Genomic DNA, 225,925 nt, shown 5'->3' on the forward strand with positions numbered 1-225,925 from the left:
ATGGCGGCCGCGCCGTCGGAGATGGAGCTGGAGTTGGCGGCGGTGATCGCGCCGTCCTTGACGAAGGCGGGCTTCAGCGTCGGGATCTTGGCCGGATCGGCCTTGCCGGGCTGCTCGTCCTCGCTGACCGTCACCGGGCCCTTGCGGGTGGCGACCTCGACGGGGACGATCTCGGCCTTGAAGGCGCCGGAGGCGATGGCGTTCTTGGCGCGGGTCAGGCTCTCGATGGCGTATTCGTCCATCGCCTGGCGGGTGAACTGATACTGGGCCGCTGCGTCCTCGGCGAAGACGCCCATGGCCTTGCCGGGGGAATAGGCGTCCTCCAGCCCGTCCATCATCATGCTGTCGACGATGACGTCGTGGCCGATGCGGGCGCCGCCGCGGTGCTTGTTCATCAGGTAGGGGGCGCCCGTCATCGACTCCATGCCGCCCGCGACGATGACATCGGCCGTCCCCGCGAGCAGGGCGTCGTGCGCCATCATGGCCGATTGCAGGCCCGAGCCGCACATCTTGTTCACCGTCGTCGCCTCGACGTGTTTGCCGAGCCCGGCGCCGATGGCGGCCTGACGCGCAGGGGCCTGGCCCAGACCGGCGGGCAGGACGCAGCCCATGAAGATCTGCTCGACCTTCTCAGGCGCGACGCCTGCACGCTCGACAGCGGCCTTGACCGCGACGGCGCCCAGATCAGTGGCCTTCACCGGCGACAGCGCGCCCTGGAAGCCGCCCATCGGCGTGCGGGCGAAGGAGCAGATGACGACGGGGTCAGAAGCGGCGGTCATGGCGGACGTTTCCGTAAGTTGAATCGTTTCGAGGGGGATTAGGGGAGGCGAAGGCCTGCTGGCAAGCGGCGCCTCACAGCAGCTTGTGGCGCTTCACAATAGCTTGCGGCGCTGGCGGGCCAGGGCCAGCGGGCGGCCGTCGGCGCCCCAGGCGATCGCTTCATCTACCGACCACCCCAGGCCGTGATCGAGCAGGCGGTATTCGAAGAAGGCCCAGCCGTCGGGCGCGCTGTCCGGCGTCGGATCGGCCAGGAAGTCGCAGCGCAGATCGACCGTCGTCATCATCGGCGGCGCCTTGAAGGCCGTCCAGGCGGGTGGATAGAGGGCGTCCAGCAGGTAGCACATCCGAAGTTCGTCCAGCGGCGCGCCGTCCTTCACCCGCATCCAGACCCGCTCGACGACAGGCCTGCCCTCATTGCCGCCCAGGATGTTGGGGCCGTCGTCGAAGCGATAGTCGACGTGCTGAGAGAAGCGCGGCGCCATCGGGCCGCTGATGCCCGGCGCGTCCTTCAGGCTGTCCAGCGAGGGCGGCGACGCCAGAAGCGGCGTCAGCGGCGTGGGCGTCGCGCCGTCCGCGCCGTAGGTGGCGCTGGCGTGGTGGGTCAGCTTCGAACCTTGGCCGCCCTCGACCACGGCATAGGCGACGTTGCGGCCGCCCCTCAGCATCCGGGGCCGAAACTGCAACGACTGGCCGTAGCGGGCGGCGGCCAGATACTGGACCGTCAGACTGCGCAGCGGCGCCTCGATCCCCAGGCTCTGACGCATGGCCCCGGCGCACAGGGCCGCCAGCAGGCCGCCGAAGGGGAAGCCCGCTTCGGGCGGGGCGCTGATCGGGCCGTTGGAGAATTCGCCGGAAAGATGGGCCGCCAGAACGCCGTCATCTTCAGGCGTCAGGCGAAAGGCGGCGTGGATCAGGTCGGGTTCGGTCATGGCTCTCATCGAAAAGCGGAGGCGGAACCTGCGACGGCGCCGCCTCCGAGTCGAGGGAAGGATATGGCCGGGGGCGGCCATGTCCGTTGCCAATAGAAACTGACTGACTGCGTCGCGATTGGCAACCCTTGTCAAAAGCCTGACGGAGCGTCACTTTCAGTTGTATGGGACGCACCGCCGACTATTCGCGCCAGAGCTGCTCGGTCGCCGCCACCCTCGAGGTGATCGGCGACCCGTGGACCATGCTGGTCATCCGCGACGCCTTCAACGGCGTCCGCCGCTTCGAGCAGTGGCAGGAGCGGCTGGGCGTGGCGCGGAACGTTCTAGCCGCGCGGCTGAAGTCGCTGGTGCATCACGGCGTGCTGGAGCCGCGCCCCTATTCCGAACGCCCGCCGCGCAACGAATATGTGCTGACCGCCAAGGGCAAGGATCTGTACGGGGTCCTCGTCACCCTGCACGCCTGGGGCGAGAAGCACGTCTATGGCGACGAGGCGTCGGGAATCGTCCTGCGCCACAAGACCTGCGGCCATGACCTGAAGCCGCGTATCGCCTGCGGCTGCTGCAATGAGATGGTTCGACCGCGCGAGGTGGAGGTGGTCTTCACCGAGAACCGACCGACCGTCGGCGAGGTCATGCCGACCAAGGACGAAGCGGCCTGAGAGGCCACGCCGGCGGAGGCTGGCGGAATGGCCGATCAGCCTGTCTTGTGCTGCGAGACGTCGTCCGAGCCGCCCATGCCCATGCCCATCCCCATGCCCATCCCCATGCCCATGCCGCCCCCTCCGCCGCCGGAGCCGCCGCCCTTGGCGTCGTCGCGGCCGCTCTTGCTTCCTGACGGGCGGGCCGGACCTTGCGGCGGAATGTCGAGGCTGCGCGGGACGGGGGTGAGGTCCAGAGCGTTGCGGATGAAGTCTCGCAGGGAGACGACCAGGGCGTGGGTGCGCACAGGCCGCCCGGCGACGAGGTCGCGCGCGGCCTGCTCGGCCAGGCGCACCTGGTCTTCCGTCCCCAGCAGGATGATGTCGGACAGGGCCGATTCAACCGCATCGCGGATGCGGCGGGCGCGGTCCGAGCGTTCGTGAGCGGCGGCGTCGTCGTCGCCAGCGCCGCCGCGCCGGATGTCGCGCATGTGGCGGGGATCGACGCTCAGATCGCCGGTGAACGATCCGCCCAGCACCTTATAGGCGGCGATCAGGGTGCGCAGGCGCTCGTTGATCTGGCGGTTCATCCGTTCGCGCCGCTGCTGGATGGCGAACATCATCATCAGCCGTATGCCCATCCCGATCAGGGTGACCAGGGCCAGGCCCAGCAAGGTGGCGAACAGGCTCTGCCATGAGCTGAAGTCGATGCCGCGCAAGGGCGTTCTCCCGTTGGAAATCCATCATGTCCGCTCAGGCGGGGCGGGAGCAAGAGCGTCTCTGTCCGACCGATGCTGCCGCTTTCTGACAGCAAGTCTGTTAAGCTTGCGGGGTGTCGCGCTCCGAACGTCTTCTTGATCTTCTCAACACCCTGCGGCGCCATCGTCGGCCGGTCAGCGGCCGCGCGCTGGCGGAGGAGACGGGCGTTTCCCTGCGCACCCTCTATCGCGATATCGCCAGCCTGCAGGCGCAGGGCGCGACGATCGAGGGCGAGCCGGGCGTGGGCTATGTGCTGAAGCCCGGCTATATGCTGCCGCCGCTGATGTTCACACCGGAAGAGATCGAGGCCCTGGCCCTGGGCTCGCGCTGGGTGGCCGAGCGGGCGGATGCGCGATTGCGGGATGCGGCGTTGAGCGCCCAGGCGCGGATCGCGGCGGTGCTGCCGCCGGATCTGCGCGACGAGATGGAGGCCTCTGCCCTGTTCATTGGACCGGGCGCGGCGATCCCCGCCGATGCGGTCGATCCGGCCCATTTGCGCAAGGCGATCCGCATCGAGCGAAAGCTGAGGCTGAACTATCGCGACGAGGCGGGCGCGGCGTCGGAACGGGTCGTCTGGCCCTTCGCCCTGGCCTTCTTCGACCGGGTGCGGCTGCTGATCGGCTGGTGCGAGCTGCGCGGCGACTTCCGCAGCTTCCGCACCGACCGCATCGTCGAGGCCGAGGTGCTGGAGGCCCGCTATCCCACGCGAAAGGCCGTGCTGCTGAAACGCTGGCATGAGGCGTGCGAGCGGCAGGGGCCGCCGCGATGATGCTGACAGAAACTGGCGGCAGGCCCGACTAGGTTCTCCTTCTGTTCAGACAGGTGGAGGGACCATGACCATGAGCGACGACATTGTGCTGAACGTGGCCGATCCGGACGCCAGCGCGCGTTTCTACGCCGGGCTGCTGGGTCGACGACCGGTCGAGGCGGGGCCGGACCATGCCGTTTTCCTGCTGGCGCCGGGGCGGAGACTCAGCCTGTGGCGCGGTCGAGGCGGAACCCAGGCGGACCTGCGCATGGAGGCTCCCGGCGTGGTGGATGAACTGCACATCGACTGGTGGGACCGGGGCGCGCGCATCATCCTGCCGCCGACAGACATGGACGGCGGCCACGGCTTCGTGGCGCGCGACCCGGACGGCAACTGCCTGCGGGTCTATGCGGTCCGTCAGAACCGTCACCCTCGGGCTTGTTCCGAGGGCCCATGGCGGACGTGTGCGTGACCTGAGCGGCTCCGCGCGGCTTGCAAATTTAAGGAGGTTAGACCGCCACGGCCTCGGTCGACTGGATGAAACCGCCGCCCAGGACCCGTTCGTCGTCGGCCGGATCGTAGAGGACGCAGGCCTGGCCGGGGGCGACGCCTTCCTCGCCCTGATCGAAGACGACCTGAATGGCGTCTTCCATGAACGCCAGATGGGCCGGGGAGGGCTGGCGTGTCGAGCGGACGCGGGCCAGCACCGGGGCGCCGTCGCGGGCGGCTTCCTCGATGGTGGCCTGATCGCCCAGCCAGTTGGTTTCCTCCAGCGTCAGGCGCGCGGTCAGCAGGGCTTCGCGCGGGCCGACGATGACGCGGCGGTTGTCTGGGTCCAGCTTGGTTACGAACAGAGGCTCGCCCACAGCGACGTTCAGCCCCCGGCGCTGGCCGATGGTGTAGTCGGTGATGCCCGAATGGCGGCCCAGAACCCGGCCGTCCATGTGGACGATGTCGCCGGCCTCACGTCCCTGTGGCCGCAGCCGGTCGATCAGGGTGCGATAGTCGCCGGTCGGCACGAAGCAGATATCCTGGCTGTCCGGCTTGGACGCGATGCGCAGGCCCAGCGACGCGGCGACGCCTCGCACCTGGGGCTTTTCCAGATCGGCTAAAGGAAAGCGCAGATAGTCCAACTGATCCTGCGTCGTGGCGAACAGGAAGTAGGATTGGTCGCGCGAGTGATCGACCGCCTTCCTCATCTGCGAGCGGTTGCCGTGGGTGGCGCGGCGAACGTAGTGGCCAGTGGCCATGGCCTCGGCGCCCAGATCGCGGGCGACGTCCAGCAGATCGCGGAACTTCACCGTCTGATTGCAGCGGATGCAGGGGACCGGCGTCTGGCCCTTCAGGTACGAGTCCGCGAACTGGTCGATCACCGCGTCCCTGAAGCGGTTTTCGTAGTCGAGGACGTAGTGCGGAATGCCGATCAGGTCGGCGGCCAGACGGGCGTCGTGAATGTCCTGACCGGCGCAGCAGGCGCCTTTCTTCTTCAGCGCCTCGCCGTGGTCGTAGAGCTGAAGGGTCACGCCCACGACGTCATAGCCCGCCTTGTGCAGCAGGGCGGCCACGACGGTGGAATCCACTCCGCCGGACATGGCGGCGACCACGCGCGCGCCCTGCGGCAGGCCGACGGCCTGTCGCACGCTCTCGATCGCGGCGTCCATGTCGGCTTGCGACATGGGGGCGATATCGGGAACGGGGCAGAGGATGTCGTCGGTCAGGGCGTCCATGGTCATCGCCGCCATTTAGGCCTTAAGGCGCGCGATTTCGAGGCCTGGCTTCAGAGAGATGGCGACTTGTCGTTCCATCCGCCTCGACCTTCACCAGAAAACGGAACCAGCGCGGGGTTGAATCTTGCGGATGGAACATCTGGGCGTGGCCGAAGGCGATGGCTTTTTCCGCCTGGCCGCACGGGGGCGGCGGGCCGTTCACGATCTCGCATTGCGTGGCGAGAGCGTCTGTCTCTCCGAGACATTCCAGCCAGACAACGGCTTCCTGCGGGATACATTGGGCGGCCGGACGAGCGGCTGCGCATCCGCCGAGAAGCAGCGCGCTCGCGAGGATTGGACCTGAGACCTTCACCGCGCTGAACTCCAGACATGAAAAAGACCGCCCCCATTCAGGAGCGGCCCATGATCATGCGTCAAGCCGGGCAGGCTTAGTCGCGATAGCTCTGGATGCGCGTGGTGCGCAGGCCCTGCATGCCCCATTTGTCGATGGCCTTCTGCCAGGCCATGAATTCCTCGGCCGTCAGACGGTACTTCTCGAGGGCGTCCTCAAGGCTGATCAGCCCACCGCGCACGGCGGCCACGACCTCGGCCTTGCGCCGGATGACCCAGCGGTTCGTATCCGACGGCGGAAGGTCGCGCAGGGTCAGGGGCGTGCCCGTCGGCCCGACCACGTACTGTTCGCCGTTACTGTTAAGGCGTCGCTCTTGCAGCATGGGCTTTAAGCCTCTCTCACCACCACCATAGACGCGCAGGCTAGGCCCCCGCCCGCTAAGGGGCGTTTAAGCGTCGTGGTGAAGGAATGGCTAAGACGCATCCGGCCGATCCGACGCGTTCTGCGCCGGCTAAAGGAAGGATTCATCGAGTCTAACGAGACCTTGCTCATGGATTCCTGTTAGCCGATCAGCGCTTGATGTTGATCAGCTCCGCCAGCATTTCGTCGGCGGTGGTGATGATCTTAGACGAGGCCGAATAGGCGCGCTGGGTGGTGATCAGGCCGGTGAACTCGGTCGACAGGTCGACGGTCGAGGCCTCCAGCTGCTGGGCGCCCAGGAGGCCTGCGCCGCCCGTGCCGGGGGCCTTCAGGTTGAAGGTGCCGGAGTTCTGGCTGACCCGGAAGGCGTTGCCCGCGACTTCGGTCAGGCTGTCGGCGCTGGGGAAGGTGGCCAGGGCGACCTGGGCGATCTTGCGCATGACGCCGTTGTCGAAGATGGCGGTGACGAAGCCCGCCTCGTCGATCTTCACCTCGGTCAGGTTTCCGAAGGCGGTGCCGTTCGTATAGGTGGCCTGGACGATGGAGGTGCTGTCGTACTGGGTCAGTCCGCCCGTCGAGGCGCCCAGGTCGATGCTGATGGTCTGGGCGGCGACGCCAAGATCTGTGGCCCAGAGAACGTCCGGCGTCGGCGCGCCGGGGGTCGGCGGCGTCGGCGGCGTCGTCAGCGACGCTCCCATGGTGATGGTGGCGTTGGTCGGATCCGGGAACAGGGCGTTCGGACCGGTAAAAGACGTATCAAGCCGGCCGTCCTGGGTGAATTTGACGATACCGCTCTTGATCGGCGCATTCGGCGTCATGAGGGTGCCGTCTGCGTTGATCACCGAACCGTCGGGCGCATAGATTTCCGCGAACCATTCATTGGGGTTGGGTCCCTTCAGGAAGGCGACGGTGAGGTTCTGCTGGCCGCCCTTGGAGTCCGACACCGGAATGGAGATTTCAAAATTGGGCTTCACCCCGACCGCCGGCACGGCGTCCGCCTTATAGGCGGCCATTGTTTCGCCAGCGCCGTAGCGCGCCAGTTCGGCCGCATCGGGCTCGGTGCTGGACTTCAGGTTGGCGTTCAGGCTGACGCGGGTCGTGGGTTCGGCGGCGCCGCCGACCGAGCCGACGTTGATGGTGCGCAGGCGGCTCATGTCAGACGGGTCGGCGTTGACCGTGCCGTCGCTGGCGACCGGCCAGCCCTGCAGATACAGGCCCGAGGTGTTCTGCAGATAGCCCAGGTCGTCGATCTTGAACGCCCCGGCGCGGGTGAACAGGCGCGCGTCCGACAGGGTCAGGTTTTCGGACTTTTCAGTCACGACGAAGAAGCCCTGGCCCGCGATGGCCAGGTCGGTGCCCGAGGTGGTGCGCTGAAGTTGTCCCGCCTGGCTGATGAAGTGACGGGCAGTCGCCTGCACCCCTCCGGCCGAATAGCCGACGCCCTGTGTCTGGGCGTTGACGACGGTGGAGAACTCCGTCGCCGCACGCTTGTAGCCGACCGTGTTCACATTAGCGATGTTCTGCGAGATCGTCGAAAGGGCCGCGGCGTTCGCGGTCAGGCCGGACACGCCGGCCAGCATGGCGCCGTTGATGCTCATGGCTGGGGTTCCTTACGAGAGAAGATTGAAGGGGTTGAGTTTCGAGGCCAGGGCGCTGAGCGCGCCTGCGTCCTCGTCCGGATCGGGTTTGGCGGCGGCCTTTTGTTCTTCCAGCGCGATCAGGCTGGACACCGGCATGATCGACTTGCCGATGACGACGAAGGGGGTGTTGTCGTACATCTCGACCCCGGTGACGCGGCCGCGGATCAGCACCTGGCTGTCGACATCCTTGCCGGCGCCGTCCTTGGCGACGACCTTCAGCGTATAGACGCCGCCGTCGTCCACCTGACCGCCGCCGGTGGTCTTTCCGTCCCACTTGAAGTCATGCAGGCCGTTGGTCTTGTCCGGCGCCGGGCCGCTCCAGACCGCCTTGCCCGAGGCGTCCAGCACCTGAAGCGTGGCGTCGGTCGCATCGGCCGCCAGTTCATAGCTCCAGCTGGCTTCGCCGTCCTCGAAGCGGGTGGCGGACCAGACGGCGGTGGCGTCCTTGCCGATATAGGGCGCGGCGCCGGTCAAGCCGTCGCCCTGCTGAGCCTTCAGCAGACCGGTCAGCAGGTCGTTGGTCAGCAGCTGCTGCTCGACGCCCGCCATCTGCGTCAGCTGGGCGGTGAATTCGTTGGAATCGACCGGCGACAGCGGGTCCTGGTTCCTTAGCTGGGTGGTCAGCAGCGACAGGAAGGTCTGGAAGTTGGAGGCCAGCATCTGGCCTCCGGCGTTCACCCGGCCTGCGGCGTTGTTGGTGGAGACGGCGTCAACCATCGTCAGACCTTCAGATCGACGCGGTCAGGCGTCAGGGAAAGGGACGTCCAGGCGCTGGGCGGCGGAACGAGGGAATCGGCCTCTGCGGCCAGGCGGGCGGCGCCGGTGAAGGCGCGGCGGTCGGGCTGGCGCTCAAACGCGCCGCCGCCGAAGCCGGACGAGGGGTCGCGCTCGGCGAACTCCAGGTCGTCGCTCGACAGGTGCAGCCCCGCCTCCATCAGCTGGCGACGCAGTTCATCGGCGCGGGCGCGCAGGTCGGCGGCGGCGGCCGGGGTGTCGAAGGCCAGACGGGCCGTGACCTGACCGTCGGACTCGATCTCAAGGCTGACATCGACCCGGCCCAGACCCTCGGGCGTCAGCGCCATGTCGAAGCGGGTCGAGCGGCCGTCCAGCTTCTTGATGATCTGGGCGGCGATCTGGGCGGTGGTCTCGACCGTGGCGCGCGACAGATGGGACAGGCCCAGATCGCGTGGCGCGGCAGACTCCTGCGGCGCGGCCGTTTGGGCGGCGGCGGGCGGCTGGACCGGCGCGTCCGCGTCGGCGGCGGGTGGGGCGGGGGCGGGCGCCGGCGGCGTGGGGAGCGTTGCGGCTGTAGTAGGGCGAGCGACGGCTCCAGCTGCGACGGTCGCCGGAGCATCGCTTGTCTTGAGACGGTCGGCCGCCGACAGATCGGAGCCGCCTTCCGTCTGCGCCGCAGCCTGAACGACTTCACGCGCAGAGGCCAGGCGCTCGCCCGCGCCGGAGCGGAAGCCGGTCACGCCCGGCATGGCGGGGGAAGGACCCGAAGGCGAGGGCAGGGGGGAGCGGTCGGGCGTCGAACCTTCAGCCTGCGTCTCGCCCTCGGCGGGCGCGGCTTCGATCGGGGCGTCAGATCCTGCGGGGAGGGGGGCGGCCGCCTTGAGGGCGACGAGCGGCGCGGCGGCGGGGCTGAGCGCGAGCCCGTTCGCAGCGGGCGCTACCGGGTTAGCGGGCGCGGCGAATGCGGACGAAGCCGCAGGTGCGGCGGCCGCGATAGCTTCTGCGCCCTTCGTCTCGGCTTCGGTGGACGACTTCGCCATCTTCTCAGAAGCGGGTTCTTCGGCCCCGGCGTCCGTGTTCAGCGGGGTGTCGTCGCCTTCAATCGTCAACGCCGGTGCGCCGGCCGCAAGCTGTTGAGGCTCGGGCGTCGGGGCGAACCAGACCGGAATCATGGCGACGGCCGCGCCCATGTCGTCGGGCTCAGTCTGCGCGGCGGGCGTCCGGACGGACGGCGGAGCGGCGGCTGGGGCTTCGGGCGTCTCTTCCTTGAGCATCAGGTCCGCGAACATGGCGCTGTCCGTCGCCGCCTCGATCGAGGCGTCCGGGCCCGCGCCGTCGGGGGCGGCGGGCGTCAGGACAGACAGGATGTTGATGGCGGACATGCGGCGGGCAGGCGCTTTCGGTCGTGTAAGGCGGCGCCTGCTGCGCCTGGGACATTCGGCAGAGGCTCCGCAAGCCTCGGGCCAAGTGCAGGTTGTCGAGGTAACCTACTGAATTAACGCCATATTTATAACGCGCGGCGCGCCGTTTTCGTTTTCCCGCGCCGGGCGCTTCTTGCCGCGCCTGTCGCTTTTTGCCGGGCGAAGAGGCCGCCGCACGACTTGGCCCGCGCCTTGCCTCCCTCACCTGGGAACGCACAGGGGCCGAATGCCGATGTCGAGGAAAATCAAAGAGATGGTCAGAAGACCTGCTCGTTTCGCCGGGCAAGATCTGCACGCTCGCCTGCAAGGCTTGCCGGGCGGGCGGTCGCCGGCGTCAGGAGGCGTCTGATGTCCCTTAACTCGATCATGAACATCGCCACCTCGGGCATGAATGCGGCCCAGACGCAGCTGCGGGTGGTTTCTGACAATGTCTCCAACGTCAATACGCCCGGTTATGTCCGCAAGATCGCTGACCAGCAGTCCTGGGCCAGTCAGGGCGTGGGCGCAGGCGTCGAGATCGCCCGCATCCGCCTGGCGACCGACCGTTTCCTGCAGGCGGCCAGCCTGAACGCCAGCGCCGACGCCGGGCGCCAGACGGTGCGCTATGAACTGTATGACCGCATCCAGTCGATGTTCGGCGACCCCGGCGCCAACAGCGGTTTCTTCTCGCAGATCGACAGCGTCTTCGCCGCCTTCGCCGCCTCGGCCGAGAATTCGACCTCCGGTCCCGCGCGTCAGGACGCCATCTGGAAGACTCAAGGGCTGTTCGACGAAGCGGCCCGCATCAACAGTCAGATCCAGTCGGTGCGCGAAGACGCCGACGCCCGCATCAAGAGCGCGGTCGAGACGGCCAACAGCCTGCTGGAGCAGATCGAAAAGCTGAACGTCGAGATCGCCAAGGCTACGGTGGTCAATGCGGACTCATCCGGCGCCCAGACGGCGCAGGCCGCCCTGATCGACCAGTTGTCCGGCCTGATGGACGTTCGCATCACCGGGCGCGCGGTCGGCGGGGTCGAAATCCGCACCGGCGCCGGCATCCTGCTGGCGGGGCAGGGCGCGGCCAAGCTGGACTATGTGCGCGCGGGCGCTGTCGCGGCCGAGACGGTGTTCAACGAGATCACGGTCATAGAGCCGCCTGCCGGAAAGGCCCGCTCCCTGGCCGAAGGGCTGGGTTCGGGCGAGATCAAGGGCCTGCTGGAATTGCGCGACGGCGAGGCGCCGGCCACCGCCGAGCGTCTGGCTGAACTGATGTCGCGGCTGGCCGACGAACTGAACCGGGCGCACAACGCCTCCTCGGCCGCGCCGCCGCCGAACAGCCTGACCGGGCGCAATGTGGGCCAGTCGCTGGAGACCGCGCTGGCGGGCTTTACCGGCCGAACCTCCATCGTCATCACCAATGATCAGGGCGTCGCTCTGCACAAGGTGGACCTGGATCTGGCGACGATGAACCCGGCGACCTTCCTGGCCGATCTGAACGCCCAGCTGGGAACCAACGGCAGCGCCAGCTTCGTCGACGGGCGGCTGAAGATTGAGGGCGCGCCGGGAACGGGGGTCGTGGTGGTCGACGATCCCGCCGCGCCGACGAACAAGGGCGGGCGGGGCTTTTCGCACTTCTTTGGCCTGAACGACCTGATCTCCAGCGACCAGCCGGCGATGTACGAAACCGGCATGACGGGCGCGTCGCAGCATGGCTTCCCGGCGGGCGAGACTATCACCTTCCGCTTCAGCGATGCGGCGGGCGCCAAGCTGCGCGATGTCCAGGTGGCGGTCCCTGCGGGCGGCGACATGACCAGCCTGCTGGCCGCGCTGAACGATCCGATGACGGGCGCCGGGCGGATGGGGACCTTCAGCCTCAATGCGGCGGGCGAGATGGCGTTCACCCCGCGCCCTGGCTCCGGCGCCCAGCTTTCGGTGTTTCAGGACCGCACGACCCAGGTTCCGTCAGGCGTGTCGATGAGCGCCCTGTTCGGCCTGGGCGGGGCGCGCGCCTCGCGTGCGGACGCCTTTTCTGTCCGGGCGGACATTGTGCGCGACCCGGCGCTGATGGCCTTCGCTCAAGCGGACGCGACGGGCGGTCTGGGCACGGCCGTCGTCGGGCGGAATGACGCGCGCGGCGCCCGGCTTCTGGCCGCTGCGGGCGAGAATGCGACGACTTTCTCTGCGGCGGGCGGATCGGCGGGCGGCTCCATGTCGCTGTCGCGCTATGCGTCCGAACTGTCGGGCGAAATCGGCAGCCGCGCCGCAATGGCCAAGAACAACGCCATCAGCGCCACGGCCCTGGCCAAGGAGGCGACGGCGCGGCGGACCTCGGTCGAAGGCGTCAATCTGGACGAGGAACTGGTGCTGATGACCACCTATCAGCAAGCCTTTAACGCTTCGGCGCGCATGGTTCAGGCCGCCAAGGACATGTACGATATCCTGCTGGGGATGGTGCGATGACCCGCGTCTCGACCTATGGAAACTACCAATCGGCCCTGCTGGACCTGATGTCGGCCCAGTCGCGCGCCGAGACGGCCCAGAAGAAGGTCAACACTCAGAAGAACGCCACCGATCTGGTGGGCTTCGGGCGGGGATCGGAAACGGTCAGCGCGCTGAAGTCCAGCCAGACCCGCATCCAGACCTTCATCGACACCAACAAGGCCGTCGCCGCCCGGCTGGAGACGCAGGACCTGGCGATGGACCGGGTGGCCGACGCTGCGACCGCCGCGCGCCAGGCCCTCGCCGACGCCATCGCCGCGGGACGTATGGACGCGCTGATGGGCTCGCTGGAAAGCCTGTTCATGGAGGCTCAGGACGGGCTGAACATGAAGCATCAGGGCAAGTATCTGTTCAGCGGCGGGGCTGTTGACCGCGCGCCCGTGGACCTGCCTGACATCCCCGGCCAGCCTGGCGCGACCATGATAGCCAAGCTGGCCGCCTTGCCTGATGAGAATGCGGCCTTCCGCAACGATCAACTGAAGCAATCGTCCTGGCTGGACGAGAACGTGTCGATGGACACCGGCTTCCTGGCCGACGCTATGGGGGCGGAGTTGTTCGCCATCTTCCGCGACATTCAACTGGCCCATGAGGCGGCGCCGCTGGAAGGGCAGATGACCGACGCGCAGAAGGCCTTCCTGACCACTCAGATGGGGCGCTTCGAGGCGGCGGCCAAAGGCGTCGTTGAACTTCAGGCCGCCAACGGCGGAATGCAGAACCGGGTGGATCGCCTGCTGGAGTCGCAGGAGGCGCGCAAGATCTCGGTCGACACGATCCTGGCCGGCAAGACCGACGCCAACATGGCTGAGGCGGTTGTGGAACTGGAGATGGCCCAGATCGCCCTGCAGGCTTCGGCCCAGGTGATCAGCCAATTGCGGCAGGTCTCGCTGCTGGACTATCTGCGCTAGAGCGAAATCGGTTCACATGCGATCGCATGTGAACCCAGATATTCGCTCGAGTGATTGATCTGGACCATTGATCTGAGTTCGGATTGATTCAATCCGAACCGATAATGGTCTAGGCCTTTGCTTTTCGACGCCTCTGAACAAAAATCCTCCCACGACGTTCACAAAGCTGCGCCGTGACGGGAGGGCTTGGCTTGCGCTCAGCAAGGCCGGAAGAGATCAAGAGTTGTCATCAGTCGTTGACGTCCGGCGAAAAGCATAGCTTTAAGCCGCGTAGGCGCGCGGACGGGCCTGTGTCAGTGTCGAGCTCATGAATCGGGCGGATTTCCAGATTGACGATCATCAGGACGGACAGGCGCGCCTGCGGTTGGCCGGCGACTGGTCGACGGTGTCTGTCGGGCGTCTGGGCGACCGGCTGAAGTCCGAACTGGACGGGCGATCGGTTACGGCGCTGGATCTGGACGATCTGGGCCGTTTCGATACGGCGGGCGCTTTGGCGGTGGCCCAGGCGATGAGCAGCCCCATTCCCGAATCCGCCTGGTCTGCCCGGCCCGAGGCGGGGCGGCTGTACCGTATGGTGGCCAAGCTGGACTGTATGACGACGGAGCCGCCGCGCCGATCCGCGCCGATGACGCGCGGCTTCGCCAAGGTCGGTCGCGGGGTCTATGATTTCGGCGCTGAAGCCATGCTGTCGCTGGCCTTTCTGGGTCGCTTGATGGCCGCCGTCATCACGACGCTGAAGCACCCCGGCAGCATCCGCTGGGCCGCCTGGTTCAGTCAGGCGGAGCGCACGGGCCTGGACGCCATTCCCATCGTGGTGGTGACCAACTTCTTCATCGGCGCTGTGGTGGCCTTCATCGGCGTGGACCTGCTGACCCAGTTCGGCGCCGGGGTCTTCTCGGTGCAGTTGATCGGCGTCGCCGTCTTCCGCGAGTTCGCTGTGGTGATCACGGCGGTGCTGCTGGCGGGCCGCTCGGCCTCGTCCTTCGCCGCCGAAATCGGCTCCATGCGCATGACGCAGGAGGTGGACGCCATGCGGGTCATGGGGGTCGATCCCTTTCAGGCCCTGGTCATTCCGCGTCTGGCGGCCCTGCTGGTGATGCTGCCCCTGCTCACCTTCCTGGCGATGGTGGGCGGGCTGTTGGGTGGGGTGCTGGTGTCTTGGAGCCAGCTGAACCTCGGCCCGGCCTTCTTTTTCCAGCGGCTGGTCGAGGACGGCTATATGCCGACCCACATGATGGTGGGTCTGATCAAGGCGCCGGTCTTCGCCCTCGTCGTCGCGGCCATCGGTTGCCGACAGGGCATGTCGGTGGCGGGCGATGTCGAAAGCCTGGGGCGCCGGGTCACGGCGGCCGTGGTGCAGGCCATCTTCGCCATCATCCTGCTGGACGCCGTCTTCGCCCTGATCTTCATCGAGCTGAAAATATGACGGGCGAGACGCGCAAACCGGACGACCGCGAGGCCGTCATTCAGGTGCGGGGCCTGCTCAGCCAGTTCGGCGAGCGGGTTATCCACCAGGACCTGGATCTGGACGTGATGCGCGGCGAAGTGCTGGGCGTCGTCGGTGGGTCCGGCACGGGCAAGACGGTGCTGTTGAATTCCATCATCGGCCTGAAAGAGCCTGAGGGCGGGGAAGTGCGTCTGTTCGGCGAGGACCGCAGCGCCATGACCAAGGAAGAGGCCGCCGCCGTCGAGCGCCGCACCGGCGTGCTGTTCCAGCAGGGGGCGCTGTTCTCCTCCCTGTCGGTGCTCGACAATGTGGCATCGCCGCTGGTCGAACATACCCATTTGCCGAAGAACACGATCCGTGAACTGGCCGAGATGAAGGTCGCCATGGTGGGGCTCAAGCCCGAGGCGCTCTATCTGAAACCGGCGGAACTGTCGGGCGGGATGCGCAAGCGCGTCGGCCTGGCGCGGGCGCTGGCGCTGGACCCCGAGCTGGTCTTTCTGGACGAGCCGACAGCGGGGCTGGACCCCATCGGGGCGGCGGCGTTCGACGACCTGATCCGTCAGCTGTCAGACGATCTGGGGCTGACCGTCTTCATGATCACCCACGATCTCGATAGCCTGTACGCCATCTGCGACCAGGTGGCGGTGCTGGCTGATAAACATGTGGTGGCCAAGGCGCCGGTCGCCGAGCTGGAACGCTCTGACCACCCTTGGATCAAGGAATATTTCCTGGGGCCGCGCGGACGCGCCGCCCACAAGACCGCGGCCTGAGGAGGGCGCGAAACGATGGAAAGAGACGCTCATTACGCCGCCGTCGGCATCGCCACCGTCGCCCTTCTGGTGGCGCTGGCCGTGTTCACGATCTGGCTGGCGCGGTTGCAGTTCAACAAGGACTACGATGTCTATGACATCATCTTCTACGGTCCCGTGCGCGGCCTGTCGGAAGGCGGCGAGGTCCACTTCAACGGCATCCGCGTCGGTGAAGTGACGAACCTGAACCTGGACCCCAAAAAGGGCGATCAGGTCATCGCCCGGGTGCGTCTGAACGGCACGACCCCGGTGCGCGTCACCTCGCGCGCCCAGTTGGAGCCGCAGGGCATCACGGGCCTGAACTATATCCAGATCACGGCGGGCGAGGCGTCCAGCCCGCTTCTGAAGGACCAGTATCCCGACAATGTCGTCCCAGTGATCCAGAGCCAGCCCAGTCCGCTGGCTGAATTGCTCAGCGGCTCGGGAACGGTGCTGGCGCAGACGGTCGACGCCCTGAACCGCATCAATCGGGTCATGTCGGACGACAATATCCGCAGCTTCTCGTCCAGCGTGAAAAACGTCGAGGCCCTGACCGCCGAGCTGGAAGCCCGCAAGGGCATGTTCCAGCAGCTGGAAGAGACGATCGCCAAGGCCAATGCCGCAGTCGGCGAATACCAGGCCCTGGGCGTCAGTGCGCGCCAGATGGTCGATACCGACGGCAGGCAGGCTATCGCCAACATCAACAAGGCGACGCAGGAAGCTCAGGCCGCCATCGCCTCGATCAATCGTTCGGCGTCCGGTCTCGAAGGGCCTCTGGGCGATTTCGGTACACAGACAGTGCCGCAGTTGAACGACACCATTCGCCAGCTGGATCAGGCGACGCGCTCGCTGCAGTCGCTGATCGACAATGTGCGCGACAGTCCGCGCGACTTCTTCGCCAAGGCGCCGTCCAAGGAAATCGAGGTGCAGCCATGATCCGCAACCGATGGATGACCGTTGCCGCCAGCGCTGCGCTTGCGGGCGCTTTGTCCGGCTGTGCTGTTCTGGCGACGCCGGATCCCGTCCAACTGTATCGCTTTGGCGGCGCATCCGCCTACGCCGGGACCGGAGCGACCTCGGCCTGTCCTGACGTTCATGTCGCCATGCGCCGCGTCGACTTCCCCGAGGCCGCGCGCGGCGACCGCATGTTGGCCGTAACCGGGACCGAAGCCGCCTACATCAAGGGCGCGCGCTGGGTGTCTCCGGCCGAGACCCTGTTCGAAGAAGCTCTGCGCAACGCCTTTGCCGACGGCGGCGCCTGCACGGTCCTGAGCAGCGGTCCGATGGCCCGCAACGGCCTGTTGCTCAGCGTCGACGTGCGCCGCTTTGAGGCGGCCTACGCCGCGCCGGGCGCCGTGCCGGATGCGAACATCGTCGTGCTGTTGCGTCTGGTTCGGCCGGGGGACCGTTCCATCTTGGCCGAGGATCGCATCTCGGTCAGCGAGAGCGCGGGCGCCAACCGCCAGTCGGCCATCGTCGCCGCCTTCGACCGCGCCACGGCCGAGGCCAGCCGCCAGATCGTCCTGTGGACCGACCAGCAGGGCTTCCAGGCGACGCGGGATTAAATCTCTTCTCCCCTTCAGGGAGAATGAAGACATGGAAAACCCCGGCGACCGCGAGGTCGCCGGGGTTTTCTGTTTTCAGAAGCGGAAGAGGGCGGTTCAGCCCACGCCCGGCGCCACCGTGTAGTCGGCCTCGGTCTTGGCCGCGACCTCGTCCAGCGTGACGCCGTCGGCCAGTTCGATCAGTTCCAGACCCGAACCGTCCGGCTTGACGTCGAACACCGCCAGATCGGTGATGATGCGGCTGACTACGCCCGCGCCGGTCAGGGGCAGGGTGCATTCCTTCAGCACCTTGGACTGACCGTGCTTGTTGGCGTGATCCATGACCACGACCACGCGCTTGACGCCCGCGACCAGGTCCATGGCGCCGCCCATGCCCTTCACCAGCTTGCCGGGGATCATCCAGTTGGCGATGTCGCCGTTCTGGGCCACTTCCATCGCGCCCAGGATCGACAGGTTGATGTGGCCGCCGCGGATCATGGCGAAGCTGTCCGAGGAGCTGAAATAGCTGCTCTCGGGGATTTCAGTGATCGTCTGCTTGCCCGCATTGATCAGGTCGGGGTCTTCCTCGCCCTCATAGGGGAAGGGGCCCATGCCCAGCATGCCGTTCTCGCTCTGCAGCGTGACGGTCATGCCCTGCGGGATATAATTGGCGACCAGCGTCGGGATGCCGATGCCCAGGTTCACATAGAAGCCGTCCTGAAGCTCTTTCGCGGCGCGTTCAGCCAGTTGTTCGCGAGTACGTGCCATTGGATTAAGCCTCCCGTTTGCGCGTAGTGCGCTGTTCGATGCGCTTTTCGGACACGGTCTGGATCAGGCGGTCGACATACACGCCCGGCGTATGGATGTGGTCGGGGTCGATCGAGCCGACGGGGACGATCTCTTCCACCTCGACGACCGTCACCTTGCCGGCGGTCGCCATCATCGGATTGAAGTTGCGGGCCGTCTTGCGGAAGACGAGGTTGCCGCGCTCATCGGCCTTCCACGCCTTGATGATGGACAGGTCGGCGACCAGCCCCGTCTCCATGACGTATTTGCGGCCGTCGAACTCGCGCACTTCCTTGCCTTCGGCGACCAGGGTGCCGACGCCGGTGGCGGTGAAGAAGGCGGGGATGCCCGCGCCGCCCGCGCGGATGCGCTCGGCCAGGGTGCCCTGCGGGTTGAACTCCAGTTGCAGCTCGCCGGCCAGATACTGGCGCTCGAACTCCTTGTTCTCGCCGACGTAGGACGAGATCATCTTCGCGATCTGCTTCGTCTCCAGCAACTGGCCCAGACCGAAGCCGTCCACGCCCGCATTGTTGGAGATGACGGTCAGGCCCTTGACCCCCGTATCGCGCAGACCCGCGATCAGGTTCTCGGGAATGCCGCACAGGCCGAAGCCGCCCGACATGACGGTCATGCCGTCGAATGTCAGCCCCTCCAGCGCGGACTTCACGTCAGCGTAAATCTTGCCCATCGGACTCCCTTTTTCACCGTCTGATGAATATCGCGGTCTTCTCCGTCCTTAAAGCGGGCGAGAGAAGGGGGCAAGCGCCATGCGTCGAAAGGCTCGGCGGTTGACCGCGCGACCCGGGGGCGACACACCTAGGCTCACAGAAGACTTAAATCTCAGTGGGGAAACTCCATGCGCAATCGACTGATGCGGGCCGCATTGCCCGCCCTGGTTCTGGCTGCGGCCGTTCCGGCCCTGACGCTGCCGGTCGCAGCGGTCGCCCAGGAGGCGGCGCCGACCTATCAGCAGCCGCCCGCGCCGATCGCACAAATCCTCGACGCCAAGCCCAACCCCGGCGTCAGCGTCAGCCCGGATCGCAAGACCCTGTTGCTGACCGATCGCTCCAACCTGCCCAGCATCGCCGAACTGTCCGAACCGATGCTTCGCTTGGCCGGATACCGCATCAATCCGAAGAACAATGGGCCGGCCAACAGCCGCGTGTCCTGGCTGACCGGGCTCAGCTTCCAGTCGATCGATGGCGGCGCGGCGCGGCCGGTCACGGGCCTGCCCGCCAATGCGCGCCTGACGAACACCAGCTGGGCGCCGGACGGCAGGACGGTCGCCTTCCTGGTCAACGTCCCGAACGGGCTGGAGCTGTGGGTCGCCGATGTCGCCCAGGCCAGGGCGCGCAAGCTGAACGGGCCGATGGTCAACGCCGCCTCGGGTTCGGGCTTCTCCTGGCTGCCGGATTCCTCTGGCCTGCTGGTCCTGGCGGTTCCGGCCGGGCGGGGCGTAGCCCCGAACGTGGATCATCCGCCCGAGGGCCCGATCATCACCGAGACGGGCGGCCGCGCCGCTCCCGTGCGCACCTATCAGGACCTGCTGTCCAATGCGGGCGACGAGGCCCTGTTCGGCTATTACTTCACCAGCCAGCCGACGGCGGTGTCGCTGAACGGCCGCGCCCGCACCGTTGGGCAGCCGGGCGTCATTCTGGGCCTGTCGACCTCGCCGGACGGCCGCTACATCCTGCAGACGCGGGTGAAGAAGCCTTATTCCTATGTCGTGCCGGCCAGCCTGTTTCCGTCCGACGTCATTGTCACCGACCTGAACGGCCGCGAGGCGCACCGCGTCGCCGACCTGCCGCTGCGGGATAATGTGCCGACGCCGTTCGACGCCGTGGCGCCGGGGCCGCGCTCGGTGCAGTGGCGCGCGGACGCCGACGCCACCCTGGTCTGGACCGAGGCTCAGGACGGGGGCGATCCGCGCAACGCCGCCGAGGTGCGTGACCGCGTCTTCATGCTGCGCGCGCCGTTCAACGACCGGCCGCAGGTGCTGCTTGACCTCAAGGAACGCTACGCCGGCACCACCTGGGGCCGCGACGACGTGGCCATCGTCAACAGCCGCTGGTTCAACACTCGGCATGAGACCCGCACCCTGGTCGATCCATCCAATCCCGGCGCGGGCCGCGTCCTGGTCGATCGCAACTATCAGGACCGCTACAATGATCCGGGCTCGGTAATGACCGAGCCGAACGCGCGCGGCCGCTCGGTCATGCGCTTCAACGCCGACGGCTCCAAGGTCTTCGTGGAGGGCGGCGGGGCGACGCGCGAGGGGCAATATCCCTTCCTCGACCTGATGGATCTCAAGACCGGCGCGTCCGAACGTCTGTGGCGCTCGGCCCAGGGCGAATACGAAACCGTCGTCGGCGTGCTGGACGAGAACGGCCGCAAGCTGGTCACCTATCGCGAAAGCCGCACTGACCCGGCCAACCTGCGCGTGCGGGATCTGGACGGCGGCGTCACCCAACTGACGCACTTTCCGGACCCGGCGCCGCAACTGGCGGGGGTCAGCCGCGAACTGATCACCTATACCCGCGACGACGGGGTGGAGCTGTCGGGCACCCTCTATCTGCCCGCCGGTTACGACAAGGACCGCGACGGCCCGCTGCCGCTGTTGATGTGGGCCTATCCGGCCGAGTTCACCGACGCCGCCGTGGCCGGTCAGGTCGTCGACACCGATAACCGCTTCGTGCGGCCGGGCGGCTCCAGCCACCTGTTCCTGCTGACGCAGGGCTACGCCATCCTGGACAATCCGACGATGCCGATCATCGGCCGCGACGGGGCCGAGCCGAACGACACCTACATCGAGCAACTGTCCGCCAGCGCCAAGGCGGCGGTCGACGCCGTGGTCGCTCTTGGCGTGGCGGATCGCGACCGGATCGCCGTCGGCGGCCACTCCTACGGCGCGTTCATGACGGCCAACCTGCTGGCGCACACCGACCTGTTCAAGACCGGCATCGCCCGCTCGGGCGCCTATAACCGGACGCTGACGCCGTTCGGCTTCCAGGCGGAACAGCGGTCCTATTGGGAGGCGACCGACACCTACAACGCCATGTCGCCCTTCACCTACGCCAACAAGATCAACGAGCCGATCCTGCTGATCCACGGCGAGGAGGACGACAATTCGGGCACCTTCCCGGTGCAGACCGAACGCTTCTATGCGGCGTTGAAGGGCAATGGCGCCACGGCGCGCTATGTCGTTCTGCCGCTGGAGGCGCACGGCTACCGCGCGCGGGAGTCCGTCGGTCATACCCTGTATGAGATGGGCGCCTGGCTGGATCGCTGGATGAAGCCGGCGGCGATGACCGGACAGGAGTGATCAGCGATCCCACTCCGGCGTCTCTCCATAGAGGCCGGTCAGGAAGTCGATGAAGGCGCGGACGCGGGTTTCGGTCCGCGCCCGCCCGGCCGTCAGGGCGAAGACGGCTACGTCCGACGATCCCGTATACTGCGGCAGCACCACCTTCAGCCGCCCGTCGCGCAGTTCGTCGCCGATGTCCCACGTCGAGCGCAGGGCGACGCCGACGCCCGCCAGAGCCAGTTCGCGCGCCACTTCGCTTGAGTTGGTCCGCACCCGGCTGCGGGCGCGGAAGACGACGGGGCCTTCCGGACCCTCCAGCCGCCAGGTCGATTGATTTTCGGCGGCCAGTTGGGCGTGACGGCGCAGGTCTTCCAAGCTCTCCGGCACGCCGTGCTCGGCCAGATAGGCGGGCGAGGCGCACAGCACGCGCCGGTTCGGCGCCAGTCGGTGCATCAGCGGGTTTTCCGCCTCATAGCCGCCGATCCGCACCGCCACGTCCACGTCCTCAGCCATCAGGTCGACGAAGGCGTCGGTCAGGTTCAGCTCCAGCGTCAGGCGCGGCTGCGCCTCCAGAAACGGCTGCAGCAGCGGCGCCAGCCGTCGCCGCCCGAACGAGGTCGGCGCCGAGACGCGCAGCAGGCCGCGCGCCTGCGTCGTGCGGCGCGACACCACGGCCTCCAGATCCTCGACCCCTTCCAGCAGCTGCGCCGCGCGGTCATAGACCAGCCGTCCCGCCTCGGTCGGAGCCAGACGGCGCGAGGTGCGCTCGATCAGCCGGACGCCCAGCCGGTCTTCCAGCCGAGCCAGCCTGCGCGAGGCCACGGCGGGCGAAAGGTCCAGCCGCCGCGCAGCGGCGGACAGGCTGCCTTCCTCCAGCGCACGGACGAAGATTTCATACTCGGCCAGCATGGCGGGCTCTCATCATTGCAGATTTCGCAAAGATAAGCAGCTTTCTTCGCCGTGGATAGCGGCGGCCGTTAGGGCGTAGTCTTCAGGCTGAAGGAGACTGCCATGTTCGACGCCCCCAAGACCCCCGCCGACGCCTATGTCCGCCACGGCAGCCTGAAGGTCGCCGCCGAACTGGACGCCTTCGTGCGCGATCAGGCGACGCCGGATACGGGCGTGAGCGCCGCAGCCTTCTGGGCCGGGGTCGAGGGGCTGCTGGCCCGCTTCAGCCGCCGCAACCGTGAGCTGCTGGAGCGCCGCGACCAGCTTCAGCACAGGCTGGACGACTGGCACCGCGCCTATCCGGGCCAGCCGGATCAGGCGGCCTATCAGGCCTATTTGCGCGAGATCGGATATATCGAGCCTGAGCGCGACGGCGTGCAGGCCGAGACGGCGAACGTCGATCCCGAGATCGCCTCCATGGCCGGGCCGCAGCTGGTCGTGCCGCTGACCAACGCCCGCTATCTGCTGAACGCGGCCAATGCGCGCTGGGGCAGCCTGTACGATGCGCTTTATGGCACCGATGCGCTGGGCGAGGCGCCGAAGGCGGGCGGCTATGACGTCGAGCGCGGCGCCAAGGTCATCGCCCGCGCCCGCGCCTTTCTGGATCAGGCGGCGCCGCTGGCGACCGGATCGCACGCTCAGGCGACGGCCTATCGGGTCGAGCACGGGCGGCTGATCGTGACGCTGGACGGCGGGCTGGAGACGGGGCTGGCGGGTGCCGGTATGTTCGCGGGCCATTCCGGCGCTGCGGATGCGCCGTCGGGCGTTCTGTTGCGCCACAACGGCCTGCATCTGGAGATCGTCATCGACCGCGCGCATCGCATCGGCCGGGACGACCGGGCGGGCGTCGCCGACGTGCTGGTCGAGGCGGCCCTGTCGGCCATCGCTGACGCCGAGGACAGCGTCGCCGCCGTCGACGCGGCGGACAAGCGGCTTGTCTACGCCAACTGGCTGGGCCTGATGCGCGGCGACCTTCAGGCCGACTTTGAGAAGGACGGCCGCACGGTCGAGCGGCGCCTGAACCCGGACCGCCTCTATACGGCGCAGGACGGGTCGACGCTGGCGCTGAGGGGGCGCAGCCTGATGCTGGTGCGCAACGTCGGCCTGCACCTGACGACCGACGCCGTGTTGGACGCCCACGGGCGCGAGACGCCCGAGCATCTGCTGGACATCGCCATGACCGGCCTGATCGGCCTGCACGACCTGCGTCGCCCGGCAGAGGCGCGCAACAGCCCGGTGGGCTCGGTCTATGTGGTGCGGCCCAAGATGCACGGCTCGGACGAGGTGGCCTTCACCGACGAACTGTTCGGCGCGGTCGAGGCCATGCTGGGCCTGCCCGTGCTGACGCTGAAGATGGGCATCATGGACGAGGAGCGTCGCACCAGCGTCAACCTGATGAACTGCATCGCGGCGGCTAAGGGACGGGTGGTCTTCATCAACACCGGCTTCCTAGATCGCACGGGCGACGAGATTCACACGGTGATGGAAGGCGGCCCCGTCGTCCGCAAGGAGGCGGTGCGCGAGACCGGCTGGATCAAGGCCTATGAGGACCGCAACGTCGACATCGGCCTGAAGGCGGGCCTGTCGGGCCGGGCGCAGATCGGCAAGGGGATGTGGGCTGCGCCCGACCGCATGGGCGACATGTTGGCGGCCAAGGCGGGCCATCCGCGCGCGGGAGCCTCGACGGCGTGGGTTCCGTCGCCGACGGCGGCGACCCTTCACGCCCTGCACTATCACGAGGTCGACGTCTGGTCGCGTCAGGCCGAGATCGCGACGCGCGCACCGACCGGACTGACGCCGCTGCTGACGCCACCGTTCGCGACCGGAACGCCGGGCGGTGATGAAATCCGGCAGGAGCTGGACAACAACGCCCAGGGCATCCTCGGCTACGTCGTGCGTTGGGTGGATCAGGGCGTCGGCTGCTCCAAGGTGCCGGACATCCACGACGTGGGCCTGATGGAGGACCGGGCGACTCTGCGCATCTCCAGCCAGCATCTGGCCAACTGGCTGCGCCACGGCGTCGCGACTGAGGACGAGGTCATGGAGGCGCTGAAGCGCATGGCCGTGGTGGTGGATCGCCAGAATGCGGGCGACCCGGCCTATCGCCCGCTTGCGCCCGCCTATGACGGCCCGGCGTGGCAGGCGGCCTGCGATCTGGTGTTCAGGGGCAGGGAGCAGCCGAACGGCTATACCGAGCACCTGCTGACTCACTGGCGCCGCAAGGCTAAGGCGCAGGGCTGACCACACGCCACCGCGCGCTCAAGCAGCGAGGCGCCGCGTGCCGAGCGATAGTGCAAACAAAAGAAGGGGCGCGACCGACCAGTCGCGCCCCTTGATCTTAAGCCTGAGAGCAAGCTCTACGCCTTGCCGCCTGCGCGGCCCTTGGCCAGTTCGCGGTTCAGCCACAGGGCCAGCAGGGTGCAGATCGCGCCCGACAGCAGATAGGCGCCGCCCGCCACCAGGCCGAACCTGCCTGACAGCGCCAGGGCCGCGAGCGGGGCGAAGCCTGCGCCGAACAGCCACGCCAGGTCCGAGGTCAGGGCCGAGGCGGTGTAGCGGTTCTTCAGGCTGAAGCTGGAGGCGATGGCGCCCGAGGCCTGGCCGAACGACAGGCCCAGCAGGATGAAGCCCAGGATCATATAGGTCAGTTCGCCCGCCGGGCCGCCGTCCAGAAGCTGGGGCGCGAAGCCCGAGAAGGCGGCGATGCCCGCCGCAGTGACGGCCAGCAGGGCGCGGCGGCCATAGCGATCGGCCAGCCAGCCCGAGGCCAGGATGGCGAACAGGCCGAAGACGGCGCCGATCAACTCGATCATCAGGAAGCGGCTGGGCGCCTCGTCAGTGTAGAGGAAGACCCACGATAGGGGGAACACCGTCACCATGTGGAACATGGCGAAGCTGGCCAGGGGGGCGAAGGCGCCGATGATGATGTCGCCGCCTTCTTCGCGCACGGCCTTGGTCACAGGCGCGGGGTGCAGCTCCAGAGTCTCGAAGGCCGCCTGGAAGGTCGGCGTCACCACGATGCGCAGGCGCGCGAACAGGGCCACCACGTTGATGGCGAAGGCCACGAAGAAGGGGTAGCGCCAGCCCCAGTCCATGAAGTCGGCGGCCGACAGCTTGCTCAGGAAATAGGCGAAGAGGGCGCTGGCCACGATCAGGCCGATCGGCGCCCCCAACTGCGGGACCATCGCATACCAGCCTCGGCGCTTTTCAGGCGCGCTGACGGACAGGAGGGAGGCCATGCCGTCCCAGGCGCCGCCCAGGGCCACGCCCTGACCGATCCGCAGGGCGATCAGCATGGCGGCCGACCAGTGACCGACCTGCGCATGGCTCGGCAGGAAGCCCAGGCAGACGGTCGACAGGCCCAGCAGGAACAGGGCGATGGTCAGCTTGGTCCCGCGCCCGAAGCGTCGGTCGATGGCGATGAACAGGGCCGTGCCGAACGGCCGGGCGATGAAGGCCACGGCGAAGACGGCGAAGGACAGCAACGTGCCGCCCAGTGGTCCTGCATAGGGAAACACCAGCTGCGGAAACACCACGACCGAGGCGATGGCGTAGACGAAGAAGTCGAAAAACTCCGACGTCCGGCCGATGATGACGCCGATGGCGATTTCGCCCGCGTCGATTTTGCCGTCTCGTGCGTTGATCCGGCTGGCGTCCCGTTCAAGGGGCTCTGAAGAAGGCGCGCCGCTGGCTGCGTTCATGACCATGAGGCTCCCTGCACCGGGGCGCATACACGCCCGCGATCATAGAATGGCTAAAGCGTCCCTTTGCTCCCCTCGGATCGCAGAGGGGATAGGGCAGATTGTCCAATGTCGCACGCTGGGGGTGGGGTTTACGGGGGCTGGACGATGACCGAGCCCTTGTCTCAAACCTCGACTGGAGCCGCCGTGCGCCGACTGCGCCCCCTGTTGCTGTTGCCCCTTCTGGCCTTGCTGCCCGCCTGTCAGGCCGTGGTGCTGGCGCCCGCCGGCGACATCGCCGCCCAGCAGCGCGACCTGCTGGTCATGTCCGTGCTGCTGATGCTGATCGTCATCATCCCGGTGATGATTCTGACCGTCTTCTTCGCCTGGAAATATCGGGAGTCGAACAAGGAAGCCCGTTACGAGCCGGACTGGGACCACTCGACTCATCTGGAGCTGGTGATCTGGGCGGCGCCGCTGCTGATCATCATCTGCCTGGGCGCCATAACCTGGGCCGGGACGCACCTGCTGGACCCCTATCGGCCGCTGGACCGTGTCGCGGCCGGGCAGGCCGTCGCCGAGGATCACCGTCCGCTTCAGGTCGAAGTGGTGGCGATGGACTGGAAGTGGCTGTTCATCTACCCCGAATACGGCATCGCCACGGTGAACGAGCTGGCCGCCCCGGTTGATCGGCCGATCCGTTTCCACATCACCTCGACCGGGGTGATGAACTCCTTCTACATCCCGGCGCTGGCCGGTCAGATCTACGCCATGCCGGGCATGGAGACGAAGCTGCACGCCGTCATCAACCGTCCGGGCGAATACGTCGGCTTCTCGGCCAACTATTCCGGCGACGGCTTCTCCAACATGCGTTTCGCCTTCCACGGGCTGGATGAAGCGGGCTTCGACCAGTGGGTCGCGGGCGTGCGCGCCGCCGGTCAGGGTCTGGACCGCGACACCTATCTGGAGCTGGAGAAACCCAGCGAGAAGGTCCCCGTCATCCACTACGCCTCGGTCGACGACCGCCTGTTCGACGCCGTGGTCAACATGTGCGTCGAGCCGGGCAAGATGTGCATGGGCGAGATGATGGACATCGACCGCAAGGGCGGTCTGGGCCTGACGGCGGTCAAGAACACCCTGCCGCTGGTCTATGACAAATACGCCCGTCGCGGCGACGCCGTCTTCGGCGCGGGCGAGTCCTATGTGCTGACGATCTGCACCCCGCTGGAGGCCGAGGCCGCCGCCGTCGAGGCCGCCCGTCGCCGTCAGGCCTTCGGCGAGGACGTCGCCCGCGACACGCCGCTGAACCGCGTCATGGGTCAGGGGCTGGAGCGCCCCGGCCGATCCGAACCGGGCCAGCGTTTCGCCTCCCTCTTCTCCGCGGCTGCTGCGTCGCAATCCTGAGCGCCTGAACGATCATGACCGTTGAACATTCCACATCGCCGCTTCTGGGCCGGTTGAACTGGGAGTCGCTTCCGTTCCACGAGCCCATCCTGGTCGCCACCTTCGCCGTCGTCGTCATCGGCGGCCTGGGGGTGCTGGCCCTGATCACCCGCTACAAACTGTGGGGTTATCTCTGGAAGGAGTGGTTCACGACGGTGGACCACAAGAAGATCGGGATCATGTACATGATCCTGGGCCTGATCATGTTCCTGCGGGGCTTCGCCGATGCGGTCATGATGCGTCTGCAGCAGGCCATGGCTTTCGGCGGATCCGAGGGCTACCTGAACGCCCACCACTATGATCAGATCTTCACCGCCCACGGCGTGATCATGATCTTCTTCGTGGCCATGCCCCTGATCACCGGCCTGATGAACTATCTGGTGCCGTTGCAGATCGGGGCGCGGGACGTCTCCTTCCCCTTCCTGAACAACTTCAGCTTCTGGATGACGACGATGGGGGCCGTTCTGGTGATGGCTTCGCTGTTCATCGGCGAGTTCGCGCGCACGGGCTGGCTGGCCTATCCGCCGCTGTCGGGCATCGGCTACAGTCCGGGCGTCGGGGTCGACTACTATATCTGGGCGCTGCAGATCGCGGGGGTAGGCACCACCCTGTCCGGCATCAACCTGATCGCGACCATCGTGAAGATGCGCGCGCCGGGCATGGGCCTGATGAAGATGCCGGTCTTCACCTGGACCTCGCTGTGCGCCAACATCCTGATCGTGGCGTCCTTCCCGATCCTGACAGCCACCCTGGTCCTGCTGTCGGCGGATCGCTACATCGGCACCAACTTCTTCACGAACGACTTCGGCGGCAATCCGATGATGTACGTGAACCTGATCTGGATCTGGGGCCACCCCGAGGTCTACATCCTGATCCTGCCGCTGTTCGGCGTGTTTTCCGAAGTCACCTCGACCTTCTCGGGCAAGAAGCTCTTCGGCTACACCTCCATGGTCTATGCGACGGTGGTGATCACCATCCTGTCCTACCTGGTGTGGCTGCACCACTTCTTCACCATGGGCTCCGGCGCGTCCGTGAACTCCTTCTTCGGGATCACGACGATGATCATCTCGATCCCGACAGGGGCCAAGCTGTTCAACTGGCTGTTCACCATGTATCGCGGCCGCATCCGGTTCGAACTGCCGATGATGTGGACGGTCGCCTTCATGCTGACCTTCGTGATCGGCGGGATGACGGGCGTCATGCTGGCGGTGCCGCCGGCGGACTTCGTGCTGCACAACTCCCTGTTCCTGATCGCCCACTTCCACAACGTCATCATCGGCGGGGTGCTGTTCGGCCTGTTCGCCGCCATCAACTTCTGGTGGCCCAAGGCCTTCGGCTTCCGGCTGGAGAAGAAGTGGGGCCTGGTCAGCTTCTGGTGCTGGGTGGTCGGCTTCTGGATGGCCTTCATGCCGCTGTACGTCCTGGGCTTCATGGGCGTGACGCGGCGGATGCGGGTCTTCGACGACCCGGCCTATCAGATCTGGTTCGTCATCGCGGGCGTGGGCGTGGCCGTCATCGCCGTCGGCATCCTGGCCATGCTGATCCAGTTCGCCGTCAGCATCATCCATCGCGACAAGCTGCGCGACGAGACCGGCGACCCCTGGCAGGGCCGCACGCTGGAGTGGGCCACGTCGTCTCCGCCGCCGGACTACAACTTCGCCAAGACGCCGATCATCCATGACAGCGACGCCTGGTGGGACATGAAGACGCGCGGCTATGAGCGGCCGAGCGAAGGTTTCAAGCCGATCCACATGCCCGCCAATACCGGGGCCGGCTTCATCCTGTCGGCGCTGTCGCTGATCGTCGGCTTCGCCCTGATCTGGTACATCTGGTGGCTGGCGGCGGCGGGCTTCGCCGCCCTGATCGCCTACGCCATCTTCCACACCTTCAACTACAGGCGCGACTACTACATCCCGGCCGAGACGGTTCAGGCGACCGAGGACGCGCGCACCCAGGCCCTGACGGCCGCAGCAGCGACGCAGGGGTGATCCGATGAGCCACGCACCAACCCTCAACCCCGACTACGTCGACGAGACCGGGCGGCCGATCTTCCACCCGGTAGAGGAGCCGCACCACCCGGAGGGCCACAGCACCATGCTGGGCTTCTGGATGTATCTGATGAGCGACTGCCTCATCTTCGCGATCCTGTTTGCGGTCTACGCGGTGCTGGGCGGCAACTATGCCGCCGGTCCGGCGCCCAAGGACCTGTTCGACCTGCCGCTGGTGGCGGTGAACACCTCCATGCTGCTGTTCTCGTCGATCACCTACGGCTTCGCCATGCTGGCGATGTACCGCAACAAGGTGGCGCAGACGCAGGCGTGGCTGGCGATCACCGGCCTGTTCGGCCTCTGCTTCCTGGGCATTGAGCTCTATGAGTTCGCCCACATGATCCACCTAGGCGCCACGCCCCAGCGCAGCGGCTTCCTGTCGGCCTTCTTCATCCTGGTGGGCACGCACGGCCTGCACGTCACCTTCGGCTGCATCTGGCTGGTCACCCTGATGATCCAGGTGGGGCAGAAGGGCCTGATCCAGGCCAACAAGCGCCGCCTCATGTGCCTGAGCCTGTTCTGGCACTTCCTGGACGTCATCTGGATCGGCGTCTTCACCTTCGTCTATCTGTTCGGGATGCTGCGATGAGCGCCGAAGCCCACAACGAGCACGCCGTCGATCATCACGGCGACGACCACGATCACGGCACCTACAGGAGCTATCTGATCGGCTTCGGCCTGTCGGTCGTGCTGACGGCGATTCCCTTCTGGCTGGTCATGGCCGGGGTGCTGGCGCCGCAGCTGACAGGGTTGATCATCACTGCCTTCGCCGTGGTGCAGATCGTGGTGCACATGATCTTCTTCCTGCACATGAACCATAAGTCCGAGGGCGGGTGGAACATGCTGGCGCTGATCTTCACCCTGGTGATCGTGGTCATCGCCGTCGCCGGTTCGGTCTGGGTCATGTATCACCTGAACACCAACATGATGCCGGTCCACGACATGCAGGTGATGGGCTGAGCCCTTTTGCACGCGGAGACGCTGCTTGACGTCATCGTCGGCCCCTGAACCCGCCGCCCGTCCGGCGACACGCCGTCGATGGATCGCGGGACTGGCGGTCTTCGCCGTACTGTTCGCAGGCTTTTCCGCGCTGGGGGTCTGGCAGGTCCAGCGCCTGGCGTGGAAGCAGGAGCTGATCCGCCAGGTCGACAGCCGCATCCATGCCGATCCTGTCCCGGCGCCGGGGCCTGCAAGCTTCGACGCCGTGACGCGCGAGGCGGACCAGTATCGCCGCGTCAAGGCCAGCGGCCGGTTCCTGCATGACCGCGAGGCGCGGGTGAAGGCGGTGACGGACCTGGGGCCGGGCTTCTGGGTCGTCACGCCGCTGGCGGATGCGCGGGGCTTCACCGTCCTGATCAACCGGGGCTTCGTCCCCGCCGAGCGAACGGCCCCTGAAACCCGCACCGAAGGTCAGGTCGACGGCCCGGTCTCCGTCACCGGCCTGTTGCGGATCAGTGAACCGAAGGGCGGCTTCCTACGCGACAATGATCCAGTCGGCGACCGCTGGTTCTCGCGCGATGTGGCGGCGATCGCGCAGGCCAAGCGGCTGGACGGCCCGGTTGCGCCCTATTTCATAGATGCTGACTCGACGCCCAATCCCGGCGGCTGGCCGCGCGGCGGTCTGACGGTGGTGCGCTTCGCCAACAGTCATCTGGTCTATGCTCTGACCTGGTTCGGTCTGGCGCTGATGTCGGCGGGCGGCGCCGTTCTGTGGCTGCGCGACGAGCGGCGCCGCAGGGCAGGGGGGCGATAGTGCAGACGCAGACTCTGGGCCGCTTCGCTCAAACCGTTCTAGGCATGGACGCCAACGCCGAGACCCCGGTGTCGCCGGGCGCGGCCGGCCGGCGCAACATGTTGCTGCTGATCCAGTTGAGGTGGCTGGCGGTCATCGGTCAGGTGGCGACCATCGTCATCGTCCACTGGGGTCTGAAGATCAGCGTCCCGCTGGGGCCTCTGCTGCTGGCGCCGACGGCGCTGGCGGTGATGAATCTGGTCAGCGCGCCGGTCACCCTGCGGCGCAAGGTCGTCACCGACCCAGAGATTCTGCTGGCCCTGTGCGTCGACGTGGCGGCGCTGAGCTGGCTGCTCTACTTCAGCGGCGGGGCGACCAATCCGTTCGCGGCCCTTTACCTGATGCAGGTGGTGCTGGCGGCGGTGCTGCTGCGGCCGGTCTACGCCTGGGGCTTCGTGCTGGCGACGGGGGCCTGCCTGGCCTTCCTGGCCGTGTGGCGACAGCCGCTGGACCTGCCGGATGGCGCCGATGCGCGGCTGGGCCTGATCCAGCAGGGCGCCCTGATCAACTTCATCCTGATCGCCGTGCTGCTGGTGGCCTTCGTCACCCGCACCAGCCAGAACGTGCGCGCCCGCGACGCCTATCTGGCCGAGGCCCGGCAGCAGGCGGCGGAACAGGACCACATCGTGCGCATGGGGCTGCTGGCCTCGGGCGCAGCGCATGAACTCGGCACGCCGCTGGCCTCCCTGTCCGTAATCCTCAGCGACTGGCGGCGCATGCCCGCCCTGACCGGCGACGAGGACCTGCGCCACGACATCGAACAGATGCAGGCCGAGGTCGACCGCTGCAAATCCATCGTCACCAACATTCTGATGTCGGCGGGCGAGGCGCGCGGCGAGGCGCCGACCGTCACCGCCCTCAGCGGCTTCCTCGGCGAGATCATCTATGACTGGTCCGCCAGCCGACCCGGCGACGCCATGCAGGTCGCCCTCAGCGGCCCGACGCCGCGCGATCCGTCCATCATCGCCGACCCGGCTCTGAAACAGGTATTCAGCGCCCTGCTGGACAATGCGCAGGAGGCGGGCGCGCGAAACCTGGAGATGCGGGCGGTCGCTGACGCCGACGGCCTGTTCATCGCCTTCGAGGACGACGGCCCTGGTTTCGCGCCCGTCATTCTGGAAAAGCTGGGCCAGCCCTATCAGTCCACCAAGGCGCGGGCAGGGGCGGGGCTGGGCCTGTTCCTGCTGGTCAATGTGGTGCGAAAACTGGGCGGCACGGTCGTCGCCGCCAACCGTCCGGGCGCGGCGGGCGGCGGGGCCGTGGTGCGACTGGCCTTGCCCATCGACGCCCTGGCGCCGAAGTAAGCAGTCTGGAAAGAGGGCATGAGATGACGGACGAAACCCGCCGGCTTCTGATCGTCGAGGACGACGAGTCCTTCTCCCGCACCCTGCGGCGCTCGTTCGAGCGGCGCGGCTATCAGGTGGTGGCCGCCCACAGTCATGACCAGATGGTCGAGCTGTTGAAGACGCATCATCCCGACTACGCCGTGGTGGACCTGAAGCTGGGCACGGCCTCGGGCCTGACGTGCGTACAGACGCTGCACGCCTTCGACCCCGATCTGGTGATCGTCGTCCTGACTGGCTTCGCCAGCATCGCCACGGCGGTCGAGGCCATCAAACTGGGCGCCCGTCACTACCTCGCCAAGCCTGCTGGCACGGATGACATCGAGGCCGCTTTCGGTCGCGCAGCGGGCGACCCTGACGCCCCTCTGACCGCCCGCCCGACCTCGATCAAGACGCTGGAGTGGGAGCGTATTCACGAGGTTCTGGCCGAGACCGACTTCAACATCTCCGAGGCCGCACGACGTCTCGGGATGCACCGCCGCACCCTGGCGCGGAAGCTGGAGAAGCGTCAGGTCAGCTAATCAGCGGCTCCGCTCATCCCTCCGTCTTCAACGCCCCAGCACATCTTGCGTATCCTGCCCCAGCTTCGGCGGCGGGGCGTCGTATCGCACCGGCGTCTTCGACAGGCGGATGGGCGAGGCGACCGTGCGGATCGGATCGGCCAGATCGGGCCGGGTCTGTTCGACCGTCAGGCCGCGATGGATCGCCTGAGGCTCGGCGAACACCTGATCGATGGTGTTGACGGGGCCGCAGGGCACGCCCGCCGCCTCCAGCGCCTGCATCAGCTCCTGCATGGTGAAGCCCGCCGTCTTCGCCGCGATCAGCGGCCCCAGCGCCTCGCGCTCAGCGACCCGCAGGGCGTTGGTGGCGAAGCGGTCCTCGACCTCCAGCCCCAGGGCGCCGCACAGGGCGCGGAACTGGCCGTCGTTGCCCACGGCGATGATCACCATCCCGTCGGAACAGGCGAAGGGCTGATAGGGGGCCAGATTGGGATGGGCGTTGCCCATCCGCGTCGGCGCCTTGCCGGACACGAACCAGTTGGTCGCCTGATTGGCCAGCATGGCCGCCTGAACGTCGAACAGGGCGATATCGACGTGCTGGCCCTCGCCGGTCGCGCGCGCATGCCACAGGGCCGCAAGGATGGCGTTGGAGGCGTAAAGGCCGGTGAACAGATCGACGACCGCCACCCCGACCTTCATCGGCTCGGCGCCCGGCGCGCCGTCGGGCTGGCCGGTGATGGACATCAGCCCGCCCATGGCCTGGATCATGTAGTCATAGCCCGCCCGGTGCGCGTCCGGCCCGTCCTGGCCGAAGCCGGTGATCGAGCAGTAGACCAGCCTCGGATTGACCGCCGCCAGCGAGGCGTAGTCGAGGCCGTACTTCTTCAGCCCGCCGGTCTTGAAGTTCTCGACCACCACGTCGCAGGTCGCGGCCAGACGGCGCACGGCCTCGGCGCCTTCCGGGCTGGCGATGTCCAGCTCGACCGACTTCTTGCCCCGGTTGGCGCACAGGAAATAGGCGGCGTCGCCGGGCGCGCCGTCGGCCGTGGTGGTGAAGGGCGGGCCCCAGTGGCGGGTGTCGTCGCCGGCGCCGGGCCGTTCGATCTTGATGACCTCGGCCCCCAGATCAGCCAGGGTCTGCGTCGCCCAAGGCCCCGCCAGCACCCGCGACAGGTCCAGAACCCGCACGCCGTGAAGGGGGCCGCAGGCAGAAGGGGCGGGGGCGGGAATCGAGACGGCGTCGGACATGCGCGACTTCTAGCAGAAACCGGCGGCGGTCGGATGGCCTGCCGCCTGGGCGGCTGTCTTCTGTAATGAAGGAATAAAGAGACGATGGTGGGTGATCACAGGTTCGAACTGTGGACCCGCTGATTAAGAGTCAGCTGCTCTACCAACTGAGCTAATCACCCGTACCGTCGTCTGCGCCCTTGGTGTGGCGCCGGTCCTTCGCTGCGGTGTGAACAACCTCGGCGAAGGGCGCTCCTATTACTCGCAGCGATCATGCGGTGCAAGCGCCAAATGCGTCTTTTATCATGATTGCAACGCGCGCTAAGGTCGCGCCTTGAATCAGCCGCCGAAAGATGCGGCGAGGGGGAGTAAAGATTATGGCGTTCTGGAACCGTCGGCGCTCGATCGACGCGATGTTGGCTCCGAGCTCGGGGCCGGGGCTCAAAAAGACCCTGAGTTGGCCGCACCTTATGGCGTTGGGCGTCGGGGCCATCGTCGGCACCGGCATCCTGACCCTGATCGGGGTCGGGGCGGGCTTGGCGGGTCCGGCGGTGCTGATCAGCTTCGCCCTGGCCGGTCTGGTGTGCGCTTGCGCCGCCCTGGCCTATGCCGAGCTGTCGACGATCATGCCCGCCTCGGGCAGCGCCTATACCTACTCCTACGCCGCCCTGGGCGAGATCTTCGCCTGGGTCGTGGGCTGGAGCCTGATCCTTGAATACTCCCTCGTGGTGTCGGCCGTGGCTGTCGGCTGGTCGGGCTATGCGGCGCCCTTCCTGGCCGGGCTGGGAATCGACCTTCCGTTCGCCCTGACCGTCGGGCCGCACGTCGAAGGCGGGCTGATCAACCTGCCGGCGGTGTTCATCATCGGCATCGTCACCGGCCTGCTGTTGATGGGCACGCGCGAGAGCGCGACGCTGAACGCGGTGCTGGTGGTCATCAAGATCGCCGCCCTGGTGGCTTTCGTGGCGATCGCCCTGCCGAAGTTCGATGCGGCGAACTTCACCCCCTTCATGCCGCACGGCTTCGGGGCGCCCTTCGTTCAGACGGGTGTCATGGCGGCCGCCGCCATCATCTTCTTCGCCTTCTACGGCTTCGACGCCATCGCTACGGCGGCCGAAGAGACCAAGAAGCCCGAGCGCGATCTGGCCATCGGCATCGTCGGTTCGATGGTGGTCTGCACCATCCTGTACATCGCCGTCGCCGCGGCTGCGATCGGCGCCGCGCCGGTGTCCAGCTTCGCCGACAGCCCCGAACCGCTGGCCCATATCATGCGCGGTCTGGGTCAGGGCGTCGCTGCACAATGGATCGCCGCCGCTGCCGTCGTCGCCTTGCCGACCGTCCTGCTGGCCTTCCTGTTCGGCCAGAGCCGCATCTTCCTGGGCATGGCCCGCGACGGCCTGCTGCCCAATCGCCTTGCCAAGATCTCCAATCGCGGCGTGCCGACCGTGGTGACGATCTTCACCGCTATCGTCGTCGCCTTCCTGGCGGGCATCATGCGTCTGGACGAACTGGCGTCGCTGGCCAACGCCGGCACCCTGATGGCCTTCATGGCCGTGGGGATCAGCCTGATCGTGCTGCGCGTGCGTGAGCCGAACCGCGAGCGCAAGTTCAAGGCGCCGCTGTGGCAGCTGGTCGGCGGGGTGGCTATCGTCGGCTGCATCGTCTTCTTCTTCAGCCTGAAGAGTTCGACGCAGCTGTATTTCCTGCTGTGGAACCTGTTCGGTCTGGCCGTCTATCTGGTCTGGTCGTCGCGTAACTCGCGCCTGGCCAAGGGCGAAGAGGCCCCAGACGAGACGGGCAGGGGTTAATGGCCAGGCGCGACCTGTCGGGGGCGGTGGATTTCACCGTCCTCGAAGCCATGACTGGCGGCATGGATGAGGTGACGGAAGAAGTGCTGGGCCTGTTCGCCGAACAGGCCCGCATGTGGTCGGCCCTTCTGGATGCGTCCAGCGAAGGCTGGCGCGACGCCGTTCACACCATCCGCGGCGCCGGGGCAGGCATTGGGGCCAAGGCCCTGGCCCAGGTCTGTGAAGAGGTGGAGTTCGGCGAGCAATCCGCCGCGCCTGCCGGTTTGGAGCGGGTGAAGACGGCGCTGGACGCGGCCCTGGCCGACGTCGCCGCCTATCGCCATGAACTGGCGCTCAGGAGTTTGAAGGGCTGAAGCGAGGCTAGGCCCGCGTCTGGTCCCAGGTTCCGAACTCGTGGGCGATGCAGCGGTCGATGAGCAGGCGCCAGACCGGCTCGGCGATGTCGGGCGACAGGCCGGCGGGTTCGGCCGCCTTCAGCACCTTGGCCACCACGTCGTCGATGCGGGCCTGATCGAAGACGGCGTCGCGGTTCGGCTTGATGCGGGCGGCGGCGTCCATATAGCGCTGACGCTCGGCCAGCAGGGTCACCAGAGCGCGGTCTAGCGCATCCACCCCCTGACGCACATCGACCATGGTGACGCAGTCTTCAGGGGCCTTGCGCTCGTCAATGGCGACGGTGCGGGGAGAGGTCATCAGGTCAGCCGACAAAGGCGCGCTCCAGAACATAGTCGCCGGGTTCGGCGTTCGAGCCTTCTTTCAGGCCGTAGGATTCCAGCAGTTCGCCGGTCTCCTTGATCATGGCCATCGAGCCGCACAGCATGACGCGGTCGCTGTTGGGCGAAAAGCCGATGGGCAGTTGCAGGTCGGCGAACAGATCGCCCGACTTGATGCGGTCGGTGATACGGCCCGGCGTCTCGAACCGTTCGCGCGTCACCGTCGGATAATAGGTCAGCTGGGCCTTGGCCTCGTCGCCGATCAGCGGGTCGTCGTGGATCTCGTGGCTGAAGAAGTCGCGATAGGCCAGGTCGGCGACATTGCGCACCGTGTGGCAGACGATGACCTGCTTGAAGCGCGAATAGGTTTCCGGATCGCGCGCAACCGACAGCCAGGGCGCCAGGCCCGTGCCGGTGCCGATCAGCCACAGACGCTCGCCGCCGGTCAGGGCGTCCAGCACCAGGGTGCCGGTCGGCTTCTTGCCCATCAGAACGCTGTCGCCCGCGACGATCTTCTGCAGGCGCGAGGTCAGGGGGCCGTCCTGGACCTTGATGGAGAAGAACTCCAGCTCCTCGGCCCAGAAGGGCGACGCGATCGAATAGGCGCGCAGGATGGGCTTGCCGCCGTCCTCGCCGGGCAGGCCGATCATCACGAACTCGCCTGAGCGGAAGCGGAAATCCTCGGGCCGTTTCACGCCGAAGCTGAACAGCTGGTCGTTCCAGTGGCGGACCCACAGGACTTCCAACTCATGGAACGGACTGGCCTTGACGGGCGGCGCGGCGAGGGAGGCGTCAGACATGGCGACTACCTAGGCGGTCGCGGGCGATTGCGAAAGAGTGCTGCGGCGATCCTTCTCCCCTTGAGGGAGAAGGTGGCAGGCGGAGCCTGACGGATGAGGGGGGCGAGGAAGCAGGCGAGCGACTTCCGGGCAGGCCTCGCGCCGACACCCCTCATCCGGCCCTGGCGGGCCACCTTCTCCCACAAGGGGAGAGGGGGTGATGTTACGGGTTTGTTTCTCTTCAGATTTGTCCACGCTCAAGGCCTGCTCAGGGCCTATCCAGCCTATGGAGAGTCAAGGACTTAGACCCTGAGGCGACACAGACCCTGCACAGGGAGCCGCCCCGATGGCCTTTTTGATCGACCCCCAGGAGCTGAAGCCTGGGCTCATCCTCTTCCGCCGCGCGGACGTTCAGCACCGCAACTGGTATTGCCGCATCAAGGTGCCGGGCTCCGACCGGTATAAGACGGTCTCGCTCCGCACTGCCGATGTAACGACGGCCAAGGAGGCCGCCTTCGACGTCGACGCGGATCTGCGCTTTCGCGTGAAGCATGATGTCCCGGTGTTCAACCGGACCTTCGCCCAGATCGCGAAGATGTACGCCGACCATCAGCAGGCCCGCTCAGAGGCCGGTGAGATCACTCGCCATCGCTGGGAGGTGGTGGAGTCTATCATTCGCGCCCAGATCAATCGCTACGTAGGCGCCAAGCAGATCGCTCACGTCTCGCATGATGACTTCCTGGGCTATCCCCTCTGGCGCCGCCAGAATGGGCTGGGTCGCGGCGGACGGCCTGTGTCGGACGCTACCATCCGGTATGAGATGTCCATCTTCCGTTCCGTCATCGCCTTCGCGGTCGGCAAACGGTTCGTGCCTGAGAGCCACGTCTACAAGGGCAAGCTGCCGCTGGCGAAGGTGCGCCGCGAGGAGTTCACGCCTGAGGAGTATCGCAAGCTCCACACCTTCGCGCGCGGCTGGATCAAACGCGCGAGAACCAAGAAGTTCGAGTGGCATCGCCAACTCGCCTACAACTTCATTTTGATCATGTGCAACACGGGCATGCGCCCGGCCGAGGCCAAGAACCTCCGCTGGAGGGATGTGGCGATCCGCACGGACAGCGACGAACGGCGCATGGTCATTCTTCACGTGCGCGGGAAGGACAAATCCCGGCAGTTGGTCGCGGCCGGGAACGTTGCTGACTACCTGGAGCGAGTTCGCTCCCTGACAACCAATGAGACGGCGCCCGAGGGCGCCGTCTTCGTCAATGGCAAGGGTGATCCCGCAGCCACCCTCTATGCCGACCAGATCGAAGCGCTTCTTAGAGAAGCAGGCCTGCTTCTCAGCGCCTCAGGTTCGACGCGCTCCACCTACTGCTTCCGCCACACCTACGCGACGTTCCGACTGACCGAGGGCGTGGATGTCTATTTCCTGTCCAAACAGATGGGGACGTCAGTAAAGATGATCGAGGACCATTATGGACATATCAATCCCGTGAAGAACGCTGCCCGCATTCTGCAGGGGCTTCCAGGTTGGGAGGCCGTCTAGCGCCAAGGCAGCCTCTTGATCCATGCAGAAATGAACATTTGACCGCCCTTCCTGCATCGACGTCACGGGACATGGGCGCAGCATGTACCGTGATCAATTGACTGCAATCAAATGCACTAGCAAGCGAGTTTCGCGTGACGTTGCTCCGAATCGTGCCCTAAACTCCTTCCCGGCTTGCGGATAGATTTTGCTGCCGTGTTTCGCGGCAGTTGATCGGGATGTTCCATTGAATGCCCCTACGCGACGATACGCTTTCTATGTAAACCTCTGGTTTGCCAACGAGTATCCGCAAGCCGCTTGACTATTGAGATTTGAATGACAGCGCTTGGCCGCTTGAAGAACTGCGCAACGCTTGCCGACATCGCCGCCTTGCTCGGCATAAAACCGTCAGGCCTATCGTACATTCTATACAAGATCGACGATGATAAAAAATATTCGGAGATTCAAATACCGAAGCGATCGGGAGGAACGCGCGTCATCCATGTTCCGATAGATGAACTTAAGATCGTCCAGCGGCGCCTATCAAAACACCTGACGCTGTGCCTGATGGAGATAGAGTCCGCTCGCGGAGTGGCAGACGAATGCGTTCTATCTCACGGCTTCAAAAAAGGTTTTTCAATTGTAAGTAATGCGAAGCGACACAGGAACCATCGCTACGTATTCAATCTTGATCTTGCGGATTATTTTCCATCTATAAACTTCGGTCGAGTACGTGGCTATTTCCATCAAAATCGGGATTTTCTTCTCCCTATTAAGGTAGCTACTATTCTCGCTCAAATCGCTTGCAGAAACGGATCCCTCCCGCAGGGGAGTCCGTGCTCCCCAGTGATATCAAATCTTATCGGCAACATTCTGGACGTACATCTTGGGGAGCTTGGCGCGCGTAACGGGTGCACATACACACGCTATGCTGACGATCTTAGCTTCTCTACAAACCTCAAGGTCTTCCCTAACGCGATCGCGACCCCATCGGATGCGCCGAGCGGCTGGACTGTCGGGCGCGAGCTGCAGTCGCGAATCCGCCGGGCCGGGTTCGACATAAACCACGCCAAGACGCGCATGTCGCTACGCAACTCCCGACAGATGGTTACCGGGCTCATAGTGAATCATGCGGTCAACGTTCCATCAGAATACTACAAAACGACACGCGCTATGTGCGACAAGCTCTTCCGATCGGGGGCGTACGAATATACGCCTGGATCAAAGACGCCTAGCCCTGGCCGCGCCTTAGAGCCTCTTCACGGTCGCCTGTCGTATATCTTCAACGTAAAATTTCCACGCCTGCCGAACGGGGACCGTCAGGCATTTGATTGGAAGGAATACATGCCCGGTATCTACCGGCTGTACCGACGGTTCCTTGATTACAAGTATTTCTACGGGATACAGCGCCCCACGATCATCGCAGAGGGCAAAACCGACAACGTCTATCTCCGCAGCGCCATTAGGGCGTACGCAGCTCAATACCCATCGTTAGCGACGGTATCTGCGGAAGGCATCAAGATGATTCCCCATCTGTTCAAGCGCAATGAAACGACTCGCGTCGTGCAGGAGCTTGGCGGGGGCACAGGCGAGCTTCAGACACTCATACCGAGATACAAACCCGCGACTGCGGACTTCTCTGCGACTAAGCCGACAGCTCCAGTGATAATAGTTGTAGACAACGATTCCGGAGCCCGCCCTGTATTCAGCGTCATCAGAACAATCACCAAGACGCCTAACGTCGATGGATCGAAGCAATTCTATCACATATACGGTAACCTTTATGTCGTTCCATTGCCATTAGTTGGCAATACGAAAACGGACATCGAGTCGTTTTTAAAACCCGCCACTACCGGTGTCGTCCTAAACAACAAGACATTTCACAAAGATAACACAGGCCTTAATCCGGCAATCCACTTCGGAAAGGCCGCTCTAGCGGACCACGTCGCCAAGCAACCGCCGGGCGCTGTGGACTTCAGCGGGTTTCTCCCGATCCTAGACGCCTTAGTTGCCGTTCAGATCGACTACGGCGCCAACGGCTGGCGTTAAGGGGGCGCGTTGAGGCTAGTGTTCGTCTGGGATTCTCCTGATGATGCGCCCTGGGAAGGTCTGCAGGTTGCACTGCAGGCCGGTGGTCAACTCCTTGATGGTATCGAGTTGCTCGCTCGTGGCGATGATGATCTGGGCGCCGTTTGCGCCATTGCGTGCCGCCACGCGTAGCAGCCCGGCCATGCTCACCTTCGCCGCTTCCTGCTGGCGCGGTTCGTCAAATACCAGAAGGCCCGGGTGGTTTGTGGCAGTGGTTTTGGCTACCTCTAGCAGGCCCATCTGATAGGCCCATTTCAAGCGGATGCTGTCGCTTGCCGACAGCTCGAAGCCGATCTCAAAGCCTTCCTTTTCGGGGCGATAGGTATCTTCGGACACCGTCAGCTCCGAGGTGGGAAAGGTCGTAAATTTGTAGAGGTCTAGCTGCGCGCGGATTGATCTCTCGAACAAGCGTAGCTTTTCAATATCCTTTTCACCTAGCCGGTTGTCGGGCAGCTTGGCCTTGGCGGCCAACAGGTCTTTCCAGTCCTCCACCTGGCGCTGAAGGTGATCGATGACGCCGCTGAAGCGTTCTTGGGCTTCGACCAACTGTAGCACCCTCTGTTCGAGGCGAAGTCGTTGCTCGATGAACGCCGCAGACGCAGCGTGCGAAGGCGCGATCAGGTCTGACTTCAAGGCGCGTAGGCGAGCGGCCTTGCGGCGAACCTCTTCGTTAGTGCTCAGAAGCTCGAGATCTAGGTCCCGGATGGCGCTCTCGGACCGATCAGCTAGACGCCTGAAGATGTTACGCTGCGCGGACAAATAGTCGATATTGTCGTCGATCGACATCACCGAGGCGAGCACTCCCTGCGGCAATAGGGAGTCGTCGAGAGGTTGCTCGCAGGTCGGGCAATGGTTGGGCGACAGGTCCTTGGCCAGTTCCGACCCATAGGTCTGCAGCTTTCGGGCGTCTTGGTTTTTTCGGATGTCATCCGCAAGCAAGCTCAGCCGTTCTTGGGTGGCGGATAGTTGCAGCGCTTCGGCTTGGCGTTCGCGGAAGATCTCCGAACGATCGGCGTTGAGAGTCTGGATTTCCCGCGTCAGCTGGTCTGCTTCCGCCGAGGCCTCGTCGGCCACGCCCTCGACCTCGGGAATCAGGACGTCATCGAGCGAGTCTAGCCGCTCTTGAAGGGTCGCCAATTGCGCGGCCAGCGGGCGCCAGGCCTTGTCCTCGAAGACTAGGAGATGAGCGGCGCGCACCTCGTCGACAAAGGCTGTGGGGGCCTCTGGCAGTTGGGTGGCGCTGAGACCAGCGGCGTTGGCCATGGCCTTCATGTCGTGGATGATGCCGCTCCACCTGGCCCGCAAGGCGATCTGCTGGATTTCCAAGTCCTGCTTGCGCCGTTCGATTTCGTGGGTTTCTAGATCGAGCAGGAACTCCACACTCCGGCGGTGCACATCCCGGATCTTGAAGTGGGTGGGGATGTTGGCTGGAATTGCTGTCCAGCCCGTCTTCTGTTCCACGAAGAACAGCGGGAATAGGGTTTCCACATATAGGGGACATTCGCTGCCATCGTAGCGCTTCACGATGGGCAGGTGCCAGCCTATGAAGTCGGCTAGGAAGCGGTGGAATCCAGCCTCGCGCTGCGCCGCGCCCCCATCTAGAACGAAATAGTCGCGGCGCGCGTAGGACTTGCCTGGGTCGGTGAGTTCGGGGCCCGAGAACACCGAGACCAATCGCCGATCCGTTGCGGTGACGGTCACGCCTCGCTTGACCGCGATGCGCTCCTGCTGAGCGTTTTCCAGCTCGACGGCCACATAAGACTCGATGATCTGATGGGTTTCTGATGTTTCAGGGTCTTCGACATGCGTGCGCATTGCGAATGGTAGGGGAATTTCCCGTTTGGGGCTGAGCATCTGCTCCAGGCCCAGCGCATATAGCAAAGCTTGCAGAGTGGTGGATTTACCGGAGGTATTGGGTGCATGGAGGATGGTGCAGCCGGGCTGGATCGGGATATCGGCGCCGTAGAGCCCACCGGTAGTCTGGGCCCGCAGGCGGATGTGGCGCACGACGAGCGACATCAGAACTGTTCCATCTTCATGATCTGGTCGACGACCTTCTCGGTGGCCCGCGGACCGACTGTCTTGAGGAATACCTGCTCCTCACTGAGCACTTGGAGTTTCGTCAGCTCTGCGACCAGCGCCTTGCCGCTGTCGGTGAGCTTGGCGGCCTTGCCGTCCTTCATGATAGCCAAGCCTTCAGCCGCAGCGAAGGCGAGCGCCCGATTCACCCACGGCTCGATCCGGACGGTGAGGGTGTCAGGATTTCGCCGCCGTTCGAGGACGTCGAGCGTTTGCGAGCGCATGTGATCGGTGCGGCTGAGATGTGCCAGGAAGTGCAGCTTCTGGAGGCTGCAACGCTGTCCGCGCGATGAGTCCAGCACCAGTAGCACCAAGGCCACGCCCCATCCAATGCGCAGGTCGCCTGGCACCGGTTGGGGGCGCTCGGTGACCGTGAACGGGCCCCGGAGCAGCCTGCGGAAACGGTCCGAGGCGTTGGTCATGCGAAGTCCAGCGGGCAGCGCATCAGCCAGTCGCTCACCGCCCCGAACGCAAGCTGCTGGGCAAAGTCGGGATCTAGGTTTGGCACCCGTTCGACAAAGCTCTTGATCAGGCCGTCGAGTTCAGTCTCCAGCACGCTTGCTGGGCTCTCGCCCGCCTTCGCGCCGACCAGCTTCAGGCGCCGGAGCCGCTGGGAGATCAGAGCGACGATCTCCTCATGCGCTAGGGGTGCGTTCGCGCGCAGGAAGTCCAAGGCGTTCTGGTAGTCGACGAACGAACGGATGGCATCGTCGACATCGTCTTCGATGTCGTCGGCATCCTTCACTCGCTTGGTCAGCTTGCGTCGAAGGTTCTCGACTAGATCGACGCGGGTGGCACCGACTTTGGCCACGTCCTCGGCGCTGGCGGGCGCGAGGATCGGCCGGAGCCGCGCCCTTAGCGAGGCGCGCCGGTTCCAAGACTCCTCCTCGAAGTCGTCGCGGTCATGCACGAGAATCTCGAAGTCCGGCGAGATGTGGGCCAGACCCCGTTGCCGGATTTCGAGCGCCTTCTTTGAGGCGTGCTGGTTGACTTCTTGGCTGTCGTGGCGAGGCACCGCCAGAATCCAGCGGGCAATCGGTTTGCTCTTGAAGATGATCGACGCTGCCCCGTCGGCTTTGCAGATCTTGCCGACGTCGGTGGTTATTTTGGCCTTTTGTCTGTCGGCGCGCGTCGCGACATCGACAGGCTCCTGCACAGCGTAGCATTGGTACACCACGGCCTCAGACAGGCAATAGTAGTCGAGGCCGCCATCGCCTCGATGCCGGGCAGGTACCTTCTGCACGTTGGTTGCACCATGACGGTCGTGCAGCAGGCGTCCGATGTGGGCCTCCCACTCGTCGCCATCCCATGAGTCAATAAAGCCAACCATCAAGCGTTCACGAACGCTCGCTTTGGCCCAACCGCTGGCGCCGCAGGCATCAGCAGGCGTGGAAGCTGGCCTTCTTGACGTTCTCTCAAGTTTCATCCCCCGATGACAACCTATGGACACGTTGCCGCGCGTGGCGGGCAATGGCAACCTAATGGTCGCCGCTGCTATTGCTGCGCGTTTCCCTTGACTAGCAGATGGCCCGTCGGTGTCAGTCTTCTAGACTTAGGTGACGTCCTTATCCTTCGCGGTGCCCAACACAATCAATCGAGCTTGGCAGATCGTCTCGACTAGGTTTCGGAGCATGTTAAGTCGCTCCAGCATCCAGGCGAGTTCCTCGGTCGTCACCTTATAATGCTCGGAGTACCGGGCCTTCACGTAGGCCGCGCGTAGGAGCTCAAAGCACCGTTTCTGGAACTTCGTCGCCGTCGGCCAGACCTCCGCCAACCGCGCGTCAATCGGCTCGGCTGCGTTCCGCAACCGGACCAGATTGTGCGACTTCGGCGTGTACAGCGTCGCGACTAGCAGGACCGCATTGTAGAAATGCTCGGCAGCCTGGTGCAGATCAAAAGCTGCAATCTTAGGGGCGTCGTCGTCGATGGCGTGTTGAGCTTGCCGGAGGAACTGCTGGCCTGCCGTGAAATGCTCGCGGTAGAACTTTTCAGCTTCCTTTAGCGCAGCCTCGCTCGGCAACGGCTGCGGATCGACGAACGGATGCTCCGGTTCTTCAAACAGCACCACACCTTCCCGCACGATGTCTGCGAAGAAGTACCGGCCCTGGGCCAGTTGGTCGTTCACGTCGTCGAGCGAATGAATGATCAGGTCGGCGGGGGTACGCAGATTAGCGCCGGACGCTAGGTCGCTGCGCAGGCGCTTTTCGGTGCCCTCCCAGAACTCCAGCACGTCCGTCAGTTTCTCGTCGCTGACGACGACGAGCAGATCGAAGTCGGAGAAGTAGCGCCCGACGGGATCCTCCACCCAGTCGCCCCGGGCGTATGATCCGTAGAGGATGACCTTGAGGATCTGGCCATCCTTCACGCCCTCCGCGCGCCGGTTGGCGATGGCCTTGCGGAACTCGTCCTTGATGACGCCGAGCACGTGCTCCAGCTCGCGGCGCTTGCCGAGCGGCAGATGGTCAAGACTCGTCTTCATCCGGCGAGTCTTGCCGTTACCGCCGCGCTTCGCAAGGCGAAGCTCCTCACGGCCGGCTCTGTGGTATTCGCGACGGATCACCATGGGGCGGGAGCATCGCCGCTGGGGGACTCCTTGTCACCCCTGAAGGCGCGCCGTCCCCGGTGCGCCAGAACCGCCATGGCCTCGTCGCGCCGATCAGAATGCAGCATGGCGGCGACGACAAGCAGGCCGCCGAGAATGGCGTTGCGGTCGTCGCCAGTAAGCTCAATGAGGCCTGCCTTCTGCACCAGACCGCCCAGTTCGATCAGGTGGCGGGTGCGGGCGCGCCGCGCGTCCTGACGTTCCTGATGTTCGGTCCGCCGCTGCATGGCCTCAGCCCGGCGCGTCAGGGCTGGAAGACGCTCCAGCCTTTGGGTCGTTGCGCGTAGCGCAAGCCGCAGAGGTGCGCGTCCGTTCACCACGAAAGACGGCTTCGCCCCGCTGGCGCCACTGGCTTCGGGTTTGGTCGTTCTTCTCGGCCGCCGCAGCGCTCAGGGCACCCATGAGGATGTCGGCGCCCAGGGCGTCGGCGCCGCTGGCGATGACGAGTTCGCCGAGCTGGGTGACCCGGCGCGCCTTCAGCGCGGCGGCGCGTTCCGCAAGCGCGGCGAGTTCGGTGTCGATGTCCCTGGGCTTTCGCATGATGCCGGCTCTCTCTTCCTTCGAAGAGCCGCCATCATGCTTCGGTCCTGCCTTGCGCGCGCCCCCGTAAGTCTGCGGTGGTGCGCGGGCGTGAGCGGCTTACTTGGCCGCTGGCTTGCGGCCGCGTTTGGCGTGCTTGCGGCCGCCCTGGCCGAGGCCCATCGACTTCGCCAGTTCCGAGCGCGCGGCCGCGTAGTTCGGCGCCACCATCGGATAGTCCTTCGGCAGGCCCCACTTGGCGCGATAGTCCTCCGGGGTGAGGCCGTACTTCTGGGCCAGGTGGCGCTTCATCGACTTGAAGGGCTTACCGTCCTCCAGGCAGATGATGTGGTCCGGGGTGATGCTCTTGCGGATCGACACCGCAGGCGCCTGCGGTTCGGGTTCAGGCGCCGCAACCTGCGTTGTGCCCGCCAGCGCGCCATGCACGCCCGCAATCAGACGCGGCAGGGCGTCAGCGGCGATGGCGTTGTTCGACACGAAGGCCGAAACGATATCGGCGGTCATGCCGATCAGGTCGGTCTCGGCGGTCAGCTCATCCATGCATTCAGGTCCTGATGGTGGGGGGAATAGTCGGGCTCAGCCTTGCACGTCCCCTCATGCCTGGAAACCGGACGCGATGAAGGATCGCGGCTTTCCACCTCCGTAGACTTGCGGGACGCCAGTCCCCGTCACGACGGACATGCTGTCCGGAGTGCGCGCTTATACGTCGTTCCGACGTGCGCTTTCCTCGGGGCGCTGCGGTCGTGGCCATCTACCACTTCTCCGCCAAGATCATCTCCCGCTCGACCGGCCGCAGCGCCGTGGCGGCCGCCGCCTATCGCTCGGCGTCCCGGCTGTTCGACGAACGCACCGAGCAGCCCTTCGACTACAGCCGCAAGTCGGGCGTGTTGCACTCGGAGATCCTGCTGCCAGACGGCGCGCCCGAGCGCTGGTTCGAGCGACAGGCGCTCTGGAATGAGGTCGAGTCGAGCGAGAAGCGAAAGGACGCCCAACTCGCCCGCGAGATCGAGTTCGCCCTGCCCAGAGAGATGAAGCCGGACGACGCCATCGAACTGACCCGCGCCTTCGTCGAGCGTGAGTTCGTGCGGCGCGGCATGGTCGCCGATTTCAACGTCCATTGCGACATCAGCGAGGACGGCCTGCCCAGGCCGCATGCGCATGTGATGCTGGCGCTGCGGGAGGTGGGCACCGACGGCTTTGGCGCCAAGGCGCGGGACTGGAACAGCGCCGCCCTGCTGGAGCACTGGCGCGAAGCCTGGGCCGAGCATGCGAACGCCCGCCTGGCTGAACTCGACCACGACATCCGCATCGATCACCGCAGCCTCAAAGATCAGGGCATCGATCTTGAGCCACAGTTCAAGATCGGCCCGGCCGCCGCGCGATCTGAAGCGCGCGGCCGGGCCTCCGAACGGGCCGAGCAGCATCGAGGTATCGCCCGGCGCAATGGCGAACGTTTACTGCGCAATCCTGCCGCCGCCCTCGAAGCTCTGACCCACACGCGGGAAACCTTCAGCCGCCATGATCTGGCGCGGTTCGTCTTCCGCCACACCGACGGCAAGGACCAGTTCGACCGGCTCCACGCCCGGATACTGGCGTCGCCGGAATTAGTGCCGCTGAGAGCCGATGAGCGCGGGCGGGAGCGCTTCACCAGCCGCGACCTGATCCATGCCCAAGAAGCGATGCTTAGGGCGTCTGACCGGCTGGCGAGTCACCCTCATCACGCCATCACCGAACGCTCCGGCCACGCAGCGAGAGCAGAAATGGCGGCCGTGGGGCGACCGCTCGGCGACGAGCAGGTGCTGGCGGTGGCGCATGTGCTGTCGGTCGGGTGTTTGGCGGCGGTCGTTGGCTACGCCGGGACCGGGAAGAGCACAGCGCTGGGCGTAGCGCGCGCGGCCTGGGAGGCGGAGGGCTACCGGGTCGTAGGGGCGGCGCTCAGCGGCATCGCAGCGGAGAATCTGGAGAAGGGGTCGGGCATCCGGTCGCGGACGCTGGCGAGCCTGGAATACGCTTGGGCGCGCGACCGGGATCACCTGACGCGCAACGACGTGCTGGTGATTGATGAGGCAGGCATGGTCGGGACGCGGCAGATGCGTCGCATCCTTGAGGCGGCCGAGCGCGGCGGCGCCAAGGTCGTGATGGTCGGTGATCCGGAGCAGCTTCAGGCCATCGAGGCCGGGGCGCCGTTCCGGAGACTCGTCGAGCGCCAGGGTGCCATGGAGATCACCGAGGTGCGCCGCCAGCGGGATGAGTGGCAGCGGGCGGCGACCAAGGAGCTAGCGACGGGACGAACCCAAGCCGCCATCGCGCGATACGATGCTTCCGGCGCCGTCCACGGACACGACACGCGTGACGAGGCGCGACGGGCGTTGGTGGCGGACTGGTTGGCTGATCGGGTGCGCGATCCGGCCACATCACAGATGCTTCTGGCCTACACGCGGGCGGACGTGGCGGAACTGAATCGGCTGGCGCGGGCGGCGTTGCGAGCCGCCGGGCAGATAGGGCCGGATCACGTAGTGCAGGCCACGAACGGTGAACGGGCTTTCGCGGCCGGGGACCGGGTGATGTTCCTACGGAACGAGCGGTCGCTCGGGGTGAAGAACGGGACCCTCGGGACGCTGACCGCTCTTGGCCGTTCTTCGATGGAGGTGAGGCTGGATGACGGCCGAAATCTGCGGTTCGGCCGCAAGGATTATGCGGACCTGACCCACGGCTACGCCGCCACGATCCACAAGATGCAGGGCGCAACGGTCGATCGAACCTACGTCCTGGCGAGCCGTCACATGGATCGGCATGCGGCATATGTGGCGATGAGCAGACATTCGGAGAGTGTAAGATTTCGTTTCGGACGAGAAGAGTTTTCTTCAATCGAAATATTAGCACAAACTATCCGGCGAACTCACTCCTATCGGATGCAGCATGCCGACCATAATGTTGACATTGAGAGGTATAGATAGAGGCGCTTGCGTCAATTTCGTCCGTATGAAACTGTATAGGAACCATCGTCGTCCCCATACTCAATCATAACTTCAAATTTAGGTCCTACATTCGCTATTTCAACGGTGCCGCACGCCTTCATCCACACCATCAATCTAAGTCCAACTTTCGTGCTTGTTATGTGTGACCTCAAAGCCTTGGCACTGTCACGATCTCGGACCATCTGCTTTGGTCGGCCAAATGGTTTAAGCGGCTCCTTTGGATTCCCCAAAACAACCCTTGCGCAGCAATCAAGAATTGTTCCCGAGAATTGACTGTCGCCAAATCCGCCGTGATTCCGAATAGACTGGATAAACTCTGAACCCAAAACGAAGCGGGGAACATCGTAAAAACTAGGATCTTTTCCTGAACTCTTCAAAATTTCCATTGCTCTTATGGAAATTGCGAAGTAAAAATCAGAAGATATAGTCGAGCTTTTCCAAAGTTCATCAGACTTAACGCTATTCATAACGTCAGGCAGGCGCGTAACGACCGATATTTTACTTTTCGCATGTGTCGGAATTGACGCGCAGTTAAGTCCTTGCGCCTCTTCAATCCAGGCGCAGAAATCGACGCTCTCGCAGCGCTCGTCGGAGGCTCCAGCAAAAAGAAAATTACTCGATCCTGATAGATAATTGGAAAAACCGATTGCGACCAACATCGATTCGCTCAGCTTTCTCAAGTCAAACGGCGCGAGCCCATCTAGTAGATCAGGTTTAAGCTCAACATCTCTATATTTACAAACGTCAACACCTGATAGCTCTTCTAAAATTCCAGCTCTATTCAATATATTGTTGTATGTGGACCATACAGTTTTGGCGTCATAAACGCCCTTTAATCCGCTGAAATTGATAAGGTCTTCGACATTTTTTAATCCCGGGAAAAATCCTAGCGCTCCGAGATCCAATTCGGCGGTGGAAGATCTAGCAACTCTATTGCGACCTAGATTGCTAGCGACATCTGACCACTCTTTAAGCTTCAAGATTATGTTTTCAGCCTGAATTTCATCTTCAGCGTAACTCGGAATTGCAAGCAGCGCTGTGTCTACGCAAAACACAGCGCTCATGGATGGTCCTTCTTCGCGTTCTCTGCACGATCATTCGCGCGCTTGCGGGCTGCCGCCTCTAAAATTCGGCTCGTCTCAAATTGGCTCTGATCAAAGAAATCTTCGGGCCAATCTATGACCGCCCCGTATCTAGATATGGGGACGTCACGATACCTAGTTTCTCCATTAGAGCGCTCTGCAAAGTAAACCTTCAAATCGTCCTGAAGGTTGCCGTCATCCTCGGCAATCCTCAGGCGAAGCCTTTCAATCATGTACTCGCTATGGGTTTCGACCACGCACTGGCGCCCAGCAGACGCGAGCGATAGGAAGAAATCGGCCAGCCTCGCCTGAACCCTGGGGTGCAGGTGCAGCTCCGGCTGCTCAAATATTAAGACGCTGGTGGAAGGGGCAAGAAGTGCAGACACAACGATAGGCAGAACTTGGCTTACCCCCACGCCGACGTTTGTCAGGTCGTGCCATTTTCCAAGTCCGCTAGTTGTAACCTGTAGGCGATTTCCAAATACGCCTTGCTCATGGGCTACGACATCTTCGGCAACGCCTAAGTACCCCAGCCAGTCCCGGACAGCATCGATGAGCTTCCCATACCTGGTCGCGTTCTTAGTCTTCCCATCAGAATAGTAGGATGATGGTAGGTATTGAACCCACTTATTAGCATTTAACTCGAGGACTGCTGCTGTATGCTCGCCTCTATAACCAACATCGGTTGGATTTTCTACAATTTCAAGAGGGTAAACTGGTCTTGGCTCGTCGCGCAATGGGCCGAGATATCTGATCCCAAGCTTAAAGTAGCTCTTAATAAACTCAGCGCCCTGAGATACGTTTCGAGGCATCTCTATATCTGACGAAAATTCTTGCCTCGGCTCCGCATCAACCAAGGCTTGCTCAATACTGTCTTGCAATTCTTGAACAGCAAGCAAGTTATTTGGCGCATCGGAGGCAAAAAGTGACCGTTGAGAGAGAAGCGTTCCTCTTCTGGATATGAATTTTCTTAAATGATCGGAAGCATCACCAATCGTCGGTGATGGTTCTGTATATATAAGGGGTAGAGAATTTTCCTCTAGCCAATCATTTACAAGCGACAAAGCTATTCCGGGCAGCAAATCATTTGGATTGTTGCTGGCCCCGACGCGTCCAATAAACCGCCCATGAGAGAACAGAGAAGTAGCAATATTTCTTGCCCTCTGCTTTGTCTCATTAAAGCGAACTTCCACCCAGGTTGGAAGAAAGTGCGAAACGTGGACAGCTCTCGCTTCAGAGTCTGGGCGATCATCCAAAACTTGACTATCAGATATAGAGTCAAGCTTTACGGAGAATGCATCGTGAGCCATTGCTTTTGACATCAGTTCGTATTTGCAGAAATACGTATGATGGTCGTCAGATTCAGGTGTAAACTTATCAAGTTGCAACTCGCCGCGCGTCAGCACTGCTTGAAGCTTGTCCGCAGCCCTCACTTGCGAATTTTCACGCTGCATCCAATCGAACGAGCATTGAACGCTCGTAACGTGTCCTTGCTCGACCGCCCGAAAAGACGCTCGTTGCAAGATGCCAATCCAAGGGGCGTCTGAGGACGCGCTCACGTTGGGAACGTCTAGTCGAAATCCTATTTTGATTGAGCGGGTGTCCGCCGTGGCGCAGATCACATCATCCATTGCCCCGAGGCGCATAATCGGCCCGTTGAGGGCTAAGGGTCGATTAGGAGCTCCATACTGTAGGGTCTGCTTGAGGAGCAGCATGCTTTGGAGAAATGTGCTTTTGCCACCACTGTTGGCACCTGCAAAAACGGTTATCTTCCCGAGAGGCAGAGAGGTTGGACCTCTGACGGATTTGAAGCCTTCGACGGACCATTCTTTGATCAAGCCGCTCTCCTGACGCGCTGGTAAACTCCCCACCGCGTACGCGATCTCCTCGACCTAAGCAATCAGTAGTCGAACAGAGGTATTTCAAGGTCCCAGTGAGCCAACGGCATAAGGCTATCTGGATCGCATTTCCATACCCGGGCATCCTACACAGCTGCTTCACAACCACTTAGATGACCTAAAATGCTAGGGAATATGGTAGGCTAGCGAGCCACCTTCTCCCTCAAGGGGAGAAGGAAGAAAAAGAGAGTCCAATTCGTCTGAATCGTCTGAAATCCCCTGCAACGGGCGGTCGTCTCTCTCGTGGTCGGAGCGCAGTCTAGCATGGGCGGCAGGGTAGGCGGGCTGATCGGGGCGAGCCTCCTTCCGCCATGAACAGGGGGCGGGCGAAAGAAGGGATGACGACGGAGGATTCCGGCTCTAGCTTCGCCGCCATGCGCACACTTCTTCTCGCCTCGACGATCCTGATGGCTGCGACGCCGGCCTTCGCTCAGCAACCTGCCACGCCGTCCGCCGCCACGGCGCCGGCGTCCTCGATCCTGACGGTCGAGCGGGTGTTCGCCAATCCGTCGCTGGCCGGGCCGGTGGCGCGGGGCGTCAGCCTGTCGCCTGACGGCGAACTGGTCGCCTTCCTGCGCTCGCGCGAGGATGATGTGGACGTGCTGGACCTGTGGGCCGCGCCGGTGAAGGGCGGCGAGCCGTTCAAGCTGATCGACGCCCGCGCCCTGGTCCCCGATGCGGGCGAACTGTCCGAGGCCGAGAAGGCGCGGCGCGAGCGGATGCGGATTTCCCAGCGCGGCGTAGTCGAATACTCGTGGGACGAACAGGGCCGCTACATCCTGGCGCCGCTGGAAGGCGACGTCTTCCTGGCCAACCGAGCCGACGGCTCCGTGCGGCGTCTGACGGAGACGGCGGCCGACGAGATCGACGCCAAGGTCTCGCCCAAGGGCGCTTTCGTCAGCTTCGTGCGCGATCAGAACCTGTTCCTGATCAACCTTGAGACGGGCGCCGAACAGGCGATCACTACCGACGGCAAGGACCTGATCACCTGGGCCACGGCCGAGTTCATCGCCCAGGAAGAACTGGATCGCGACACCGGTTACTGGTGGAGCCCGGACGAGCGCTACATCGCCCTGCAGCGCACGGACGAGAGCACCGTCGACGTCATTCCGCGTCTGGACATCACCGGCGGCGGCGCCTCGGTGGCTCAGCAACGCTACCCCCGCGCCGGACGGCCCAACGCCGTGGTCGAGCTTTATGTGCAGGACGTGCAGAGCGGCCAGCGGGTCAAGGTCGATCTGGGCGCCGATCACGACATCTACCTGGGCCGGGTGAACTGGGCGGCGGACGGCTCGGTCGCCTATGTCCAGCGCCTGTCGCGGGACCAGAAGCGGCTGGACCTGCTCAGCGTCGATCCGGCCACGGGCGCCAGCCGCGTGATCGCCAGCCAGACCTCGAACGCCTGGGTCAACGTCACCCATGACTTCAAGGCGCTGAAGGACGGGAACTTCATCTGGTCCAGCGAGGAGAGCGGGTGGCGTCACCTGTACCTCTACGCCAAGGACGGACGCCGCCTGCGCGCGATCACGCGTGGCGACTATCCGGTCAAGTCGCTGGCGGGCGTCAATCAGGAGACGGGCGAGGCCTTCTTCACCGCCTCCATGCGCGACGGCAGGGAATATCCGATCGAGCAGCAGCTGTTCCGCGCCAGCTATAAGCGGACGCTGAACCCCACTGAGGTCACGCCGCGCGGCGGCTGGTGGAGCGCCACTGTCAACGGCACGGGCACGGCCTATGTCGGCAACTACAGCGACGTGAACACCCCGGCGCAGTCGGCGCTTTATTCCATCAACGGCCAGCGCGTGCGCTGGATCGAGGAGAACAAGCTCCAGCCGGGCCACCCCTTCTGGCCCTATGCCGAGCGCCAGCAGAAGCCGACCTTCGGAACCCTGCAGAGCCACGGCGAGACCCTGGTCTGGCAGATGACCACGCCGCCGGGCTTCGATCCGGCCAAGCAGTATCCGGTGGTGATGCAGGTCTATGGCGGCCCGTCGGCGGGCGGGGTGAAGAACGCCTGGCAGGGGGCGACGAACCAGTTGCTCACTGAAGCAGGCTATATCGTCTTCCGGCTGGACAACCGGGGCGAAGGCGACCGTTCGGCCGCCTTCAAACAGGCCCTCTATCTGAAAATGGGCCAGCCCGAGATTGAGGATCAGGTCATCGGCGCCGACTACCTGCGCTCGCTGCCCTACGTCGACGACAGCCGCATCGCCATGATGGGCTGGTCCTACGGCGGGTTCATGAGCCTGATGGCGCTGACGGAGCCTAAGATGGGGCTGGCGGCGGCGCTGGCGGGGGCGCCGCCGACGGAGTGGAGCCTGTACGACACGGCCTATACCGAGCGCTATATGTCGACGCCGCAGGGCAATGTGGAGGGCTACGCCGCGTCAGATGTGCTGGGCCGTCTGGACAACCTGACCGGGCGTCTGCTGCTGCTGCACGGCATGGCCGACGACAACGTCATCTTCGAGAACACCACGCGGGTGCTGAACGCGCTGCAGGAAAAGAGCATTCTGTTCGAGACCATGCTCTATCCGGGCCAGCGTCACGGCGTGCGCGGCAACGACAGGCAACTTCACCTATGGCGCACCTACCTCGACTTCCTGGACCGCACGATCGGCACGCGGGCGCCCGTAAAGGCCGATTGATCGCGGCGGCGGCTGCCGGAGCTCTCTATTGCGGGGTTGTAACCCCGGCAGCCGCACAGGCGACGTCAACCCATTCGGGCTGCCGATTGCTCAGCCAGATGGCTCCTGCCGAGCAAGCTGAAATTCGTCGCGCCGCCGCCGCGCGCGGACGCCCCATTCCGGATGGAGCAGACGTCGAGGTCTGCCGAGAGAGGGCGACCTCTGCGGCGTCGTTCGTCGGAATGCTGCAGACAATGGATGAGCGCTATCGAAGCGTGCTCCGATGGTCATCGCCAGAAGTCATGAGGATGCGAGACGGAAACGACGCTCAAATGCAGGGCGTGCTGGTCCTGCTCAAGGACAACATCGAGACGCGCGACATGCCGACCACGGCCGGCTCGCTGGCCCTGGCCGATAATGCGCCCGGCCGCGACGCTCCCATCGTGGCGCGGTTGCGGGAGGCCGGCGCCGTCATCCTGGGCAAGGCCAATCTGTCGGAATGGGCCAACATCCGTTCGTCGCGGTCCATCAGCGGCTGGAGCGCCGTCGGCGGCCAGACGCGCAATCCCTATGATCCGGAGCGGACGCCGTGCGGCTCGTCTTCAGGCAGCGCCGTGGCGGTAGCCATCGGCCTGGCGCCGGTAGCCATCGGCACCGAGACAGACGGCTCCATCGTCTGCCCGGCCTCGGTCAACGGCGTGGTCGGCTTCAAGCCGACGGTGGGCCTGGTCAGCCGCACCCACGTCATCCCCATCAGTCATTCCCAGGACACGCCGGGCCCCTTCGCCACGACGGTGGAGGACGCGGCCATCGTCCTGACCGTCATGGCGGGGTCCGATCCCGAGGATCCGGCGACGGCCGAGGCGGATGCGCGAAAGGTCGACTATCGCGCGGCCCTGGACGCTGGCAGCCTGCGCGGCGCGCGGCTCGGGGTCATGGGCTTCCTGTTGCCCGCCTACTCGACCGAGGCGCGCGCGGAGTTCGACCGGGCCGTGGAGGCTCTGCAGGCCGCAGGCGCCGAGGTGGTCGAGATCGGCGAGGGGCCTAATATGCAGGCCATCGGCGGCTGGGAACTGACCGGCATGCTGACCGAGCTGAAGCACGGCCTGAACGTCTATCTGGCCTCGACCGACCCGGCCCAGGTCAGGACGCGCACCCTGGCCGAGGTGATCGCCTTCAACGCCGCCGAACCGCGCGAGACGGAACTGTTCGGACAGGAGTTCTTCGAGATGGCCGAAGCGACCGCGGGCCTGGACGACCCAACCTATCTCGAGGTGCGGGCCAAGGCCTTCCAGGCGGCGGGGCCGGATGGAATCGACCGCATGATGCGCGAGCACGGCGTGGTCGCTCTGATCGCCCCGACCACGTCGCGGGCCTGGACCAATGATCCCAACGACGATGATCGGTCGCAGGGCTCCGCCAGCCGGCTGGCGGCCGTGGCGGGCTATCCGCACCTGACGGTGCCGATGGGGTTTGATCGGGGGATGCCGATCGGCCTCAGCTTCATTGGCGGCAAGTGGGACGACGCCCGCATCCTGTCTCTGGGCCACGCCTATGAACAGGCGACGCGGGAGCGTCGGCCGCCGCCCGCGGGGACGGCGGCCGAGCCGGATCAGTCGCGGTAGTTCAGCGCCGGGGCGCGGTCGCCCAGCAGGGCGCGGTATTCGAAGTTCGGGCCGCGACGCTGTTCGAACTCGGCCTTGGCGGCGGCGATGGTGTCCGGGCTCTGGAACAGTTCGGCCGTGGTCAGGGCCAGGGTCTTGGCTGCCAGATGGGCGCCCTTCAGGCCGATGGTCGTGCCCGCCGCCACCACGTTCTGCCAGGAGTGACCGGCCGAACCCGGCACGAAGGTCGCCGTCGACAGGCCGACCGTCGGCGTGACCCACGACACGTCCGACACGTCGGTGGAGCCGCCGAAGTCGCCCCCGATCACGGCGTCCTCGATCTGACCGACGCTGGCCAGGTCCGGCTTGGAGGTCAGGGTCTTCTGGATTTCGGTCGCCAGGGCGGTTTCCTCGGCCGTCCAGGTGATACCGCCGACATGGCGCAGGTTGCGGTCCATGACCGTCATCAGGGCCTGATTGGGCAGCATGGAATAGACGCCGCCGATGGCCTCGAACTCGACGCGGGTGCCGGTGCCCAGGGCGGCGCCGTCAGCCGCCAGCTTCACCCGCTCCAGCACGTCGCGGACGATCTCGGGGTTGTTGTGGCGCACGTAGTAATAGGCCTCGGCATAGGCTGGGACGACGTTGGGCGCCTTGCCGCCGTCGGTGATGGCGTAGTGGATGCGGGTGCGGTCCGGCACGTGCTCGCGCATCATGTTGACCATGTAGTTCAGGGCCTCGACCCCATCGAGCGCCGAGCGGCCCTTGTCGGGCGCGGCGGCGGCGTGGGACGCCGTGCCGTAGAAGCGGAACTTGCCCGAGACGTTGGCCATCGTGTCGCCCTGACGGGCCGAGTTCACATTGCCGGGGTGCCAGTGCAGCGACACGTCGACGTCGTCGAACAGGCCGTCGCGGACCATATAGACCTTGCCAGAGCCGCCTTCTTCGGCCGGGGTGCCGTAGACGCGCAGTTCGCCCTTGATGTTGTTGGCGACCATCCAGTCCTTGACCGCGATGGCGGCGTGGATCGAGGCGGCGCCGAACAGGTTGTGGCCGCAGCCGTGGCCCGCATGGCCGCCTGCGGATTCCTGGATCGGGCTGAGGGTCTGCGACAGACCGGGCAGGGCGTCGTATTCGGCCAGGACGGCGATCACCGGACCGGCGCCGTTCTTGAAGCTGGCCAGGAAGGCGGTCGGCTCATTGGCGATGCCGGCGGTGATGGCGAAGCCCGCGTCGCGCAGCTGATCCTGCAGCAGGGCGGTGCTCTGGGTCTCCTGATAGCCCAGCTCGGCGAACTTCCAGATCTCCAGCGCGGCGTGATCCAGGGCGGCCTGGTTGCGGTCGACGGTAGAGGTGATCTGGGCTCTGGCCTGCGGCGACAGTTCAGCGGCGACGGCGGGGGCCAGAGGCAGGCTGGTCATCGCGGCGGCTAGGGCGAGGACGCGCATCGAAACGGGCTTCATGGGAACTCCGGGAACAGGAAAGAAGAAGGGGCGGAAGGCGTCGCCGCCAACCGCCCCGAAATCAGTCAGAGACTGATCAGAAGGACTTGCGGAAGCTGGCGTACCAGTAGCGCCCGTAGGGCTGGTACACCGTGCCGACATAACCGCCGCTGGCCAGCGGGGGCTGTTCGTCGGTGATGTTGCGCACGCCGACGCGAACGGCCGAGTCGGCCAGCGCCTCGCTGAAGCGCGAACCGTCGAAGGCGTATTCCGCATAGAGGTTGGCGGTGATGGTGGAGTCCACCGTCCAGTAATCGCCCGCCGAGTTGGTCAGGCCGTCGTCATACAGCGACGAGATGTACTGGGTGAAGGCGCCGACCGTCCAGTCGTCCTTGCGCCACGTCGCCGACAGCGACCACTTCCATTCCGGGCGACCGAAGTCGGCGATCATGTCGCCGAACGAACCCGACAGGAAGATGGCCTCGTCCAGCTGACCCGAAGCCTGGGCGTCGGCCAGCATCTTGGTGTCCGGCGCCATGTCCAGATAGTATTTGATCAGGTGCGAGACGTTCAGGTTGACGTTGAAGTCGCCGTACTGGGTGCCGCGCAGACGCCACATCACGCCCAGGTCCAGGCCCTCGACCGTCTGGGGCTGCTGGTTGGTATAGGCGTCCTTGATGTAGAGAACTTCGCCCGCCGCCTCGAGGCCCGAGCCTGCGAAGAGGGCGATGTCGGCGGCGGTCGGATCGGCGCGGACGACGTTCTCGTTGAACGAGCCCTGCTTGCGCAGCAGGTAGTCCAGCGTCAGAGCGTTCTGACCGCGGAACAGGCCAACCATGCCTTCCTGCTTCACTTGCCACCAGTCAGCGGTGAAGGTGAAGTCGCCGAACTCAGCCGGGATGAAGCGCGGCTGGATGACGAAGCCCAGCGAGACGGTTTCGGACTCTTCCGGGGCCAGGTCCGGGTTGCCCGAGCGGCGCTCCTGCGTCGACTTGCGGGCGTGGGTTTGGCTGAAGTTCGCCTTGAACTCGTCCGCGACCCTGGAGCTCATCGAGGCGCCGCAGCCGCGCAGGGTGTTGTCGATCGCGCCCGTGGCGGTCTTGAGGCCGCCCTGAACGCGCAGGGCCTCGCAATAGATCCAGTCGTTGCTGTTGTTCGAGCGGGTGATGACGGTGGCGTTCATCTGCTCCAGGTTCGGAGCGCGGAAGCCTTGCGCCCACGAGCCGCGGATACGGAAACCGTCGACGATGTCCCAGGCCGCAGCGAACTTGGGCTTGGCGACCGAACCGAAGTCCGAATACTCCTCAAAGCGACCGGCGAGCTGGACTTCCAGGTTGTGGACCAGCGGCACGCCCATTTCCGGCGAGATCAGCGGGGCGGCGAGCTCGACATAGGCCGAGAAGACGTCGCGTTCGCCGTAGGTGTCCGGGTTCTCCGACTGGTTGATCAGGTCCGAAGACTGGACGCCCAGCAGGTTGGTGAAGCGGATCGTGCCGTCGACGCGGCTGTCGCGGTCGTCCAACTGGGTCTCGGTGCGCAGCTCGATGCCGGCGGCGACGCCGACGGGACCGGCGGGCAGCTGATAGACGTCCGGACGCGAGATGCGGAAGTCCCACATGCCCAGTTCGGTCTTGGTCTTGCGGACCATGTCCACGCGGATGCCGTCCAGGGCCGCCTGGTTCGACAGGGTGTCGTCACCGACCGTGGGGTTGGTCAGCGAGCCGCCGTTGAAGAAGTTGTAGGCGTCCGGGGTCGACTTGGCGGCCCACTCCTGCAGCTTGGTGGCGGAAATGTTGTCCGACACGTCCTTGGCCGAAGCTTCCGACCAGGTCAGGGCGGTTTCCCAGTTCCAGCCGTTCCAGTCGCCGCGCAGGCCGCCCAGGATGCGGTACTGCTTGTTGACCACATTGACGCTGATCGGGCCCATGTCCATGAACCGATAGCCGGTCAGGGTCAGGTTCTGATTGCCGTCCAGCGGGTTGTAGTGGTTCGTGCCGGGGATGATGAAGGGCACAGCCGAGGCCGTTGCGATCGGCTCCTGCCAGGCTTGGGATTCGGCATAGTAGCCGCCCAGCTCGCCGAAGGCCTCGACGGCGTCGTTGATCTGGTATTTGCCGGTGACGAAGAGGTTGAAACGGTCAACCTCGGGCATGACCGTCAGGCCCAGCTTGGCCATGTCGGCGTTAAGGTCCGACGGCAGGTTGGCGCCGCTCATGACGCACAGGCCGTCGCCGATGGCGGTGACGCAGTCGTTGTGCGTTCCCGGCAGGACGGTGAAGGCGCTGTAGGCCCTGCCGTTGATCGTCGCGCCGGAGCCGTTGACGGTGAAGCGGCCCCAGGGCGTCAGCGGCGAGGTGCCGATCAGGCTGCTGTTGTTCTCAAAGCCCGTGCCGGCGAACAGCGACGTCAGGTCGTTGGAGGCGGTGTAGTCCTGATCGAGCGTGTTCAGCTCGTCGCGGTGGTCGTAGTTGAAGAAGGCCGAGATGTTGCCGCGACCGTCCTGAATGTCCTTGCCGCCATAGATCGACAGGTTCAGCTCGCGCATGCCGGTGCCTTCGGCGCCGCCGTACTGGGTCGAGATGGTCAGGCCGTCCATGTCGTCGCGCAGGACGGTGTTGACCACGCCCGCCACGGCGTCGGCGCCGTAAATGGCGGCGGCGCCGTCGCGCAGGACTTCCATGCGCTTCAGGCCCGACACCGGAATGGCGTTGGTGTTGTAGGTCAGGACCGGCACCAGATGCTCATTGGCCTGCGACGTCGGGTGGCCGACGACGCGACGGCCGTTCAGCAGCACGAGGGTGTTGCCGATGCCCAGGCTGCGCAAGTTCACCGAGCCGGTGTCGCCGCGCGCCGCGTTCGAGGTGTAGGGCAGGTAGGACGAGTTGAAGGTCACATCGCCCATTTGCGGGATGGAGCGGAACAGGTCGTCGCCCGATGCCGGAGCGGCGGCGACGATGTCGTCTTCGCTGACGACGGTTACCGGCAGGGCGGCCGTCACCTTGGAGCCGCGGATCTGCGAGCCGACGACGACGATCTCGTCGACCTGAGTGACTTCGTCCTGCGCCTCCTGGGCGAAGGCGGCGGTTGCGCCGAACAAGGCCGTGGTGGCCAGCAGGGCCGTTCGCATGGTGCGGCGCGCCAAGACAGTGCTCATGAAATAGTCATCCCCGTTGTGGTCATCGTTCTGCGCTCCTGTCTGAAGCAGGCGTCGCATCGCTGACTGATCTGTTTGTCGAATGAGGCCGACTCCCGCGCGCGCCGCCCCGACGAATCGAAAAACCTGGCGCGGCGCGGAGAGTTCGCCTCAGTCCGAACTTGAAGCGGCCACACTGCGGCGCGTCAACCTTAGCTGAAAAAATATTGCTGATATCCCAAATAATGAGCGCGATAATCACTCAAGCTCGTCCTTGAACTACTGTTTTGAGCAATGCTATCGCTATGGTTCTTGATAATATTGTCCTGCGGGAAAGCGTGGCGGGCGCTTCAGCCTTTCGCGACGCACGGGCTTGAGGCGGGGATTTCTGTATGCGTTTGGGTTTGATGAAGTCGGCGACGGCTGTTTCGGCGGCGGCCCTGATGTTGCTGGCTGCGCCGGGGATGGCCCAGGAGGCGGCGGTCCAGGTTCGGCCGACCACCGGCAGCGGCGGCGACATCGTCAACTACGGCCAGATTCACAGCCCTGTCGTGGGACGCGGCGGCATGGTGGTCAGCCAGAGCGACCCGGCGACCCGCGTTGGCGTCGACATCCTGCGCCAGGGCGGCAACGCCGTGGACTCGGCCATCGCCGTGGCCTTCGCCGAGGCGGTGACCCTGCCGCGCGCAGGCAACATCGGCGGCTCAGGCTATATGGTCGTGCATATGGCGGCCACGCAGGATCGTCCGGCCCAGGACATCGCCATCAACTATTACGGCACGGCCCCGGCGGCGACGACGCCTGACCTGCTGCTGGGACCGGACGGCCGGTTCGACCGCTCCAAGCCGTCGGGCTTCCGCAATGTGGCGGTGCCGGGCACCGTCATGGGACTGTGGGAAGCGCACCAGCGTTTCGGCTCCATGCCCTGGGCGGATCTGGTGGCTCCTGCCATCGCCCTGGCCGAGGAGGGCTATGTTCTTTCCGACGGCGAGGCCGACGCCACCGGCGGCCGCGCCCGCGTCCTGGCGACCGATCCGGGCGCGCGCGAGGCCTATCTGAAGGCTGACGGTTCAGTCTATCGGGCGGGGGAGGTCTTCCGTCAGCCCCTGCTGGCCGAGAGCCTGCGCAAACTGGCGCGCGGCGGCGCGGACGAGTTCTACAAGGGCGAACTGGCGCGTCAGATCGTGGCCGGGATTCAGGCGCATGGCGGCGTCATCACGATGGAAGACATGGCGGCCTATCGCGCCGACGTGTCAGAGCCGATCTGGGGCAGCTATCGCGGTCACCGCATCTCCTTCATGCCGCCGACGGCCTCGGGCGTCAGCGTCGCCGAGGCGCTGAACCTGCTGGAGCATTTCGACCTGCGCGCGATGGGATGGGGCAGCGTCGACAGCCTGCACCTGATCTCCGAGGCGATGAAGATCACCTCGTCCGACCGCAACCTGATCGGCGGGGCGCCGCAGTGGACGACCCCGGCCAAGGGCCTGGCGAGCAAGGAATTCGCCGCCGAGCGCGTCAAACTGATCTCGCTGGACAAGACGCTGAAGGCCGAGGATGTGCCGGAAGGCAATCCCTATCCGTTCGAGAGCAAGGACACGACGCACTATTCGGTGGCCGACGCCTACGGCAATGCGGTGTCGAACACCTATACGCTGTCGAACTCCTACGGCGCCCATGTCGCGCCGGTCGGCACGGGCATCCTGCTGAACAACCACCTGGACAACTTCTACTGGGGCACGCAGGGGCAGCCGAACTCGCCCGCGCCGGGCAAGCGTCTGGGCTCGACCATCACGCCGATGATCGTGTTCAAGGACGACAAGCCGTGGCTGGTCACCGGCACGCCGGGCGGCGGCTATATCATCGCGACGATGGTGCAACTGGTCTCCAACGTCATCGACCACCAGTTGAACGTGGCCGAGGCCGCCATGCGTCCGCGCCTGAATCAGGGCGGCGGCGACAGCCCGCTGGAGCTGGAAGGCGGCTTCTCGCCCGACGTGGAGCGGCTGTTGCGCGAGCGCGGCCACACGGTGCGTCCGTCCATGACGATGGGCAGCACCCAGTCCATTCTGGTTGATGGCGACCGCTTCCTTGGCGCCGCCGACACCCGCCGTCCGGACGCCCTGGCGCTGGGCGTCCGCTAAACCGGCGGCTGATCGAGACCCTCTCCCGGCGGGAGGGGGTCAGGCCATCTCGCGCCAGGTCCTGCCGGTGACGCCGTCATAGTTGGTGGCGTGATAGACGCCGCGGGCCACCGCGCGGGCCAGCACATCGGCGGCGACGTTGCCCAGTTGCGCCACCGCGACCTGGCGGGCGGCGGGGTCCTCGATGATCTTCTTGCCGGTCGACAGGCTGAACAGGGTGTCGCCGTCGAACGGAGCGTGGGCGGGGCGGATGGCGCGGGCCATGCCGTCCTGCGCCATGATGGCCACGCGCTGAAGCTCGACGCGGGTCAGGGCCACGTCGGTGGCGATGCAGGCGATGGTGGTGTTCTCGCGCGGCTGGGGCCGGAACTTGGACAGGCCCCAGTCCTCGGCCGAGGCGTGCAGGCCGGACGAGCCGAGGCCGCCGAACTCGTCGCCGATCTCATAGGGGGCGGCCCAGAAGCTCTTGCCGCCGGGCGCGACGACCGAGCCGACGCTGTTGACCGCCACGATGGCGCCGACCGTCCAGCCCGAGGCCATGACGGCCGATGCCGAGCCGATGCCGCCCTTCAGCGCGCCGGCCTCGGCGCCATAGCCCGCGCCCGCTGTACCCAGATCGAAGCGGTCGCTGGCGGCCTCCAGCGCCTGAACCGACAGGCGGCGATAGGGCGGCTCCATCTCCCACTGCTTGTTCCCGCCGTTGGCCAGATCATAGAGGCAGGCGGTCGGGATGATGGGCGAGGGGGGCACGCCCGGCGCCCCGCCCATGCCGTAGCCGCGCCCGCGCATCCCCATCCATGCGGCGACGCTATCGGCCGAGCCGAGGCCATAGACCGACCCGCCCGACAGGATGATGGCGTCCACCTCCTGCACCAGATTTTCAGGGCGCAGCACGTCGGTCTCGCGCCCGGCGGGGCCGCCGCCGCGCACGTCCACGGCGGCCGTGGCGGGCTTTTCGGCCAGAATGACGGTGACGCCGGTGCGGACGCTTGCGTCATGCGCCTGACCGACCTTGAGGCCCTCGACGTCGGTGATGAGGTTGAGCGGTCCGGTGCGGCCCGAGGCGCGGGCGGCGGACTGCGCGGCGGGTTTGGCGCTGGCGGCTCCTGCTGCGGAGGCTGCGGCGCCGATCAGGGCCGAGCCGAGGACGGTTCTGCGGTTCATCCGGCGTTTTCCTTTTCCAGAGCGTGATTGCGGACCAGATCCGGCGTCGCCGCCAGAAGTTTCTGCGTATAGGGGTGCGATGGTGCGGCGAAGACGGCGGCCGTCTCGCCCTGTTCGACGATCTTTCCGGCCTGCATGACCAGCAGGCGATCCGTCACCGTGCGCACGACGCTGAGGTCGTGGGTGACGAAGAGGTAGGACAGGCCGAGGCGATCCGACAGATCGGCCAGCAGGTCCAGCACCTGGGCCCGCACCGAGACGTCCAGCGCTGAGACCGCCTCGTCCAGACAGATGACCGACGGCTCGGTGATCAGGGCGCGGGCGATGGCGATGCGCTGGCGCTGGCCGCCCGAGAACTCGTGCGGATAGCGGTCGGCGGCGGCGCTGTTCAGACCGACGCGCTCCAGCATTTCATCGACCCGGCGACGGGCCTCGGCGGGGCTGGGGCGGGCGTCCAGCAGGTGGAAGTTCTCGGCCACCAGATCGCTGACCTTCCAGCGCGGGTCGAAGCTGCCGTAGGGGTCCTGAAACACCACCTGGATGTCGCGGCGGATGGCCTTCAGCGCGGCGCCGCGCGCGGCGGTGATGTCGCGGCCCTTGACCCGGACGCGGCCCGCTTGCGGGGGCTCCAGCGCGAGGATGGCGCGCAGCAGGGTGGACTTGCCGCAGCCGCTTTCGCCGACGAGGCCGACGCTCTCGCCCGGCTGGATCGACAGACTGACTTGATCCACGGCGCGGAAGGTCTTGGACTTTCCGAACAGGGCAGGCGCGCCGCCGTATTCGCGCACCATTCCCTCGACCTGAAGCACGGGGGCGGCGTCGGCCTGTGGGCGGCTACGGCGCTTCGGGGCGTGGGTGGCGTTTGCCAGCAGGCGCTGGGAATAGGGGTGGGCCATGCCGGCGCCAATGCGGTCGACGGGCGCTTCTTCGACCAGTTCGCCGTCCTTCATCACCGCCAGCCGGTCGGCGGTTTCGGCCACGACGGCGAGATCGTGGGTGATGAGGATCAGGCCCATGCCGTCCTCGCGCACCAGCCGCTTCAGCAGGTCCAGCACCTGAGCCTGCGTCGTCACGTCCAGCGCCGTCGTCGCCTCGTCCGCGATCAGCAGTTTGGGCGTCAGGGCGATGGCGATGGCGATGGCGACGCGCTGCCTCTGGCCGCCCGACAGTTCGTGCGGATAGCGGGTCAGTGGGAAGCGCTCGGCGGGCAGGCCAACCCGATCCAGCACGGCTCGGGCGACGGCGAGGGCCTCCTTGCGCGAGGCCTTCTTGTGCAGGCGCACCGTCTCGGCGACCTGATCGCCGATGGTCAAGACGGGGTTCAGGGCCGTCATCGGCTCCTGAAAGATGATGCCCACGTCGCGGCCGCGGACCTGTTGCATCACGGCGTCGGGGGCGTTCGAGACGACCTGACCGTTCAGGCGGATCTCGCCCGTCATGGTCGCGCGCGGCGGCGTCAGGCCCAGCACGGCCAGCGCCGTCATTGACTTGCCCGAGCCGCTCTCGCCGACCAGACCGAGGATTTCGCCGGGGGCGACGGACAGGCTGACGTTCTTCAGGATCGGGGTCTGGCCGATCGACAGGTTGAGGTCGCGGATGTCGAGGACGGTCATGGTCAACGCTCTCGCCGCACGCGCGGGTCGAACAGGTCGCGCAGGCCGTCGCCAGTCAGGCTGAGGCCCAGCACGGTCACGAAGATGGCCAGCCCCGGCATGATGGCCAGCCACGGCGCGAAGCCGATCATGGTCTGGGCCTCGGCCAGCATCCGGCCCCAGCTGGGCGCGGGCGGCTGGGCGCCGAGACCGACGTAGGACAGGCCGGCCTCGGCCACGATGCCGACGGCGAACTGGATCGCCGCCTGAACGACCAGCAGGCTCATGAGATTGGGCAGGATGTGCTGGAGCGAGATCAGGGCCTTGGACTTGCCCGCCGTACGGGCGGCCAGGACGTATTCGCGGGTCCACAGGCCCTGCGCCGCGCCGCGCGCCACGCGGGTGAAGACGGGGATGTTGAAGGCGCCGATGGCGATGACGGCGTTGATCGCGCCCGGTCCCATGACGGCGGTGATCATCACGGCCAGCAGCAGGGCGGGGAAGGCGAAGATCAGGTCGTTGCCGCGCATGACCAGTTCGTCGACCCAGCCGCCGCGCGCCGCTGCGGTCAGGCCTAGGGGCGTGCCGATTGCGACGCCGATGCCGACGGCGACGAAGGCCACGACGAGGGAGTTCTGCGCCCCCGCCATGATCATCGACAGCACATCGCGGCCGAAGTGGTCCGTGCCCATCCAGTGGGCGGCGGAGGGGGCGGTCAGCTTGGCGGCGATGTCGACCGCCTCGACGTCATAGGGCGTCCAGACGAGGGCTAGAAGGGCGGTCGCCAGCACGACGGCAGTCAGGCCTGCGCCGACGATCAACGACAGAGGCCAGCGCACGCGGGGTTTGGCGGGGGCGGTGATGGCGGGGGCGTCGGTCATGCGCGGCGTCCCCTCAGGCGCGGATCAGCGAACAGATAGGCGAGGTCGATCAGGAAGCTGACCAGCACCACGGCGAAGACCAGCACCACCACCACACTCTGCACCACGATCAGGTCGCGCTGGGTGATGGCCTGAAAGACCAGTCGGCCGAGGCCGGGCAGGGAAAAGACGTTCTCGATGATAATGCCGCCCGCCAGCAGGAAGGGGAATTGAAGGCCCAGAATGGTCAGGACCGGGATCCAGGCGTTGCGCAGCGCGTGCCGCCAAAGGGCCTGATTGACCGACAGACCCTTGGCGCGGGCGGTGCGGACATAGTCCTCGTTCATGGTGTCGAGCAGGGCGGTGCGCAGGACGCGCGCCAGGATGGCGGCCTGGGGCGCGGCCAGGGCGACGGCGGGCAGGATCAGGGCCTTGAAGGCGGGCCAGAAGCCTTGGCTCCAGCCGGGGAAGCCGCCCGCCGAGAACCAGCCGAGGTTCACCGAGAACAGCAGGATCAGCAGCATGGCGATCCAGAAGTTGGGCAGGGCGACGCCGACCTGGGTCACGCCGATCAGGCCGGTGTCGACGGCGGTTCCCCTGCGGCTGGCGGCGGTGACGCCGATGGGCAGGGCGACCAGCAGCGACAGGACGGTGGCCATCAGGGCCAGCGGCGCAGACACGGCCAGACGTTCCGCGATCAGGCCGCCGACCGGCACCTGATAGGTGTAGCTGGTCCCGAACTTGCCGGTCAGCAGGTCGCCGAGCCAAGCGAAGTAACGCTCAAGGCCTGAGCCTTCGAGGCCCATCTGCTGGCGCAGGGCGGCGATGGATTCCGGGCTGGCGTTCAGCCCCATCATATAGCTGGCCGGGTCGCCGGGCACGATCTGCAGCAGCAGGAAGATGACGACGGTCGCCGCCAGCAGAGTCAGGGCGTGGCCGCCCAGCTTCTTCAGCAGCCAGGCCGCGCCGAAGCGCCAGGCGACGAAGGCGAGAAGCGCGGCGCCCGCGATCAGGCTGATCCAGCCCCAGGGCAGGGCGCCGCCCGTGCGCTCGGCAGTCGATGCGCCCGCTGCGCCCGCGCCGGTCCAGTAGGCGCCGGTGACGTCGTTGGCGGCGATGGGGCCGTTGATCCACAGGCCGTTGACGTCCGCCTTCCACACGCCGATGCGTGAGGACTGGAACAGGAAGCCGTTGACCGCGTCATCGGCGATGCGGCGTTGTAGATCGCCCAGCAGGCGGTTGCGCGTCGTCTCGTCCGGGGCGGCGTTGACCTGCGCCAGCAGGGCGTCGAAGGCGGGGCTGTCGTAGCCGAAATAGTAGTCCTTGCGGCCATAGATGTCGTAGTCCATCGGCTCGACGTGCTCGACGATGGTCAGGTCGAACTGGCGGCGCTTGAACACCTGATCCAGCCACTGGGCCCATTCCAGGTTTTCGATCTTCGCGCGGATGCCAGCCTCGGCCAGTTGCGAGATCAGCACCTCGCCGCTGCGCCGGGCGTAGGGGCGGGGCGGCAGGCGAAGGGTCACGTCGATGCCGTTGGGATAGCCCGCCTCGGCCAGCAGGGCGCGCGCCTTGGCCGGATCATGCGGATAGAGGCCGGTCAGGTCGATATAGCCCGGCGCCTGACGCGAATAGTGGCTGCCGATCGGCTGGCCGAAGCCGAACATGGCGCCCTGTATCAGGGCGTCCCGGTCGATGGCGTAGGACAGGGCGCGGCGCACCCGCACGTCATTGAACGGCGCCTTGGTGTTGTTGATCCCCAGAATGACCTTGCCTTCGGAGGCGCCGACGACGACGCGGAAGCGCGGGTCGCGCTGGAACTGGGCCACGTTTTCGGGCGCGGGATAGTTGGGGAAGGCGTCCACATCGCCCGCGCTGACGGCGGCGAAGGCGGCGGTCGGGTCGCTGATGAAGCGGAAGACGATAGTGTTCAGGCGCGGCGCAGGCCCCCAGTAGCCGTCGCGGCGGATCAGGGTCAGCTGGCTGCCGCGCTGCCAGCTCTGCAGCTTGAACGGGCCGGTGCCGACGGGGGTGACGGCGTTGGTCGCGGCGCTCTTTGGCGACACCATCACGGCATCGCCCCAGGCCAGGACGTAGGGCAGGGTCGCCATCGGCCGCGACAGCTGGATGCGCAGGGTCGCCGGGTCGACGACTTCGACATTGCGGATCGGCGCGAACAGGGCCTTCTGGGCGTTGGTCGAGCCCTCGGCGGTGATGCGGTCGAGAGAGAATTTGGCGACGGCGGCGTCGAACGGCGAACCGTCGGAGAAGGTCACGCCGCGCCGCAGATGGAAGGTCCAGGTCAGGCCGTCGGGAGCGGCCTCCCAAGACTCGGCCAGAGACGGAGCGACGGCGCCGTTCTGGGTCAGCCTGGTCAGGCCCTCGAAGAGGTTGGCGTAGACGACTTCATCCACCGCCGCCGCCGCGCCCGAGGTCGGATCGAGGTTCGGCGGCTCCAGCGGCAGGCCCAGCACCAGACGGTCACGCGGCGCCTGCGCCTGAACCTGCGGCGCCGTCAGGCCCCAGACGACGCACAGGGCCAGCGACAGCACGAGCGTGATCAGGCCGGGCCGAAGCCCGCCGTTCCGGCCGCGCCGTCGGGATGCTGTCGCGACGCGTGTCGCCCCTGTCTTCGTCACCTTCCCTCGATCTCCCCCCTTGCGACGTGGCCGATCTGCGTCAGCCTACGTCATGGATTTGCACTCACGCCATCGATTAAGCGCGCCTCACCAGGGCTGGCGAGACAGCGAGGCGGGGCAGGCGGCGGTCGCCTCTGTCGCGGCGGCGCGGGCGGCGTCGAACTCTTCCTTGGCCTTGGCGAAGTCGGCCTGGAACGCCGGATCGGCCTTCAGGCGCGTGACGATGGTCGCGCCGACGATGCGGCCCGCCTCGACGTCGCTGACATAGTGGACGCCGCACACCGCGCGGCTTTCGCCATAGGCCAGTCCGCGCCGCAGGAGGGCGTCGGCGCGGTCGGGCGCCAGTTCGGCCAGAACCAGCGCCCAGGCCCAGCCCAGCGCTGAGTGGCCCGACGGATAGGAGCCGCTGGCGCCCAGCCATGTCTCGGGCGCGATACAGGTCGGCAAAGGCTCGACCACGAAGGGGCGTTTGCGGAAATAGCCCTTCTTGGCCGGGGTCTGGATCATCTCCAGATCGCCCAGCATCTTGCCCATCAGCAGGGTCAGGGTCGGCATCTGTTCAGGCTCGAACTTGAAGCCAAGGGCGCAGTCGAAGGCGCGCGGGGCGCCGGGCGTCTCGATCTCATTGTCGGCGCGGGCGATGGCCCAGCGCTCGGAGCCTTCCAGCGACCGCATGGCGCGATAGGCGGCGATGTCGGCCTGTTCGCGCAGGGAGCCTTCCTCGGGCGGCGGCGGCAGGAAGTTGGCGGCGTTGGGCGTGTTCTCAGCCGTCAGATAGCCGTGCGGATGATCGCGGAAGCCTTCCCAGAAGGTTGTGGGGGTTACGGCTGCTGTCTGCGTCGCGGCCGTGCTGGCGCAACCGCTCAACGCTCCGCCAAGCGCGAGAGCCAGACTCATCGCGATGAGAGAGGAAGAGCGGCGCGAGATGGTCATGGAAAAACTCCGGGTGACGGGGATCATGCGGCGACGGCGCCGGGGCGGCCCGATTCAACGGTCCAGGATTTCAGGGTCGACAGGCTGGCCTTGGGATCGCGGACGTCGCTGATGACCTGATAGCGCGTATCCATGCGGTCGGGGCGCACGTCGATCGACATATAGCCGCGCGGGCGGCTGTCGAAGAACTTCACCTGCGGATTATTGGGCATGACGGCCATCAGACCGTCGTAGCTGGGGCCGGTCGAGGTGATGGAGGTGCCGACGAACTCGGTCGCCACGGTGGCCGAGGACGGGTCGCGGCTGTCCAGCTTAACGTCATTGGTCCAGAAGGAGTGGTAGTCGCCGCTGAGCACCACAGGGTTGGACGGCTTCAGTTCGGACAGGGCGGAGGTCAGGCGGTCGCGTGCGGCGGGGAAACCATCCCAGGTGTCGGTCCAGTAGCGGTTTTCCTCGGCCGGGCTGCGGGCCAGACGCAGGCCCGCCATCACCAGATTCTGGCCGAGGATGTTCCAGCGCGCGTCTGCGCGGGCCAGACTGTCATACAGCCAGCGCTCCTGCTCGAAGCCGAGGAAGGTGCGCGAGGGATCCAGTCGGTCAGTACAGGTCGCGTCGGTGACGATCTGGCCCTTGCCGCCGTTCTCGCCGTCGCTGCACGGTTGTTTAGAGCGGTATTGGCGCCCGTCCAGCATGAAGAACTCGGCCAGCCTGCCATAGCGGACGCGGCGATAGATCGGCATCTGCAGGGCGGCGTTCAGGCGCGTGCGGCGGATCGGCATGGCCTCGTAGAAGGCCTGATAGGCGGCGGCGCGACGTTGCAGGAAGTCGTTGGGGGCGACGCCGGAAATCTTGGACCAGACGCCGGAATAGTCGTCCTGAACCTCATGGTCGTCCCAGATGGCGACACACGGGGCGACGGCGTGCAGACGCTGAAGGTTCGCGTCGGTGCGATGCAGGGCGTAGCGGTTGCGATAGCCGGCCAGCGTCGTCGCTTCTTCGAGGTTGTAGGGACGCACCACCTGATCGGCGCGATCCGGCCCCAGGCTGTATTCATAGATGTAGTCGCCCAGGAACAGGGTCAGGTCAGGCTGTTCGTCGGCCATATGGCCATAGGCGCTGAAATAGCCGCGCTCCCAGTGCGAGCAGGAGGCGACGGCCAGACGCAGGCGGTCGGCGGCGGCGTTCGGAGCGGGCGTGGTCAGGGCGCGGCCGGTCGGACTCTGCTGGCCCTCGGCGGTGAAGCGATACCAGTAGGGGCGGCCGGGGGCGAGGCCGGCGACCTCGACATGGACGCTGTGGGCGGCGTCGCTTGAGGCGGTCACATCCCCGGCGGCGGCGATGCGGCGGAACTGGTCGTCGGCAGCGACTTCCCAGCGCACCGGAATGTTTGCGGACAGGCCGCCCAGCCCATCGGCGGCGAGGGGATCGGCGGCAAGCCGGGTCCAGATGACGAAGCCGTCCGGAGCTGGATCGCCGCTGGCGACGCCTAGCGGAAACAGATAGGCGCCGCCCGCCTGCGCCCGGCCGAAACTCAGCACGGCGGGCGCGACGACCAGACCCGTTAGCAGGGTCCGGCGATCAAGGCGGGAAGTGGAAAAATGCATCATACCATCAGCACCAGCTTGAGGCGGACCGATCGAAGTCGGCCCGCCTCGTTCGGGGACGAAGTCCTAGAAGTCCATCGACAGCCGCACGCCGAAGGTGCGGCCCTGGCTGGGCGAGGTGGTCGGACGGGCTGAGCCGTTAAACCCGTTGCGGGTCTCTTCGTAGTAGGTGTTGAACATGTTCCGCACCCACAGGCCCGCCCGCCAGTTGGCGCCGGCCGGGCTGACGCTGAAGTTGGCGTTCCATAGCCAGTAGGCATCGATGATCGACGAGGAACTGACCGAATACAGCTCGTCCCGATAGTTGTAGTTGGTCTCGGCGCGCAGTTCCCACTCTGACATTTCCCAGTCATAGGCGACCGAGCCGCCATAGTTCATCTTGGGGAAGGACAGGCGTTCGCCGGACTTGTCGCCGGTGATGATGATGTCCCACGGTGCCTGATTGTTGTTGGCGGCGTCGGTGGCGGGGCCGTCGATGGCGAAATACTCATCGTATTCACCGGTCTTGTAGCCGATGTTCTGGGTAATGGTCAGGCCATTGATCGGCATCCAGATCGCTTCGATTTCACCGCCCATGATGTGCGACTTGGGCACGTTGGTGATCTTGCCGAGGCGACCGGCGTCGCGGTCATACTCCAGACCCTGAACCTGTTGATCCCTATAGTCGTAGTAGAACAGGGCGCCGTTCAGACGCAGGCGACGGTCGAACAGGTCCGACTTGACGCCCGCCTCATAGGCGATGACGGTTTCGGGCTTGAACGGCTCGGTGGCTTCCGACTTGGTCGAGTTGTAGGTGGTGAAGCCGCCGGATTTCACACCCCGCGCCACGCTGGCGTAGAACAGGGCGTCATCGGTCAGCTTATATTCCAGCCCGAGGCGGCCGGTCACTTCTTCCATCGTCGTGTCGAAGGTGCGCGGCGGAGGCACCGGGTTGGGGGCGATCTCCGTGCCGAAGCTGGTCAGGTCGCGATCTTCCTTCTCCCACCGCAGGCCCAGGATCAGGTTGAGCCGTTCGTTCACCTGATAGGAGTTGTGGGTGAAGATCCCGAAGGCGGTAACGCCTTGATCGTAGGACGTATTGATCAGGCTTGAGAGGTAGTCGGGGGCCGTTGATCCCCGGAACTCGGTGAAGAAGCCGCCCTTGATGGTTTCATCCGCATAGTGGGCGCCGATCATCCACTGCAGAGGGCCGTCGCTGGTCGAGCTCAGGCGTAGTTCCTGAGCGAAGACATTGATGTCATTGTAAAAGTAGACATCAGACTCCTGGAAGCGCGTGCCGTCCCAGTCGTTGTACTCCTTGCGGGAGAAGGTCTGGTAGGCGGTGATGGACGTCAGGTCCGCCCAGCCGAGATCGGCCTTGATGCGGGCGCTGAGGTCGAAACCGTCGTTGTCCCTAAACGGTTTGGCGTCGGTGGAGACGCCCGCCACATCGGCCAGGCGCTGGGAGATGCCCCAGCCGGTGATGCGCCAGGCGGTGTCTTTGGGATAGGTCACGCTGCCGTCTGCGACCTTGTAAGGGCCGAGCAGGCGGAAGCCGCGCCCGTCGGACTTGTCGATCGAATAGGTGGCGCTGAGGTCGGCGGTCACGGTATCGCTGACGTCCCAGGTCAGGCGGCCGCGAATGGCGGTCTTGTTCAGGTCGCCCAGCTTCTCGCCGGTGTCGCGGTGGTATTGCCAGGCGCCGCCCTGCTCGGTGACGGCGGCCAGACGGCCCAGCAGGGTCGGGGCGATCTGGCCCGAGACATAGCCCTCGACCTTATAGCGGTCGAACGTGCCGTATTCGGCGTTGAAACCGGCCTGGAAATCGGCGGTCGGGGCGTTGGTGATGATATTGACGGCGCCGCCGGTGGTGTTGCGGCCGTACAGGGTGCCCTGCGGTCCGCGCAGGACTTCCAGACGGGCGATGTCGAACATCGCGCCCTGCGTGGTCACGGTGTAGGGGTGGGCCACTTCATCGACATAGATGCCGACGGTCGAAGCGTTGTTCGACGAGTATTCGCGCGCGCCGATGCCGCGGATGCGGAACTGGGGCTGGCCGCCGCCGAACTGGCTGTCGACCTCCATGTTGGGGACGGCGTTCTCAAGATCGTTGACGACCGAGATGCCCTTCTCATCGAGCTGTTCGCCGCCGATGACGCTGAGCGACACGCCGACGTCCTGGCTGGCCTGTTCGCGGCGCTGGGCGGTGACGATGATCTCATCGACGCGCGTCGCCTGCTCTCCCGAGCGAGCGTTGCTCTGAGCATTGGCGTTGGAGAAAGCAGCTATTGTCAGTAAACTGACAGAAGATACCAAGATATATTTGTTCATATCGTCCCCCTCAATACCATTGTTATTCTAACTTATGGTTTTGATGATGCTGGAAAGGCGATCGATCAACTCGTCGATCTGGTCGCGGCTGATAATCAAAGGAGGCGACAGCGCGATGACATCTGCTGTAACCCTTACTAGAATTCCGTCATCGAAGGCGCGGTGGAAGGCTTCCGTGGCGCGGGCGCCGGGCGCGCCGGGACGGGGTTCAAGCTCAATTCCCGCGACCAGACCCATGTCGCGGATGTCGATGACATGCGGCAGCCCCTTCAGACTGTGCACGGCGTCCTGCCAGTAGGGCGTCAGTTCGGCCGCGCGCTGGAACAGGCCTTCGTTCTCATAGACGTCCAGCGTCGCCAGCCCGGCCGCCGCCGCCAGCGGGTGGCCGGAATAGGTGTAGCCGTGGAAGAACTCGATGCCCGGCCCGGCCGCGCCCTCGACCACGGCCTGATAGACGGCGGCGCTGACGCCGACAGCGCCCATCGGCACGGCGCCGTTGGTCAGCCCCTTGGCGCAGGTCATCAGGTCGGGCGTGACGCCCAGAGCCTCGGCCGCCGTCAGGGCGCCCAGACGGCCGAAGCCGGTGATGACCTCGTCAAAGATCAGCAGGATGCCGTGCTGCGCCGTGATCTCGCGCAGACGCTCCAGATAGCCAAGCGGCGGCACGATGACCCCGGCCGAGCCGGACATGGGCTCGACGATGACGGCGGCGATGGTCTCGGCGCCGTGGGCCTCGATCAGAACCTCCAGCTCATCGGCCAGGTGCAGGCCCCAGCTCGGCTGGCCGCGCGTGAAGGCGGCCTCGTCCAGGTTCAGCGTGTGCGGCAGATGGTCGACGCCGGGCAGGGTGAGGAAGCCGCGCCTGTTGTTCTCCAGTCCACCCACGGAAATGCCGCCGAAGCCGACGCCGTGGTAGCCCTTCTGGCGGCCGATCAGGCGGGTGCGGTTCTCAAAACCCCTGGCGCGCTGATAGGCGAGGGCGATCTTTAGGGAGCTGTCCACCGCCTCGGACCCCGAACCGGCGAAGAAGACGTGGTTCAGGTCGCCCGGCAGCAGCATGCCCAGACGCGACGCCAGCTCGAACGCCAGCGGATGGCCCAGCTGGAAGGTCGGGGCGTAGTCGAGAACCTCGGCCTGACGCTGGATGGCCTCGACGATCGGCCGGCGGGCGTGGCCGGCGTTGACGCACCACAGGCCGGCGGCGCCGTCCATCACCGCACGACCGTCCGGCGTGAAGTAATGCATGTCCTTGGCCGAGGCGAACAGGCGCGGCTGCGCCTTGAAGGCGCGGTTCGCCGTGAACGGCATCCAGAACGGATCGAGGTCGTTGGCGGCTTTGGCAGCGGTCATGCGGTCATCCTCTGTCTTTCGCCAGTAGCGGCCGAACCGCAGCGAAAGGGAAGACTGTTACTTCGGTGATTTAATGTACGGATAAATATAAACAATTTGTCCGCGTGCTCGATTATGTGAGCGCTCTCAACGCTCAGTAGCGAAGCGTCAGCCGCGCGCCGATCGTGCGAGGACGGCCCGGCTGGGCGATGTCCGCGCTGGTGAAGAAGTTGCGCGTCAGATCGTAATCCTGATCGAACAGGTTGCGAGCCCAGAAGGCGATGGACCAGTCGGCGTCTTCAGGCCCCACGGTGATGCTGGCGTTGGCCAGCCAATAGGCCTCGACGTCGTATTTCTGGCCCAGCCAGGACGGGTATTCGTCGCGATAGCTGTAGTTGGCCTCGGCCGTGACGGCGAAGCCGCCGACGATCCAGTCATAGGAAATCGAGCCGCCGTAGGACCAGGCGGGGAAGGGAATCTTCTGGCCTGACTTGTCGATGTAGACGGCTGTGCCGGGCGTCTGCTGGCAGGCGCCGATGTCCAGGTCGACGAAGTCGGTGTACTCGCCCTTCTTGTAGCTGAGGTTCTGGCTGATACGCAGGCCCGCCGCCGGGCGCAGGACGCCCTCAAGCTCGGCTCCGTAAATCTTGGAATCGGCGTTGGTGAAGCGGCCGACCGGGCCGTTGGCGCCGCAGACGGCCGACAGCACCTGCTGGCCGTTGTAGTCGTAGTAGTAGGCCGCGCCGTTGATCTGGACCGCGCGCGACGGGTCGGCCTTGAAGCCCAGTTCATAGGCCCACAGGATTTCAGGATCGAAGGGCTCGATGCCGCTGCTGTCGCCGGTGTTGTAGGTGGTGAAGCCGCCCGACTTGGCGCCCCGGCTGGCCGAGCCATAGAGCAGGATGTTATCGGCGGGTTTGAACTCCAGCGCCGCCTTGCCGGTCAGCGGAGTCATCTTGGTGTCGACGCTGGTCGGGGGCAGGGCGGTGGCGCCGCCGAAGGCTGAGCCGAAGCCTTCAAGCTCGCGGGTTTCTTCTTCGTAGCGCAGGCCCAGAATGGCTTTCCAGCGCTCGGTAAAGGCGTATTCGGCTTGGCCGAACAGGCTCCAGGACTCGACCTTCTGGTCATAGGTGACCTGGGCGTAGGTGTTGTAGATGTCGATGAAGTCCGAGAAGTAGCGCTCGTGCAGATCCTGTTTCGAATAGTAGAAACCGGCCACCCAGGTCAGGGGGCTGTCGTTGTCCGACGCCAGACGCAGTTCCTGTGAAATCACGTCTACGTCACTGCCGAAGAAGGTATCGGCCTCGACCGAGGGGCTGGAATCCCAGTCGCCGTATTCGCTGCGCTCCAGCGTCTCATAGCTGGTGATGCTGGACAGGTTCATGCCCTTCAGCGCCAGATTGGCGTTCAGCGAGGCGCCCCAGGATGAGTTGTCCCGTCCCGGTTTGGCGTTCACATCGCGGCCGATGGCGGCGGCGAAGCGTTGCGACAGGCCCCAGCCGGTCTTGGAGCGGTCCTTGTCGGCGGGGATCAGATAGCTGGGGCGGTTGACCGCGCCGGTGTGCAGGTCGCTGATCAGATACAGGCCCTGGTTTTCCGATTTGTCGACGCCGCCGTGGACGTCCAGCAGGGCCGTGAAGGTCTCATTGGGCGTCCATTCCAGCAGGGCGCGGGCGCCGGTGCGGTCGGCGTCGCCCAGGCTTTCGCCCGTGTCGCGGTTTCGCTGCCAGGCGCCGCCTTGCTCAGTCGAGACGGCCAGACGGCCGCGCAGGGCGCCAGTCAGCGGGCCTGAGACATAGCCTTCGCCCCGGAACAGGTTGTGACTGCCCCATTCGGTCATCAGGCCGGCGGACAGTTCCTCGGTCGGGCGCTTGGTGACGAAGCTGATGGCGCCGCCGGTGGTGTTGCGGCCGTACAGGGTGCCCTGCGGCCCGCGCAGCACCTCGACCCGATCGATGTCGAAGATCAGCCCCTGCGTCATGACCGGGACCGGATAGGCGACCTCGTTCACATAGACGCCGACGGTGGGCGAGTTGTTGGAGGCGTAGTCCTGAAAGCCGACGCCGCGCATGCGGAACTGGGCCGCGCCGCCGCCGAAGGCCGGTTCTACCTCCAGGTTGGGCGTGGCGTTCTGAAGCTGGTTGACGTTAGTGACGCCCTGCTGCGTCAGGCTTTCGCCGCTGAGGACGCTGAGTGCGATGCCCACGTCCTGAGCCGCCTGTTCGCGGCGCTGGGCGGTGACGATGACCTCGTCCACCGTGGTGGCGGCGGGCTCGTCCGACGCGCGCTGCGCGGCGACGGAGGTGGCGGACAGGGCCAGCAAGGCCCCGGCGGAAACGCTGACCATCAGACGATTCATCGTCTTCCTCCCCATGAGGCCGCCGCAGTCTTTGAAGCCGCGTTCAGCCGTCGCGACCGGGACAGCCCGATCGCCGAACTATCTTCGTAGCCGACATTTTGTGCAATGCAGCATTCGTTTGCCGTTGCAACGATCGGCCGCAAAAAACCCTCTTCCCTCGGCGATCAGTAGCCGCCTGACGAGGAATTTGGGCAAGGCTGTTTCTTTGTTTGCCTAGATACCTGTCCAATATAGAGAAAATATTCCAATGATCGGAATATCGATCATTCGCAACGGCCCCGTCAGAAGGTTGGCGGCGTGCATGCGCTGATGACCACGCAGGGGCAGTCGCCGATGTTGCGGAAACGGTGCGGCAGGACGCTGGGGAACAGATAGCCTTCGCCCGCCTTCAGCACGCGCGACTGGCCGTCGACGGTGACTTCCAGACGGCCCGAGATGATCATGCCGCCTTCTTCGCCTTCGTGAGACAGCATGACCCGGCCGCTGTCCGAGCCGGGTTGATAGGTCTCATACAGGATCTGCAGGCTGGAATCCTGACTGGACCCCAACTGGCGATAGGAGACCTCGCCGCGCGAGATCTCGGTCAGTTCGTCGTGGCGATAGAAGTATTTGGTCGGGGTCTCGAACTCGGAGCTGAAGAAGTCGCCCAGCGATATGCCCGCCGCGTCCAGCAGCCGTTTCAGCGAGCCGACCGAAGGGCTGGTACGGCCACTCTCGACCAGACTGACGGTGCTGGACGGCACCCCGGCCTTGCGGGCGAGCGCCCGTTGCGACAGGCCGAGGCGGTCCCGAAGGGCGCGCAGGCGCGGGCCGATGATGTTTTCTTCTTCCATATCGCCACGCGCCATCTGGCTAGCTCCGCTTGCGGGTCAGCAGGTCATAGGCCGCGCGAGCCATGACCTTGGCCGAGTTGCTCATGTCGTCGATGCCGACCCATTCGTCCGGCTGGTGCGCCAGATCCAGCACGCCGGGACCATAGGCGATGCAGTCCTTCAGCTTGCCGATGCGGTCGATGTGCTTCTGGTCATAGGTGCCGGGCGAGCAGATGAACTGGGCCTTTTTCCCCAGCACCGTCTCGATGGCGGCGGCGGTCGTGCTGGCGACGGGGCCGTCGCGGTCGGCCATGCTGGGCGCCACCTGGAACAGGTCGCGCATCTCATAGCGGAAGCCGTGGCGCTGGGCCGCCAGACCGTCGAGGATGGCCTTCACCTCGCCCTTCACATCTTCCAGCGTCTCCTCGATCAGGAAGCGGCGGTCGATGATCATGCGGCTGGAATCGGCGACGCAGGGCGCGGGCAGGCCGTCGAAGCCCTCGGCCTGACCGCCGTGGATGGAGTTGATGTTCATCGTCGACTGGCGGGCGCCTTCGGGCACGACCGGCATGTCGGAATGGCGGGCGGCCATGGCGGGATAGAGCTTGCTCTCGAACTCTTCCATCACCGCGCCCATGTGGCGGATGGCGGAGTCGCCCAGGAAGGGCATGGAGCCGTGGGCGATGCGGCCCTTGGTCTCGATCTCGGCCCACCAGACGCCGCGATGGCCGATGCAGACCCGGTCCACGTTCAGCGGCTCGGGGATGATGACGTGGTTGACTTTTGGCTCCGAGAACCAGCCGCGCTCGGCCAGATAGGCGACGCCGCCGTAGCCGCCCGATTCCTCGTCCACCGTGCCGGAGATTTCGAGCGCGCCGGGCAGGGGCAGGCCGGAGTCGATCAGGGCCTCGACCGCGATGATGGAGGCGGCCAGCCCGCCCTTCATGTCGCAGGCGCCCCGGCCGTAGACTTTGCCGTCCTTCACCTCGCCGCCGAAGGGATCGACGGTCCAGCCCGCGCCGACCTCGACCACGTCGATATGGCTGTTGAAGTGGACGCAGGGGCCGGGCTCGCTGCCGGTCCAGCGGGCGATGACGTTGGTGCGCGGGTACTGGTCGCTGTCGCCTGGCGAGCCCTCGCCGCGCACATATTCGACGGTGAAGCCGCGCTTCTTCAGCCGCTCGCCGATGTATTCGGCGCAGGGGCGATAGGCCTCGCCCGGCGGGTTGATAGTGGGAAAGCGGATCAGATCCTGGGTCAGGGCGACCAGTTCGTCGGTGCGGCCGTCGATCAGGTCCATGACGGTCTGCAGGGTCGGGGCGCTCATCGGTTGAACCTCACTCGGCAGCCAAGGCGGCCAGAACCGCGTCGGTCATCTCAATGGTGGAAACGGCGGCGACGCCGGGGTGGGCGATATCGGGGGTGCGGACGCCGCTGGACACGACGTGCCGCACGGCGCGTTCAAGCCGGTCGGCCAGGTCCGCTCGGTCGAAGGACCAGCGCAGGCACAGGGCGAAGGACAGGATGGTGGCGATCGGGTTGGCGACGCCCTGGCCCGCGATATCGGGCGCCGAGCCGTGGATCGGCTCATACAGGCCCCGGCTGGCGCCGCCTTGTCCCATGCTTTCGGGCCCAAGGCCGGACAGGGAGGCGGAGGGCAGCAGACCCAGCGACCCCGTCAGGGCCGCCGCCGCGTCCGACAGGATGTCGCCGAACAGGTTGTCGGTGACGATGACGTCGAACTGGTCCGGGCGCCGGACCAGCTGCATGGCGCAGTTGTCGGCGTACATGTGCGACAGCTCCACGTCGGGATAGTCGGCGGCGACCTCGGTCGCGACGGCCCGCCACAGGGCGCCGGTCTCCATGACATTGCCCTTGTCGACCGAGCAGACGCGGCGCTGGCGGGTGCGGGCCAGTTCAAAAGCCGTGCGGCAGACGCGGGCGATCTCGGCCTCGGTATAGGCCTGGGTGTCATAGGCGCGGCGCTGGCCGTTCGCGTCGATCTCATTGGCGCGGGGCAGGCTGAAATAGACCCCCGCCGTCGCCTCGCGCACGATCAGGATGTCGAGACCCCGGATCAGTTCGGGCTTCAGCGCCGAGGCGTCCAGCAGTTCGTCGAAGCAGACGGCGGGGCGCAGGTTGGCGTAGAGGTCCAGCGCCTGACGCAGGCGCAGTATGCCCATTTCGGGCCGCTGGGCGCGGGGCAGGTGGTCCCACTTCGGCCCGCCGACGGCGCCGAACAGGACGGCGTCAGAGGCCAGCGCCTGCTCGACCACGTCCTCGGCGATGGGGGCGCCGACGGCGTCGATGCTGGCGCCGCCCGCCAGACCCTCGCTCAGTTCGATGCGCAGCCCGGCGTTCCGGGCCCAGTCGACGACGCGCAGGGTCTCGCGGATGATCTCGGGCCCGATGCCGTCGCCCGGCAGGACCAGCAGCTTGAACACGCGGTCAGATGCAGCGGCCACCGTCGACCTCCATGGCCACGCCGGTGATCATCGAGGCGTCGTCCGAACAGAGGAAGGCGGCGGCGGCGCCCATGTCCTCGGGCGTCGAGAAGCGGCCGATGGGGATGGAGGCCAGGAATTTGGCGCGCACCTCGGGCGTGTCGGCGCCCATGAAGGTCTTCAGCAGGGGGGTGTCGCCCGCCACCGGGTTCAGCGCGTTCACCCGCACCTGGAAGGGCGCCAGTTCGACCGCCATCGCCCGCGTCGCCGTGATGACCCAGCCCTTGGAGGCGTTATACCAGGTCAGGTTGGGCCGGGGGCTGACCCCGCCAGTCGAGGCGATGTTCAGGATGGCGCCGGACCCTTGCGCCTTCATCGCCGGGACGAAGGCTTTCGACATCAGATAGATGGCGCGCATATTGACGGCGGCGATGCGGTCGAAGGCTTCGTCCGACAGTTCGTCCAGCGGCTGGGGCGTGTGGCCGACGCCTGCGTTGTTGACCACGATGTCGACGCCGCTCAGCAGGCGCTCAGCGGTCTCGGCGAGTGCGGCCACGTCAGCGGCGCTGGACACGTCGACCTTCACGCCCAGATCGGCGTCGCCCAGTTCGGCGGCCAGCGTGCGGGCGGCCTCAAAGTTCAGGTCGGCGACGATGACGCGGGCGCCTTCCTCGGCGAAGCGGCGCGCGATTCCGGCGCCGAAGCCGGAGGCTCCGCCCGTGACGATCGCTCGCTTGCCCTCCAGCCGCTTCGATCTGTTCTCCCCCAAGACGCTACTCCCTTGCGCTATCCGTGATGGGCCGCGACGGTCTTCAGGGCGGTGAAGGCGTAGAGCGCCTCGAACCCCTTCTCGCGACCGTGGCCCGATTTTCCGACGCCGCCGAAGGGCAGTTCGACCCCGCCCGCCGCGCCGTAGTTGTTGATGAAGACCTGTCCGGCCCGCAGCCGTTTCGCCAGCCGCATCTGCCGCCCGCCATCGGCGGTCCAGACGCCTGCGACCAGGCCGTAGTCCGTGCCGTTGGCGATGGCGACGGCGTCGTCTTCCGTCTCGAACGGAATGACGACGACGGCGGGGCCGAAGATTTCCTGTTGCGCCAGCGGATGGTCGGGCGCGACATTGGCGAACAGGGTCGGGGCGACATAGGCGCCGCCGGACGGCAGGTCGGTCAGCGTCGCCTGCGCGACGATCAGGCCGTCGGCGCGGCCCTTGTCGATGAAGCCTTCGACCATGGCCTGCTGCTTCTTCGACACCAGCGGGCCGACGTCGCAGTCGTCCATCGCGGGGCCGACAGTCAGGGCGCCGAAGCGCTCGGCCATGCGGCGCACGACCTCGACATAGACGCCGCGCTGGACCAGTACGCGCGATCCGGCCGAACAGGTCTGGCCCGCGTTCTGAACGCCCGCGTTGACGAGGAAGGGCAGGGCCTTGTCCAGATCGGCGTCGTCGAAGATCAACTGGGGCGACTTGCCGCCCAGCTCCAGCGTCACCGGCACGGCGTTGAGCGCCGCCGCCTGCTGGATGGCCACGCCCACCCCGGTCGAGCCGGTGAAGGACAGGTGGTTGATGCCCGGATGGGCGGCCAGCGCCGCACCCGCCTCGGCCCCCGTGCCGGTCACGATGTTCAGAGCGCCTGCGGGCAGGCCGCAATCGGCGGCGATGTGGGCGAAGGCGAGGGCGGTCAGCGACGCCTGCTCTGCGGGCTTCAGCACCACGGCGTTGCCGACGCACAGGGCCGCCACGACCGAGCGGCCGATGATCTGCATCGGATAGTTCCAGGGGATGATGTGCCCCGTCACGCCGTGCGGCTCGCGCAGGGTGTAGACGGTGTAGCCGTCCTGGAAGGGAATGGTCTCGCCGTGCAGCTTATCGGCTGCACCGGCATAGAATTCGAGATAGCGGGCCAGGGCGACGACATCGTTGCGGGCCTGCTTCAACGGCTTGCCGACGTCCAGCGCTTCCAGTTCGGCCAGCAGGTCGATGCGGGCTTCGACCTCGCGCCCCATGCGGGCCAGAATGCGGCCGCGCTCGACGGCCGTCATGCGGCCCCAGTCTCCGTCGAAGGCGGCGCGCGCGGCGCGGACGGCGGCGTCCACGTCTGCGGCGGTCCCTGCGGCCAGAGCGCCCATGACCTCGCCCGTCGACGGGTTCTCAATCGGCAGGGTGGCGCCGTCGGCGGCGGATCGCCATACGCCGCCTACGAAAATCCTGTCCGTGGAAAATGGCGCCGCCATTCGTTTCCCGCCCATCCTGCCTGCGATCTTCTCTGAGGGATCGCTAGCCTGAGAGTGGGCCGCATTACGGATTATGCAACAAGCCCTTTTTGCGTGGGAGCTAAGTTGTTGATTTAGCGTCTGTGATGCTCAAAATACTGAGCGATATTGGCCAATCTCAACGAAAAGCTCAATCCGGGTTGGCGATCGGCGCCGTCGGCGCAGGAGCCTTGGCGGCTTCTTCTTCCAGCCTTCGGCGTTGGTCAGGGTCTTCGTCCGGCTGAGGGGTGGTGACGCTGGGATCGGGTTGTCGGTCGCGGCGTTCTGCGTCGCCGGTCTCGCGGCGGGCCTGCTCCTGGAGGCTGTCTTTGTCAGCGGGGCTGCGAGGGTCTTGAGCGTTTGCCGTCATCGTCTTCTCCCTGTGAAGGAGGAGAGAGCGAGGTCGTTGCTCGTACCTCTCTCTCCTCTCCACACTGTTCAGGTTCCTGTGCCAAAGCCCTTGGGACCACCGGCGCCAGCAGCGCCAGCGCCGCCGGTTGAGGGCGTCGCGCTTCGGTCAGCGGGGTTGCTGGTCTGCTCTGGATCCTGGTTGGCGGCCGCCTTCCGGGCGGCTCGGCCAGCCTCGACCTCGTCGCCATCAAGGCCGGTCTCGTCGTCGCGGTTGGGGTCGTTCGGTTGGACGTCGGTCATGACGGTTCTCTCTGTTGATTGAGTGAAATCAAGCAACAGGGGAGAAGCCGGTTCCTACAGCAGCGCTACACGAAAAGTTTGGGAACGGGGCGGGAACTGACGGGAAACCCCAGGCGCCCCAGTGATACGCCCGTGACTCTGGCCTGAAGACGGCGACGCCTGCCCCTCCAACCACCCAAGCTATCGGGCGGGAGCGCAATTCTACAATTTCAGGAAGGAAAGTGTGTGGCGGGCCGAAGCCGAAGAAACAGAGAACTACACCTACGCTATAGCCCTCCCAAATGACCCGTGAGGCTTTGGTTGATTGTGTTCCGCGCCCCTTGCTCCCCCCGTTTCACTTTCGGTCACTGTACTTGAGGATCACTTGTGGCTTTTAGCTGATAATTGAGGAACGCCCCAACGCCCTTTAGTGCACGGACGCTATGCCACAGCCAGTCCGAGGGATGCGGTCATGCTCCAGCAGCTTCGTTGCTGGTCTTGATGACACATACTGTATTGAGAGAGGCTCATGAACCGCCTATCCTCGTGCTTCAAGGGGGGGGGGTGTCGAATGCAGCTCAAGTCTTTTCGCGTAAGGAATTTTCGATCCATCAACGATAGCGGTGAAGTTGATGTTTCTCGTATCACGGCGTTACTAGGTCGAAACGAGAGCGGCAAGTCGAACGTCTTGCGGGCGCTTCATAGTCTAAACCCAGCAGACGGCTTCAAGGCGCTCAATCCCATCAAGGATTTTCCGAGACATCGGAAGCTTTCAGAATGTAACGACCACACCCCGGTTGTAGACTCCACATGGCAATTGAGCGAGTACGAACAGCGACGCCTAGCTGAGATTTGGCCGGCCGCTGAAGGTGTGTCTGAGGTCACTGTTGGCCGTCGATATGGCGACAAGCGGTATGTTGGCATCGACGCCCCGGAAACCCCTTTCGACCTCGCTGCGATTAAAGCCGAAGCGCGTAAGATTGACGCGGCGGTCAAGGCAAAAGCCTCGAAGTTGACGGGCGAAGCAAAGGCCGAGTTGGAGCGGGCTTCAGACGCATTCGTGGTTGCCATCGGTGCCGGAGTGACTGCCGCGAAATGGGCTGCAACGGCGACCTCGGCGCTTGCCGCGCTTCGGCAGGCGCTTGCAGCAGCGGACATCGAACTTACAGACGCCCAAGACCAAAAAATTGTGTCCTTGGAAGAGATGGCCGAAGCCATCCCGGGAAGCGAAGAAGCACACTCGAAGGCGCGCGGTTGGATTATCGAACGCTTGCCAAAGTTCATGTATCTTGAAGACTACCCCGAAATACGAGGTCATCAAGATATTGCTCGCTTCCTCAAGCGTAAAAATGAAGGGCAGCAGACAGCCGCCGACGTAAATTTTGAAAAGCTTTGTAAGGTTGCCGGGCTTAGCCCTGAAAAGCTCAACGAACTGTCGCAAAGCGATGACCAAGAAACACGTGGGCAATTAGCCAACCGTGCTGGTGCCGTCGTCACGACCGCCATTCGCAAGCGGTGGAAGGACCGCGAACTGAAGGTACGCTTCAACCTCGACGCACACCATTTCGACACGCTGATTTCCGATCCTAACAGTACGTATGACGTTGAAGTGAACCTTGATGAAAGAAGCCGTGGCTTCCAATGGTTTTTCGCGTTCTATGTCGTGTTCGCGGCAGATACCGAAGACGGCGAAGCCGATGGCGCGATTTTGCTGTTGGACGAACCGGGTCTCTATCTCCACGCGCGGTCGCAAGGTGATTTGCTTCGACACCTCGAAGACGATTTCACCAACCAAATCGTCTATACGACACACTCACCGTTCATGGTCCCAACGCACCAATTGGATTGGGTACGAACGGTCAATATTGCCGAAGAAGAAGGCACGACCGTTTCCAACGACCCGAACGGTGACGCCCGCACCCTGTTTCCGTTGCAAGCCGCGCTTGGATACGACCTTGCCCAAAGCCTGTTTATCGGGCCGAACAACCTGGTTGTTGAAGGCGTCACCGACTTTTGGATTCTTTCGGCGGTTTCGGCATATCTGAATGAGCAAGGAAAAGTTGGCCTCGATGACCGGTTGACCATAACGCCAGCCGGCGGCGCGCAAAAAGTTCACTACATGGTAGCGCTGCTAACGTCTGAACAACTGAACGTGCTTGTCCTATTCGATGACGAAAAGGACGCCAAGGCAACGCGCGACGATTTGGTGAAAGGCAAGCTTATCCGGTCGGATAACATCGTTTTCGTAAGCGAAGCATTCGAAGCTCCCCCCACTGAAGCCGACATTGAAGATATACTGGACTCGGCTGTTTACGAAGCACTTGTGCACGAAGCCTACGCCAAGGAACTGAAGGGCAAAACGTTGGAATTGAATGCCCGCATTCCTCGCATAGCCCGCCGCTTCGAGGCGGCGTTTGATGCACTTACTATTGCGTTTCACAAAACACGGCCAACGCGGCTGTTCCTACAAAAAATGGCCAGCGACCCGTCGTCGGTTTTGCCCGCCGCAAGTGAAGGCCGGTTCGAGCGCCTATTCAAGGCAACTAATGCTGCTCTTGAAAAACACCTTTCAAGGTGATCGAGCCTCAGGGCGTGTAGGGTGTGTTCGGGGGAAATATGAATCTTGATGATAAGCATGCGTATCGCGTTGGGAGCCATTCCGAGTCATGGAGCGATCTACCTGCGGATGACGATACGCTAGATAAATTCATCGCGTCAGCGCGAAAGCGGATCGAGCCTTGGCTATCCGCTGTTTTTCAAGCCGAACACTTGAATCTTTTGATAGGTAGCGGCTTCACGACCGCCGTGGGATATATGGCCGGAGCCAATGCTACAGGCATGGGCAAGGTTGTGTTCGGGAGCGAGTTCGACAAGCAGATCGACGACTTCGCTGCGAACGAGGCGGCACGCATGGGGCGTGGTGCGGCCAATATCGAGGATCAGTTCCGGGCAGCCCTTTCGGTTTATGAGGGGTTGAAGATCATTGATACGGCTAAAGCCGCTGACGTGCCCCTGAGTTTTCATCCAGCGGCGACCAGAGTCCTTGGGTTAGTTACGCCTCGCAGCGTGGGGTGAGCAACAGGCCGGGCCGCGCAGCTTTCATCCTGCGCAGCGGGTCGGCCTGTTGCGGTCAGACTGGCGGCAAAAGCCTCCGGGGTGAGGTAGCCGATCGACGAGTGCGGCCGGCGGGTGTTGTAGTCCAGCGCCCAGGCGGCGACCTTCTGGCGGGCGTGATCCAGGCTGAAGAACAGGCTCTCGTTGAGCAGTTCGTCGCGCATCCGGCCGTTGAAGGATTCCACAAACCCGTTCTGGGTCGGCTTGCCCGGCGCGATGTAGTGCCAGTCGACGCCATGATCCTGCGCCCAGGCCAGGATGGCGGTGGACGTGAACTCCGTGCCGTTGTCGCTGACGATCATGGCGGGACGGCCCCGCCGAGCGATCAGCGCTGTCAGCTCTCGCGCGACGCGGCGTCCCGAGATCGAGGTGTCGGGGATCGCCGCCAGGCACTCGCGGGTGACGTCGTCGACCACGTTGAGAATGCGGAAGCGGCGGCCCGTGGCGAACTGGTCGTGCACAAAGTCCAGCGACCAGCGGGCGTTCGGCCTGGCCTCGACCAGGATCGGCGCGCGCGTGCCCATGGCGCGACGACGTGAGCGGCGCTTGCGCACCGTCAGGCCTTCCTCGCGATAGAGCCGGTAGATCCGGTTCTTGCCCGAGGGCTCTCCCTCACGCCGCAGCAGCACGAACAGCCGCCGATAGCCGAACCGTCGCCGCTCGACAGCCAGGGCGCGCAGCCGCTCCCGCAGCGCCGTGTCCGGCTGTCGGCAGGAGCGATAGCGCACCGACTTACGGTCCGCCTTGATGATGGAGCAGGCCCGTCGCTCGCTGACGCCGAACGCCGCCTTCAGATGGGCGACGGCCTGGCGCAGCGCCGCGGGCCCTACCACTTTTTTGACAGCAGATCGTTCAACGCGGCTTTGTCGAGCATGGCGTCGGCCAGCAGGCGCTTCAGCTTTCCGTTCTCGTCTTCCAGGGCCCGGAGGCGCTGGGCGTCCGACACGCTCATCCCGCCGAACTTGGCCTTCCAGGCGTAGATCGTGCCCTCCGACACGCCGTGCTTGCGCGCCAGCTCGCCCGCTTTGGCGCCGGCCTCGTTCTCCCGCAGGATCCCGATGATCTGCTCTTCCGTGAATCTCGCTCGTTTCATTCCGTCCGTCCTTTCAAGGGCCGGACTCTAGCTCCACGTGGAGGAAATTCTCAGGGGCACGTCACCGCCACCCTTAAATCCGCGATGGATGTACAGCTCCGTGGTTTCCTTGAATCACTTCTCAAAACTGAAGCCGGTCTGATCAGCGGCGATCCGGCAAAGCGAGTCATTGCAGAAGGGGCAGTTCAGTCGTTCCTACTCAGCTTCGCCAGTCGCGCGGCTTCGCGCGAGAGGCTGCATGTCTTCACTACGAACTACGACAGGTTGATTGAGCACGGTTGCGACCTCGCCGGGCTTCGTATTATCGACCGTTTTGTTGGAGCGCTCACGCCTGTTTTCCGGTCAACCCGCGTCGAGGTTGATGTGCATTACAACCCGCCGGGCATTCGCGGGGAACCACGCTTCATGGAAGGCGTCATCCGCCTGACCAAACTTCATGGTTCTCTCGACTGGCTATTCAGCACGACAGATCGGAAGATTTTGCGGAAGGGAATACCCTTCGGTGCCCCCACCGATCACACCGATCTGCCCAAAAAGCCGGTCGATACGGTGATGATCTATCCGAACCCGGCGAAGGATGTCGAAACGACACAGTATCCGTACGCAGAGCTGTTTCGTGATTTTGCCGCCGCAACGTGCAGGCCCAATGCGGTTGTCGTCACTTACGGCTATGGCTTCGGGGACGATCACATCAACCGCGTGTTGCTCGACATGCTGACGATCCCATCAACCCATCTCGTGGTGCTCGCTTACTCGGCGGATGACCGCTTGAAAGGCTTTCTTTCACGGACTCGCGAGGCGCAGGTATCGCTGTTAATCGGTCCCCATTTCGGTGACCTCACAACGTTGATCGAAAACTACCTCCCGAAACCAACGCTTGATTACATCACCGGGCGCATGACCGAACTATTGAAGCACCGCCCGCCAGAGCATCCGTCCGCACCAGACGCTGCTGCTGCGACTACCGATGAGTTCGGCGAATTGTTAGGCGGCGGAACAACAGCATGACCACGCCCATAGAGTCCATTGCTGGCTTGGTTATCGGCGCGGTTGAGTCTGTTTCGCCTGATGAAATCCGCATCCTGCTCGAATTGGATGCACCGCAGGCAACGGCGCTGAACACAGGAACACCTGCCGCATTTCCTCGCCTCAATGGCTATGTCCTTATTCCTAACGAGGCCGGCGCGACGGTCGCCTACATATCATCCCACATTTCCCAAGTAAGGCGCTGATTTCGCTGTCCTGACCATTATATTTCCTATATAAAACATGGTGTTGAAGGCTGCGAGGGGCGCGTTTCATGGATCACCCAGAGGGTGCGGGCTTGCAACGGGCAGATCGGGTGGATTTCGACCCTCGCGTGCGGCTGGAATTTCGCGGCACGCAGCTCAGTTCCGACGGCGGCCTTCTGGTGATGCGCGAGCTTGATGACGCGCTCGGGTTGTCCGATTTGGCGTCAGCGGCGCTGCGCGATACTCGCTCTGGCAAGAACACGGTCCATCGGCTCGACGGCCTGTTCCGGCAATCAGTCTTTGGGCGGCTGGCCGGATACGAGGATGTCAACGACGCCAACCGTCTCGCCTGCGATCCGGTCATGCGCCAAGTTGTCGGCGGCAGAGCGGTCGATGCACAAGCGGCCTCGGCATCGCAGATGGGACGGTTCGAGACCGAGACGCTGGCTCTGGCCGGGAACCGTGCCGCGCTGGCCGACCTGAACGGGCAATGGATCGACCGGTTCCATGACCGTAACGGGCTGAAGTACATCGTTCTGGACATGGACAGCTCGGTCAGCCCGACCCATGGCGACCAGGAAGGGTCCGCCTGGAATGGCCATTTCGACTGTAGCTGCTATCACCCCAACTTTCTGTTCAACCAGTTCGGGATGCTGGAACGCTGCGCCCTGCGCCATGGCAACGTCCACAGCGCCGATGGCTGGCGTGATGTTCTCGACCCCGTCATTGCGCGCTACGCGGAGCGCGACCTTGGTGGCAGGTTCTTCCGGGCCGATGCTGCCTACGCGATCCCGGCGATCTATGAGCGATTGGAAGAAGCGCGGTTCTTCTACGCCATCCGGCTGCCCGCAAACGCGGTCCTCAAGGACAAGATCGCGCATCGGCTAACGCGCCCTGTCGGGCGGCCGTCACTGACCAAGGTCAAGCGGTTCTTCGAGGAATTCGAGTATCAGGCGGCGTCCTGGGACAAGGAACGCCGGGTGATCGCCAAGATCGAATGGCATCCGGGCGAACTGTTCCCGCGTGTCGGCTTCATCGTCACCAACCTGCCGATGGAGCCGGACTGGGTGGTGCGGTTCTACAACCAGCGCGGCACCGCCGAGCAGCACATCAAAGAGGGCAAATACGCCTTTCGCTGGACGCGGCTGTCGTGCCGGAAGTTCCGCGACAATGAGGTGCGGCTGCAACTGCACGCCCTGGCGTACAACCTGGCCACCTTCTTGCACTGCATCGAGCTGCCCGAGGCCATGGCCGACTGGTCGTTGACCAGCCTGCAACTGAAGCTGATCAAGATCGGGGCACGTGTGGTCCGTCACGCCCGCACCATCACCTTCCAGCTGGCCGAGGTCGCTGTCACCGGCACGATGGTACGCGCCATCCTCGCCGCTATCCGCCGATTGCGAGCGCCACCGCTATGCGCATGATCGCGATCCACGCTCAAACTGAACGAAAGCGGCTGGACAGATCTGTCCGCTGCGCTGAAAAACGCCGCCCCTGGGCAAGGAAACAGCGGCTTCGCGGTCTGATCCGTCCAGATCCAGCAGTCTGCGCGACCGCAGGTGCCGCTTGCGGCAGAAAATCCTTGTCTAGCGCTCGGATACAGGCGATCTTCACCTCAAACGACACGCCACTTGGGGAATGCAGGATTTTATCATGCCTAAAACAAACTTTCGCGGAAATGAGTTTTCTGCGCTTGGTTTAAATAGTGCCTATTCCAGTAAGTACACTCGAATTTGGCAAATCCTTCGCGACGCCGGTGCGCCGGATTTCCGCCACCGACAGATTTTCAAGGCAATCTTTCAGGATCGGATAACCCGTTTTTCCGATATGGTCGCCTTGCCGAAGCCACTGCGTTTGAAGCTCGCGACTGAGTTCGGCGACGAGATTTTATCCCTCAAGAGAGTGGCGACGAAAGAGTCTGAGCAAGCCGAGAAAACCCTCTACGCGCTTCCCAGCGGGGAACGTGTTGAAGCCGTCTCCCTAAAGTTCCAAGCGGGATGGGAGTCGTTCTGCATCTCCTCTCAATCCGGCTGCGGTTTCGGCTGCACATTCTGCGCAACAGGCAAGCTTGGTTTGCTGCGCAACATGACCGCCGATGAGATCACCGATCAACTACTCGACTTCCACTTTCACGGCAGAACAATTGACAGCGTATCCTTCATGGGCATGGGCGAAGCGCTTTCGAACGTTCATACGTTTGATGCTCTTCGGCTAATGACGCACCCGGCGCTCTTCGCGCTAAGCCCTCGTCGCATCACTGTCTCGACCATCGGCATCGTACCGCAGATGGAAAGGCTGGCCTCCGACTTCCCGCAGGTCAACTTGACGCTTTCTCTGCACACGCCGTTCAACGAACAGCGTACTGAGATGATGCCGATAAGTCGGAAATACCCAATCCCTATGCTTATGGAGGCGCTCGATCGACACGTTCGAGAAACAAGGCGCAAGACGTACATCGCCTACGTCCTGATTCGCGGTGTCAACGACACCAGGGACCATGCTAAGGCCTTAGCCAAACTGATAAACGCTCGATTCCAGAACGGTCGGCTTCTTCATGTCTCGCTGATTACGTTCAATGAGATAGCGTCCGCGCCAGGAAGCTTTGCGCGAAGCAAGAATTCAAGTGCACGCCTCTTCCAAAATATACTGTTGCAAAATAACGTAAAGACGACGATCCGAGCGTCGTTTGGCAACGATATTGACGCGGCGTGCGGGCAACTGTCCGCGAATTATGCTTCAAGTTGACGAATCCCAGCATGTTGTGTTCGCTCGCTTCACTTGATGAGCCCGGTGACCGCTGCCTGTCCGTTGATCGCCTATGCCATCGATAATGAGCTTGGTCACATGCATCTTGCGAAAGCCTGAAAACCTTGGCGCGTGCTGCCCATTGTAGGGCGCTCGCGCCAAGGTTTTCGATCTGCGTCGCTACTGCCGGACGCCGGTGTCAAATGTGCGCGTACCAAACCTTTTAGTCGAACACCGTCCTGTCACGATGGCTGACCGGGAAAAGACGGCTTGTCGTGGTCGAACCAGGCCCAGCTCGGTGCCGAAGCTGTCCAGACTATGCTGGCCGGGTTGCAGATCTGGCGATCGTCCAGCGCCCCTAAGCGCACGATCAAGTATTCGGGTTCGATCGGAGCATCGGCAAAGAGCGGAGTGCCGCATTGCGGACAGAAGCGCCGTCGGATCAAATTGCCCGCATCCGACAGTGATAGGAACTCTGCTGGCTCACCGAAGACGCTCAAGGCGCGCTGGCGAAAAAACACACTGAAAGAGGCATTACCCGAACAGAGGTACTGGCAAGTTCGGCACCAGCAGGCCCTAGTTCCTACGGGGCCCTCCGACAGCACGAATGTGATTGCACCGCATAGGCATTGCCGGTGTTTCTCATGTGCTCTCCTATGCCACTGTGAAACTGCATGATAACCTAAACAATCATGCATTTTGACCGGGGCGGACTACGCTTAAGACCAGATACCGCCCACATCCACGCAGGAGGGGATTGCCGAATCTCGATCATCATGCTACATGCACGCCCCGAATTCTTCCAAACCTCAGGCAAACTGGAACCAAGGGCATGAAAATCTCGGATAGATAAGCCGCAACAGCAATTCTCGTTGTTGCGGCGCCTGCCTTGGTTTCAATCTGTTACCTTTGACGCGCAGCCGCCGCTGAATCTAATCGTTCATGCGGAAATATAAATATGTCTGCGTACAAGACACGGCTGTGGACTTACAGCCTGCCGGTCGCACTTTTGCTTCTGGCCCCCTTCAACATTCTCGCTTCTCTGGGCATGGATATCTACCTGCCCGTCGTTCCAGCCATGCCAGGAATTCTTGGCACGAGTTCGGAGGTCGTGCAGCTTACACTGACGCTCTACATGATTATGCTCGGCGTGGGTCAGGTAGTATTTGGCCCACTTTCTGACCGCCTCGGCCGTCGCCCGGTATTGATCTTGGGAGCGATCATTTTTGTCATCACATCGTTTGCGCTCGCCGGCACCTCGTCCGCTGGGCTGTTCGTGTTGCTCAGATTGGTGCAGGCAATCGGTGCTTCAGCGATGCTGGTCGCACTTTTTGCGACAATCCGCGATGTTTACGCGATCATGGATCGGGATAGAGCGGTCGCCCTATCCCAAACGGTCGGGCTTGAAAGATTTCGGTCTGATCGACCTTCCGTTTCCACTGCGAAAGATGTGCGTCTCGCCTGTCGGCACACTCACGTCTCGGCGGGACCGAGCATCGAAGCAGACAGTGTATGAACTGTCGCGCGGCGTAGCCGCGTTTCCGTCAGTGGGCGATCAGGTACTCATGCCGACACCTGAACAGGTCGAGGCTATCGTTGGTGCGAAGGAGTCGGATCGGCGTGTCCGTATCGGGACTTCGGCCCTTGCATCGAGCGCCGAGATCAAGGTCGATCCCGACAAGCTATTCGGCAGACATCTCGCCGTGCTCGGCAATACGGGCAGTGGCAAGTCCTGTACGGTTGCCGGACTGATCCGCTGGTCGCTCGACGCAGGAGCAAAAGCGATGAGTGACGCGGGCCGAAAAGGCCATCCGAACGCGCGCTTCATCGTTCTAGATCCCAATGGCGAATATGCCAAAGCCTTTGCGGATCGAGGAGATCAACTCCGTCTGTTCCGAGTCCCACCAGTCGTTGGAACTGAAAGAGAGCTGGATGTTCCGGCATGGCTTTGGAGCGGCCATGAATGGACTGCCGTTGCCCATGCCCAGCCGGGTGCGCAACGTCCGCTTCTGTTGCGCGGGATACGAGAACTGAAGAGCGGCCATCATGAAGATGTACCGCGAGAAGCCACCATCAAGCGGCATCTGCTTGTTTCAAGTGGTCGCATTACCGCCATGCTCAATATGGGAAGCACCGCCTTCGCCGGAGCGGTCGGCCCCCGGTTTGATTGCGCGCGCTTGCTGGGCGGCATCGCCGAGGATTCCGCTCATTTTGCAGCATCGGTCGATGACCCAGCGACGACGCTATTGCAAACGCTTTCTGCCACAATCACTGAAATTGTTGACTCCCGGCGGTCGGGATTGACCTATTTTAACGACTTCTTGGTCGGCGATCTTGAATCGGCCCGTGACGCCATCGCTGTTGTTACAGATGCCCTACCGGATATTGTCGGCGCGGCCGCCGCAATCAGTGAAGACGCTCCAGTTCCATTCGATGTCACACTGCTTGCCGAACATCTGGATCATCTGGCTGCCGAGCAAGGCGGAAATTTCGCGGCGTTTATTAGCACGCTTGGCCTTCGTATTCGCAGCATGCTCGCGGATCAACGGCTTGGAAGCGTCATTGGAAAGGTACCGCCAACCAGCTTCGAGGAATGGCTAAAAAGTTATATCGGTGATGACGGCGCACGCAATGGCCCGCTAGCTGTCGTCGACCTTTCCTTGGTCCCCTCCGAGGTCGTTCACGTCGTTGTGGCCGTGCTGGCCCGGGTGATTTTTGAATCTCTGCAACGCTATCGGCGGCTCAATGCAGAGGGGCTATCACTGCCCACAGTCCTCGTGCTGGAAGAAGCTCACACCTTCATTCGACGCGGTAAGGACGACGAAGGCCCGGCGTCCAGTCCTAACCAGCTCTGCCGGGAAATTTTCGAGCGCATTGCCCGCGAGGGACGCAAATTCGGCTTAGGTCTGGTGCTGTCGTCGCAGCGACCATCAGAGCTTTCGCCGACCGTTTTGGCTCAGTGCAACACCTTCATTCTCCATCGTATAGTCAACGATTCCGACCAAAACCTTGTCGCGCGTCTTGTACCAGACAACGTGGGTGGGTTGCTGCGCGATCTGCCCAGCTTGCCATCAAAACAGGCGATCCTGTTGGGATGGGCGACGCCTATTCCCGTACTGGTCGAGATCGACGAGTTGGCAAAGGAGCATCAGCCTCAATCCGCCGACCCTGATTTTTGGGATGTTTGGACAGGTGCCAACAAGCGCGAAGTTGATTGGCATCGGATCGCCCGGCACTGGACAGCCCCTATCGCAGTTGACGCTCAAAGCACGGAACCGCCAACGGCATCTAGCGAGGGTGCGGTTCCCATGAACAATTCCACTTCTCCCGATCTGGATGACGAAATTCCTTTCTGAGGATTGAGACTTAGAAGGCTGCTGAAGAAGTCGGCGAGGCGGAACGGTTTCCCTTCTGGGTGGTCGGCGGCGTTCGGCTTCGGGTTGGTCGAGGCAATGAGTGTGGGTGCCTGATGCCGCCCCCTGTCGTCAAGCTCCGAGCAGCCGAGGTAGCCGGGCGAGATTGTTGGCGGCCATGGTCAGGATGAAGCGGGAGCGCACCCTTTCGAGGCCGCGATAGACGGTCTGGGCCATGCCGCCGACGGTCTTGGCCCAGCCGAAGGCCTCCTCGATGCGTTTGCGGTTCCTGATCGACAAGGCATAGCCCTCGTGTCGGGTGGTGCGGCCGTCGATCGCTGAATATCGCGTTTTCTGCGCGACATGCGGCGTGACACAGGCCTGGCGCAGATCGGCGACGAACTCGGCGGCGTCGAAGCCCTTGTCCGCGCCCAGTGTCAGTTGCCGGGTCGATCCGGGGGAATGGCGATGGATCATGTCCATTGCCGCGCGCCGTTCCGCATGACCATCGGCCTGCGTCAGGTCGCCCTGCACGATCAGACCGGCGCGGTTCTCCATCAGCGCGTGGCCGATGAAGCACAGCATGGCGCCGGTGCCGGGGGACTTCTTGTAGAGCCGCGCATCGGGGTCCGTGGTCGAGGCATGGGTGGCGTTGGACCGCCTCTCGCCCCGGAAATCGACCTCGGTATTGCGGCTTTGGCGGGTGGGGCGGGGCATCGGGTCGGTCTCGGCTTCGGTTGCTTCGGTCAGGTCTTCAGCAGTCGCGTCGGGTCCGGGCGGGTCGCCCGGATCGTCGTCGGGCGGCGTGCCGATGGCTTTGGGCTGGAAACTCTTCATCGAGGCCCAGGCCTTGACCAGCGTGCCATCGACCGAGAAGTGATCGTCCGACAACAGCGGCGCGACCTCGCGGTGGGCCAGGATCGCCGCCATCACCTTGCGCGACATGTCGGTCGTCAGCAGCCGGTCGCGGTTCTTGGTGAAGACGGTCGGGACCCAGACCGGATCGTCGATCCCGAGGCCGACGAACCAGCGGAACAAGAGGTTGTATTGCATCTGTTCCATAAGCTGCCGCTCGGAGCGGACCGAGAACAGGATCTGGATCAGGCTCGCGCGGATCAGCCGTTCCGGCGCGATCGAGGGCCGGCCGAAATCGCTGTAAAGCGCCTCGAACTCGGCATCCAGGCTCGCAAGCGCGTCGTTCACCACCTGCCGGATCTTGCGCAGCGGATGCCGCGCGGGGATGCGCGCTTCCAAGTCTACATAGCTGAACAGCGACCCGCTCGCCTCGTCCGTCCCGCGCATCATCACCCTCGCCAAAGCCTGCGAAGGGTGAATCATGTTCCTCGAACCGGGCCAAGGGCCGACTTCTTCAGCAGCCTGTTAGGGCTCTGCCCTCCGCGCACTTCAAGAGGCTTCCGCCCAGCTTCCTACGCGCGTGCCGCGCTCCGTGCAGCCGGTTCCCCGCGAAGCCTCCTTCCGTTTGCACACCCGGTCTCGGCGACGGCCAGAAGGTCAGGCGCGGCGTTCCGCTTCGCTGACCTTCCGACCCGAGGATCAGAGAAATGACCAACGTATCCGACAGCACCCCCCGCATCTATGTCGCCTGCCTTGCCGCCTACAATAACGGCTATTTGCATGGCACTTGGATCGACGCGGATCAGGACGCGGACCAGATCAGGGACGAGATTGCCGCGATGCTTGCCCGTTCCCCCGTCGAGGACGCGGAGGAATACGCCATTCACGACTATGAGGGCTTCGAGGGCGTCAGCATCTCCGAATATGCCGGCATCGACAGCGTGGCGCGGATGGCCGCTTTCATCGCAGAGCATGGCGCACTCGGCGCGGGCTTGCTGGGGCATTTCGGTGGCGACATGGACCAAGCCGAAACCGCCTTTCAAGACTGCTATCATGGTCAGTACGCCAGCCTCGCCGACTATATGGAGGAATTGACCTCAGAGAGCGTCACGATCCCCGAGGCGCTGCGCTACTATGTCGATTGGCAGGCGATGGCGCGCGACGCTGAGATCGGTGGCGACCTGTTCACCATCGAGACGGCGCATGGCGAGGTGCATGTGTTTTCCAGCAGATGAGAACGTGAATGCCTGTCCGTGCTCATAAGGGCAGGCATCTCGAAAGCACCGGCTGTCGCTAAGCTAAAAACACCAAAGAATGATCGGGTTAGCCGCTCAAGGTATCTGCTTTGAGCGGCTTCTCTATTTCCAACGATCCTTGAACCTCTCTTTGCCGGGCGCTGCCCAGCATCCCGGCTTGGGGAGGTGACGCCATGCTCAGCATCGATTGGCGATCTCCGGCGGCATACGGGTACACAAAGCACATCCCTGCCGCTGGTTTCGCTTGGGAATACCTGCGCCGCAACGACGAATATCGTCGGGACTGCCAGACCATCGCATTGACCGGAGGGACAGATGCCCGCGACCTCGAAGAGTTCGCGCATCGCTGGGGTTTGCGATTTCCCGTGCGATCCAGACGCGCCGCATGAGCAGCATTCGCCAATCTGGAGTCCGCGCCTTCAACCGCAAGCCGTAATGTTGTCGCCCGTCAATCACAAGGACGACGACACCGAACCGGTACTGACGTTGGCGCATCTCGACGGCCTCGATATGCGCCGCGCGGCCGATGGCTGGCACGGCATCTGGCAGGTGGATGGCGTCGCGCATCAATTCTGGCTGCCAAAGGCGGTGCCCGACGCGGCAGCGTTCTACGCTGTCACGCTGCCGATGGATTCCTTTCTGGAGCTGCGCGCCCACGCTGCGCGCCGTCTTTGGCGGTCTCTCAACGGTCGCGCGCCCGGTCCCGACTTCCGGGCCGTTCCCGCCCAACTCCGGCAATGGCATATCCTGTCCCTGCGCGCGCTCGACGCCCGACTGCATGGCGAAAGTTATCGCACCATCGCTGAAGTCCTGCTCGGCTTTCGCGGCACCAAGGAGGACTTTGAGAGCGATCCTCGCAAGAACAAGGCCCGCCGCCTGGTCACGCACGGTATCAAGATGATGCGCGGCGGCTATCGCCTTCTGCTTCACTACCCGATCAAGCCCGGCAAGCGTTGATCGGGTGGCGTGACCCTCACGCCTTGTTGGCTGCCGCCTGCTCCAGAATCTTCCGATAGCCCTCACGCGACAGCCATTGCGCGCGTTCGAGATGGCTTCGCCAGCAACGGCGGGTGCGAAGTTCATCGGCGACCGGATCACGGTGCAACACGATCTGCGCGACTTCCTTCCAGTCCGCGCCCTCGGCCTTCGCATCGAGAAGGCGCAGATAGGTAACGTAATGCCGTTTGTCATAGACGGTTATGGTATCGCCGGTCGGCGCTTCATCGTCCACATCGGGATCGAGTTCGACGGGAACCCGCATAGTCACTCCTCCTAGGTTCCAGAGAGCCTTGTTTGCGGTGCGCCCCCGCAACTGGCCCCTCTACCTGGTGATCGGGGAGTTAGTAACCGTGACTAGACGGCCCCATGACCTTTAGGCGAGAAGCCCTGGACATACGCCATGGGCTCCCCGACCATAAGGTTCGAGGATGGTGGTGCCGTCACGGCCGGCACCAACCGCTAGTCAGGGGTTACTACGCCCCAGAGCAGCGCGTCTGCTCCGTCTACGTTTCTATCCGAGCCGGCCGTAAATGTCTTTGCCTATTCGGCGGGGCAGGCAGTGAGACGCTGAATTATCTCATTTATTAGCCCGCATCACCCCAGAGGGGGTGCCGCCAGCGCATAGGCGCAAATGCGGCACGCTACGCGCCGCCGATCCCTCGCCATGGTTCGCCACAGTCCGCTGCCGCCCCCGGCAGCCCAATCCTGACTGGAGGTGATCCATGCCCAACCCGCTTGCGGGCCTGCCGCCGCGCCTGCTGCGCACCAAGGAAGCCGCGCGCTTCCTCGGCATATCCATCCGCACCCTTGAGAAGCATCGCACCTACGGGACCGGCCCGACCTATCGCAAGGTCGGCGGTCGCGTCCTCTACACCGTCCGCGATCTGGAAGACTGGAGCGCGGTCGGCGAACGCAAATCCACCCGCGACAAGACCGCCGGCACCGTCTTTCCCGCGCGTCCCCTCACGCCCGAAGAACGGGGCGACTGCTAGATGCTGCGCGAGGACGATCACGACCCCGCGCACCCGACCGAGGATAGCGAGCGCAGCCGTCTAGACCCCTTCGTGGTCGCAACGGGCGACGCGCCGCCGCGCGACCAGCGCGACTTGATGGAACGGCCGTTCTTCTCGCTGGCGAAGACCCCGCGCACCAAGCCGATTCTCTACAAGGCCGCCGACATAGAGGTGCAGGTGTTCGGGATGCCCGAGCATGGCATGGCGACCATATGGGACGCCGATGTGCTGATATGGGCGGCCTCGCAGATCGTTGCGGCCGAGAACAACGGCCTCACCACGTCGCGCTTTGTCCGGTTTACGCCCTACCATCTGTTGCGCGCCATCGGGCGGCCGACCGGCAATCACCAATACCGGCTTCTGAAAGCCGCGCTGGCGCGGCTGCAATCGACCGTCATTGCCACCACCATCCGCAACGGCCCGCATTGGCGTCGCCGGCAATTCTCATGGATCAACGAGTGGGAGGAAATGACGACGCGCGCCGGCCGCGTCGAGGGCATGGAATTTGTCCTGCCCGAATGGTTCTACAATAGCGTCATCGACCGCTCGCTGGTCCTGACCATCGACCCTGCCTATTTCCGGCTGACTGGCGGCATCGAGCGATGGCTTTACCGCGTCGCCAGAAAGCACGCCGGGCACCAGCGCCACGGCTGGATTTTCGAGGTCGCGCACCTTCATCAGAAATCCGGCAGCCTCGCCCGGCCGTCCGACTTCGCGCTCGACCTGCGCCGGATCGCGGCCCGCCAGCAACTTCCCGGCTACCTGCTCCAGATCGAGCGGGAAGACGGCCGCGAGCTGCTGCGCATCCGCCCCGAAAACCTATCAACAGGCACTGTTGATAACCCTGTTAATGCCATCGGCAGATCAGGCGCACGGGGTATCGGCAGATCAGGCGCACCACTATCGGCAGATCAGGCGCACGAACCGCAGCTAACGCTTTGGCCTGAAAAGCGGAATCCGACCGCTAACTTATCTAACAGAGAATCTAACTCTTTTTCTTTGACGCGCGCGCAGGCGAAGCGTGGTGCCGGTTCTGCCGGGAGCGGCGAGCCATGACGCCCGCCGTTGACGCAGCGCACGCGCGCGCACCCCACCAGCACATCGCCGGAGACGCACAATGACCCGCCGCGCCCACCGCAGCGCGCACGGCCGTCCGCTGCCGGACGGACCTGCGCCCTTTACCACATTGGTCGAGCTGACCTTCGAGAAACGCAAGGTCGAGCACTGGATACGCTTCGGCCGCAAGAGCTACGAGCAGATCATCGACCGCCGCCGCAGCGTCGTCGGCTTCGCGCCGGGCAGCGTCTTTGCCTTCGTGCGATGGGCGAGCGGCGAGCACGGCACTGTCGTTTCGCGCATCGACATTGTGCGCGCCATCGGCCGGGGCGAGCCGTTCCAGACATTGCCGTTCGTGCGCCCCGGCGGCGAAATCCTGTTGCGGCTCGATAGCTGGCCGAAGGTGCAGCGCGGTTTTGCCGCCATCGACGCCGTGGAATCGCTCGGCCTCGATCCGGCCGACGCCGCACCGGAGCACTGGCGGCACGTCCATAACCGTTTGACCGCCAATCTGGAGCCGCACGCCTACACGCCCGAGCGACATGCCGCGTGGCTTCACCGCCGAAGGATCGAGCCATGACGCGCCGCCGCACCCTTACGGTGACGGCGCTCGCCGCCATCGGCATCGCCGCCGCCAGCGCGGTCGAGACGCCGACGAAACTCATATGGAACGCCACCGCCAGCGCGCCAGTCGGGTTCTACACCGTCGAGCCGGCAGACCGGATCGACGTGCCCGAGCTGGTCGCCATCATGCCGCCCGAACCGCTCGCCGCCTTCATGGTCGAGCGCGGCTATATCGCGCGAGGCGTCCCGCTCTTGAAGCGCGTCTTGGGCCTGCCCGGACAGCGGGTTTGCCGCGCCGGCCGCACGATCACGGTTGACGGGATCGAGATGGGCGAGGCGCTGGAGCGCGACAGCCTCGGCCGCGATCTGCCCGTCTGGCAGGGCTGCCGCGTCATCGGCGGCGACCAGCTTTTCCTCATGAATTGGGAAGTCCGCGACAGCCTCGACGGCCGTTATTTCGGACCCATACCCGCAGCTTCCGCCATCGGCCGAGCGGTTCCGCTCTGGACCGATGAGGAAGGCGTCGGCCGCTACGAGTGGCGCGCGCCGACGCACTGAAACCACCCCCCCCGAAAACCAACCACAGGAGATTTCCCATGGCAGAGATAGGCACCTTCACCCGCACCGAAGCCGGCTATGCGGGGGAGCTTCATTCGTTCGGCCTCCACGAAAAGCTGTTCATCGTCCCGGCCAAGCCGAGCGACGTGAAGAACGCGCCCGACTATCGCGTGCGCCTCGATAGCGAGGACGGCCCGGACGCCGGCCCCGCATGGAAAGACTCCAGCGAGAACGCTGGCGAGTTCGTGTCGATGCGTTTGGAGGGGCCAATCTTCCCGTCCCCGATCCGCGCCAAACTGTTCCAGTCGAACGACGATCCTTCGGTCTGGACCCTGCGTTGGAAGCACGCGCGGAAGATCGAGGATGAGGAATGACGGCCGCGCGCGTCCGGCCCGCCATCCGGTCAAAGATCGGCATCCCTTTGTTCGCGAAAAAACCGTCTCATCCCTCCGTCCCGCTCGGCGACCAGACGGCCGGCGCGCGCAGCGAAGGTCAGGGGCGGCCATCGGCCGGCGCTTGCGCCTTGCCCTTGACCGCAGCGAGCACGCTGGCAGGCTGCCGTTGTTGCGGAGACAGGCCGGCATGGCATTATGCCGTCCTGCTGCTGGCCGGCGCGCTTTCCGTCTGCGCCGGATCGGGCGTCGCGGTCGCGCAATCCGTGCCGGTCGAGCGCCCGGCCGCCGCCCATCCTTACGCGGCGCACATCGCCGAGGCGTCGCAGCGTTTCGGCATCCCCGAGCAATGGATTCGCGCCGTGCTGCGCGCCGAGAGCGCGGGCGACGTGCGCGCGATTTCGTCGGCCGGGGCAATGGGATTGATGCAGGTGATGCCCGTGACATGGGCGGAACTGCGCGATCGCTATGGCCTCGGCCGCGATCCCTACGACCCCCGCGACAACATCTTGGCGGGCACCGCCTATCTGCGCGAAATGTTCGACCGCTACGGCAATGTCGCGGCGATGCTGGCGGCCCACAATGCCGGTCCCGGCCGCTATGACGAATACCTTGCGACCGGCCGCACGCTGCCGGCCGAAACGCGGGCGTATATCGCCGCGCTAGCGCCGATCCTCGGCGGCGCGGCTGCAACCGAACCGCCGTCATCGGCACCGCCACCGCCGCCCGATTGGCGCGAGGCACCGCTGTTCGTCATGCGTCCGGGCGACGCGCGGGCTGTCGCCGCGCCGCCGCCCGACGCACAATCCGGCGACGGCCGCGCGACCGTTCCGGCGCGCGATCCTGCCGGTGCGGAGCCGCAGGGCGACAGCATTTTCGTCGCCGACGCGAGCGGTTCGGGAACGCCATGAGGACGGCGTTCCCGCGCTCGGCGGCGCTCATTCCGGTGTCCAGTCGGGCAGGTTTTCGCCCGGCAGGATTCCCGGCAGGAGGGGCAGAAAAGACAGAAAGGGCGGAGGGCAAGATTAAAGAAGACGGCACCATGTCGGGCCGCTTCTGGAAATTATTGTTGTCTGCACACTGGTTAGGTGGCCGGTTCCGGCACCATGGTTTTGAGGGGCCGCGTGCCGCGATTTCGCGCAAAGCCTTTGCTTTGCAGGGTTTCGAGCGGCACCATAGGCCAATATCGGTCTGTTTTCGGCGGTTTTCGCTGGAGCCGCGCCCATGAGCGCCGACGACGAAAACCGCTTCCGTCCGAAGCCCGGCCGTATCCGATCCGACACGCCGAAGGGCCGGCAAGACCAAGAGCTTTTTCACGCAGGTCAAGAAGATCACGCGGCAGCATCAGGCAGCAGCCTCCCGCGATCCTTCCATGCCGTCATCCGCCCGCCCGTCATCGCCGGGCCGGTCCCGCGCCGTGGTCGCCAGCGGCAAGGGTGTGAAGCGCGGCCGGGGCGCGAGCTTCGTGCGCGCCCGCAATATCTCCGGCCATTGGCATCATCGCCAGCCCGGCAGCCGCCGCGTGATTGTCAAGCAGCGCAGCGTCCGGGCCGCGTGGAAGGGCGGCCGTGCCCGCGCGCATCTGCTCTATGTCCAGCGCGACGGCACGTCACGCGACGGCGAGCGCGGCCGGCTCTATGCGGGGACCGAGGACCGCGCCGATGGCGACGCCTTCCTTGATCGCGGCAAGGGCGACCGACATCAGTTCAGGTTCATCGTCTCGCCAGAGGACGGCGCGGAGCTATCGGACCTCACGGCCTACACCCGCGATTTCATGAAGCAGGTGGAAGCCGACCTCGGCACCAAACTCGATTGGGTTGCGGTGAACCACTACAACACCGGCCATCCCCATGTGCATGTCATCGTCAACGGCCGCGACGACACGGGCGGGGATCTAGTCATCAATGGCGACTACCTTTCCGTCGGCCTGCGCGAGCGGGCCAGCGAACTTGCCAGTCTGGAACTCGGCCCCGTCACCGAGATTGAGCAGACCCGCAAGCTGTCGGCCGAAATCGACCAGGACCGTTTCACCCGCATCGACCGCGCCATGGCCGAGGAAGCCGACGCCCGTTTCCTCGACCTGCGCCATGAGCCGGTCGCGCCGAGGCGGCAGTTCGAGCGGACATTGCGCCTGCGCCGCCTCGCCAAGCTGGAGAAGATGGGACTGGCGACCGAGCACGCGCCGGGCGTGTGGGAGTTGAGCAAGGACGTGGAACCGACCCTGCGCGAGCTGGGCGAGCGCGGCGACATCATCCGCACTATGCAGAAGGCGCTCGGCCCGCAGGGTGGCGAACGCGATCCCATGAGTTTCCAAATCCATGATGGTGCGCCCGAGACGCCCATCGTTGGCCGCGTCGTGGACAAGCACCTGTCCGACGAGCTGGGCGAGAACCTGACAATCGTGGTGGACGGGATCGACGGGCGGACGCACCACGTCGCCGGCATCGCGCCCGAGCGGCTGGAGGATGCCCGCGTTGGCAGCGTCGTCCAGATCGGCCCGGCCGAGGCGACGGCCCGGCCGTCCGACCGCAGCATCGCGGCCATCGCCGAGGACGGCATCTACCGCCCGAGCCGCCATCTGGAGCAGGCCAGATTCGAGGGCCGCGTTCCCGGCGGCGATTATGAGGGCTATGTCGATGCCCATGTGCGCCGGCTGGAGGCATTGCGCCGGGCCGGGATCGCCGAGCGGATCGACGCCGACCAATGGCGCATCCCCGAGGACTTCGAGAGCCGCGCCGCCGCCTATGACGCCGGCCGCGACCGGCAGGCCAGCGTCCGCGTCCTTTCCCCGGTCGGTCTGGAAAAGCAGATCGGATCGGACGGCGCGACCTGGCTGGACCGGCGGCTGATCCAGGGCGAGACCGCCGACCTTGCCCCGACCGGCTTCGGCCAGCAGGTGCGCGAGGCCATGGACCGGCGCCGCGAGCATCATATCGAGCAGGGCGACGCCACCCGCAGCCGGGACAGCCGCGTCTTCTACCGGCGCAACCTTCTCGCCATCCTGCGGGAGCGCGAGGTAGCCGGCGTCGGATCGGATATGGCTTTGAGTAAGGGCCTGCCGTTCCGCGCCGCCACGGACGGCGAGAGCGTCAGCGGCAAGTTTACCGGAACCGTGCATCTATCGAGCGGCAAGTTCGCCGTGGTCGAGAAATCCCATGAGTTCACCCTTGTCCCGTGGCGGCCGATCATCGACCGCCAACTCGGCCGCGAGGTTATGGGCATCGTGCAGGGCGGGTCGGTGTCGTGGCAGTTAGGGCGGCAGAGGGGGCTGGAACGCTGAGTGCGCCCATGCCGCATTGCGAAGCAAAAGATAATCGGATAAAAGGTAGCAATTCATATTCGTAAGCGTGGAGTAATCAGATGGGAAATTCCAAGTCAGCAGACAAGTAAGCCGCAACAACCAGTATTGTTGTTGCGGCGCTCTGTAAGGCTAGTCTCATCTGATTGCTGACGAGCAGACGTCGCCCGGTATTCCTTAATCGAGCGGTTGATTCGTCATGACCACCACACGCCCCGCGTGGGCCTATACGCTGCCGGCAGCACTGCTGCTGATGGCTCCTTTCGACATCCTCGCTTCACTGGCGATGGATATTTATCTCCCTGTCGTTCCAGCGATGCCCGGCATCCTGAACACGACGCCCGCTATGATCCAACTCACGTTGAGCCTCTATATGGTGATGCTCGGCGTGGGCCAGGTGATTTTTGGTCCGCTCTCAGACAGAATCGGGCGACGGCCAATTCTACTTGCGGGCGCAACGGCTTTCGTCATTGCGTCTCTGGGAGCAGCTTGGTCTTCAACTGCACCGGCCTTTGTCGCTTTCCGTCTACTTCAAGCAGTGGGCGCGTCGGCCATGCTGGTGGCGACGTTCGCGACGGTTCGCGACGTTTATGCCAACCGTCCTGAGGGTGTCGTCATCTACGGCCTTTTCAGTTCGATGCTGGCGTTCGTGCCTGCGCTCGGCCCTATCGCCGGAGTATTGATCGGCGAGTTCTTGGGATGGCAGGCGATATTCATTACTTTGGCTATACTGGCGATGCTCGCACTCCTAAATGCGGGTTTCAGGTGGCACGAAACCCGCCCTCTGGATCAAGTCAAGACGCGCCGATCTGTCTTGCCGATCTTCGCGAGTCCGGCTTTTTGGGTTTACACTGTCGGCTTTAGCGCCGGTATGGGCACCTACTTCGTCTTCTTCTCGACGGCTCCCCGTGTGCTCATAGGCCAAGCGGAATATTCCGAGATCGGATTCAGCTTTGCCTTCGCCACTGTCGCGCTTGTAATGATCGTGACAACCCGTTTCGCGAAGTCCTTTGTCGCCAGATGGGGCATCGCAGGATGCGTGGCGCGTGGGATGGCGTTGCTTGTTTGCGGAGCGGTCCTGTTGGGGATCGGCGAACTTTACGGCTCGCCGTCATTCCTCACCTTCATCCTACCGATGTGGGTTGTCGCGGTCGGTATTGTCTTCACGGTGTCCGTTACCGCGAACGGCGCTTTGGCAGAGTTCGACGACATCGCGGGATCAGCGGTCGCGTTCTACTTCTGCGTTCAAAGCCTGATAGTCAGCATTGTCGGGACATTGGCGGTGGCACTTTTAAACGGTGACACAGCGTGGCCCGTGATCTGTTACGCCACGGCGATGGCGGTACTGGTTTCGTTGGGGCTGGTGCTCCTTCGGCTCCGTGGGGCTGCCACCGAGAAGTCGCCAGTCGTCTAACCGACGACTGGTAGCAGGCCCGCTCCGATGCGGCGCACTAACCATCGAAACCTCGTGAATGTCGGTATCCTGTCTGGCAGGATACCGCTCATTTCCCTTGTTCAGTTCATCGCCGTCGCCGAGCATCTGAATTTTCGGCATGCGGCCAAGGCACTTGGTATCAGCCAGTCGAGCGTCAGCGCGCGTGTGAAAGCGCTGGAGGATAACCTTGGTGTCCTGCTGTTTGAGCGCCATGCGCGGGGCGTTCGGCTAACAGACGCAGGCAGGCACTTCATGGAGCGTGTCACGGCGGGTGTCGATCAACTCGATCACGCGGTGAAGACCGCCGGCATGACAGCTCAAGGAGAATGTGGCCGGCTTCGCATCGGTGTCTATGCCCTGATTCCGGGCAGCTTCCTTGCAGAGCTGGTCGGCCAGTATCGGAAGGACCATCCCAATCTCGACATCGAAATCACGGAGGGCACCGCTGGCGGCCGGTCATCGACCGCCAGCTCGGCCGCGAGGTCATGGGCGTCGTGCAGGGCGGATCGGAATCGTGGCAACTCGCGCGGCAGAGGGGGATAAGCCTCTAATCTGTTGTAGATGAACGTAGCCGCTCGAAACCGGTGATGAGGCTGTCAAGTCCGAAGTTGAACGCAGCATCTATGCCTTCTGTTTCCAACTCGTGAAACAGATCGTGCAGGAAGGACGATGCTGCCTGCCCGGACACATCTGATCTGTCCGACATTCTCTCATCGGCATCAGATGCCTGCTGCTCGAGAACGGAACCGACCACATAGTGACTGACCGCCCGGAGCGCCCAAACAGCGTGCTTCGGACCAAAGCCCGCCGCGCAGAGAAAGCGTATTTGTGTCTCGGCAGTGCCAAAATTCGGTTCTGTCGGTCGAGTGCCGGCATGGATGCGCGCCCCGTCGCGATAATAGAGCAACGCCGTTCTGAAACTCTGGGCGTTCTCTTTCAGGAATAGCCGCCAGTCTTCGTTCTCTTCGGGTAGCGAGCGGGTGTGGCGTTCCGTCAACATCGCCTCCGCAAGTGCGTCAAGCAGCGCGCGCTTGCTCTGGAAATGCCAGTAAAGCGCAGGCTGCTGAACCTTGAGGCGTTCAGCGAGCTTTCGCGTCGTCAGGTTGTCCATGCCAACCTCGTTCAGCAGCTCCAGCGCCGCTGCGATCACGGTGCCTTTGTCCAGTTTGGTCATTCACGTTCCTCTGCCAGTGCTTGACAATTTATCAACGATAATTTCTATGTCTATGTTCTTATCATTGATAAAGTCGCTCGCATTGAGCGGCGCTGGAGTTTCAGGTGCGCAGCTCTGCCATCATCGCCCTGCTGATCGTCAGTCTCGACGCCATGGGACTCGGCCTCATCATGCCGGTCCTTCCGACGCTTCTGCGCGAGCTTGTGCCGGCGGAACAGGTCGCTGGTCACTATGGTGCTTTGCTGTCACTCTATGCGTTGATGCAGGTCGTCTTCGCGCCCGTGCTTGGAAAATTTTCAGATGCTTACGGCCGGCGTCCGGTGCTTCTGGCTTCTCTTGCGGGGGCCGCAGTCGATTACACGATTATGGCATCAGCGCCGGTCTTATGGGTTCTCTATATCGGCCGACTCGTTTCTGGCGTCACGGGAGCAACCGGAGCCGTAGCTGCCTCAACCATTGCCGATTCGACGGGGGAAGGTTCTCGCGCACGCTGGTTCGGCTACATGGGGGCCTGTTATGGAGCAGGCATGATTGCCGGGCCAGCACTTGGTGGCATGCTCGGTGGTATTTCTGCCCATGCTCCGTTTATCGCCGCTGCCCTTCTCAACGGCTTCGCGTTCCTGCTTGCCTGCATTTTTCTCAAGGAGACTCATCACAGCCATGGCGGGACCGGAAAGCCGGTTCGCATCAAACCATTCGTTCTGTTCCGGCTGGATGATGCATTGCGCGGGCTAGCTGCGCTTTTCGCAGTCTTCTTCATTATTCAACTGATCGGCCAAGTGCCTGCGGCCCTATGGGTCATCTATGGCGAGGACCGTTTTCAGTGGGACACCACGACTGTTGGTTTGTCGCTTGCGGCATTTGGAGCAACACATGCGATCTTCCAAGCGTTTGTTACCGGCCCGCTTTCAAGCCGGCTTGGAGAGCGGCGCACGCTACTCTTTGGCATGGCTGCGGATGCGACTGGCTTCATTCTTCTGGCTTTTGCCACGCAGGGATGGATGGTGTTCCCGATTTTGTTGCTGCTTGCCGCCGGAGGTGTTGGCATGCCGGCCTTGCAGGCAATGCTTTCAAACAATGTCAGCAGTAACAAGCAAGGAGCTTTACAGGGAACGCTTACAAGCCTCACCAATCTAAGCTCTATCGCGGGACCGCTTGGCTTCACGGCACTCTATTCTGCCACCATAGGAGCATGGAACGGTTGGGTTTGGATTGTCGGCGCGATCCTCTATTTAATATGTCTGCCAATACTACTCAGACCTTTCGCAACTTCATTGTGATTGAGTCATGGCGAATTGGTATGCGTAGACTTACGAGGAATGACGGATTAAATCCGTTGAGCCATCATCTCCTCTCGGGGCGAGTGCCGATGATGACCTTAGTTCACACTCTCGCCGTCGCCGAATATCTGAACTTCCGCCACGCCGCCAATGCGCTCGGCGTGGCGCAATCCAGCGTCAGCGCCCGCGTGAAGGCGCTGGAAAAAGACCTTGGCATCCTTCTGTTCGAGCGCCATGCGCGGGGTGTTCGGTTGACCGAGGCTGGACGCCACTTCGTCGAGCGGATAGCCGCAGGCATCGACCAACTCGACCATGCGGTGAAGACCGCCGGCATGGCGGCAGCCGGAGAAAGCGGCCGGCTTCGCATCGGTATCCATGCCCTGATCCCTCGCAGCTTCCTCGCAAAGCTGATCGGCCAATACCGCGAAGACCACCCCGGCGTTGAAGTCGAAATGACCGAAGGCACAGCCCGCGAAGCGGTGATGCAGCTTCGCGCCGACCGGCTGGACGTGGTGTTCGTCGCCGGCACGCCCGAGTTGCCCGACTGCCATTCCCGCCGCATATGGACCGAACCGCTCTTGGCGGTGTTACCGGAGCAGCATCCGCTCGCCGAGCGGTCGGCCGTTACATGGGCCGATCTGGCGGGCGAGACGTTCCTTGTTCGGCATGGCGGCACCGGCCCGCAGGTTCATAGCCATATCGTGCTGCGCCATGCCGGACGCTGGCCCGCGCCGTCGATCCTGCGCTTCGACGTGGGGCGCGGCGCGCTGCTGTCCATGGTCGGACAGGGCTTCGGCATCACCATCGTCGGGACCGCCTCGGCGCTGTTGCCGACAACCGGCATTGTCTTCCTGCCCTTCGCCGATGAGCCCGAGCCGGTCGCCTTCTCGGCTGTCTGGTCGCCGTCCAACCGCAGCGCCGCGCTGCGCAACCTGCTCACGGTCGCCAGCGACATGGGCCGGCAGGTCTGCACGAATTCAGTACCGCCACGGATAGCGAGGGCGTGAGCCGAAGTGGTCGCGGAAGCACCGTCCGGGACTGTTATTGCCATCGCCGGAAAGCGACACTTGCATTAACGCCGCCAAAGCCGAATCCGTTGGAAATGGCATGTTCCATGAGAACGGGCCGCGCAGATCGGTGAACTAGGTCGATACCTGCGGCAACAGGATCGGGGTTTTCTAAGTTTCTCGTGGGGGGAGCGATTTGATCCCGTAGGGCGAGTATCGTGAAGATTGCCTCAATACCACCTGCGGCACCAAGTAGGTGCCCCGTCGCCGATTTCGTGGCGCTTACGGCCACATCATGATTGCCAAACACGGATTTTATCGCGGCAATTTCTCCTCGATCTCCTACGGGAGTGGAGGTGGAATGAGCGTTCAAATGTTGAATATCGATTGGCTTCAACCCGGCACTCTGGAGCGCGATTTTCATCGCACGGGCCGCACCTCGACCGTCCTCTGGACCGGCAGTCATATGGTGTGCATCAGCGCTTGTGCCGTATCCCACCAATTCGGCTATGGGCGTGGCACCCCGAGCCAGGGCATGTTCCAATTCCTCTATGACGATCAGACCCGCCCCTTCGGACATTACGAAACCATCGCGCTCGGTGTCGAACGGCCTCGACGCCATTTCCGGCGTAGTATTGTACCCCATGGATAGTGCTCGCGCGGCAGCAAATGCCCCGAGACTAACCGTATCAATGCACGCTTCTGCCCCGCCGCACAGAGCGATGTCGGCTTCGTTGGAGCGTATCAGCCGCGCGGCGTCGCCGATGGCCTGAACGCTGGCAGCGCAGGCGGTTACAGGCGTGCCAATTGGGCCTGTAAATCCATACCTGATGGTAACCTGTCCCGCCGCGAGGTTGGCAAGAAACGATGGTACGGTAAACGGTGATAGCCTCCGTGGCCCCCGAGTGTCGGTTATGCGAACTGCCGAAGCGATAGCGGGAAACCCGCCTATACCAGAAGCAATAATCGTTGCTGTGCGCTCAAATTCGTAGTCGCTCGCGGGATGCCATCCCGCCGTTTCAAGAGCCTCCTTTGCGGCCGCAAGTGCAAACAGAATGAAGCGATCCATTTTTCGTTGATCCTTTGTGTCAACGATCAAATCGGGATCGAAACCGGCTTCGGAATCTTCAATCAGGCTAGGAACGAGTCCCCCGATTTTCACTGGTAGATTGCTGGAAATTTCATCAGGCAATGTTCTAATGCCTGATTTTCCATCAAGGAGTCTGTTCCAGCTTATTTCAGCCCCGGAACCAAGAGGGCCGACTAAACCCATGCCGGTCACAACAATTCGACGCATTGGATTATTCCGCTCCTTTTTCTGAGCTTATCCGCTTCACGCGGTTTATGACGCGCATCGTTTCTTCCGTTGCCGCTGGGCCTGCTAGAAGAACCGTGTTTTCAGGAGTGATTTTTTCTCCAGTATCCGCATCGACTATGATGGCGTTTCGTTCCCTACCAGTTTCCCTGTCGCCAAGGCGCATGGCTATTTCATTGGGCGCAAGGTTCCGGTTTCCCCATGCGAACAGGGCGATTGCTACCGGATAGAAATCTCGCCCTTTGTCGGTAAGGACGTATTCAAATCGAGGCGGATGATCATTGTATCGTTGCCTTTCAAACAACCCTTCGGCTGTGAGATGTTTCAATCGCCTCGCCAAAATGTTCGCGGAAATACCGAGATTCTTCTCGAATTCATCGAATTTGCTCAACCCTTGGAAGGCGTCCCGCAGGATCAAGATGCTCCACCAGTCACCGACGCTTTCCAGCGCTCGGGCTGCGGGACACTCTAATGACAGAAAGCTTGTTCGTTGCATGACACATCCATAATGGTGTAACTTCCATCATGCAAGTCACTTGTGCGTAGTAGGCGACATAGAGGGAGGGGCAATCCAATGCGTCATTCTAAGGAAGCCAAGCAACTGCGTCCGCTACGGCGTGCAATGAAGCACTGTAGTGGCATTTGAGCGATGCGACGGCGGCGATCAGCACCGATGAATGGTTGCCCATGGGGCGTGCCGACCACGCTCGGATCGCGTATCCCCCTCGCATCGCTGATCCAGACGCTTGCCGTCGCTGAGTATCTGAACTTCCGCCACGCGGCCAATGCGCTCGGCGTGGCGCAATCCAGCGTCAGCGCGCGCGTAAAGGCGCTGGAGGAAGACCTTGGCATCCTTCTGTTCGAGCGGCATGCTCGGGGCGTGCGACTGACTGAGGCCGGACGCCACTTCGTCGAGCGGATAGCGGCCGGCGTCGATCAGCTCGACCATGCGGTGAAGACCGCAGGCATGACGGCGGCAGGGAAATGGGGTCGTCTGCGCATCGGTATCCATGCCCTGATCCCCGGCAGCTTCCTTGCTGATCTGATCGCACAATACCGGGAAGACCATCCCGGCATCGAGATCGAGATGATCGAAGGCACGGCCCGCGACGCGGTGATGCAGCTTCGCGCCGACCGGCTCGACGTGGCGTTCGTCGCCGGCAAGCTTGAATTGCCCGACTGCCATGCCCGCCCGATCTGGACTGAACCGCTGGTGGCGGTGCTGCCGGAACAGCATCGCCTTGCCGGGCAGGCGGCTATCACATGGGCCGATCTGGCCGGCGAGACCTTCCTTGTCCGCTATGGCGGCACTGGCCCGCAAGTCCACGACCATATCGTGCTGCGCCATGCCGGACGCTGGCCTGCGCCGTCGATCCTGCGCTTCGATGTGGAGCGTGGAACAATGTTGTCCATGGTCGGACAGGGTTTCGGCATCACCATCGTCGGCGCGGCCACGGCGCTGCTGCCGACGACCGGAATCGTCTTCCTACCTTTTGCGGATGAACCAGAGCCGGTTGCCTTTACCGCTGTCTGGTTGCCTGTTGATTTCCACTGAGAACTGACCCGGGTAGGCGCATAATTTCCACTGAGATTTGACCCATGTGACCCTCCCCCAGCGAAGAGCGAGGGGGCCAAAGGAGTGATCGACATGGGACTACTGAACGTTATCCGGAAGCTCCGCCTGCGCCAGGGTTTGGCGCTGCGGGAGATTGAGCGTCGGACCGGTGTGTCGCGCAATACCATCAAGAAGTATCTCAAAGCCGATGCGATCGAGCCGAAGTTTGCAACGCCGGAACGGTCGAGCAAGCTTGATCCTTTTGCCGAGACGCTGGCAGGCTGGCTCAAGACCAATGCGAAGAAGGGGCGCAAAGATCGGCACACGCTGAAGAAGATGCATGCCGATCTCGTCGCTCTTGGCTTCACCGGTTCCTACAACCGTGTGGCTGCCTTTGCACGGCAGTGGCGGGCCGATCGTCAGCGTGAAGAACAAACGACGGGGCGCGGCACCTTCGTCCCCTTGGCTTTCCGCCCCGGCGAGGCGTTCCAGTTCGACTGGAGCGAGGACTTTGCGGTCATCAGTGGCGAGCGGATGAAGCTCCAGGTCGCCCATATCAAGCTGTCGCACAGCCGGGCCTTCCTTCTGCGGGCCTATCCCTTGCAGACCCACGAGATGCTGTTCGACGCGCACTGGCATGCGTTCCGGGTGTTCGGCGGCGTGCCAGAACGCGGTATTTATGACAACATGAAGACGGCGGTCGATCTTGTGGGTCGCGGCAAGGCGCGGCAGGTCAATATCCGCTTCTTGGCCATGGCGAACCACTACGTCTTCGAGCCGGACTTCTGCAATCCGGCAGCGGGCTGGGAGAAAGGTCAAGTCGAGAAGAACGTCCGCGACTCCCGTCATCAGATGCTGCAAGGCATGCCGGACTTTCCCGATCTTGCCGCGCTGAATGACTGGCTGGAACAACGTTGCATCGCGCTGTGGCATGAGACAGCCCATGGCATGTTGCCTGGAACAATCGCCGACGCCTGGGCTGAGGAACGGGCAGCCTTGATGCCCCTGCCGGTGGCTTTTGATGGCTTCATTGAGATCAGCAAGCGCGTCTCGCCCACCTGCCTGATCAGCTTTGAACGCAACCGCTACAGCGTTCCAGCATCATTTGCGAACCGCCCCGTCAGCCTTCGCGTCTACCCTGACCGGCTGGTCGTGGCCGCTGAGGGCAACATCCTGTGCGAGCACACCCGTATCATTCAGCGCAGTCATAAGCTGCCCGCGAAGACGGTCTACGACTGGCGGCATTATCTGGCAGTCGTGCAACGCAAGCCCGGGGCTCTTCGGAATGGGGCACCCTTCCTAGAATTGCCGTTGGCCTTCAGGCAGTTGCAGGATCACATGCTCCGAAAGCCCGGCGGCGATCGAGAGATGGTCGATATCCTTGCGCTTGTCTTGCACCACGATGAGCAAGCCGTGTTGACCGCCGTGGAGCTGGCCTTGGCTGAGGGCGTGCCAACCAAGACCCATGTGCTGAACCTGCTGCACCGACTGGTCGACGGCAAGGTGATCGGTGGGCCACCACTGGATACCCCGCAGGCACTGACCCTGCGCCGAGAACCCAAGGCCAATGTCGAGCGCTATGACGCCCTGCGCAGCCAGATCGCGGGAGGCCGCCATGCGTCATGACCCCGCCGCCGCTGCCATCGTCATCATGCTCCGCAGCCTGAAGATGTATGGCATGGCCCAAGCTGTTGAGGACTTCATCGAACAGGGGGCCCCGGCTTTTGAAGCCGCCATCCCGGTCCTGTCGCAACTGCTGAAGGCCGAATTGGCCGAACGCGAAGTGCGCTCCATCGCCTATCACATGAAGGCGGCAAGGTTCCCGGCCTACAAGGACCTCTCGGGCTTCGACTTCGCCGCCAGCGAGATCAACGAGGCTACCGTTCGGACCCTCCATCGCGGTGAGTTCATGGACGGCGCGCAGAATGTCGTGCTGATCGGAGGACCAGGAACCGGCAAGACCCATGTCGCGACGGCCCTCGGTATCCAGGCCATCGAGCATCATCGCAGGAAGGTCCGCTTCTTCTCCACCATTGAACTGGTCAATGCCCTCGAACAAGAAAAGGCCAAGGGCAAGGCCGGCCAGATTGCAGAAGGCCTGACCAGGCTCGACCTCGTGATCCTCGACGAGTTGGGATACCTGCCATTCAGCGCATCGGGTGGGGCCCTGCTGTTCCACTTGCTGAGCAAGCTTTACGAGCGCACCAGCGTCATCATCACCACCAACCTCAGCTTCAGCGAATGGGCAACGGTCTTTGGCGACGCAAAGATGACCACGGCATTGCTCGACCGCCTCACCCACCGCTGCCACATCTTGGAGACCGGAAACGATAGCTTCCGGTTCAAGGCAAGCTCAGCCGCAACAGCCCGAAAAAAGAAGGAGTGAAACCCGTCCTTGACCCAGAACTAACCCGAAATCCATAATCAAAGGTGGGTCAAATCTCGATGGAAAACCCGGGTCAGTTCTCAGTGGAAATCAACACGTCCTGATCGTGGACCGCCTGTTCGGCGCGGCCGAGTTGCGCCTTGGCAGCGGCAACCGCCAGCAGGTCGTCAGGATCGTCCGCACCAACCCGACGCAGGCCGCAGCAGAGCCAGCCAGCACGACCACGGGAGGATCGTCCTCATGAGCGATACCGATACCGCCGCCCCCATGCGCCTGCGCGCCGAAACGCCCCGTGTCACGCGCCTATCGCGCAAGATGCTGGCAGGCGTCGGAGCCGTCGCGCTTCTCGGCATCGGCGGGGCGCTGATCTATGCGCTCCAGACCCGCGATGCAGGACCGGGAGGGGACGAACTCTATTCGACCGAGAACCGCCCCACGGCGGACGGATTGTCTGGCCTGCCGCGCGACTATAGCGGCCCGGCGCTCGGCCCGGCGCTACCCGGCGACCTCGGCCGCCCGATCCTCGACGCGCAGAACCGGGGGCAGCCCATTGTAACGCCGGCAATCACGACGCCCGCCGTCGATCCAGAGGAAGAACGCCGCAGGGCCGAGGAAGAAGCCGCGCGCTTGAGCAACGTCTTTTTCCAGTCCGGCCCCCGCAGGGGAGCGCCAGCCGGCACCGCCATGCCCGGCCTTGCCGGGCTTGGCCTCGGCGGGCAGCCCGCGACACAGGATCGCCACGCGGCATTTCTCAATGGACCCGTGGACCGGCAGACCGTCGCCCCGGATCGCGTTGCGCCGCCGGCATCGCCCTACATCCTTCAGGCCGGGGCCGTGATCCCCGCTGCGCTGATAACCGGCATCCGTTCCGATCTGCCCGGCCAGATCACCGCGCAGGTGACGGAGAACGTCTATGACAGCCCGACCGGCTCGCTGCTGCTGATCCCGCAAGGCACCCGCATCATCGGCCAATACAATGACGGCGTGACCTTCGGCCAGCGTCGCGTGTTGCTGGTCTGGAATCGCCTGATCCTGCCGGGCGGCCGGTCCATCGTTCTGGAACGCCTGCCGGGCGCGGACGCCAGCGGCTATGCTGGCCTTGAGGATGGCGTCGATTATCATTGGTGGGATCTGATGAAGGCCGCAGGGCTGTCCACGCTGCTCGCAGTCGGCACCGAGCTGGCGACCAGCGACGAGGACCGGCTGATCCGCGCCATCCGCGACGGGGCGCAGGATACCGTCAATCAGGCCGGCCAGCAGATCGTCCAACGCCAGTTGCAGGTCGCGCCGACGCTGACGATCCGGCCCGGCTTTCCGGTCAGGATTATCGTCACCCGCGATCTTGTGTTCGAGCCGGCAGGAGGTTGACCATGACCAAGCTGAAACTCGGCCCGCTGCCAGACGACAAGCCCGTCAAGGTGACGGTGGAGTTGCCCGCGCCGCTCCACCGCGATCTGGTCGCTTATGCCGAAGTGCTGGCGCGCGAGACGGGCCAGCCTGTCGCCGATCCCGTCAGGCTCATCGTGCCGATGCTGGAGCGGTTCATCGCAACGGATCGGGGGTTTGCGAGAGCGCGGCGAGCCGCCAACTAAGTCCCATCCCGGCAGGGGTGCCGCCAGCGCATAGACGCAAATGCGGCACGCTACAGGCCGCCGACTGCCCTCCATGGTTCGCCTAATTCCGGGGCCTATTGCGCCCCGGAATCCACCAGAACCAAGGAGGATTCCATGTGCGCAGAGCGCCGCCGCGCCCGCAAAGGGCGACCGCGACACCCGGTCCCCGAAGCACTTCCCGACGATCTTTTCGACTACGCCGACGAACCCACGCCAGACGGCCGGGAACGCCGCAGCTCGCCGCTTCGCATCGTCGATGTTGAGACGCTGCCGGTCTTCGACGACTGGCCCGAAAAGGTGCCGATCACCGAGGAAGAACTACAAATCTTCGAGCGGTATTTCGGTCATGTGCTCGACCGCCTTTTCGGCCCAATCGACCTTGAAGCCGAGAATAAATCCTTGCCATACTTATCAGAAAGTGATAAGGATAAGTCATGAGCGAGGAACGTGACCCGAGCCTCGACACGCTTCTGGACCTCGACGGACAGGTGCTCGTTGTCGATCCCGAGGGCGGCCATTGGGTGAAGTTCGTTATCACCCGCGTTCCGGCATCGCCGGAAAAGCCGCGCGGCCTCGATTACTCGCTCACGCTTCACGGGCCTTCGGGCGAACGGCTGGTCGGCTTCGATAATGCCCATCCGGTCGGCCGAGGCAGGAGGGGCGAGCCGATGGACCATCGACACCGCCTCCAGACCGTGAAGCCCTACGCCTACGAGGATGCGGCCACGCTGCTGGCCGACTTCTGGCAGGCGGTGGACGCGGTATTGAAGGAGCGAGGTGCCCTATGACCACATTGAAAGTTGGGATTGCCGGCTACGACGAGATGAAGGCCCGCACCATGCGGATCGCGCGCGGCGAGGAAAAGCCGGCGGCGGACGATCCGAAGGTGTGGTTCACATCAACCGAATCCTTCGCCAAGGTGCTGTCGGCCGGGAACCGCGAACTGCTGCGCGTCATCGCCGAGAAAGCTCCGGCCTCGCTGGAGGAACTTTCGGAGATCACCGGCCGGGCCTTATCCAACCTGTCACGCACCATGAAGACGATGGAGAGCTACGGCCTTGTCCGCTTGGAGAAGGAAGGCCGCAAGCTCGCGCCCAAGGTTGTCCATGACCGTGTTGAACTGGCGTTGCCCTTGCTCGAACGCCGCGCGGCGAAAGGAGGCGCGCTATGAACATTCATTCCCCACACGTCGCCCTGCGCGCCGCGCTCTATCTGCGCGTCTCGACGGCGCGGCAAGCCGAGCATGACGTGTCGATCCCCGACCAGAAGCGGCAGGGCGAAGCCTATTGCGAGTCTCGCGGTTATCAGCTTGTGGAAACCTTCATCGAGCCGGGCGCATCGGCGACCAACGACCGCCGCCCCGAGTTCCAGCGCATGATCGAAGCCGGCACGTCGAAGCCGCCAGCGTTCGACGTGGTGGTGGTGCATAGCTTCTCGCGGTTCTTCCGCGACGAATTTGAAATGGAATACTACTACCGGAAGCTGGCGAAGAACGGCGTCAAGCTCGTATCCATGACGCAGGAGCTTGGCGACGATCCGATCCACCAGATGATGCGGCGGATCATGTCACTGTTCGACGAATACCAGTCGAAGGAGAACGCCAAGCACGTCCTGCGCGCCTTGAAGGAGAACGCGCGGCAAGGCTTCTGGAATGGCTCGCTGCCGCCCATCGGCTACCGCGTCGTCGATGCCGAGCAGCGCGGCACGAAGATGAAGAAGAAGCTGGAAATCGACCCGCTGCACGCCGACACCGTGCGGATGATCTTCCGCCTAGCATTGGAAGGCGACGGCACGTCCGGCCCCATGGGCGTCAAGAACATCGTCAGCTACCTCAACAGGAACCGCATGTTCACCCGCAGCGGCGGACGTTGGGGCATCGGCCAGCTTCACCGCGTCCTGACCCGCCGCACCTATATCGGCGAACATCGGTTCAACCGCCGGTCCAAGAAAGGCGAGGTGAAGCCCGAGGAAGAAGTCGTCACCGTCGCGGTGCCGCCGCTGATCGACCTTGAGATATTCGAGGCGGTGCAGAAGCGGTTGCAGGTCAACAATCCGAAGGTGACGCCGCCGCGCGTCGTCAGCGGCCCGAACCTGCTGACCGGCATTTGCTATTGCGGCAATTGCGGTGGGGCCATGACGCTGCGCACGGGCAAGAACGGCCGCTACCGCTACTATGCCTGTTCGATCCGGGCACGGCAGGGCGAAACCGGCTGCAAGGGCCGCGCGATCCCGATGGACAAGCTGGACCGCATCGTGGTCAGCCACATCGAGGAAAGGCTGCTGGACCCCGAGCGGATCGAAGACGTGCTCGCCTCGCTGCTGGATCGCCGGCAGGAGAGCGTCGAGCGGCGCAGCCAGCACATCACCGAGTTGAACCAGCGCGCGGCCGAGGCCGATATGCGGCTAAAGCGGCTCTACGAGGCTATCGAGGCGGGTTCGCTCGACCCGGCCGAATCCGCCCTCGGCGAACGCATCGCGGGCCTTACGGCGATACGGGATCAGGCACGGGCCGACGCCGTAAGGACCGAGGCCATGCTGAAAAGCTCGGCCCATAAGGGCCTCACAGGCGCGGCCGTGCGGGAGCTGGCGAGCGAAGCGCGGACCGGGCTTCGGCTCGGAAAGGGCGGTTATCGGCGGGATCACGTCCGGGCTTTCGCCCAGCATGTCGAGGTCGGGGACGATGCGATCTACATCAACGGCAGCAAAAACACGCTGTTGAGGGCGCTGATAGCCACAAAAGGAGGGAAATCGGCGGGAATCGGCGTTCCCGGTTTTATACCGAAGTGGCGGAGAGGGGGGGATTCGAACCCCCGGTACGCTTCCACGTACGCCGCATTTCGAGTGCGGTACATTCAACCACTCTGCCACCTCTCCGCGGGTCGGTAGTCCCTAATGGGGCTGAGCGAGCGGTCTCTCTAATGAAAGCCGTGTCGGGCTGCAAGCCGTATGTCGAAGAAAATCGACTGCCGCTTCAACGCTGTCCGGGAAGAGCCAGTCCCGAAGGGGCGCCGCCGGCCGGTTCGGGGCCGATATAGCGAAAAAGTTCGGCCGGGCGGCCGCCGGTGTCGCTGGCGAAAACGCCAGTGGGCTGGACCAGGCCGGTGCGCTCGACGCCGCGTCGGAAGTTCTGCTTGTGCAGCGACAGGCCCGCCACCGCTTCGGCCGCGTTCTGCAGAGCGGACAGGGTGAAGGTCGGCGGCGTCAGGTCGAACAGGACCGGGCGGTACTTCAGCTTGGAGCGCAGTCGGCCAAGGCCCGTGGCGACGATGCGGCGGTGGTCTGAGGTCATGGACAGGTCGCCCAGAGGCACCGGGACGGGCCGGTCATGATCGCGGGCGGATTCGGCGACCAGGCCCGCCTCATAGAGAAGTTCATAGCGTTCCAGCACGCGCTCCTCGTTCCAGCGCGCGTCGGGCGAGAGGGCGAACAGGGACTCGGCGCGGCCGCGTCGGGCGGGATCATCGCCTGCCCAGTCGGCCAGGTCTGAACGCAGGCTGGCCAGGACGGAGGGGCGGCCCTGGCGCCAGTCCTCCCAGGGAAAGATGTCGAAGATGGGAGTCCACGCGGCGTCCCTGCCCGAGGCGAAGCCGGGAGCGTCGGGCGCCTCAGCGGTCAGGGCCAGGTAGCCGACGGAGACTTCGCGCGCGCGTTCCGGCCCCGGCGTGGCGCGGGGCGCGGCGCGACCGGCGTCGCCGAAGGTGTAGAGCTGCTCGACAAAGCCGAGCGGGAAGCCGGTCTGTTCGGTGACGAAGGCGCGCAGGGCCAGTTCAAAGGTCCGGTCGCGCGACGGATCGAACGGGCCGAAGGGCAGGGCGGAGGCGCCGTCCGGGGCATGTGTGGTCAGCACTACGGCCTGACGTTCGCGCAGAGCGATGACCACGGCCGACAGGCCGATCCGCACGCCCTGTTCGCCCCCCTGCTTCATCAAGCGTCCTATTCTGTGTGCCAGGCGTCGGCGCCGGGCAGGATGCCGACAGCTTCGGCCAGAACGCGGTAGCGGTCCAGATAGCGCTGCTGGGCGACGGCGGCGGGCTGGGGCTCGATCACCAGATCATAGCCGGGCGGCGGGGCCCCGAAGATCTGCAGCGACTCGCGACGGGTGAAGCCGGCCAGCTGCGTCGCCTCATAGAAGGCGCAAGCCTTGTCGGCCTTCTTGATCAGGGTCTTGATCGTCTGCGGCGTCTTGGGAGGCAGTTGGAAGCGGACGTGGATGGCGGCTTCCAGTCGGGCCTCGAAATCCTTGTAGCTGGAGCCAAGCGCCGATTTGAATGGCGAGATCATGTCGCCGATGACGTATTCCGAGGCGTCGTGCAGCAGGGCGGCGAGGCGCCATTTCGGCTCCAGCCCCGGCCGGATGTGGGCGGCGATCTCCTCGACCACCAGGGAGTGCTGAGCGACCGAGAAGGCGTGCTCGCCGATGGTCTGGCCGTTCCAGCGGGCGACGCGGGCCAGACCGTGGGCGATGTCCTCGATCTCGATGTCGAACGGCGACGGGTCCAGCAGGTCCAGGCGGCGGCCCGACAGCATCCGCTGCCAGGCGCGGGGCGGCTTGGGTTTGCGGACTCGGGGCGCGGGGCCGGCGTCTTCGATTTCTTCGGCCAAGGTCTTGATGTTGCGCATGCTCAGGCTGGTGACTCAGACCGAACGCGCGATCAAGGGCGGCCGTTGCGATAGATGGGGGTTAATCGCCGACGTTGAGCGTCACCAACGCCTTGGCCGCGTCGAACAGGCGGTCCGGGTCGCGGTCCTTGCTGCGGACGGTGGCGACGACGATGGGGCCGCCGACCGGGCCGCGCGCCTCGTATCCGACCGTGCGCCAGCCGCTGGCCGAGGCCTCCTTGCCGGTCATCAGGAAGGTGGCGCGCACCGCCTCGCCGGAACCGCTGGTGCGGATGCGGGCGGCGCCGTCGGTCGCGTCGATGTTCACCGTGTCGTCGCGGGACGAGACGTTGACCCGGCTGGACTTGTCGTCGGCGCGGATGGTCAGGCCGCCGATGCGGATGTTGGCGCGGTCGCCGTCGGCCTCGATCTTCATGCCGGGCAGTCGGACGGTGGCCTTGTCGCCCTGAGCATCGACGCGCAGGCCCGGCATCCTGACCTGGGCGGAATCGCCGGCGGCGGCCTCGGCTTCGGCGGCGGCGCGGGACGCATCGGCTTCGGCGCGGGCTGCGTTCGCCTCAGCCCTGGCGGCCTCGGCCTCGACGCGGGCGTTTTCGGCCTCCACCTCGGCCACGGCCTCGGGCAGGTCGGAGGTCAGGCGGTTCTCAAAGCTTTTCAGGGCCTCGGTGGAAGAGCGGCCGTCCAGTTGAACCAGTTGCAGGATGACTTCCGAACCGCGCGGCCCGCCATAGACGCACGACCCGTCGGCGCGGGCCGAACCCTTGCGCGTCAGCACGCCCTGGGTCTGGGGGCATTGCAGGGCGTCGACCACCTTCAGCACCCCGGACGAATCCGAGGTCGACGACGTGGTGATGCGCACCGTGCCGGGGTTGTCGCAGGCGGCGGCCATCAGCGCCAAAGCGATAACAGGCCAGGTGATCTGTTGCATGGTCGGCTCCACTCAAGGTCCCGATTGTGCGCCATAAGCGCCGCAGGGCCAGTGAAATCGCGGTAATCGAAAGACGACGGGAAAGCGGCTGAAATCAGCCGCCCCTTCAGCCCCCGGGACGGGCGCCTTCGCGACGGTTCATGAAGGCCAGGCGTTCGAACAGATGCACGTCCTGCTCATTCTTCAGCAGGGCGCCGTGCAGCGGGGGGATCAGCTTGCCCGGCGTCTTTTCGCGCAGGGTTTCCGGCGCCACGTCGTCGACCAGCAACAGCTTCAGCCAGTCCAGCAGTTCCGACGTTGAAGGCTTCTTCTTCAGGCCCGGCGTGTCGCGGATTTCATAGAAGGTCTTCAGCGCTTCCGACACCAGGCGCGGCTTGATGCCGGGGAAATGGACCTCGACGATGTCCTGCATCGTCTGCGCGTCGGGGAAGCGGATGTAGTGGAAGAAGCAGCGGCGCAGGAAGGCGTCCGGCAGCTCCTTCTCATTGTTCGAGGTGATGACGACGACGGGGCGGACCTCGGCGCGGATCGTCTCGTCCGTCTCCTGGACGTAGAACTCCATGCGGTCGAGCTCCTGCAACAGGTCGTTGGGGAACTCGATGTCGGCCTTGTCGATCTCGTCGATCAGCAGGACGGGGCGGGTCGGGGCGGTGAAGGCCTCCCACAGCTTGCCCTTCTTCAGATAGTTGCGCACGTCGTGCACGCGCTTGTCGCCCAGCTGGCTGTCGCGCAGGCGGGACACGGCGTCGTATTCATACAGACCGTTGTGGGCCTTGGTCGTGGACTTGACGTGCCAGGTGATCAGCGGCGCGTTCAGCGCGCGGGCCAGTTCATAGGCCAGGACCGTCTTGCCCGTGCCGGGCTCACCCTTGATCAGCAGCGGCCGTTCCAGCGCCACGGCGGCGTTGACGGCGACCTTCAGGTCGTCGGTGGCGATATAGTTGGACGTGCCTTCGAACCGGCTCATGCGAAACCTGCTCCATTCCGGGGGAAGGGAGCAGGTAGCTTAAAGAGATGGGCGTGAACAGGCGGCAGGATCAGGTGATGCGCTTGGCCGACACTGGGTCGCTGGCTGGGAAGGTTTCCTCGACGCCCTCGTCGATCAGGGCCTCCTGACGGTTCTCGGCGTCCTTTTCCTTGTCCTTCAGTTGGTCGGGCTTGCCCTTTTCCTGAGGCGCGCGCTTGGCCGGAGGGGTGTTCGGATCGGCGTCTTCCTGGGCTTTGGTCGGATGATGTTCGGTCATGAAATCCCTCATTGTTCAGGGCCGTAGCCCAGGTCCTCTATGTCGTCGTCGGAGAGACGTTTGGCTTCCCAATGGGCGGCGCTGGCCTGGGCTCCGCGCTGGTTGCGCATCAGGCCGGCGTAGACCAGTTCCACCTCGTCGGGCCCTGCGGCGAGAGCTCCGTCGCCGTCGGCCTGGCTGAGCCGAACGCTGTCGACGCCGAGCAGGGCGTCAGCCTCGGCCTCTATGCCGTCCAGAGCCAGTTCCGCGTCGAGATCCGGGTCATCTTCGTCAAAGGGTTCGGCGTCGGCGTCTCCATCCATTTGGGTGACGTCCAGCACATCCTCGACCTCGTCGAACGACAGGTCGCCGTCGCCGTCATCGTCCAGATGGGTCTCGTCATAGACCTCGGCCTGATCCTGGGCGTCGGTGTCGAAGTCGGGTCCTGCCATCATTGTCTCCCTTCCGACCAGATCAACGGCTCGGCTCGTCAGGGCGTTCCCGCCTGCGGCCATGACGCTGGGGAAGGGCGAAGTGAAGGGATGGTTAACCACGTCGCTTTACAGTTCATCAGCGGCCGGCCGTCACGGTGAGGGCGGCGCCACGGAGACCTTCCCTTGCCTCTGAAACTGTCGCTGAAACCCGGCGAGAAATTCGTGCTGAACGGGGCCGTCGTCCAGAACGGCGACCGTCGCGGCGTTCTGATCCTGCAGAACAAGGCCAGCGTCCTGCGCGAAAAGGACATCATGCAGCCCGAGGACGTCACGACGCCCGCGCGCCGCATCTATTTCCCCGTCATGATGATGTATCTGGATGAGGCCGACGCGCCGAAATTCTATGACGAGTTCGCCCTGCGCCTGACGGAGTTCATGGGCGCGGTGCGCAATCCGGACATCCTGAGCGAATGCGTCGCCTGCTCGAAGCACGTGCTGGCGCGTCAGTATTACAAGGCCCTGATGGGCGCTCGCAAAATCGTCGATTACGAAGATCAAAGGCTCGGCAATGTCGCTTCAGGCGTACAAGACGGCGGCGACGCGGGCTGAATCCCCGCGTGAAATGGAATACCGGCTGTTCGGCCAGGTGACGCGCGCCCTGATGCACGCCTCGACCCTGGACAGGTCGGATGTCGCCGGGCGGATGGACGCCCTGGACTGGAACCGTCGGCTGTGGTCGACGCTGGCGACCGCCTGCACGGACCCGGACAACGCCTTGCCGCAGGCGATGCGGGCGCAGTTCATTTCGCTGAGCCTGTTCGTCAACCGCAACACGTCCGAAGTCATGCGCGGCGAGGACGATTTCTCGACCCTGATCGAGATCAACCGCATGATCATGCAGGGACTCAGCGGTCAGACGGACGCGGGCTGAACGCTTCCTGCGGGCCTAGTTACGAGCCTAGAACAGGTTCGCGGCCCAGTGGGCTATGCCGCTGACGACAGCCACCACCGTGGTCCACACCAGGGCCAGATAGACGCCGCACACCGCTGAGCCGAAGAGACCGGCCAGGATGAAGGCGCCGTCACGCTGGATGATGCCCAGGCCGAACAGGGCCAGGGTCAGGCCGGGCAGGGCGTCGCCGAACGGTACGGGCAAGGCCATCATCAGGGCCAGCAGAATGCAGATCACGCCGATGGCGACATCGGCGGCCTCGCCCGTCAGGACCGGCCAGCGTGGCCGGGTCAGGCGCTCGACACGGCGCAGGCGGGGCAGGATTTTCGCCGTGGCGGAACGATAGGACTGACGGCTTACCGACAGGTTCAACAACCAGCGCGGCAGCCAGACCTTCTCGCGCTGCAGCGCCATCTCGGCGGCGATCAGGATGATCGGAACGGAAAAGACCGCCTTGCCGCCCGGCGGCCACGGAAACAGCGCCATCAGGGCCAGCATCAGGATGACGGCGCCGAAGCCGCGTTCGCCGAAAGCCTCGACCATTTCGCGAAGGGACAGTTTGTCGGATTCGCCCTGATCCAGCCGGTCCTGGCCCAGGCGCTCCAGCACGTCGGAGAAGGTCCGTCCCTCATCGGGCGGCGGCGTGGAAACGAGCGTCATCAAGCGAGACTCAAAGCGATGTCGTGCACGACGTTAGGGGCGCGCTGCGACTTGCGCCATCCCCGCCGCGAGGGTTGCGACGAAATAAGGCCTCTAGTGCTTCGAGACGTGTTCAGGTTTGCCCTTGCGCTTGGTGTGGGCGAATTCTTCAAGCTGTTTTTCGCTCATCGATTCCATCATGGATTTCGACGCGCCCTTCAACTTGGACTTGGGCGTATCCCCTCGCTTGGCCGACAGGGCGGCCCCGGCGGCTTTCTGCTGGGCGGCGGATTTGGCGGGCATGGCGATCTCCTTTCGAGAAGGAGCAACTGTCCGCCTGTCCTTAGGGTTCCTTGGGCAGGGTAAAGCTGATCCGGGTTCGGCCGGCCTGCTGCTGGATTTCGTCGGGCGCGGCGATGCGCAGCGACAGGCCTTCCTTTTCAAGCAGAAAGGGCTCGTCCACGCGCAACTCGTGAAGGTCGACGGCAGCTAACGGCAGGGTGACGACGTGGGCGATCACGCCGTCCGCGACCACGCCGACCGGAACATCAATGAGGGCCGGACTGTGTTCGCTCTTCAATGCGAAGCCCGGAGCCTGCATGACCACCATGCCCTGCGGCAGGGCGATGGCGCCGTCGGCCAGCGGCGTCATCCCGCCGGCTGAAAAGGACAACTGAACTTCCTTAACGCGACTGACGGGCGATTTCAGTTCCAGAACCAGCCAATGCGCGGCCTGATCAAGGAAGGCTTCGCGCGTCGTGACGCCTTCGGGCGCATGGGCCAGTCTCTCAGCCGCCTGGGCTTTGAGGGCGGGAAGGTCGAAACGCGCGGCGGCGGTCGCGACATCTTCGGCGGAACCTTCGCCGATCGTTTGGCGCAGATGAACATCCAGCGGGACGCCCTGGCCGACCTGGGCTCGCCACTGGTCCGCGCCTACGTCCGCCAGCAGCCAGGTCAGGGCGGCGCCGACGGGATAGGCGCGCCAGCGAAACAATTCGGAAACCAGACTCATGTCGTTCTGGCTGGGCGTTGCGAGCGCTCTGGCGATGGCGGAAGGCAGGGCTGCGTCGGGGCGACCGGCGATCAGATGGCTGGCCTGCAGGCCGATGAACTCGGCCGTGCCTTCGGACCATTCTCTTTGCTGCTGCACCGCCAGCACTTCGGCAGGCAGATCGGCGCTGCGTGCTGTCCTGAGCGCCAGATAGGTTCGCGCCAGATGTCGTCGGGCGCTCGCGTCAGGCTCCAGCAGGGCGGCTTGCAGGACCAGCCGCTCCAGATCCAGCGCGGCGATGAAACCCGCAAGGTCGGGGATTGTGTTCAGATCGACGAATTCCTGATGCCCGTCGCCCGACATCCAGCGAAAGGCCGTGTTCTGGAAGTCGTGGAACTGTTCGTGGAAGAGGGTCGACAGGTCGTCGTCGGGGCCGTCGGGTTGCAACAGCACTGTGTCCGGAACGCCGGAAGGATAGTCGAGTACGAAATGAAACTCGGCGCCTTCCAGGCGGCCGGGTCTGAAGCGGGGCGTGCCGGGCAGGCGGTCGCCGCCGAAGACGGCGCCGATATCCGGCGCATAGAGGATGAAGGGCTGGTCCTTGGGCCAGTAGCCGGGCCACAGGCGACTGAGGGCGTCGGCGTGATGTTCGACGCGCTCGGCCTGCGCCATCAGGGCGTCCTGATCAAGTGTCGGCGAGGGGGCCTGAGCCCAGGCAGCGGAAGTGAAAAGCGCGCCCAGAGCACCCAGCAAAGCCCCCCGCCAGATCACATCAGCTTCCCAGAAGTTCGCGGCCGATCAGGAAGCGGCGGATTTCGTTGGTGCCGGCGCCGATATCGTAGAGCTTGGCGTCGCGGACCAGGCGCTCGACCGGCCATTCCCTGGTGTAACCGGCGCCGCCCAGGGCCTGGACGGCCTCCAGCGTGACCTTCACTGCGTTCTCCGAGGCGAGCAGGATGGCGCCCGCTGCGTCGTAGCGGGTGGTCAGGCCCTGATCGCAGGCGCGGGCGACCGAATAGACATAGGCGCGCGCGCTGTTCAGGGCGACGTACATGTCGGCCACCTTGCCCTGCATCAACTGGAAGGAGCCGATGGCCTTGCCGAACTGCTTGCGGTCGCGGACGTAGGGCAGGACGACGTCCAGCGCGGCCTGCATGATGCCCAGAGGGCCGGCGGACAGGACGGCGCGCTCATAGTCCAGGCCGCTCATCAGCACGGCCGCGCCGCGCCCTTCGCCGCCCATGATGTTCTCTTCGGGGACCTCGCAGTCCTCGAACACCAGTTCGGCCGTGTCCGAGCCGCGCATGCCCATCTTGTCCAGCTTCTTGGAGACGCTGAAACCCTTCATGCCCTTTTCGATCAGGAATGCGGTGACGCCGCCGTTGCCGTCGCCGGTGCGGGCGTAGACGACCAGGGTCTCGGCGTGGGGGGCGTTGGTGATCCAGAACTTGGTGCCGTTCAGGACGTAGCGGTCGCCCTTCTTCTCGGCGCGGGTGCGCATGGACATGACGTCCGAACCCGAACCGGCCTCGGACATGGCGAGCGAGCCGACGTGCTCGCCCGAGATCAGCTTGGGCAGGTATTTCGCCTTCTGCTCGGGCGTGCCCCAGCGACGGATCTGGTTGACGCACAGGTTGGAGTGGGCGCCGTAGCTCAGGCCGATCGAGGCCGAGGCGCGCGACACCTCCTCCATCGCCACCACGTGTTCGAGGTAGCCGAGGCCGAGGCCGCCGAACTCTTCTTCCACCGTGACGCCGTGCAGGCCCAACTCGCCCATCTCGGGCCACAGGTCGCGGGCGAACTCGTTCTTTTCGTCGATTTCGGCGGCGCGGGGGGCCAGCCGTTCGGCGGCCCAGCGGGCGGTGGTGTCGCGGATGGCGTCAGCGGTCTCGCCGAGGCCGAATTCCATGGATTGGGGCGCGAAGGGAATGCTCATGCCCAAAGGCGTAGCATCGTGCGCGGCCTTCGCAAAGACGCCTGTTAGCGCGACTGTTTGTGCTTTGGCGGAAGGTCCTTGCCGCGCAGGAAGCTCCAGGCCGCCACGCCGATGAAGACCAGCCCCGCCGCCGCCAGACCGGCGCCGATCACCACCGTGGCGTCTCCCGATGCGGGGGCGTTAAGGGCGCGACGGAAGGCGGCGATCCCGGCTGCGAAGGCCAGGGCGCCGACGCCGCCGATGAACAGGACGGCGCCCTTGTCGCCCAGGGCGGCGTCGCTGGCGGCGTCTTTGGCGGCGCGCTTTTCATGACGCAGGACGGGTACGCTGGGCGGTGCGGCGTCGGCGGAAGCGGCCTCGGCGGACGTAGCCTCGGCGCCGGGGCCTCGCACCGGCGCGGTCAGCAGGGCGTCCAGTGGGGCGGGCTGGTCGGGCGCCGTGTCGAACAGGGCGCGTTCGGCCGAACGGCGGCGATAAAGGGCGTCGACCGGCGGCGAGGCGCGCTCGGGCCAGGCGGACAGGGCGTCGGCGGCCTCGGGCAGGGCGTCGGCGTCCAGCTTCTCCAGCACGTCGGAACCCTGGAAGCGCTCAAGGCCGATGGAGAAGATGAAGCTGGCCAGGGCGTCGAACTGGTGCTGGTTCAGCGGCAGGCGCACCCGCTCGTTCAACAGGGCGACGATGGGCATCAGGTCGTATTGCAGCAGCAGTTCGGCCTCGGTCTCGCTGACCACGGCGCCGGGGCGGGCCGAGCGCGAGTGGCCATAGCCGATGACCGGCGTCCCGTCGCGGCGCAGCACGGTGCGCGGGCGAAAGCCCTCGAAACTCTTGATCAGCAGAAGGCCTTCACGAGAGACCTTGCGGCGTTGCGGCGCGGCTGCGGACACGGACTGACCCAATTCGAAACGGGCGTTCTCGCCCTGACCGGGGCGGAGCAAGCCTTGTTCCGAAACGGGCGAGGCCGTTTCAGGTCATATTTACAGCAGGACGATGGTCGCCAGGCCCAGGAAGATCAGGAAGCCGAAGAAGTCGGTCGTCGCCGTCACGAAAACGGCCGAGGACACGGCCGGGTCGAACTTCAGCTTGGCCAGGGTCAGCGGCGTCAGCACCCCGACGCTGGCGGCGACCAGCAGGTTCAGGATCATGGCCGTGGCGATCACGCCGCCGATCCTCCAGTCCTGGAACCAGAACCCTGCCGCCAGGCCGATCAGCGGCGCCAGGACGAAGCCGTTGGCCAGGCCTACGGCCATTTCGCGCCAGAAGGTGCGCAGGGCGTTCGATGCGTTCAGTTCGCGCGTCGCCAGGGCGCGCACGGTAACGGTCAGGGCCTGCGTGCCCGCATTGCCGCCGATGGCCGAAACAATGGGCATCAGCACGGCCAAGGCGACGATCTGCTGGATGGTGCCCTCGAACAGGGCGATGACGCTGGCGCCCAGCACGGCGGTGAACAGGTTGATGCCCAGCCAGGGCACGCGGCCGCGCACGATCTCCAGCACGCTGGACGAGCGGTCCTCGTCCGAGACGCCGGCCAGACGAAGGATGTCCTCGCGGTTCTCTTCCTGAATGATGTTGACGACGTCATCGACGGTCAACTGGCCGACCAGCCGCCCGCCCGTATCGACTACGGGCGCCGAGATCAGGTGGTATTTCTCGAAGATGTAGGCGACCTCTTCCTGGTCGACGTCCACTTCAATGGGGTTCACCGGCTCCATCAGCTCGGTGAGGGGCGTGTCGCGCGGGCTGCGCAGCATGCGGCTGATGGCCACTCCGCCGACGGGTCGGTTCATGGGATCGACGACATAGATGTCGAAGAAGAGCTCGGGCAGGTGATCGCCCTGGGCGCGGACGTGGTCGATGGTGTCGCCGACGTTCCAGAACTGCGGCGCCGCCATGAACTCGCGCTGCATGAGGCGGCCGGCCGAATCCTCTTCATAGCCGAGCGAGGATTCGATGGCGGCGCGCTCGACCTCGGGCATGGCGGCCAGCACGCGCTCGCGCTGGTCCTCCTCAAGGTCTTCGACGACCGAGGCGGCGTCGTCCGAATCCAGTTCCTGAAGGGCTTCGGCCAGGGTGGCCGAGGGGACGCGCTCCAGCACCTTTTCACGGATGCCGTCGTCCATTTCGGGCAGGGCTTCGGCCAGCAGATCGGGCGGCAGCCACTGGACCACGACCGAGCGGTGTTCGGCGGTCAGGAAGCCCATCAGATCGGCGACGTCGGCGGGGTGCAGGTCTTCCAGCAGGCTGCGCAGCCGCATGCCGTCGCCGTCGTCGGCCGCGTCCACGACCTTTTCGACGAACGCCGCCGTCAGGGCGTAGTCCTCGCCGAGGGCGGCGTGATCTTCGTCTTCGAGATGAGGGTCTTCGGGGCGCAGAGGGGCAAGGTCCGTGTGGGTCACGTGTCTGCCTCCTCTGGAGTTGATATCAGCCGTATCTAGCCGAGATTCGCCCTGTCAGATCAGATGGTGCGGTCGAGAAGACTCGAACTTCCACGGGTTGCCCCACAGCGACCTCAACGCTGCGCGTCTACCAATTCCGCCACGACCGCTCGCATCGGAGGGCGGGCAATAGCGGAGAGAGAGCGGAAAGAAAAGAGTGTTTTGCGGAAATAGCAGAGACAGGCGCAATTCCTGTCTATCGACGGTGCGTGAGGCCTTCTCTCGACGGGAGGGCGAGGGTCAGGCCGCGTCGGGTCGAGAAGGCGCAGCCTTCTGATCGCGGCCCAGCATCAAGCCGCCCCCGCCATGAAGTCATAGACATCCGCGGGGCGCGTCACCGTGATGGCGATGCGGTCGTCGCGAATCTCGATCTCGCCGCGCGCGACCGGATGGTTGTTGGCCAGGATCCAGACCTCGTCCTTTTCCGAGGCGTCCAGAGGGATCACCGCGCCACGGCCCATGCGCAGCAGTTGCTGCATCGGCAGGACCGAACGGCCCAGTACGACCGAAATCTCGACATCGACGGCATCGATCTGGCTCAAAGAGGATACTCGCAAATCAACGGGCGGCCCTTGCGCCGCCGCGTTCGGCCCCACATTGAGGGCATCATGCTTGCCGACCCGTTAAACTCTTCCCAACGCAGCCTGCTCCGCGAGGATGAGCGCCCTGTCCAATGGGCGCTGTCGTCCGGCTACGTCGACTACGCTGCCGCCGAGGCCGCGATGGAGGCGCGCGTGGCCGCCATCGCGGCGGGGCAGGCCGAGGAACTGGTCTGGCTGCTGGAGCATCCGCCGCTCTATACCGCTGGCGTCTCGGCCAAGGACGACGACCTGCTGGCGCCGGACCGCTTCCCGGTGCACCGGACGGGGCGGGGCGGGCAGTTCACCTATCACGGGCCGGGCCAGCGCGTGGCCTATGTGATGCTCGACCTGAACCAGCGCGGCAAGGACGTGCGCGGCTTCGTGCATGGGCTGGAGGACTGGATCATCGGCGCCCTGGACCGCTTCGGCGTTGAGGCGGGGATGCGCGAGGGCCGCGTCGGCGTCTGGGTCGAGCGCAAGGGCGCGGGCTGGAGCCGCGAGGACAAGATCGCCGCCATCGGCGTCAAGGTCCGTAAATGGGTCAGCTTCCACGGCATCAGCCTGAACGTGGAGCCGGACCTGGACCATTTCGGCGGCATCGTGCCGTGCGGCATCACCGAACACGGCGTGACCAGCCTGGTCGATCTGGGAGTTCTAGCGACGATGGATGAGGCGGACGATGCGCTCAAGTCGTCCTTCCAGCAGGTGTTCGGCCCGGTTCAGCCGGGCGTCGCGCCCCTGTGACGCTGGGCGCCCGGCGCGGCGCCGTAGCGGTTGAAGGCCTTCCGGCCCGGCAGGATCGCGAGGTCGAAGGCGGCCAGGGCGAGAGCGGCCGTCGCGACCCAATCCAGAAGCGTCAGCGGTTGCGGCCAGACCAGGGCGAAGGCCAGCAGGATCGGCCCGCTCCACCAGCCTGAGCGTCCGCGATCATGCAGGCGCTGCGACAGGATGCAGAAGCCGCCGTAAAGCAGGGCGGCCGCGATCAGGGCGTGAAGCCAGCCGGGCGTTCGCAGAAAAACATCAACGGCGATCCAGGCGCCGATCAGGCAGACTGCGCCCGCTGAAAAGCGGCTTCGACCGATGCGTCCCGTAGAATTCAAAAAGAGATCAGCCAGGGCGGTCATTCTGGGGGCACGCGGCGTTTCGGCGCGTTTTGCGCCTGCGGAAACCCGGCCTAGTCGGGAAAGGGGCGCGCGTAAACGCCGCGGTCCGCAAAGCGGTGCAATTTCGTCACAGGGGTGGCGACGGCGCCGTTAATGGGTCTAAAACACGACCAACCCGCATACTGAACGGACTGGGAGAAACCCCCTATGCAACGCCTGCTTTCCGCTTCGGCGGCCGTGCTGGCCCTGAGCTTCGCCGCCTCGGCCGCCTCGGCCCAGAACTTCAGCGATCTGGCGCGTCAGGACCTTCAGGCCATGCACGCGGCCCTGCGCGACAACCATCCGGCCGCCGTGACGCCGGGCGAGGCCAGCGCGACCTTCCGCGGCTGGCTGGACACCGGCCTGCAGGAAGCGCAGGCCAAGGCCGGACAGGTCAACAGCGGCGACAGCCACGCCTATCTGCTGCGCTGGTACGCCAACGGCTTCCGCGATTCCAACATCGCCGCCCGTCCGACCTATGAAGGTCTCGGCCCGTATTTCGCCACCAGCTGGCCGGGCGTGGCCACGGCCTGGCGCAACGGCCAGTACGTCGTCTCCTATGTTCAGGAGGGCGTGCGCGGCGCGCCGCCGCTGGGCGCCGTGCTGAAGAGCTGCAACGCCGAGCCGATCGAGGACCTGGCCAAGGCCAAGCTGGATCAGTTCGAGGGCGATCTGACGACCGAAGCCGGTCGCGTCCGCAGCGCCCCCTATCTGCTGTGGAACCGCAACAACCCGATGACGACGGGCGTGCCGGGGACCTGCGAGTTCCAGGTCGGCCGCCGCACCCGCAGCTTCACCCTGTCGCCGCAGCCGGCCACGGCCCAGAATCTGGAAGCCGCCTATCGCGCCTCGGTCTATACGCCGTCGGGCGCGCCGCTGTCGGTCGAGATGGTCGACGGACGTCCGTGGGTCAGCGTTCACTCGCTGGCCGACGACGCGGCCTGGGACGCCTTCTTCGCCCAGGTCGAGGCCCAGTCCGCCGCCATTCGCGGGCCGCAGGGCTTTGTGCTGGACCTGCGCGGCGCCAACGGTTCCTCGGCCAACGCCACCTCGCGCGGCTATGGCCTTGCCAACCGCATCTGGTCGCCGGAATTCACCGTCAGCCGCCAGCCGGAAGCCGGTCAGATCACCTATCGCGCCACGCCGGGCAACCGCCAGTGGTTCGCCGACACCCTGAACCGGATGCAGTCTGATCCGCGCTTTGTTCAGGAATCGGGCGCGGTGATCGAACAGACCCAGGCCATCGTCGCCGCCTTCGACAGCGCCATCGCCGCCGGTCAGCCGACCTTCGTCATGCCGGGCCGCCCGGCGACCCCAGACACCGGCGCCGCCAATCCGGTGCAGGGCCAGGTGGTCGTGCTGGTGGACGCTGGTTGCTCGGGCGGCTGCCTGGACACGCTGGACCTGCTGAGCCGCCTGCCGAACGTGCGCATCGCCGGTTCGACCACGGCCGAAGACACCATCTTCATCGAGCCGACGACCCTGCGTCTGCCGTCCAACTACGCCGACCTGAGCTATGGCCATAAGGCCTGGACGACGCGCCAGCGCGGCAACAACTCGCCCTACGCGCCCGCGGGAGCGCTGGCCTATACGGGCGACGCCACCGATGAGACGGCCGTTCGCGCCTGGGTCGCCGGCCTGTTCGGCGCCTGACCGCGACGACCTAAATCAGCCTATCGAGGGCCGGACGGTGGAACGACCGTCCGGCCCTTCCTATTTTCAGACCATGACCCAGACCGAATCTCACGCCGCCATGCGTTCCGCCTCCGGCTATGACCTAACGCCGCCGACCGACAGCCAACGCGCGGCGCTGGAGGCCGACCTGTCGCCTGAAGAGAAACGCGTGCTTCTGGCGCACGGCACCGAGGCGCCGTTCTGCGGGACGCTGCTGGGCGAAAAGCGGGCAGGGGTGTTCTGCTGTCGCGAATGCGGCCTGCCGCTGTTCCGGTCGGGAACCAAGTTCGAAAGCGGCACCGGCTGGCCCAGCTTCACCGAGCCGGTCGATCCGGCCCATGTCCGCGCCGTGCGCGACGACACCTACGGCATGGTGCGCGTCGAGACACGCTGCGCCCGCTGCGACAGCCATCAGGGCCACGTCTTCCCGGACGGGCCGCCGCCCACGGGCCTGCGCTACTGCATCAACTCGGTCGCCTTGAGTTTCGTAGCCGAAGGCGAATCCCTGCCCGATCCTTTGGGGCGCGGCGATGGGACCGCCTGACCTTGGCCGCATTTAGGGGTAGGGTGGTTGTGAACGGGAGTAGATGCGTATGCTGATCGAACTCATGACGGCCTCCCTCTTGCTGGCGAGCAGCGATCCCGAGGGCGTGGTTTCGACCGCTCCGCGCGCGGGCTCGGGCGCCGTGCCGACCGCCAGCGCGGCCGCGCTGGCCGAGACCGTGGGCGAGGCCTCGCCTGCTGTGACGCTGCAGACGGCGGCGCCGCACGGCCTGAGCACCGAAGAACAGATTTCCCGCTGGATCGGCGAGCGCAAGACGGATGCGCGTCCGGTCGAGCAATGGGCCGACGCCTGGGAAGAGGCCGCGCCCCGCAAGATGCACGGCGAGGTCAGCGCCGGGATCGGCACCGGCGGCTATCGCGACTTCGCCGCCGCCGTCTCCATGCCGCTGGGCGAAAGCGGCACGCTGAACCTGAGCGTCAGTCAGACCAAGAACGCGCCCTGGGGCTATGGCTACGGCCCCTACGGCTATTATGGCGCGGGCCGCTATGGGCTGAACGGCTATGGCTGGCGCGACGCCTATGGCGCCATGCCGGGGCCGATGGGGGTGCGCAGTCCGCATGAACGCCCCAGCCGCATCCGCCCCTTCAGCACGGATGAGCGGCAGGCTGAGCCCGCGCGCGACCCGGATGGCGACGCCGGTCGATAGTCAGACCGCCGATAAAGTGCGTCCCATACGCCACGCAGACCTTTTTTAGGCCTGGGCGTCGCATCGCCGCATTCCCTTTATAGGGCCTGATCCCATATGCCCTCGGGCAAAGGATCAGTATGGACAGTTTGCTTACCTCGGCCGCCGACTTCATCGCCCGCAACGCCATGTGGGCCGGCGTGATCCTTGGCGCGGTGACCTTCTTTGAGTCGCTGGTCGTCATCGGCGCCTTCGTGCCGGCGACGGGCCTGCTGGTCGCGGCGGGCGGACTGGTGGCGGCAGGCGTGCTGGACCCCTTCACCGTCATCGGCGGCTGCGTCATCGGCGCCGTCATGGGCGACGCCATCTCCTACTGGATCGGACGGCGGCTGGGCACGCGGGTGCTGCGTCATCACCTGCTGGTGCCGCACCGCCGCAAGCTGGCCTGGACGCGCCTGTACTGCCGTCGCTACGGCGTGGCTTCGATCTTCATCGGCCGTTTCTTCGGTCCCTTGCGCGCCTTCGTGCCGGTGATGGTTGGCGTGCTGCAGATGCGCCAGCGCGTGTTCCAGATCGCCAATGTCAGTTCGGCCTTCGTCTGGGTGCTGGCCATGCTGGCGCCGGGCTATCTGGCCGCCAAGGGGCTGGCGCGGCTGGAGATGATGAGCGAGGCGCACAATCCGACACTGTGGCTGCTGGCCTTCGTCGCGGTGGTGGCGGCCTTGGTCGTCGCCATGCGTTGGCTGAAGGGCCGCGCGGCGCGGCGCAACGCGCTGCTGGAAGCCTCGGTGCGCGGGCTGGGGGAGTAACCCGCCCGCTCTTGTCGGCGGTGTAGGGGGCAAGGCGAGAGGCCGGCCCTCGGCCATCCTCGGGCTGGTTCTGAGCTGTGTCTGTTCATCCCCGCTCATCCCGGCGGACGCCGGGACCTAGTGCTTTGGCTTCAGAGCGCTCGGCTGAGCGGTTAGGCCCCGCTCTGGCTCACTCACTGGGTCCCGGCGTCCGCCGGGATGAGCGGAGGTAGGCAGCGAGAAACACTCAAACAGAACTGCCCACGAAAAAGGGCCCGGCGGATGCCGGGCCCTTTCGCGTTCCTGTGTGCGGCGGGATCAGTCGTGGGTGTGGCTGTGCGATTCGGCGGCCGTAGCCGTGCCCGAGGCGCTCCAGGCCTGACCGTCTTCGCTTTCGAACCAGAACGGCTTGCGCTCAGCGCCGCCGACCTCGTTCATATGGTTATCGAACAGGCGGCCGTTGATCATGGTGTGGCTGATCTTGGTCGAGTCCCGCAGGTTCTCGAGCGGATTGGCGTCCAGAACGACCAGGTCGGCCAGCTTGCCGGTTTCCAGCGAGCCGATGTCCTTGTCCATCCCCAGCGCGCGGGCGCCGTTGATGGTGCCGACACGCAGGGCTTCGTGCGGGCTCATGCCGCCTTGTTCGAACATCCACAGCTCCCAGTGGGCGCCGAGACCTTCGCGCTGACCGTGGGCGCCGATCTGGACCGAGACGCCCTGATCCATCAGCCGCTTGGATTCGCGAGCGATGGAGATGTGGTTCAGCTCTTCCGGAGGGGTCTTGACCGGCCGACGCGAACGGTCGTCCAGAATGCGGCGCGGGACATACTGGCTGAGGATCGGGTCCTTCCAGACGTCGGTGACCTCATACCAGTGGTTCTCGCCCCAGGCGCCGCCGAAGCCGACGATCAGGGTCGGGGTATAGGCCGTACCCGTCTGCGACCACAGCTGTACGGCGTCGTCGTACATGCGCGCCACCGGCACCGAGTGCTCGATGGTGGTGTGACCATCGACCAGCATGCTCATGTTGACGTTATAGAGCGAGCCGCCTTCCGGCACGACCATCATGCCCAGTTCGCGGGCGGCCTGCATGATCTGCTGACGTTGTTCGCGGCGCGGCTGGTTGTAGCTCTTGACGCTCCAGGCGCCGACGGCCTGCATCCGGCGAAGGTGCGAGCGCGCGTCGTCCAGGCTGTTGATCACGGCGGTGGTCGGCGTGGCTGCGCCGTACAGGACCGTGCCGGTCGAGAAGATTCGCGGCGCGACCACGCGACCGGCCTTGGCCAGTTCGCTGTGGGCGAAGATTTCGCTGTTGTTGTTGGACGGGTCGTGCAGCGTCGTTACGCCGAAGGCCAGGGCGGCGTAGTTCACCCAGCTCTGCTGCGGGATGATCTGATCCGAGCCCATGCGGCCGTGCCAGTGGGCGTCGACCAGACCGGGGATGATGGTCTTGCCGGCCATGTCCATGACGTGGGCGCCGGCCGGAACCGTGACCGAGCCGCGCGGGCCGATGGCCTCGATGCGGTTGCCGTTGATGACGACGACGCCGTCCTCGATGACTTCCTCGCCCTTCATGGTGATCAGGCGGGCGCCCGACAGGACGGTGACGCCGCTGGGGCGGGCGTAGTCGGCGGTGAAGCCGATCTTGATCCCGTGCTCGGCGGGCTTGGGCAGATCTGCCGGGGCGCCGTCGACGAAGGCGAAGCTTTCGCTCAGCGGACGCGAGAACAGCTCCGGTCCCATCGACCACTGCAGACGGCTGGAATCGCCCGACCAGTGCAGCCATTCGCCCGCATCGCGAGTGACGCGCGTCTGCGGCAGGGCCTTGGTGTCGGCGCCAACCGTGATGGCGCGGCCCGTGGAGGCGAAGGGCGCGATATAGGCGTTGAAACGCTCGGTCCAGGCGATCCACTGCTCGTCCGGCGAGACCGAGAACTCGGCCGCCCATTCGCTGCTCAGGTGGTTGCGCACCTCGCCGCCCGACAGGTTCATCGAGCGCAGGACGCGCTTGTCGCCCTCACGCGCGCTGACGAAGATGCGGTCGTTGCTGGCGCCGAACTGCGGCGTCGTGCCCGAATCGGTGATCTTGACCGGCGCGCCGCCGCGCACGGAGACGCGGTAGACGCCTGGCTCGCGGCTCCACAGGGCCGAGCGCAGATAGCCGTCGCTGGAGGTGCGGTAGACGACCGTCTGTCCGTCCGGCGAGAAGCGCGGCTCCAGATAGTGGCCGGGGTTGGTCGTGATGGTCCGGCCTTCGCCGCCTGCGACGGGAACGACGCGGATGGAGCCCAGTTTGTCGTCGCTCCAGGTCGTGTAGACGATCGAGCGGCCGTCGCGCGACCAGGACGGATAAAGCTCGAAATGATCGCTCTGGCGCGTCAGGCGGCGCGGCGTTCCGGCCACGCCGTTACGCAGGTCGCGGACCCACAGATTGCCCAGGGCTTCGAACACCACCTTGGAGCCGTCGGGCGAGGTCTGGGCCCAGCGGATCATCTTCACTTCGAACTGGTCCGGCGCCACCTCGACGGGGAAACGGGCGGTCTCCTGCACCCGGCGGGTGTCGGTGACGCGGAAGGGAATCTCGCTGACGGCCTTGGAGGCCACGTCGATACGGCGGATCTTGCCGCCCGCCCAGATGACGATGGAGCCGTTGTCCGGCGTCCAGGCGAAGCCTGGGTAAACGCCGTGGATGGCCCAGGTCTCCTGCATGTCGCGGTCAAGGGCGTCATAAATCGGCGTCTCGCGGCCCGACTCCAGGTCCATGACGTAGAGGACCGACTGGTAGCGGTCGCGGCGCACGAAGGCGAGCGACTTGCCGTCCGGCGACGGCGTCGGGCGCACCGAACCGCCTGGGCCGGTGACGAAGGGTTTGATCTCGCCCGTCTCGCGATCCAGTCGACGGATCACATAGAGCTGGGTGTTGGGGTCCTTGGAATAGTCGAAGACGCCCCCCGGCGTGGCGTCGTCGCTGAAGTACATGTAGCGGCCGTCGGGCGAGAAGGCGGGCTCGCCCGTGTCCTTCTGCTGGGTGCGACGCTCGGTCAGTTGCACGCCGCTGCCGCCGCCCGAGCGGTGGTACATCCACATCTCGCCCGCGCCCAGCGAGCGTGAAGAGGTGAAATGCTTGCGGCCGACGACGAACTGGCTGTCGGGCGTCCAGGTCGGGGAGTTCAGCAGGCGGAACGTTTCATTCGACACCTGACGCGGGTTGGAGCCGTCGCGGTTCATGACCCACAGGTTTTCGCCGCCGCCACGGTCGGAGGTGAAGGCGATGAAGCGGCCGTCCGGCGAATAGCGCGGCTGCATATCCCACGACACGCCCGAGGCGATCGGACGGGCTTCGCCGCCGCCGATGGGCATCACATAGATGTCGCCCAGCAGGTCGAAGACGATCTCGCGGCCGTCGGGGCTGACGTCGACGGCCATCCAGGTGCCTTCGTCGACGTTGATGTTTATGTCGCGCTGGGGGCCGATGGGATTCTGGACATCCCATTTCGGCGTCGCCGTCTGGCTGGAATCCTGGGCGAAGGCCGGGAAAGCCACGGCCAGAGCCGCAGCCGTAGTCAATAGAACGCGCTCCATGAAAGCCCCCTCGGCTATCAAACGTATACAGATGGGGGCGAAGCTAGCGGCAGCGGCCGGACCTTGGCTAGTCGGGATAAGGTCGGCAGGTCCGAATATTCTTCGGTGAATCGTGAGGACCTCGGCCTGCTTGTTCAAAAGCAGAGCTTGAGGCCTGACCAGCTTTCGGCGCCGAGGCGGTGGATCAGGATTATCGGGGCCGGAAATGGTCGAGGCCCAGACCGGAAGGTCTGGGCCTCGATGGTGCCGCCGGGCAGGATTGAACTGCCGACCTCAGCCTTACCAAGGATGCGCTCTACCACTGAGCTACGGCGGCGGGTCACTGAGGAAGCGGCCGTATAGCCAAAGGTTTTGGCCGGGCCAAGCCAAAAATGCACGCTTGATCAAAATCTTTGGGCGCGGTCTGCTGCGGTCATGGATAAGCCGACCAAAGACGCCGATGGGGCGGGCCCTGAGCCCGCCGTTCCTTCTTCAGCTTCGCCCGCCGCCTCGGCCAAGGCCGAGCGGGCGGCGCGTCTGGCCGCTGCCCTGCGCGCGAATCTGCGTCGCCGCAAGGCGCCGGGCGCGGCCGGTGCGCGCCCGGCCAAGGAAAGCAACTGAAAGTCATCCCTATTGCGAAGTTCCGGCCTTTCGCCTGCGCCGCCAGGCTTGCTAGATAGCCGGTTCGCCGGGCCGTAGGGGCCCGGCCTCCCAGGACTTCCCCGACACCCATGGACAGCATCGTCATCCACGGCGGCCACCGCCTCAACGGCTCCATTCCGGTCAGCGGCGCCAAGAATTCGGCGATCAAGCTGATGGCGGCGTCGATTCTGACGGATCAGCCCCTGTTGCTGACGAATATGCCTCGCCTGGCCGACACGCGATTCCTGGGCCAGCTGCTGCGTCAGTTCGGCGTGGAAGTGACCGAGCGGGACGGCGCGGATGGACAGGAGACCCTGTTTCATGCGCCGGAGCTGACCTCCACCTTCGCTCCCTATGATCTGGTGCGTCAGATGCGGGCCTCGTTCAACGTGCTGGGACCGCTGCTGGCGCGCACGGGGAACGCCAAGGTCTCCCTGCCGGGCGGCTGCACCATCGGTGCGCGTCCGGTGGATCTGCACCTGCAGGCCCTGACCGCTATGGGCGCGGCGATCGAGCTGGAAGAGGGCTATGTCTCCGCCACCGCACCCAGAGGGTTGCGCGGGGCAGAGATCGAGTTTCCCTTCGTCTCCGTCGGCGCGACCGAACACGCTCTTCTGGCCGCCGTGCTGGCGGACGGGACAACGGTGCTGAAGCGGGCCGCGCGCGAGCCTGAGATCGGCGATCTGGCCCGCTGCCTGATCGCGATGGGGGCCAGGATCGAGGGGCTGGATACGGACGTGCTGACGATCACCGGCGTCTCGTCCCTGTCAGGCGCGACCTGGTCGGTGATTCCCGACCGGATCGAGATGGGCTCCTATGCGCTTGCTGCGGCGATGGCTGGGGGCGAGGTGCGCCTGACCAAGGGCCGCGCCGATCTGATCACCGCCCTGACCGACAGGATGATCGAGGCGGGGGTTGAGATCGAGCCCACGGACGACGGCCTGATCGTGCGCCGCGACCCGACGCAGCGGCTGAAGGCGGTCGACGCCACGACCGAGATCTATCCGGGCTTCGCCACCGACCTGCAGGCGCAGTTCATGGCCCTGATGACGACGGCCGAAGGCGAAAGCGTCATCCAGGAAAACATCTTCGAGAATCGCTTCATGCACGCACCGGAACTAGCGCGTCTGGGCGCGGACATTACCGTCCACGCCGGTCAGGCGGTGGTGCGGGGCGTCGAGGGGCTGAAGGGGGCGCCGGTCATGGCGACCGATCTTCGCGCCTCCATGTCTCTGGTCATCGCCGGTCTTGTGGCCGAAGGTGAGACGACGGTCGGCCGCGTCTATCATCTGGATCGCGGCTTCGAGCGCATGGAAGAGAAACTGGGCGCCTGCGGCGCCGATGTCCGACGCATCAAGGGGGAGGGCGATGACCACTGACGGCGAATCCATCCCTGATCCCGTGATCGACGGCGATGGCGAGGAGGCCGCGCCGATCGCGCCGCTGCGCCTGCTGGCCGAGGATGCGGACGACCTGCAGATCATTTCGGCTGCGCTTCAGGACGCCATCATGCGCCCGGTCGACATCCGCTGGGAAAAGGAGGCGCGGCGCCTGACGGTGGTCCTGTCGCGCTTCTGTTGGGAATGCGGGGGCACGCGCGTCATGGCGGCCATGCAGTTCGGCGACGTTCAGGCGGTCAAGAGCCGCCGTCTGCCGCGCCTGCCGGATCAGGCGCTGGAACTGCTGGCGATGGACTTTCATCCGACCGAGGCGCCGGGAGGCAAGGTGTTCATGATGTTCGCCGGCGGCGGAGACCTGCGAATCGACGTCGAATGCCTGGACGCGGTCCTGACCGATCTGTCCGAACGCTGGCCCGCCCGCGTGGCGCCGACTCATCTGGACGAGGCGGGCTGATGAGCGCGACGCACAAGCTGACGGCGATCGAGATCGACAACGCCTCCCTGCCTGCGGCCACGGCCGAGATCGAGCATGAGCGCCGCGTCGCCATCTTCGACCTGGTGGAGCAGAACAGTTTTGTCCCCGAAGGCGCCGAAGGCGGCCCCTATGGGCTGAAGCTGTCGTCACAGGACAATCGCCTGGCCTTCGACATCACCGGCCCGGATTTCAGCCGCACCCACGTCCTGTCCCTGACGCCGATGAAGACGGTGATCCGCGACTACGGCCTGATCTGCGAAAGCTATTACGAGGCCCTGCGCGGCTCTTCGCCCAGTCAGATCGAGTCGGTCGACATGGGGCGCCGGGGACTGCACAATGAAGGCGCCGCCCTGCTGAAAGCGCGTCTGGAAGGCAAGGTCGAGATGGACCAGGAGACCGCGCGGCGGCTCTTTACTTTGGTCTGCGCCCTCTACCGTCGGGGCTGAACTCGACTATCTAAGCGTTTTGGTGCATTAGGCGCCCTCACTTTTACGGCTCGCGCTCACGCCCGGCGCGAGCCTTATGCCGTATTCACAGGGGCGAGAGAGGCCGCATGGCTAAGGAAGAACTTCTGGAGTTCCCCGGCGTGGTCAGCGAATTGCTGCCGAACGCGACGTTCCGCGTGACGCTGGAAAACGATCACGAGATCATCGCCCACACTGCGGGCAAGATGCGCAAGAACCGCATCCGGGTGCTGGCCGGCGACAAGGTGCTGGTCGAAATGACGCCCTATGACCTGACCAAGGGTCGCATCACCTATCGCTTCAAGTAAGGACGCGCGTGTCGCGTCCTGACGCCCTGGCTCCGAGGCTGATCCTGGCCTCGTCGAGCCCGCGCCGTATCGAACTGCTGGCGCAGATCGGCATTGCGCCCGATCTGGTCGACCCTGCCGACATCGACGAAACGCCCGAGCGGGCCGAGACGCCCGCGCGTCTGGCCCAGCGGCTAGCCTGTTCCAAGGCCGCCGTCGTGGCCGAACGCCATCCCGACGACGTGGTCCTGGCCGCCGACACAGTGGTGGCTGTCGGGCGCCGTCTGCTGGAAAAGCCTTCTGACGAGGCCGAGGCGATCCGGTTCCTGAAGCTGCTGTCGGGACGCAATCATCGCGTCTTCACCGGCGTGGCCGTGATCCACGGCGGGCGGACGTCCTGGCGGGTGGTGGAAACCCGCGTCAGCTTCAAGCCGCTGTCGGACGGCGAGATCGCCGCCTATGTCGCCTCGGGCGAATGGCGCGGCAAGGCCGGGGGCTATGGCATCCAGGGCCGGGCGGCGGCCTTCATCACCCGAATTGTCGGCAGCCATCCCGCCGTCATGGGCCTGCCTCTGTATGAGGCGGCGAATCTTCTTCGCGGCGCCGGCTGGCGAGGCGAGGGGGCCTGATGTCCGATATCGAGGTCTTCCTGGACGCGGCTCCGGGCGAGACCCGAGGCGTGGCGTTCCGCGACGGCCGCGCCGAGACGCTGATCCTTCATAGAGACGACGACCGGCCCGAGCATCGCCTGGGCGCGCGCGTCGTGGGGCGGGTGGCGCGGCTGGCGCCGGGGCTGCACGGCGCCTTCGTCGACCTGGGCTGCGGCGAGCCGTTCGGCTTCCTGCCTCTGGGCAAGGCGGATCGCCCGGCCGAAGGCGCCAAACTGGAACTGGAAATCACCGCTGAGCCCCGCGAGCGCAAGGGGCCGGTGCTGCGCCGTCTGGCCGAGGCGAGCGGCGAGCCGCGCCTGCTGGCGCCGGGGCCGGATATTCAGGCGATTCTGAAGACCCTTTATCCTGACGCGCTCATTACGACCGGCGCCGTGGCCATTCGCGCCGCGACGGAGGCTCAGGAAGAGGCGCTGGCGGGCGGGGTTGTCGCGTCTGCGGTCGGGCTGGATCTGGCGATCCAGCGGACGCGCGCCCTGATCGCGGTCGACATTGATTACGCCCCTGTCGCCGGTCGTGATTCCCGCAAGGGGCGCGAGGCGGTGAATCGCGAGGGGCTTCGCCAGACCGCCCGCCTGCTGGGCCTGACGGGGTGGGGCGGTCTGGTGGCGGTTGATCTGGCGGGCGTGGGCCTGCATCCCGAAAGCACGTTGAACATGGCGCGTCAGGCCTTCGCCGGGACGCAAGGCGTAGCGGTGGGGCCGCTCAGTCGGTTCGGGCTGCTGCAACTGTCCCTGCCGTGGGGGCGAACCCCGGCGGACGAGCGGCTGGCCGGGCCGGGCGCAGCCGAACGCGCCGCCCTGCATCGCCTGCGACTGGCGCTGGCGACGGATCGGGCGACGCCGCGTCTGACGCTGCATTGCAGCCCGGCCTCTGAAACGATTCTGTCGCAGTGGGCGGCTGAACTGGGGCCGCGCGCCCATATCCGCCCCGACGCCGCGCCGGGCGACTTTCATATCAAGGAGGGCTGACGCATGGCCCAGTGCCCCATTTGCCGTCGCGCCGAGACCGTCGCGGCCTATAAGCCGTTCTGCTCCAAGCGTTGCGCCGACATCGATCTGCAGCGTTGGTTCGCCGGCGGCTACGCCATTCCGGCCGAAGAAGCGCACGATGATGAAAAAGATCGCGGAATTGAGTGAATTGGCGTCTGGACAGCCCGTCCGGGCTCGCCTATAGAGCCGCCTCTCGCGACGCAAAGCGACGCCTGGATAGCTCAGTTGGTAGAGCAGCGGATTGAAAATCCGCGTGTCGGTGGTTCGAATCCGCCTCCAGGCACCACTTTCCCCTCTTTGATGAATATTCGCCTCGGCCCCGAAAAAGCCGAAAATTCATCATGGGCTTAAACTTTTCTTAACAATCGGTAACACTGCAAGTTTGTTGCCGTTCTGTGTCCTGGACGTGCATTTTTTGTGCGCGACGTGACGAACAGCCTCCGGCCGGGGGTGAAAAGACATTTTCCGCCCTTGACGCTAAGATGGGGCTTCGCCAAAGGGACAGGACCGCATTCCTGCTTGCAGGCTGTGGGCGGCGAGATATTGTCTCTGTCGCCAGGTCCGCAGACGTTTCGGCGTTTGGAGGATTGCGGCGCCGACCGGCGGGGGAGAAATCCGGCGGGAGGAAAAGATTTCACTGTAAAGGCGCGGCCGACTGACGCGGTCGCCGTCTTGGGTTCCACGAGTCAGACCAAAGCAGGAACTGGCGAAACATGCTCGATAAGAAGACGAATATCCTCCTCGCTATGGCCGGCGCAGCCGTCCTGATGGCGAGCTCGCCGGTTCTGGCGCAGGACGCAGCCGCTCCGGCCGCTCCGGCCGCCGCTTCGGCTCCCGCCGCTGCCGACGCCGCCGCTCCGGCCGCCGACGCCGCCGCCCCGGCTGCTGATGCAGCCGCCACCGAAGAAGCCGCCGCTGAAGGTCACGGCGGTGCGGGCCTGACCCCGATCGCCATGTTCATGATGGCGCACCCGGTCGTTAAGGTCGTGATGGCAGGTCTGATCCTGGCGTCGATCTTCTCCTGGACGCTGCTGCTCATCAAACTGGTCGAGTTCAGCTCGCTGGGCAAAAAGACCAACCGCTTCCTGGAAGAGTACCGCGGTGCTCGCACCCTGGCTGACATCCGTCGCCTGGCCACCTCGGAAGAGTTCGACGGCAACCCGCTGGCCGACATGGCCGCCGCCGCCACCGGCGAAGTGGAACTGTCGCGTCAAGCCGGCCTGGACGTCGCTGGCGTTCACCGCGGCTCGACGATCGACCGCGCGAACAACGCCATCGGCGCCGTTCAAGGTGGTCTGGGCATCCGTCTGTCGGGCGGCCAGCAGTTCCTGGCGTCGGTCGGTTCGGGCGGTCCGTTCATCGGTCTGTTCGGCACCGTGTACGGCATCATGAACTCGTTCATCGGCATCGCCGAGTCGAACACGACCAACCTGGCCGTCGTTGCTCCGGGTATCGCTGAAGCCCTGCTGGCCACCGGTATCGGCCTGTTCGCGGCTATCCCGGCGGTTATCTTCTATAACTACTTCAACACCCGCATCGCTTCGTACGGCGCTCGCGCCGACGGGTTCAACGCTGAGCTCATCAACTCGATCTCGCGTCAACTCGACAAGGGAGCGTAAGCCGAATGGCCGCCAAACTTTCCGGTTCCGGCGGCGGCAAGTACACCGTCGAGGCGAACAGCGAAATCAATGTCACGCCTTTCGTGGACATTATGCTCGTTCTCCTCATCATCTTCATGGTGGCGGCTCCGCTCGCCACCGTGTCGGTGCCGGTGACGCTTCCTCGCGCCGTCGCTCCGCCGGCCCAGAATCCGCCCAAGCCTGTCTTCATCTCCATCCAGAATGGCGGTGAAGTGTGGATCGGCGACTTCCGGACCTCGGTGGGCTCGTTGGGCGATGATCTGAAGGTCCAGATCGGAACACGTGACCCTGAGCAGGAGCGGATTTTCATCCGTGCTGACCAGCAAACGCGTTACGGGGACTTCATGCAGGTCATGAACGCCTTGCAGGATAATGGTTTCTACAGTGTCGCCCTGGTTGGCGAAGATCAGTCGTAAGGGGGCGTGACGCAAGCATGACTGCTGAACATCGCGAGCATCGCGACCCTCTGCTCGACGCTCCGAGAAAGAAAAAACTTTCGACGGGCGCAATGGTCGGAATCGGCATCTCTATCGCCGTTCACGTTCTTGCGGGTCTTTACCTCTACAAGAGCAAGTTCGAACTCCAGGAGTTCAACTATGTAGACGAGGCTGTAGATGTGGAGCTGATGGCGCCGCCGCCACCGCCTCCTCCTCCGCCGCCTCCGCCTCCGCCGCCGGACACGCCTCCGCCGCCGAAGCTTCAGGTGCGCGAGCCGGTCGTCAACACCTCGGCGCCTCCGCCGCCGGTGACCTTGCCGATCGAGCCGACGAAGAAGGAAGACCGCGTCGAATACACGGGCCCGCCCGTGATCGTCCCAGGTCCTCCGCCTCCGCCGGCGCCGCCCGCGCCGCCGCGTCCTTCGGTGATCACCAACCCGCAGTGGGCTCGCCCGCCGCGTCCGACCGAACGGGACTTCCCGCAGCGCGCTCTTGATCGCGGCGTGGGTGGTTCGGCCACGGTCGAATGTACGGTGACCCCGAGCGGTCGTCCTGAAGACTGCCGTGTCGTCTCGGAAGAGCCGTCGGGCATGGGCTTCGGCGCCGCAGCGGTCCGCATCGTCCAGCGCGGGCAACTTTCGCCCCGCACGGTCGATGGCGCTGCAACGAACGCCAAGTTCGTGGTCCGGGTGCCGTTTAACCTGGACTAAGCGAGCGATCGCACTGAACGAAAAGAAGCGCCTCGAGGTTTCGCCTCGGGGCGCTTTTTTCATGGGCCACTCAGGGCGCAATCGGCGCTACTCCGGCCCGCCGCCTTGCTCGATAGACGGCAGATTGCGCTCGCATGACGTGGAGCCGAGCGGACAGGCTGTGCATTATGAAGAGCGAATTGCTGTCTGGAGGCCCCATGTCCCACAAACCCATCCTCGTCGCTCTGGCCATTGGCGCGAGCGTTGTCGGCGCCGGCATCGGCGGCTGCGCCTATAATGAGGCGCTGGGCCGCAGCCAGTTCGTTCTGATGGACGACAGCGCGCTGATCCAGCAGTCTCAGGCTGCCTGGGCCGAGACCCTGCGGACGCAGAAGGTGTCGAACAACGCCGCCCAGAACGCGCGCGTTCGCCGCGTCGGCGATCGAATCGTCCAGGCGGCGAACCTGACCAATCGTCACTGGGACTATGCGGTGTTCGACGACGCCACGCCGAACGCCTTCGTCCTGCCGTCCGGCCATATGGGCGTGACGACGGGGCTGCTCGCCATCGCCAAGAACGACGACCAACTGGCGGCGGTGATCGGCCACGAGGTTGGCCACGTCGTCGCGCGCCATGCGGCCGAGCGGGCATCGACAACGCAGACGACGGGTCTGGTTCTGGGCGCCGTGCAGAGCCGGGCAGGGGATTATGGCCAGGCAGTGCAGGCTTTCGGCGGCCTGGGCGCCCAGTTGGGCGTGCTGCTGCCTTTCTCGCGCAGTCATGAGTTGGAGGCGGATCGGCTGGGCGTCGATTACATGGCGGCGGCCGGTTACAAGCCGTCCGAGTCGCTGACGCTGTGGCGCGCGATGGCGGCTGGGCGGCAGTCGGGCACGCCGGAGTTCGCCTCGACCCACCCGTCGGATCAGACCCGGATCGCTCAGTTGCAGCAATATATCGCCAGTCGAGGTTGGAACTGACGGGGATAGAACATAAATTCTACGCGAGGGTGAAAAGGCCGCTTGCCCCCGGCGGCGAGGCCCGCTAGAGAACCGCCCTCGCGCAGAGATGTGCAGCCTTAGCTCAGCTGGTTAGAGCGCCGGTTTGTGGAGCCGGAGGTCCTCAGTTCAATCCTGAGAGGCTGTACCATTCTCCTTCGAATCGCTTTCGCGATGCTCGAAGGAGAATAATGACGATGACGTCGCCGGCGTGGGACCCCCAGCAATACAATCGCTTCGAGCGCCAGCGCGATCGCGCGGCCATCGACCTGCTGTCGCATCTGCCGGACGATCTGGACCCGCATGAGGTCTGGGACATCGGCTGCGGCACGGGACAGCATGCGGCGCTGCTGAAACGACGCTGGCCGGGCGCGCGGGTGCATGGGCTGGATTCCAGCGCGGCGATGTTGGAACAGGCGCGCGGCCTGCCGGACGACGTGCGCTGGGTGCAGGGCGATCTGGAGTGCTGGGCGCCGGATGCGCCGGTCGATCTGATCCTGGCCAACGCCTCGCTACAGTGGGCGCCGTACCATGCGGCCCTGTTCCGGCGTCTGATCAAAGCTCTGGCGCCGGGCGGCGTGCTGGCGGTGCAGATGCCGATGGCGTGGGAGACGCGCCACCATACGCTGATGCGTCAGACGGCGGCGGACGGACCGTGGCGCGAGCGGCTGAGCGGCGTGGACACCATTCAGCCTCTGCTGGCGGCGGAGGCCTATTACGATGCGGCGGCGGATCTGTGCGAAGAGGTCGACATCTGGTCGACCACCTATCTGCATGTGCTGGAAGGCGATGACGCCGTGCTGGAGTGGATGAAGGGGACCGCCCTGCGGCCCTATCTCACCGCGCTTTGCGAAGACCCAGCCAGCCGCGACGCTTTCCTGACGCGCCTGGGCCAGGTGTTGGGCCAGGCGTTTCCAAGACGTCCTGAGGGAAGGACTCTTCTGCCATTTCCTCGACTGTTTCTTCTGGCGCGTCGGAGCGGCGGCGCCGGTGCAGGGTCTCGACCGGGCCGTTGAGGCTGTCCAGGGCGGCGCGCGCGGCCTCATAGCCGGCGGCGACGCCGGGCTCATAGGCCTTCCAGTCGCGGATATCGACGCCGTCTGAGGGCGGCAGGATCAGCAGGTCCGTCTCGGCGCGGGCCTGCATCCGTTCGGCCTCGCTCGACAAGGTGGCCGAGCGCATCAGGATGGAGACGATCGGCGGGCCGTGCTTCCATGCCCCCGACAGGATCCAACGCCACCAGGAGGGGGGATTCTCCAGCGCCGAAGCGTCCACGCCGCGTGACTGAGACACGTCGACGCCGACGACCGGGCCGCTGTTCAACCGGCGCATCACGTCGCTGGGGAAGTTGCGCAGAACGGCGCCGTCGACCAGCACCTGGCCGTTCATCACCACGGGCGGCATGACGCCGGGAATGGAGATGGAGGCGCGCAGGGCGTGGCGCAGCGTGCCCTCGCGGTGCACCTCCAGCCTGCCTGCGGTCAGATTGGTCGAGACGGCGAAGAAGGGCAGCAGCATATCCTCCATCTGCACGTCGCCGAAGGCCTCTTTCATCAGCGCCTTGACCTTGCGGGCGTGGGTCATGGCGATGATGGGCGGGGCGATGTCGGCCAGGGGATCGGACAGGACGAAGGCCTGGCGGATGTGGTGCTCCAGTTCTTCGTCGGACCAGCCGAGAGCGGGACCGGCGCCGATGACCGCCCCCATTGAGGCGCCGCCGATGAAGTCGATGGGCGTGCCCGCCTCGCGCAGGGCCTTCAGCGCGCCGATGTGGGCGTAGGCGCGCGCGCCGCCGCCGGACAGCACCACCCCGACGGAGGAGCCGGTGATCAGCCGGGCGATCCGCGCGGTGTCTTCGAACAGGCCCTCGACAGCGTGGAACCAGCGGCCGGGCTTCAGCACGTCCAGCCAGGCGCGGGTGTTGCTGGGACGCGGCATCCGGGGATCGCGCAGCAGGATCAGGTCGGTGCGTTGGCCCGCATCGTCCCACTCGTCGGCCACGGGCGGGGCGAGGGGCGGGGGGCAGTCGGCGGCGCCGACCAGGAACAGCCGGTCGACCTGACGCGCGCACAGGGCGGCCCAGTTCGGCTCATCCGCCTCGGCGACATAGAGGACATAGTCGTGGGCGTCCTCGACCCGCGAAAACCACTCGGCGGCGGATGACAGGGCCGAGCTGTCGATGACGTGGCAGGTGACGCCCTGAGCCTCGACCGCGCGGGCGACGCGCTCGACGAAGGCGTGGATCGGCTTGTCGCGGGCCGAGACGAAGCCGAAGACGTTGGGCTCGGTCCCGCCGCCGCGCTCACGCGCCCGGGTCAGCATGATCTGACCCAACTCCGACATCAGCAGGGGATCGTTGCGCGCGGCGTCGAAGAAGGCCTCGCGCGGCAGGGCCAGCACGTCGCTGTCGCGCAGGGCGACAACGTCCGACATGTGCGAGGTCCCCGCCAGCATGGCCAGTTCGCCGACCGGCTCGCCGGGCTTGATGACCGCGATCATCTGGGGGGTGCGGCCGTCGTCGCGACGGAAGACGCCCAGTCGCCCGGCGCGCAGCAGATAGAGGGTGTCGGCGCGGTCGCCGGCGGAAAACAGCCGCTCGCCCCGCGTCAGGGCGAACCAGCTGGCGCGGCTGTCCTGCGCGTCCTCGAAGGCGCGGGTCAGGGCGGCGGCGAGGGTGTCCGGTCGAAGCGGGGCCATGGGAAGGAGATATAGCCGATTTCGTCTTCGGTGAACCGAACGGCTTCCCCCCGGCGCGGAAGCCTCCTAAACCTTAGGCATGCCCAAGCTGATTTCCGCCGTCGATCGCAACAGTCCTGCTTTCAAAGCGCTGGATGCGCACAATCGCGCCCTGCGGGACGTGCTTTATGAAAAGGTCGCCAAGGCAGCGCGGGGCGGGTCGGACGCCAGCCGCGAGCGCCATGTGGCGCGCGGCAAGCTGTTGCCGAGGGATCGGGTCGAGCGGTTTCTGGATCCGGGCTCGCCGTTTCTGGAGGTGGGCCAGTTGGCCGCCGATGGGATGTATCGGGACGAAGCGCCGGGCGCCGGGATGATCTGCGGCGTCGGCCGGGTGTCGGGCCGCGAGGTGATGATCGTCGCCAATGACCCGACGGTGAAGGGCGGCGCCTACTTCCCGATGACGGTGAAGAAGCACCTGCGGGCGCAGGAGATCGCCGAGCAGAACAACCTGCCGTGCGTCTATCTGGTCGATTCCGGCGGGGCCAACCTGCCGCATCAGGCGGAGGTCTTTCCTGATCGCGACCACTTCGGCCGCATCTTCTTCAACCAGGCGCGGATGAGCGCGCGCTCGATCCCGCAGATCGCGTGCGTCATGGGCAGTTGCACCGCGGGCGGCGCCTATGTGCCCGCCATGTCGGACGAGACGGTGATCGTACGCAATCAGGGCACCATCTTCCTGGCCGGTCCGCCGCTGGTGAAGGCCGCGACCGGCGAGGTCATCTCGGCCGAGGAGCTGGGCGGGGCCGAGACCCATGGCCGCAGGTCCGGCGTGGTCGACCATGTGGCCGAGAACGACGAGCACGCGCTGGAGATCGTGCGCTCCATCGTCGCCAACCTGAACACCACCAAGCCCCAGCCGCTGGACGCGCGCGAGCCGCGCGCCCCCGCTTACGATCCGGCTGAGCTGTACGGCATCATCCCCGAGGATGTCCGGGCCCCCTATGACGTGCGCGAGGTCATCGCCCGCATCGTCGACGGCTCGGAGATGGACGAGTTCAAGGCATTGTACGGCACGTCGCTGGTCTGCGGCTTCGCCCGCATCTGGGGGATGCCCGTCGCCATCCTGGCCAACAACGGCGTGCTGTTCTCCGAGAGCGCCCAGAAGGGCGCGCACTTCATCGAACTGGCCTGCAAGCGCAAGATTCCGCTGCTGTTCTTGCAGAACATCTCGGGCTTCATGGTCGGCGGCAAATATGAAGCCGAGGGCATCGCCAAGCACGGCGCCAAGCTGGTGACGGCCGTCGCCAGCGCCGAGGTGCCCAAGTTCACCGTCCTGATCGGCGGGTCGTTCGGGGCCGGCAACTACGGCATGTGCGGCCGGGCCTATTCCCCGCGCTTCCTGTTCACCTGGCCCAACAGCCGCATCAGCGTGATGGGCGGCGAGCAGGCGGCCAGCGTTCTGGCCACCGTTCACCGTGACGCGGATACGTGGACGCCTGAAGAGGCCGAGGCCTTCAAGGCGCCGATCCGTCAGAAATACGAGGACGAGGGCAACCCCTATTACGCCACCGCCCGCCTGTGGGACGACGGCGTCATCGACCCGGCCCAGACCCGCGATGTGCTGGGCCTGGCCATCAGCGCCAGCCTGAACGCCCCCATCCCCGAGACGACCTTCGGCGTGTTCCGGATGTAACCGGCGAAAGCCTGCACCAAAGCCGTACTGCCGCGTTTCACTTCGGCAAGGAGCCGACCATGACCGACCAGAAACCGACCGAAGACGAGCTGAACGCTCTGGACATCACCGACGCCGAGGCGGCGGAGATGAACGCCATCGCCCATCCCTTCGTCGCCGATCCGGCGCCGGACGCGAACGACGATCTGGTGCAGATCGACGCCACGGCCGACGGCGTGGTCTTCGTCACCATCAACCGGCCGCAGAAGAAGAACGCCTTCGACGCCGCCACCATCGCCGCCCTGTATGAGGCGTTTGAGACGTTGCAGGGCGCCGACCGGGTGCGGGTGGTCTTCATCCGCGGCGCGGGCGGGACGTTCAGCGCGGGCGCCGACCTGAACTGGATGCGTGACGCGGCCGACTGGTCCGAAAGCGACAACCGCGACGACGCCATGGGCCTGGCGAAGATGCTGAAGGCCCTGCACGACGTGCCGGCGCTGACGGTGGCTCTGGTCGAGGGCGCGGCGATGGGCGGCGGTGCGGGCATCGTCGCCGCCTGCGACATGGCCGTGGCGGTCGAGGGCGCGCGCTTCGCCTTCTCCGAGGTCAAGCTGGGCCTGATCCCCGCGACCATCGCTCCCTATGTCATCGAGGCGGTCGGCGCGCGCCGCGCGCGCCAGCTGTTTCTGACGGCCAACATCTTCGACGCCGATTACGCCGCCCATGCGGGGCTGATCGACATGGTCCTGCCCGAAGGCTCGGTGGACGAGTTCATCTCCATGCTGACGGACAGCCTGTCGGCCAATGCGCCGGGCGCGATGGGCGACGCCAAGCGTCTGGTCAACGATGTGGCGGGCGAAGAGATCGACAACCGCCTGCTGGAAGAGACCGCCAAGCGCATCGCCCGCGCCCGCGTCTCGGCCGAGGGCCAGGAGGGCGTGCGCGCCTTCCTCGACAAACGCGCGCCGAACTGGGCGCAATAAGGTAGCCGAATGTTCAAGTCCGTCCTGGTCGCCAATCGCGGCGAGATCGCCTGCCGCGTCTTTCGCACCGCCCGCCGCATGGGCCTGCGCACCATCGCCGTCTATTCCGAGGCGGACGCCAACGCCCTGCACGTGCGCGAGGCGGACGAGGCGGTGCTGATCGGCCCGGCGGCGGCGCGCGAATCCTATCTGGATGCGGCCAGGGTGCTGGCGGCGGCCAAGGCGACGGGGGCGGAGGCCATCCACCCCGGCTACGGCTTCCTGTCCGAGAACGCCGACTTCGCCGAGGCCGTGGCGGCGGCGGGCATCGTCTGGATCGGCCCCAAGCCGTCCTCGATCCGCGCCATGGGCCTGAAGGACGCGGCCAAGAAGCTGATGATCGAGGCGGGGGTGCCCGTCACCCCCGGCTATCAGGGCGAGGACCAGTCGCTGGAGACTCTGAGCGCCGAAGCGAACCGCATCGGCTTCCCCGTCCTGATCAAGGCGGTCGCGGGCGGCGGCGGCAAGGGGATGCGCAAGGTCGACAGGCCTGAGGACTTCGCCGAAGGTCTGGCCTCAGCCCAGCGCGAGGGGCAGTCGTCCTTCGGCGACCCGCGCGTGCTGATCGAGAGCTACATCACTCGCCCGCGCCACATCGAGGTGCAGGTCTTCGGCGACAGCCATGGCAACGTCGTCCACCTGCATGAACGCGATTGCTCGCTGCAACGTCGCCACCAGAAGGTGATCGAGGAGGCCCCGGCGCCCGGCATGGATCAGGCCACGCGCGACGCCGTCACCGCCGCCGCCGTGCGGGCCGCCAAGGCCGTGGACTATCAGGGCGCAGGCACCATCGAGTTCATCGCCGACGCCTCGGACGGACTGAAGGCCGACCGCATCTGGTTCATGGAGATGAACACCCGACTGCAGGTCGAGCACCCGGTGACGGAGGCCATCACCGGCGTCGATCTGGTGGAATGGCAACTGCGCGTCGCGGCGGGCGAGCCCATTCCGCTGGCGCAGGCCGACATCCCGATGAAGGGCTGGGCCATGGAGGCCCGCCTCTACGCTGAAGATCCCGCCAACGGCTTCCTACCGTCCATCGGGCGGCTGGATCACTTCGTCATGCCCTCCCAGGACTTTGGCGACATCCGCGTCGACACCGGCGTGATGCAGGGCGGCGAGGTCAGCCAGTTCTACGACCCGATGATCGCCAAGCTGATCGTCCATGAAGACACCCGCGAAGCCGCCGCCGCCCGCCTGGCCGACGCCTGCCGCGAGGTAGAAGTCTGGCCGGTGAAGACCAACGCGGGCTTCATGGCGCGCTGTCTGGATCACCGGCGCTTCGTCGAGGGTGACGTGGACACCGGCTTCATCGCAGCGGAGGAGAGCGCGCTGATCGCGGCGTCCGCTTCGGAAGCAGTCTTAGCAGGAGCCGCTGCTCTGCTCGACGGTCTTGCCCGCGATGACGACCGGGCGTTCTGGGGAAGTGGGCCTTTCGACCCGTGGACGCCGACCCCGGACGGCATATTCGGGTTCCGCGCCAATAGCTCGCCTGGGGCTAAGGTGCGGGTCTATTCGGCGGATGCGGCATCGGACTTCGTATTTTCGTCTAGGCCGGATTGGAATTGGAACGTGAGCGCGGGCGCTACCTCGTTGGTCACTGACGTGCAATGGGGGGGGCGTGGCAAGGGAGCCTCCGTGATGTTCGACGGTCGGCCTGCCGCCTCGATCATATCGGTTGAAGATGACGTCGTCGTTTTCCGCGCCGGGGAAGTTTCGCGGGTGTCGCTGTGCCGACCGACAACGGCCACAGTAGGCTCCGCCTCGGACGGCGGCCTGCGCGCGCCCATGCCGGGCAAGATCGTCGCGGCGCCCGCCAAGGCCGGCGACGCCGTGACCAAGGGCCAACCCGTCGTGGTGCTGGAAGCCATGAAGATGGAGCACGCCCTGACTGCGCCCTTCGACGGCGTGGTGGCCGAGTTCAACGTCGCTGTCGGTGATCAGGTCGTGGACGGCGCGGTTCTGGCTGTGGTGAAGGCGGCGGACTAAACCCCCGCTCATCCCGGCGGACGCCGGGAGTTGGCCCGAGCAAGTTTGTCGAGCGTCGCGTGCGGGGCTCTTACTGGGTCCCGGCGTCCGCCGGGATGAACGGAGTAGAGGCGGCGTTTCATGCCCCTGCACATGATCAAGCTCTGCGTCGGCGTGTCCGAGGTCGAGACGCTGGAGGCGAACGCCGCCCGGTCCGACTGGCGCATCGTCCACACCCGCATGACGCCCAAGCGCGCCGCCGAGATCGAGGACGGCGGCTCCCTTTATTGGGTGATGAAGGGCGTGGTGACCTGCCGTCAGCGCATTCTGGACATAACGACCGTGGGCGAGGGCAAGGCCAGTCGCTGCGAGATCAAGCTGGACAGCCAGGTCATCCGCACCGCGCCGCTGGCCCGGCGGCCGTTTCAGGGCTGGCGCTATTTCGACAAGGACGTGCCGCCGGACCTGTCGGTGGCCGAGCCGACGGACCTGCCACCCGAACTGGCGCGGGAGTTGCGCGAACTGGGCGCCTGGTAGGCGCCCGAAACACACGGAAAATCGATTGACGCGCGCATGGGCGCGTGGCTGTTGCGGCCTCCGATGACCCACGCCCTGTTCAGCTTCAAAACACGCGCCACCCTGTCCGAGCTGCTGAAGCTGGCCTGGCCGGTCGTTATGGCGCGTCTGGGCATCATGACGATGGGGCTGACGGACGCCATCGTCGTCGGCCACTACGCCAGCCGCGAACTGGCCTTCCACTCCCTGGCATGGGCGCCGTCCTCGGTCGTGCTGACCACGGCGGTCGGCCTGATGATGGGGGTGCAGGTCATGACCGCCCGCCTGCTGGGCGAGGGCAGGGGCGATGAAGTCGGCGCCGTCCTGAGGCGCGGGATGACCTATTCGCTGCAGATCGGTCTGGTCTCGATGATCGGCCTGCTGCTGCTCGGGCCGTTCGGACTGGTTCACATGGGGCTGGAGGATGGTCTGGGCGAGGGCGCGACGCCCGCCCTGATGGTCTTCGCCCTGTCGATGCCCGCCTATCTGATTTCGGTCTGCGCCCAGTTCTTCCTTGAGGGCCTGCACAGACCCAAGGCGGGCATGGTCGCCATGTGGGTGGCCAATGCGGTCAACCTGGCGCTGAATCTGCTGCTGGTGCCGGACCTGCTGGGCATCGGCCTGCACGGGGCCGTGGCCTCGGCCTGGGCGACGTTCGGCGCGCGCACGGCGCTGGCGATCTTTCTGGTCGTCTTCATCCTGCGCCTGCCCGAGGCGCGGGCCTGGGGCGTGTTCAAGAAGCCCAAACGCGACAAGGCGGTCGAGAGCCAGCAGATGAAGGTCGGGCTGGGCGCGGGCGCGTCGAACTTCATCGAGGTCGGCGCATTCGCCGCCATGACCCTGTTCGCCGGTCAGCTGGGCGCCGCCCAGACCGCCAGCTGGGCGGTCGTGATCAACATCTCGGCCATCGTCTTCATGGTGCCGATGGGGCTTTCGTCCGCGACGGCGGTGCTGGTCGGTCGCAGCTATGGCGCGGCGGACAAGGCGGGCGTGATGCGCGGCGGTCTGGCCGGCATCGGCGTGGTGACGGTGCTGGCCTTCATCATCGCCCTGATCATCTGGCCGTCGGCGCGGCTGATCGTCGGCGCCTATACGACCGACCCGGCGATCCTCGCCATTGCGGCTCCGGCGCTGGTGCTGGCGACGCTGTTCTTCGTCGCCGACGCCATGCAGGTGGTCGCCGCACAGGCCAACCGTGCGGCAGGCGACGTGGTGTGGCCGACGCTGATGCACCTGTTGTCCTATGGCCTGATCATGATCCCGCTGGGCTGGTTCCTGGCGCACCGGATCGGGGTGGACGGACTGGTCTGGTCGGTGATCGTCGCCAGCCTGATCTCGGGCGCGCTGCTGACCGGGCGCTTCGTGCGCATCGCGCGGCGTCTGTAGGGCGGGCCAGCCTTCTCTCTGTCCACGAAGAGGGAGGGAGAAGGTGACGCGTGGCGTTTCGCCCTCTATATCCGACGCCTCCCTGTCAGACGTTGGAACATCATGGCCCGCATCCTCATCACCTCGGCGCTGCCCTATATCAACGGCATCAAGCACCTTGGGAATCTGGCCGGGTCGATGCTGCCCGCCGATGTGTGGGCGCGTTTCATGCGGGCGAGGGGGCATGACGTCCTCTATGTCTGCGCCACCGATGAACACGGCACCCCGGCCGAACTGGCCGCCGCCGCCGCCGGTCAGGATGTGCGCGCCTATTGCGACGAGCAGCACGAGGTGCAGCGCCGCGCGGGCGAAGCCTTCAGCCTGTCGTTCGACGTGTTCGGCCGCAGCTCCAACGCGCCGAACACCCGCCTGACCCAGCATTTCGCCAAGGTGCTGGAAGAGCGCGGCTTGATCGAGGAGCGCGTCGACCGGATGATCTATTCGATCGACGACGCCCGCTTCCTGCCCGACCGTTACGTCGAAGGCACCTGTCCGCACTGCGCCTATGAGAAGGCGCGCGGGGACCAGTGCGACAACTGCGGCCGGCTGCTGGATCCGACCGATCTGATCAATCCCTATTCGGCGGTGTCGGGCAGCCGCAATCTGGAGGTCCGCGACACGCGCCACCTCTATCTGCTGCAGACCAAGGTGGCCGACGATGTGCGCGCCTGGGTCGACGCCCGCTCGCCCCAGTGGCAGCCGCTGGCTCGCTCCATCGCCTATAAGCACCTGGACGAAGGCCTGATCGACCGGGGCATCACCCGCGACCTGAAGTGGGGCGTGCCGGTCGTCGGGCCCGACGGCGGGCCGCGTCCGGGCATGGAAGGCAAGGTCTTCTACGTCTGGTTCGACGCCCCCATCGAATACATCGGCGCGACCGAGGAATGGGCCGACAAGACCGGCGGGGACTGGCGCTCGTGGTGGCGTCTGGACGAGGGCGCCGAGGACGTGCGCTACGTCCAGTTCATGGGCAAGGACAACGTCGCCTTCCACACCGTCAGCTTCCCCTCGACCATCCTCGGCTCGGGCGAGCCGTGGAAGACGGTGGACCAGCTGAAGGCCTTCAACTGGCTGAACTGGTACGGCGGCAAGTTCTCGACCAGCATGGGTCGGGGCGTCTTTATGGATCAGGCGCTGGAGCTGCTGCCCGCCGATTACTGGCGCTGGCATCTGACGGCCTATGGGCCGGAACATTCCGACGCGGCCTTCACCTGGGAGCAGTTCCAGTCGACGACGAACAAGGACCTGGCCGACGTGCTGGGCAACTTCGTCAACCGCATCGTCAAGTTCACCGAGTCCAAGTTCGACGGCGTCCTGCCGGCCGAAGGCGAGGCCGGGCCGCTGGAGATCAAGCTGGCCGCCGACATCAAGGCCGGGCTGGACGAACTGACCGCCGAGTTCGAGGCCATGGAGTTCCGCAAGGCGGCCCAGGCCGCGCGCGCCCTGTGGGCCCTGGGCAATGAGTATCTGCAGGTCGCCGCGCCGTGGACGGCGCTGAAGACCGACCGTGAGCGCGCCGCCGTCGGCGTCCGCACCGGCCTGAACCTGGTCGCCCTGTTCGCCCGGATCACCGCCCCCTTCATGCCCGAGGCGGCGGCCCGCATCGCCGCGACCGTGGGCTCGACCGACCTGTCCTGGCCGGACGCGCAGGTCGATCTGCTGAACGCCCTGCCGACGGGGCAGGCCGTAGCCTCTGCCCAGGTGCTGTTCGCCAAGATCGAGGACGCTCAGGTCGCCGAATGGACCGAACGCTTCGGCGGCGCTGAGGGGTAAGGGCCTTAACGACCAAGGCATGCAATAAAGAAAAGGCCCGGAGCGATCCGGGCCTTTTTTTGTTTCAGGGCGCAGGCGGCGCGGGCTCGACCGTCTGCGGCGGCGGGGCGCCCCGCTCTCGACCGCCGGGCAGGGCGTGGGGCGTATGTGAGTTTGCGCCCTTGCCGCCCTGACGCAGATGTTTGGCTTCTTCCTCCGCGCCGATCGCCAGGAAGGCCGGGGCCGAGGCGTTGAACTGTTCCGTATGGCCGGTGCGCACGATCACCGAACGGCCGCCGTCCCAGATCATGTGTAGCGCGACGTACAGCACGATCGCCAGGCCGACGTAGGCGATCCAGCGATAACGGTTCAGCAGCTTGGCGATGAAGGTGGCCGCCAGACCCATCAGGGCGATCGACAGGATCAGGCCGAACACCATGATCCACGGGTGATCATGGCTGGCGCCCGCCACGGCCAGCACATTGTCCAGCGACATGGTCAGGTCAGCGATCATGATCTGGATCAGGGCGGCGCCGAAGGTTTTGCGCTTGAGACCCATCTCTTCGGGCGAGGGGCCGCCGCCATGCTCGATGGCCATGGCGCGCTCGATCTCGGCCTCGGCTTCGGCCTGATCGTGGGTGGCCTGTTCGCGCAGCTCGCGCCACATCTTCCAGCAGACCCACAGCAGCAGGAAGCCGCCTGCCAGCAACAGGCCGACGATGGCCAACAGCTGGACGGTGATCAGCGCCAGACCGATGCGCATGACGACGGCGGCGGCCAGGCCGACCAGGATGGCCTTGCGGCGCTGTTCCTGCGGCAGGGCGGCGGCGGCCAGGCCGACGGCGACAGCGTTGTCGCCGGCCAGCACCAGGTCGATCATCAGCACCTTGCCGAGGGCGGAGGCCTGACTGATCAGTTCGGGATTGGAGAGGAAGTCCATGCCGCACTCATAAAGCCCGACGGGACCCGCGCCAAGACGCCGCAGGGGCGAAGTGGCGCGGGGGGGTGTCCCTAGCTTGCGCGCCCCTGAGCCCGCGCGGCTTCATAAAGAGCGATGGCCGCGGCGTTGGAGACGTTCAGGCTCTCGAAACCGCCGGGCATGGGGATGCGGGCCATCGCTTCGCAGTGCTCGGCCACCAGGCGGCGCACGCCGTCGCCTTCCGAGCCCATGACGATGACGGTCGGACGGGGGTCCAGCGCCTGTTCCAGCGTCAGGTCCGAGCCGCCGTCCATGCCGATGGCGCGCCAGCCGTGGTCGGCCAGTTTTTCCAACGCGCGGCTGAGATTCGTCACGCGGGCGCAGGGCAGGCGCTCGGTCGCGCCGGCCGAGGCCTTGGCCAGGGCGCCGGCGAGGGCGGGGGAGTGGCGATCCTGCACGACGATGCCGCGCGCGCCGAAGGCCAGGGCCGAGCGGAAGATGGCGCCGACATTCTGGGGGTCGGTCAGTTGATCCAGCATGACGATGACGCCCTCAGCCGGTTCGGCCAGGTCTTCCAGATCGACGCCCTCCAGCGGCTGGACCTTGAAGGCCATGCCCTGGTGCACGGCCCCGGCGGGCAGCATCCGGCCAAGGGCGACCGAATCGACCACTTCGATTCGGTGGCCGTTCGCCAGATTCTCGCGCTGAATCTCCTCGGCGCGGTCTTCCGTGACCATCAGACGGCCCGTTCCCCGACGCGCCGGATTCGCCAAAGCGGCCAGAACCGGGTGGCGTCCCCAAAGAAAATTATCGGCGTCCGGGCGCGATCGGGCGGGCCTGCGCTCGTTTTCGCCGGAGCTGCGTCCTTGCGGCGCGGGGGTTTGAGCCCGATTTGGGCGTGTTTCGTCTCTCTTGTGGAAAGATTGTTTTTTACCGGTTTTCCGGTCGTTGCGTTCTCGAAATGACGACACTATAAGACGGCCTCCGATTTGGGCCCCAGGGCTTTCGGTTCAGGCGCTTCCTCTACTGCAGGCGTCGCCCGACAGCGAAGGCTTTCGTCGCGAAATGATCGAAAGATTGTTTCCGGCGTTTCCAGACCGGCATTGACATAAGGCGCGCTGGGGGAATGTCCCGAGCGGCAAAGGGGGCGGACTGTAAATCCGCTGCGTAAGCTTCGCAGGTTCGAGTCCTGCTTCCCCCACCACGCGCCTTCAATGCCCGCCGGGCCGGGAGTCCAGAAAGGAATCGGGTGCGGAAACGTCGCTCTTCAAACGAAGGGCGGTGCAGCCGCATTCTTCGCGCGGGTATAGCACAATGGTAGTGCAGCAGCCTTCCAAGCTGAATATGCGGGTTCGATTCCCGCTACCCGCTCCAGGTTTTATGAACTGAGCACAGCGCCCCTCCGTTCCGGACCCGGGCCACAGGAGTTTGGCCATGGCCAAGGAAAAGTTCGAACGCACCAAGCCGCACGTGAACATCGGCACGATCGGCCACGTTGACCACGGCAAGACGACGCTGACGGCGGCGATCTCGATGACGCTGGCGAAGGCCGGCGGCAGCAAGGCGATGAACTACGCCGACATCGACAACGCGCCGGAAGAAAAAGCGCGCGGCATCACGATCAACACGTCGCACGTGGAATATGAGACGGCCAACCGTCACTACGCGCACGTGGACTGCCCGGGCCACGCCGACTACGTGAAGAACATGATCACGGGCGCCGCCCAGATGGACGGCGCGATCCTGGTGTGCTCGGCCGCTGACGGCCCGATGCCGCAGACCCGCGAGCACATCCTGCTGTCGCGTCAGGTCGGCGTTCCGGCTCTGGTCGTGTTCCTGAACAAGGTCGACATGGTCGACGACGAGGAACTGCTGGAGCTGGTCGAAATGGAAGTGCGCGAGCTGCTCAGCTCGTACCAGTTCCCGGGCGACGACATCCCGGTCGTGAAGGGCTCGGCCCTGGCCGCCGTCGAAGACCGCGATCCGCAGATCGGCGAAGAGCGCATCCTGGAGCTGATGGCGGCGGTCGACAGCTACATCCCGCAACCGGAACGCCCGATCGACATGCCGTTCCTGATGCCGGTCGAAGACGTGTTCTCGATCTCGGGCCGCGGCACCGTGGTGACGGGTCGCGTCGAGCGCGGCATCGTCAAGGTCGGTGAAGAAGTCGAAATCGTCGGCATCCGTCCGGTTCAGAAGACGACCTGCACGGGCGTCGAAATGTTCCGCAAGCTGCTGGACCAGGGCCAGGCGGGCGACAACGTGGGCGTGCTGCTGCGCGGCACCAAGCGTGAAGACGTCGAGCGCGGCCAGGTGCTGTGCAAGCCGGGTTCGATCACCCCGCACACCAAGTTCGTGGCTGAAGCCTACATCCTGAACAAGGAAGAAGGCGGCCGTCACACGCCGTTCTTCACGAACTACCGCCCGCAGTTCTACTTCCGCACGACGGACGTGACCGGCATCGTGCGCCTGAAGGAAGGCGTGGAAATGATCATGCCGGGCGACAACGCCGAGCTGGACGTCGAGCTGATCACGCCGATCGCGATGGAAGAGAAGCTGCGCTTCGCCATCCGCGAAGGCGGCCGCACCGTCGGCGCCGGCGTCGTGGCCAAGATCGTCGAGTAATATCGACGTCAGAATGAGCGAGGGCCTCGGCCCTCGCTGGTTCGCCAGTAACGAGTAAGCGTAAGCGTACCGGCCTCAAGCAGCCCGCAAGGGCGTTAGGCCGCAGTAATGGCCTGAAGCAGCCCGAAAGGGCGTTAGGCCAAGAGTAAAGCGTAACAGAGCGGCCCCCGGAGCGATCCGGGGGCCGTTTTGCATGGTGGACAGGCGCTTTGCGCTGGATCAAAGCGTAAACCTAGACCTTGGTCGGGTGTTACGATTAAGCATTTGGCAGCGATGGCGGGCGCATGTGGCGGTCTGAAAGGACCCCCTAGCTAATGTCTGACGTCGATTGGCCCCGCCGGGCGGGGCTCTCTGCCGCACTGGACGAGGCCGCCATTGTGGCGATCACCGACCGCGCCGGCCGCATCCTGTATTGCAACGACAAGTTCGAGGCGGTCAGCGGCTATTCGCGCGAGGAACTGATCGGCCAGACGCACAGGGTAGTGAACTCCGGCGCCCACACGCGCGACTATTTCCGCGATCTGTACCGCACCATTGCGAGCGGTCAGGTATGGCGCGGCACCATTGAGAACCGCACCAAGGCTGGCGCGCCCTACTGGGTGGACACCACCATTGTGCCGAATCTCGGGTCTGATGGGCGGCCGGAAACCTATACGGCCATTCGCTTCGAGGTCTCGGATCACGTGCGGGCGTTGAAGGCGCTGGAGGTTGCGCAGGCGGAAGCGCGCCAGGCCGCCGAGGCGCGGGATCGCTTCTTTGCGAACATCAGCCATGAGGTCCGCACCCCGTTGAACGCCGTGCTGGGGCTGGCGTCGGCCCTAACGCACACGACCTTGACTCCGCGCCAGAACGAGATGCTGAACCTGATCACGGGGGCGGGGGATGCGTTGCGCCGGGTGCTGGATGACATGCTGGACCTGTCGAAAATGCAGGCAGGCCAGTTCACCCTGGCGCCCGCGCCGTTCGACCTGAGAGCCGACATCGGGGCGGTCGTGGAGATGCGCCGCGCGGGGGCGGAGGCCAAGGGGCTGACGCTGGCGGCGACCTTCAGCGATGCGGCGAACGGCATGGTGGTCGGCGATGGCGTAAGGATCGCGCAGATCGTCTCCAATCTGGTCTCCAATGCGGTGAAGTTCACGGCTCAGGGCCATGTGGCGGTTCGCGTCGATGTGGCCGGCGATACGCAGGCTGAACGCCTGCTGATCGAGGTGGAGGATGAGGGGATCGGTTTCGACGAACAGGCGGCGCAGCGCCTGTTCCAGCCTTTCGTTCAGGCCGACGACGCCATCTCGCGCCAATTCGGCGGGACCGGACTGGGGCTGTCGATCTGTCGCCTGTTGGCGGAGTTGATGGGCGGAACGATTTCGGCGGAATCGGCCTTGGGACGCGGCAGTGTATTCCGCGTGGCCATACCCATCGAGCGGCAGGCGCCTAATAGCGACGAGGCTTCGGCGGAGACGGCGGAACAGCCGGAACCGGCGGGACGCCTGCGCGTGCTGGCGGTGGAGGACAATCCGGCCAATCAGATGGTGGTGCGCTGTCTGCTGGAGCCGCTGGGCTTTGAGATCGTCACCGCAGACAATGGCGCCGAGGGCGTCGAGCGCTTCATGCTTGAACCTTTCGACATGGTTCTGATGGACATGCAGATGCCGGTCATGGACGGACTGGAAGCCATGCGGCGGATTCGGGCGGCCGAGGCGCGCTCAGGGCGACGCCGGACGCCGATCGTCATGCTGACCGCCAACACGACCGAGGCGCACCATGTAAAGGCCATGCAGGCTGGGGCGGACCATCTGACAGCCAAGCCGGTGACGTTGCAGATTCTGTTGAACGGGATGGAGCGGGGCGCCGCAGCAGCCGACGCGTGGTCGGAAGTCAAGATTCCGACGGCGGCCTGATGCGGGGCGGCAGCGACGGGCCGCCGCATAGCCGACAAGAAAGCTGGCGCAGACCGAGGTTCATCTTTACTATAGGCCGCGCGGACGCCGTTAGTCGCGCCGCGTCAGGGCTTCTCCCTTTTCGATGTTGACCATCGCTATCGTCGTCGTGCTGCTGCTTGTGGTGCTGAACGGCCTTTTCGCCATGACCGAACTTGCGGTCGTGTCTTCCCGAAAATCCAAGCTGCAGAGCCGCGCCGAAAGAGGCGACCGCGGCGCCCGAGCCGCGTTGAAGCTGGCCGAAGAGCCGACGCAGTTCCTGTCGGCCGTCCAGGTGGGCATCACCCTGATCGGTATTCTGGCGGGCGCCTATGGTCAGGCGGCTATCGCCGGCCAGCTGGATGAGATTCTCAAGGCGAACCTGCCCGCCCTGGCGCCTTATTCGCAGATCATCGCCACCGCCGTGGTGGTGGTGCTGATCACCTATGTCTCGCTGATCGTCGGCGAGCTGGTGCCCAAGCGGCTGGCGCTGATCTTCCCTGAGACCATCGCCTCCAAGATGGCCGGTCCGATTTCGACCCTGGCCCTGGTGATGAAGCCGTTCGTGCTGCTGCTGACGGCCTCGACTTCGGGCATCCTGAAGCTGCTGGGCGTCAAGGACCGCGATGGTTCGGACGTCACCCAGGAAGAGGTGGAAAGCATTCTGGCCGAGGGCACGTCTGCGGGGCTGATCGAGCCGGAAGAGCAGGAGATGATCGAAGAGATCCTGCGTCTGGGCGACCGGGCGGTGCGCGTGGCCATGACGCCGCGCCACGAGGTCTACTGGATCGCGCTGGACGATTCCGAAGAGACGCTGCGCGAGGAAATCCGCACCTGCCCCTATTCGCGTATCGTGGTGGCGCGGGACAACGATATCGATAATCCGCTGGGCGTGGTCCACAAGAAAGACCTGCTGGACAGCCTGCTCACCAATGGCGAGTTCAACGTCGAGACGCTGGTGGCCGAACCGGCCTTCATCCCGCAGTCGACCTCGGTGCTGAAGGCGCTGGAGATCCTGAAGGGATCGAAGGTGCACATGGCCTTCGTCGTTGACGAATACGGCGCCTTTGAAGGCGTGGTCACGGCCACGGACCTGCTGGAGATGATCGCCGGCGACTTCAACGAAAGCCACGACGAGACCGAAACCGCCGTGCGAAAGCGCAACGACGGCACCTGGGCGGTCGACGGTCAGATTGATCTGGACGAACTGGGTGAAATCCTGGGCGAAGACTTCGGCGAGCACGAAGGCTTCCACACTGTGGCGGGCCTGGTGCTGCACCATCTGTCGCGCGTGCCGAACGAGGGGGACATCCTGCAACTGGGCCGTTTCGAGGTCGAGGTCATCGACATGGATGACCGCCGCATCGACAAGCTGCTGTTCCGGCCGGTGATCCACACGCACGCAGACGACGCCGCCTGATATCAGGCGGCGTCGCGGACGGCTTCGGTTGTCAGCGGTTGTCAGGCCGTGGGAAGCGGCTGGGCCAGGGTGACGCGATAGGCGCGCATGTCCCCGCCCGGCTGGGCCAAGGAGACGTATTCACCGACGACGAACTGTTCGTCTTCCAGGCGGAAACCTTCGGCGTCCGCATCTTCGCCTGGAAGGTCGAGAATCCACCGGCCGTCTTCTGCGCGGGTCAGTTGGCCGATAGCCAGCGTCTGCGTGCCCTTGAAGCGGCGGACACGGGTGTTTTCTGGCGCGATGGCGATGGCGGCTGTGTCGAGCCGGGCGTTCTGGTCCAGCGTCAAGACCAGGTCGTAGCCGTCCCCCGCGTCTCCGTGCGGATGTTCGGGCGCGCGCGCGAGCTCAAGGCGGATGTGATGCAGGGTCATGAGGCTCAGCCCTCTTCGGGCTTGGCCAGACTACTGGCGATGCAGCCGTAGGCCATGCCGACGATGAAGGTCATGAAGAAGGCGCTGATGGCGACGACGGGGGCGATGATGTCTGCGGGCATGGTTGATCTCCTCTGCCGACAGAAGAGCCGCTAATCGCCCGCGTCGCCTTGATGGAGATCAAAGATATGGTGGTCAGGCGGCGGCTTGCCGGGGCCTTGCACTGATCTGGATGCTGCCTCGGCGCCTATGCCCGAAACGGTCAGGGCGGCGTCGCACAGAGCCAGGGGCGCCGGGCGGTGGCTGACGACGATCAGGCCCTGACCGCTGTGATGCAGACGGGCGGAGAGCCGTTCAAGCACCTGTGCTTCGGTGGCGGCGTCCAGACCCTCGGTGGGTTCGTCCAGCACCAGCCAGGGCGCCGGGCGCAGATAGGCGCGGGCGAGCCCCAGACGGCGTCGCTCGCCGCCCGACAGGCGGGCGCCGTTCTCGCCTACGGAGGCGTCCAGCCCGCCGGGCGCGGCGCGGATGCGGTCGGCCAGGGCGGCGTCTTCCAGCGCGGCCCACAGATCGTCGTCCGACGCTGACGGGGCGGCCAGGCGCAGGTTTTCGCGCACGCTGCCGGTCAGAAGCACGGCCTGCTGTGGGGCGTAGGCGAACAGGGGGCGCAGGCCCTCGGCGCCGAGGGCGGCGGCGTCGGCGTCTCCGTGCAGGATTTCGCCGGGGGAGGCGGGGCGCAGGCCCATCATGCGTTCAATCAGGGTCGTCTTGCCGGAGCCGGACGGGCCGGTGATCGCCAGACGTTGCGGCGGGGCGACCGTCAGATCGGCGCCGGACAGGCGCAGGCTCGGAGATGCAGCAGCGACCGGCGAGGCGGGCGCCTCCTCGTCCAGAAGTTCGCCCAGACGTTGGACCGCCGCCTTCACCGCGCCGTTCTGGCGCAGGGCGTTCAGCAGGGTTCCGGCGCTTTCGACCGTGGCGACAGCGGCCAGCATGGACAGGGCGGTCAGGGCAGGGGCGCCTGCGCCTGCCGCCAGAACCGCGCCCGCCACGCCAGCGGCCATGGCGAGGCTCTGGCTGGCCATGATCAGGCCGCCAGCGCGCGCCAGTCGTTCGGCGGCGTCTTCGACAGCGTCGCCATGTTCGGCCAGACGGTCGGCGGCCCAGGCCTTCATGCCATAGGCCTGAAGCTCGGGCGCGGCGGCGGCCAGGGCGGCGAACTCGGTCTTCAGGCCGCCGGACGCCTGCTGAAGGCGCTGACCGGCGGGTTCGGCGAAGCGGCGGCCGATCACGACGGCCAGGACGACGCCCAGAGCGGCCGCGCCTGCGACGACGAGCGCGGGGGCCCATCCGGCCAGGGCCGCCATGCCGATGCCTGCGACCAGACCGGCGCCCGCGCCCCAGGGCGTCGAGAGGCGCACGAAACGATCCTGAATCGCGTCCACGTCCTGAACCAGTCGCGCGGAGGCCTCGCCGCCTGCCAGAGAAAGAGCCCTGGTCGTGGGCGCGCGGGCCAGGCCGAGGAACAGTTGCGGACGCAGGGCGGCCAGCGCCTTCAAAGCCGCGTCGTGGCCTGTGACGCGTTCGCCATAGCGCGAGGCGGTGCGCACGATGGCGAAGAAGCGGATCATGGCGCTGGGCACCATGTAGTTGAAGACGTGGGCCACGGCGGGGCCGGCGGCCCCGGCCAGGGCGGCGGCGGTAATGAACCAGCCTGACAGGCCCAGCAGCAGCACGGCGCCTGCGGACACCAGGGCGGCGGTGATGGAGGCGGCCAGCAGGCGCGGGCGCTGGGCTTTCTCCTGAGCGCGGATAAGAGCCTTCAGGCGGACGACGCCGGGCGAATCAGAACGGCTCACAGGCGCACCACCTTGTCGGCCAGGGCGGCGACGGCGTCGGAATGGGTTGCGATCATGACGGTGCGGCCGCGCGCGGCCTCGCGAATGACGGGCAGCAGGGCTGCTTCAGCCTCGGCGTCCAGATTTGCGGTGGGTTCGTCCAGAAGCAGCAGGGGCGCGGGCTTCAGGAAGGCGCGGGCCAGGCCCAGGCGGCGGCGCTCGCCGCCCGACAGGCCGCCGCCGCGTTCGTCGATTGGGCGGTCCAGCGCGCCGTTCAGGCCCGCCTTGCGCGCCGCCTGTTCCACGGCCTCGGGCGTCGCGCCGCGATGGGCCAGGGCGATGTTCTCGGCCAGGGTTCCGCGGATGACGACAGGGGCTTGCCCGGCCCAGGCGATCCAGTCGGTCAGGTCGCCCGCCTGCGACAGGCGCGTATCGCCGAGCATGACCTCTCCCGCGCTGAGAGGCGACAGGCCCAGGAAGAGGTGCAGCAGGCTGCTCTTGCCCGAGCCGCTGAGGCCGGTCAGGGCGACGATGGAGCCGGGGGCGACATCCAGAGTGAAGCCTTTGATCACAGACGCGCCGTCATAGGCGATGGCGACGTCGTGGAAGGCGATGGCGGGCGCCTGGCCGGGGCGGGGCGGGCGCGTGTTCCGCGCGGCTTCGACGCTCAGGCGACGCAGGCTGGGGACGGCGGACTCGGCGGCCTGACGGTCGTGGTAGGCGGCGGCGAGGCGGCGCATCGGCTGATAGACTTCCGGCGCCAGCGCCAGAACGAAGAAGGCGCGAGTCAGGCTGAGCTGTTCCGGAGCCGGAAAGGGCAGCAGCTTCAGAAGGTTGAAGCCGCAATAGACGGCGACCAGAGCCACGGCTAGGGCAGAGAAGAACTCCAGCACCGCCGAGGACAGGAAGGCGACCTTCAGCACCTTGCCGGTGCGGCGGGCCAGGTCGTCGGAGGCGCGGGCAATGACGCGGCTCTGCTGCGTCTCGGCCTGAAAGGCGAGAATGGCGGGCAGGGCGCGAACCCGGTCCAGGAACAGGCCCGACAGCCGTTCCAGCGCCTGGAACTGACGACGGCTTTCGGCGCCCGCCGCCATGCCGGTCAGGGCCATGCCGATGATGAACGGCAGGAGGGTGAAGATCAGTATGCCGGCGGTGAAGGGGCTGACCACGGCGGTCACGGCGATCAGAATCAGCGGCGAGGCGGCAGCCGCCGTGCGGGCGGGCGAAAAGCGCGCGACATGGCCGTCCAGCGCCTCGACCCCTTCGACGACGGCGGTCATGGCGGCGGCGTCGGACAGGCGGCCGGACAGGGCCTCCGTCAGGATGGAGCGGCGAATTCCGTTCTTGGCGGCGCGGGCCGCGCGAGTGTTCACCTTGACCGCCGTGTGGCTGAGCGCGCCGCGCGCCAGCAGGGAGACGGCCGCCAGACCCAGGCCCGGCAGGGCGCCGTCGATGCCTTGAGGCAGGGCGCCGACCGCCAGGGCCAGACCGGCTGCGAATCCGACCGCAGGCACGGTGTCGGCGATGACCAGCGCGCCGCCCAGGGTCATCAGCCGCCGCCAGGGCGCCAGAGCGGCCTTCAACCAGGCGGCGGGCTGCGTGTCGTCTAAGGCAGGGGCGTTGGGGGCGATCGGCTGGGCCGTCATCTTGTCTCCAGGGTCGATCAGCGGATCAGCCATGATCGCCGACGACGCGGGATTGGGCAAAAGGCCCATGGGACGAAAGGACCTTGGGCGAAACGCCGTCTAGTCCGAGTCGGCTCTGTCGGCTTTGATCAGGATCAAGGCGCGCCAAACTGCGTGGCTTTAGGTTAGAGTAGAACGCCGGTCGATGGGGGCTGGCGGTCAGGAGCCTGGAACGATGATCGACCTGGCGGTCGTAGACCTTTCACGCCTTCAGTTCGCACTGACGGCGCTATACCACTTTCTGTTTGTGCCCCTCACATTGGGCCTCTCCTTCATGCTGGTCATCATGGAGAGCATCTATGTGATGACCCGCCGGCCGATCTGGCGGACGATCACCCGTTTCTGGGGCACGATTTTCGGCATCAACTTCGTGCTGGGCGTCGCCACCGGCCTAACAATGGAATTCCAGTTCGGCATGAACTGGAGCTACTATTCCCACTACGTCGGGGACATCTTCGGGGCGCCGCTGGCGATCGAGGGCCTGATGGCCTTCTTCCTTGAGGCGACCTTCGTCGGCCTGATGTTCTTCGGCTGGGACAAGCTGAAGCCGCACGCCCACCTGTTCGTCACCTTCATGGTCGCCCTGGGCACCAACCTGTCGGCCCTGTGGATCCTGGTCGCCAACGGCTGGATGCAGAACCCCGTCGGCGCGGCCTTTAATCCCGACACCATGCGTATGGAAATCACCGACTTCATGGCGGTGATCTTCAACCCGGTGGCCCAGGCCAAGTTCGTGCACACCGTGTCGGCCGGTTACGTCTGCGCCGCCGTGGTCGTGCTGGGCATCTCGGCCTTCTATCTGCTGAAGGGCAAGCACAAGGGCTTCGCCAAGCGGTCGATGACCGTCGCCGCGGCCTTCGGCCTGCTGTCGTCGCTGTCGGTGGTCGTTCTGGGCGATGAGTCGGGCTATGCGCTGACCGACAATCAGAAGATGAAGCTGGCCGCCCTGGAAGCCATGTGGCGCACCGAAGAGGCGCCCGCCGGTCTGACCCTGTTCGGCCTGCCGAACCTTGAGGACCGTCACACCCACTTCGAGGTCAAGGTGCCCTATGTTCTGGGCCTGATCTCGACGCGCAGCATCGACAAGCCGGTCGAGGGCATCCTGGAATTGGTCGCCGTCGCCGAAGACCGCATCGAACGCGGCGTCGTCGCCTATGACGCGCTGGAGAAGGTCAAGGCCGATCCGACCGACATGGCCGCGCGCGGCCAGTTCGAGACGGTCCGCAACGACCTGGGCTACGGCCTGCTGCTGAAGCGTTATGTCGAGGATCCGCGCGCCGCGACGCCGGACCAGATCAAGCTGGCCGCCTGGTCGACGGTGCCGAACGTACCGCTGATGTTCTGGGTGTTCCGCTTCATGGCGGGCATCGGCTTCCTGATGATCGGCCTGTTCGGCACGGCCTTCGTGCTGTGCACCCTGCGCAAGCATGAGACCAAGTGGTTCCTGCGCCTGGCCGTCCTGGCCATCCCGCTGCCGTGGATCGCGATCGAGGCCGGTTGGCTTCTGGCCGAAGTGGGGCGTCAGCCCTGGGCCGTGGAAGGCGTTCTGCCGACCTTCCTGGGTGCGTCCAGCCTGACGGTGGCGCATCTGTGGACCACGATCATCTGCTTCACCCTGCTGTACGGCGCCCTCGCCGTCGTCGAGGTCGGCCTGATCCTGCGCGCGGTCAAGAAGGGGCCGTTCGCCGAGCAGGAAGCCCGCGAAGAAGACGCCCGCACGGAAGGCGAGCCCGCGGTCGCCTGACCCGGTCGTTGAAGGAAAAAAGAGAGATGGAACTCCCCCTCGACTACACCACCCTCCGCCTGATCTGGTGGGGATTGCTGGGCGTGCTGCTGATCGGCTTCGCCCTGACCGACGGGTTCGACATGGGCGTCGGCGCCCTGTTGCCCTTCGTCGCCAAGAAGGATGAAGAGCGTCGCATGGTGATCAACACCATCGGCGCGACCTGGGAAGGCAACCAGGTCTGGTTCATCGTCGGCGGAGCGGCGATCTTCGCCGCCTGGCCGCAGGTCTACGCCGTCAGTTTCTCGGGCTTCTACCTGGCGATGTTCCTGGTGCTGGCCGCGCTGATCCTGCGGCCGGTGTCGTTCAAGTATCGCTCCAAGCGGCCCGAGGCGCGCTGGCGCTCCATGTGGGACTGGGGCCTGTTCATCGGCAGCTTCGTTCCGGCTCTGGTGTTCGGCGTGGCGGTCGGCAACGTCCTGCTGGGCGCGCCCTTCCGCCTGACGAGCGACCTGCGCAGCTTCTATGAGGGCAGCCTGTTGGGTCTGTTCTCGCCCTTCACCCTGATCTGCGGCCTGTTGTCGGTGTCCATGCTGGTCCTGCACGGCGCGGCCTGGCTGTCGATCAAGGGCGAAGAAGGTCCGGTGCTGAAACGCGCTCGCGCCATCGGCACCGCCGCCGGTGCAGCCAGTCTGGTGCTGTTCGCCATCGGCGGAGCCATGGTCGCCTTCGGCGACATGGGCTTCCGCATCACCGGCGTGGTCGACACGGCGGGCGCCTCCAACCCCCTGCGCACGGCGGTGGAGGCGGCGCCGGGCGCCTGGATGGACAACTACGGCCGCTATCCGTGGATGCTCATCGCGCCCGTTCTGGGCTTTGCGGGCGCTGCGGTCGGTCTGCTGGGGATGTGGCGCAAGTCAGCGGCGCTGGCCTTCGGCGGATCGTCGGCTTCGGCGGTCGGGATCATCTCGACGGTCGGCCTGTCGATGTTCCCCTTCATCCTGCCCAGCTCGATCGACGCCCAGTCCAGCCTGACGGTGTGGAACGCCTCGTCCAGCCATACGACCCTGTTCATCATGCTGATCGTGGTCGCGGTCTTCCTGCCCTTCGTCCTGCTCTACACCTCCTGGGTCTATAAGGTGCTGTGGGGCCGCTCGACGATGGACGCGCTGAAGACCAACCCCGACCTCTACTGATCCCGCGAAAGGAGATCATCTCATGTGGTATTTCGCCTGGATCCTGGGCCTCGGCCTGGCGGTGGCCTTCGGCGTGCTGAACGGCCTGTGGCACGAGTTCCGGCTTTTCGACGAAGGGGACGAGGGACACTCGGAGCCCTGATCCCCGTCATTTGACGGTCTGAACTGAATCATCCCCTTCGGCGCTGGCCGGAGGGGATTTTTCTTGGACGAAACCGACGAAATATCCGCTGCTTGCGATGGATCAAGGCGAGACGGACGGGGTGGGCGCAGGGTGATCGGGACATCGAAGCCGGGCCCTCTTCCGACCCGGCGAATGTCGGGAATTGAACCGATGAAAACCGCCGCCGCCCTTATCGCTTCCGTCAGCCTGCTGGCTGTCGCGGGCGCAGCTTCCGCCCAGACGGCCGCACCCGAACCGGTGGGCAAGGGCTCGCTGATCGTCACCGCCCGAATGACCGGCGTCCTGCCCCAGGCCGACGACGCTATCGTCACCGCCGCCGGGGCCGACAGCGGCCTGAAGGTCGATGTGGGCGACGACTGGATGCCGACGCTGGGCTTCACCTATTTCGTCGCCGACCACTGGGCCGTCGAGGCCATTCTGGGCGCGACCCAGCATGAGGTCCGCGCCAAGGGGGCGGGAACGGATGTGGCCGTGCATGAGACCTGGGTGCTGCCGCCGGTGGTGACGCTGCAATACCGGCCGACCCCGAACGCGACGATCAGCCCCTATGTCGGTGCGGGCGTCAGCTACATGGCCTTCTTCAGCGGCAAGGACAAAAACGGCTTCGAGGTCGATCTCGACAACGGCTTTGGCGTCGCCTTGCAGGCCGGAGCCGACTGGAACATTTCCGGCCCGTGGACGCTAAATGTGGACGCCAAGAAGGTGTGGTTCGACACGGACGCCAAGATTAACGGCGGCGCGCTGAAGAGCAGCGTCAGTCTGGATCCCTGGGTCGTGTCGGTGGGCGTCGGCCGCAAGTTCTAGAGCCGATGCGGGGAGGGGCGCGGAACGTCAGGCCGCGCCCCCTTATCCCTTCAACGAAAATGGATCAGGCGGCGCCTTCGCCCAGAGCCTTCAGCGCGGCCGGATCGGGCAGGGCGACGTCGTTGCCCGGCAGAAGCTGGATCAAGCCCGAGGTCTTGAACTGGGTGAAGACCCGGCTGACGGTCTCGATCGTCAGGCCCAGGTAGTCGGCGATGTCCAGCCGGGTCATCGGCAGGTGGACCTGACCCTCCGGGCCGCCCAACTGCACCTGACGTTCAGCAAGGCGGGTCAGGAAGCTGGCCAGCCTCTCGCGCGCGGTCTTGCGGCCCAGCAGGACGATCTGTTCCTGAGCCGCCATCAGCTCGTCCCCGGCCAGAGCCACCAGGCGGTGCTCCAGCGCCGGCAGGGCGTTCAGAAGCTGATCGAAGTCGCTGCGCCGGAAGCGGCAGGCGTTCAGCGGCGTCAGCGCCTCGGCCGTGAAGCTGGAAGCCCCGCGTCCGCCAAGGCCCAGAAAGTCGCCCTGAAACAGGAAGCCGGTGATCTGGCGACGCCCGTCAGGCAGCAGGCGATACAGCTTCACCGCTCCGTCCACGACGTTGAAGATGAAGGGATTGGGATCGCCTTCATGGAACAGGGCCTGCCCCGGCTGGGCCGTGACGGTCTCGCTGGCGCAGGCCATGCTCTGGAGCTCATGACCCTTCAGGTCGGCGCAGACGCCCAGCGGACGGGCGCCGCAGCTGGCGCACGGATGCACGTCCTCCAGACGCACCTCTTCGATTTGGGTCTGGGCCGCAGCGGTGTTCACGAAGGTCGTCTCCCGGATGACGGGGCAGTCTAGGCCAAGCGTCGCCGATTTCGAATAGGTCAGCCTGTCCTAGCCGCCCTTTGGACGGCGCAGTCCGGCGTATGGGCCTCTTCGGCATAGCGCAGCCGGGCGCCCAGTTGGGCGGCGAGGGCTGTCAGCTCGACGGCCAGGCTCTGACGCACCAGCGGCCGCACGCCCATCTCGCGCACCACGAAGGGACCGGCCCACAGGGTCTCGCCGTACTCCAGGTCAGGCTGGCGCCACCAACTGACGAAGCCCAGAACGCCGCCGCGCTGATTGCGGGCGCTGAGGATGCCGCGGCTCTCCGGCGCGGCGCGCCAGGCCGACAGGAAGGCGTCCCACTGGGCGGGCTCCAGACTGGGGCGCCACAACCGCGCCAGGGCGAAGGCGGCCGGCGCCTCGGTTTTGCTGAGGGGGGACACCTCGAGACGAGGCGCGTCAGGCGCGAGGCGGGACTCTGTCATGGGACGATTGGAACCGAAGCGGCGTCCAGTCGCCTTGATCTGCGTCAAGGCCGGGATGAAGCTGTCGTCCCAGTCTGCTTTAGTCATCCTTCTGCTGTCGCCATCCTTTTGGAGAATCGCCATGAACTCGACCTCGCGCACGACCCCGATCCACGGCGGGGCGGTGGCCGCCATCCTGAAGCTGCTGGACAGCCAGAAGCTGATGACCCTGGCGGTGAACCGGGCGGATGGACGCCCGCAGGCGGCGACGCTGGGCTATCTGAACGACGGGCTGAACCTGTATTTCGTCACCGGCCGCGACAGCGAGAAGCTGAAGAACCTGACCGCCGATCCGCGCGTCGGCGTGGCGGTGCGCGGCGTGGGCGAAGAGGGCGAGGCGGTCGGCGTCTCCATCGACGGTCGCGCCGAAGAGGTGACGGACGGCGATGAGGTGAAGCGGTTGAATGATCTGATTATCGCCCGCTCGCCGGATTTCAGTCCGTGGGCGCCGGGCGGTGACGCGGTGGCCGTGGTCAAGGTGGTTCCGGAAACCATCAAGGCGGTGGCGGTCATCGGCGGCCGCAGCCGGGCCGAAGCCTTCTCGATCGGCGACCCCGACGACCTGGTCAAAGGCCTGAGCTATGAGCCGAGCGCCGTGGCGCGGTTGTTCTGAGGAAAATCCGCGACTTCATGCGTCTGCGGCGCAGATGGCCCTTGAAATGGCCGTGGGGCTCGGGCATACGCCCCCCTCTGGCGAGGGTCGCGCCGCTGGAACGATTTCCACGGCGCGCTGATCTTTGTCCGGGACACTAGGAGTGTAGCTCAGCTGGTAGAGCATCGGTCTCCAAAACCGAGGGCCGGGGGTTCGAGTCCCTCCACTCCTGCCATTCCCCCTGTTGTTATCGCCTGGGACTTCCCATGTGGAGCAGCAGGATCCAGAGGTTGAAGAGACGTCACATGGCCAAGGCGAAGACCCCCGGCGGCCGCCGCACCACGGGGACCAAGACCGCAGCAGCCGCGCAAGGCGCAGCGACCGTGGCCGTCGACGCGCCCGCGCCGAAGAAAAAGACGTCCATCCCCCAGTTCATCAGCGAAGTCCGCGCTGAGGCCCGCAAGATCACCTGGCCCAGCCGCAAGGAGACCTGGATCACTTCGGTGATGGTCTTCATCATGGTGCTGATCGCGGCAGCCTTCTTCTGGATCGTGGATACGGGCCTTGGCTTCGCGTCCCGCCTCATCCTCAGCCTTGGCCAATAAAGGAGACGCGCATATGACCGATGCAGCGCCCAAGCCGGCGGCCAATCCCCGCCACAAGTGGTACATCGTCCACGCCTATTCCAACTTCGAGAAGAAGGTCGCGGAACAACTGCGCGATCAGGCCAAGCAGCAGGGCCTTGAAGACGCCTTCTCCGAAATCCTGGTCCCGACCGAGGATGTCGTCGAGATCCGTCGCGGCAAGAAGGTCAACGCCGAGCGCAAATTCTTCCCCGGCTATGTGCTGGTGAAGATGGAGATGACCGACGAGGCCTATCACCTGGTCAAGAACACGCCGAAGGTCACGGGCTTCCTGGGCGCCGCGGGCGGCACCAAGCCGCTGCCGGTCTCGGAACGCGAAGTCCAGAACATCATCGGCCAGGTGGAAGAGGGCGTCGAGCGTCCGAAGCCCACCATCCGCTTCGATATCGGCGAGAACGTCAAGGTCACCGACGGTCCGTTTGCCAGCTTCGACGGTCAGGTCGAAAGCGTCGACGAAGAGAACGCCCGCCTGCGCGTGGCCGTCTCCATTTTCGGCCGCCCGACCCCGGTCGATCTGGAATACAATCAGGTGGAGAAGGTCAGCGCCTGATCGGCCTGACGTTTTCGACGAATATGCAGCGGCGGCCTTCGGGTCGCCGTTTTGCGTTTTTGCTGTCCCTCTCCCGGCGGGAGAGGGCTTGAGCTTCGGAGAGCCGAAGGCGATCCGCCAAGCGAAAGGGTGAGGGGCTAGTCCCCTCAGTCGGCGTAAGCCGTCGTGCCTACGACCAGCCACGGCCTTCGGCCGACTTCACCCGTGAACCCTCACCCTTTCGCCTTAGCCAATCGCTGCGCTCTTGGAGGCTCAAGCCCTCTCCCATCGGGAGAGGGTATTCAGGCGCTCCATTTGCTTTCCACCCCTGCGCCTGCTAAACGCGCGCCTTCGCTGGACGACCCTCGAGTCGCCCGGCGGCAAATCCGTGGGAGGCAGCCATGCCGGACCACGGCTCACCGGCCCGACGCATCGTCATCGGGTCATTCATAGGAGAGACCAATGGCCAAGAAGATTCTCGGCTATATCAAGCTGCAAGTGCCGGCCGCCTCGGCCACGCCTTCGCCCCCGATCGGCCCGGCTCTGGGTCAGCGCGGCGTGAACATCATGGGCTTCTGCAAGGAGTTCAACGCGCGGACCGAGAAGGAAGCCAAGGGCACCCCGCTTCCGACCGTCATCACCGTCTATCAGGACAAGTCGTTCACCTTCATCACCAAGACGCCGCCGGCGACTTGGTATCTGAAGCAGGCCGCTGGCATCAAGTCGGGCTCCAAGCTCGTCGGCCGCGAGTTCGCCGGCAAGATCACGCAGACGCAACTGCGCGAAATCGCCGAGAAGAAGATGAAGGACCTGAACGCGAACGACCTGGACGCCGCGTCGCGCATCATCGAGGGCTCGGCCCGCGCCATCGGCATTCAAGTGGTGGAGGGCTAAGACATGGCTAAGCTGACTAAAGCCCATAAGGCCCGTACGGGCGTCACCGAAGACCTGCTGGTCTTCTCGGACGCCATCAAGCTGGTGAAAGACAACGCCAAGGCCAAGTTCGACGAGTCGATCGAAATCTCGGTCAACCTGGGCGTCGACCCGCGTCACGCCGACCAACAGGTCCGCGGCGTGGTGAACCTGCCCTCGGGCACCGGCCGTGACGTCCGCGTCGCCGTCTTCGCCAAGGACGCCAAGGCTGATGAAGCCAAGGCGGCCGGCGCCGAGCACGTCGGCGCCGAAGACCTGTACGAGAAGATCGCCGGCGGCTTCATGGAGTTCGACCGCGTGATCGCGTCGCCGGACATGATGGCCCTGGTCGGTCGTCTGGGTAAGGTGCTGGGCCCGCGCGGCCTGATGCCGAACCCGAAGGTCGGCACCGTGACCCCGAACGTCGCTCAGGCCGTCAAGGACGCCAAGGGTGGCGCCGTCGAGTTCCGCGTCGAAAAGGCGGGCATCGTCCACGCCGGCATCGGCAAGGCCTCCTTCACCCAGGACGCCCTGGAAGCCAACGTCAAGGCCATCGTGGACGCCCTCGTCCGCGCCAAGCCGTCGGGCGCCAAGGGCACCTATGTGAAGCGCATCGCCCTGTCCTCGACGATGGGGCCCGGCTTCAAGGTCGACCCGGCTTCGCTGGGCGCCTGATCCGGCTTCACGGCTAAGAATGACGACGGCCCCGGAAGAGCGATCTTCCGGGGCCGTTTTCTTTGTTGATTACGCCTGCGGCGCCTCGCGCTGCTTAAGGCGTGTATTCGCTGGCTCGGTCAGTCGGCCTTGTCGCCGCTGAACATGGTGTTGCCGTTGGCGGTTGTGGCGGGGACGGCCTGTATGACGTCGAAATGCTCAACGATCTTGCCGTTCTCGACGCGGAAGATGTCGACGATTGCGCGACCGGGATCGTCGGGCGTCTCTTGCGAATGGACATGCAGGGCGACCAGATCGCCGTCTGCGATCACGCGGTGGATGGTGGCGCGCGATTGCGGGTTGTCGCGGAAGAAGCCTTCAAAGTAGGCGTAGAATGGCTCGGCGCCGTTAGGCACGAGGGGATTGTGCTGGATGTAACGGTCGCCGATGTAGAGCCGCGCCGCCTCGGTCGGGCGATGCTGGTTGAAGGCCAGATCATAGAAGGCGACGACGATCCGGGCGTTTTCGGCTTCAGTCGGGGTGCGCGCGGCGGACGTCTGTGCCGAAGCAGAGGGCGCCTCACCGGCGCTGGCCGGAGCGGCTGCGGCGTTGAAGGTGAGGGCGGCCAGTACGGCCAGCGCGAACGATTTCATCTGTGCGCCCTTCTCAGTAGCCGACGGTGAAGCGGGCGCGGGGGTAACGGGGCGTCTCGATCTCATCGACCATGGCGATGGCGTAGTCGGGGAAGGAAATGCGGCTGTCGCCCTGATCGTCCGTCAGCAGGGTGTTGTCGCCCAGTCGGAAGATCCCGGTGCGCTCTGACCCGTCAAACAGGGCCGACGGCGACAGGAAGGTCCAGTTCAGTTCCGGTTCGGCGCGCAGGGTTTCGAGGAAGCGCCCGCCCGCCTCGGCCTCGGCCCTGTAGGCGTCTGGAAAGCCGGGCGTGTTGATCAGGGCCTGTCCGGAGGCGACTTCCAGACTGCCTGCGCCGCCTACGACTAGATAACGCGGGACGCCCGCGTCCTTGACCGCCTTGATCAGGCGCTGCGGATCGCTGTCGACGAACATGATGGCGCTAACGACGGCGTCGGCGCCGCTCAGGGCAGGGACGAGGGTCTCTGGCTGGTTGACGTCTCCTGCGGCGGCGGTGACGCCAGCCGCCTCGGGAATGCGTTCAGGCCGTCGGGCGACGGCGGTCACGGCATGTCCACGTCGGGCCAGTTCCTTGACGATCTCCGAACCGGCGCGGCCGCTGGCCCCCAGAACAGTCACTTTCATCGGCTTGCTCTCTTTAAGTTACCAATGGGTACCAGGTGTGATAGGGGAAGCGACCATGCAAGAAGGCACTTTTTCCTCACCAGGTTCCCCGGCGGTGACCGACGCGCGCGAGGATGGTCGCGGCGACGTCTATGCCGTCGACTGTCCGACCCGCCTGCTGCTGGATCGGATCGCGGATAAATGGACAGTTCTGTTGCTGACGACGCTGGATGACGGCCCGATGCGCTTCAACGCGCTGAAGCGCCGGATAGAAGGCGTGTCCCAGAAGATGCTCAGCCAGACCCTGCGTCAGATTGAGCGCGACGGCCTTGTCACCCGCACGGTGGAGGCCAGCGTGCCTGTCTCGGTCACCTACGCCATCACGCCTCTGGGGCGGGAACTCGTGCAGTCTCTGCGCCCGATGATCGATTGGGCCGAGACGCGAATGGACCAAGTGGCGGCCGCTCGGTCAGCCTATGACAAGGGGCGGGGCGAAGCCTGATCTGACATATAGTCCCGCTGCGCCTTCATCATCTCGGTGATCAGGCGCTTTTCGCCCTCGTCGAGGTAGGGGTTCCAGACGTCAAAGATCAGGATGACCCGCATGGATTCGGCGTCATTCCAGGCTTCGTGCTCGATGGTGTCGTCGAACACCCATGCCGTGCCCATCTCCCATTCGCGAACTGTATTGCCTACGCGAAAGCGCGCCGGGCCCGGCAGGATCAGGGGCAGGTGGGTCAGCAGGCGCACATTGGACGAGCCCGTGTGCGGTGGAATGTGCGTCCTGGGCTGTAGGGCGGAGAATACAGCCGTAGGGGCGAAATCCTCCTGGTCCGCCATGGGCAGGCTTTCCAGAAGGGCGGCTGTTGCAGGCGCGCGGGCGCAGATGTCGTCCTGGCGTCGTCCGTCCTTCCACAGGAAGAGGGAGGTCCATTTGCGCGAATGATTCAACTCTCCCCATTGGTTCACCGGCGCTCCCTTCGGATAGGCGATGTAGGGGGAGAAGGCGTCAAAGTCGGTTTCAAGCAGGGCGGTCAACTCGGCCTGAATCACAGGCGTCGCCTCTTCCAGCGTCGACAACCAGGGAAACAGCGAACGATCATAGAAGGGAATGATGGGCAGGCGTGGATAGTTGAGCAGCAGCGGCTGATGTCGGGGCGGCTGCTTCAATCCGGCATAAATTTCGAGCCCTTCATCGAAACGCTCACGGTTGGCGTCACTGAGTTCGGGCTTTAGGGACGCCACGCGGTCCTTCATGAAATCGGCCAGATTTCTGGCGTGTTGTTCGACCAGGCGGTCAGCGTAATCCATTTGGGCGATGACGCCAGGCGGGCAGGAATCGCGCGGGGGGGCGATCTTCAGGGCATTGCGATAGATCTCGATCGCCGCCTTGGGCTGGTTGATCTTCTCCAGCATGGCCCCTTTCGCCAACAGGGCCATGAAGTCGTAGGGGCGCATCTCCAGCGCGTCATCTAGTACGCGCAACGAACCATGATAGTCGCCCAGCAGACGCAGGGCGACGGCGCGATTCAGAGTCGCATTGTGCGTCGGGCCGAATTGATCGGCCTGATCAAGCAATTCCAGTGCGGAGCGGGGGTCGCGACGAGCCAGGGCCTGGCCGGCGGCGACCAGTAGACGTTCTTGCGCTGCAGGGTAGGGCATGGCGATTTTGGCCGTTATTTGACCACATAAATGACACTTTTTCTCATGAGGCGCCACATGGGGGGCGTCAATAGTCGGGGAAGAAAACCTGAAATCCGCATACGGATGACTTGACGAAGCGGCTGTAAGCCGGGAGTTGGAGCCCGGCTTGATCCTCCACACGCAGGAGGCGGCTTTGCGGGAGATGATCATGCTCAACTGGTTTCAGGCGCTGCTGCCTAAGGAAGACAACTTCTTTCGGCTTTTCGACGCCCATGCTCTGAGCCTGGTTCACGGCGCGGGCGCGCTGCGCAAGATGATGGACGGCGGGCCGGAGACCGGCGAATGGTGCGCCAAGGTGGTCGCTCATGAAGAGGAAGCCGACGAGGTCGCGCGCGAGGTTCTGTTCGCCGTGCGCCGCAGCTTCATCACCCCGTTCGACCGCGCCGACATCCGGGGCCTGACCAACTCGCTGGACGACACCATCGACCAGATGCAGAAGGCGGCCAAGGTGGTCACGCTGTACGAGATGCGCGCCTTCTCGCCCAAGATGCAGGAACTGGCCGACATCGCCGTGCAGTGCGCGGCTCTGACGCAGGAAGCCTTCACCCTGCTGCCGGCCATGCGCAAGAACCACGAACGTCTGGTGGTCCTGACCGAGCGCATCACCGATCTGGAGGCGCGCAGCGACGATCTGTACGACGCCGGAATGAAGGCGCTGTATGAGGCGCACCGCCATGACGGCACGGGCGGCAACACTCTGGGCTTCATCATCGGCAGCCAACTGCTGGATCACCTGGAGAAGGTGATCGACCGGTTCGAGGATGTGGCCAACCGCATCAACGGCGTCCTGGTCGAGCACCTGTAGGACCATCATGGACCACGCCCTCCTGATCCTGATCTTCCTGATCGGCGTCGCCCTGCTGTTCGACTTTCTGAACGGCCTGCACGATGCGGCCAATTCCATCGCCACCATCGTCGCCACGCGCGTCCTGCCGCCGATCTATGCGGTGGGGTGGGCGGCCTTCTTCAACTTCATCGCCTTTCTGTTCTTCGGGCTGCACGTTGCGGATACGATCGGTCGAGGCATCATTTCGCCGGACATCATTTCGGATCAGGTGATCTTCGGCGCCCTGATGGGGGCCATCAGCTGGAACATCATCACCTGGTTGTTCGGAATTCCGTCGTCCAGTTCACACGCCCTGATCGGCGGCCTACTGGGGGCCGGGGTGGCCAAGGCGGGCGGCGGGGCCGTGGTCATCAGCGGCGTGCTGAAGACGGTCGGGGCCATCTTCATGTCTCCGGCGATCGGCTTCATGCTGGCGCTGCTGCTGGTGCTGATCGTGTCCTGGCTGTTCGCCAAGGCCAATCCGAACTTCGCCGACCGAGTCTTCCGTGGTTTGCAGTTCGTCTCCGCCTCGGCCTATTCCCTGGGGCACGGGGGCAACGACGCCCAGAAGACGATGGGGATCATCGCCATCCTGCTCTATTCGCGCGGCATGCTGGGCGGCGAGTTCCATGTGCCCTTCTGGGTGGTCATCACCTGTCAGGCGGCCATCGCCCTGGGCACCCTGTTCGGCGGGTGGAAGATCGTTCACACCATGGGGTCGCGGATCACGCGGCTCAGCCCCCAGCAGGGGTTCTGTGCTGAGACGGGCGGGGCGATCACCCTGTTCGCGGCGACCAGCATGGGCATTCCGGTGTCGACCACCCACACCATCACCGGCGCCATCGTCGGCGTGGGCGCGGCCAAGCGTGTCTCGGCCGTGCGCTGGAGCGTGGCGCGCAGCATCGTCACCGCCTGGTTCATCACCATGCCCGCCGCCGCCGCCATCGGCGCCCTGTTCTACGCCGTGGGCGGCCTGTTCCTGACCTGATGTCGAGCAAGCCCCGCACCCTGTCATCGGAAACGCGTCAGGTCGCGGCCTTGCCCTGGCGGCACGGCGCGGACGGCGTCGAGATCATGATGATCACCTCGCGCGAGACGCGGCGCTGGGTCATCCCCAAGGGCAACCGCATGGCCGGCAAGACCGACGCCGAAGCGGCCGTGATCGAGGCTTATGAGGAGGCGGGCGTTCAGGGCGACGTCATGGGCGCGCCCATCGGCTGGTTCCGCTATGGCAAGCGGCTGAAGTCGGGGCGGGTTCAGGCCACCATCGCCAGCGTCTATCCGCTGGAGGTCTTCATCCAGCTGGGCGCCTGGCCCGAGGACGCCCAGCGCGAACGCCGCTGGATGTCGGCTGAAGACGCCGCCGCGGCGGTGGACGAGGCGGAACTGTCGGAGCTGATCCTTCACTTCCAGCCAGGCGGCGGCGTGGCCGAATAGGCCGCTTTCGTGTCGGGCGCTGGAAGGCGCCGCCCAGCCGTTGATTTTCCCGCCGGGCCGTGTATAGAGCCCACATCTCGTCAGGGCCTCGGTTCTGACGATGCCTGTCCGAGAACTTCGGGATGCGGGGGTCGCCCGCGTCATAATCGTCCAGAGAGCCCTCTGGCACCGTGGGGAGATGGGGATGCAAAGAGCTTTCGTCCTGCCGGTATCCGGCGGGCGGGCCGCGCTTCCTTCGGACAATACGACCGGCCTGAACGCTGTGCAGCGATGCATGGCGCTTAAACCAAATCCGTCGTCGGGAATAAGCCCGGCGGCGAATGCCAAAACTGGAGACCACAATGGACCGCGCACAAAAAGCCGAGTCGATCGAACAGCTGAAGAGCGTGTTCGCCGACGCGGGCGCCGTGGTCGTGACCCACAACCTGGGTCTGACCGTTGTGGAGATGGAAGACCTGCGCCGTCGCCTTCGTAAGGAAGGCGGCGCGTTCAAGGTGGTGAAGAACCGTCTGGCGCTCAAGGCGCTGGGCGTCGAGGAAGGCAGCGAGTACCACGACCTGTTCAAGGGTCCCGTGGGCATCGCTTATGCAGCCGACCCGGTCACCGCCGCCAAGGTCACGGCCGAATTCGCCAAGGGGAACGACAAGTTCAACATCCTTGGTGGTTTCATGGGCGACAAGGTTCTGGACGCCAAGGGCGTCGAGGCTCTGTCCAAGCTGCCGTCGCTGGATCAACTGCGCGGCAAGCTCATCGGCCTGCTGCAAGCCCCGGCGACCAAGGTTGCTGGCGTCCTGCAGGCGCCTGCCGGCCAACTGGCCCGCGTCTTCAACGCGTACGCGACCAAAGACGCCGCCTAAGCCCCGTCATCTCTGCATATCTCTCTGAACCTCATCCTACCGAAGGAAGACTAACATGGCTGATCTCGCCAAAATCGTTGAAGAACTGTCGGCTCTGACCGTCCTGGAAGCCGCTGAACTGTCGAAGCTGCTGGAAGACAAGTGGGGCGTCTCGGCTGCTGCTCCGGTCGCCGTCGCTGCTGTCGCCGGTGGCGCTGCTCCGGCTGAAGCCGCTGAAGAGCAAACCGAGTTCACCGTTGTCCTGGTTGACGGCGGCGACAAGAAGATCAACGTCATCAAGGAAGTCCGCGGCGTCCGCACCGACCTGGGTCTGAAGGAAGCCAAGGATCTGGTTGAAGGCGCTCCGCAGCCGGTCGTCGAGAACGTCTCGAAGCAAGCCGCTGAAGAGCTGAAGAAGAAGCTGGAAGAAGCCGGCGCCAAGGTCGAAATCAAGTAAGATTTCGGATCTGGCCTCTGGTTCGCCAGAGACAGCTTTCAAAGCGAAGCGGGCCGGAGGGAAACCTCCGGCCCGTTTTCTTTTTGAAGCGCGATCTTCTCCCTCCCCTTCATGGGGAGGGTGGCTGAGGCCGTCAGGCCGAAGCCGGGTGGGGGCGGCGAGGCAAATCAAACGCTGAGATCAGGGTCGCCAAGTCCTCCCCACCCGGTCTCCGCTTCGCGTCGACCACCCTCCCCATGAAGGGGAGGGAGAGGCGCGCCGCGCCTTGGTTTCTACCGCCGGCGCGGGCTGAGGATGTCGCCCAGCCGATCCGGCGTGCCGGGAATGCGCTCCAGGCGCGGGTAGCGCAGGCCGTCGTGGTAGTCGAAGTCGACCGTGCGGTAGCGGTCGCCGTTCTTAAGCAGCAGACGGATCGGGGCGTCGGTTCCCTTGGCGGCGGTGACGGCGTCGCGCAGCTTCTCGGCCGAGGCGGCCACGTCGTTGACGGCGACCAGTTCCCAGCCCGGCCCGATGTCGGCCTCGAAGGCTCGGCCGCCCCAGCGGATTCCAGTCAGCTTATTCGAGGACGACAGGGTGAAGCCCAGGGAATACTGGAAGTCGTTGGCCCAGCCCGATTGGACGCGCTTTTCGTCGGCGGTCAGGCTGTCGGTGTAGGTCAGGCGGTAGCCGCCGCGCGTCAGACCGTCGAGCGGCGCCTTGGCGTCCGGCCCGCTGGCGTCCAGACGGGTGCGCAGGAATGTCGCCCAATCGTGAGGGTGGACCGCGTTCAGCGCCGTCACAACATCGTCGAACGTATAGCCGCGCGGCGCCCATGAGCCGTCGTCGCCGCCGAAGAAGCCCTTGGCGAAGTCGTCCAGCGATGTCTTCCCGCCGGTCGCCTCGCGGATCAGGGTGTCGGCGTCCAGCCAGATCAGCAGGGCCTCGCGGTAGTAGTCGCCGGTGCCGCGCATCCACGAGGAATAGGGATTGCCGGTGCGGTAGCCGAGCAGGTTGTGGTTGTTGACGTCCTGCAGCGGGCGCCATTCGCGGCCCGGCTGGTTGTCGTAGAAGGCGGCGACCTCGGCAAAGCTGGTCAGGATGTCGGCCTTGGAGGCCAGGCCTGAGCGCGCCGTCAGCACGTCGCCCCAATATTCCGTCTGCCCCTCATAGACCCACAGCAGGGTGTTCTGCGTCGGAATGTTGTGGTTGGCGGTCAGTTCGTCAGCCGGGCGCTGGCGCTTGCCGTTCCAGGCGTGAGTGAACTCGTGCGGCAGCAGGCCGACAGCGCCCATACTCTTGCCCCAGTTGGTGAAGAAGTCGGCCGGGACCGAATTCTCGGACGAGCGGTGATGCTCCAGGCCGATGCCGCCCAGCTTTGACGTCGCCGCCAGCAGGAAGTCGTACCGGTCATAGGGACGGGCGCCGAACAGACGGTCGGTCTGGGCGACCAGATTTTCGAACCAGCTCAGTTGCTCGGCCGTGGGGGCGAGATCCTTGGCCGTATCGGCCATGATGTTCAGGTGGACGGCGCCTTCGCCGTTCCCCCGGCGCGGGTCGATGGCGATGCGCTGGAAGTGGGCGCCGCCGAACAGGGGGCTGTCGATCAGGGTGTAGAGGTCGGTCGGCGCAAAGGTCGCCAGACCGTCGACGAAGCTCTCGGTGTCGAGGGCGACGCCGTATTTCCAGCCCTGCGGCAGGCGGATCGACGGGGCGAAGGTGATGCCCGTCGAGCGATAGCCCGCCGGATAGAGCAGGGCCTTTTCCCACTGCAGGTTGACCATCTCGGGGGTCATGACCACGCGCCAGGTCGAGTTGTCGGGCTGGGTCAGCCACTGGAAGTCGACGGTGATCTCGCTGACGCCCTGAGGCACCTCGATGTGGAAGGCGTAGGGGTCGATGGTGTCGCGCAGCCAGTCGATGCGCCCAGAGCCATCTGAGCCGCCGCCCTGGACCTTCACGCCCGACACCAGCTGGATCGGGCCGGTCGGAGCGTGGTTGCCCGGCAGGAATTTCGGATAAAGCAGGATCAGAGGACCGGGCGTGACCGGAATGGTCTGGCGCACGCGGACGATCTTCTTCTCGACGTCGGTGGCGTCGACCTCATAGCGGATGACGCCGGGATAGGCCTCGGCCGTCGGCGCCGGGATCGGCGGCAGGGCGCGGGGCAGGGCCAGCGGCGTGTTCTGGGGCGTCGGCGCGGTCGGCGCCTGCGGGCCGGTCCAGTCCTGGGCGAGGGCGGCGGGCGCAGCGGAGGACAGCAGCAGGGCGAGGGCGGCGGCGGGCAGGCGGTGTGTCAGGGTCATGTTGAAGCTGTAGCGGCGTTTCCGCCGCAGCGCGACCTTCTCCCTCCCCTTCATGGGGAGGGTGGCTGAGGCCGTCAGGCCGAGGCCGGGTGGGGAGGGCTTGGCGATGCAGGACGCCGGTGCTTGATCAGCCTTGCCGCCCCCACCCGGTCTTCGCTTCGCTCCGACCACCCTCCCCATGAAGGGGAGGGAGAGGCGCGGCGCTTGGCCGTTACCGCCGCTTCGGCGACAGGATGTCGCCCAATCGGTCGGGCGTGCCCTCGATCCGCTCCAGGTGCGGGTAGCGCAGGCCGTCATGGTAGTCGAAGCGCACCGTCTTGAAGACGTCGCCGTTCTTGAGGATCAGTTCGATCGGCTCGGCCGATCCCTTGGCGGCGGTGACGGCCTCCTTCAGCACGTCGGCCGAGGCCGCGCGGCCGCCGACGGCGACGACTTCCCAGCCCGAGGTCAGACCTTGCTCGAACGCGGGGCCGCCCCACAGGACGGAGGTGATCTTGTTCGACCCGTTCATCATGAAGCCGAGCGAATAGGTGAAGTCGTTGCGGCCCAGCTCTTTATACAGGGCGCCCATGTAGCCGGACGGCTCTTCCTTGAAGACCAGGCGGTAGCCGCCGCGTTCGATGCCGTCGAGCGGGCCGCGCGAGCCGGGGCCGACCGCGTCCAGCCGTTCGCGCAGGAAGGCGGCCCAGTCGTTGGCCTGCACTCCGTTCAGGGCCGAGGTCACGTCAGCGAAGGTGTAGGGGGCCGGATCCCAGTTCCCGTCCTCGACGCCGAAGAAGGCCTTGGCGAAGTCGTCCAGCGACTTCTTGCCGCCGGTCCGCTCGCGGATCAGGGTGTCGGCGTCCAGCCAGATCAGCGAGCCCTCGCGGTAATAGTCCTCGCTGCGCTGATAGCTGCTCCACGGCTGTGGGCGGCGCTGGCTGATGATGGGGTCGTTGGTGGTGTCCTGCATGGCGCGCCACTGGCGGCCGGGGATGTTCTGGAAGCTGGCGGCGGTCATAGCCAGCACGTCCAGCGCCTGCTGCTTGCTCATCAGCCCCGCGCGGGCGGTCAGGACTAAGCCCCAGTACTGCGTCTGGCCCTCATAGACCCACATCAGGGAGTTCTGCAGCGGCTCGTTCAGATTGGGCGTCAGTTGATCCGCCGGGCGGCGCCATTTGCCGTTCCAGCTGTGGGTGTATTCGTGGCCCAGCAGGTCGCGGTCGGCCAGGGTCGCTTCGCGGTCGGTGAAATACTTCACATCGGCGCTGTTCTCGGACGAGCGGTGATGCTCCAGCCCTATGCCCCCCAGCTTGTCGGTCACGGCCAGCAGGAAGTCGTAGTGGTCATAGTGGCGCGCGCCGAACAGGCGGTCGGCCTGGCGGACCAGATTGCGGTGCAGCTGGATATGCTCGTCCGAGGCTTCCAGCATCTTGGCGGTGTCAGCGATGACGTTCAGCCGCACCGGCGAGCGGCCGCCTGGATCAAGGTCGAACTGGCGATAATGGGCGCCCGCGAAGACCGGGCTGTCGGCCAGATGCTCCAGCGTGATGGGGGCGAAGGTCGCGACGCCGTTCTCAAAACTGACGGTGTCCAGCCCCGTGCCGTAGTTCCAGCCCTGCGGTAGTTTCAGCGTCGGCTGGAAGGTGATCTGGCGCGAATAATAGCCCGCTGGATAGAGCAGGGTCTTGTCCCACTGGACGTTGGCCATTTCGGGGGTGACGGTGACGCGGCCCTGGCCGCCCTCGATCGGCGTCAGCCATTGGAAGGCGGCCTCGACCTCGGTCACACCGGCGGGAACTTCGATCTGATAGGCCCAGGGCTGGACGGTGTTGCGCACCCATTCCAGTCGCCGGCCGTTGGCGGTGAAGGTCAGGCCGCCGACGTTGGCGACTGGGCCGACCGGACCGTGATGGCCGGGAATCCACTGGGGATAGAAGAGGATCAGAGGGCCGGGGCCGCTGACGGGGATAGTCTGACGCACCTGGATCAGGCGGCGGTCGATGTCGGTGGCGTCGACATCCAGCTTGATGACGCCGGGATAGGCTTCGTCCCTGGCCGCCGGGATCGGCGCCAGGGCCACGGGCAGGGCGGGCGTCCCGACCTGGGCCAGAACGGGCGCGCCCGTAGCCAACAGGAGGACCGAGGCGCTGGTGGCCAGGAGGAAAGGTTTCATGACGGCTATCTCAGGACGGCCGCCCCCAACGCGGCCTCAACAAGGAGGCGCAGACGACAATGTGTCGCAGGCGTCGTCAAGACGGATGACGATTCCGTGTCGATGCTTTCCATCCCGCTCATCCCGGCGGACGCCGGGACCCAGTGAGAGCGCCACACTGGGACTTATCCCCTCGGCGAGGCGCCGGAAGCCAAAGTACTGGGTCCCGGCGTCCGCCGGGATGAGCGGGGATTAGAGTTAGCTCCCAAATTCTATGCCGAGCGGCGCGTCAGCCCTGCGGATTCACTTCGAGCAGTTCGACCGTGAAGCGCAGCGCCGAGTTGGCGGGGATTTCTGTCCCCATCCAGCGCGAGCCGTAGGCCAGGTCGGCGGGGATGACGAACTCATAAGTCTCGCCCTCGCGCATCAGGGCGACGCCCTCGGTCCAGCCCTTGATGACCCGGTTCAGGGGGAAGGTCGCGGGCTCGTTGCGCGAATAGGAGCTGTCGAACTCGCGCCCGTCGATGAAGGTGCCGCGATAATGGACCTTGACCGTGTCGGTCGCGGACGGCTGGGCGCCGTTCGGATTGGCCTTGCTGACAAGGCGATATTGCAGGCCCGACGGGGTCGAGGTCCAGCCGCGACGCTGGCTGTTCCACATCAGATAGGCGGCCTGGCCGACCTCCCAATTCTCCTGGGTCGCGGGGCCGACCGCCTCTCGCAGGCCGGGATAGCCGACATCCGACGTCGAGGCGCAGGCCGCCAACGACAGGGCGGCGAGGAGGGGTAGGGCGATGTGCTTCATAACGCAAGGCTTATCACGCTGATCGAAACTGTCACCTGCTCGCGTGTGGGGGCCTTTATTTCGCCGAAGAAGGGCGTATATATGCGCGTCCCGCAGATTCCATGAATCCCGCGCGAAAGCGCCGAGGCCCGGTTTGTCGCCCTCCGACCGGTGCGAAGGCGTCGCCCCTCCCCAAGGGGGCGGATACATCCAGGCGTCCTGATCTGCGTGCGGATCGAGGGTGGACGTCGAGAGACATTTAACGGTCACGGATCGCCGGTCGGCGCGCCGTGGCTGCTGCATTGAGAGCGGGCCTCGCAAGGGGCCGCGATTGGGAAAACAGAATGGCCAAGTCCACCGACGGTCTCGCCTTGGGTAAGATCGCTGCCGCCACGTCGTTTACCGGCAAGAAGCGCATTCGCTACAGCTTCGGGCGCATCCCCGAAGCCGTGCAGATGCCGAACCTGATCGAGGTTCAGCGCGCTTCCTATGAGCAGTTCCTGCAGCGCGAGTCGCGTCCGGGTCTGCGCAACGACGAGGGCATCGAGGCGGTCTTCAAGTCGGTGTTCCCGATCAAGGATTTCAACGAGCGCGCCGTCCTGGAATACGTCTCCTACGAGTTCGAGGACCCGAAGTACGACGTTGAGGAGTGCATCCAGCGCGACATGACCTATGCCGCGCCGCTGAAGGTCAAGCTGCGCCTGATCGTGTTCGAGACCGAGGAAGAAACGGGCGCCCGTTCGGTCAAGGACATCAAGGAGCAGGACGTCTACATGGGCGACATCCCGCTCATGACGGACAAGGGCACCTTCATCGTCAACGGCACCGAGCGCGTGATCGTCTCGCAGATGCACCGCTCGCCGGGCGTCTTCTTCGACCACGACAAGGGCAAGACCCACTCGTCGGGCAAGCTGCTGTTCGCCGCCCGCGTGATCCCCTATCGCGGCTCGTGGCTGGACTTCGAGTTCGACGCCAAGGACATCGTCTACGTCCGCATCGACCGTCGCCGTAAGCTGCCGGCCTCGACCTTCCTCTATGCCCTGGGCATGGACGGGGAAGAGATTCTCAAGACCTTCTACGAGACGGTTCCGTACGAGAAGCGCGGCGAAGGCTGGGTCACGCCCTACAAGCCGGAACGCTGGCGCGGCGTGAAGCCGGAGTTCGATCTGGTCGACGCCGACACCGGCGAAGTGGTCGCTCCGGCCGGTCAGAAGATCAGCGCCCGCGCCGCCAAGAAGCTGGCTGACGGCGGCCTGAAGTCGCTGTCGCTGGCGGCTGACGCCCTGCTGACCAAGTATCTGGCCTCCGACGCCGTCAACTTCGAGACCGGCGAAATCTACGCCGAGGCGGGCGACGAGCTGGACGCCGCGGCGATCGAGCTGCTGGAAGCCAACGGCTTCACCACCATCGACGTGCTGGACATCGACCACGTCACGGTCGGCGCCTACATGCGCAACACCCTGCGCGTGGACAAGAACACGGGCCGCGAGGACGCCCTGTTCGACGTCTATCGCGTCATGCGCCCGGGCGAGCCGCCGACGCCGGAAGCGGCCGAGGCCATGTTCAACTCCCTGTTCTTCGACGCCGAGCGCTACGACCTGTCGGCCGTGGGCCGCGTGAAGATGAACATGCGTCTGGAAACCCCCGAGGTTTCGGACGAAATCCGCGTCCTGCAGAAGGACGATGTGCTGAAGGTGCTGCAGATCCTGGTCGGTCTGAAGGACGGCCGCGGCGAGATCGACGACATCGACAACCTGGGCAACCGCCGGGTCCGTTCGGTGGGCGAGCTGCTGGAAAACCAGTACCGCGTCGGCCTGCTGCGCATGGAGCGCGCCATCAAGGAGCGCATGTCCTCTGTCGATATCGACACGGTCATGCCGCACGACCTGATCAACGCCAAGCCGGCCGCCGCTGCGGTTCGCGAGTTCTTCGGTTCGTCGCAGCTGTCGCAGTTCATGGACCAGACCAACCCGCTGTCGGAAATCACCCACAAGCGTCGCCTGTCGGCGCTTGGCCCGGGCGGTCTGACGCGCGAGCGCGCGGGCTTTGAAGTCCGCGACGTGCACCCGACGCACTATGGCCGCATCTGCCCGATTGAAACGCCGGAAGGCCCGAACATCGGTCTGATCAACTCCTTGGCCACCCACGCCCGCGTGAACAAGTACGGCTTCATCGAAAGCCCGTACCGTCGCGTGGTCGAAGGCAAGGCGACGGACGAGGTGGTCTACATCTCGGCCATGGAAGAGGCGAAGCACGTCATCGCCCAGGCCAACATCGACCTGAAGGACGGCGAGATCGTCGAGGAGCTGGTGCCGGGCCGTATCAACGGCGACTCCCAGCTGCTGACCAAGGCCGACGTGGACATGATGGACGTGTCGCCGAAGCAGGTCGTTTCGGTCGCCGCCGCCCTGATCCCCTTCCTGGAAAACGACGACGCCAACCGCGCGCTGATGGGCGCCAACATGCAGCGTCAGGCTGTGCCGCTGGTGAAGTCGGACGCGCCGCTGGTTGGCACCGGCATGGAAGCCGTGGTGGCCGTGGACTCCGGCGCTGTCGTGGTCGCCCGTCGTGAGGGCGTGGTCGAGCAGATCGACGGCACCCGTATCGTCGTGCGCGCCACGGGCGACGTGGAAGCCGGCCGCTCGGGCGTTGACATCTATCGGCTGTCGAAGTTCCAGCGTTCGAACCAGTCGACCTGCATCAACCAGCGCCCGATCGTGCGCGTGGGCGATGCGGTGAAGGCGGGCGACGTCATCGCCGACGGCCCGTCGACGGACCTGGGCGAACTGGCTCTGGGCCGCAACGCCCTGGTCGCCTTCATGCCCTGGAACGGCTACAACTTCGAAGACTCGATCCTGATCTCCGAACGGATCGTGCGTGACGACATCTTCACCTCGATCCACCTGGAAGAGTTCGAGGTCATGGCCCGCGACACCAAGCTGGGCCCGGAAGAGATCACCCGCGACATCCCGAACGTCGGCGAGGAAGCCCTGCGCAACCTTGACGAGGCGGGCATCGTGGCCATCGGCGCCGAAGTCCAGCCGGGCGACATCCTGGTCGGCAAGGTGACGCCGAAGGGCGAAAGCCCGATGACTCCGGAAGAGAAGCTGCTGCGCGCCATCTTCGGCGAGAAGGCTTCGGACGTGCGCGACACCTCGCTGCGTCTGCCGCCCGGCGTCGCCGGCACCATCGTCGACGTGCGCGTGTTCAACCGCCACGGCATCGACAAGGACGAGCGCGCGATGGCGATCGAGCGCGCCGAGATCGAGCGTCTGGGCAAGGACCGCGACGACGAGCTCAAGATCCTTGAGCGCAACGTCTACGGCCGCGTGAAGCCGCTGCTGCTCGGCAAGACCGCTGTGTCCGGCCCGAAGGGCATGGGCCGCGGGGAGGTCACCGAAGAGAAGCTGGCCGAAGTGTCCAAGGGCCTGTGGTGGCAGGTCGCCCTCGACGACGAGAAGGCGATGGGCGAGCTGGAAGCCATGAAGAAGCAGTTCGAGGACGCCCGTAAGGCCCTCGACCGTCGCTTCGAAGACAAGGTCGAGAAGCTGCAGCGCGGCGACGAGATGCCGCCTGGCGTCATGAAGATGGTCAAGGTCTTCGTGGCCGTGAAGCGCAAGCTGCAGCCGGGCGACAAGATGGCCGGCCGTCACGGGAACAAGGGCGTCATCTCCAAGATCCTGCCGATCGAGGACATGCCGTACCTGGAAGACGGCACCCACGTCGATGTGGTGCTGAACCCGCTGGGCGTGCCGTCGCGCATGAACATCGGTCAGATTTTCGAGACCCACCTGGGTTGGGCCGCCGCCGGTCTGGGCAAGCAGATCTCCGGTCTGCTGGAAGCCTGGCAGCACGGCGGTCAGAAGCAGGCTCTGATCGAGCGTCTGACCGAGGTTTATGGCGCCGACACCCCGCTGCCGGACGACGAGGAAGACCTGATCGAACTAGCGAAGAACCTGTCCAAGGGCGTGCCTTTCGCGACCCCGGTCTTCGACGGTGCGCGCATCTCGGACATCGAGGACCTGCTGGAATCGGCGGGCCTGGACCGTTCGGGCCAGTCGATCCTGTACGACGGTCAGACCGGCGAGCAGTTCAAGCGTCCGGTCACGGTCGGCTACATCTACATGCTGAAGCTGCACCACCTGGTCGACGACAAGATCCACGCCCGCTCGATCGGCCCGTACTCGCTCGTCACCCAGCAGCCGCTGGGCGGTAAGGCGCAGTTCGGCGGTCAGCGCTTCGGGGAGATGGAGGTCTGGGCTCTGGAAGCCTACGGCGCCGCCTACACCCTGCAGGAAATGCTGACGGTGAAGTCGGACGACGTGGCCGGCCGGACCAAGGTCTACGAGGCCATCGTCCGTGGCGACGACAGCTTCGAGGCCGGCATCCCCGAGTCGTTCAACGTGCTCGTGAAGGAAATGCGCTCGCTGGGCCTGAACGTGGAGCTGGAAAACAGCTGATCGGATCAAGCGCCCTTCCTCGCCTCGGCGGGGAAGGGCGGTCCGCCTGTTCTCCTCTCTGAATGATTTTCGCGGGGCATTCCCGCAGAAGGAAAAAAGATGAACCAGGAAGTCCTGAACATCTTCAACCCGGTCCCGGTCACCCCGACCTTCGACCAGATCAAGATCGCCCTGGCCTCGCCGGAGAAGATCCGTTCGTGGTCGTTCGGCGAGATCAAGAAGCCGGAAACCATCAACTACCGCACGTTCAAGCCCGAGCGTGACGGCCTGTTCTGCGCCCGTATCTTTGGCCCGACCAAGGACTACGAATGCCTGTGCGGCAAGTACAAGCGCATGAAGTACAAGGGCATCATCTGCGAGAAGTGCGGCGTTGAGGTCACCCTGGCCCGCGTCCGCCGCGAGCGCATGGGCCACATCGACCTGGCAGCCCCGGTCGCCCACATCTGGTTCCTGAAGTCGCTGCCGAGCCGCATCTCGCTGATGCTGGACATGGCGCTGAAGGACGTCGAGCGCGTCCTGTACTTCGAGAACTACATCGTCACCGAGCCGGGCCTGACCCCGCTGAAGCAGAACCAGCTGCTGACGGAAGACGAATTCTATCACTATCAGGAAGAGTTCGGCGACGACGGCTTCACCGCTGAGATCGGCGCCGAGGCGGTCCGCAACCTGCTGATGGCGATCGACCTGAACGCCGAGGCCGAGAAGCACCGCGCCGAACTGGCCGACAACCCGTCGGAGCTGAAGGCCAAGAAGGCGTCCAAGCGCCTGAAGCTGCTGGAGGCCTTCATCGAGTCGGGCAACAAGCCCGAGTGGATGATCCTGACCATCGTCCCGGTCATCCCGCCGGAACTGCGTCCGCTGGTGCCGCTGGACGGCGGCCGCTTCGCCACCTCGGACCTGAACGACCTGTATCGCCGGGTCATCAACCGGAACAACCGCCTGAAGCGCCTGATCGAACTGCGCGCGCCGGACATCATTATCCGCAACGAAAAGCGGATGCTGCAGGAGTCGGTCGACGCCCTGTTCGATAACGGTCGTCGCGGCCGCGTGATCACGGGCGCCAACAAGCGTCCGCTGAAGTCGCTGGCCGACATGCTGAAGGGCAAGCAGGGTCGCTTCCGTCAGAACCTGCTGGGCAAGCGCGTCGACTACTCGGGCCGTTCGGTCATCACCGTGGGCCCCGAGCTGAAGCTGCACGAGTGCGGCCTGCCCAAGAAGATGGCGCTGGAGCTCTTCAAGCCGTTCATCTACGCGCGTCTGGACGCCAAGGGCCTGTCGGGCACCGTCAAGCAGTCCAAGCGTATGGTCGAGCGTGAACAGCCCGCCGTCTGGGACATCCTGGACGAGGTCATCCGCGAGCACCCGGTTCTGCTGAACCGCGCCCCGACGCTGCACCGTCTGGGCATCCAGGCGTTCGAGCCCAAACTGATCGAGGGCAAGGCCATCCGCCTGCACCCGCTGGTCTGTACGGCGTTCAACGCTGACTTCGACGGCGACCAGATGGCCGTGCACGTCCCGTTGAGCCTTGAGGCCCAGCTGGAAGCGCGCGTGCTGATGATGTCGACAAACAACATCCTGTCGCCCGCCAACGGCAAGCCGATCATCGTGCCGTCGCAGGACATCGTGCTCGGCCTGTACTACCTGTCGCTGGTCAAGGAAAAGCAGCCCGGCGAAGGCAAGCTGTTCGCCAACATGGGCGAAATCGACGCGGCGCTGGACGCCCGTGTCGTGACCCTGCACACCAAGATCAAGGCGCGCTGGACCGAGATGAACTCGGAAGGCGAAGTCGTGACCAAGGTGATCGACACCACGCCGGGCCGGATGAAGCTGGGCGCCCTGCTGCCGCTGAACCCGAACATCGGGTACAACCTTCTGGACAAGAACCTGACCAAGAAGGAGATCGGCAACCTGATCGATCAGGTCTACCGTCACTGCGGTCAGAAGGCGACGGTCATCTTCGCCGACCAGATGATGCAGATGGGCTTCCGCGAGGCGGCCAAGGCCGGCATCTCGGTGGGCAAGGACGACATCGTCATCCCGGCCAAGAAGGAACAGCTGGTCAACGAGACCCGCACCCAGGTCGAGGAGTACGAGCAACAGTACGCCGACGGCCTGATCACCAAGGGCGAGAAGTACAACAAGGTCGTCGACGCCTGGGCCAAGGCCACGGACAAGATCGCCGATGAGATGATGGGCGAAATCGCCCAGCCGCGCGTGCTGATCAAGGGTCAGGAGCCGGACATCAACTCGGTCTTCATGATGGCCAACTCGGGCGCTCGTGGCTCGCAGGCCCAGATGAAGCAGCTGGGCGGGATGCGCGGCCTGATGGCCAAGCCTTCGGGCGAGATCATCGAGACGCCGATCATCTCGAACTTCAAGGAAGGTCTGACCGTCCTTGAATACTTCAACTCCACCCACGGCGCCCGTAAGGGTCTGGCCGACACCGCCCTGAAGACCGCCAACTCGGGTTATCTGACCCGTCGTCTGGTGGACGTGGCGCAGGACTCCATCGTCACCGAGGAAGACTGCGGCTCGACGCGCGGCATCACCCTGCGCGCCGTGGTCGAAGGCGGCGACGTGCTCGTTTCGCTGGGCCAGCGCGTGCTGGGCCGTTACGCGGCCGAAGACATCAAGGAGCCGGGCGGCGAAGTCCTGTTCCCTGCCGACACCTATCTGCAGGAAGAGGAAGTCGAGCTGATCGACAAGGTGGGCGTCCAGTCCATCAAGGTCCGTTCGGCCCTGACCTGTGAAGCCGAAACCGGCATCTGCGCGACCTGCTACGGTCGTGACCTGGCGCGCGGCACCAACGTCAACATCGGCGAAGCGGTGGGCGTCATCGCCGCCCAGTCGATCGGCGAGCCGGGCACCCAGCTGACGATGCGGACCTTCCACATCGGCGGTACGGCTCAGGTGGCGGAGACCTCCTTCTTCGAGGCGACCAACGCCGGCGTCATCAAGGTCGTCGGACCGACCGTTATCGCCGCACACGGCGACCCGGTGTCCATGAGCCGCAACGTGGTGGTCACGGTGACCGTCGACGGCAAGGACCGCGAATCCTACAAGGTGCCTTACGGCGCGCGCCTGCGCGTCAAGGACGGCGCCGAGGTGACCAAGAACCAGCGTCTGGCCGAGTGGGACCCCTACACCACCCCGATCCTGACGGAAGTCGGCGGCGTGGTGCGTTTCGAGGACCTGGTCGACGGCCTGTCCGTCAAGGAAGAGACCGACGAGGCCACGGGCATCGCCCAGCGCGTCGTCTCCGACTGGCGCGCCAGCCCGCGCGGCGCGGACCTGCGTCCGGCCATGGGCGTCACCCAGGGCGACAGCTACGCCAAGCTGTCGAGCGGTTCTGACGCGCGTTACCTGCTGCCCGTCGGCGCCATCCTGTCGGTGGCCAATGGCGACGAGACCAAGCCGGGCGACATCATCGCCCGTATCCCGACCGAGGGCGCCAAGACCCGCGACATCACCGGCGGTCTGCCGCGTGTTGCCGAGCTGTTCGAAGCCCGTCGTCCTAAGGACTGCGCGGTCATCGCCGAGATGGACGGTCGCGTCGAATTCGGTCGCGACTACAAGAACAAGCGCCGCATCAAGATCACCCCGGAGCCGGATGCCGACGGCAACCAGGGCGAAGCGGTCGAGTTCCTGATCCCGAAGGGCAAGCATATCTCCGTCCACGACGGCGATCTGATCCAGAAGGGCGACTACATCATCGACGGCAACCCGGATCCGCACGACCTGCTGCGCATCCAGGGCGTCGAAGCGCTGGCCGAGTATCTGGTGAACGAAGTGCAGGAGGTCTACCGACTGCAGGGCGTGCCGATTAACGACAAGCACATCGAGGTGATCGTTCGCCAGATGCTGCAGAAGGTCGAAGTCATCGACTCCGCCGAGACGACGCTCATCAAGGGCGACCACGTCGATAAGGTCGAAGTCGATATCGAGAACGCCAAGGTCGAGAAGCGCGGCGGCCGTATCGCCACCGTGCAGCCGGTCCTGCTGGGCATCACCAAGGCGTCGCTGCAGACCCGCAGCTTCATCTCGGCGGCGTCGTTCCAGGAAACCACCCGCGTCCTCACCGAGGCTTCGGTCCACGGCAAGAAGGACACGCTGGAAGGCCTGAAGGAAAACGTCATCGTTGGTCGCCTGATCCCGGCCGGCACCGGCGCCTACCTGCGCAGCCTGCAGAAGATCGCCAACGAGCGCGACGCTGTGCTGACCCAGGCCCGCGAAGAGGCGGTCGAACCGCTTCCCGCGGATCTGGCCCTGGAGCTGGAGCAGTCGGCCGACTGATCCGGGTTCAGACCTGAAAGACTGAGGAGGGCGGCGCCGAAAGGCGCCGCTCTTTTTTGTTGGCCTGCCGCGCTCTGCGCTGCTTGAGGCCGTTGGGCGTGGGCGTGGGCGAGCTGAGGAGGGGTGCGCCGAAAGCCTACTGCGGCCGCATGGGCTCGCGCGGTCCGGCGGCGCCGGGCGTCATCGGGCGGCCGGAGGCAGGGGCGCCGTCACGGCGGGTCTGGACGTTGCGGCTGGAGTCCATCTGCATCGAGGAATCCAGATGGGCGCCCGCGCAGCCCGTGCCGAAGTTGGAGCCGGGGCAGTCCTGCGGCGCCAGAACGCCGACGCCCCCGCTGAGAGGGCGACGTTTGGCCTCATAGCGTTGCAGCTCGCGCGCGCCTTCGCGAGCAAAGCGCGTGTCGCGATCAGGATTTCCGCTGCCGGTGATGGGGCGCCGCGCCGCCGCTTCGGCCGCGCGCTCGTTGAAGCGCTCGTCGCAGATCACCCGTTCAGCGCGGGTCAGCAGTTCCGGCGAGCGGCAGCCGACCGGAGAGGTGCGCAGGGCGCGCGCGGTGGCGGCGGCCTGGCTTTCCGGCGTTACCTGCCAGGGATCGGCGGCCTGTTCGGCGGGCGGCGCGGGCGTGCCCTCCGGGGCCTCGCGGGCCAGGCGCGGGGCCAGCGGGGCAGGGCGTTCCACGGAGGGAAGAGCGGGCGCTGGCTGGCGGCTGACCGGACCTGCGGGGCGGACCTGCGGAGCGGGAGCTGAGGCGACCGTAGGAAGGCGAGGCCGCTCATGGGGCAGAAGAGGGCGCGGCTCTATATCCAGATAGACGACGGCAGGGGCGGTCTGATTCAGATTCGGCGCCGGTCTGACGGTATGGAAGGCGAGGGGGGCCAGCAGCAGGCCGTGGATCACTACGGACGCGCCGATCGTCACCGCGCGTTGTCGGCCGGACTGGCGGCCCAGGCTCAATCTGTCCAGAACCGCGACGGTCATGCGACCTCCCCATCCCTCAAGGAGAACATGGCTTTGCAAGCGTGGCGATATGTGGGCGGAGCGTTGAACAGGACTAACGGCGTACGATGAGGCGGACGCGTCTGCGAAACCCTTGACCTGTTAACGGATCGCGCGTAGAAGCCGCGCACTTTCGAGAGGTGGGCGGTTCGCCGTTCGCTCAGATCGTGACAATCGAACGGACGGGCTGCGCCCGCCGGAACGCCCGAAGCGCGCGTTCCGGTTTTTCTGTTTGGGCGTCTCGTTCGGCTCGATAACACCCGGGCGGGGCTTCGGTCCCGTTCAAAAGAAGGCTCATGAGGCGCTCCGGTCGAAAGACACACGCCTCCACATCGAAAAGAGACGAATTCGAATGCCCACGATCAACCAGCTGATCCGCAAGCCCCGCAAACCCAAGCCGGTCCGTAACAAGGTCCCGGCCCTGGAAGGTTCGCCCCAGCGCCGCGGCGTCTGCACCCGCGTCTACACCACGACCCCGAAGAAGCCGAACTCGGCTCTGCGTAAGGTCGCCAAGGTCCGTCTGGCCAAGAACGGCGTCGAAGCCGTGTGCTACATCCCCGGCGAAGGCCACAACCTGCAGGAGCACTCGGTCGTGCTGATCCGCGGCGGCCGCGTGAAGGACTTGCCCGGCGTTCGCTACCACATCCTGCGCGGCGTGCTCGACACCCAGGGCGTCAAGGACCGCAAGCAGCGTCGTTCGCACTACGGCGCCAAGCGTCCGAAGTAATCCGCTCCTAGCGCCCTACAGATTTAAGAGGATACATCCATGTCCCGTCGTCACCGCGCTCAGAAGCGTGAAGTTCTGCCGGATCCGAAGTTTGGCGACCTGGTGGTCACCAAGTTCATGAACTACGTCATGTACGAAGGTAAGAAGGCCGTCGCCGAAAACATCGTTTACGGCGCCTTCGACATCCTGGCGGAGAAGAAGAAGGAACAGACTGCGGTCGAGACCTTCCACGCTGCGCTGGAAAACGTCGCCCCGGCCGTCGAAGTCCGCTCGCGTCGCGTCGGCGGCGCCACCTATCAGGTGCCGGTCGAGGTCCGTCCGGACCGTCGTCGCGCCCTGGCCATCCGCTGGCTGGTCAACGCTGCGCGCAACCGCGGCGAAAACACCATGACCGAAAAGCTGGCCGCCGAGCTGCTGGACGCCTCGAACAACCGCGGCACCGCCGTCAAGAAGCGTGAAGACACCCACAAGATGGCCGAAGCCAACCGCGCCTTCAGCCACTACCGCTGGTAAACGTCTTAAAACCGTCCCTGTTCTTCGGATAATGGGGCGGTCGCTAATCAGACGATCCGGCGCGGGCGTTCAGACTGAACTGCCCGCGCCGTCATATCCGACACCCCAGGGCGCTCGCGCGTCCGCGAAGCTCCCGGAAGGCAAATCGAATGCCCCGCACACATAAAATCGAAGACTACCGCAACTTCGGCATCATGGCCCACATCGACGCGGGCAAGACGACGACGACCGAGCGGATTCTGTTCTACACCGGCAAGAACCACAAAATGGGCGAGACGCACGACGGCGCGTCCACCATGGACTGGATGGATCAGGAACAGGAACGCGGCATCACCATCACGTCGGCCGCGACGACCGCCTTCTGGAAAGAGAAGCGTCTCAACATCATCGACACCCCCGGCCACGTGGACTTCACCATTGAAGTCGAGCGTTCGCTGCGCGTGCTCGACGGCGCCGTGACCGTTCTGGACGGCAACGCCGGTGTTGAGCCGCAGACGGAAACCGTCTGGCGTCAGGCCGACAAATACAAGGTTCCGCGCATCGTCTTCGTCAACAAGATGGACAAGATCGGCGCCGACTTCGAGAAGTCGGTCGAGTCGATCCGCGACCGTCTGGGCGCCAAGGCTGTGCCGATCCAACTGCCGATCGGTTCGGAATCGAACCTGAAGGGCGTGATCGACCTGGTCGAGATGAAGGCCCTGGTCTGGGAAACCGACCAAGTCGGCGCTTCCGCTGACGTGCGCGACATCCCGGCTGATCTGGCCGACGCCGCCGCCGAAGCCCGCCAGTACCTGGTCGACAACGCCGTCGAGATCGACGACGAGGCCATGGAGTCCTACCTGGGCGGCGAAGAGCCTTCGGTCGAAGTGCTGAAGCGCTGCATCCGCAAGGCCGTGATTTCGGGCGCCTTCTATCCGATCCTCTGCGGCTCGGCCTTCAAGAACAAGGGCGTGCAGCCGCTGCTGGACGCCGTCGTCGACTATCTGCCGTCGCCGGTGGACATCCCCGCCATTCCGGGCATCGACTTCAAGACCGAAGAGCCGACCTCGCGTCAGGCTTCGGACGATGAAGCCCTGTCGGTCCTGGCGTTCAAGATCATGGACGACCCCTTCGTCGGTTCGATCACCTTCTGCCGCATCTACTCGGGCAAGATGGAAACCGGCCAGTCGCTGCTGAACTCGTCGCGCGACAAGCGCGAGCGCGTCGGCCGCATGCTGCTGATGCACTCGAACAACCGTGAAGACATCAAGGAAGCCTACGCCGGCGACATCGTCGCCCTGGCCGGCCTGAAGGAAACCCGCACCGGCGACACCCTGTGTGATCCGCTGAAGTCGCCGGTCATCCTCGAGAAGATGGAATTCCCGGCGCCGGTGATCGAGATCGCCGTCGAGCCCAAGACCAAGGCCGACCAGGAGAAGCTGGGCGTCGCCCTGGCCAAGCTGGCTTCGGAAGATCCGTCCTTCACCGTCTCGACCGACCACGAGTCGGGCCAGACGATCCTGAAGGGCATGGGCGAGCTGCACCTGGACATCAAGATCGACATCCTGAAGCGCACCTACAAGGTCGAAGCGACCATCGGCGCGCCGCAGGTGGCCTATCGCGAATCCATCAGCCGCAAGGCCGAGATCGACTACACCCACAAGAAGCAGACCGGCGGTACGGGCCAGTTCGCCCGCGTCAAGCTGGTGTTCGAGCCGGGCGAGCCGGGTTCGGACTTCGTCTTCGAGTCGGCCATCGTCGGCGGCGCCGTGCCCAAGGAATACATCCCGGGCGTGGAAAAGGGCCTGAAGTCGGCCAAGGACAACGGCCTGCTGGCCGGCTTCCCGGTCATCGACGTCAAGGCGACCCTGATCGACGGCGCCTTCCACGACGTCGACTCCTCGGTGCTGGCGTTTGAAATCGCCTCGCGCGCCGCGTTCCGCGAACTGAAGGAAAAGGGCGGACCGAAGCTGCTCGAGCCGATCATGGCCGTCGAGGTCGTGACCCCGGAAGAGTACCTGGGTTCGATCATCGGCGACCTGAACGGCCGTCGCGGCATGATCCAGGGTCAGGACATGCGCGGCAACGCCGTCGTCGTGAACGCCTTCGTGCCGCTGGCCAACATGTTCGGCTATGTGAACACGCTGCGCGGCATGTCGCAGGGCCGCGCCCAGTTCACCATGCAGTACGACCACTATGAAGCGGTGCCGCAACACGTCGCCGACGAAGTGATCAAGAAGTACGCCTAAGTCCGTCTTTCCGACGGACGCACTTGAAAACGGGGCGGTTTGAGCACAAATCGCCCCATCTATCCCCAAACCCATTTGGACCCCCGTTTTGGGGATTCCAGGAGCTAGAGAATGGCCAAGGAAAAGTTCGAACGCACCAAGCCGCACGTGAACATCGGCACGATCGGTCACGTTGACCACGGCAAGACGACGCTGACGGCGGCGATCTCGATGACGCTGGCGAAGGCCGGCGGCAGCAAGGCGATGAACTACGCCGACATCGACAACGCGCCGGAAGAAAAAGCGCGCGGCATCACGATCAACACGTCGCACGTGGAATATGAGACGGCCAACCGTCACTACGCGCACGTGGACTGCCCGGGCCACGCCGACTACGTGAAGAACATGATCACGGGCGCCGCCCAGATGGACGGCGCGATCCTGGTGTGCTCGGCCGCTGACGGCCCGATGCCGCAGACCCGCGAGCACATCCTGCTGTCGCGTCAGGTCGGCGTTCCGGCTCTGGTCGTGTTCCTGAACAAGGTCGACATGGTCGACGACGAGGAACTGCTGGAGCTGGTCGAAATGGAAGTGCGCGAGCTGCTCAGCTCGTACCAGTTCCCGGGCGACGACATCCCGGTCGTGAAGGGCTCGGCCCTGGCCGCCGTCGAAGACCGCGATCCGCAGATCGGCGAAGAGCGCATCCTGGAGCTGATGGCGGCGGTCGACAGCTACATCCCGCAACCGGAACGCCCGATCGACATGCCGTTCCTGATGCCGGTCGAAGACGTGTTCTCGATCTCGGGCCGCGGCACCGTGGTGACGGGTCGCGTCGAGCGCGGCATCGTCAAGGTCGGTGAAGAAGTCGAAATCGTCGGCATCCGTCCGGTTCAGAAGACGACCTGCACGGGCGTCGAAATGTTCCGCAAGCTGCTGGACCAGGGCCAGGCGGGCGACAACGTGGGCGTGCTGCTGCGCGGCACCAAGCGTGAAGACGTCGAGCGCGGCCAGGTGCTGTGCAAGCCGGGTTCGATCACCCCGCACACCAAGTTCGTGGCTGAAGCCTACATCCTGAACAAGGAAGAAGGCGGCCGTCACACGCCGTTCTTCACGAACTACCGCCCGCAGTTCTACTTCCGCACGACGGACGTGACCGGCATCGTGCGCCTGAAGGAAGGCGTGGAAATGATCATGCCGGGCGACAACGCCGAGCTGGACGTCGAGCTGATCACGCCGATCGCGATGGAAGAGAAGCTGCGCTTCGCCATCCGCGAAGGCGGCCGCACCGTCGGCGCCGGCGTCGTGGCCAAGATCGTCGAGTAATATCGACGTCAGAATGAGCGAGGGCCTCGGCCCTCGCTGGTTCGCCAGTAACGAGTAAGCGTAAGAGTACCGGCCTCAAGCAGCCCGCAAGGGCGTTAGGCCGCAGTAATGGCCTCACGCAGCCCGCAAGGGCGTTAGGCCAAGAGTAAAGCGTAACAGAGCGGCCCCTGGAGCGATCCGGGGGCCGTTTTGCATTCAGCTGTTCGGTTCGCCGGTCGCTGGGTCGGTTTCGGTGCGGCCGGAGTTGCTGCTGCCTTCGGCGCCTTTCGGTTCGGTCGCGGGGCGCGGCGGATGACCGGCCTTATCGGGGCGCTGGTTCTCGTTCTCGGTTTCGCGTGCCTTGGGGCGGGGCGTTGTCATGAGGGACCTCCTGCTAAAGACAATGCCGGGGGCGACAAGAGGCTCCGTTTCTGCGCCAACGCGACTGCGCGCTAACCCCGCCTCAAGAGCTTGGCCTTATCAGGCAGGGATGGAACGGGACTTGCTTTGATCGTTCCGAAGGGAGCGTCATGTCGGGACCACTATCAGTCGAAATCCGCAGCCTGGACGAGCTGACGCCCGATGAGGGCGCACAGTGGAATGACTGGGCGCGCGCGGATCCCGACCTGAGCAGCCCCTATTTCCGTTGGGAGTTCGCGCGCACGGCGGGGGCGATCTGTCCCGGCTCGGCGGTGGCTGTCTTCAAACGGGACGGTCGCGTCGTCGGATATTATCCGCATCAGCGCCGGGGCGGGACGATCCAGCCGCTGGCGGCGCCGATGAACGACTATCACGGGGTCATCGGTCCCAAGGATCAGAAGCCCTCGATGCAGGAAGCGGCGCGCCTGCTGGGCGCACCGCGCTTCGCCGCCGCCGCCTGGATCGGCGAAGCGCCGGAACAGATGCCCCGCCATCACAGCGTCGTCTCGGTCGTGCCGGACGAAGGCGGCTTCGACGCCTGGTACGCGCGGCGCAGGAAAGCCTTTCCGAAATACTTCAAGGACAAGGAGCGTTCGCGGCGGGGGCTGGACGGCGCCTTCAAGACGGTAGAGATCGAGATCGGCCTCCATGATCACGCTCTGCTGGAGCGGCTGATCATCGAAAAGAGCGAGCAGTATCGCCGCACCGGGCTGCATGACATTTTCGCCTGCGGCTGGACCGGTCAGGTCCTGCACGCCCTGATGGACTGCGAGGGCGAAGACGGTTTCGGCGCGTCGATGGCGGTGCTGCGTGTCGATGGCCGCGTGGTGGCGATGGAATATTCCATGCACGCGGGACGTCATTTCCACCTGTGGTTCCCGGTCTATAATCAGGAAGTCGCGCGCTGGTCGCCGGGCATAGTGCTGACGCAGGAGACGATCCGGCTGGGGTCCGAACGGGGTTACCGGATCTTCGACTACGGCGTCGGCGTAGGCGGCTACTACAAGAAATACTACGATGACGGCGGCCTGGTGACCGCCGAAGGCGTCGTGACCCGGCCCGGCGTGTCCAGGGCCCTGTGCGCCACGATGAGCGCCGCTGTCGGCCTGGCGGGCCGTGAGCGGGCGCAGCGTCTGCGCACCAGTACGCGGCGCCGCTGGGCCGTGATCGAGGCGTGTGAAACGAGTTTGACGGGCCGAGCTTCGGGGGCGTTGCGCGCCGCCGTCGACATGTTGCGGAAATAGAGGGCGGCCGGACAGGCCGGTAGAGGAGGAAACGGAATGACGGCTTCCATGACGCGTTATGCGGGTCCGATCAGCCAGGCGGCAGTCCATGCTCATGCCCTGGTCGCCAACGGCTTCGCCGAGGATCAGGCGCTGGCCGAAGTGCTGGACCGGTATCCTGCGGATCTGTTCGACATCAACCTCTACGACTACGACGACGAAGGGCAGGTCAGCCTGCGCACGGGCGCTCGCGGGCGGCTGAACGGGGCGGAACTGCTGGAGGCGATCCAGCAGGGCCGGTTGTGGGTCAATATGCGCGACGTCGAGCGCGGCTGGCCCGAGTTGTGGCAGGCGACAATGGCCGAGTTCGACCGGATCATGGGCGACGCCTATCCGGGCCTGAAGGCGGTCAGCCGCAATGGTCAGCTGATCCTGTCGTCGCCGAAGGCTCGTGTGCCCTATCATTTCGACGCGTCGGGGGTGATCCTGTTCCACATGCGCGGCCGCAAGCGGCTGTTCGTCTTTCCGGGCGATGAGGCGCATCTGCCTGAGCGCAGCATGGAGCAGGTGATCGCGCGGCAGACGACCGAGGAAATCCCCTATGTCCGCGCCTTTGAACAGGACGCCCGGGCGATCGACTTGGAACCCGGGCAGGCGCTGACCTGGCCCTTCTTTGCGCCGCATCGGGTGGAGAATCTGGATCGGTTCTGCGTCTCCCTGTCGGTCGACTTCCAGACCTGGAGTTCGCGACTGAGACGAGGCGCTCTCTATACCAACGCTGTGCTGCGCAGCCGGGGAGGGGCGCCCCGTTCGACCGATCAGATGGGAACGCCTGAACTGGCCGCGCGCTGGGCGGCGTCGGTGTTGCTGAAGAAGACCGGCGCCCTGAAGAGCCGCCTGGAGAACTTCGAGCGTGACTTCGTGCCTGAGGCGGGCGCCGTGGACGGCGCCGGGCGACTGAACGCCGAGCCGGCGGGGGGGCAAGGTTAAAAGGGGTTCATGACCTCGATTTAAACTGACTTTGCGGCGTGGGGCCCTCAGTTTCGTCTGGACACAGAGACAGGGAGAGCTCGCTGATGAAACCCGCCGCTATCGCCGCCGCCTTGGGATCCGCCCTGGCCGCATCCGCCGTTCTGGCGGCTCCGGCGTTCGCCGCCGAAGTGACCATCCGCAATGCGGTGGCGCGTGTGATCGTCATTCCGGAAGACCGCGCGGATGTCGGGGTGGAGATCACCCAGGGTTCAGCCGATCTGCCGGAACTGCGTATCGAGCGTCGCGGCGATCAGGTGCGCATCGACGGAGGCCTGGGTCGTTCGCGCGGCATGGGCTTCAACAGCGGCCTGATCGGTTCGTGCAACAACGGCCGGGCTGACGCTCGCCAGCCCGGCGACGGCGCCACGGTCGAGGTGCGGGGCAAGGGGCGAATCCGGATGGAGGATGCGCCGATGATCGTCCTGCGCACGCCGCGCGACGTGGACGTTAACGGGGGAGGGGCTGTGTTTGGCTCCATCGGGCGCGGCGCCCGCTCGGTCGATCTTGGCTCTGGCGGCTGCGGCTCCTGGACTGTGGCCAACGTCGAAGAAACGCTAGGTGTGGTGATGAGCGGTTCTGGAAATATCCGTACCGGTACATCATCCTCGCTCGATATTTCAGTGAGCGGATCTGGGTCGATTTCGGCGGGCGCGACCAGAGATCTTGACATCTCATCTAGTGGGTCGGGCAATGTTACTGTGGCTAGCATGAATGGGGACGCGGATATTTCAATAAGTGGCTCGGGCGACATATGGATTCGGAACGGGCAAGCATTAAGCTTAGAGGCCGCTATCAATGGATCTGGCAATGTACGCTTTGATGGGACGGCGAGGAGTGTCGAAGCCGCCATCGCGGGGTCAGGCAATGTACGTGTGTCCAAAGTGACCGGTCTAGTGTCGCGAGCTGTTGTGGGGTCAGGCGATTTGCAAATTGGGGGTTGACTTCATCTTGTGAAAGAAAGGGCCTATATCTTGCAAGATATAGGCCCTTTAGACGCGCTTTACGGATGGTCCTAAAATTCTGGAAGTGTGTCCATTTGAATGGGGCCCGCCATTCTCATGCATTCACCATATTGTTGGGTTGCTACATTCATGCATTCCGACCACATTCCTCTTTGTTCAGTAATAGGGAAAAAATAATTGCAAGTATCTATTTTCTGAGTGTAGCTGGACTCGCACGCTTTCTCGCGAGCATTTGCTGAGGCCTCTGCGGTTGTGTGGGAACTGATAATAGTAAACGCGACGATAGCATAAAAGAGCTTCATGTCAGATCCTTGCGCAATGTAAAATCCGCTATTAGCATATCATGGATACGAGAAAACAAAAACCCCGGCGGATCGCTCCGCCGGGGTTTCGTCGTTCCATGCGGCCCTTGCGGACCGCGCAGACGTCTTAGTGGCCGAACAGGGCGGCGACGCCGTTATGCGTGCGGCCCAGGTTGGCGCCGGCTTGGTCGCGGGCTTGCAGACCGCCGCCGAAGCTGTAGCGCATGCCGATCTTGAAGACGTTGGCGTCGACGTCCAGGTCCGAGGACTTGACGTAGTCGTAGCCGCCGAAGACCGAGTACGGCGAATTGGCGAACTGATACTCGGCAGCCACGCCAGCCGACCAGGCGTCCACGTCGCCGGCGCCGATGAAGATGTTGTCGGCGTCGACGTTGGTGTAGGCGGCGCCGCCGCTCAGGCGCAGTTGCGGCGTGGCGTAGAAGGCGGCGTCGCCGGCCACGGTCCAGATGTCGGCGTCAGCAGCCGTGCCGTACGAGACGACGCCCGTCAGGGTGGCGCGGTCCAGGTACTTCTGGCCTTCCAGGCCGAAGGTGTTCAGCGTGGTCGCGCCCAGTTCCGAAGCGCCGTAGAAGCCGCCGAAGCGCATGTCTTCGATCTTCTTCGACAGGTGGACGGCGCCGGCCAGGGTGGTTTCGTCGCCACCGTGCTTGACGTCGGTATAGGCGGCTTCAGCGTTGAAGGTCACGGTCCAGTCGCCGAACACCGACGAGGCGACGGTGCCGTCGATGACGCCGCGGTTCACGTCCGTGCCGTCCACGTCGGCGTAGTTATAGGCGATGCCGGCCGAGCCGATGGCGTCTTGGGCGAAGGCGGGAGCAGCGATCAGGGTCGCGGCGGCGACCGAAGCGAGAAAGACGGTTTTCATTTTTTTGTCCTTATGTACTGCCGCCGGGAAGCTGAGCCGCCCGGCGATGGGCAAGACATAGGTCGCAGTTTCGCCCTTTGCCGTAACAAACATGTCATGGCCTCGTCACATCGGGGGCGATGTTGCCCAAAAGTGACGCATTGAGGCATAAGTGCGTCAGTATACGGCGAGCATTGCGGCGGCGCCTTTCCGGGGCGTTCATATGGCCGCTTTCCGGCCGTAGTCCCTAACAATCAGCCCGTGTTATGTTGCGCCGCATCGTTTCTGGGGGCAGCGCGGGCGGTGAGTCGCAAACCCTGACGGGGCGGGGATTTCCACGCTTGACGGAAACGGAATCGGAGGGCATAAGCGCCCCTCTTGTTGGACCGGCTGTGCACTTTCGGGTGCAGACGCGGTCCGCAGGAACGACCTAAGTTACTGTTCTTTGCAGCTTCTTGGGAACTTACGGCCTTCGCGGGGGACTGCGTGGGCCGCTCGTTTTTGCGGATTTGCGTTTCCTGGGGGCGAGTTTTCGTCTCGGGGCTTCGGTCTTTGAAATGGTTCACAGGGACGCGGCTCCGGCCGCATGGGAATAACAACCGATATGGATCAAAGCATCCGCATCAGGCTCAAGGCCTTCGATCATCGCGTCCTCGACTTTTCGACGCGCGAAATCGTCAACACCGCCAAGCGCACGGGCGCGACCGTTCGTGGTCCGATCCCGCTGCCGACCCTGATCGAAAAGTTCACCGTGAACCGCTCGCCGCACGTCGACAAGAAGTCGCGTGAGCAGTTTGAAATCCGCACGCACAAACGCGTGCTCGACATCGTCGACCCCACCCCGCAGACCGTGGACGCGCTCATGAAGCTCGACCTGTCCGCTGGCGTGGACGTCGAGATCAAGATCTAAGAAAGAAAGAGGCGGGATCCGACATGCGCACGGGCGTGATCGCCAAGAAGCTGGGGATGACCCGCGTGTTCGCCGATGACGGCGCACACGTTCCGGTCACTGTACTCCAGCTCGACGGCTGCCAAGTCGTCGGCCAACGTACCAAGGAGCGCGACGGCTACGTCGCCCTTCAGCTGGGCGCTGGCGTTAAGAAGGCCAAGAACACGGCCAAGGCTCAACGCGAAGTTTTCGCGAAGGCCGAGGTCGAGCCGAAGGCCTATGTGACTGAGTTCCGCGTGGGCGAAGACGCCCTGCTGGACGTGGGCGCCGAACTGTCGGCCGACCACTTCCTCGCGGGTCAGAAGGTCGACATCCAGGGCCATACCATCGGTAAGGGCTTTGCCGGCGCCATGAAGCGCTGGAACTTCGGCGGTCTGCGTGCTTCGCACGGCGTGTCGATTTCGCACCGCTCGCACGGTTCGACCGGCCAGCGTCAGGATCCGGGCAAGGTCTTCAAGGGTAAGAAGATGGCCGGCCACCTGGGCCAGGAAGTCGTCACCACCCAGAACCTGACCGTCGTCCGCGTCGACGCCGAGCGTGGCCTGATCCTGATCAAGGGCGCTGTCCCGGGTCACGACGGCGCCTACGTCAAGATCAGCGACGCCATCAAGAAGGCCCGTCCGTCGGACGCCCCGTTCCCGGGCGCCGTCAAGTCGGCTGCTGCTCAACCCGCTTCGACGCCGGCTGAAGAAGCTCCGGCCGTGGAAGCGACCGAAGGCGGTGAAGCGTAATGAAACTCTCGGTCATCAAACTCGACGGCAAGGCTGCTGGCGACGTTGAGCTGTCGGACGCCGTCTTCGGCATCTCCGACATCCGCGGCGACCTGCTGGCCCGTTACGTCAACTGGCAGCTGGCCAAGCGCCGCGCCGGCACCCACAAGGTTCAAACCCGCAACGAGAACTCTCGTACGGGCAAGAAGATGTACAAGCAGAAGGGCACGGGCGGCGCCCGTCACGGCTCGCGTCGTGCGCCCCAGTTCGTCGGCGGTTCGCCGGCGTTCGGCCCGGTCGTCCGCGACCACGGCTTCTCGCTGCCGAAAAAGGTCCGCGCCCTGGCGCTGAAGCACGCCCTGTCGTCCAAGGTTAAGGCCGGCGATCTGGTCGTTGTCGACAGCGTCTCGGTCAAGGAGCCGAAGACGGCCGCTCTGCGCGAAACCTTCGGCAAGCTGGGCTGGACCAAGGCTCTGATCATCGCGGGTCCGGAAGTCGAAGCCAACTTCGGCCTGGCCGCGCGCAACATCCCGCACATCGACGTGCTGCCGAACGCCGGCCTGAACGTCTATGACATCCTGCGGGCGGACAAACTGGTGCTGACCAAGGCCGCCGTCGAGGCGATCGAGGCCCGCTTCGCTGAGAAGGAAGCCGCATAATGGCCGCCGCTCAACCCACCGCCAAGCACTACGACACCATCCTGGCTCCGGTGATCACCGAGAAGGCCACGATCCTGTCGGAGCAGAACAAGGTCGTGTTCCGCGTCGCCGGCACGGCGACCAAGGACGAGATCGCCGCTGCGGTCGAAAGCCTATTCAAAGTCAACGTCCTCAAGGTCAACACCCTGGTTCAAGAGGGTAAGACCAAGCGCTTCCGGGGCATCCTCGGTCGCCGCGTGGACATCAAGAAAGCGATCGTGACGCTGGCCGATGGTCAGTCGATCGACGTCACGACGGGGCTCTAAGAAGATGGCTCTGAAGCATTACAATCCGACGTCGCCGGGCCGCCGCGCCCTGGTGCTGGTCGACCGCTCCGAGCTGCACAAGGGCCGCCCGGAGAAGTCGCTGACCGAGGGCCTGACCAAGTCGGGCGGCCGTGGTCAGGGCGGTCGTATCGCTGTCCGCTTCCGCGGCGGCGGCGCCAAGAAGCTGTACCGCAAGATCGACTTCAAGCGTCGCAAGTTCGACGTGGTCGGCACGGTCGAGCGTCTGGAATACGACCCGAACCGCACGGCCTTCATCGCTCTGGTGAACTACGCCGACGGCGAGAAGACCTACATCATCGCGCCTCAGCGCCTGCACGCCGGCGACACCATCGTCGCGGGTGAAAAGGTCGACGTGAAGCCGGGCAACGCCATGCCCCTGCGTTCGATGCCGGTCGGCACCATCATCCACAACGTGGAGATGAAGCCGGGCAAGGGCGCTCAGCTGGCCCGTTCGGCCGGCGCCTACGCTCAACTGGTCGGTCGCGACCAGGGCTACGCTCAGATCCGTCTGGGCTCGGGCGAGCTGCGCATGGTTCTGGACTCGTGCCTGGCCGTGGTCGGCGCCGTGTCGAACCCCGAGCACATGAACCAGAACCTGGGCAAGGCCGGTCGCAAGCGTCACATGGGCTGGCGTCCGCACGTTCGCGGCGTCGCCATGAACCCGATCGACCACCCGCATGGTGGTGGTGAAGGCCGGACCTCTGGTGGTCGTACCCCGGTTACGCCGTGGGGCAAGGACACCAAGGGCTCTCGTACCCGCAAGAACAAGGCGACGGATAAGTTCATCATCCGTAGCCGTCACGTGAAGAAGGCTCGCTAAGAATGGCCCGCTCCTCCTGGAAAGGCCCGTTTGTCGACGGGTATCTGCTCAAGAAGGCCGACGCCGCTCAATCGTCGGGCCGCAAGGACGTGATCAAGACCTGGTCGCGCCGCTCCACCATCCTGCCGCAGTTCGTCGGTCTGACGTTCGGCGTCCACAACGGCCAGAAGCATGTGCCGGTGTCGGTCTCCGAAGAAATGGTCGGCATGAAGTTCGGCGAGTTCGCCCCGACCCGGAACTTCCCGGGCCACGCGGCGGACAAGAAGGCCAAGAGGAAGTAATCCATGGCCCAGACCAAGAACCCCCGTCGCGTTGCGACGACCGAGGCCCGCGCCAAGCTGGTCAACGTCCGCATCAGCCCTCAGAAGCTGAACCTGGTGGCCCAATCGATCCGCGGCCTGCCGGTGCAGAAGGCTCTCAACGAGCTGGAATTCAGCCGCAAGCGCATCGCCGGCGACGTCCGCAAGGTCCTGTACTCGGCCGTCTCAAACGCCGAGAACAACCACAACCTCGACATCGACAACCTGGTCGTCGCCGAGGCCTTCGTGGGCAAGAACCTGGTGATGAAGCGTTTCGCGAGCCGTGCTCGCGGCCGCTCGTCGCGCATCCTGAAACCGTTCAGCGAAATCACCATCGTGGTTCGCGAAGCAGGTGAGGCCGCCTGATGGGTCAGAAAATCAATCCGATCGGTCTGCGCCTCGGCGTGAACCGCACGTGGGACAGCCGCTGGTTCGCCGGCGGCGCCGACTACGCCAAACTGCTCCACCAGGACCTGAAGCTGCGCACGTGGCTGAAGGAACGCCTGTCGGCCGCCGGCGTGTCGCGCATCATCATCGAGCGTCCGCACAAGAAGTGCCGCGTGACGATCTACGCTGCCCGTCCGGGTGTCGTGATCGGCAAGAAGGGCGCTGACATCGAGAAGCTGCGCAAGGACATCGCGGCTCGCACCGAAGGCGAAGTTCACCTGAACATCGTCGAGGTCCGCAAGCCGGAGACCGACGCTCAGCTGATCGCCGAGAACATCGCTCAGCAGCTGGAACGCCGTATCGCGTTCCGCCGCGCCATGAAGCGTTCGATGCAGTCGGCCATGCGCCTGGGCGCCAAGGGCGTCCGCATCAACGTCTCGGGCCGTCTGGGCGGCGCCGAAATCGCTCGTATGGAATGGTACCGCGAAGGTCGCGTGCCGCTTCACACGCTGCGCGCCGACATCGACTACGGCTTCTATGAAGCCAAGACGACCTACGGCATCATTGGCGTGAAGGTCTGGGTGTTTAAGGGTGAAGTGCTCGAGCACGACCCGATGGCCCAGGACAAGCGCTGGGCCCAGGAAGCCTCGGGTCCGTCGTCCAACGAAGGCCGTGAGCGCGGCCCCCGCGGTGATCGCGGTCCGCGCCGTGGTCGTGAGGGCTGATAGGCCATGTTGCAACCGAAAAAGACCAAGTACCGCAAGGCCTTCAAGGGCCGCATCCACGGCTCGTCCAAGGGTGGTTTCTCGCTGAACTTCGGCTCCTACGGTCTGAAGGCCGTCGAGCCGGAGCGCATCACGGCGCGTCAGATCGAAGCGGCTCGCCGCGCGATCACCCGTCAGATGAAGCGTCAGGGCCGCGTCTGGATCCGTATCTTCCCCGACGTGCCGGTTTCCGGCAAGCCGGCCGAAGTGCGGATGGGTAAGGGCAAGGGCGCGGTGGACCACTGGGCCGCTCGCGTGGCTCCTGGCCGCATCATGTTCGAAATCGACGGCGTGCCGGACGACGTGGCTCGTGAAGCGCTGCGCCTCGGCGCCGCCAAGCTGCCGATCCGCACCAAGGTGGTCACCCGCCTGGACGCCGGCATCGTTACGGAGCAAGCCGCCTAATGACCAAGATCGCCGATCTCCGGTCGCAAACCGTCGACCAACTGTCCGACGAGCTGCTGAAGCTCAAGAAGGAACAGTTCAACCTGCGCTTCCAGGCCGCCACCGGCCAGATGGAAAAGACCCACCGGGTCTCGGAAGTGCGCAAGGACATCGCTCGCATCTCGACGCTTCTGCGCGAGAAGCGTGCGGCCTCGTAAGGAAACACCGATGCCCAAACGCATTCTTGAAGGCGTGGTCGTCTCCGACAAGGGCGACAAGACCGTCGTCGTGAAGGTCGAGCGCACCCTGCTGCACCCGCTGCTCCGCAAGACGGTTCGTAAGTCCAAGAACTACCACGCCCACGATGAAGCTAACGCTCTCAAAGTCGGCGATATCGCGCGCATCATCGAATGCGCCCCCAAGTCCAAGTTGAAGCGCTGGGAAATCATTTCCCCGTCTTCGGCTTCGTAAGAAGAAGGATCGGATCCCATGATCCAGATGCAAACTAACCTGGAGGTCGCCGATAACTCGGGCGCTCGCCGGGTCATGTGCATCAAGGTGTTGGGCGGCTCCAAGCGCCGCTACGCCTCGATCGGCGACACCATCGTCGCCTCGGTGAAGGAAGCGATTCCGCGCGGCCGCGTGAAGAAGGGCGACGTCGTTCGCGCCATCGTCGTGCGCACCGCCAAGGACATCCAGCGCAAGGACGGCTCTGTCATCCGTTTCGACAAGTCGGCCGCCGTCATCGTCAACAAGCAAAACGAGCCTGTCGGCACCCGTATCTTCGGCCCGGTTCCGCGCGAGCTGCGCGCTAAGAACCACATGAAGATCATCTCGCTGGCTCCGGAGGTCCTGTAACATGGCCGCCAAGATCAAAAAGGGCGACAAGGTCGTCGTCCTGACCGGCAAGGACAAGGGCCGCACCGGCCAGGTGCTGCAGGTCCTGCCGACCGAGAACCGCGTCGTCGTGCAAGGCGTCAACATGGTCCAGCGCCACACGCGCCCGACCCAGGCTGACCCGCAAGGCGGCATCAAGCACAAGGAAGCCTCGCTTCACCTGTCGAACGTCGCGATCGCCGACGCCAACGGCAAGGCGACCCGCGTGGGCTTCAAGGTCGAGGGGGACAAGAAGGTCCGCTTCGCCAAGTCGACGGGAGACGTCATCTGATGGCCGACACCAAGTACACGCCGCGTCTCAAGACCGACTATCAGGACCGCATCCGCGGCGCCCTGAAGGAAAAGTTCGGCTACACGAACGAGATGCAGATCCCCAAGCTGGACAAGATCGTCCTGAACATGGGCATCGGTGAAGCCGTCGCGGACTCCAAGAAGGCCACTGCGGCCCTCAAGGACCTGACGGCCATCGCCGGTCAGAAGGCCGTGCCGACCAAGGCTCGTAACTCCATCGCCGGCTTCAAGCTGCGCGAAGGCATGATCATCGGCGGGAAGGTCACTCTGCGTGGCGCCCAGATGTACGAGTTCCTGGACCGCTTCATCACGATCGCCCTGCCGCGCGTGAAGGACTTCCGTGGCCTGAAGGGCACCTCGTTCGACGGTCGCGGCAACTACGCCACGGGTCTGAAGGAGCACATCGTGTTCCCCGAGATCAACTACGACCAGATCGACCAGATGTGGGGCATGGACATCATCGTCTGCACCACGGCCAAGACCGATGAGGAAGCCAAGGCTCTCCTCACCGAGTTCAAGTTCCCGTTCGTGAACTGAGCGGGAAGGGAAGAGAACAATGGCTAAGAAAAGCGCCGTAAACCGCAACGAAGCCGTCAAGGCCCTGGTTGCGAAGTATGCCGCGAAGCGGGACGCCCTGAAGGCTATCGCCAACGACGAGAGCCTGCCGCTTGAGGAGCGTTTCGATGCGCGCCTGAAGCTGGCGGCCCTGCCGCGCAACTCGGCCCCGAGCCGTATCCGCAACCGTTGCGAAGTGACGGGCCGTCCGCGGGCTTATTACCGCAAGCTCAAGATGAGCCGTGTCGCCCTGCGTGAGCTGGGCAACATGGGTCAGATCCCCGGCCTGACGAAGTCGAGCTGGTAAGGGGAGCGAACAGACATGATGATCAACGATCCCCTGAGCGACATGATCGCTCGCATCAAGAACGCGGCCACCCGCAAGCGTTCGTCGGTGCTCACCCCGGCTTCCCGCCTGCGCCAGCGCGTCCTGGACGTGCTGCAGGACGAGGGCTACATCCGCGGCTATTCGCTGGTTCAGAACCCCGGCGAGTTCCCGCAGTTCGAGATCGAGCTGAAGTACTTCGACGGCCAGCCGGTGATCGCCGAGATCGCCCGCGTGTCGAAGCCCGGCCGTCGCGTCTATTCGGCCATCGGCGATCTGAAGCCGGTCAAGAACGGCCTCGGCATCTCGATCCTTTCGACTTCGAAGGGCGTCATGTCCGACGCCGCCGCCCGCGACGCTAACGTCGGCGGCGAAGTCCTCTGCAGGGTCTACTGATATGTCTCGTATCGGCAAGAAAACCATCGCTGTGCCGAAGGGCGTGACCGTCACGCTCAACGGCCAGGACATCACCGTGAAGGGTCCGAAGGGCGAACGCTCCTGGACCGTCGCCGAAGAGATCGAAGTCAAGCAGGAAGGCGACGAACTGTCGCTGACCCCGCGTTCGGACACGCAGCGCGCCAAGGCCATGTGGGGCCTGTCGCGCACCCTGGTCGCCAACATGGTGACGGGCGTGACCGAAGGCTTCGAGAAGACCCTGGAACTGGTCGGCGTCGGTTACCGCGCCGCCCTGAAGGGCAAGGATCTCTCGCTGCAGCTCGGCTTCTCGCACGACGTCGACATCGCTCCGCCGGAAGGCGTCACCTTCGCTGTGCCGAAGCAGACCGAGATCAAGATCTCGGGCGCCGACAAGCAGGTCGTTGGTGAAATCGCCGCAGTCATCCGCAAGATGCGTCCGCCGGAGCCGTATAAGGGCAAGGGCGTGCGCTATCAGGGCGAATTCGTCCGGCGCAAGGAAGGCAAGAAGAAGTAAGTCATGGCTCTCTCTCTTCAACAACAAGCCAAGCGCCGCGCCGAGCGCACTCGCCGCCGCCTGAAGGCTGTCGCCAACGGTCGCCTGCGTCTGTCGGTTCACCGTTCGGACAAGAACATCTCGGCCCAGATCATCGACGACGCCCAGGGCGTCACGGTGGCCTCCGCCTCGTCGCTGGAAGGCGGCAAGGGGTCCAAGGGTTCGGACGTCGCAGCCGCTGCCAAGATCGGCAAGCTGATCGCCGAGCGCGCCATCGAGAAGGGCGTCACCGACGTCGTCTTCGATCGTGGCGGCTACATCTATCACGGCCGGGTCAAGGCGCTGGCGGAAGCCGCGCGCGAAGCCGGCCTGAACTTCTAAGGGAACGGCAAGCATGGCTCGTGAACCCCAACGCGGCGGCGGCGACCGCAACCGTCGCGACAACCGCAACGCTCCCGTTGATGGTCCGGATTCGGACATCGTCGAGAAGCTGGTGCACATCAACCGCGTCGCCGCCACCGTCAAAGGCGGCCGCCGGTTCTCGTTCGCGGCCCTGATGGTCGTCGGCGACGGCAAGGGCCGCGTCGGCTTCGGTCATGGCAAGGCGCGCGAAGTGCCGGAAGCCATCCGCAAGGCGACCGAAGAAGCCAAGAAGACCATGATCAAGGTTCCGCTGCGCGAGAACCGCACCCTGCACCACGACGGCAACGGCCGTTGGGGCGCTGGCAAGATCATGATGCGTGCGGCGCCTCCGGGCACCGGCGTCATCGCGGGCGGTCCGATGCGTGCAGTCCTCGAAACCCTCGGCGTCCAGGACGTCGTGGGCAAGTCGACCGGCTCGTCGAACCCCTACAACATGATCCGCGCCACCTTCGAAGCTCTGAAGGTCCAGTCGTCGCCGCGCCAGATCGCCTCCAAGCGGGGCAAGAAGGTGTCCGACCTGATGGGCCGCCGCAATGACGGCGCTTCGGCGCCGGAAGCCGTGGAGGGCTGATAGATGGCCAAGACCGAAAAGAAGACTGTGACCGTCCGTCAGACGGCGAGCCCGATCCGCCGCAAGGGCGATCAGCGCGCCACCCTGGTGGGCCTGGGTCTCAACCAGATCGGCCGTGAGTCGACCCTGGAAGACACCCCCTCCGTCCGTGGGATGATCGCCAAGGTCGCCCACATGGTGGAAGTGGTCGAGAAATAAGACGCTTCGCCCTCTCCCGTTCGCGGGGGAGGGCGTTTCGCTTTATGAAGAAGCATCTTGCGATGCAGACGCGGGTCGCTTAATCAGCGACCCTTCAATTTTTACAACGCCGAGTCAGGACCGCCTGGCGGACCTGGCGCTAGAACCCGAAAGGATCAGGCAATGAAACTGAACGAAATCCGCGACAACGAAGGCGCAACCAAGAAGCGCATGCGCGTCGGCCGTGGCCCGGGCTCGGGCAAGGGCAAGACCGCTGGTCGCGGCGTCAAGGGCCAGAACTCGCGTTCGGGCGGCGGCAAGGTCGGCTTCGAAGGCGGCCAGATGCCGCTGTACATGCGTATGCCGAAGCGCGGCTTTAACGTGCCGAACGCGCCGAAGCTGGCTGAAGTCAACCTGTGGCGCCTGCAAGAGGCCATCGACGGCGGCAAGCTGGACGCCAAGGCCGAGATCAACGGCGCGGCCCTGGTCGCCGCCGGCGTGATCCGCCGCGTCAAGGACGGCGTGCGCGTCCTGGGCGAAGGCGAGCTGAAGGCCAAGCTGAACCTGGTGGTCTGGTCGGCCTCGGCCGGCGCCATTAAGGCGGTGGAAGCCGCCGGCGGTTCGGTCAAGCAGGAGCGCATCGAAGCTGAAGCCAAGGCTGCGGCCCGTCTCGAGAAGCGCAATGCGGCTCGCGGCAAGGCTCCGGCGCCGAAGGCTCCGCTGGGCGACGCCAACAAGATCTCGGCTCGCGCCAAGCGCGCCGCGGCCAAGGCCTAAATCCGATATCGTCATCCCGACGGGGGCGCGGCTCTCGCGCCTTCGCCGGGAAGGTCCGGAACGGGATGACGATTTTCCGAAAGCGGCCCTCGCAAGAGCGCCGCTTTCCGCCTATCTGAGCACGGGCATGACTAATGGTGACCGTGTGGGGAGCGCCTGATGGCTTCGGCCGCTGAACAACTTGCTGCCAATATGAACATCGGCTCGTTCGCGAAAGCGACCGAGCTGCACAAGCGCCTGCTGTTCACGCTGGGCGCGCTGCTGGTCTATCGGATCGGCACCTATGTTCCGATCCCCGGGATCAATGGCGAGGCCTTCCTGGCCTTCTTCCAGAATCCGGATGGCCAACGCGGCATCCTGGACATGTTCAACATGTTCTCGGGCGGCGCCGTCGAGCGCATGGCCGTGTTCGCGCTGAACGTGATGCCCTACATCTCGGCGTCGATCATCGTCCAGCTGATGGGCGCGGTCTATCCGCCGTGGGAGAAGCTGAAGAAGGAAGGCGGCGAGTCGGGCCGCAAGCAGCTGAACCAGTACACCCGCTATCTGACGGTGTTCCTGGCCCTGGCCCAGTCCTTCGGCATCGCGGTGGGCCTGAACGCCCAGCCCGGCCTGATCGACCAGCCCGGTCTGTTCTTCATCATTTCGACGGTCACGGTCCTGACCGGCGGCACCATGTTCCTGATGTGGCTGGGCGAGCAGGTGACGGCGCGCGGCGTCGGCAACGGCATCTCCCTGATCATCTTCGCGGGCATTGTGGCGGTTCTGCCGTCGACGGTGGCGCGGATGCTGGGCCTGGCCCAGCAGGGCCAGATGTCGGCCTTCACCCTGTTCTTCATCGCCATCATGGCGGTGGCGGTCATCGTCTTCATCGTCTTTATGGAGCGCGCCCAGCGCCGTCTTCTGATCCAGTATCCGAAGCGCCAGGAAGGCAACCGCATGACCGGCGGCGAGCGCAGCTTCCTGCCGCTGAAGGTCAACACCGCCGGCGTGATCCCGGCCATCTTCGCTTCGTCGCTGCTGATGCTGCCGACGACGGTGGCTCAGTTCACGGCGAACGCGAATCTGCCGGAATGGATGAGTTGGCTGCCGCTGGTGACGGCGCAGCTGACGCACGGCAAGCCCGTCTTCATGGTGCTGTACGCCGTCCTGATCATCTTCTTCTGCTTCTTCTACACCTCGATCACCTTCAACCCCGAGGACACGGCCGAGAACCTGCGCAAATACGGCGGCTTCCTGCCGGGCATCCGTCCGGGCAAGCGCACGGCCGAGTATCTGGACTATGTCCTGACGCGCCTGACGGTGATCGGCGCCGCCTATATCACCGCCGTCTGTCTGCTGCCGGAGTTCCTGGTCAGCAGCCTGGGGAACAGCCTGTACTTTGGCGGAACGTCTATCTTGATCGTGGTCTCGGTGACGATGGACACTGTCGCCCAGATTCAGTCGCACCTGCTGGCTCACCAGTATGAGGGGCTGATCAAGAAGGCCAAGTTGCGCGGCCGTGGCCGGGGCGGTTCCGCTCCTGCCCGTCGCTGATCGGGTAGGGGGCCCGAAGACATAATGAACCTGATCCTGTTCGGGCCGCCTGCGGCCGGCAAGGGCACCCAGGCCAAGCGGCTGGTCGAGGGGCGGGGCATGGTCCAGCTCTCGACCGGCGACATGCTGCGCGCGGCGATCGCTTCCGGCTCCGAGCTGGGGCTGAAGGTCAAGGACGTGCTGGCGCGCGGCGACCTCGTCACCGACGAGATCGTCATCGCCCTGATCGAAGCCCGTCTGCCGGAGGCCGAGGCCGCCGGCGGCGCCATCTTTGACGGCTTCCCCCGCACGGTGGCTCAGGCTGAAGCATTGGACGCCATGCTGGCCAAGCGCGGCGCCAAGATCGACAGCGTCATCCGCCTGAAGGTGGACGACGCCGCCCTGACGGATCGGATCGGCAAGCGGTTCGCCGAGCAGGGCCGTGCAGACGACAATCCCGAGACCTTCAAGGACCGTCTGGCCGTCTACAACCGCCAGACCGCGCCGCTGCTTCCCTACTATGAAGGCCAGGGCAAGCTGACCGAGGTGGACGGCATGGGCGATATCGCCGCCGTGGCCGCCGCTATCGACGCAGCGCTGGACGCCTGATCAGGCGCGCGGTCTGATCTCCTCGACTTCTGAAGCGTTAGCGTTCGGAAGCCTGTGCGGGAGAGGCGGTTGCGACCGGAACGAATGAAACAATGGCGCTGGGGCGCAGCGGGGCTTGTGGCTCTTCTGCACCTCGGCGCCTTTGTGCTTTTGGGCGTAGGGCGGCCCGAGACGACCCTGGACGCGCCGCCGCCGCTTATCATTGTCGACCTGATTCCGTTTGAACGTCCCGAGCCGCCTCCGCCCCCGCCTGCGGAACCGGCAGTCACGCAAGGGGGCGGAGCGCCCGCCGCCGCCTCAAGCGTGCGCCCCCCGCGCCCGCGTCCGGCGCCGCCTCCGCCCGAAGTCGTCGCGCCCCCGCGTCCCGCTCATGAACAGCCACTGGTCGTCGGCGCGGCGCCAGAGCCCGGTCCGACGCCGGGTCAGGGCCAGGGCGGGCAGGGGACGGGCAGCGGCGGGGGCAGCGGTTCCGGCGTCGGCCCCGGCGAGGGCGACGGCCCGCCGCGCATCATCCGCGGCCCGACGGTGGGCGAACTGCGGGCCCTGCATCCGCGCGAAGCCTTCCGCCAGCGGAGGGGCGGGCAGGCGACGCTGGCCTGTCGGGTTCGGCTGGACACCACCCTGAGCGACTGCCGCCTGGTGGACGAAACGCCGCCGGGGATGGGATTCGGTCAGGCGGCCCTTGCGGCCTCACGATATTTCCGCTTTCGTCCTCCGACGCAGAACGGAGCGCCGATTGATGGTCGAGAGGTCCGGGTGGGGGTCGAATGGCCCTGAACCATCCTGCTCACGGCGCTTGCCCGTTGACGCATCGGGAATCCCCTGTATAAGGGCGGACTTCCGCGAAGGGCGTACACGCTCCTGGTCTGTTGACCGGAGCGGTTTCTGCGTCTGATTAACGCGTACTTGGAGAATTTCGTGGCCCGTATCGCAGGCGTCAACATTCCGACCAACAAGCGCGTTGAAATCGCGCTTCAGTACATCCACGGCATTGGCGCGCACAACGCCAAGGAGATCACGGCCAAGATCGGCATCGAGCCGGCTCGCCGCGTGAACCAGCTGACCGACGCGGAGATCCTGCAGATCCGCGAAGCCATCGACCGCGACTACACCGTCGAAGGCGACCTGCGTCGCGAGACGTCGATGAACATCAAGCGTCTGATGGACCTGGCCTGCTATCGCGGCCTGCGTCACCGTAAGGGCCTGCCGGTCCGCGGCCAGCGCACTCACACCAACGCTCGCACCCGCAAGGGTCCGGCCAAGCCGATCGCCGGCAAGAAGAAGTAAGAGAGAGGCCTGACCGATGGCTAAGGAACCGGGTCGCGTTAAGCGCCGCGAACGTAAGAACATCACCTCGGGCGTCGCCCACGTGAATGCTTCGTTCAACAACACCATGGTGACCATCACCGACGCTCAAGGGAATGCGATTTCCTGGTCGTCGGCCGGCCACATGGGCTTCAAGGGCTCGCGCAAGTCGACGCCGTACGCCGCTCAGATGGCTGCGGAAGACGCTGGCAAGAAGGCCGCCGAGCACGGCGTCAAGACGCTGGAAGTGAACGTCTCGGGTCCGGGGTCGGGCCGTGAGTCGGCCCTGCGCGCCCTGCAGGCCGTCGGCATGACGATCACGACCATCCGCGACGTGACGCCGATGCCGCACAACGGCTGCCGTCCGCCCAAGCGCCGTCGCGTCTAAGGTTCACGCCGCCTACCCCTTCTCCCGGCGGCTCCTGTTGTCCTGAACGTGAGGACACGGAGCCGTCGAAACCCGTTCGAGGGACTTTATGATCGAAAGAAACTGGCAAGAGCTGATCCGTCCCGAGAAACCGCAAGTCGAGGGCGGGTCTGACCCGCAGCACAAGGCGCGTCTGATCGCCGAACCTCTCGAGCGCGGTTTCGGTGTGACGCTCGGCAACGCGCTTCGTCGCGTTCTGCTGTCTTCGCTTCAAGGCGCGGCGGTCACGGCCATTCAGATCGACGGCGTTGTTCACGAGTTCTCGTCGCTGGAAGGCGTTCGCGAGGACGTCGTCGACATCGTTCTGAACATCAAGCAACTGGCCCTGCGCATGCACGCAGAAGGTCCGAAGCGGATGACCCTGCGCGCCACGGGCCCTGGCCCGGTGACTGCGGCTCAGATCGAACTGCCGGCCGATATCGAGGTGCTGAACCCGGATCACGTGATCTGCACCCTGGACGACGGCGCTTCGGTCCGCATGGAACTGACGGTCCAGAACGGCAAGGGCTACGTCGCCGCCGAACTGAACCGCCCGGAAGACGCTCCGATCGGCCTGATCGCCGTCGACGCCCTGTATTCGCCGGTGAAGCGCGTCGCCTATCGCGTCGAGCCGACCCGTCAGGGCCAGTCGCTGGACTACGACAAGCTGATCCTGGAAGTTGAAACCAACGGCGCCGTCTCGCCGGTTGACGCCGTGGCCTACGCCGCGCGCATCCTGCAAGACCAGCTGCAGATCTTCATCACCTTCGATGAGCCGACGAAGGCTGTCGAGCAGTCGGACGGCAAGCCCGAACTGCCCTTCAACCCGGCCCTGCTGAAGAAGGTGGACGAGCTGGAGCTGTCGGTCCGTTCGGCCAACTGCCTGAAGAACGACAACATCGTCTACATCGGCGACCTGATCCAGAAGACCGAGGGCGAAATGCTTCGCACCCCGAACTTCGGCCGCAAGTCGTTGAACGAAATCAAGGAAGTTCTG

At 65.1% G+C, this 225,925-nt stretch carries 214 protein-coding genes, 9 tRNA genes and 9 pseudogenes (2 of these 232 only partly in view); 146 read left to right on the forward strand and 86 right to left on the reverse strand.

Annotation, left to right across the window (positions count from 1 at the left end; genetic code table 11):
• Together RSD66_RS05680 and RSD66_RS05685 are read right to left on the reverse strand one after the other, a co-directional pair.
• Positions 1–779, reverse strand: partial view of a thiolase family protein gene (locus RSD66_RS05680; protein ID WP_415289307.1) — the 5' portion only. 412 nt of this gene lie to the left of the window's left edge; 779 of the gene's 1,191 nt are visible here — the first part of the coding sequence; its start codon is at positions 777–779; its stop codon lies off the left edge, out of view.
• A 93-nt stretch (positions 780–872) separates the two neighbouring features.
• Complete coding sequence (locus RSD66_RS05685; RefSeq protein ID WP_415289308.1) at positions 873–1,709, reverse strand: acyl-CoA thioesterase; 837 nt, start codon at positions 1,707–1,709, stop codon at positions 873–875.
• Positions 1,710–1,873: 164 nt separating this feature from the next.
• Here RSD66_RS05685 and RSD66_RS05690 point away from each other — a divergent pair, with 164 nt between their 5' ends.
• Positions 1,874–2,368: a winged helix-turn-helix transcriptional regulator gene (locus RSD66_RS05690; RefSeq protein ID WP_024353273.1), complete on the forward strand. Its 495-nt coding sequence runs from the start codon at positions 1,874–1,876 to the stop codon at positions 2,366–2,368.
• Between the two features lie 35 nt (positions 2,369–2,403).
• Here the strand turns inward: RSD66_RS05690 and RSD66_RS05695 are convergent, their stop codons facing one another.
• On the reverse strand, positions 2,404–3,066 hold the full coding sequence (locus RSD66_RS05695; RefSeq protein ID WP_415289309.1) for a hypothetical protein: 663 nt from the start codon (positions 3,064–3,066) through the stop codon (positions 2,404–2,406).
• A 113-nt stretch (positions 3,067–3,179) separates the two neighbouring features.
• On the opposite strand from RSD66_RS05695, the gene RSD66_RS05700 reads away from it, so the two are divergent.
• Together RSD66_RS05700 and RSD66_RS05705 are read left to right on the forward strand one after the other, a co-directional pair.
• Positions 3,180–3,875 (forward strand): helix-turn-helix transcriptional regulator, encoded by a 696-nt coding sequence (locus tag RSD66_RS05700; protein WP_415289310.1) that lies wholly within the window; start codon positions 3,180–3,182, stop codon positions 3,873–3,875.
• A 70-nt stretch (positions 3,876–3,945) separates the two neighbouring features.
• Entirely contained in the window at positions 3,946–4,326 is a 381-nt protein-coding gene (locus RSD66_RS05705) for a VOC family protein (RefSeq protein ID WP_415289311.1), read from the forward strand.
• A gap of 37 nt (positions 4,327–4,363) precedes the next feature.
• Here RSD66_RS05705 and mnmA read toward each other — a convergent pair whose 3' ends face one another.
• A complete protein-coding gene (gene mnmA, locus RSD66_RS05710; RefSeq protein ID WP_415289312.1) occupies positions 4,364–5,596 on the reverse strand; it encodes a tRNA 2-thiouridine(34) synthase MnmA in 1,233 nt (410 codons plus the stop codon).
• Between the two features lie 115 nt (positions 5,597–5,711).
• On the opposite strand from mnmA, the gene RSD66_RS05715 reads away from it, so the two are divergent.
• Positions 5,712–5,924 carry a hypothetical protein gene (locus RSD66_RS05715; RefSeq protein WP_415289313.1) on the forward strand — a complete coding sequence of 71 codons (213 nt, stop codon included), beginning with the start codon at positions 5,712–5,714 and terminating at the stop codon, positions 5,922–5,924.
• A gap of 85 nt (positions 5,925–6,009) precedes the next feature.
• On the opposite strand, the gene RSD66_RS05720 is transcribed toward RSD66_RS05715, so the two are convergent.
• The 4 genes from RSD66_RS05720 to RSD66_RS05735 form a co-directional block, all read right to left on the reverse strand.
• Entirely contained in the window at positions 6,010–6,294 is a 285-nt protein-coding gene (locus tag RSD66_RS05720; RefSeq protein WP_024353268.1) for a DUF1153 domain-containing protein, read from the reverse strand.
• 187 nt (positions 6,295–6,481) lie between these two features.
• Positions 6,482–7,930, reverse strand: coding sequence for a flagellar hook-basal body complex protein (locus RSD66_RS05725; protein ID WP_415289314.1), 1,449 nt, complete (start codon positions 7,928–7,930; stop codon positions 6,482–6,484).
• 12 nt (positions 7,931–7,942) lie between these two features.
• Positions 7,943–8,689, reverse strand: coding sequence for a flagellar hook assembly protein FlgD (locus RSD66_RS05730; protein WP_415289315.1), 747 nt, complete (start codon positions 8,687–8,689; stop codon positions 7,943–7,945).
• 2 nt (positions 8,690–8,691) lie between these two features.
• Positions 8,692–10,089 (reverse strand): flagellar hook-length control protein FliK, encoded by a 1,398-nt coding sequence (locus RSD66_RS05735; RefSeq protein WP_415289316.1) that lies wholly within the window; start codon positions 10,087–10,089, stop codon positions 8,692–8,694.
• Between the two features lie 387 nt (positions 10,090–10,476).
• Between RSD66_RS05735 and flgK the strand changes: the two genes are divergently transcribed.
• The 6 genes from flgK to RSD66_RS05765 all read left to right on the forward strand — a co-directional run bounded on the left by flgK (position 10,477) and on the right by RSD66_RS05765 (position 17,311).
• Entirely contained in the window at positions 10,477–12,567 is a 2,091-nt protein-coding gene (flgK, locus tag RSD66_RS05740; RefSeq protein WP_415289317.1) for a flagellar hook-associated protein FlgK, read from the forward strand.
• Complete coding sequence (locus RSD66_RS05745) at positions 12,564–13,511, forward strand: flagellin (RefSeq protein ID WP_415289318.1); 948 nt, start codon at positions 12,564–12,566, stop codon at positions 13,509–13,511. The genes flgK and RSD66_RS05745 overlap by 4 nt, the downstream gene beginning before the upstream one ends.
• Positions 13,512–13,818: 307 nt before the next feature.
• Positions 13,819–14,937, forward strand: a complete 1,119-nt coding sequence (locus RSD66_RS05750) for an ABC transporter permease (RefSeq protein ID WP_024353262.1) — start codon at positions 13,819–13,821, stop codon at positions 14,935–14,937.
• A complete protein-coding gene (locus RSD66_RS05755; protein ID WP_024353261.1) occupies positions 14,934–15,728 on the forward strand; it encodes an ABC transporter ATP-binding protein in 795 nt (264 codons plus the stop codon). The genes RSD66_RS05750 and RSD66_RS05755 overlap by 4 nt, the downstream gene beginning before the upstream one ends.
• A gap of 15 nt (positions 15,729–15,743) precedes the next feature.
• A complete protein-coding gene (locus RSD66_RS05760) occupies positions 15,744–16,682 on the forward strand; it encodes an MlaD family protein (protein WP_024353260.1) in 939 nt (312 codons plus the stop codon).
• Positions 16,679–17,311 carry an ABC-type transport auxiliary lipoprotein family protein gene (locus RSD66_RS05765; RefSeq protein WP_415289319.1) on the forward strand — a complete coding sequence of 211 codons (633 nt, stop codon included), beginning with the start codon at positions 16,679–16,681 and terminating at the stop codon, positions 17,309–17,311. The genes RSD66_RS05760 and RSD66_RS05765 overlap by 4 nt, the downstream gene beginning before the upstream one ends.
• Before the next feature lie 96 nt (positions 17,312–17,407).
• On the opposite strand, the gene RSD66_RS05770 is transcribed toward RSD66_RS05765, so the two are convergent.
• The gene (locus RSD66_RS05770; protein WP_024353258.1) at positions 17,408–18,058 is read right to left on the reverse strand and encodes a 3-oxoacid CoA-transferase subunit B; all 651 of its coding nucleotides are present in this window, start codon (positions 18,056–18,058) and stop codon (positions 17,408–17,410) included.
• A gap of 4 nt (positions 18,059–18,062) precedes the next feature.
• The gene (locus RSD66_RS05775) at positions 18,063–18,764 is read right to left on the reverse strand and encodes a CoA transferase subunit A (RefSeq protein ID WP_415289320.1); all 702 of its coding nucleotides are present in this window, start codon (positions 18,762–18,764) and stop codon (positions 18,063–18,065) included.
• A gap of 168 nt (positions 18,765–18,932) precedes the next feature.
• Between RSD66_RS05775 and RSD66_RS05780 the strand changes: the two genes are divergently transcribed.
• Complete coding sequence (locus RSD66_RS05780) at positions 18,933–21,398, forward strand: S9 family peptidase (RefSeq protein ID WP_415289321.1); 2,466 nt, start codon at positions 18,933–18,935, stop codon at positions 21,396–21,398.
• Here the strand turns inward: RSD66_RS05780 and RSD66_RS05785 are convergent, their stop codons facing one another.
• The gene (locus RSD66_RS05785) at positions 21,399–22,289 is read right to left on the reverse strand and encodes a LysR family transcriptional regulator (protein WP_415289322.1); all 891 of its coding nucleotides are present in this window, start codon (positions 22,287–22,289) and stop codon (positions 21,399–21,401) included.
• 102 nt (positions 22,290–22,391) lie between these two features.
• Here RSD66_RS05785 and RSD66_RS05790 point away from each other — a divergent pair, with 102 nt between their 5' ends.
• Positions 22,392–24,569 (forward strand): malate synthase G, encoded by a 2,178-nt coding sequence (locus RSD66_RS05790; protein ID WP_415289323.1) that lies wholly within the window; start codon positions 22,392–22,394, stop codon positions 24,567–24,569.
• A gap of 116 nt (positions 24,570–24,685) precedes the next feature.
• Here the strand turns inward: RSD66_RS05790 and RSD66_RS05795 are convergent, their stop codons facing one another.
• Complete coding sequence (locus RSD66_RS05795) at positions 24,686–26,029, reverse strand: MFS transporter (protein WP_119412989.1); 1,344 nt, start codon at positions 26,027–26,029, stop codon at positions 24,686–24,688.
• Positions 26,030–26,176: 147 nt separating this feature from the next.
• Between RSD66_RS05795 and cyoA the strand changes: the two genes are divergently transcribed.
• Genes cyoA through RSD66_RS05830 form a run of 7 tightly spaced genes read left to right on the forward strand, consistent with a single transcriptional unit; the run spans position 26,177 to position 33,155 of the window.
• Positions 26,177–27,412 (forward strand): ubiquinol oxidase subunit II, encoded by a 1,236-nt coding sequence (cyoA, locus tag RSD66_RS05800; RefSeq protein ID WP_415289324.1) that lies wholly within the window; start codon positions 26,177–26,179, stop codon positions 27,410–27,412.
• Between the two features lie 14 nt (positions 27,413–27,426).
• Positions 27,427–29,439 (forward strand): cytochrome o ubiquinol oxidase subunit I, encoded by a 2,013-nt coding sequence (gene cyoB, locus RSD66_RS05805; RefSeq protein ID WP_415289325.1) that lies wholly within the window; start codon positions 27,427–27,429, stop codon positions 29,437–29,439.
• A gap of 4 nt (positions 29,440–29,443) precedes the next feature.
• Positions 29,444–30,088 carry a cytochrome o ubiquinol oxidase subunit III gene (gene cyoC, locus RSD66_RS05810; RefSeq protein WP_134580237.1) on the forward strand — a complete coding sequence of 215 codons (645 nt, stop codon included), beginning with the start codon at positions 29,444–29,446 and terminating at the stop codon, positions 30,086–30,088.
• On the forward strand, positions 30,085–30,459 hold the full coding sequence (gene cyoD / locus RSD66_RS05815) for a cytochrome o ubiquinol oxidase subunit IV (protein ID WP_415289326.1): 375 nt from the start codon (positions 30,085–30,087) through the stop codon (positions 30,457–30,459). Before cyoC ends, cyoD begins: the two co-directional genes overlap by 4 nt.
• Positions 30,460–30,484: 25 nt before the next feature.
• Positions 30,485–31,252 carry an SURF1 family protein gene (locus tag RSD66_RS05820; RefSeq protein ID WP_415289327.1) on the forward strand — a complete coding sequence of 256 codons (768 nt, stop codon included), beginning with the start codon at positions 30,485–30,487 and terminating at the stop codon, positions 31,250–31,252.
• A complete protein-coding gene (locus tag RSD66_RS05825) occupies positions 31,252–32,595 on the forward strand; it encodes an ATP-binding protein (RefSeq protein WP_415289328.1) in 1,344 nt (447 codons plus the stop codon). The genes RSD66_RS05820 and RSD66_RS05825 overlap by 1 nt, the downstream gene beginning before the upstream one ends.
• Positions 32,596–32,618: 23 nt before the next feature.
• On the forward strand, positions 32,619–33,155 hold the full coding sequence (locus RSD66_RS05830) for a response regulator transcription factor (protein WP_024353241.1): 537 nt from the start codon (positions 32,619–32,621) through the stop codon (positions 33,153–33,155).
• A gap of 27 nt (positions 33,156–33,182) precedes the next feature.
• Here RSD66_RS05830 and RSD66_RS05835 read toward each other — a convergent pair whose 3' ends face one another.
• Both RSD66_RS05835 and RSD66_RS05840 read right to left on the reverse strand, forming a co-directional pair.
• Positions 33,183–34,382, reverse strand: a complete 1,200-nt coding sequence (locus tag RSD66_RS05835; protein WP_415289329.1) for a CaiB/BaiF CoA transferase family protein — start codon at positions 34,380–34,382, stop codon at positions 33,183–33,185.
• An 85-nt stretch (positions 34,383–34,467) separates the two neighbouring features.
• Positions 34,468–34,543: transfer RNA gene (locus tag RSD66_RS05840), tRNA-Lys, on the reverse strand.
• A gap of 195 nt (positions 34,544–34,738) precedes the next feature.
• On the opposite strand from RSD66_RS05840, the gene RSD66_RS05845 reads away from it, so the two are divergent.
• Both RSD66_RS05845 and RSD66_RS05850 read left to right on the forward strand, forming a co-directional pair.
• Positions 34,739–36,169, forward strand: a complete 1,431-nt coding sequence (locus tag RSD66_RS05845; protein WP_415289330.1) for an amino acid permease — start codon at positions 34,739–34,741, stop codon at positions 36,167–36,169.
• Entirely contained in the window at positions 36,169–36,522 is a 354-nt protein-coding gene (locus RSD66_RS05850; RefSeq protein WP_024353238.1) for an Hpt domain-containing protein, read from the forward strand. Before RSD66_RS05845 ends, RSD66_RS05850 begins: the two co-directional genes overlap by 1 nt.
• 7 nt (positions 36,523–36,529) lie before the next feature.
• Here the strand turns inward: RSD66_RS05850 and RSD66_RS05855 are convergent, their stop codons facing one another.
• A complete protein-coding gene (locus RSD66_RS05855) occupies positions 36,530–36,862 on the reverse strand; it encodes a chorismate mutase (protein WP_024353237.1) in 333 nt (110 codons plus the stop codon).
• A gap of 4 nt (positions 36,863–36,866) precedes the next feature.
• Positions 36,867–37,682, reverse strand: coding sequence for a ferredoxin--NADP reductase (locus RSD66_RS05860; RefSeq protein WP_415289331.1), 816 nt, complete (start codon positions 37,680–37,682; stop codon positions 36,867–36,869).
• A 325-nt stretch (positions 37,683–38,007) separates the two neighbouring features.
• Between RSD66_RS05860 and RSD66_RS05865 the strand changes: the two genes are divergently transcribed.
• Both RSD66_RS05865 and RSD66_RS05870 read left to right on the forward strand, forming a co-directional pair.
• Entirely contained in the window at positions 38,008–39,204 is a 1,197-nt protein-coding gene (locus tag RSD66_RS05865; protein WP_415289332.1) for a tyrosine-type recombinase/integrase, read from the forward strand.
• A gap of 315 nt (positions 39,205–39,519) precedes the next feature.
• Positions 39,520–41,232, forward strand: coding sequence for a retron Ec67 family RNA-directed DNA polymerase/endonuclease (locus RSD66_RS05870; RefSeq protein WP_415289333.1), 1,713 nt, complete (start codon positions 39,520–39,522; stop codon positions 41,230–41,232).
• Between the two features lie 15 nt (positions 41,233–41,247).
• Here the strand turns inward: RSD66_RS05870 and RSD66_RS05875 are convergent, their stop codons facing one another.
• From RSD66_RS05875 to RSD66_RS05905, 7 genes are all read right to left on the reverse strand, one after another.
• Entirely contained in the window at positions 41,248–43,290 is a 2,043-nt protein-coding gene (locus RSD66_RS05875; RefSeq protein ID WP_415289334.1) for a hypothetical protein, read from the reverse strand.
• A complete protein-coding gene (locus RSD66_RS05880) occupies positions 43,290–43,772 on the reverse strand; it encodes a hypothetical protein (RefSeq protein ID WP_415289335.1) in 483 nt (160 codons plus the stop codon). Before RSD66_RS05880 ends, RSD66_RS05875 begins: the two co-directional genes overlap by 1 nt.
• Entirely contained in the window at positions 43,769–44,680 is a 912-nt protein-coding gene (locus tag RSD66_RS05885; protein WP_415289336.1) for a hypothetical protein, read from the reverse strand. Before RSD66_RS05885 ends, RSD66_RS05880 begins: the two co-directional genes overlap by 4 nt.
• Before the next feature lie 222 nt (positions 44,681–44,902).
• On the reverse strand, positions 44,903–45,913 hold the full coding sequence (locus tag RSD66_RS05890) for a HEPN domain-containing protein (RefSeq protein WP_415289337.1): 1,011 nt from the start codon (positions 45,911–45,913) through the stop codon (positions 44,903–44,905).
• Positions 45,907–46,179, reverse strand: a complete 273-nt coding sequence (locus RSD66_RS05895; protein WP_415289338.1) for a conjugal transfer protein TraD — start codon at positions 46,177–46,179, stop codon at positions 45,907–45,909. Before RSD66_RS05895 ends, RSD66_RS05890 begins: the two co-directional genes overlap by 7 nt.
• Before the next feature lie 4 nt (positions 46,180–46,183).
• A complete protein-coding gene (locus tag RSD66_RS05900) occupies positions 46,184–46,492 on the reverse strand; it encodes a conjugal transfer protein TraD (protein WP_415289339.1) in 309 nt (102 codons plus the stop codon).
• 99 nt (positions 46,493–46,591) lie between these two features.
• Entirely contained in the window at positions 46,592–47,032 is a 441-nt protein-coding gene (locus RSD66_RS05905; RefSeq protein WP_415289340.1) for a MucR family transcriptional regulator, read from the reverse strand.
• A 203-nt stretch (positions 47,033–47,235) separates the two neighbouring features.
• On the opposite strand from RSD66_RS05905, the gene traA reads away from it, so the two are divergent.
• Complete coding sequence (gene traA / locus RSD66_RS05910; protein ID WP_415289341.1) at positions 47,236–49,449, forward strand: Ti-type conjugative transfer relaxase TraA; 2,214 nt, start codon at positions 47,236–47,238, stop codon at positions 49,447–49,449.
• A gap of 11 nt (positions 49,450–49,460) precedes the next feature.
• Here traA and RSD66_RS05915 read toward each other — a convergent pair whose 3' ends face one another.
• Positions 49,461–50,534, reverse strand: coding sequence for a hypothetical protein (locus tag RSD66_RS05915; protein ID WP_415289342.1), 1,074 nt, complete (start codon positions 50,532–50,534; stop codon positions 49,461–49,463).
• Positions 50,531–52,390: a DUF3696 domain-containing protein gene (locus RSD66_RS05920; protein WP_415289343.1), complete on the reverse strand. Its 1,860-nt coding sequence runs from the start codon at positions 52,388–52,390 to the stop codon at positions 50,531–50,533. The genes RSD66_RS05915 and RSD66_RS05920 overlap by 4 nt, the downstream gene beginning before the upstream one ends.
• Before the next feature lie 398 nt (positions 52,391–52,788).
• On the opposite strand from RSD66_RS05920, the gene RSD66_RS05925 reads away from it, so the two are divergent.
• Positions 52,789–55,098, forward strand: coding sequence for a S9 family peptidase (locus tag RSD66_RS05925; protein WP_415289344.1), 2,310 nt, complete (start codon positions 52,789–52,791; stop codon positions 55,096–55,098).
• 221 nt (positions 55,099–55,319) lie between these two features.
• Entirely contained in the window at positions 55,320–56,702 is a 1,383-nt protein-coding gene (locus RSD66_RS05930; RefSeq protein WP_415289345.1) for an amidase, read from the forward strand.
• Here RSD66_RS05930 and RSD66_RS05935 read toward each other — a convergent pair.
• Together RSD66_RS05935 and RSD66_RS05940 are read right to left on the reverse strand one after the other, a co-directional pair.
• Positions 56,690–58,144, reverse strand: a complete 1,455-nt coding sequence (locus RSD66_RS05935) for an amidohydrolase (RefSeq protein ID WP_024353233.1) — start codon at positions 58,142–58,144, stop codon at positions 56,690–56,692. The genes RSD66_RS05930 and RSD66_RS05935 overlap by 13 nt on opposite strands.
• Before the next feature lie 76 nt (positions 58,145–58,220).
• Positions 58,221–61,277 (reverse strand): TonB-dependent receptor plug domain-containing protein, encoded by a 3,057-nt coding sequence (locus tag RSD66_RS05940; RefSeq protein WP_415289346.1) that lies wholly within the window; start codon positions 61,275–61,277, stop codon positions 58,221–58,223.
• 371 nt (positions 61,278–61,648) lie between these two features.
• Here RSD66_RS05940 and ggt point away from each other — a divergent pair, with 371 nt between their 5' ends.
• Positions 61,649–63,397, forward strand: coding sequence for a gamma-glutamyltransferase (gene ggt, locus RSD66_RS05945; RefSeq protein WP_119412881.1), 1,749 nt, complete (start codon positions 61,649–61,651; stop codon positions 63,395–63,397).
• Positions 63,398–63,436: 39 nt separating this feature from the next.
• On the opposite strand, the gene RSD66_RS05950 is transcribed toward ggt, so the two are convergent.
• From RSD66_RS05950 to RSD66_RS06025, 16 genes are all read right to left on the reverse strand, one after another.
• Positions 63,437–64,561 carry a P1 family peptidase gene (locus tag RSD66_RS05950; protein WP_415289347.1) on the reverse strand — a complete coding sequence of 375 codons (1,125 nt, stop codon included), beginning with the start codon at positions 64,559–64,561 and terminating at the stop codon, positions 63,437–63,439.
• On the reverse strand, positions 64,558–66,174 hold the full coding sequence (locus RSD66_RS05955; protein ID WP_415289348.1) for an ABC transporter ATP-binding protein: 1,617 nt from the start codon (positions 66,172–66,174) through the stop codon (positions 64,558–64,560). Before RSD66_RS05955 ends, RSD66_RS05950 begins: the two co-directional genes overlap by 4 nt.
• A 2-nt stretch (positions 66,175–66,176) precedes the next feature.
• Complete coding sequence (locus tag RSD66_RS05960; protein ID WP_415289349.1) at positions 66,177–67,034, reverse strand: ABC transporter permease; 858 nt, start codon at positions 67,032–67,034, stop codon at positions 66,177–66,179.
• Positions 67,031–69,652: an ABC transporter substrate-binding protein gene (locus tag RSD66_RS05965; protein ID WP_415289350.1), complete on the reverse strand. Its 2,622-nt coding sequence runs from the start codon at positions 69,650–69,652 to the stop codon at positions 67,031–67,033. Before RSD66_RS05965 ends, RSD66_RS05960 begins: the two co-directional genes overlap by 4 nt.
• A gap of 87 nt (positions 69,653–69,739) precedes the next feature.
• Positions 69,740–70,585 carry an acid phosphatase gene (locus RSD66_RS05970; protein ID WP_415289351.1) on the reverse strand — a complete coding sequence of 282 codons (846 nt, stop codon included), beginning with the start codon at positions 70,583–70,585 and terminating at the stop codon, positions 69,740–69,742.
• 23 nt (positions 70,586–70,608) lie between these two features.
• Positions 70,609–72,192 carry an alkaline phosphatase D family protein gene (locus RSD66_RS05975; protein WP_415289352.1) on the reverse strand — a complete coding sequence of 528 codons (1,584 nt, stop codon included), beginning with the start codon at positions 72,190–72,192 and terminating at the stop codon, positions 70,609–70,611.
• A 63-nt stretch (positions 72,193–72,255) separates the two neighbouring features.
• The gene (locus tag RSD66_RS05980; RefSeq protein ID WP_415289353.1) at positions 72,256–74,499 is read right to left on the reverse strand and encodes a TonB-dependent receptor; all 2,244 of its coding nucleotides are present in this window, start codon (positions 74,497–74,499) and stop codon (positions 72,256–72,258) included.
• 27 nt (positions 74,500–74,526) lie between these two features.
• Complete coding sequence (locus RSD66_RS05985; protein WP_415289354.1) at positions 74,527–75,849, reverse strand: aspartate aminotransferase family protein; 1,323 nt, start codon at positions 75,847–75,849, stop codon at positions 74,527–74,529.
• Between the two features lie 133 nt (positions 75,850–75,982).
• Entirely contained in the window at positions 75,983–78,187 is a 2,205-nt protein-coding gene (locus tag RSD66_RS05990; RefSeq protein ID WP_415289355.1) for a TonB-dependent receptor, read from the reverse strand.
• Between the two features lie 281 nt (positions 78,188–78,468).
• Positions 78,469–79,035 carry a cupin domain-containing protein gene (locus RSD66_RS05995; protein WP_123154889.1) on the reverse strand — a complete coding sequence of 189 codons (567 nt, stop codon included), beginning with the start codon at positions 79,033–79,035 and terminating at the stop codon, positions 78,469–78,471.
• 4 nt (positions 79,036–79,039) lie between these two features.
• Entirely contained in the window at positions 79,040–80,326 is a 1,287-nt protein-coding gene (locus RSD66_RS06000; protein ID WP_415289356.1) for an acetylornithine deacetylase/succinyl-diaminopimelate desuccinylase family protein, read from the reverse strand.
• 10 nt (positions 80,327–80,336) lie between these two features.
• Positions 80,337–81,443 (reverse strand): 3-isopropylmalate dehydrogenase, encoded by a 1,107-nt coding sequence (gene leuB / locus RSD66_RS06005; protein ID WP_415289567.1) that lies wholly within the window; start codon positions 81,441–81,443, stop codon positions 80,337–80,339.
• 4 nt (positions 81,444–81,447) lie between these two features.
• Positions 81,448–82,212 (reverse strand): glucose 1-dehydrogenase, encoded by a 765-nt coding sequence (locus RSD66_RS06010; RefSeq protein ID WP_415289357.1) that lies wholly within the window; start codon positions 82,210–82,212, stop codon positions 81,448–81,450.
• 17 nt (positions 82,213–82,229) lie between these two features.
• On the reverse strand, positions 82,230–83,675 hold the full coding sequence (locus tag RSD66_RS06015) for an aldehyde dehydrogenase family protein (protein ID WP_415289358.1): 1,446 nt from the start codon (positions 83,673–83,675) through the stop codon (positions 82,230–82,232).
• Positions 83,676–83,844: 169 nt separating this feature from the next.
• Complete coding sequence (locus tag RSD66_RS06020; protein WP_415289359.1) at positions 83,845–84,063, reverse strand: hypothetical protein; 219 nt, start codon at positions 84,061–84,063, stop codon at positions 83,845–83,847.
• Positions 84,064–84,131: 68 nt separating this feature from the next.
• Positions 84,132–84,344, reverse strand: coding sequence for a hypothetical protein (locus RSD66_RS06025; protein ID WP_024353216.1), 213 nt, complete (start codon positions 84,342–84,344; stop codon positions 84,132–84,134).
• Positions 84,345–84,894: 550 nt separating this feature from the next.
• On the opposite strand from RSD66_RS06025, the gene RSD66_RS06030 reads away from it, so the two are divergent.
• Both RSD66_RS06030 and RSD66_RS06035 read left to right on the forward strand, forming a co-directional pair.
• The gene (locus tag RSD66_RS06030) at positions 84,895–86,901 is read left to right on the forward strand and encodes an AAA family ATPase (RefSeq protein ID WP_279678487.1); all 2,007 of its coding nucleotides are present in this window, start codon (positions 84,895–84,897) and stop codon (positions 86,899–86,901) included.
• 38 nt (positions 86,902–86,939) lie between these two features.
• Positions 86,940–87,398, forward strand: coding sequence for a hypothetical protein (locus RSD66_RS06035; RefSeq protein ID WP_415289360.1), 459 nt, complete (start codon positions 86,940–86,942; stop codon positions 87,396–87,398).
• Here the strand turns inward: RSD66_RS06035 and RSD66_RS06040 are convergent.
• Both RSD66_RS06040 and RSD66_RS06045 read right to left on the reverse strand, forming a co-directional pair.
• A pseudogene (locus tag RSD66_RS06040) lies at positions 87,344–88,279 on the reverse strand (IS3 family transposase); the annotation flags it as partial. The gene RSD66_RS06035 and the pseudogene RSD66_RS06040 sit on opposite strands and share 55 nt — an antisense overlap.
• Positions 88,264–88,530, reverse strand: a complete 267-nt coding sequence (locus tag RSD66_RS06045) for an IS3 family transposase (RefSeq protein WP_003170335.1) — start codon at positions 88,528–88,530, stop codon at positions 88,264–88,266. The pseudogene RSD66_RS06040 and the gene RSD66_RS06045, both read right to left, overlap by 16 nt.
• A gap of 84 nt (positions 88,531–88,614) precedes the next feature.
• On the opposite strand from RSD66_RS06045, the gene RSD66_RS06050 reads away from it, so the two are divergent.
• The 4 genes from RSD66_RS06050 to cfr all read left to right on the forward strand — a co-directional run bounded on the left by RSD66_RS06050 (position 88,615) and on the right by cfr (position 92,507).
• A complete protein-coding gene (locus tag RSD66_RS06050; RefSeq protein ID WP_415289361.1) occupies positions 88,615–89,538 on the forward strand; it encodes an SIR2 family protein in 924 nt (307 codons plus the stop codon).
• Positions 89,535–89,762 carry a hypothetical protein gene (locus RSD66_RS06055; RefSeq protein WP_415289362.1) on the forward strand — a complete coding sequence of 76 codons (228 nt, stop codon included), beginning with the start codon at positions 89,535–89,537 and terminating at the stop codon, positions 89,760–89,762. The genes RSD66_RS06050 and RSD66_RS06055 overlap by 4 nt, the downstream gene beginning before the upstream one ends.
• Before the next feature lie 68 nt (positions 89,763–89,830).
• Positions 89,831–91,186 carry an IS1380-like element IS1247 family transposase gene (locus tag RSD66_RS06060; protein WP_078527637.1) on the forward strand — a complete coding sequence of 452 codons (1,356 nt, stop codon included), beginning with the start codon at positions 89,831–89,833 and terminating at the stop codon, positions 91,184–91,186.
• Between the two features lie 229 nt (positions 91,187–91,415).
• Positions 91,416–92,507, forward strand: a complete 1,092-nt coding sequence (cfr, locus tag RSD66_RS06065) for a 23S rRNA (adenine(2503)-C(8))-methyltransferase Cfr (protein WP_415289363.1) — start codon at positions 91,416–91,418, stop codon at positions 92,505–92,507.
• Positions 92,508–92,749: 242 nt separating this feature from the next.
• Here cfr and RSD66_RS06070 read toward each other — a convergent pair whose 3' ends face one another.
• On the reverse strand, positions 92,750–93,205 hold the full coding sequence (locus RSD66_RS06070; RefSeq protein WP_415289364.1) for a GFA family protein: 456 nt from the start codon (positions 93,203–93,205) through the stop codon (positions 92,750–92,752).
• A gap of 260 nt (positions 93,206–93,465) precedes the next feature.
• Between RSD66_RS06070 and RSD66_RS06075 the strand changes: the two genes are divergently transcribed.
• Entirely contained in the window at positions 93,466–94,023 is a 558-nt protein-coding gene (locus tag RSD66_RS06075; RefSeq protein ID WP_415289365.1) for an MFS transporter, read from the forward strand.
• A 49-nt stretch (positions 94,024–94,072) separates the two neighbouring features.
• Positions 94,073–95,863, forward strand: coding sequence for an ATP-binding protein (locus tag RSD66_RS06080; RefSeq protein WP_279678485.1), 1,791 nt, complete (start codon positions 94,073–94,075; stop codon positions 95,861–95,863).
• Positions 95,864–95,992: 129 nt separating this feature from the next.
• Here the strand turns inward: RSD66_RS06080 and RSD66_RS06085 are convergent, their stop codons facing one another.
• Positions 95,993–97,162, reverse strand: coding sequence for an IS5 family transposase (locus RSD66_RS06085; protein ID WP_415289568.1), 1,170 nt, complete (start codon positions 97,160–97,162; stop codon positions 95,993–95,995).
• Positions 97,163–97,422: 260 nt separating this feature from the next.
• On the opposite strand from RSD66_RS06085, the gene RSD66_RS06090 reads away from it, so the two are divergent.
• The 3 genes from RSD66_RS06090 to RSD66_RS06100 all read left to right on the forward strand — a co-directional run bounded on the left by RSD66_RS06090 (position 97,423) and on the right by RSD66_RS06100 (position 98,928).
• Complete coding sequence (locus RSD66_RS06090) at positions 97,423–97,950, forward strand: antirestriction protein ArdA (RefSeq protein WP_207588948.1); 528 nt, start codon at positions 97,423–97,425, stop codon at positions 97,948–97,950.
• Between the two features lie 194 nt (positions 97,951–98,144).
• Positions 98,145–98,360: a transcriptional regulator domain-containing protein gene (locus RSD66_RS06095; protein WP_207588946.1), complete on the forward strand. Its 216-nt coding sequence runs from the start codon at positions 98,145–98,147 to the stop codon at positions 98,358–98,360.
• Positions 98,287–98,928 carry a DUF2285 domain-containing protein gene (locus tag RSD66_RS06100; RefSeq protein ID WP_292258825.1) on the forward strand — a complete coding sequence of 214 codons (642 nt, stop codon included), beginning with the start codon at positions 98,287–98,289 and terminating at the stop codon, positions 98,926–98,928. The genes RSD66_RS06095 and RSD66_RS06100 overlap by 74 nt, the downstream gene beginning before the upstream one ends.
• 16 nt (positions 98,929–98,944) lie before the next feature.
• On the opposite strand, the gene RSD66_RS06105 is transcribed toward RSD66_RS06100, so the two are convergent.
• Complete coding sequence (locus tag RSD66_RS06105; protein ID WP_207588942.1) at positions 98,945–99,232, reverse strand: DNA -binding domain-containing protein; 288 nt, start codon at positions 99,230–99,232, stop codon at positions 98,945–98,947.
• 460 nt (positions 99,233–99,692) lie between these two features.
• Between RSD66_RS06105 and RSD66_RS06110 the strand changes: the two genes are divergently transcribed.
• The 11 genes and pseudogenes from RSD66_RS06110 to RSD66_RS06160 all read left to right on the forward strand — a co-directional run.
• Positions 99,693–99,962 carry a helix-turn-helix transcriptional regulator gene (locus tag RSD66_RS06110; protein ID WP_024353481.1) on the forward strand — a complete coding sequence of 90 codons (270 nt, stop codon included), beginning with the start codon at positions 99,693–99,695 and terminating at the stop codon, positions 99,960–99,962.
• Positions 99,963–100,796, forward strand: a pseudogene (locus tag RSD66_RS06115) (replication initiator protein A); the annotation flags it as partial.
• Between the two features lie 304 nt (positions 100,797–101,100).
• A complete protein-coding gene (locus tag RSD66_RS06120; RefSeq protein WP_018426332.1) occupies positions 101,101–101,619 on the forward strand; it encodes a DUF2840 domain-containing protein in 519 nt (172 codons plus the stop codon).
• Complete coding sequence (locus RSD66_RS06125; protein WP_415289366.1) at positions 101,616–102,161, forward strand: S26 family signal peptidase; 546 nt, start codon at positions 101,616–101,618, stop codon at positions 102,159–102,161. Before RSD66_RS06120 ends, RSD66_RS06125 begins: the two co-directional genes overlap by 4 nt.
• Before the next feature lie 38 nt (positions 102,162–102,199).
• Positions 102,200–102,535, forward strand: coding sequence for a DUF736 domain-containing protein (locus RSD66_RS06130; RefSeq protein ID WP_415289367.1), 336 nt, complete (start codon positions 102,200–102,202; stop codon positions 102,533–102,535).
• Positions 102,532–103,464 carry a lytic transglycosylase domain-containing protein gene (locus RSD66_RS06135; RefSeq protein ID WP_415289368.1) on the forward strand — a complete coding sequence of 311 codons (933 nt, stop codon included), beginning with the start codon at positions 102,532–102,534 and terminating at the stop codon, positions 103,462–103,464. Before RSD66_RS06130 ends, RSD66_RS06135 begins: the two co-directional genes overlap by 4 nt.
• Before the next feature lie 461 nt (positions 103,465–103,925).
• Positions 103,926–104,381 (forward strand): annotated as a pseudogene (locus RSD66_RS06140) (hypothetical protein); the annotation flags it as partial.
• 330 nt (positions 104,382–104,711) lie between these two features.
• Positions 104,712–105,833: a DUF3363 domain-containing protein gene (locus RSD66_RS06145; protein WP_415289569.1), complete on the forward strand. Its 1,122-nt coding sequence runs from the start codon at positions 104,712–104,714 to the stop codon at positions 105,831–105,833.
• A 217-nt stretch (positions 105,834–106,050) separates the two neighbouring features.
• Positions 106,051–107,265, forward strand: coding sequence for a chloramphenicol/florfenicol efflux MFS transporter FloR (floR, locus tag RSD66_RS06150; RefSeq protein ID WP_000214122.1), 1,215 nt, complete (start codon positions 106,051–106,053; stop codon positions 107,263–107,265).
• Between the two features lie 27 nt (positions 107,266–107,292).
• Positions 107,293–107,592, forward strand: a pseudogene (locus RSD66_RS06155) (LysR family transcriptional regulator); the annotation flags it as partial.
• A 140-nt stretch (positions 107,593–107,732) separates the two neighbouring features.
• Positions 107,733–107,837, forward strand: a pseudogene (locus tag RSD66_RS06160) (DUF3363 domain-containing protein); the annotation flags it as partial.
• On the opposite strand, the gene tetR reads toward RSD66_RS06160, so the two are convergent.
• Positions 107,834–108,460, reverse strand: a complete 627-nt coding sequence (tetR, locus tag RSD66_RS06165) for a tetracycline resistance transcriptional repressor TetR (RefSeq protein WP_023517523.1) — start codon at positions 108,458–108,460, stop codon at positions 107,834–107,836. The pseudogene RSD66_RS06160 and the gene tetR overlap by 4 nt on opposite strands.
• A 104-nt stretch (positions 108,461–108,564) precedes the next feature.
• Here tetR and tet(G) point away from each other — a divergent pair, with 104 nt between their 5' ends.
• Both tet(G) and RSD66_RS06175 read left to right on the forward strand, forming a co-directional pair.
• Positions 108,565–109,740, forward strand: coding sequence for a tetracycline efflux MFS transporter Tet(G) (tet(G), locus tag RSD66_RS06170; protein WP_024269981.1), 1,176 nt, complete (start codon positions 108,565–108,567; stop codon positions 109,738–109,740).
• A gap of 56 nt (positions 109,741–109,796) precedes the next feature.
• A complete protein-coding gene (locus RSD66_RS06175) occupies positions 109,797–110,747 on the forward strand; it encodes a LysR family transcriptional regulator (protein ID WP_415289369.1) in 951 nt (316 codons plus the stop codon).
• A gap of 34 nt (positions 110,748–110,781) precedes the next feature.
• On the opposite strand, the gene fabF is transcribed toward RSD66_RS06175, so the two are convergent.
• Entirely contained in the window at positions 110,782–112,044 is a 1,263-nt protein-coding gene (fabF, locus tag RSD66_RS06180; RefSeq protein WP_037405038.1) for a beta-ketoacyl-ACP synthase II, read from the reverse strand.
• A 4-nt stretch (positions 112,045–112,048) separates the two neighbouring features.
• Positions 112,049–112,558, reverse strand: a complete 510-nt coding sequence (locus RSD66_RS06185) for a winged helix-turn-helix transcriptional regulator (protein ID WP_037405040.1) — start codon at positions 112,556–112,558, stop codon at positions 112,049–112,051.
• Between the two features lie 198 nt (positions 112,559–112,756).
• Here RSD66_RS06185 and RSD66_RS06190 point away from each other — a divergent pair, with 198 nt between their 5' ends.
• The 10 genes and pseudogenes from RSD66_RS06190 to RSD66_RS06235 form a co-directional block, all read left to right on the forward strand.
• A complete protein-coding gene (locus tag RSD66_RS06190; RefSeq protein ID WP_415289370.1) occupies positions 112,757–113,617 on the forward strand; it encodes a LysR family transcriptional regulator in 861 nt (286 codons plus the stop codon).
• Positions 113,618–113,710: 93 nt separating this feature from the next.
• Complete coding sequence (istA, locus tag RSD66_RS06195; RefSeq protein WP_415289371.1) at positions 113,711–115,243, forward strand: IS21 family transposase; 1,533 nt, start codon at positions 113,711–113,713, stop codon at positions 115,241–115,243.
• Positions 115,233–116,003: an IS21-like element helper ATPase IstB gene (istB, locus tag RSD66_RS06200; protein WP_415289372.1), complete on the forward strand. Its 771-nt coding sequence runs from the start codon at positions 115,233–115,235 to the stop codon at positions 116,001–116,003. The genes istA and istB overlap by 11 nt, the downstream gene beginning before the upstream one ends.
• 103 nt (positions 116,004–116,106) lie before the next feature.
• A pseudogene (locus tag RSD66_RS06205) lies at positions 116,107–116,247 on the forward strand (P-type conjugative transfer protein TrbG); the annotation flags it as partial.
• Positions 116,244–117,371 carry a TrbI/VirB10 family protein gene (locus RSD66_RS06210; protein WP_023516017.1) on the forward strand — a complete coding sequence of 376 codons (1,128 nt, stop codon included), beginning with the start codon at positions 116,244–116,246 and terminating at the stop codon, positions 117,369–117,371. The pseudogene RSD66_RS06205 and the gene RSD66_RS06210, both read left to right, overlap by 4 nt.
• 2 nt (positions 117,372–117,373) lie before the next feature.
• Positions 117,374–117,595, forward strand: coding sequence for a DUF2274 domain-containing protein (locus tag RSD66_RS06215; protein WP_047581001.1), 222 nt, complete (start codon positions 117,374–117,376; stop codon positions 117,593–117,595).
• 135 nt (positions 117,596–117,730) lie between these two features.
• Positions 117,731–118,054 carry a hypothetical protein gene (locus RSD66_RS06220; protein WP_023516015.1) on the forward strand — a complete coding sequence of 108 codons (324 nt, stop codon included), beginning with the start codon at positions 117,731–117,733 and terminating at the stop codon, positions 118,052–118,054.
• Positions 118,051–118,404 (forward strand): toxin-antitoxin system TumE family protein, encoded by a 354-nt coding sequence (locus RSD66_RS06225; RefSeq protein ID WP_023516014.1) that lies wholly within the window; start codon positions 118,051–118,053, stop codon positions 118,402–118,404. The genes RSD66_RS06220 and RSD66_RS06225 overlap by 4 nt, the downstream gene beginning before the upstream one ends.
• A complete protein-coding gene (locus tag RSD66_RS06230) occupies positions 118,401–118,787 on the forward strand; it encodes a helix-turn-helix domain-containing protein (protein WP_023516013.1) in 387 nt (128 codons plus the stop codon). Before RSD66_RS06225 ends, RSD66_RS06230 begins: the two co-directional genes overlap by 4 nt.
• Positions 118,784–119,824 (forward strand): annotated as a pseudogene (locus RSD66_RS06235) (recombinase family protein); the annotation flags it as partial. The gene RSD66_RS06230 and the pseudogene RSD66_RS06235, both read left to right, overlap by 4 nt.
• A gap of 576 nt (positions 119,825–120,400) precedes the next feature.
• Here RSD66_RS06235 and RSD66_RS06240 read toward each other — a convergent pair.
• The 7 genes from RSD66_RS06240 to RSD66_RS06270 form a co-directional block, all read right to left on the reverse strand.
• Positions 120,401–120,490: transfer RNA gene (locus RSD66_RS06240), tRNA-Ser, on the reverse strand.
• Positions 120,491–120,587: 97 nt separating this feature from the next.
• The gene (locus tag RSD66_RS06245) at positions 120,588–121,541 is read right to left on the reverse strand and encodes an NUDIX hydrolase (protein ID WP_415289570.1); all 954 of its coding nucleotides are present in this window, start codon (positions 121,539–121,541) and stop codon (positions 120,588–120,590) included.
• 8 nt (positions 121,542–121,549) lie between these two features.
• On the reverse strand, positions 121,550–122,143 hold the full coding sequence (locus RSD66_RS06250) for a YfbR-like 5'-deoxynucleotidase (protein ID WP_024353214.1): 594 nt from the start codon (positions 122,141–122,143) through the stop codon (positions 121,550–121,552).
• Between the two features lie 154 nt (positions 122,144–122,297).
• Complete coding sequence (locus RSD66_RS06255) at positions 122,298–123,164, reverse strand: methyltransferase type 11 (protein ID WP_415289373.1); 867 nt, start codon at positions 123,162–123,164, stop codon at positions 122,298–122,300.
• Positions 123,165–123,270: 106 nt separating this feature from the next.
• Entirely contained in the window at positions 123,271–124,131 is an 861-nt protein-coding gene (locus tag RSD66_RS06260; protein WP_415289374.1) for an AAA family ATPase, read from the reverse strand.
• 70 nt (positions 124,132–124,201) lie between these two features.
• Complete coding sequence (locus RSD66_RS06265) at positions 124,202–124,408, reverse strand: hypothetical protein (RefSeq protein ID WP_415289375.1); 207 nt, start codon at positions 124,406–124,408, stop codon at positions 124,202–124,204.
• A gap of 8 nt (positions 124,409–124,416) precedes the next feature.
• The gene (locus RSD66_RS06270) at positions 124,417–124,842 is read right to left on the reverse strand and encodes a hypothetical protein (protein ID WP_415289376.1); all 426 of its coding nucleotides are present in this window, start codon (positions 124,840–124,842) and stop codon (positions 124,417–124,419) included.
• Positions 124,843–125,004: 162 nt separating this feature from the next.
• Here RSD66_RS06270 and flbT point away from each other — a divergent pair, with 162 nt between their 5' ends.
• Both flbT and flaF read left to right on the forward strand, forming a co-directional pair.
• The gene (flbT, locus tag RSD66_RS06275; protein ID WP_003168590.1) at positions 125,005–125,430 is read left to right on the forward strand and encodes a flagellar biosynthesis repressor FlbT; all 426 of its coding nucleotides are present in this window, start codon (positions 125,005–125,007) and stop codon (positions 125,428–125,430) included.
• On the forward strand, positions 125,390–125,752 hold the full coding sequence (flaF, locus tag RSD66_RS06280; RefSeq protein WP_029673182.1) for a flagellar biosynthesis regulator FlaF: 363 nt from the start codon (positions 125,390–125,392) through the stop codon (positions 125,750–125,752). The genes flbT and flaF overlap by 41 nt, the downstream gene beginning before the upstream one ends.
• A 27-nt stretch (positions 125,753–125,779) precedes the next feature.
• Here the strand turns inward: flaF and RSD66_RS06285 are convergent, their stop codons facing one another.
• The 8 genes from RSD66_RS06285 to RSD66_RS06320 form a co-directional block, all read right to left on the reverse strand.
• Positions 125,780–126,433, reverse strand: coding sequence for an exopolysaccharide biosynthesis protein (locus RSD66_RS06285; RefSeq protein ID WP_119412862.1), 654 nt, complete (start codon positions 126,431–126,433; stop codon positions 125,780–125,782).
• Between the two features lie 93 nt (positions 126,434–126,526).
• Entirely contained in the window at positions 126,527–126,715 is a 189-nt protein-coding gene (locus RSD66_RS06290) for a DUF3008 family protein (RefSeq protein ID WP_024353207.1), read from the reverse strand.
• A gap of 40 nt (positions 126,716–126,755) precedes the next feature.
• Positions 126,756–128,075: a hypothetical protein gene (locus tag RSD66_RS06295; RefSeq protein WP_415289377.1), complete on the reverse strand. Its 1,320-nt coding sequence runs from the start codon at positions 128,073–128,075 to the stop codon at positions 126,756–126,758.
• A 100-nt stretch (positions 128,076–128,175) separates the two neighbouring features.
• On the reverse strand, positions 128,176–129,339 hold the full coding sequence (locus RSD66_RS06300; RefSeq protein ID WP_415289378.1) for an isovaleryl-CoA dehydrogenase: 1,164 nt from the start codon (positions 129,337–129,339) through the stop codon (positions 128,176–128,178).
• A gap of 44 nt (positions 129,340–129,383) precedes the next feature.
• The gene (locus tag RSD66_RS06305) at positions 129,384–130,274 is read right to left on the reverse strand and encodes a lysozyme (protein ID WP_346523688.1); all 891 of its coding nucleotides are present in this window, start codon (positions 130,272–130,274) and stop codon (positions 129,384–129,386) included.
• Positions 130,275–130,313: 39 nt separating this feature from the next.
• Entirely contained in the window at positions 130,314–131,732 is a 1,419-nt protein-coding gene (gene mgtE, locus RSD66_RS06310; protein ID WP_024353204.1) for a magnesium transporter, read from the reverse strand.
• Positions 131,733–131,796: 64 nt separating this feature from the next.
• Positions 131,797–131,881: transfer RNA gene (locus tag RSD66_RS06315), tRNA-Leu, on the reverse strand.
• A gap of 180 nt (positions 131,882–132,061) precedes the next feature.
• On the reverse strand, positions 132,062–132,313 hold the full coding sequence (locus RSD66_RS06320) for a FliM/FliN family flagellar motor switch protein (protein ID WP_003168580.1): 252 nt from the start codon (positions 132,311–132,313) through the stop codon (positions 132,062–132,064).
• 66 nt (positions 132,314–132,379) lie between these two features.
• On the opposite strand from RSD66_RS06320, the gene lipB reads away from it, so the two are divergent.
• Positions 132,380–133,096 carry a lipoyl(octanoyl) transferase LipB gene (lipB, locus tag RSD66_RS06325; protein WP_415289379.1) on the forward strand — a complete coding sequence of 239 codons (717 nt, stop codon included), beginning with the start codon at positions 132,380–132,382 and terminating at the stop codon, positions 133,094–133,096.
• Here lipB and RSD66_RS06330 read toward each other — a convergent pair.
• Complete coding sequence (locus RSD66_RS06330) at positions 133,072–133,476, reverse strand: DUF805 domain-containing protein (protein ID WP_415289380.1); 405 nt, start codon at positions 133,474–133,476, stop codon at positions 133,072–133,074. The genes lipB and RSD66_RS06330 overlap by 25 nt on opposite strands.
• A gap of 186 nt (positions 133,477–133,662) precedes the next feature.
• Here RSD66_RS06330 and RSD66_RS06335 point away from each other — a divergent pair, with 186 nt between their 5' ends.
• The 4 genes from RSD66_RS06335 (at position 133,663) to RSD66_RS06350 (ending at position 137,167) form a co-directional block, all read left to right on the forward strand.
• Positions 133,663–135,147 carry a hypothetical protein gene (locus RSD66_RS06335; protein ID WP_415289381.1) on the forward strand — a complete coding sequence of 495 codons (1,485 nt, stop codon included), beginning with the start codon at positions 133,663–133,665 and terminating at the stop codon, positions 135,145–135,147.
• A 73-nt stretch (positions 135,148–135,220) separates the two neighbouring features.
• Positions 135,221–135,712, forward strand: a complete 492-nt coding sequence (gene msrB / locus RSD66_RS06340) for a peptide-methionine (R)-S-oxide reductase MsrB (RefSeq protein ID WP_415289382.1) — start codon at positions 135,221–135,223, stop codon at positions 135,710–135,712.
• Between the two features lie 49 nt (positions 135,713–135,761).
• The gene (locus RSD66_RS06345) at positions 135,762–136,379 is read left to right on the forward strand and encodes a hypothetical protein (protein WP_415289383.1); all 618 of its coding nucleotides are present in this window, start codon (positions 135,762–135,764) and stop codon (positions 136,377–136,379) included.
• A 119-nt stretch (positions 136,380–136,498) separates the two neighbouring features.
• A complete protein-coding gene (locus RSD66_RS06350) occupies positions 136,499–137,167 on the forward strand; it encodes a DedA family protein (RefSeq protein ID WP_024353198.1) in 669 nt (222 codons plus the stop codon).
• 297 nt (positions 137,168–137,464) lie between these two features.
• Here RSD66_RS06350 and RSD66_RS06355 read toward each other — a convergent pair whose 3' ends face one another.
• Positions 137,465–140,728, reverse strand: coding sequence for an amidohydrolase family protein (locus RSD66_RS06355; protein WP_415289384.1), 3,264 nt, complete (start codon positions 140,726–140,728; stop codon positions 137,465–137,467).
• Between the two features lie 241 nt (positions 140,729–140,969).
• A tRNA-Thr gene (locus RSD66_RS06360) sits at positions 140,970–141,044 on the reverse strand.
• Positions 141,045–141,142: 98 nt separating this feature from the next.
• Between RSD66_RS06360 and RSD66_RS06365 the strand changes: the two genes are divergently transcribed.
• From RSD66_RS06365 to RSD66_RS06435, 15 genes and pseudogenes are all read left to right on the forward strand, one after another.
• A complete protein-coding gene (locus tag RSD66_RS06365; RefSeq protein WP_415289385.1) occupies positions 141,143–141,328 on the forward strand; it encodes a hypothetical protein in 186 nt (61 codons plus the stop codon).
• Between the two features lie 110 nt (positions 141,329–141,438).
• Positions 141,439–142,728, forward strand: coding sequence for a UDP-N-acetylglucosamine 1-carboxyvinyltransferase (murA, locus tag RSD66_RS06370; RefSeq protein ID WP_415289386.1), 1,290 nt, complete (start codon positions 141,439–141,441; stop codon positions 142,726–142,728).
• Complete coding sequence (locus RSD66_RS06375) at positions 142,718–143,203, forward strand: DUF2948 family protein (protein WP_119412850.1); 486 nt, start codon at positions 142,718–142,720, stop codon at positions 143,201–143,203. Before murA ends, RSD66_RS06375 begins: the two co-directional genes overlap by 11 nt.
• Positions 143,203–143,670: a UPF0262 family protein gene (locus RSD66_RS06380; protein WP_024353193.1), complete on the forward strand. Its 468-nt coding sequence runs from the start codon at positions 143,203–143,205 to the stop codon at positions 143,668–143,670. The genes RSD66_RS06375 and RSD66_RS06380 overlap by 1 nt, the downstream gene beginning before the upstream one ends.
• 107 nt (positions 143,671–143,777) lie before the next feature.
• A complete protein-coding gene (infA, locus tag RSD66_RS06385; RefSeq protein ID WP_003164348.1) occupies positions 143,778–143,996 on the forward strand; it encodes a translation initiation factor IF-1 in 219 nt (72 codons plus the stop codon).
• An 8-nt stretch (positions 143,997–144,004) separates the two neighbouring features.
• Positions 144,005–144,604, forward strand: coding sequence for a Maf family protein (locus RSD66_RS06390; RefSeq protein WP_119412849.1), 600 nt, complete (start codon positions 144,005–144,007; stop codon positions 144,602–144,604).
• Positions 144,604–145,614: an RNA-binding protein gene (locus RSD66_RS06395; RefSeq protein WP_415289387.1), complete on the forward strand. Its 1,011-nt coding sequence runs from the start codon at positions 144,604–144,606 to the stop codon at positions 145,612–145,614. Before RSD66_RS06390 ends, RSD66_RS06395 begins: the two co-directional genes overlap by 1 nt.
• A gap of 3 nt (positions 145,615–145,617) precedes the next feature.
• Complete coding sequence (locus RSD66_RS06400) at positions 145,618–145,782, forward strand: DNA gyrase inhibitor YacG (RefSeq protein ID WP_415289388.1); 165 nt, start codon at positions 145,618–145,620, stop codon at positions 145,780–145,782.
• 63 nt (positions 145,783–145,845) lie between these two features.
• Positions 145,846–145,921: transfer RNA gene (locus RSD66_RS06405), tRNA-Phe, on the forward strand.
• Positions 145,922–146,348: 427 nt separating this feature from the next.
• A complete protein-coding gene (locus tag RSD66_RS06410) occupies positions 146,349–147,254 on the forward strand; it encodes a MotA/TolQ/ExbB proton channel family protein (protein ID WP_024353190.1) in 906 nt (301 codons plus the stop codon).
• Between the two features lie 5 nt (positions 147,255–147,259).
• Complete coding sequence (locus RSD66_RS06415) at positions 147,260–147,691, forward strand: ExbD/TolR family protein (RefSeq protein WP_024353189.1); 432 nt, start codon at positions 147,260–147,262, stop codon at positions 147,689–147,691.
• 17 nt (positions 147,692–147,708) lie between these two features.
• Positions 147,709–148,422, forward strand: a complete 714-nt coding sequence (locus RSD66_RS06420; RefSeq protein ID WP_024353188.1) for an energy transducer TonB — start codon at positions 147,709–147,711, stop codon at positions 148,420–148,422.
• Between the two features lie 197 nt (positions 148,423–148,619).
• Positions 148,620–149,378, forward strand: coding sequence for a M48 family metallopeptidase (locus RSD66_RS06425; RefSeq protein ID WP_415289389.1), 759 nt, complete (start codon positions 148,620–148,622; stop codon positions 149,376–149,378).
• 92 nt (positions 149,379–149,470) lie between these two features.
• Positions 149,471–149,547, forward strand: a tRNA-His gene (locus RSD66_RS06430).
• 46 nt (positions 149,548–149,593) lie between these two features.
• A pseudogene (locus RSD66_RS06435) lies at positions 149,594–149,992 on the forward strand (methyltransferase domain-containing protein); the annotation flags it as partial.
• 241 nt (positions 149,993–150,233) lie between these two features.
• Here RSD66_RS06435 and RSD66_RS06440 read toward each other — a convergent pair.
• Entirely contained in the window at positions 150,234–152,093 is a 1,860-nt protein-coding gene (locus tag RSD66_RS06440) for a patatin-like phospholipase family protein (RefSeq protein ID WP_415289390.1), read from the reverse strand.
• A 79-nt stretch (positions 152,094–152,172) separates the two neighbouring features.
• Between RSD66_RS06440 and RSD66_RS06445 the strand changes: the two genes are divergently transcribed.
• From RSD66_RS06445 to metG, 6 genes are all read left to right on the forward strand, one after another.
• Positions 152,173–153,765 (forward strand): carboxyl transferase domain-containing protein, encoded by a 1,593-nt coding sequence (locus RSD66_RS06445; RefSeq protein WP_415289391.1) that lies wholly within the window; start codon positions 152,173–152,175, stop codon positions 153,763–153,765.
• Positions 153,766–153,824: 59 nt separating this feature from the next.
• Positions 153,825–154,727 (forward strand): enoyl-CoA hydratase-related protein, encoded by a 903-nt coding sequence (locus tag RSD66_RS06450; RefSeq protein ID WP_415289392.1) that lies wholly within the window; start codon positions 153,825–153,827, stop codon positions 154,725–154,727.
• 9 nt (positions 154,728–154,736) lie between these two features.
• The gene (locus RSD66_RS06455) at positions 154,737–156,755 is read left to right on the forward strand and encodes an acetyl/propionyl/methylcrotonyl-CoA carboxylase subunit alpha (RefSeq protein ID WP_415289393.1); all 2,019 of its coding nucleotides are present in this window, start codon (positions 154,737–154,739) and stop codon (positions 156,753–156,755) included.
• A 120-nt stretch (positions 156,756–156,875) separates the two neighbouring features.
• Positions 156,876–157,271 carry a DUF1489 family protein gene (locus RSD66_RS06460; protein ID WP_415289394.1) on the forward strand — a complete coding sequence of 132 codons (396 nt, stop codon included), beginning with the start codon at positions 156,876–156,878 and terminating at the stop codon, positions 157,269–157,271.
• Between the two features lie 63 nt (positions 157,272–157,334).
• Positions 157,335–158,675, forward strand: coding sequence for an MATE family efflux transporter (locus RSD66_RS06465; RefSeq protein ID WP_415289395.1), 1,341 nt, complete (start codon positions 157,335–157,337; stop codon positions 158,673–158,675).
• A 102-nt stretch (positions 158,676–158,777) separates the two neighbouring features.
• On the forward strand, positions 158,778–160,487 hold the full coding sequence (gene metG / locus RSD66_RS06470) for a methionine--tRNA ligase (RefSeq protein ID WP_119412839.1): 1,710 nt from the start codon (positions 158,778–158,780) through the stop codon (positions 160,485–160,487).
• A 64-nt stretch (positions 160,488–160,551) separates the two neighbouring features.
• Here the strand turns inward: metG and RSD66_RS06475 are convergent, their stop codons facing one another.
• Both RSD66_RS06475 and rlmB read right to left on the reverse strand, forming a co-directional pair.
• The gene (locus RSD66_RS06475; protein WP_024353179.1) at positions 160,552–161,406 is read right to left on the reverse strand and encodes a TerC family protein; all 855 of its coding nucleotides are present in this window, start codon (positions 161,404–161,406) and stop codon (positions 160,552–160,554) included.
• Between the two features lie 71 nt (positions 161,407–161,477).
• Positions 161,478–162,356, reverse strand: coding sequence for a 23S rRNA (guanosine(2251)-2'-O)-methyltransferase RlmB (gene rlmB, locus RSD66_RS06480; RefSeq protein WP_346523654.1), 879 nt, complete (start codon positions 162,354–162,356; stop codon positions 161,478–161,480).
• A 149-nt stretch (positions 162,357–162,505) separates the two neighbouring features.
• Between rlmB and RSD66_RS06485 the strand changes: the two genes are divergently transcribed.
• The 5 genes from RSD66_RS06485 to RSD66_RS06505 all read left to right on the forward strand — a co-directional run bounded on the left by RSD66_RS06485 (position 162,506) and on the right by RSD66_RS06505 (position 167,346).
• Positions 162,506–162,589: transfer RNA gene (locus RSD66_RS06485), tRNA-Tyr, on the forward strand.
• A 96-nt stretch (positions 162,590–162,685) separates the two neighbouring features.
• Positions 162,686–162,759 (forward strand) — tRNA-Gly (locus RSD66_RS06490).
• A gap of 60 nt (positions 162,760–162,819) precedes the next feature.
• Positions 162,820–164,010 carry an elongation factor Tu gene (gene tuf / locus RSD66_RS06495; RefSeq protein ID WP_024353177.1) on the forward strand — a complete coding sequence of 397 codons (1,191 nt, stop codon included), beginning with the start codon at positions 162,820–162,822 and terminating at the stop codon, positions 164,008–164,010.
• A 314-nt stretch (positions 164,011–164,324) separates the two neighbouring features.
• Positions 164,325–165,908 carry an ATP-binding protein gene (locus tag RSD66_RS06500; protein ID WP_415289396.1) on the forward strand — a complete coding sequence of 528 codons (1,584 nt, stop codon included), beginning with the start codon at positions 164,325–164,327 and terminating at the stop codon, positions 165,906–165,908.
• A 124-nt stretch (positions 165,909–166,032) separates the two neighbouring features.
• Positions 166,033–167,346, forward strand: coding sequence for a hemolysin family protein (locus RSD66_RS06505; RefSeq protein ID WP_024355280.1), 1,314 nt, complete (start codon positions 166,033–166,035; stop codon positions 167,344–167,346).
• Between the two features lie 41 nt (positions 167,347–167,387).
• On the opposite strand, the gene RSD66_RS06510 is transcribed toward RSD66_RS06505, so the two are convergent.
• The 3 genes from RSD66_RS06510 to cydD form a co-directional block, all read right to left on the reverse strand.
• The gene (locus RSD66_RS06510) at positions 167,388–167,759 is read right to left on the reverse strand and encodes a hypothetical protein (protein ID WP_119413907.1); all 372 of its coding nucleotides are present in this window, start codon (positions 167,757–167,759) and stop codon (positions 167,388–167,390) included.
• 152 nt (positions 167,760–167,911) lie between these two features.
• On the reverse strand, positions 167,912–169,618 hold the full coding sequence (locus tag RSD66_RS06515; RefSeq protein WP_415289397.1) for an amino acid ABC transporter ATP-binding/permease protein: 1,707 nt from the start codon (positions 169,616–169,618) through the stop codon (positions 167,912–167,914).
• Positions 169,615–171,276, reverse strand: coding sequence for a thiol reductant ABC exporter subunit CydD (gene cydD / locus RSD66_RS06520; protein WP_415289398.1), 1,662 nt, complete (start codon positions 171,274–171,276; stop codon positions 169,615–169,617). The genes RSD66_RS06515 and cydD overlap by 4 nt, the downstream gene beginning before the upstream one ends.
• 184 nt (positions 171,277–171,460) lie before the next feature.
• Between cydD and RSD66_RS06525 the strand changes: the two genes are divergently transcribed.
• The 4 genes from RSD66_RS06525 (at position 171,461) to RSD66_RS06540 (ending at position 175,189) form a co-directional block, all read left to right on the forward strand.
• On the forward strand, positions 171,461–173,026 hold the full coding sequence (locus RSD66_RS06525; protein ID WP_415289571.1) for a cytochrome ubiquinol oxidase subunit I: 1,566 nt from the start codon (positions 171,461–171,463) through the stop codon (positions 173,024–173,026).
• A gap of 26 nt (positions 173,027–173,052) precedes the next feature.
• Positions 173,053–174,201 (forward strand): cytochrome d ubiquinol oxidase subunit II, encoded by a 1,149-nt coding sequence (gene cydB, locus RSD66_RS06530; protein WP_415289399.1) that lies wholly within the window; start codon positions 173,053–173,055, stop codon positions 174,199–174,201.
• 22 nt (positions 174,202–174,223) lie between these two features.
• Positions 174,224–174,343, forward strand: a complete 120-nt coding sequence (gene cydX / locus RSD66_RS06535; protein WP_024355286.1) for a cytochrome bd-I oxidase subunit CydX — start codon at positions 174,224–174,226, stop codon at positions 174,341–174,343.
• Between the two features lie 192 nt (positions 174,344–174,535).
• Positions 174,536–175,189, forward strand: coding sequence for an OmpW/AlkL family protein (locus RSD66_RS06540; RefSeq protein WP_415289400.1), 654 nt, complete (start codon positions 174,536–174,538; stop codon positions 175,187–175,189).
• A 64-nt stretch (positions 175,190–175,253) separates the two neighbouring features.
• On the opposite strand, the gene RSD66_RS06545 is transcribed toward RSD66_RS06540, so the two are convergent.
• Positions 175,254–175,994 (reverse strand): Crp/Fnr family transcriptional regulator, encoded by a 741-nt coding sequence (locus RSD66_RS06545; protein WP_415289401.1) that lies wholly within the window; start codon positions 175,992–175,994, stop codon positions 175,254–175,256.
• 59 nt (positions 175,995–176,053) lie between these two features.
• A complete protein-coding gene (locus RSD66_RS06550) occupies positions 176,054–176,566 on the reverse strand; it encodes a hypothetical protein (RefSeq protein WP_233552130.1) in 513 nt (170 codons plus the stop codon).
• Positions 176,567–176,600: 34 nt separating this feature from the next.
• On the opposite strand from RSD66_RS06550, the gene RSD66_RS06555 reads away from it, so the two are divergent.
• From RSD66_RS06555 to rplA, 6 genes are all read left to right on the forward strand, one after another.
• Positions 176,601–177,131 (forward strand): pyridoxamine 5'-phosphate oxidase family protein, encoded by a 531-nt coding sequence (locus tag RSD66_RS06555; protein ID WP_346525521.1) that lies wholly within the window; start codon positions 176,601–176,603, stop codon positions 177,129–177,131.
• A gap of 138 nt (positions 177,132–177,269) precedes the next feature.
• Positions 177,270–177,345 (forward strand) — tRNA-Trp (locus RSD66_RS06560).
• Between the two features lie 70 nt (positions 177,346–177,415).
• Positions 177,416–177,715, forward strand: coding sequence for a preprotein translocase subunit SecE (secE, locus tag RSD66_RS06565; RefSeq protein ID WP_024355291.1), 300 nt, complete (start codon positions 177,416–177,418; stop codon positions 177,713–177,715).
• A gap of 13 nt (positions 177,716–177,728) precedes the next feature.
• Positions 177,729–178,304, forward strand: a complete 576-nt coding sequence (gene nusG / locus RSD66_RS06570; RefSeq protein WP_003168512.1) for a transcription termination/antitermination protein NusG — start codon at positions 177,729–177,731, stop codon at positions 178,302–178,304.
• A gap of 441 nt (positions 178,305–178,745) precedes the next feature.
• Complete coding sequence (gene rplK, locus RSD66_RS06575; RefSeq protein WP_024355292.1) at positions 178,746–179,177, forward strand: 50S ribosomal protein L11; 432 nt, start codon at positions 178,746–178,748, stop codon at positions 179,175–179,177.
• A gap of 3 nt (positions 179,178–179,180) precedes the next feature.
• Positions 179,181–179,870 carry a 50S ribosomal protein L1 gene (gene rplA, locus RSD66_RS06580; protein WP_119413915.1) on the forward strand — a complete coding sequence of 230 codons (690 nt, stop codon included), beginning with the start codon at positions 179,181–179,183 and terminating at the stop codon, positions 179,868–179,870.
• Between the two features lie 119 nt (positions 179,871–179,989).
• Here the strand turns inward: rplA and RSD66_RS06585 are convergent, their stop codons facing one another.
• Both RSD66_RS06585 and RSD66_RS06590 read right to left on the reverse strand, forming a co-directional pair.
• Positions 179,990–180,502, reverse strand: a complete 513-nt coding sequence (locus RSD66_RS06585; RefSeq protein ID WP_415289402.1) for a nuclear transport factor 2 family protein — start codon at positions 180,500–180,502, stop codon at positions 179,990–179,992.
• 13 nt (positions 180,503–180,515) lie between these two features.
• Positions 180,516–181,127 carry an NAD(P)-dependent oxidoreductase gene (locus RSD66_RS06590; protein WP_415289403.1) on the reverse strand — a complete coding sequence of 204 codons (612 nt, stop codon included), beginning with the start codon at positions 181,125–181,127 and terminating at the stop codon, positions 180,516–180,518.
• A 94-nt stretch (positions 181,128–181,221) separates the two neighbouring features.
• On the opposite strand from RSD66_RS06590, the gene RSD66_RS06595 reads away from it, so the two are divergent.
• Positions 181,222–181,608, forward strand: coding sequence for a helix-turn-helix domain-containing protein (locus RSD66_RS06595; RefSeq protein ID WP_346525527.1), 387 nt, complete (start codon positions 181,222–181,224; stop codon positions 181,606–181,608).
• On the opposite strand, the gene RSD66_RS06600 is transcribed toward RSD66_RS06595, so the two are convergent.
• Positions 181,581–182,960, reverse strand: a complete 1,380-nt coding sequence (locus RSD66_RS06600) for an aspartyl/asparaginyl beta-hydroxylase domain-containing protein (protein WP_415289404.1) — start codon at positions 182,958–182,960, stop codon at positions 181,581–181,583. The two genes, RSD66_RS06595 and RSD66_RS06600, sit on opposite strands and share 28 nt — an antisense overlap.
• Here RSD66_RS06600 and RSD66_RS06605 point away from each other — a divergent pair.
• The 5 genes from RSD66_RS06605 (at position 182,959) to rplL (ending at position 186,366) form a co-directional block, all read left to right on the forward strand.
• Positions 182,959–183,615, forward strand: a complete 657-nt coding sequence (locus RSD66_RS06605; RefSeq protein ID WP_024355297.1) for a DUF47 domain-containing protein — start codon at positions 182,959–182,961, stop codon at positions 183,613–183,615. The genes RSD66_RS06600 and RSD66_RS06605 overlap by 2 nt on opposite strands.
• Before the next feature lie 7 nt (positions 183,616–183,622).
• Positions 183,623–184,624: an inorganic phosphate transporter gene (locus tag RSD66_RS06610; RefSeq protein WP_415289405.1), complete on the forward strand. Its 1,002-nt coding sequence runs from the start codon at positions 183,623–183,625 to the stop codon at positions 184,622–184,624.
• Positions 184,624–185,073 (forward strand): NUDIX hydrolase, encoded by a 450-nt coding sequence (locus RSD66_RS06615; RefSeq protein WP_119413921.1) that lies wholly within the window; start codon positions 184,624–184,626, stop codon positions 185,071–185,073. Before RSD66_RS06610 ends, RSD66_RS06615 begins: the two co-directional genes overlap by 1 nt.
• A 341-nt stretch (positions 185,074–185,414) precedes the next feature.
• Positions 185,415–185,930, forward strand: a complete 516-nt coding sequence (gene rplJ / locus RSD66_RS06620) for a 50S ribosomal protein L10 (protein WP_024355300.1) — start codon at positions 185,415–185,417, stop codon at positions 185,928–185,930.
• A gap of 55 nt (positions 185,931–185,985) precedes the next feature.
• Positions 185,986–186,366, forward strand: coding sequence for a 50S ribosomal protein L7/L12 (rplL, locus tag RSD66_RS06625; protein ID WP_003168523.1), 381 nt, complete (start codon positions 185,986–185,988; stop codon positions 186,364–186,366).
• 272 nt (positions 186,367–186,638) lie between these two features.
• Here the strand turns inward: rplL and RSD66_RS06630 are convergent, their stop codons facing one another.
• The 3 genes from RSD66_RS06630 to RSD66_RS06640 form a co-directional block, all read right to left on the reverse strand.
• Positions 186,639–188,648, reverse strand: a complete 2,010-nt coding sequence (locus tag RSD66_RS06630; RefSeq protein ID WP_415289406.1) for a M61 family metallopeptidase — start codon at positions 188,646–188,648, stop codon at positions 186,639–186,641.
• Between the two features lie 211 nt (positions 188,649–188,859).
• On the reverse strand, positions 188,860–190,803 hold the full coding sequence (locus RSD66_RS06635; protein WP_415289407.1) for a M61 family metallopeptidase: 1,944 nt from the start codon (positions 190,801–190,803) through the stop codon (positions 188,860–188,862).
• Positions 190,804–191,071: 268 nt separating this feature from the next.
• Complete coding sequence (locus RSD66_RS06640; RefSeq protein ID WP_415289408.1) at positions 191,072–191,587, reverse strand: FKBP-type peptidyl-prolyl cis-trans isomerase; 516 nt, start codon at positions 191,585–191,587, stop codon at positions 191,072–191,074.
• Positions 191,588–191,910: 323 nt separating this feature from the next.
• Here RSD66_RS06640 and rpoB point away from each other — a divergent pair, with 323 nt between their 5' ends.
• Positions 191,911–196,026 carry a DNA-directed RNA polymerase subunit beta gene (gene rpoB, locus RSD66_RS06645; RefSeq protein WP_024355275.1) on the forward strand — a complete coding sequence of 1,372 codons (4,116 nt, stop codon included), beginning with the start codon at positions 191,911–191,913 and terminating at the stop codon, positions 196,024–196,026.
• A 99-nt stretch (positions 196,027–196,125) separates the two neighbouring features.
• A complete protein-coding gene (gene rpoC / locus RSD66_RS06650) occupies positions 196,126–200,319 on the forward strand; it encodes a DNA-directed RNA polymerase subunit beta' (protein WP_346525535.1) in 4,194 nt (1,397 codons plus the stop codon).
• Positions 200,320–200,455: 136 nt separating this feature from the next.
• Here the strand turns inward: rpoC and RSD66_RS06655 are convergent, their stop codons facing one another.
• The gene (locus tag RSD66_RS06655) at positions 200,456–201,298 is read right to left on the reverse strand and encodes a hypothetical protein (RefSeq protein ID WP_415289409.1); all 843 of its coding nucleotides are present in this window, start codon (positions 201,296–201,298) and stop codon (positions 200,456–200,458) included.
• A 370-nt stretch (positions 201,299–201,668) separates the two neighbouring features.
• Between RSD66_RS06655 and rpsL the strand changes: the two genes are divergently transcribed.
• From rpsL to tuf (RSD66_RS06675), 4 genes are all read left to right on the forward strand, one after another.
• Positions 201,669–202,043 carry a 30S ribosomal protein S12 gene (gene rpsL / locus RSD66_RS06660; RefSeq protein WP_003165508.1) on the forward strand — a complete coding sequence of 125 codons (375 nt, stop codon included), beginning with the start codon at positions 201,669–201,671 and terminating at the stop codon, positions 202,041–202,043.
• A 39-nt stretch (positions 202,044–202,082) separates the two neighbouring features.
• On the forward strand, positions 202,083–202,556 hold the full coding sequence (gene rpsG, locus RSD66_RS06665; RefSeq protein ID WP_003168535.1) for a 30S ribosomal protein S7: 474 nt from the start codon (positions 202,083–202,085) through the stop codon (positions 202,554–202,556).
• Between the two features lie 149 nt (positions 202,557–202,705).
• Positions 202,706–204,784, forward strand: a complete 2,079-nt coding sequence (fusA, locus tag RSD66_RS06670; protein WP_024355278.1) for an elongation factor G — start codon at positions 202,706–202,708, stop codon at positions 204,782–204,784.
• 111 nt (positions 204,785–204,895) lie between these two features.
• A complete protein-coding gene (tuf, locus tag RSD66_RS06675) occupies positions 204,896–206,086 on the forward strand; it encodes an elongation factor Tu (RefSeq protein WP_024353177.1) in 1,191 nt (396 codons plus the stop codon).
• 195 nt (positions 206,087–206,281) lie between these two features.
• On the opposite strand, the gene RSD66_RS06680 is transcribed toward tuf (RSD66_RS06675), so the two are convergent.
• Complete coding sequence (locus RSD66_RS06680; protein WP_415289410.1) at positions 206,282–206,446, reverse strand: hypothetical protein; 165 nt, start codon at positions 206,444–206,446, stop codon at positions 206,282–206,284.
• 149 nt (positions 206,447–206,595) lie between these two features.
• On the opposite strand from RSD66_RS06680, the gene RSD66_RS06685 reads away from it, so the two are divergent.
• The 3 genes from RSD66_RS06685 to RSD66_RS06695 all read left to right on the forward strand — a co-directional run bounded on the left by RSD66_RS06685 (position 206,596) and on the right by RSD66_RS06695 (position 209,681).
• Complete coding sequence (locus RSD66_RS06685; RefSeq protein WP_415289411.1) at positions 206,596–207,729, forward strand: GNAT family N-acetyltransferase; 1,134 nt, start codon at positions 206,596–206,598, stop codon at positions 207,727–207,729.
• A 36-nt stretch (positions 207,730–207,765) separates the two neighbouring features.
• Positions 207,766–208,698 (forward strand): cupin-like domain-containing protein, encoded by a 933-nt coding sequence (locus RSD66_RS06690; protein WP_415289412.1) that lies wholly within the window; start codon positions 207,766–207,768, stop codon positions 208,696–208,698.
• Between the two features lie 86 nt (positions 208,699–208,784).
• The gene (locus tag RSD66_RS06695; RefSeq protein WP_415289413.1) at positions 208,785–209,681 is read left to right on the forward strand and encodes a GIN domain-containing protein; all 897 of its coding nucleotides are present in this window, start codon (positions 208,785–208,787) and stop codon (positions 209,679–209,681) included.
• Positions 209,682–210,131: 450 nt separating this feature from the next.
• Here RSD66_RS06695 and RSD66_RS06700 read toward each other — a convergent pair whose 3' ends face one another.
• Positions 210,132–210,890, reverse strand: a complete 759-nt coding sequence (locus tag RSD66_RS06700; RefSeq protein WP_119411691.1) for an outer membrane protein — start codon at positions 210,888–210,890, stop codon at positions 210,132–210,134.
• 583 nt (positions 210,891–211,473) lie between these two features.
• Here RSD66_RS06700 and rpsJ point away from each other — a divergent pair.
• The 27 genes and pseudogenes from rpsJ to RSD66_RS06835 all read left to right on the forward strand — a co-directional run.
• Complete coding sequence (gene rpsJ / locus RSD66_RS06705) at positions 211,474–211,779, forward strand: 30S ribosomal protein S10 (protein ID WP_003164367.1); 306 nt, start codon at positions 211,474–211,476, stop codon at positions 211,777–211,779.
• 23 nt (positions 211,780–211,802) lie between these two features.
• Positions 211,803–212,549, forward strand: coding sequence for a 50S ribosomal protein L3 (gene rplC, locus RSD66_RS06710; protein WP_003170032.1), 747 nt, complete (start codon positions 211,803–211,805; stop codon positions 212,547–212,549).
• Complete coding sequence (gene rplD / locus RSD66_RS06715; RefSeq protein ID WP_119411693.1) at positions 212,549–213,187, forward strand: 50S ribosomal protein L4; 639 nt, start codon at positions 212,549–212,551, stop codon at positions 213,185–213,187. The genes rplC and rplD overlap by 1 nt, the downstream gene beginning before the upstream one ends.
• Positions 213,187–213,492, forward strand: a complete 306-nt coding sequence (locus RSD66_RS06720) for a 50S ribosomal protein L23 (protein WP_415289414.1) — start codon at positions 213,187–213,189, stop codon at positions 213,490–213,492. Before rplD ends, RSD66_RS06720 begins: the two co-directional genes overlap by 1 nt.
• A 4-nt stretch (positions 213,493–213,496) precedes the next feature.
• Complete coding sequence (gene rplB, locus RSD66_RS06725; protein WP_024353171.1) at positions 213,497–214,333, forward strand: 50S ribosomal protein L2; 837 nt, start codon at positions 213,497–213,499, stop codon at positions 214,331–214,333.
• 2 nt (positions 214,334–214,335) lie between these two features.
• Positions 214,336–214,614, forward strand: coding sequence for a 30S ribosomal protein S19 (gene rpsS, locus RSD66_RS06730; RefSeq protein WP_003164372.1), 279 nt, complete (start codon positions 214,336–214,338; stop codon positions 214,612–214,614).
• 3 nt (positions 214,615–214,617) lie between these two features.
• Positions 214,618–214,998: a 50S ribosomal protein L22 gene (rplV, locus tag RSD66_RS06735; protein WP_024353170.1), complete on the forward strand. Its 381-nt coding sequence runs from the start codon at positions 214,618–214,620 to the stop codon at positions 214,996–214,998.
• Complete coding sequence (gene rpsC, locus RSD66_RS06740) at positions 214,998–215,744, forward strand: 30S ribosomal protein S3 (protein ID WP_003170027.1); 747 nt, start codon at positions 214,998–215,000, stop codon at positions 215,742–215,744. The genes rplV and rpsC overlap by 1 nt, the downstream gene beginning before the upstream one ends.
• Before the next feature lie 6 nt (positions 215,745–215,750).
• Positions 215,751–216,188 (forward strand): 50S ribosomal protein L16, encoded by a 438-nt coding sequence (gene rplP, locus RSD66_RS06745; RefSeq protein ID WP_003164375.1) that lies wholly within the window; start codon positions 215,751–215,753, stop codon positions 216,186–216,188.
• Positions 216,188–216,385, forward strand: coding sequence for a 50S ribosomal protein L29 (rpmC, locus tag RSD66_RS06750; protein WP_003164376.1), 198 nt, complete (start codon positions 216,188–216,190; stop codon positions 216,383–216,385). The genes rplP and rpmC overlap by 1 nt, the downstream gene beginning before the upstream one ends.
• Positions 216,386–216,395: 10 nt before the next feature.
• The gene (gene rpsQ / locus RSD66_RS06755; protein WP_003164377.1) at positions 216,396–216,638 is read left to right on the forward strand and encodes a 30S ribosomal protein S17; all 243 of its coding nucleotides are present in this window, start codon (positions 216,396–216,398) and stop codon (positions 216,636–216,638) included.
• Positions 216,639–216,656: 18 nt separating this feature from the next.
• A complete protein-coding gene (rplN, locus tag RSD66_RS06760; RefSeq protein ID WP_003164378.1) occupies positions 216,657–217,025 on the forward strand; it encodes a 50S ribosomal protein L14 in 369 nt (122 codons plus the stop codon).
• Between the two features lies 1 nt (position 217,026).
• Positions 217,027–217,335: a 50S ribosomal protein L24 gene (rplX, locus tag RSD66_RS06765; protein ID WP_003170025.1), complete on the forward strand. Its 309-nt coding sequence runs from the start codon at positions 217,027–217,029 to the stop codon at positions 217,333–217,335.
• Positions 217,335–217,892 carry a 50S ribosomal protein L5 gene (gene rplE, locus RSD66_RS06770; RefSeq protein WP_024353169.1) on the forward strand — a complete coding sequence of 186 codons (558 nt, stop codon included), beginning with the start codon at positions 217,335–217,337 and terminating at the stop codon, positions 217,890–217,892. Before rplX ends, rplE begins: the two co-directional genes overlap by 1 nt.
• A 19-nt stretch (positions 217,893–217,911) precedes the next feature.
• A complete protein-coding gene (gene rpsN / locus RSD66_RS06775) occupies positions 217,912–218,217 on the forward strand; it encodes a 30S ribosomal protein S14 (protein ID WP_003170022.1) in 306 nt (101 codons plus the stop codon).
• Positions 218,218–218,232: 15 nt separating this feature from the next.
• Positions 218,233–218,631 carry a 30S ribosomal protein S8 gene (gene rpsH / locus RSD66_RS06780; protein ID WP_003170021.1) on the forward strand — a complete coding sequence of 133 codons (399 nt, stop codon included), beginning with the start codon at positions 218,233–218,235 and terminating at the stop codon, positions 218,629–218,631.
• 1 nt (position 218,632) lies between these two features.
• Positions 218,633–219,166, forward strand: coding sequence for a 50S ribosomal protein L6 (gene rplF, locus RSD66_RS06785; RefSeq protein WP_003170020.1), 534 nt, complete (start codon positions 218,633–218,635; stop codon positions 219,164–219,166).
• A 3-nt stretch (positions 219,167–219,169) separates the two neighbouring features.
• Positions 219,170–219,526, forward strand: coding sequence for a 50S ribosomal protein L18 (gene rplR, locus RSD66_RS06790; protein ID WP_003170019.1), 357 nt, complete (start codon positions 219,170–219,172; stop codon positions 219,524–219,526).
• A gap of 13 nt (positions 219,527–219,539) precedes the next feature.
• On the forward strand, positions 219,540–220,139 hold the full coding sequence (rpsE, locus tag RSD66_RS06795) for a 30S ribosomal protein S5 (RefSeq protein WP_024353167.1): 600 nt from the start codon (positions 219,540–219,542) through the stop codon (positions 220,137–220,139).
• A gap of 3 nt (positions 220,140–220,142) precedes the next feature.
• Positions 220,143–220,337, forward strand: a complete 195-nt coding sequence (gene rpmD, locus RSD66_RS06800; RefSeq protein ID WP_024353166.1) for a 50S ribosomal protein L30 — start codon at positions 220,143–220,145, stop codon at positions 220,335–220,337.
• Positions 220,338–220,499: 162 nt separating this feature from the next.
• Positions 220,500–220,940: pseudogene (gene rplO, locus RSD66_RS06805) on the forward strand (50S ribosomal protein L15); the annotation flags it as partial.
• A gap of 312 nt (positions 220,941–221,252) precedes the next feature.
• Positions 221,253–222,629, forward strand: coding sequence for a preprotein translocase subunit SecY (gene secY / locus RSD66_RS06810; RefSeq protein WP_024353164.1), 1,377 nt, complete (start codon positions 221,253–221,255; stop codon positions 222,627–222,629).
• 24 nt (positions 222,630–222,653) lie between these two features.
• A complete protein-coding gene (locus RSD66_RS06815; RefSeq protein WP_024353163.1) occupies positions 222,654–223,217 on the forward strand; it encodes an adenylate kinase in 564 nt (187 codons plus the stop codon).
• Positions 223,218–223,301: 84 nt separating this feature from the next.
• Positions 223,302–223,994 (forward strand): energy transducer TonB, encoded by a 693-nt coding sequence (locus tag RSD66_RS06820; protein ID WP_415289415.1) that lies wholly within the window; start codon positions 223,302–223,304, stop codon positions 223,992–223,994.
• Positions 223,995–224,135: 141 nt separating this feature from the next.
• The gene (rpsM, locus tag RSD66_RS06825; protein WP_024353161.1) at positions 224,136–224,504 is read left to right on the forward strand and encodes a 30S ribosomal protein S13; all 369 of its coding nucleotides are present in this window, start codon (positions 224,136–224,138) and stop codon (positions 224,502–224,504) included.
• A gap of 16 nt (positions 224,505–224,520) precedes the next feature.
• Complete coding sequence (gene rpsK / locus RSD66_RS06830) at positions 224,521–224,910, forward strand: 30S ribosomal protein S11 (RefSeq protein ID WP_003164390.1); 390 nt, start codon at positions 224,521–224,523, stop codon at positions 224,908–224,910.
• Between the two features lie 88 nt (positions 224,911–224,998).
• Positions 224,999–225,925: the 5' portion of a DNA-directed RNA polymerase subunit alpha gene (locus RSD66_RS06835; RefSeq protein WP_024353160.1), read on the forward strand. Its footprint extends 93 nt past the window's final position; only the first 927 of its 1,020 coding nucleotides appear in the window; its start codon is at positions 224,999–225,001; its stop codon lies off the right edge, out of view.

It is taken from the genome of Brevundimonas sp. S1H14 (assembly GCF_047716865.1).
Taxonomy (GTDB): Bacteria; Pseudomonadota; Alphaproteobacteria; order Caulobacterales; family Caulobacteraceae; genus Brevundimonas; species Brevundimonas naejangsanensis.

Coding starts and splice junctions, on each gene's coding strand:
- RSD66_RS05685 (WP_415289308.1), bottom strand. CDS start 1,709: ATGACCGAACCCGACCTGATCCACGCCGCCTTTCGCCTGACGCCTGAA.
- RSD66_RS05690 (WP_024353273.1), top strand. CDS start 1,874: ATGGGACGCACCGCCGACTATTCGCGCCAGAGCTGCTCGGTCGCCGCC.
- RSD66_RS05705 (WP_415289311.1), top strand. CDS start 3,946: ATGAGCGACGACATTGTGCTGAACGTGGCCGATCCGGACGCCAGCGCG.
- mnmA (WP_415289312.1), bottom strand. CDS start 5,596: ATGGCGGCGATGACCATGGACGCCCTGACCGACGACATCCTCTGCCCC.
- RSD66_RS05715 (WP_415289313.1), top strand. CDS start 5,712: ATGGAACATCTGGGCGTGGCCGAAGGCGATGGCTTTTTCCGCCTGGCC.
- RSD66_RS05720 (WP_024353268.1), bottom strand. CDS start 6,294: ATGCTGCAAGAGCGACGCCTTAACAGTAACGGCGAACAGTACGTGGTC.
- RSD66_RS05725 (WP_415289314.1), bottom strand. CDS start 7,930: ATGAGCATCAACGGCGCCATGCTGGCCGGCGTGTCCGGCCTGACCGCG.
- RSD66_RS05730 (WP_415289315.1), bottom strand. CDS start 8,689: ATGGTTGACGCCGTCTCCACCAACAACGCCGCAGGCCGGGTGAACGCC.
- RSD66_RS05735 (WP_415289316.1), bottom strand. CDS start 10,089: ATGTCCGCCATCAACATCCTGTCTGTCCTGACGCCCGCCGCCCCCGAC.
- flgK (WP_415289317.1), top strand. CDS start 10,477: ATGTCCCTTAACTCGATCATGAACATCGCCACCTCGGGCATGAATGCG.
- RSD66_RS05745 (WP_415289318.1), top strand. CDS start 12,564: ATGACCCGCGTCTCGACCTATGGAAACTACCAATCGGCCCTGCTGGAC.
- RSD66_RS05750 (WP_024353262.1), top strand. CDS start 13,819: ATGAATCGGGCGGATTTCCAGATTGACGATCATCAGGACGGACAGGCG.
- RSD66_RS05755 (WP_024353261.1), top strand. CDS start 14,934: ATGACGGGCGAGACGCGCAAACCGGACGACCGCGAGGCCGTCATTCAG.
- RSD66_RS05760 (WP_024353260.1), top strand. CDS start 15,744: ATGGAAAGAGACGCTCATTACGCCGCCGTCGGCATCGCCACCGTCGCC.
- RSD66_RS05765 (WP_415289319.1), top strand. CDS start 16,679: ATGATCCGCAACCGATGGATGACCGTTGCCGCCAGCGCTGCGCTTGCG.
- RSD66_RS05770 (WP_024353258.1), bottom strand. CDS start 18,058: ATGGCACGTACTCGCGAACAACTGGCTGAACGCGCCGCGAAAGAGCTT.
- RSD66_RS05775 (WP_415289320.1), bottom strand. CDS start 18,764: ATGGGCAAGATTTACGCTGACGTGAAGTCCGCGCTGGAGGGGCTGACA.
- RSD66_RS05780 (WP_415289321.1), top strand. CDS start 18,933: ATGCGCAATCGACTGATGCGGGCCGCATTGCCCGCCCTGGTTCTGGCT.
- RSD66_RS05785 (WP_415289322.1), bottom strand. CDS start 22,289: ATGCTGGCCGAGTATGAAATCTTCGTCCGTGCGCTGGAGGAAGGCAGC.
- RSD66_RS05790 (WP_415289323.1), top strand. CDS start 22,392: ATGTTCGACGCCCCCAAGACCCCCGCCGACGCCTATGTCCGCCACGGC.
- RSD66_RS05795 (WP_119412989.1), bottom strand. CDS start 26,029: ATGAACGCAGCCAGCGGCGCGCCTTCTTCAGAGCCCCTTGAACGGGAC.
- cyoA (WP_415289324.1), top strand. CDS start 26,177: ATGACCGAGCCCTTGTCTCAAACCTCGACTGGAGCCGCCGTGCGCCGA.
- cyoB (WP_415289325.1), top strand. CDS start 27,427: ATGACCGTTGAACATTCCACATCGCCGCTTCTGGGCCGGTTGAACTGG.
- cyoC (WP_134580237.1), top strand. CDS start 29,444: ATGAGCCACGCACCAACCCTCAACCCCGACTACGTCGACGAGACCGGG.
- cyoD (WP_415289326.1), top strand. CDS start 30,085: ATGAGCGCCGAAGCCCACAACGAGCACGCCGTCGATCATCACGGCGAC.
- RSD66_RS05830 (WP_024353241.1), top strand. CDS start 32,619: ATGACGGACGAAACCCGCCGGCTTCTGATCGTCGAGGACGACGAGTCC.
- RSD66_RS05835 (WP_415289329.1), bottom strand. CDS start 34,382: ATGTCCGACGCCGTCTCGATTCCCGCCCCCGCCCCTTCTGCCTGCGGC.
- RSD66_RS05845 (WP_415289330.1), top strand. CDS start 34,739: ATGGCGTTCTGGAACCGTCGGCGCTCGATCGACGCGATGTTGGCTCCG.
- RSD66_RS05850 (WP_024353238.1), top strand. CDS start 36,169: ATGGCCAGGCGCGACCTGTCGGGGGCGGTGGATTTCACCGTCCTCGAA.
- RSD66_RS05855 (WP_024353237.1), bottom strand. CDS start 36,862: ATGACCTCTCCCCGCACCGTCGCCATTGACGAGCGCAAGGCCCCTGAA.
- RSD66_RS05860 (WP_415289331.1), bottom strand. CDS start 37,682: ATGTCTGACGCCTCCCTCGCCGCGCCGCCCGTCAAGGCCAGTCCGTTC.
- RSD66_RS05865 (WP_415289332.1), top strand. CDS start 38,008: ATGGCCTTTTTGATCGACCCCCAGGAGCTGAAGCCTGGGCTCATCCTC.
- RSD66_RS05870 (WP_415289333.1), top strand. CDS start 39,520: ATGACAGCGCTTGGCCGCTTGAAGAACTGCGCAACGCTTGCCGACATC.
- RSD66_RS05875 (WP_415289334.1), bottom strand. CDS start 43,290: ATGTCGCTCGTCGTGCGCCACATCCGCCTGCGGGCCCAGACTACCGGT.
- RSD66_RS05880 (WP_415289335.1), bottom strand. CDS start 43,772: ATGACCAACGCCTCGGACCGTTTCCGCAGGCTGCTCCGGGGCCCGTTC.
- RSD66_RS05885 (WP_415289336.1), bottom strand. CDS start 44,680: ATGGTTGGCTTTATTGACTCATGGGATGGCGACGAGTGGGAGGCCCAC.
- RSD66_RS05890 (WP_415289337.1), bottom strand. CDS start 45,913: ATGGTGATCCGTCGCGAATACCACAGAGCCGGCCGTGAGGAGCTTCGC.
- RSD66_RS05895 (WP_415289338.1), bottom strand. CDS start 46,179: ATGCAGCGGCGGACCGAACATCAGGAACGTCAGGACGCGCGGCGCGCC.
- RSD66_RS05900 (WP_415289339.1), bottom strand. CDS start 46,492: ATGCGAAAGCCCAGGGACATCGACACCGAACTCGCCGCGCTTGCGGAA.
- RSD66_RS05905 (WP_415289340.1), bottom strand. CDS start 47,032: ATGGATGAGCTGACCGCCGAGACCGACCTGATCGGCATGACCGCCGAT.
- RSD66_RS05915 (WP_415289342.1), bottom strand. CDS start 50,534: ATGAGCGCTGTGTTTTGCGTAGACACAGCGCTGCTTGCAATTCCGAGT.
- RSD66_RS05925 (WP_415289344.1), top strand. CDS start 52,789: ATGACGACGGAGGATTCCGGCTCTAGCTTCGCCGCCATGCGCACACTT.
- RSD66_RS05930 (WP_415289345.1), top strand. CDS start 55,320: ATGCTGCAGACAATGGATGAGCGCTATCGAAGCGTGCTCCGATGGTCA.
- RSD66_RS05935 (WP_024353233.1), bottom strand. CDS start 58,144: ATGAAGCCCGTTTCGATGCGCGTCCTCGCCCTAGCCGCCGCGATGACC.
- RSD66_RS05940 (WP_415289346.1), bottom strand. CDS start 61,277: ATGAGCACTGTCTTGGCGCGCCGCACCATGCGAACGGCCCTGCTGGCC.
- ggt (WP_119412881.1), top strand. CDS start 61,649: ATGCGTTTGGGTTTGATGAAGTCGGCGACGGCTGTTTCGGCGGCGGCC.
- RSD66_RS05950 (WP_415289347.1), bottom strand. CDS start 64,561: ATGAACCGCAGAACCGTCCTCGGCTCGGCCCTGATCGGCGCCGCAGCC.
- RSD66_RS05955 (WP_415289348.1), bottom strand. CDS start 66,174: ATGACCGTCCTCGACATCCGCGACCTCAACCTGTCGATCGGCCAGACC.
- RSD66_RS05960 (WP_415289349.1), bottom strand. CDS start 67,034: ATGACCGACGCCCCCGCCATCACCGCCCCCGCCAAACCCCGCGTGCGC.
- RSD66_RS05970 (WP_415289351.1), bottom strand. CDS start 70,585: ATGACCATCTCGCGCCGCTCTTCCTCTCTCATCGCGATGAGTCTGGCT.
- RSD66_RS05975 (WP_415289352.1), bottom strand. CDS start 72,192: ATGATGCATTTTTCCACTTCCCGCCTTGATCGCCGGACCCTGCTAACG.
- RSD66_RS05980 (WP_415289353.1), bottom strand. CDS start 74,499: ATGAACAAATATATCTTGGTATCTTCTGTCAGTTTACTGACAATAGCT.
- RSD66_RS05985 (WP_415289354.1), bottom strand. CDS start 75,849: ATGACCGCTGCCAAAGCCGCCAACGACCTCGATCCGTTCTGGATGCCG.
- RSD66_RS05990 (WP_415289355.1), bottom strand. CDS start 78,187: ATGAATCGTCTGATGGTCAGCGTTTCCGCCGGGGCCTTGCTGGCCCTG.
- RSD66_RS05995 (WP_123154889.1), bottom strand. CDS start 79,035: ATGGCGCGTGGCGATATGGAAGAAGAAAACATCATCGGCCCGCGCCTG.
- RSD66_RS06000 (WP_415289356.1), bottom strand. CDS start 80,326: ATGAGCGCCCCGACCCTGCAGACCGTCATGGACCTGATCGACGGCCGC.
- RSD66_RS06015 (WP_415289358.1), bottom strand. CDS start 83,675: ATGGCGGCGCCATTTTCCACGGACAGGATTTTCGTAGGCGGCGTATGG.
- RSD66_RS06020 (WP_415289359.1), bottom strand. CDS start 84,063: ATGACGGCAAACGCTCAAGACCCTCGCAGCCCCGCTGACAAAGACAGC.
- RSD66_RS06025 (WP_024353216.1), bottom strand. CDS start 84,344: ATGACCGACGTCCAACCGAACGACCCCAACCGCGACGACGAGACCGGC.
- RSD66_RS06030 (WP_279678487.1), top strand. CDS start 84,895: ATGCAGCTCAAGTCTTTTCGCGTAAGGAATTTTCGATCCATCAACGAT.
- RSD66_RS06035 (WP_415289360.1), top strand. CDS start 86,940: ATGAATCTTGATGATAAGCATGCGTATCGCGTTGGGAGCCATTCCGAG.
- RSD66_RS06045 (WP_003170335.1), bottom strand. CDS start 88,530: ATGAAACGAGCGAGATTCACGGAAGAGCAGATCATCGGGATCCTGCGG.
- RSD66_RS06050 (WP_415289361.1), top strand. CDS start 88,615: ATGGATGTACAGCTCCGTGGTTTCCTTGAATCACTTCTCAAAACTGAA.
- RSD66_RS06055 (WP_415289362.1), top strand. CDS start 89,535: ATGACCACGCCCATAGAGTCCATTGCTGGCTTGGTTATCGGCGCGGTT.
- RSD66_RS06060 (WP_078527637.1), top strand. CDS start 89,831: ATGGATCACCCAGAGGGTGCGGGCTTGCAACGGGCAGATCGGGTGGAT.
- cfr (WP_415289363.1), top strand. CDS start 91,416: ATGCCTAAAACAAACTTTCGCGGAAATGAGTTTTCTGCGCTTGGTTTA.
- RSD66_RS06070 (WP_415289364.1), bottom strand. CDS start 93,205: ATGCATGATTGTTTAGGTTATCATGCAGTTTCACAGTGGCATAGGAGA.
- RSD66_RS06075 (WP_415289365.1), top strand. CDS start 93,466: ATGTCTGCGTACAAGACACGGCTGTGGACTTACAGCCTGCCGGTCGCA.
- RSD66_RS06080 (WP_279678485.1), top strand. CDS start 94,073: ATGCCGACACCTGAACAGGTCGAGGCTATCGTTGGTGCGAAGGAGTCG.
- RSD66_RS06085 (WP_415289568.1), bottom strand. CDS start 97,162: ATGCGCGGGACGGACGAGGCGAGCGGGTCGCTGTTCAGCTATGTAGAC.
- RSD66_RS06090 (WP_207588948.1), top strand. CDS start 97,423: ATGACCAACGTATCCGACAGCACCCCCCGCATCTATGTCGCCTGCCTT.
- RSD66_RS06095 (WP_207588946.1), top strand. CDS start 98,145: ATGCTCAGCATCGATTGGCGATCTCCGGCGGCATACGGGTACACAAAG.
- RSD66_RS06100 (WP_292258825.1), top strand. CDS start 98,287: ATGCCCGCGACCTCGAAGAGTTCGCGCATCGCTGGGGTTTGCGATTTC.
- RSD66_RS06105 (WP_207588942.1), bottom strand. CDS start 99,232: ATGCGGGTTCCCGTCGAACTCGATCCCGATGTGGACGATGAAGCGCCG.
- RSD66_RS06110 (WP_024353481.1), top strand. CDS start 99,693: ATGCCCAACCCGCTTGCGGGCCTGCCGCCGCGCCTGCTGCGCACCAAG.
- RSD66_RS06120 (WP_018426332.1), top strand. CDS start 101,101: ATGACCCGCCGCGCCCACCGCAGCGCGCACGGCCGTCCGCTGCCGGAC.
- RSD66_RS06125 (WP_415289366.1), top strand. CDS start 101,616: ATGACGCGCCGCCGCACCCTTACGGTGACGGCGCTCGCCGCCATCGGC.
- RSD66_RS06130 (WP_415289367.1), top strand. CDS start 102,200: ATGGCAGAGATAGGCACCTTCACCCGCACCGAAGCCGGCTATGCGGGG.
- RSD66_RS06135 (WP_415289368.1), top strand. CDS start 102,532: ATGACGGCCGCGCGCGTCCGGCCCGCCATCCGGTCAAAGATCGGCATC.
- RSD66_RS06145 (WP_415289569.1), top strand. CDS start 104,712: ATGGGACTGGCGACCGAGCACGCGCCGGGCGTGTGGGAGTTGAGCAAG.
- floR (WP_000214122.1), top strand. CDS start 106,051: ATGACCACCACACGCCCCGCGTGGGCCTATACGCTGCCGGCAGCACTG.
- tetR (WP_023517523.1), bottom strand. CDS start 108,460: ATGACCAAACTGGACAAAGGCACCGTGATCGCAGCGGCGCTGGAGCTG.
- fabF (WP_037405038.1), bottom strand. CDS start 112,044: ATGCGTCGAATTGTTGTGACCGGCATGGGTTTAGTCGGCCCTCTTGGT.
- RSD66_RS06185 (WP_037405040.1), bottom strand. CDS start 112,558: ATGCAACGAACAAGCTTTCTGTCATTAGAGTGTCCCGCAGCCCGAGCG.
- istA (WP_415289371.1), top strand. CDS start 113,711: ATGGGACTACTGAACGTTATCCGGAAGCTCCGCCTGCGCCAGGGTTTG.
- istB (WP_415289372.1), top strand. CDS start 115,233: ATGCGTCATGACCCCGCCGCCGCTGCCATCGTCATCATGCTCCGCAGC.
- RSD66_RS06210 (WP_023516017.1), top strand. CDS start 116,244: ATGAGCGATACCGATACCGCCGCCCCCATGCGCCTGCGCGCCGAAACG.
- RSD66_RS06215 (WP_047581001.1), top strand. CDS start 117,374: ATGACCAAGCTGAAACTCGGCCCGCTGCCAGACGACAAGCCCGTCAAG.
- RSD66_RS06220 (WP_023516015.1), top strand. CDS start 117,731: ATGTGCGCAGAGCGCCGCCGCGCCCGCAAAGGGCGACCGCGACACCCG.
- RSD66_RS06225 (WP_023516014.1), top strand. CDS start 118,051: ATGAGCGAGGAACGTGACCCGAGCCTCGACACGCTTCTGGACCTCGAC.
- RSD66_RS06230 (WP_023516013.1), top strand. CDS start 118,401: ATGACCACATTGAAAGTTGGGATTGCCGGCTACGACGAGATGAAGGCC.
- RSD66_RS06245 (WP_415289570.1), bottom strand. CDS start 121,541: ATGAAGCAGGGGGGCGAACAGGGCGTGCGGATCGGCCTGTCGGCCGTG.
- RSD66_RS06250 (WP_024353214.1), bottom strand. CDS start 122,143: ATGCTGTCGGGCCGCCGCCTGGACCTGCTGGACCCGTCGCCGTTCGAC.
- RSD66_RS06255 (WP_415289373.1), bottom strand. CDS start 123,164: ATGCAACAGATCACCTGGCCTGTTATCGCTTTGGCGCTGATGGCCGCC.
- RSD66_RS06260 (WP_415289374.1), bottom strand. CDS start 124,131: ATGAGCCGGTTCGAAGGCACGTCCAACTATATCGCCACCGACGACCTG.
- RSD66_RS06265 (WP_415289375.1), bottom strand. CDS start 124,408: ATGACCGAACATCATCCGACCAAAGCCCAGGAAGACGCCGATCCGAAC.
- RSD66_RS06270 (WP_415289376.1), bottom strand. CDS start 124,842: ATGATGGCAGGACCCGACTTCGACACCGACGCCCAGGATCAGGCCGAG.
- flaF (WP_029673182.1), top strand. CDS start 125,390: ATGTCGCTTCAGGCGTACAAGACGGCGGCGACGCGGGCTGAATCCCCG.
- RSD66_RS06285 (WP_119412862.1), bottom strand. CDS start 126,433: ATGACGCTCGTTTCCACGCCGCCGCCCGATGAGGGACGGACCTTCTCC.
- RSD66_RS06290 (WP_024353207.1), bottom strand. CDS start 126,715: ATGCCCGCCAAATCCGCCGCCCAGCAGAAAGCCGCCGGGGCCGCCCTG.
- RSD66_RS06295 (WP_415289377.1), bottom strand. CDS start 128,075: ATGGCGCAGGCCGAGCGCGTCGAACATCACGCCGACGCCCTCAGTCGC.
- RSD66_RS06300 (WP_415289378.1), bottom strand. CDS start 129,339: ATGAGCATTCCCTTCGCGCCCCAATCCATGGAATTCGGCCTCGGCGAG.
- lipB (WP_415289379.1), top strand. CDS start 132,380: ATGCTTGCCGACCCGTTAAACTCTTCCCAACGCAGCCTGCTCCGCGAG.
- RSD66_RS06330 (WP_415289380.1), bottom strand. CDS start 133,476: ATGACCGCCCTGGCTGATCTCTTTTTGAATTCTACGGGACGCATCGGT.
- RSD66_RS06335 (WP_415289381.1), top strand. CDS start 133,663: ATGCAACGCCTGCTTTCCGCTTCGGCGGCCGTGCTGGCCCTGAGCTTC.
- msrB (WP_415289382.1), top strand. CDS start 135,221: ATGACCCAGACCGAATCTCACGCCGCCATGCGTTCCGCCTCCGGCTAT.
- RSD66_RS06345 (WP_415289383.1), top strand. CDS start 135,762: ATGCTGATCGAACTCATGACGGCCTCCCTCTTGCTGGCGAGCAGCGAT.
- RSD66_RS06350 (WP_024353198.1), top strand. CDS start 136,499: ATGGACAGTTTGCTTACCTCGGCCGCCGACTTCATCGCCCGCAACGCC.
- RSD66_RS06355 (WP_415289384.1), bottom strand. CDS start 140,728: ATGGAGCGCGTTCTATTGACTACGGCTGCGGCTCTGGCCGTGGCTTTC.
- RSD66_RS06365 (WP_415289385.1), top strand. CDS start 141,143: ATGGATAAGCCGACCAAAGACGCCGATGGGGCGGGCCCTGAGCCCGCC.
- murA (WP_415289386.1), top strand. CDS start 141,439: ATGGACAGCATCGTCATCCACGGCGGCCACCGCCTCAACGGCTCCATT.
- RSD66_RS06375 (WP_119412850.1), top strand. CDS start 142,718: ATGACCACTGACGGCGAATCCATCCCTGATCCCGTGATCGACGGCGAT.
- RSD66_RS06380 (WP_024353193.1), top strand. CDS start 143,203: ATGAGCGCGACGCACAAGCTGACGGCGATCGAGATCGACAACGCCTCC.
- infA (WP_003164348.1), top strand. CDS start 143,778: ATGGCTAAGGAAGAACTTCTGGAGTTCCCCGGCGTGGTCAGCGAATTG.
- RSD66_RS06395 (WP_415289387.1), top strand. CDS start 144,604: ATGTCCGATATCGAGGTCTTCCTGGACGCGGCTCCGGGCGAGACCCGA.
- RSD66_RS06400 (WP_415289388.1), top strand. CDS start 145,618: ATGGCCCAGTGCCCCATTTGCCGTCGCGCCGAGACCGTCGCGGCCTAT.
- RSD66_RS06410 (WP_024353190.1), top strand. CDS start 146,349: ATGCTCGATAAGAAGACGAATATCCTCCTCGCTATGGCCGGCGCAGCC.
- RSD66_RS06415 (WP_024353189.1), top strand. CDS start 147,260: ATGGCCGCCAAACTTTCCGGTTCCGGCGGCGGCAAGTACACCGTCGAG.
- RSD66_RS06420 (WP_024353188.1), top strand. CDS start 147,709: ATGACTGCTGAACATCGCGAGCATCGCGACCCTCTGCTCGACGCTCCG.
- RSD66_RS06425 (WP_415289389.1), top strand. CDS start 148,620: ATGTCCCACAAACCCATCCTCGTCGCTCTGGCCATTGGCGCGAGCGTT.
- RSD66_RS06440 (WP_415289390.1), bottom strand. CDS start 152,093: ATGGCCCCGCTTCGACCGGACACCCTCGCCGCCGCCCTGACCCGCGCC.
- RSD66_RS06445 (WP_415289391.1), top strand. CDS start 152,173: ATGCCCAAGCTGATTTCCGCCGTCGATCGCAACAGTCCTGCTTTCAAA.
- RSD66_RS06450 (WP_415289392.1), top strand. CDS start 153,825: ATGACCGACCAGAAACCGACCGAAGACGAGCTGAACGCTCTGGACATC.
- RSD66_RS06455 (WP_415289393.1), top strand. CDS start 154,737: ATGTTCAAGTCCGTCCTGGTCGCCAATCGCGGCGAGATCGCCTGCCGC.
- RSD66_RS06460 (WP_415289394.1), top strand. CDS start 156,876: ATGCCCCTGCACATGATCAAGCTCTGCGTCGGCGTGTCCGAGGTCGAG.
- RSD66_RS06465 (WP_415289395.1), top strand. CDS start 157,335: ATGACCCACGCCCTGTTCAGCTTCAAAACACGCGCCACCCTGTCCGAG.
- metG (WP_119412839.1), top strand. CDS start 158,778: ATGGCCCGCATCCTCATCACCTCGGCGCTGCCCTATATCAACGGCATC.
- RSD66_RS06475 (WP_024353179.1), bottom strand. CDS start 161,406: ATGGACTTCCTCTCCAATCCCGAACTGATCAGTCAGGCCTCCGCCCTC.
- tuf (WP_024353177.1), top strand. CDS start 162,820: ATGGCCAAGGAAAAGTTCGAACGCACCAAGCCGCACGTGAACATCGGC.
- RSD66_RS06500 (WP_415289396.1), top strand. CDS start 164,325: ATGTCTGACGTCGATTGGCCCCGCCGGGCGGGGCTCTCTGCCGCACTG.
- RSD66_RS06505 (WP_024355280.1), top strand. CDS start 166,033: ATGTTGACCATCGCTATCGTCGTCGTGCTGCTGCTTGTGGTGCTGAAC.
- RSD66_RS06510 (WP_119413907.1), bottom strand. CDS start 167,759: ATGACCCTGCATCACATCCGCCTTGAGCTCGCGCGCGCGCCCGAACAT.
- cydD (WP_415289398.1), bottom strand. CDS start 171,276: ATGGCTGATCCGCTGATCGACCCTGGAGACAAGATGACGGCCCAGCCG.
- cydB (WP_415289399.1), top strand. CDS start 173,053: ATGGAACTCCCCCTCGACTACACCACCCTCCGCCTGATCTGGTGGGGA.
- cydX (WP_024355286.1), top strand. CDS start 174,224: ATGTGGTATTTCGCCTGGATCCTGGGCCTCGGCCTGGCGGTGGCCTTC.
- RSD66_RS06540 (WP_415289400.1), top strand. CDS start 174,536: ATGAAAACCGCCGCCGCCCTTATCGCTTCCGTCAGCCTGCTGGCTGTC.
- RSD66_RS06550 (WP_233552130.1), bottom strand. CDS start 176,566: ATGACTAAAGCAGACTGGGACGACAGCTTCATCCCGGCCTTGACGCAG.
- RSD66_RS06555 (WP_346525521.1), top strand. CDS start 176,601: ATGAACTCGACCTCGCGCACGACCCCGATCCACGGCGGGGCGGTGGCC.
- secE (WP_024355291.1), top strand. CDS start 177,416: ATGGCCAAGGCGAAGACCCCCGGCGGCCGCCGCACCACGGGGACCAAG.
- nusG (WP_003168512.1), top strand. CDS start 177,729: ATGACCGATGCAGCGCCCAAGCCGGCGGCCAATCCCCGCCACAAGTGG.
- rplK (WP_024355292.1), top strand. CDS start 178,746: ATGGCCAAGAAGATTCTCGGCTATATCAAGCTGCAAGTGCCGGCCGCC.
- rplA (WP_119413915.1), top strand. CDS start 179,181: ATGGCTAAGCTGACTAAAGCCCATAAGGCCCGTACGGGCGTCACCGAA.
- RSD66_RS06585 (WP_415289402.1), bottom strand. CDS start 180,502: ATGAAATCGTTCGCGCTGGCCGTACTGGCCGCCCTCACCTTCAACGCC.
- RSD66_RS06590 (WP_415289403.1), bottom strand. CDS start 181,127: ATGAAAGTGACTGTTCTGGGGGCCAGCGGCCGCGCCGGTTCGGAGATC.
- RSD66_RS06605 (WP_024355297.1), top strand. CDS start 182,959: ATGCTCAACTGGTTTCAGGCGCTGCTGCCTAAGGAAGACAACTTCTTT.
- RSD66_RS06600 (WP_415289404.1), bottom strand. CDS start 182,960: ATGATCATCTCCCGCAAAGCCGCCTCCTGCGTGTGGAGGATCAAGCCG.
- RSD66_RS06610 (WP_415289405.1), top strand. CDS start 183,623: ATGGACCACGCCCTCCTGATCCTGATCTTCCTGATCGGCGTCGCCCTG.
- RSD66_RS06615 (WP_119413921.1), top strand. CDS start 184,624: ATGTCGAGCAAGCCCCGCACCCTGTCATCGGAAACGCGTCAGGTCGCG.
- rplJ (WP_024355300.1), top strand. CDS start 185,415: ATGGACCGCGCACAAAAAGCCGAGTCGATCGAACAGCTGAAGAGCGTG.
- rplL (WP_003168523.1), top strand. CDS start 185,986: ATGGCTGATCTCGCCAAAATCGTTGAAGAACTGTCGGCTCTGACCGTC.
- RSD66_RS06630 (WP_415289406.1), bottom strand. CDS start 188,648: ATGACCCTGACACACCGCCTGCCCGCCGCCGCCCTCGCCCTGCTGCTG.
- RSD66_RS06635 (WP_415289407.1), bottom strand. CDS start 190,803: ATGAAACCTTTCCTCCTGGCCACCAGCGCCTCGGTCCTCCTGTTGGCT.
- RSD66_RS06640 (WP_415289408.1), bottom strand. CDS start 191,587: ATGAAGCACATCGCCCTACCCCTCCTCGCCGCCCTGTCGTTGGCGGCC.
- rpoB (WP_024355275.1), top strand. CDS start 191,911: ATGGCCAAGTCCACCGACGGTCTCGCCTTGGGTAAGATCGCTGCCGCC.
- rpoC (WP_346525535.1), top strand. CDS start 196,126: ATGAACCAGGAAGTCCTGAACATCTTCAACCCGGTCCCGGTCACCCCG.
- RSD66_RS06655 (WP_415289409.1), bottom strand. CDS start 201,298: ATGACCGTCGCGGTTCTGGACAGATTGAGCCTGGGCCGCCAGTCCGGC.
- rpsL (WP_003165508.1), top strand. CDS start 201,669: ATGCCCACGATCAACCAGCTGATCCGCAAGCCCCGCAAACCCAAGCCG.
- rpsG (WP_003168535.1), top strand. CDS start 202,083: ATGTCCCGTCGTCACCGCGCTCAGAAGCGTGAAGTTCTGCCGGATCCG.
- fusA (WP_024355278.1), top strand. CDS start 202,706: ATGCCCCGCACACATAAAATCGAAGACTACCGCAACTTCGGCATCATG.
- tuf (WP_024353177.1), top strand. CDS start 204,896: ATGGCCAAGGAAAAGTTCGAACGCACCAAGCCGCACGTGAACATCGGC.
- RSD66_RS06680 (WP_415289410.1), bottom strand. CDS start 206,446: ATGACAACGCCCCGCCCCAAGGCACGCGAAACCGAGAACGAGAACCAG.
- RSD66_RS06685 (WP_415289411.1), top strand. CDS start 206,596: ATGTCGGGACCACTATCAGTCGAAATCCGCAGCCTGGACGAGCTGACG.
- RSD66_RS06690 (WP_415289412.1), top strand. CDS start 207,766: ATGACGGCTTCCATGACGCGTTATGCGGGTCCGATCAGCCAGGCGGCA.
- RSD66_RS06695 (WP_415289413.1), top strand. CDS start 208,785: ATGAAACCCGCCGCTATCGCCGCCGCCTTGGGATCCGCCCTGGCCGCA.
- RSD66_RS06700 (WP_119411691.1), bottom strand. CDS start 210,890: ATGAAAACCGTCTTTCTCGCTTCGGTCGCCGCCGCGACCCTGATCGCT.
- rpsJ (WP_003164367.1), top strand. CDS start 211,474: ATGGATCAAAGCATCCGCATCAGGCTCAAGGCCTTCGATCATCGCGTC.
- rplC (WP_003170032.1), top strand. CDS start 211,803: ATGCGCACGGGCGTGATCGCCAAGAAGCTGGGGATGACCCGCGTGTTC.
- rplD (WP_119411693.1), top strand. CDS start 212,549: ATGAAACTCTCGGTCATCAAACTCGACGGCAAGGCTGCTGGCGACGTT.
- RSD66_RS06720 (WP_415289414.1), top strand. CDS start 213,187: ATGGCCGCCGCTCAACCCACCGCCAAGCACTACGACACCATCCTGGCT.
- rplB (WP_024353171.1), top strand. CDS start 213,497: ATGGCTCTGAAGCATTACAATCCGACGTCGCCGGGCCGCCGCGCCCTG.
- rpsS (WP_003164372.1), top strand. CDS start 214,336: ATGGCCCGCTCCTCCTGGAAAGGCCCGTTTGTCGACGGGTATCTGCTC.
- rplV (WP_024353170.1), top strand. CDS start 214,618: ATGGCCCAGACCAAGAACCCCCGTCGCGTTGCGACGACCGAGGCCCGC.
- rpsC (WP_003170027.1), top strand. CDS start 214,998: ATGGGTCAGAAAATCAATCCGATCGGTCTGCGCCTCGGCGTGAACCGC.
- rplP (WP_003164375.1), top strand. CDS start 215,751: ATGTTGCAACCGAAAAAGACCAAGTACCGCAAGGCCTTCAAGGGCCGC.
- rpmC (WP_003164376.1), top strand. CDS start 216,188: ATGACCAAGATCGCCGATCTCCGGTCGCAAACCGTCGACCAACTGTCC.
- rpsQ (WP_003164377.1), top strand. CDS start 216,396: ATGCCCAAACGCATTCTTGAAGGCGTGGTCGTCTCCGACAAGGGCGAC.
- rplN (WP_003164378.1), top strand. CDS start 216,657: ATGATCCAGATGCAAACTAACCTGGAGGTCGCCGATAACTCGGGCGCT.
- rplX (WP_003170025.1), top strand. CDS start 217,027: ATGGCCGCCAAGATCAAAAAGGGCGACAAGGTCGTCGTCCTGACCGGC.
- rplE (WP_024353169.1), top strand. CDS start 217,335: ATGGCCGACACCAAGTACACGCCGCGTCTCAAGACCGACTATCAGGAC.
- rpsN (WP_003170022.1), top strand. CDS start 217,912: ATGGCTAAGAAAAGCGCCGTAAACCGCAACGAAGCCGTCAAGGCCCTG.
- rpsH (WP_003170021.1), top strand. CDS start 218,233: ATGATGATCAACGATCCCCTGAGCGACATGATCGCTCGCATCAAGAAC.
- rplF (WP_003170020.1), top strand. CDS start 218,633: ATGTCTCGTATCGGCAAGAAAACCATCGCTGTGCCGAAGGGCGTGACC.
- rplR (WP_003170019.1), top strand. CDS start 219,170: ATGGCTCTCTCTCTTCAACAACAAGCCAAGCGCCGCGCCGAGCGCACT.
- rpsE (WP_024353167.1), top strand. CDS start 219,540: ATGGCTCGTGAACCCCAACGCGGCGGCGGCGACCGCAACCGTCGCGAC.
- rpmD (WP_024353166.1), top strand. CDS start 220,143: ATGGCCAAGACCGAAAAGAAGACTGTGACCGTCCGTCAGACGGCGAGC.
- secY (WP_024353164.1), top strand. CDS start 221,253: ATGGCTTCGGCCGCTGAACAACTTGCTGCCAATATGAACATCGGCTCG.
- RSD66_RS06815 (WP_024353163.1), top strand. CDS start 222,654: ATGAACCTGATCCTGTTCGGGCCGCCTGCGGCCGGCAAGGGCACCCAG.
- RSD66_RS06820 (WP_415289415.1), top strand. CDS start 223,302: ATGAAACAATGGCGCTGGGGCGCAGCGGGGCTTGTGGCTCTTCTGCAC.
- rpsK (WP_003164390.1), top strand. CDS start 224,521: ATGGCTAAGGAACCGGGTCGCGTTAAGCGCCGCGAACGTAAGAACATC.